This is a genomic window from Propionicimonas sp. (genome assembly GCF_049840635.1).
Classification (GTDB): domain Bacteria; phylum Actinomycetota; class Actinomycetes; order Propionibacteriales; family Propionibacteriaceae; genus Propionicimonas.
The window spans coordinates 279,601-508,307 of sequence record NZ_JASGKL010000005.1 but is presented as its reverse complement, the minus strand read 5'-3'; the positions used below and the strand labels follow the sequence as shown (position 1 = coordinate 508,307).

Here is a 228,707-nt window from a genome sequence, read left to right as displayed (position 1 = left end):
GGCGCGACCGGACCGGTGCTGGTCATTGACCGGCGTTAATGCACGGGGCGAAATCTGACGGGATGGTTCCCTGGACTGGCTTCGTCGGCCTCGCCACCGTCACGACAGGTGGCGGACGGGTGCCGTCAGCTGTGCTTCGTGACGAAGGAGGCGCCGCCGAAGTCGGCCGGACGCGCATCCACTCTGCGCTGATCGTTGATCATCAACATGCCGGCTCCTTTCTGCTGTGTCGGCGTCAGGAAGAAACTAGTACCGCACGCGCACGCAATGCAAGTCGAACGGCACAATTGCCGCGAATTAGTTGCCTGCGGATTCTTCTGCGATGGTCTCAGGCCGGATCGATGATCTCCAGCAGTGCCTGGCCGGACGTGACAGAATCGCCGACCGCGACGGCCAGCTGCGCGACCACACCCGAGCGGTGGGCGGTGATCGGCTGCTCCATCTTCATGGCCTCCAGCACCACGACGAGGTCACCCTCGGTGACCTCGTCGCCGTCGTGGACGGCGACCTTGACGATCGTGCCCTGCATGGGGGCCGCCAGCTCGTTCGACGACGGCGCTTTCGCCCTCGCCCCTCCGGTGCTGCGCCGGACGGGCCGTTTGGCGGCGCTCGGACGGGCAGCGGGCGCGGCGAGCGAGGACGGCAACCGCACCTCGATGCGCCGGCCGTCCACCTCGACGACGTAGGTGTCCTTGTCCACCGGTTCGGTCTCGCCCATCGCGCCCACGTACGGCGCGATCGCGGTGTTGAACTCGGTCTCGATCCAGCGGGTGTGGACGCCGAACTCCCCGTCCGCGGCGACGAAGGCGGGGTCGACCAGAACGGCGGAGTGGAACGGGAGCACCGACGGCATCCCCTCCAGCACCGTCTCGGCCAGCGCCCGCCGCGAGCGCTCGATGGCCTGCAGGCGATCGGCGCCGGTGACGACGATCTTGGCCACCAGCGAGTCGAAGGAGCCCGGCACGGCCATGCCGGCGAGGTAGCCGGAGTCCACGCGGACGCCGGGCCCCGACGGCGGCTGCCACGCCGTGAGCGTCCCCGGCGCGGGCATGAAGTTGCGGCCGGGGTCCTCGGCGTTGATCCGGAACTCGATCGAGTGGCCGCGCGCGGGCGGGTCGTCGTAGCCCAGTTCCTCGCCGTCGGCGATCCGGAACATCTCCCGGACCAGGTCGATGCCGGTGACCTCCTCCGAGACCGGGTGCTCGACCTGCAGGCGGGTGTTCACCTCCAGGAAGCTGATCGTGCCGTCCTGCCCGACCAGGAACTCGCAGGTGCCCGCGCCGACGTAGCCGGCCTCGCGCAGGATCGCCTTGCTCGACGTGTACAGCCGGTCCTGCTGCGCCTCGGTGAGGAACGGCGCCGGCGCCTCCTCGACGAGCTTCTGGTGCCGCCGCTGCAACGAGCAGTCGCGCGTGGAGACCACCACGACGGTGTCGTGCGCGTCGGCCAGGCACTGCGTCTCGACGTGCCGCGGACGGTCCAGGTACCGCTCGACGAAGCACTCTCCGCGTCCGAACGCCGTGACGGCCTCGCGGGTGGCTGACTCGAAGAGCTCGGGCACCTCCGCCAGCGTCCGCGCCACCTTCAGGCCGCGGCCGCCGCCGCCGTAGGCGGCCTTGATCGCGATCGGCAGGCCGAACTCGGTGGCGAAGGCGACGACCTCGTCCGCGTTCGCGACCGGGTCGGACGTGCCGGGCACCAGCGGCGCCCCGACCTTCGCGGCGATGTGGCGGGCCTGCACCTTGTCGCCGAGCGCCTCGATCGCCGCCGGCGGCGGGCCGATCCAGACCAGGCCCGCGTCGATCACGGCCTGCGCGAACGCGGCGTTCTCGGCGAGGAAGCCGTAGCCGGGGTGGACGGCGTCGGCGCCGGAACGTGCAGCGACGGCGAGGATCTTGGCGATGTCGAGGTAGGTCTCGGCCGGGGTCAGGCCGTTGAGGGCGAAGGCCTCGTCCGCGAGCCGCACGAACAGCGAGTCGGCGTCCGGGTCGGCGTAGACCGCGACGCTGCCCAGGCCGGCGTCGCGAGCCGCGCGGAGCACCCGCACGGCGATCTCTCCCCGGTTGGCGACGAGTACCTTCGTGATCGGCATGGGAACTCCTCCTTGCGCACCGCTGCCGACTCTAGGGCACCGGGCATCGACTGGGGCTCCGCTTCGGCAGGTTCGCCGCGTCCGGAGATCCCGGGTCAAGCCCGGGATGACAGGGCCTGGGGTGTTGTCACCCCGGCGGAGGCCGGGGTCTCGGTGTCGTGGGTGGCGGCCCGGACGCGGAGATCCCGGGTCAAGCCCGGGATGACACGACCCGAGGCTGTCATCCTGGGTCAGGCCCGGGATGACGGGACCGTCGGTCAGCCCAGGCGCGCCTCGATCGCCGCCACGATGGACGGACGCAGCTCCGCCGCGCTGATCACCCGGTCCACCGATCCCACGCGGACCGCCCTGTGGATGTCGTGCACGGTGTCGAACTCCGCGGCGACCTCGCTGATCTTCTCCGCCCGGACCGCGGCCCTGGCGTCGGCGAGTTCCAGCTGCAGTGCGGCCCGGTCGGGGGCGCGCGCCGTCCGCAGCTTGGCCTCCACCGACGCCACCCTCGGGTCGGCGGCCATCCGCTTGGCGACGTCACCGGCGAACACGACCGCCGCGGCCGGCGCCCCACCGATCACGGAGGCGAACGAGCCCTCGATCGCCAGCACGGTCATGTTCTCGTTGAGCCGCTTGCTGAACACCACGAAAGCGCCGCCGTGGTAGCGGCTGATCACGACGAACACGATCGGGCCGCGGAAGTTCACGATCGCCCGTCCGATCTCGGCGCCGTACTCCAGCTGGAGGTTCCGCATCGACTCCGGCGAGCCGTCGAACCCGGACAGGTTCGCGAGCACGACGAGGGGGCGGTTCCCGGACGCCGCGTTGATCGCGCGGGCCGCCTTCTTGCTCGAACGGGGGAAGAAGGTGCCGGCCGTCCACGTGTCCGGTCCGTCGGTGGGCGGGAACCCTGCCCGCGGCACCGGCCGGCTCTCGATCCCGAGCACGGCGACGGCGTGGCCGCCGATCCGGGCGTCGATGACGACGGCGGTGTCGGCGTCCGCCATGCCCGCCCAGCGCTCGACCCGCGGGTGGTCGGCGTCGCAGACCGCCGCGATCACCGTGCGGATGTCGAAGGCCTTCTTGCGGTCGGGGTTGTGCCGGGCGGAGAAGATCTGGCCGACCGTCGTGAAGTCGCTGCCCTCCATGCTGTGCGGGTAGTCCGACACGTCCCGCTCGACCGGGTCGGACGTGGGCGCGCGCCGCGGCCAGTCCTCGCCCGGGGCCACCCAGGTGTTCTCGTAGTGACCCATCAGGATCCCGAACGCCCCGGCCAGGTCGGGTGCCCAGTACTGGGCCTGCCCGTTGGGCCCCATCACCCGGTCGTAGCCGCCGATGCCGAAGTTGTCCTCCGCGGACACGCCGCCGGAGAAGTCGAGCGACTGCTTGCCGGTCAGCACCATGGCGGAGTCCGGGGTCATCACGAGGATGCCGCGGGTGTGCATCAGCATCGTGGCCTCGGCGTTCCAGTACGGCTGGGCGCCGACGTTGATGCCCGCGACGACGACGTTGATCTCCCCGCCGGCCTGGGTGAACTCGATGATCCGGCGTAGCGCGGCGCCGACCCAGTCCATGTTCTCCGTCCCGGAGTCCATCGAGATCCGGGCGCCCGAGCTGAGCGTGTACCACTCGACGGGGACGCCGAGCTCCTCGGCGAGGTCGAGCGCGGCGATCACCCGGCGGCACTCGGGCTCGGCGACAGCGCCCAGCCCGCGGGTCGGGTCACCGGAGAGGACGACCCGGGTGATGCCGTCCGGGTGCACGGGCGTCGGGGTGGTTACCCGCGCGCAGATGATGCCCGCCCGGTTCTGGCCGGGCGCCCTGTCGACCGGCACCAGCCGGTCACGCCCGCCGGCGGCGACGTCCGGGTCGAGGTCGAGCTCGACCAGCGTCCCGCCGGGCCCGGCGAGGGTCTCGGACAGCTCGTAGGGGTAGACCAGGCCGCGGCGCCGCGCGCGCAGGACCTTCGCCGCGTAGTCGTCCAGCGGCTTCAGCGGCTCGGTCGGCGGGGGCTCGACGGACGCGGACACGCCGGCGCCCGGCTTCGCCCGGAACCGGATCGCGAGCCGCGTGGGCGGCGCGCCGTCGTGGGCGAAGGTGCCCTCGGCGAGCACCTCCTCGATGCCCGTCCCGTCCGACAGCGGCGTGATCTTGCCCTGCAGGGCCATCACGTCACGCAGGTCGAGGTCGACCTCCGGCCACACGTAGACCCAGACGTGGTTCATGTCGAGCCGGCTGCCGGCCGAGCCGCGGGCGGCCCGGGTGCGGCGGATCGCCTCCAGGCAGTTCTCCACCGCGCGCTCGGCGTGCGGCAGGCCGATCAGGCGACCGCGGGGGTCGCGGACGGGCGCGAGCTGGTTCACCTCCGCCATCGCGACGAGGCGCCGGTCGTCGGGATTGCTCCTGGCCACGCAGTCGAACAGCAGGACGCCGCGCGGAGCGGGCAGCCGGGTCGTGTCGAACTCCCGCAGCCGCCACAGGTTGAGGCGCCGGAAGATCATCGGGTGGACGCCGCGAACCCGCTGGTCCTCGACGAGCCCGGCCGCGCCGGGCCGGAACGTGACGTAGTCGACGTCGCCGGCGGGCGGGCAGGCGGCGACCACGATCCTGCGCACGCCGGCGGGCAGGTCCCAGGCGGCCAGTTGCGGCTCGAGCACGGCGGCCAGACCGGCCCGGTCCGGGGAGTCGGGCCAGGCCACGTACACCTCGACGACCGCCTCCTGGCCGGGGGCGCGGTCGCGCGCCTGCGCGGCGACGATGCGGGCGACCGGGCCGTCGGCGCCGAGTTCCGCCGCGGTGGCGAGGGTGGTGATGGCCTTGGTCGGGCGGCCGTCCAGGACGTAGTCGGCGACCACGACCGAGCGTCCGTCGACGCTGAAGGCGCGCACCCCGGAGAGCTGGTGGTCGCGGTAGTGCTTGCGGGTGAGGATCTCCAGCAGCGGCTCGTGGGGGGTGACCCCGTCCCTGGCGAGCCGCTCGGACAGCGGGATCACCAGCCGCTCGGGGATCGCGGCCAGGGCGGCGATGCGGTCGGCGTAGTCGGGCGCGTCCGGGTGCGCGGCGAGGTCGGCCACCTCGTCGGCCACCCCGGCCAGGACCTGCTCGCGCTCCGCGTCCACCTGCGGCTGGTCGAACCAGCGGAACCGCACCGAGCGGGCCACGTCGCTGACGGCGGGGAAGCGCCGCTGGGTGGCCCGGACGAGGCGCTCCAGCTGCGCGCGGGCCGTGGCGGCGACCGCGGGATCGGGGGAGGGCTCGCTGATCCACCGGTCGAGTACGGCGAGCACCACCTGGATGTCGGCCGCGACTCGCTGCTGGGCGAGGAACATGCGGAAGACCGCGTCCTCCAGCGCGGGGGTGCGGTCCAGGCCGGTGACGCCGTAGTGGGCGAGCGCGCGTCCGAGCCGGTCGACGAAACGGGTGGGCAGCCCGGCCCGGGTCGCATCGAGGCTCTGCAGGTAGGCGTGGAAGTGCTCGCGGTCGGAGTGGATCCGCAGCTCGGCGCCCCCGTCCTCGCCGGCGGGACGGTTGCGGCTGAGTTCGGCGAGGTCGGCGAACAGCGAGAGCAGGCCGATCTCGCCGGTGAGGACGTCACCGCCCTCGGCCCTGGCCCCGTCCCTGGCGGTCAGGTAGGACGAGAGCGCGGCGGACGCGTCCGTGTCGTACCCCATCAGGTGGGCGCTGAGCTCCTCGCGCAGCCGGGTCAGTCGGGCGGACGGTGAGGTGTCGACGGCGGGGGCGGGCAGCTCCACCGGGGCGCCGGCGGCCACGACCTCGTCCGCGCCGGAATCGACCGGCTCCAGCCGGACCAGCGGCGCCTGGCTCTCGACCTGGCTGCCGGTCATCACGTGCAATTCCTTCACGCGGGCGGCGAAGGGGGCGGCGATGACGGTCTCCATCTTCATCGACTCCAGCACGATCACCGGCGCGCCCGCGGCGACCTCGGCGCCGACGGGCACCGGCGTGGCCACCACCAGCGCGGGCGCCGGGGAGCGCAGGACGCCACCCTCGTCGCGGGAGACGCGGTGGGTGACGCCGTTGACCTCGATCAGGTGCACGGGGCCGTGGGTGTCGGTGACGATCCGGAACGCCTGGGAGCCGAGCGTGAGCCGTCCGTGCACGTCGTCGAGCCGTTCCACGGACGCCTCGACGACCGTGCCCCCGACCTGGACGCGGTAGCCGGCCGGACCGGTGCGATGGGTGACGAGGGTGTGCGCGGCGCCGCGCAGCTTCAGGTCGACCGACAGCCCGTCGGCGTGCTGCGCCTGGGGACGGCCGCCGTGGGCGGTCTCGACCAGCCGGGCGATCTCGCGCTGCTCGGCCTCCTCGTAGGCCTCGATCGCGGCCGCGACGAGCGCGACCCCGGAGAACCGGTCCGCGACGAGTTCGCCGGCGGCCCTGGCGCGGTCGATCCAGCCGGTGTCCGCCCACTCGTGGCCGTCGCCCGGCACGGGCCCGGCCACCTCCGGACGGCCGAGCAGTTCGAGGATGAAGCTCTTGTTGGTCGCGCCGCCGTCGATGATCACCGTGGTCTCGGCCAGCGCGCGGCGCAGCCGTCCGAGCGCCTCGGTGCGGGTGCGTCCGGACGCGATGATCTTGGCGATCATCGAGTCGAAGTCGGCGGGGATCGCGTCGCCCTCCGCGACGCCGGTGTCGACCCGGATGCCGGGCCCGACGGGGAAGTCGAGGCGACTGATCACCCCGGGGGACGGGGCGAAGTCGCGGTCGGGGTCCTCGGCGTTGAGGCGGGCCTCGACGGCGTGGCCCTGCTCGACCGGGCGCTCGGTGAGCGGCTCGCCCGCCGCGACCCGCAGCTGGGCCTTGACGAGGTCGAAGTCGTTGGTGACCTCGGTGATCGGGTGCTCGACCTGGAGGCGGGTGTTCACCTCGAGGAAGGCGAGCAGCCGGTCGGAGGAGTGGTAGAGGAACTCGACGGTGGCCGCCCCCTGGTAGCCGACGGCGAGGACGAGCCGCTCCGCCGACGCCTTGAGGTCGGCGACCTGACCGGCGTCCAGCAGCGGTGAGGACGACTCCTCGACCACCTTCTGGTTGCGGCGCTGCACGGTGCAGTCGCGGACGCCGAGCGCCCACGCGGTCCCGTGCGCGTCGGCGATCACCTGCACCTCGACGTGGCGGGCGCCGGTGACGAGTTTCTCCAGGAAGACCACGCCCGAGCCGAACGCGCGCTCGGCCTCGTCCCGCGTGCGCTGGTAGGCGTCGGCGAGGTCGTCGGCGGAGTCGACGCGCCGGATGCCCCGTCCACCGCCACCCGCGGTCGCCTTCAGCATCAGCGGGTAGCCGATCCGCTCGGCCGCGGCCAGCGCGTCCTCGACGGTGTCGACACCGCCGCGGCTCCACGGGGCGACCGGGACGCCGACCTCCTCGGCGAGGAGCTTGCTGCCGATCTTGTCGCCGAGCGAGCGCATCGCGTCCCCGGACGGGCCGATGAACGTCATGCCGAGGGACGTGACGAGGTCGGCGAACGCGGCGTCCTCCGCGACGAAGCCCCAGCCGACCCACACCGCGTCCGCCCTGGCCGTGGTGAGGACGCGGGCGAGCAGGTCGTGGTCGAGGTAGGGACGTGCGGACGCCGGTCCGAGCGGGTAGGCCTCGTCCGCCTCGCGCGCGAACATCGCGGTGCGCTCGGCGTCGGTGTGCAGCGCGATCGTGGTGATCGGCGGGAGTTCGGGGTGTTCGGCGTTCAGGTCGCGAACGGCGTGGATGAGCCGCATGGCCGCCTCGCCACGGTTGACGATCGCGATCCGCTGGAACACCTGGTCTCCTCCACCTCGGCCACCCGGCGATCGCCGGCCTTGGGGCAATCTGCCACGTCGCGCGCCGAGGGGCGAGGGGACACCGCCGCAACTGGACGAACTCGCCAAGATCCACGGCCCGGAAACCAAGAACGGGCGTCCCCAGTTGTGGAGTCCCCACAACCGGCGCGCATCGCTCGAATCAGGCCGTGCTGGCGCGTCCGGCGATCTCGAGGTGGACAGGGAGCTCCGGCTGGACGGAGCCGGACGGCGCGGCCACGACGTGGCCCGCCTCGACGAGCGCCGCGCGGACGCCCTTCGCGCAGGCCCGCTCCGCCGCAGTGTGCCAGGGCAGGCGGACGCAGTCGTAGCCGCCGGAGGAGACCGCGTCCACGGCGCGCCGGGCGACGGCCTCCGGGTCGGTCACGACGGCGCCGAGGGAGCCGTTCGCGTTCAGGAGGCGGTGCGGCTGGAACTCCCTGGCCACGCTGATGCCGTTGCGTTCGGCCGTCTGCAGGAGCCGCGAGTCGGGCAGGCCGACGATCGTCAGCGTCGGGTCGTAGTCGAGGACGGCGTTGACCAGCGCCCAGGCGTGGTTCCGGTCGGTGCGGGCCGCCTCGAACAGGGCCCCGCTGGGACGCACGCAGGTCACCCGTGCCTGTTCGGCGAGGGCCAGCCCGTCCAGCGCACCGAGCTGGTAGATGATCGTCGCGGCCAGGTCGTCCGGGTCGTAGTCGACGAAGCGCTCGCCGCCGCCGATCCGGTCGGCGTAGCCGACGGCCGCGCCGAGGGCGACCTCCCGGGTGACGGCCTCGCTGCAGGCCCGCAGGATCGAGGTGGGATCGCCGGAGTGGACTCCGCAGGGCACCAGTGCGGTGCTGATCAGCGGCCACAGCGCGTTGTCGGCGTCCGTCGCGGACTCGGCCAGACCATGCCCCACTTCGGCGGTCAGGTCGATCTCCACGGTTCGTGAATCTACTCTCTCCGCGCCACCGGTGGTACCGGATGCCACAGCGCGGATGACCTCGTACAGGCCAGCGTGGTGCGATGCTGGGCGCGTGAGCACCTGCCGCAGTCGCGCGTGGCGCAACGGGACCGTCGTCGCGGAGGACTTCGCCCTGGCCGACCTCGACCACTGGCTGGAAGAGCCCGACACCCTGGTCTGGCTGGACCTGGTCAAGCCCGAGCCGGAGGTCCTGTCCGCCCTGGCGGAGGAGCTGAAGTTCGACCGGCAGGCAGTGGAGGACGCGGTCGCGCCGTACGAGCGTCCCAAGGCCACCCGGCACAACTCGCACGTGTTCCTGACCTGCTACTCCACGCACCTGTCCGAACTGCCGGACGAGGGAGTGGTGCTGGAGGTCGGCCGGATCTCGGCCTTCGTCCTGCGTGACGCGCTGATCACCGTCCGCCTCGACGACAGGGTGGACATCGACGGGATCCTGACCCGCTGGGCGGACGACGGGCTGCTCGGCCACGGGGTGGCCGCGCTCGTCCACGGCATGCTCGACGAGCTGGTCGACGGCCACTTCGACACGATCGAGCGGATGGACGACGTGCTGGAGGGGCTGGAGGACCTCCTGTTCGACCCGAAGATCCAGACCCGGGTGATCCAGCAGCGGGTGTTCGGCCTGCGCAAGGCGCTGGTGCGGCTGCGGCGGGTCGTCCTGCCGATGCGGGAGGTGGTGACGGCGATCATGCGGTTCCACTCCGAGCACGAGCGGACGCTGTCGAGCGAGCTGGAGGGCAGCTTCAACGACCTGTACGACCACGTCATCCGGGCGGCGGAGTGGACGGAGAGCCTGCGCGACATGGTCTCGTCCGTGTTCGAGACCAACCTGTCGCTGCAGGACGCCCGGCTGAACGAGGTGATGAAGAAGCTGGCGTCGTGGGCGGCGATCATCGCCGTCCCGACCGCCGTCACCGGCTGGTTCGGCCAGAACGTGCCCTATCCGGGCTACATGGCCCCCTACGGCCTCCTCCAGAGCGTCGTCGTGATGCTCGTCGGCACCGTCGGCCTGTACATCCTGTTCCGCAAGGTCGACTGGATCTGACGCCGCCGTCCACCTTGTTGTGGACGGTGGTGTGGCGAGTTCACGACGAAGCGTCCACCCTGTTGTGGGCGCTGCCCAGTCCACGTTGTGGTGGACGGAATGTCGTGAGTTCGCGGCGGAAGCGTCCACCCTGTTGTGGGCGCGGCTCGGGTCCAGTTCAAGGTGGACGGTGGTGTGGCGAGTTCGCGGCGGAATCGTCCACCTTGTGGTGGACGCCGCCTGGTCCACCTTGTGGTGGGCGTAGCCCGGTCCACCTTGTGGTGGACGGAATGGGGCGAGTTCGCGGCGGAAGCGTCCACTTTGTCGTGGGCGCGGCTCGGGTCCAGTTCAAGGTGGACGGTGGTGTGGCGAGTTCACGGCAGAAGCGTCCACCTTGTCGTGGGCGCGGCTCGGGTCCAGTTCAAGGTGGACGGTGGTGTCGTGAGTTCGCGGCGGAAGCGTCCACTTTGTGGTGGGCGTAGCCCGGTCCACCTTGTGGTGGGCGTAGCCCGGTCCACCTTGTGGTGGGCGTAGCCCGGGGGTGGACGGAGGCGGCCCTAGCATTCGTGGCATGACGCTCGCCCAGTCGCTGCTCGGCTTCGGGCTGCTCGCCACCGTGCTGGCGATCACACCCGGCCTCGACACCGTCTTCGTCCTCCGCCAGGCGCTACGGACGCGACGCGCGACGGCGTTCGCGGCCGCTGCCGGGGTCTGCCTCGGCACGCTCGTCTGGGGCGTGGCCGCGGCGGTCGGCGTGGCGGCGCTGTTCGTCGCGTCCGACGTCGCCTTCACCGTGCTGCGCTGGGCCGGCGTCGCCTACCTTTGCTGGCTGGCGTTCACCTACCTGCGCTCGGCCTGGCGCGGCGACGCGCCGTCGGCGGAGGTCTCCGTCCCCGCCGACTCACCGGCACGCGCCCTCGCCAAGGGGCTGGTGACCAACCTCACCAACCCCAAGGTCGCGGTGTTCTACCTCACTGTGCTGCCCCTGTTCCTGCCCGCGGGCTACCCGCCGGCCCTGGCGGGAGCGATGCTGGCCACGCTGCACGCGCTGGTCGGCATGGCGTGGTTCGTCGTGGTGATCCTGGCCGCGAACGCCGTGCGCGGCTTCCTCGGCAGCCGGCGCGGCGCCCGCGTGATCGACGCGACCGCCGGCGTGGCGATGCTCGGCTTCGGTCTGGTCCTCGGCCTCGAGCGCTGACTCGCCCGACCACCGCTTCACCGGGACGGGTGGGACAGGTCGGACCGGGCCGTCCGGAGCGTTTGGGCGTCAGACCGGGTTGATCCGGACGCTGTCGAGGCTCGCGTCCGGCGGCAGGTCGACGGCGAGCCGGACGGCGCGGGCGACCTCGGCGGGGTCCAGGTGCGCGTCCGGGACGTAGGGCGTCCCCTGCAGGCCGCTGAGCTGGGCCTGCATGTCCGTGGCGACGCGTCCGGGGTGGACGGAGGTGACGCGGACGCGACCCCGCTCGTCCAGCCGCAGCGCGTCCGCCATTGCGGTCAGCGCGTACTTGGACGCCGAGTAGACCGAGAAGCCGCGGTGCGTGGTCAGGCCGGCGCCGGAGTTGAGGAACACCACCAGTCCGTGCGCCTCGCGCAGCCGCGGCAGCAGCAACCGGGTGAGGGTCGCCGGCGCGACCACGTTGAGCTCGAGCGCCTCCCGCCACTGTGCGGTCGTCGAGTCGGCGAGCGCGCCGAAGGCCACCACGCCGGCGGAATGGACGAGGACATCCAGCCGCCCGATGCCCTCCACCGCCCCCGCCACGGCGGCCGCGTCCGTGAGGTCGACGGCGAACGGGTCGGCGGACTCCAGGGACGCCACCACGTCGGCGACGAGGTCGGGGTTCCGGCCGCCGACCAGCACGTGGTGCGTGGGGGAGAGGGCCACGGCGATCGCGCGTCCGATCCCACGGGACGCGCCGGTGACGAGCGCGACCGGGCGGCTGGTTCGGACCTCGCCCCGAGGCGTGGCCACGGTGGTGCTCACGAGGCGAACACCGCGATCGCGACCGGGACCACCCAGAGCACGGCGAGCACCTGCAGGATCCGGTCGGACATCACGACGTCCTCCGGCTCGCCGGCCTTGCCCTGGTCGATCTCCATCGCGTAGCGCAGGACGGCCAAGGTGAACGGCGCGATCGAGATCGTCGCCCACGGGATGCCCCACAGCCCGACGGTGTTCTGCTCGAACGCCCACAGGCTGTACGACATGATCACGATCGCGATCGACACCGACCACACCTCGCGCAAGTACGACTTCGTGTAGCGCTCGAGGCTCGCCCGCGTGCCGGCATCCGTGCCGAGCTCCTTGAGTTCGGAGTACCGCTTGCCCGCCACCATGAACAACGACCCGAAGGACGCCACCAGCAGGAACCACTGGGACAGCGGCAGACCGGACGCGACGCCGCCCGCGACGGCCCGGAGCAGGAAGCCGGCGGCCACCATGGCCAGGTCGATGATCGGCTGGTGCTTGAGGAGCAGGGAGTAGACCACCTGCAGCACCCAGTACGAGGCCAGCGTCACCCCGAGCAGCGGCGCGACCCAGAACCCGATCGCCAGGGACGCGGCCAGCGCGACGGCTGCCAGGACGTAGGCGGTCGGGATCGACAGCTCGCCCGCGGCGATCGGACGGAACTTCTTCTTGGGGTGCAGCCGGTCCGCCTCGATGTCGCGGCTGTCGTTGATGAGGTAGATGGACGCGCTGACCAGCGAGAACGACACGAACGCCCACGCCGAGGCGATCAGGATCGCCGGCTCGAACAGCCGACCGGCGGCCAGCGGAGCGGCCAGCACGAGGACGTTCTTCACCCACTGCTTGGGGCGCATCGCCCGGAGCCAGGCCGGCAGCACGGCCTTCGTCGGCGCCACCTCGGGGAGGTTCTCGGTGTCAGTCATGGTTCTCCAAGGCTAGCGTCGGCGGGCACGGTAACGGGTGAGGGGACCGGCGGGTGGGGACGGGACGAGGAGGGGATGCGGTCAGGTCCCCGCCGGGCGCCACAGGCTGTGCCAGCGGACGCCGACCTGCGCGAACAGGTCCCGCAGCAGCGGCAGGCTGATCCCGACGACCGCGTGCGGGTCCCCGTCCACCTTCGTGACGTAGGCGCCGCCGAGCCCGTCGATGGTGAACGCGCCCGCCACGTGCAGCGGCTCCCCGGACGCGACGTACGCGGCGATCTCCGCGTCCGACAGCATGGCGAACGAGACGGCCGTCGTCGCCACCCCTGACGTGGTGCCCGACACGCCACCGAGCCGGATCACGTGGTGCCCGGTGTGCAGGTGCCCGGTGCGTCCGCGCATCCGGTGCCAGTAGCGGACGGCCTCCTCGGCGGTCCCGGGCTTGCCGAGTGGCTCCCCGTCCAGTTCGAGCAGCGAGTCGCAGCCGACGACCAGCACGTCCCCACGTGGTCCACCCCCGTCGGGCGCGCCGACAGCGAGCGCGGACGCCACGGCCTCGGCCTTGGCGCGGGCCAGCACCTGGACGAGGCCCGGCACGTCGGGCGCGGCGAACGCGTCCTCGTCGACGTCGGAGACCACCACCCGCGGGGTCAGGCCCGCGCGGGTGAGGGTCTCCAGCCGGGCCGGTGAGGCCGAGGCCAGGACCAGTTCCGGCGGGGGATCAGCGACCAAGGATCTGCCCGAGCAGGTCGCCGAGGATGTCGCCCGACCCCTGCTGCGTGGTCTGGCCCTGCTGGGCGCTCGCTGCGGACGCGTCGTCGGTGCCGGTCGGGATCTGCATCCCGGTCGCGTTGCCCGGGGCGTTGAACACGTCGCCGAGGCTGCCGTCGGCGCCGGCCTGCGCGCCGGAACCGTAGCCGGCCCCCGCCGAGGCGGTCGCCGTGTCCGCCGTTCCCGCGCCGCCGCCGAGGATCTGGCCGAGGATGTCGCCCAGGCCGCCGCCCGAAGCGCCGGCCGAGGACGCCGCGCCGCCGCCGAAGAGCCCGCCGAGCAGGTCGCCGAGGATGTTCGCCGAACTCCCCGACGAGGTCTGGGACGTGGAGGACCCCATGCCCATTCGGCTGGCGAGGTAGCTCATCACGATCGGGGCCAGGAGCGGCAGCAGCTTGCTGAGCAGCCCGCCGCCGAGCCCGCTGACGGCCTGCAGCCGGTTCGGGTCGTCGGCCAGCGCGTGCGCGACGATCTTCTGGCCGTCGTCGGTGTCGACGGCGTTGAGGTCGACCGAGTCGCCGTACAGGCCGCTGCCGGCGTGCTGCTCGAGCGCGCCGAGCAGGCTGGACGCGCCGTCGGCCGAGTCGGCGTTGGCCTGCAGGCTGTTGATCAGGGTCGGGATGGCCGCTGCCGCAGCGCTGCGGGCGGTCGCTTCGTCCGTGCCCAGGGCCGCGGCCAGCTGGCTGCTGTCGATGCTGCCCAGGATGTCCTCGATGGCACCCACGCCATCTCCCTTCTTGTGGAGCGGGAACTAGATGCGGAAACTGCTGCGCCACGCCTCCCGTCCGGGGACGAGCGGCGTGCGGACGGTGTGCCAGTAGGAGCGCCAGCCGCCGGCGAGGGTGCTGGTGGCCGGCGTGTGCGGGGCCGGACGCGCCCTGCGCAGCGCGACGACGACGGCGGCGAGCGCGGCGACTTCCTCGTCGGTCGGATCGCCGGCGACCACCTGCACCAGAGGGGCCGTCGCGTCGGGCTGCGCGGTGCTCACAGCGGGATGTTCCCGTGCTTCTTCGGCGGCAGCTGCATGCGCTTGGTGCGCAGCAGCCGCAGGACGCGGATCACCTGCGCCCTGGTCTCGTGCGGGTAGATCACCTTGTCCACGTACCCGCGCTCGGCCGCGACGTACGGGTTGGCGAGCGTGTCGTTGTACTCGTCGATCAGCTCCGCCCGCCGTCCGGCAGGGTCGGGCGCGTCCGCGAGGTCGCGCTTGTAGAGGATGTTCACCGCGCCTTCCGCGCCCATCACCGCGATCTGCGCGGTCGGCCAGGCGAGGTTCACGTCCGCCCCGAGCGGCTTGGAGCCCATCACGCAGTACGCGCCGCCGTAGGCTTTGCGGGTGATCACCGTGACCAGCGGGACGGTGGCCTCCGCGTAGGCATAGATCAGCTTGGCCCCGCGGCGAATGATCCCGTCCCACTCCTGGTCGGTGCCGGGAAGGAAGCCGGGCACGTCCTCGAAGGTGAGGATCGGGATGTTGAACGCGTCGCAGGTGCGGACGAACCGGGCCGCCTTCTCCGAGGCCTTGATGTCCAGGCAGCCCGCGAACACCATCGGCTGGTTGGCGATGACGCCGATCGAGCGGCCCTCGACGCGTCCGAACCCGCAGACGATGTTCGGCGCGTAAAGGCTGTGCACCTCGAGGAACTCATCGTCGTCCAGGACGCGCCGGATCACCTCGTGCATGTCGTAGGGCTGGTTGGGGGAGTCGGGGATCAGGGTGTCGAGGACGAGGTCGTGCTCGGTGATCGTGAGGTCGGCCTCCTCCTCGTCGAACACCGGCGGATCCTCCAGGTTGTTCTGCGGCAGGTAGGTGATCAGCTGCCGCACGTACTCGATCGCGTCCTGCTCGTCGGCGGCGAGGTAGTGCGAGTTCCCGGACTTCGTGGAGTGCGTCCGGCCACCGCCGAGTTCCTCCATCGTCACGTCCTCACCGGTGACCGTCTTGATCACGTTGGGGCCGGTGATGAACATCTGGGAGGTCTGGTCGACCATGACCACGAAGTCGGTGAGCGCGGGGGAGTAGACGTGGCCGCCGGCCGCCGCGCCCATGATCAGCGAGATCTGCGGGATCACCCCGGACGCGAGCGTGTTGCGGCGGAAGATCTGCGAGTACAGGTCGAGGGACACCACGCCCTCCTGGATCCGTGCGCCGCCGCCCTCGTTGATGCCGATGATCGGGCAGCCGGTCTTGATCGCGAAATCGAGGATCTTGACGATCTTCTCGCCGTACACCTCACCCAGCGCGCCGCCGAAGATCGTCACGTCCTGGCTGAACACGCACACGGGACGGCCGTGGATCGAGCCGACGCCGGTGATCACGCCGTCTGTGTAGGGACGCCGCTCGTCCATGCCGAAGGACGTGGAGCGGTGCCGGGAGAAGCGGTCGAACTCGGCGAAGCTGTCCTCGTCGAGGAGGGCGTTCACCCGCTCGCGGGCGGTCATCTTGCCCTGGGCGTGGACCTTCTCGATGGCGGCGGGGCTGGACGGGTTCAGCGCCTCCTCCTTGCGGACGCCGAGATCGGCGAGCTTCGCGCGGGTGGTCTGGGTGTCCGACGCCATGTGCTGACCATAGCGCCGGGCGACGGGCCCGGGCATAGGGTCTGGGCGTGAATCCCGCGCAGACCCCGCCCCTCGTCGACGCCGACCGTCTGGCCGCAGCGCTGGTGCGTCCCGGAACTGTCTGGACGCGGGTCGCCACCGTCGCGTCGACCGGGTCGACGAATGCCGACCTCGCGGCGTCCGCGCGGGCCGGGGCGGCGTCCGGGACGGTCCTGGTCAGCGACCACCAGAGCGCGGGTCGCGGCCGGTTCGCCCGGGTCTGGGAGGCGCCTCCCGGCCGGTCGCTGGCGATGTCGGTGCTGCTGCGTCCGCCGGCGTCCCTGCCCGCGGAGAGGTGGCTGTGGCTGCCGCTGGTCGCGGGGCTGGCCGTGGCAGAGGGGATCAGGGATGCGTGCGGGGTGGCCGCGGAGCTGAAGTGGCCCAACGACGTGCTGGTCGGCGGCGGGAAGGTGTGCGGAATCCTGTCCGAGCGGGTGGACGGGGACGGGCCTGCGGCCGCGATCATCGGGATGGGGCTGAACACCACGCTCGCCGAGGACGAACTGCCGGTGCCGACGGCGACGTCGCTCGCGCTGGCCGGCGCCGACGTCGACCCGACGGGGGTCGCGTCGGGTGTGCTGGGCGCGCTGGGCCGCTGGTACACCCGCTGGCTGGCCGCCGACGACCTGCGCGGGGAGTACGCCGCCCGGTGCTCCACGGTCGGACGCCGCGTCCGCGTCCAGGTCTCGCAGCAGGAGTTCGTCGAGGGCACCGCGACCGGGGTGGACGACGCCGGCTGCCTTCTGGTCGAGGTCGCCGGCCGGACGCGCACCTTCGCCGCCGGCGACGTGGTCCACCTGCGCTGACCCGGCCTCGACCGGCTGCGGTCGGCCAACGTCGGGAGATCCCGGGTCAAGCCCGGGATGACGGGGGTGGGTTGCCTGCCGTCACGAAGGGCGGGACGACCGGGGTGGATTGGGCTGGGCCGGTTCCCTTCACGGTCCCTGAGGAGCGTCGTGAGCGCAGCGAGCGAGGCGTCACGAAGGGCCGCCGTCACGAAGGCCGTGGTGGATGGGTTCACCACGCGCGCGGCTCCTCGATTCGAGGAGGCCGTGGCGTCCCCGGCTGTGCCACCATTGCCGCATGGCCCTGGACCCGGATCTTCTCGGCAAGGACGAGGTCGTCGTCCTGCACCTGCGCACGCACGTGAAGGCGCTGATCGTGCCTGCGCTGCTCCTCGTCGTCGTGTCCGTCCTCACCGGCTTCGCGTTCGCCCTGCTGCCCCAGTCCTGGCAGCCGGTCGCCGGCTGGATCGTTGCGGGCGCGGCGCTGGTGGCGCTGGTGATCTGGGTGGTGGTCCCGTTCCTGCGCTGGATGTCGTCGACCTACACGTTCACCAACCGGCGGATCATCACCCGTCGCGGGATCATGGTGAAGAGCGGCCACGACCTTCCGCTGACCCGGATCAACAACGTGTCGTACCGCCGCGGCCCGATCGACCAGCTGCTCGGGTGCGGCACGCTCGTCCTCACCACGGCCGCTGACCAGCCGGTGACTCTGGAGGACATCCCCGACGTCGAACGCGTCCACGTCGTCATGACCGAACTGCTCTTCGGCGGGGACGATCCGATCCAGCAGCCGACCCTGCGGGACGAATGAGCGAGGCACCGATCGCGGACGAGGCGACGCCGAAGCTGGCACTGCGCACGCAGCTGGTCCGGTTCGTCGTCACGGGCGGGCTGTCGGCGGTGGTCGACTTCGGCCTGCTGGTCGTGCTGATGAACCTGGCCGGGCTCGAGCACACCCCTGCGAAGGCGCTCTCGTTCGTCGCGGGGACAACGACCGCCTACCTGATCAACCGTCGGTGGACGTTCCAGGCCGACCCGTCGAAGCGCCGGTTCGCCGCCGTCGTCCTGCTGTACGGGCTCACGTTCGTGCTCCAGGTCGGACTGTTCGCCGTCCTCTACCCGTGGGTGCTCGCCGTGTCGGGCAGCCAGACGGCCGCCCAGGTGGTCGGCTTCGTGATCGCCCAGGGCGTGGCGACGACGGTGAACTTCATCGTCCAACGCGGCCTGATTTTCCGCTGACGCGGAACCGGCGCACGAGGATTCCTTCGTGCGGGTCGAGGGCCACCGTTCCGGCCCGAGGGCCACTGTTCCGGTCGAGGGCCCCCGTCCGGACAAAGGCCCTCGACGCGAACGATGGCTCTCGATGACGAAGGGTGGCCCTCACAGGCCGGCACGACGGTTCTTTCGTGCCCAGCACCACGGCACCCTCCCCGCGCGCTCGCCCGGTCGGAGCCGGACGAACCCTTGTTCCTGATTCGTACACTTTCGGGCGTGAAGGCGGAGCGCGTCAGCTGGTTCTGGGGTGCCGGCGCGCTTGGTCTGCTGTGTGTTGTCGCCGCGGGCGGACTTCGGGTCGCCGGCGCGGACCTGACGGTCGGTCCGCTTCTCGTCCGGTGGTACTACTTCCTGCTTGTCGCTGCCTTCGCCCTGGCCGGGATGGCGGCACTCTCGGCCAGGCTCTGGGTGCAGACTCTCGGCGTGATCGCGATCGTCGCAGGCTGGGCCATCACCTGCCTGGCGGTGTTCGTCGTGCTGGTGGCCGGCACGGCGCAGTCGACGCCGACGCAGCGCGTTGATGCTCCCCAAGGGTCGCCGTATCTGGCTGTCGTCCGGGAGTCCCACCAATTGATCGACACGATGTACCACATCAGGATCGAAAGCCCCTGGCCGGTGGGGCCGAGCTGGTACGTCGGCTGTGTGAACGGCGACTACCAGGAACTCGTCGATCTCAGCTGGCGCTCACCGACCGAGCTCGCCGTCACCGTCGACCCTCTGGGCGACGGCCAACAGACCGTCGTCGTGTCGGTGGATCAGCTCACCGGGCGGGTGTCCGGAGACGGATCGACGATGCTGGGGTTCTGCTGAACAGACCTGGACCGAGTGAGGAACCGTCCCCTTCTCAGTCCGGTTCTGTTCACAGGACGGTCATCGGCTGCGGCTCGACAAGGACGCCGCTGGCGGTCGGCAGGTCGGAGGGGAGCACGCGGTAGACGCGCTTGCCCGCCGCTTCCGCGATGAAGGTGGTCGGGACGCCGTCGACGTAGTGGACGCCGGCGCCGTCGTCCGCGCCGTAGCCGCCCGGCAGGTCCCCGGACGCGACCGCGTCGGTGAACGCGGGGGCGCGCTCGGCCTCCCCGTCGAAGTGCGGGCAGAAGCTTCCCGGCAGCAGGCCCAGACCGCCGCGCCACGGCCGGAAGTCGCCGAACGAGTCGGTGATACAGCCGTCGTACCAGCACGCGCCTCCCGCCGACACCCCGGCGAGGACGACGTCGCCCGCGGCGTAGCGCGACCGGATCGCCTCGTCCACCCCGTGCGCGTGCCAGAGCGCCATCAGGTTCACGGTGTGGCCGCCGCCGACCAGCAGCAGGTCGGCGTCCGCGAGCCGCGCGACCGACTCCGTCGAACCGCCTCCCCACAGGGTCAGCACCATCGTGCGGACGCCCAGCGTCCCGTAGGCCAGCAGGAACTTGTTGATGTACTGCGGGTCGTCGGCGGACGCGGTCGGGGCGAAGCAGACCAGCGGCGACGGCGTCCCGGTGAGCTCGACGAGGTAGCGGTCGAGGTTCGTCGGGGCGGAGAAGGTCGACATCGAGAACCCGCCGCCACCCATGGCGACGATGTGGGCGGTCATGACCCCATCTTGGCAGAGCCGGACGCCCGTGCTGCGGGAACGCCGATACGGCCGCGAAGTGGGCCGCGGTGTCCCCGCACGGTCGAGATCGGCGGCGCGAGAACACCGTGACGACTGATCCATCGTCATCCCTGGCAGCGCGTGCGTGTGTGTCAGTTCGTGGTGGTTATGAGTGGGGTCGGGCGAGCCTCGTCGGGTGCGTGCCAGTCGGTGGTGGTTATGACGCCGGAAAAGCACCTGGTAACCACCACGGACTGACACGCACTTGGAGGCCGGCCCGCGAGGGTCTCCATAACCACCATGAACTGGCACCCTCCCCGCACCAGATCCGCGGTCAGGCTCGCCCCATTCCTCGTGGATCATTCGTCGCCACTCGTCGGGACTCCTCTAGGCTCGCCCGGGTGAGGACTCCTGCGGCAACGGTCGGCGTGATCGGTGGCGGCCAGCTGGCCCGCATGATGCACGCCGCGTCCATCGGGCTCGGCCTGCGGCTGCGACTCCTGGCCGAGGGGGCGGACGTGTCCGCGGCCCAGGTCGTGCACGACGTCGAGGTCGGCGACTACACCAAGGGGTCCGTCGTGGCCGCCTTCGCGTCCGGCTGCGACGTCGTCACCTTCGACCACGAGCACGTCCCGACGCCGATCCTGCACGACCTCGAGGCGGCCGGCATCGCCGTCCGGCCCGGGCCGGACGCGCTCGTCCACGCCCAGGACAAGGCGGTGATGCGGACGCGGCTGGCTGCCCTCGGCGTCCCCTGCCCGGCCAACGCGGTCGTGGCGGACGAGGAGGCACTGGTCGCCTTCGGGGACGCGCACGGCTGGCCCTGCATCGCCAAGACCTCCCGCGGCGGCTACGACGGCAAGGGCGTGTGGAAGCTCGACGGCCCGCAGGACGCCCACGTTCCCTTCGACGGCCTCGAGGGCCTGCGGGCGAACGCGGTGGTGGTGGCCGAGGAGTTCGTCGACTTCACCCGCGAGCTGAGCGTCCTGGTCGCGCGGCGTCCCGGCGGGCAGGCCGTGGCCTACCCGGTCAGCGAGACCGTCCAGACCGGCGGCATCTGCACGGCGACCACGACGCCCGCACCCGGGCTGCGTCCCGACCAGGTGCGTGACCTGAAGGCGATGGCCATGCGGATCGCGGAGGAACTCGGCGTCGTCGGCATCCTCGCCGTCGAGCTGATGGAGGCACGGGACGGCAGGATCGTCGTGAACGAGCTCGCGATGCGTCCGCACAACACCGGGCACTGGAGCATCGACGGGGCGGTGACCAGCCAGTTCGAGAACCACCTGCGTGCGGTCGCGGACCTCCCGCTCGGGTCGACGGCGACCCTCGCGACGGTCTCGGTGATGGTCAACGTGCTCGGCGGCAGCCGGACGGACCTGCTCGGCGGCCTGGTCGACGTGATGGCCGCCGACCCCGCCCTGAAGGTGCAGTTGTACGGCAAGGACGTGGTGCCGGGGCGCAAGGTCGGGCACGTGACCGCGCTCGGCGAGGACGTGGACGAGACGACGGCGCGGGCGTGGCGAGCGGCCCGCCACCTGATGGGAGACGACGATGAGTGAGCAGCCCGTGGTCGGGATCGTGATGGGCTCCGACTCCGACTGGCCGGTGATGCAGGCCGCGGCGGACGCCTGCGCGGAGTTCGGCGTCCCCTACGAGGCGGACGTGGTCTCCGCCCACCGGATGCCCGAGGAGATGGTGGCGTACGGACGCGGCGCGCACGGCCGCGGGTTGAAGGTGATCATCGCCGGTGCCGGCGGGGCCGCCCACCTGCCCGGCATGCTGGCCGCGCTCACGCCGCTGCCCGTGATCGGCGTCCCGGTGCCGCTGAAGTACCTCGACGGCATGGACTCGCTGCTCTCGATCGTGCAGATGCCCGCCGGCGTCCCGGTGGCCACCGTGGCGATCGGCAACGCCCGCAACGCGGGCCTGCTCGCCGTCCGGATCCTCGCCGCGTCCGACCCGGCGCTGGCTGAGCGCATGGTCGCCTTCCAGGAGTCGCTCCGAGACGCCGCCCGCGCCAAGGGCGCCGCCGTCCGCGGCCACTGAGCAGGGAGCGGACGGTCGGCCACATCCTGACAAGTCGCTGAGCGGCGGCGCGGCACCCCGACCGGTTTCGGCGGCCCGGTAATACTGGGAGGCGCCCGGCAGACGACCCCAGGAGTTCCATGGCCACGCACGCACAGCCCGCGACGGCTCTGCCGTCCCCGCTGCGACGCAGCCAGGGGATCGCGCTGCGTCGCGCTCTGGTGCTGATGGGGATGACCCTCGTCGTTCCCGGCTCGGCCCAGCTGGCCGTGGGGCAGCGGCGGCTCGGCCGGGTCGCCTTCCGCGTCTGGGCGTCGATCATCGCGCTGGTGCTGCTCGCCGCGCTCCTGCTCCTGACCCCCGCGCGCGGTTTCGTGATCGGTCTCTACGCCAACCCGATCACGCTCACCGTGCTGCAATGGCTGGTCCCCGTCCTCTCGCTCGGCTGGATCTTCCTGCTCCTCGACGCCTGGTGGCTGGCCAATCCACGGCACCTCTCCACCGTCGGCAAGGCGGTCTCCGGGGTGTTGGCCGTGGTCCTCGCCGCGACGAGCGGGACGGTGGCCTGGGCGGCGTCCGGCTCGTTCGCGACGCAGGCGGAGGTCGTCGGCAACGTGTTCGGCGGCGGCGGCTCCAGCCAGGCGGTGAACGGACGGATCAACGTCCTGCTCCTCGGCGGCGACGCGGGCGCCGATCGCACCGGGCTGCGTCCGGACTCGATGACGGTGGCGAGCATCGACGCCGAGACCGGCAGAACGGTGCTGTTCAGCCTGCCCCGCAACCTCCAGCACGCGCCGTTCCCCGCGGACTCCCCGCTGCACGCCAAGTACCCCGACGGCTACTACTGCGCGGTGAAGGACCTCTCGGACGCGTGCCTGCTGAACGGCATCTACACGCTCGCCGTGAACAACAAGAAGCTGTTCCCCGGGGTGAAGTACCCCGGCGTGGAGGCGACCAAGGGCGTCATCGAGGAGATCCTCGGGCTGAAGATCAACTACTGGGCGATGATCGACCTGAAGGGCTTCAAGAAGCTGATCAACGCCGTCGGCGGGATCCGGCTCGACATCGGCAAGAAGGTCCCGATCGGCAGCGTGGACGGGCCGCACGGCGTCTACGAGTGGATCATGCCAGGCAAGAACGTCCACCTCGACGGCTTCCACGCACTCTGGTTCGCCCGCTCCCGCGAGTACTCCAGCGACTACGAGCGGATGATCCGCCAGAAGTGCGTCATGAACGCGATGCTGCGCCAACTCAACCCGACGACGGTGCTCACCAAGTTCCAGGACATCGCCAAGGCCGGCGAGGAGATCGTCGCGACCAACGTCCCGACGTCCGACCTCGGCACGCTGCTGGACCTGGCCATGAAGGGGAAGACCCTGCCGATGGCCTCAGTGAGCTTCACGCCGCCGCTGATCACGCCGGCGACGCCAGACTTCGCCAAGATCCGGTCGGTCGTCACCGAGAGCATCGCCGAGTCCGAGGCGCGCGACGCGAGTCCGAGTGCCTCGGCAACGGCGTCCGCCTCGCCGACCACATCGTCGACGCCGAAGAAGAACACCAGCACCGACACGTCCAACCTCGACAGCATCTGCAAGGTCAGCGGCTGACGGGACGAGATTCCGGGTCAAGCCCGGGATGACAGGGAAGGCGCCGGTCAGCCTCAGAGCGAGCCGGAGCCGAGGATCGAGAAGACCCACTTGCCGACCTCGCTGGTGACGGCTTTCCCGGTGTCGAAGTCGGGGACGCGGGTCATCACGCAGAGGCGGTAGTTCCGTCCCTCACCCTCGACGGCACCCATCGAGTTGACCGCCCACAGGCCGTCGGTGGACTTGAACTGCACCCAGCCGTTCTTCATGTGGACGTTGACGCTGCCCGACTTCGGCTGGCCGACGCCCCAGGTCTGGTCGTCCTCGACCTGGCCCATCAGGTTCCACAGGTAGGCGCACTCGTCGTCGGTGAGCGCGGTCGAGCCGCCGCTGGACAGCGTCCTCACCAGCAGCACCTGGTCACTCGGCGTGGTCCACGTCCAGCTCCACTGGTCGGCCTTCGCCTCGTCCAGGTGCGTGTGGGTCATCTTCAGGTCGTCGGCGAGCGTCTGGTAGCCCTGGTAGCCGGCGAACGTCCACAGCGCCGTGGCCGCGTCGTTGTCGGAGTTCTCGATCGCCTTGGTGGCATTGGTCGCGTTGTCGCCGGTCAGCGGGCCGCCCGCTTTCCGCATCGCCATCGACACGATCATCGGCTTGGCCATGGACGCGCTCTGGCTGGCGTAGTCGCCGTTGAAGCTGTACGTGCCACCGGTGCGGACGTCCTCGACGTACACCCCGAAGTTGGTCGAGCCGTTGGCGATCGTCGTCAGAACCTGGTCGAGCTGGTCCTTGATCGTCCCGGTCGGCGAGGCGGTGGGACGGGGGATGTTCGGCTCTCCCGAGCAGCCGGCGAGCGTGGCGGCCGCCAGCCCTCCGGCGACGACGCCGGTCGTGGTGAGCAGGGAGCGGCGGGAGATCATGCGCGGGTCCGTCCGGTCGGGGGAGTGGCGCCCGCCATCATGCCATCCCGCCCTCGACCCGCTCGGACGCGGCGATCCGGGCGAGGCGGTCGGCGTCCACGGGGCCCTCGACCACGACGGCAGAGCCGCCGCCGAGGACGGGCCCCAGCACGGCGGCGACAAGGGTGTCCCAGGCGTTGCCCGGGCGAACGAGCACCCTTCCTGACCGAACACGGTCAGAAACGGTGCGCGATCCGGAGGCGGGGTCGAGGGCGTCGGCGGTGAGAGTGTGGTCCGCGTCGATCCAGATCGGCGCGCCGGCCGGCGCGGGGGCGGACGCGTGCGCGTCCGGCTGGGCGAGGGCCTCCGTGCTGAAGTCGAGGACACCGTCGGGCAGGCCGGCCAGGCCGAGACCGAGCGGGTGCAGGGAGCAGGCGATCGTCGTCAGGCCGGGGTACGGCCGCGGGTCGGCCGGGCCGACCACGACGAGTTCGCAGTCCGCGTCCGGTTCGCCGGCGAGGTAGCCGCACCCGTGCTGCCAGGCGGCCAGCGGCCAGAGGACACTCATCCAGTGGCCGGGGTGGGCGACGCTGACCGGGCCGGCGACGCGCCCCTCCACGCCCAGGTCGTCGAGCAGGTTCGCCGTCTTGTCGACCCAGTTGGCGAAGGTCCGCACGCTCAGTTCCGTGCGTCCGCCCGACTCCGGCCGGTACCACGTGAGCAGCGGCGCCGACCCGTCCCTGCGGACGCGGTCGGCCAAAGCCTGCACGATCGGGTTCTCGAACACGGCGCCATCGTAGGAGGTCGCCGGTCGCACGGCGTCCCCCGGCACGAGGGGACGGTTCTTTCGGACCGGGCACGAAGGAACCGTCCCCTCGTACCGGGCACGAAGGAACCGTCCCCCCGTGCCGCGAGGTCGCTTCGGCCGGGAACGGGCCGTCGCGGGTGTGCCGTCGCTAGGCTCTGGCCGTGCGCTACGTGGTGATCATGGCGGGCGGGTCCGGGACGCGGCTGTGGCCGCTGTCGAGGCAGGGCACCCCCAAGCAACTCCTCCCGCTCGTGGAGGGCAAGAGCCTGCTCCGGCTGGCGTTCGAGCGGTCGCTGGCCTCCGTCCCCGCCGAGCGGGTGTGGGTGGTGACCGGCGCGGCCTACGCCGACGTGGTCGCAGAGCAACTGCCCGAGCTCCCGCAGGGCAACATCCTCGGGGAGCCGGTCGGACGCGACTCGCTCAACGCCGTCGCCTGGCCCGCAGCCGTGCTGGACCGGCTCGACCCGGAGGCCGTGATCGCCCAGGTCTCGGCCGACCAGGTGATCGAGCCGGTGGACGTGTTCGCCGCCCGGCTCGACGTCGCCTTCGCGGTCGCAGAGGCGGACGCGTCCGCACTCGTCACCCTCGGGATCGTGCCCACCAGCCCCCACACCGGCTACGGCTACCTGCACCGCGGCGAGGCGCTCGCCGGCTTCGAGGGCGCCCACCGGGTGGTCCAGTTCGCGGAGAAGCCGGCCCGCGAGGTGGCGGAGGGCTACCTGGCCTCGGGCGAGTACTGGTGGAACTCCGGCATGTTCGTCTGGCGGGCCGCGACCCTGCTCGACCAGCTGCGGTTGCTGCTGCCCGCGACGCACGCGTCCATCACCGAACTCGCCGCGCACCCCGACCGGCTGGCCGACATCTTCCCCGGCCTGGCGAAGACCTCGGTCGACTACGGCGTGATGGAGCCTGTGTCCTTGGGCCGCGGCAGCGCCCACGTCGTCGCGGTCTCCCTGCCCGTGCAGTGGCGGGACGTGGGCGGGTACGCGAGCCTCGCCGAGATCCTCGGGACGGACGCGGCGGGCAACGCCGTCTCCGGCTCGAGCGTCTCCGTGGACGCGACCGGCAACGTGGTGGTGAACACCGACGCCGACTCGGTGATCGGTCTGCTCGGGGTGAGCGGCCTCCTGGTCGTCCGGACGCCGCAGGCGACGCTGGTGGCCAGGGCGGAGGACGCCGAGCGGATCAAGGAGCTCGTCGCTGCGGTCACCGACCAGGCCGGACCGCAGTTCGCCTGAGCGTGTCGTGCCGGCGAACGGTCCCACAGCGGCTGGATAGGCTGTGCACCGGAGGAGCCCCCAGATGATCGAGAACCTGAAAAGAATCCGCGAGCCCCTGGCGTGGGCCGTGATCGCCCTGATGGTCGCCAACATGGTGCTCGGCATCGTCGAGCTGGTCCTGCAGGTGCAGCAGGCCGTGCCGCTGTTCGAGGCGTTCCAGAGCATCGGCGGGTCGCTGCTGAACATCTCGCTGGTCGTCGCGCTCGTCGCGCTGGTCTGCCTGTGCTTCTTCATCGCGCCCGCCACCCGCCACGCGCATGCGGTCACGCTGGTCGCGGCCTGGGTGCTCAGCGTCGGCGTCGTGCTCACCCTGTGCAGCTACGCGCTCGGTGCGGCGGCGGCCGACGACGCCTTCGGACGCATCCTCGAGATCTTCGGGGGCCTGCTCGACCTGCTGCTGAAGGCGTTGGCGGCCGGTTCGCTGTGGGTTCTCCTGCGCGGGGTGAGGGCGGGCCGTATCGACGTCGCTGCGCCCGCACCGTCCACGGTGGACGAGCCCGCGCCGGACGAGGACGAGGCCGACCCGGCGCTGCCCCGGACCACATGGCAGCGCGGGGAGGCCACCGGTGCGGTGTGGCGCACCGCGGATGATGCGGCGGCGGGGACGCCGGGGGCGGCCCGCCTCCCCGAGGAGCTGTCGACGCTGTTCCGCGACGAGCCGAACCGATCCAGCGACGGCCAGGAGCCCTCGCGTCCCCCGCTCGGGTGACATCCCATCCGGGGTGCGAATGGTAGACCCGCCGGGGTTGACTTCCCGCGAATGACAGGCGTGTAATTCTCGACAAGTAGTTCGCGCCCCCCACGGTGCGGGCTGGGTCGAGGGAGTTGTCAGATGCAGGAACTGTTCCTGATCACGGAGCTGGACGCCGAGGGCGTCCTGGGCTGGCAGGACCGCGCTCTCTGCGCCCAGACGGATCCGGAGGCCTTCTTCCCCGAGAAGGGCGGTTCCACGCGGGAGGCGAAGAAGGTCTGCCTCTCCTGCGAGGTCCGGTCCGAGTGCCTGGAGTACGCGCTGCAGAACGACGAGCGGTTCGGCATCTGGGGCGGTCTGAGCGAGCGGGAGCGCCGCCGCCTCAAGAAGCGGGCGATCTGACCCGACCTCGCACTGGTCGTTCCGGGACCGGCGGTAGGCTGGGCGTTCGTGCCAGCTGGTCGGGGTCCGAGAGGTGAGGTGTGAGCGAGGTCAGTGACGAGTCCGGTGAGGACCCCTGGGCCTGGCTGCACACCCTCGACCGCGAGGCGCCGGCCGACTACACCGCCTTCCACGTCGTCGCGTGCGTGCTCCCTGTCGTGGGTGAGCCGGCGACGACCCGCTGCCGGGAGGCGGTCGAGGACTCCGACACCTGGGTGGAGGAGATCAGGGACAGCCTTCCGGCGGACGCGGACGGCGACTGGTTCTGGATCCTCCCCGACGACGCGGAGCCTGCTCCGGGCGCGCTGAGGGCGCTGCTGGAACGCGTCCGCCGCGAGCCGGACACCGCCGTCGTCGGGGCGCTGCTCGTCGAGCCGCGCCGCCGGGGTGCGGGCACCCTGGTCAGCGACTGGGCCCAGACGATCAGCGGCAGTGGACGGCTGCGTCCGTTGACCGAACCGGGCGAGCTCTACCAGGGCCAGCTGGACGCCACCGCTGCGCTCGGCGTCCCTGCAGCCGGCATGCTCGTCCGTGGCGACGTGTGGCGCTTCCTCGCCGGCTTCAACCCCGAACTGCCGCGCAGCCACCAGGGCCTCGACTTCGGCTGGCGCGCCAACCTCGCCGGTTACCGGGTCGTCGCCGAACCGGACGCCCACGTGGTGGACCACTCCGCATGGGGCGATCCGGCCGACGATCGCGCCGCCGGCCTCGCCCTCGTCTGCGGCAACACTCCGGCACCGCGGCGCTGGCTCACCGCGCTGCGGCTCGGCCTGGTCTGCCTGCTCACCTCGCTCGGCTACCTGCTCGGCAAGGACCCGGAGCGTGCCGGCGAAGAGCTTCGCGGCCTGTGGCGGTGGATCTCTGGGCGCCGCCTGCGGCGGTCGGTGACCGGACGGGTGTCCGCGCTGCCGATCACCCCCGCGGCGCGAAAGGCGACGCTCGCGCTGAGGCCCCCCGCGGGGTCGGCCGTCCGCCGGTCCGGCGAGCAGGTCGCCGCGCGCCTGGTCGACTGGCTGCACACCTTCAGCGGACGCGGGACCGCGGCGGTCAGCCTGGACGAGATGACCGGCGACGACTTCGCCGCGACCGGAACGACCCGCTACCGGATGCCACTCGCGCTCGTCGGCATCCTCGTCCTCGGCGCCGCAGCCCTCGTCGCCGCCCGCACCACGTTCGGCAGCGGGTCGCTGACCGCGGCGCAACTGCTGGCCGCCCCGGAGAGCTGGACCGAGCTGATGGCGTCCTACCTGGCGCCGGTGGCGGGGACCTCGGCGGTGTCGGGCGCGCCGTGGACCGGCCTCGCCGCGATCTTCTCCCTGGTCACGATCGGGCGTCCGGAGTGGCTGGTGACCGGAACCATGGTGCTCGCCGTCCCGCTCGCGTGGCTGATGTCGTTCCGGCTGCTGCGCCAGCTGGTCGCCGACCGCCGGCTCGCCGCGCTCGGCGCCCTCGGGTACGCCGTGGGACCAGCCCTGATCGGTGGCCTCAACGCCGGGTCGTTCGGGCTCGCCGCGACGGCCGTCCTGCTGCCGATCCTCGGTTACAGCAGCTGGCGCTGGCTGGCCGACCGCGAGTGGAGCTGGCGCAGGGCGGGCGCGGTGGCGTTCTGGATGCTGTTGGCCTGCGCCCTCGTCCCCCTGTTCTGGGCCGCGGCCCTGCTGGCCGCCCTGTGGACGGCGATCCCCGCGCGGCGTGTCCGCGCGTGGGCGCAGTGGCTCCTCGTGCTCGTCGCGCCGCTTCTCCTCGTGGTCGGGCCGTGGGGCTCGACCCTGTGGCGCTACCCGGGGCGCCTGTTGACCGGCATCGAGCCGCAGCTCGCCCCGCTCGCTGCTCCTGCGCCGTGGGACGTCCTGGTGGGCAGGACGCTGGCGGGCAGCCCTCCGCTGTGGATCTCGCTGGGCTTCTTCGCCGTCCTGTGGCTGGCTGCGCTCGTCGGTGCGGCCCGCCGTCCGGGCGTGTCGGGACGCGCGCTCGCCGCCGCAGGGATCGCCGCGGTCGTCGCGATCGGGACCACGCGGCTCGTCGTCCCGGTACCGCCGGGGACGTGGGTGCGGCCGCAGGCGCTGGAGTGGCAACTGCTGTTCGTCGCGGCGCTGGTCATCGCCGCGTGCGCGGGGCTGGACGGCATCGCGACCGAACTCCAGGGCCGCGACCTCGGCCTGCGGCACCTCGCCAGCCTCGGCCTCGCGCTGGTCTGCGTGGTGGCGATACTGGTCGGAGCCGGCTGGTGGGTGGTGGCAGGGCAGACCGACCTGAGCCGCCGCACGGTCGGCGACGTCCCCGCCTTCGTCCGCAACGCCCAGACCTCCGCCACGCCGGGCCGGACGCTCGCCCTGGTCGCGGACGCGGGCGGACAGGTGCGCTGGGCGCTCCTGGAGGGAGACTTCGGCCGGCTGGGCGACGCGGAGACGGGGCTCGCCTTCGCCGGTGACATCGCAGCCAAGCAGCTGGCGGCGTCCGTGGCGGCCCGGCTCGTCGGCGACAGCGCGGACGACCAGCTGCTCCCGGACCTGGTCACCCTCGGCGTGGCCAACATCACGCTGGCCGGCGGCACGTCCGAACAGCGGCTGGCGATCAACAACGTCCCCGGGCTCGGTCTCGGCACCGGCGACGACGCGCACTACGTCTGGCCGGTGCCGGACGCGGCGATCGCGGTGGTGGCGGACGGGGACACCCGGACGCCCGTCGGCAACGGCACGGAGATCGCCGCCGGGTCGCCGACCCGCGTGCTCCGCCTGGCCGAACCCCCGGACCCCCGCAGGCTGGTCACGGTCGGGTCGACCGCGCTGGCCGCGATCGACGGCGGGGCGCCCGGGACGCAGTACCAGCTCGGCGCGCTGAGCGGGACGCTGGAGTACCGGCTCGACGGCGGCTCGACCTGGTGGGCGTGGGTGCAGCTCGCGGGCTTGGCGCTCCTGGCGATCCTTGCCGCGCCGGCGGTCCGCCGCCGCAACGAGTCGTCCGGCCCCCGCCGAATCGCCGGAGGTGCCGAATGAACCGCTGGATCTGGCCCGGGGGAGTGGCCGTCGTCGTGGCCGGAGCCACCGTTGCCGCGACCCTCGTCGGAGCGCAGCCCGTCCCCGAGACACCGTTCACGGCGTCCGAGACCAGGGTGTCGGTGGTGTGCCCCGGGTTCGAGTCGCCGACCGCGACCGTGGAGGTCGCAGCGGCATCGATCAGCCCGGGGCTGCAGACATCGACGGTGACCGAACCGGCGGCCGTGTCGGCGGCGGACGGCTTCACCGTGCTGAAGGCTCCGGGCGCGGCCCGCCGGGTCTCGGCACTCCTGCCGGGGCCGTTCGGTGCCACCACGTCGGTGTCGGCGGCGGACGGCGCGGACCGCGGGCTCTCCGCGTCGGGCTGCGCCACGCCGAGCACCGACCACTGGTTCACGGGCGTCGACATCCGCGAGGTCGCGCAGTCCGAGGTGGTCGTGGCCAACCTGGACGGCACCCGCGCCTCCGTTGACCTGACGGTGTACGGCGCGGACGGGAAGATCTCGGCGCCTCGCGGCGTAGAGGTGGAGCCGAACTCCGTGGAGACGATCTCGCTGGGCACGCTGGACCGTGTCGACGGCCCGGTCACCGTCGAGGTGAGCAGTGGCGACGGTCGGGTGGCGGCGTTCGTCCGGCAGCGCACCTGGGCGGGGGAGGAGCCGTTGGGGGCGGACTGGCTGGCCGAGACCACCGCCCCGGCGACCGACGTGGTCGTGCCCGGGGTGCCCGAAGGGTCGGGAGGGCGGACCCTGGTCGTCACGAACCCCGGTGAACGGACGGCGACGGTGTCGATCGGCACGTTCATGACCTCCGGCCCCGGCGAGGTCGCCGGGGCGTCCGAACTCGAGGTGCCCGCGGGGACGACGCGGACGATCGACCTGGCGGCCGACCTGGACGGGCTGTCCGCCGCCCTGCACCTGACCTCCACCCAGCCGGTGTCGGCGGGGGTGTGGCTCGACACCGGTGACGCCGATGCGCGCCATGACCCGGCCTACACGGTGGGGACGACGGCGCTGCCGTCCGATTCGCTCTGGCCCCTCGCGCTGGGCAGCGATGCGAAGACGCTGCTGCAACTGGTGAACCCCGGCGACGCGGAGGCGACGGTGACCGTCACCCTCGGCGACTCCTCGCGGACGGGTGACCCGGAGGAGGTCACGGTGCCCGCGGGGTCGCTGGTGGAGGTGGCCCTCGACAAGGGCGCGACGAACCTCGTCCGGATCCGTACCGAAGCAACCACCCTCCGCGGCGCGCTCGTCAGCACGGCGACGCTCGGCAAGGTGCGTGGTCTGGCTGTCGTCCCCCTCGTCGCCGAGGACGGCCGCGGCGAACCTGCCACCGTGGTTTTCGACCCACACGCCGGCAGCTGACCGGCCGCAGCCTCGTCCCCGTCCACCTTGTGGTGGACGGGAGCGAGTCCGGCGTCAAGGTGGACGGTTGTGCGGTGTCCACGTTGTCGTGGACGGTTGTGGGGCGTAGTCGCCCGTTTTCGTCCACGTTGTGGTGGACGGGAGCGAGTCCGGCGTCAAGGTGGACGGTTGTGCGGCGTAGTCGCCCGTTTTCGTCCACGTTGTGGTGGACGGGAGCGAGTCCGGCGTCAAGATGGACGGTTGTGCGGCGTAGTCGCCCGTTTTCGTCCACGTTGTGGTGGACGGGAGCGAGTCCGGCGTCAAGGTGGACGGTTGTGCGGCGTACTCGCCCGTTTTCGTCCACCTTGTGGTGGACGGCGGGTGCTGTGTCCACGTTGTCGTGGACGGTTGTGCGGTGTAGTCGCCCGTTTTCGTCCACCTTGTGGTGGACGGGTGCGAGCCCGGCGTCAAGGTGGACGGTTGTGGGGCGTAGTCGCCCGTTTTCGTCCACCTTGTGGTGGACGGGTCAGTCCCAGTCGTCGCCGAGGTCTCCGGACGGGTCGAGTTCCTCGACGCCGATGCCGGTGAGCGCGGACAGCTGCTCGAGCAGGGCACGGTGGACGAGCCGGCGAAGCTCGGCCCTCGACGCCGCCCTGTGCTCCAGCGGACGGCGGAACAGCACGACCTGGCCGTTCTGGCCGGGACGCGCGGGCACGGCGGCGGCCAGCGGCACCCGCACGCTGCGCCACGCCTCGAGGTTGCCCGGCACCTCCTCGTAGCCGATGTCGATGCCGACCAGCGCGCGCGGGCAGGTCCTGGCCGTGCGGGCGACGGACGCCCGGAGGCAGTCGGCGAAGAAGTCAGCCCCGCGGGCCCGCTGACGCAGCGGCACCGGCGCCCCGGTCAGGGGGTTCGGTGCGGCCAGGGGTCCCCGCACGCCACGTCCGTGCCGCTCCCTCCGCCTCATGCCCTCACCCTACTGGCGCCCGCGTCGTCCGAGCGCCCCGCCACGGCCGCCCGGTGGCGCGGGCGCCACACCGGACGCGGGTGCCGGGAGTCGGTCGGCTGCGGCGGTAACGTGGCGCCGTGATCAACCGGCGCTGCTCCAGGACGGCGTGCACCGATCCTGCGGTGGCCACGCTGACCTATGTCTACGCCGACTCCACCGCCGTCGTCGGTCCGCTCGCCCTGCGCGCGGAACCCGGCACCTACGACCTGTGCCGTGAGCACTCGCGCCGGTTGAGCGCGCCGCGCGGCTGGGAGGTGATCCGGCTGCCCGGCAACGACTCCGGCCCCCGCGCCTCCAGCGACGACCTGATGGCCCTGGCGGACGCGGTCCGCAGGGTGGGCCTGGGCGAGGGCGCGCCGGAACCCGTCCAGCCGCCCGTGGTGAGCAGGCGCAAGGGCCACCTCGCCGTCCTCGCCGACCTCCCGGACGCGTGAGCGGCGCTAGGCTCGCTGCGTGATCGAACCCCAGGTCTTCAAGGCCAACGACATCCGTGGCCTCGTCGGCGGCGACCACCCGGAGTGGGACCTGGACGGCGCGCGCGCGATCGGCGCGGCCTTCGCCGTGGCCTTCGACCTGGCCGGCGGGGAGTTCGTCCTCGGCCGTGACATGAGGGCAGGGGGACGCGAACTCAGCCTCGCCTTCGCGGAGGGCGCGATGGGCCAGGGCGCCGACGTCCTCGACATCGGCCTGGCCAGCACCGACGGTGTGTGGTTCGCCTCCGGGCACACCCACCTGCCGGCCGTCCAGTTCACCGCGTCCCACAACCCGGCGACGTACAACGGCGTGAAGTTCTGCCTGCCGGACGCCGCCCCGATCACGCCCGAGCTCATGCAGCGGATCCGCGAGTTGTCGTACGTTGAACTACCCGAGGGGGAAGTCCGCGGCTCCTACCGTAGGGATGACCTGCTCCCCGCCTACGCCGCGCACCTGCACTCGCTCGTTCCGCTGGACGGGATGCGCCGACTGAAGGTCGTCGTGGACGCCGGCAACGGGATGGGCGGGTTCACCACCCCCGCGGTGCTTGGCCCGCTCGACGTCGAGGTCGTGGGGCTGTTCATGGAGCTCGACGGGAGCTTCCCCAACCACCAGCCCAACCCTCTCGAGCCGGCCAACCTCGTCGACGCCCAGCGTGCCGTCGTCGAGCACGGCGCCGACCTCGCCCTCGTGTTCGACGGGGACGCGGACCGCTGCTTCATCATCGACGAGCGCGGCGAGGTGGTCAGCCCCTCGGTCGTGACCGCGCTGATCGCCCGCCAGGAGCTCCAGCGCGAACCCGGGGGGACGATCGTGGTGAACACCATCACGTCCCGGACCGTCGCGGAGGTCGTGGCGGCGGCGGGCGGCCGGGTCGCGGTCAGCGCGGTCGGCCATACCCGGATGAAGGCCGTGATGGCCTCCCACCACGCGATCTTCGGCGGCGAGCACTCCGCCCACTACTACTTCCGCGACTTCTGGGGCGCCGACACCGGCATGCTGGCCGGGCTGCACGCGCTCGCGCTGGTCGGGCGCTCCGGGCGTCCGATGTCGGCACTGGCCGCCGACCTCCCGCAGTACGCGGCGTCCGGCGAGATCAACTCGACGGTCGCCGACCCGAGGGGAGCGATGACCGAGGTCGCCGAGGCCCTCGCCGACCGCGGCGAGGTGTCCTGGGTGGACGGCCTGCTGGTGAGCACGCGCGACTGGTGGGTCAGCGTGCGGGAGTCGAACACGGAGCCGCTGCTGCGGCTCAACGTCGAAGCGAGGGACCCGGACGTCGTCGCAGCCCTGCGCGACGAGGCCCTGGCCATCATCCGAAAGGACCGTTGATGAGTGAATTGCCCCCCGAGGTGCTCGAACTGCTGGTGTGCCCCTCGTGTCACACCGCTCTGGCGTGGGACTACGAGGCGTCCGAACTGGTCTGCACGGCGCCCGACTGCGGCCTGGCCTACCCCGTGCGGGACGGCATCCCGATCCTGCTGGTCGACGAGGCCCGGCGCCCCGGCGCCGCCGAGTAGCCGGCCGTGTACGAGTTCGACGACGCGCGGCTCGAGGACGAGGACGCGCTCCGCGAGGCCGACCCGCTGCTGCGCCCGCTCGCCGAGGCCGGAGCCCGCGTCCGCCGTGAGGCCGCGTCCGCCGAGGTGCCGCTGAGCCGGCTCGACCCCGACGACCGGCCGCGGGCCATGATCACCTTCGGCCCCGAGGCGCGCCTGCTCCGGGCCGTGCTCGAGCCCACCTGCCCCGTCCCGCTGGTGGCCTGGCCCCGGCTGGGCCTGCCCGGGTGGGTCGGACCGCTGGACATCGTCGTCGTGATGGGCGGCGGCGACAAGGTCAGCCTTGCCGCGGCCTTCGAAGCCGTGCGGCGCGGCTGCCGGCTGCTGGTCGCGTGTCCCGCCGACTCGGTGCTGGCCCGACAGTCCGCCTCCGCGTCCACCACGCTGCTGCCGACGTCGACGGGCGACCCGCTGGCCGCGGCGGTCGTCGCCCTCGTGGCCCTGCACCGGCTCGGTCTGGGGCCGCTGGTCAGTCCCGAGGCCGTGGCGGACGCGATGGACCTGGTCGCGCAGGAGTCGTCGCTCAGCCTCGACGCCACCCAGAACCCGGCCAAGGCCGTCGCGCTCGAACTCGCGGACGCCAAGCCGATGGTGTGGGGCGGGTCGATCCTCGCCGCGCGGGCCAGCCGCCGGATCGCCGAGGCCCTGCGGTCGGCCAGCGGACGGATCGTGCTGTCGGCGGACGCCGGCGCGCTGCGTCCGCTGCTGGCCGAGGTGCCGCTGCGCGACCCGTTCGCCGACCCGTTCGAGGAGACCGGTGTCGAGCAGCGTCCCGGCCTGGTCCTCGTCGACGACGGGATGGACGACGAGGAGGCCGCCGAGGAGCGGATCGTGCTGCGGGAGTCCGCGCTCGCCAAGGACGTGCTGGTGTCCAACCTCGCCCACACCCAGGGGACGGCCGTCGAACGCTACGTCACCGTCCTCCAGCAGGGGCTGTTCGCCGCCGCGTACCTGCAGATCGGTCTCGGCCGCGCCTGATCCGCCGTCCCTCCGGATCCGGCCACCCGGTCGGGTGGGATCCCGCGGACCCGGCCGCGAGGGGCTCTGGCAGGATGTGGCCGTGAGCAGTCACGGTGGGACCAGGGCGATCATCGCCGCACTCTCGGCGAACGCGTTCATCGCGGTGACGAAGTTCGGGGCGTGGGCCCTGACCGGAGCGGCGTCGATGCTGGCGGAGGGCGTCCACTCGCTCGCCGACACGTCCAACCAGATCCTGCTGCTGCGCGGGGGCCAGATCGCCAAGCGGGAGGCCGACGAGGAGTACCCGTTCGGCTACGGCAGGGCGCCGTTCATCAACGCGTTCCTCGTCTCGGTGATCCTGTTCAGCCTCGGCGGACTGTTCGCCATCTACGAGGCGTACCACAAGTACGAGGAGGTGGCCGCCGGTCACCCCAACGAGCTGCTGGAGAGCCAGTGGTGGTGGGTGCCGATCGCGGTGCTGGTGTTCGCGATCGTGGCCGAGGGGCTGAGCTTCCGCACCGCCGTGCGCGAGTCGACGCCGCTCAAGGGACGCCAGTCGTGGCTGCAGTACATCCGCGCGGCCAAGTCGCCCGACCTGCCGGTGATCCTGCTGGAGGACTTCGCCGCCCTGCTCGGCCTCGTGTTCGCGCTGATGGGCGTCGGGATGACCCTGCTCACCCACAACGGCTTGTGGGACGCGGCGGGCACCGGCCTGATCGGCGTCCTGCTGATCGCCGTCGCGGTGACGCTCGCCGTCGAGACCCGCAGCCTGCTGCTGGGGGAGGCGGCGACGCCGGAGGCCGTCCGGAGCATCACGGACGCGCTGGCCGGCGCGGACGGCGTGCAGCGGGTGATCCACCTCAAGACGCTCCACCTGGGCCCGGACGAGGTGCTGGTGGCGGCCAAGATCGCGGTCGAGCCGACCACGTCCGCGTCCCGGGTGGCCGAGGTGATCGACAACGCGGAGGCCGCGATCCGAGCCGCGAACCCGATGGTGACCTCGCTCTACCTCGAGCCCGACATCGACCGCGGCACGGACCCGGCCGGCGCGTAATCGGGGGACGGCGCGAGTTCGCGTAGGGTTGCTCCTCGTGGATCATCGCGTCGCAGACCTCAACCTCGCCCCCGCCGGACGGGAGCAGATCACCCTCGCCGAGCACGAGATGCCGGGCCTGATGGCCCTGCGCGAGCGCTACGGGGCGAGCAAGCCGCTGCGGGGCGCGCGGATCGCCGGCTCCCTGCACATGACCGTGCAGACCGCCGTCCTGATCGAGACCCTGGTCGCCCTCGGCGCGGAGGTCCGCTGGGCGTCCTGCAACATCTTCTCCACCCAGGACGAGGCGGCCGCGGCCATCGTCGTCGGCCGCGACGGGACGCCGGACGCACCCGGCGGCGTCCCGGTGTTCGCCTGGAAGGGCGAGTCACTGGAGGATTACTGGGGCTGCACCGAGAGGATCCTCGACTGGGGTGACCGGACGCCGAACATGATCCTCGACGACGGTGGCGACGCCACCCTGCTCGTCCACAAGGGCGTCGAGTTCGCCAAGGCCGGCGCCGTGCCGGACGCGGCCGCGTCCGACTCCCACGAGTACCAGGTGGTGCTGGCCACGCTGCGGGCGTCCACGCTGGACTGGGTGGGGATCGCCAACAGCATCTTCGGGGTCACCGAGGAGACGACCACCGGTGTGCACCGGCTCTACGAGATGGCGCGCAACAACTCGCTGCTGTTCCCCGCGATCAACGTCAACGACTCCGTGACCAAGAGCAAGTTCGACAACCGCTACGGCATCCGGCACTCCCTGATCGATGGCATCAACCGCGCCACCGACGTGCTGATCGGCGGCAAGACGGCCGTCGTGTGCGGGTACGGGGACGTCGGCAAGGGCTGCGCCGCGGCGCTGTCCGGGCAGGGCGCCCGCGTCATCGTCACCGAGGTCGACCCGATCTGCGCGCTCCAGGCGGCGATGGACGGCCACCAGGTCGCCACGCTGGACGACGTGCTGGAGACCGCCGACATCTTCATCACCGCCACCGGCTGCCTGAAGGTGATCACGGCCGAGCAGATGTCCCGGATGAAGCACCTGGCGATCGTCGGCAACATCGGCCACTTCGACAACGAGATCGACATGGCCGGCCTGGAGACGCTCGAGGGCGCGACGCGGACGAACATCAAGCCGCAGGTCGACCGGTGGAACTTCGCCGACGGCCACTCAATCATCGTGCTCAGCGAGGGACGGCTACTGAACCTCGGCAACGCCACCGGCCACCCGAGCTTCGTGATGAGCACCTCCTTCGCCAACCAGGTGCTCGCCCAGATCGAGCTGTTCACCCGACCGGAGACCTATCCCGTCGGCGTCCACACGCTGCCCAAGCAGCTCGACGAGTACGTCGCGACGCTGCACCTGGCCGCGCTCGGCGTCCACCTCAGCGAGCTCAGCCAGGAGCAGGCCGACTACCTCGGCGTCCCCGTCGAAGGCCCGTTCAAGGCCGAGCACTACCGGTACTGAACCCTGGCCGGCGCTGCGCGGCGAGGAGCGGCACCCCTGCGCGGCGGCCGCGGTCGGACGCGACGGGCTCAGACCAGCTTCATGGTCGAGCGCACGAGGTAGGAGGCGGGCTTCGGCTTCTCCCCGCACTTCTCGTACGGCACCTTCAGCGCCTCGTCGCGGATCGTGACATCGGAGTTGATCGCGGTGACCCGCCCCTCGGTGTCGGTGTCGACGGAGAGGTCGTAGGTCCAGGTGCGCTGCCAAGTCCACTTCCCGCCGTTGCTCTTGGTGCTGTTGTCGTAGTGGCACCCGTCCGAGCCCTTCATGGGGTCGCGGGTGACGGTCAGGGTCGTGCCGTCCCACGTGAACTCCCGCGACGGCACGCCCGCCTCGGCGTCGCCGTCCCGGGTGATCGTGCCGGTGCAGACGCTGTCGGAGCAGGTCGAGGTGAACTCCCACGGATCACTTCCGGAGATCTTCTGGCCCTTCTTCGGCACGGGGTCCCACCAGAAGCGGGCGTCGCCGCTCACCTTGACGATGGTCTCGGCACCGTTCCACTTCCCCTGCGGCACCGTGTCGGCCACGGACAAGGTGCTCGGCGTCGCCGAAGGGCTGGGCGTCGCTGCCGGGCTGGACGTGGAGGTGACGTCGGCGAACGGCTGCGCCTGGCCGCTCCCCGTCGTCGAGATGCCACTACAGGCTGTGCACAGGATGGCGGCCAGAGCGAGTGCCGGGCCCACGCGTCGGAATTCCATGTCTCCCCCCCAAGAGATCGTCGGTGGGAGAACCACACCACCCGGTTTCCCGCCGCGTACATCCCTACTCCTGCGTAGCCGCAAATTCATCAAGTGTGGGAGACGTGGTGGTTGCACGCGGCCGGCCGGTCGGCGCTCCCCTGCGGGGTGGCTAGGCTCGTCCCGACCCGAACGACCGAGGAGGACGCGAATGCGTCAGCGCGACTTCAACCTGGACACCACGACCCGTGACGCGGTGCTCCAGATCAGCGCCCGCGGGCGGTTGATCCTCGTGCACCCGATGGCCAACCGTGGCACGGCGTTCACCCTCGCCGAGCGCGAGGAACTCGGCCTGTCGGGACTGCTGCCGAGCCGGGTCACCACGATCGAGGAGCAACTGCGCCGCATCTACGCGCAGTACAGCCGGTCCCCGTCCCCGCTGGCGAAGTTCATCCAGCTCACCCGGTTGCGGGACCGCAACGAGGTGCTGTTCTACCGGCTGCTCAGTGAGCACATCGAGGAGATGCTCCCGATCATCTACACCCCCACGATCGGCGAGGCGATCGAGCGGTTCAGCCACGAGTACACCGGCGCCAGGGGCGTGTTCCTCTCGATCGACCACCCCGAACTGATGGAGAAGTCCCTGACCGACTTCGAGATGGACGCGGACGACGTGGACCTGATCGTCGTCACCGACTCCGAGGGGATCCTCGGCATCGGCGACCAGGGCATCGGCGGCATCCAGATCGCGATCGGCAAGCTCGGCGTGTACACCGCGGCCGCGGGCATCCACCCACGGCGGGTGATCCCCGTCGTTCTGGACGTCGGCACCGACAACCTGGGCCTGCTGAACAGCGACCTCTACCTCGGCGAGCGGCACGCCCGCGTCCGCGGCGAGCGCTACGACGAGTTCATCGACCTTTTCGTGACCACGGTGACCCGGCTGTTCCCGAACGCGATGCTGCACTGGGAGGACTTCGGCGCCGGCAACGCCCACCGCATCCTCAACCGCTACAGCGACAGCATCTGCACCTTCAACGACGACATCCAGGGCACGGCGGCCGTCGTCCTGGCCGCCGTGCTCGCCGCCGTCCGGCTCACCGGGATGCCGCTGCCCGAGCACCGCGTGCTCGTCTACGGCGCGGGGACGGCCGGCGTCGGCGTCGCCGACCTGATCCGCGAGGCGATGGACCGCTCCGGCCTGCCCGCGCAGGACGCGTACGCGCGGTTCTGGGCGTTCAACTCCCGCGGCCTGATCGTCGAGGACAGCAGGGGCGTGCGGGACTTCCAGGTCCCCTATGCGCGCCGGCGGGCGGACGTGGAGGGCTGGGCGGTCGCCGACCCGGACCGGATCAGCCTGCTGGAGGCGGTGAAGCTCGTCCAGCCGACCATCCTGATCGGCACCTCCGCCCAGCACGGGGCGTTCACCGAGGACGTCGTGCGCGCGATGGCCGAGCACTGCGAGCGTCCGATCATCATGCCGCTGTCGAACCCGACCAGCCGCAGCGAGGCCCAGCCCGCCGACCTGCTCGAGTGGACGGACGGACGCGTCCTGATCGCCACCGGCAGCCCGTTCGGCACGATCCGGCACGGCGAGGTCTACCACACGATCGCGCAGGCCAACAACGCGCTGATCTTCCCCGGCCTCGGCCTGGGGGTGGCGGTGGTGCAGGCCGAGCGGGTCACGCCGGAGATGATCTACGCGGCCGCGGACGCGCTGGCCGGCCTGCAGAACGAGTACCGTCCCGGCGCGTCCCTGCTGCCGGCGATGAGCGACCTCCGGCTCGTCGCGGCGACGGTCGCCAAGGCGGTCGCGGAGACCGCGCAGGACCAGGGACTGGCCCGCCGTCCGATGACCAACCCGATCAACGACATCTACCAGCACATGTGGAAGCCGGAGTACCCGAGGCTGGAGATTCTGCCCGCCGGCGCACCCGACTGAGCGGGCCGTCGCCGGGCCGTCCCAGCTCGCCCACCCGGCCGCCCGCCCGTCCGCGCGCCTGCCGGCCAAACGCTCCCGAAACGCGCAAACGCTCCCGAAATTTCGGGAGCTTCTGCGGGTTTCGGGAGCGTTTGGGTGGGGACGGGCGGAGCCGGACAGCGATCAGCGGACGCCGAGGTAGCGCTCCAGCGTCTTCGTCCTCGTCGCGTTGACGCCCTCGGCGGCGGTCACCCCGACGTAGCGGAAGTGCCACGGCTCGAAGGCGATGCCGGTGATGCCCGACTCGTTCGTCGGGTAGCGCAGGATGAACCCGTACGCCACCGCGTGCCGGACCAGCCACTTCCCGGTCCGCGACGTGCCGAGGGTCGTTCCGCGGACGAGCCGTCCGTTCTCGATCCCGGCGAGGTCGACCGCGAGGCCGGACTGGTGTTCGCTCGCGCCGGGGGCGGCCGTGTAGATGTGGCTCATCGTCGCGTACCAGCTGCTCTGGGTGGCGTACGAGCGGTAGGACGAGCGCACGACGGGGATGTACCCCGCCTTGCGCGCGGCGGCGAAGAACGCGACCAGCGCCTTCGCAGCAACTGGCTGAAGACGGACGCTCGGGACGCCGTAGGCGGGCACCTTCACGGTCACCAGTTTCGGGGAGTATCCGGCGCTCACCGTGTGGTGGCTGTTGATGATCTCGATCCCGCAGACGGTGAACGGCGTGGCCTTCTGCTTCGCTGTGCGCCGGGTGTCCTTCGCGCCCCGGCACGCGGTGGTGGCGACCGCGGTCGTGGCGGTGTTCGTGGCCGACGCCGTCGGGGTGGCGGACGCGGTGGCGGACGGCGACGACGCGACGCCGGCCGCAGCTGCGGTGGACGGGGCGACGACGGACACCGGTGCCGCTGCCGCGGCACCCTGGTGGGAGACGTCGATGCCGAGGACGGGGCCGGCCACCAGGCCCGCGACGAAGCTGAGCACGATGCCGAGCGCGCCGAGCAGGCGGTAGCCGCGCACGCGTCCGGGCCGCGCGGGGAACGCGTGGCGGGGTGTGGTGTCGGTGGGCTCGGGCGGGACTCCGCGCCGAGGCTCAGCCCCTCGGGATCTCAAAGCGCTGGAGGGTCGCCTTGCCGGCGTCCAGGGTCTTCCAGGCGCCCCGATAGGTGAGCACGGCGAGCCCGGCGGTGGGGAACTTGGCCGCCACCTTGTCGGCGAGCGGCGAGGGCTTGGCGAGGCTGGTGATCAGGTCGCCCAGAGTGGGCTGGTGCCCGATCAGCAGCGCGGTGTGGACGGTCTCGTCGAGGTCGTGCAGTTCGGAGAGGAGTTCGCCGGGCCAGGCGTGGTAGATCAACTCCGAGACCCGGACGTCGGCGCAGGTGGCGCCGCCGTCGACAGCACCCTCCCAGGTCTGCTGCACCCGCGTGGCCGTGGACGCGAGCACGACATCGAGGTGGTACCCGGCGAGGATCTCGCCCGCAGCCACCGCGTCCCGCTCGCCCCGCTCGGACACGGGACGGCGGAGGTCGGCCTCCGCGGTCTGCCAGGACGACTTCGCGTGCCGCAGGATGATCAGGGTCTTCGATGCCACGGGCATCATCCTAGGGCGTGCCTCCGGGTCGCGGCGCGCCCCGACCCGGCCGGTTCAGCCCTCGCCGTCGCCCTCTCCGGGACGCATCGACTGCCAGATCTCCTTGCACTCCGGGCACACCGGGTAGCGGTCAGGGTTCCGCGACGGCACCCACACCTTGCCGCACAGCGCGATCACCGGCGTGCCCATCACCATCGCCTCGGTGAGCTTCGCCTTCGGCACGTAGTGGGAGAAGCGCTCGTGGTCGCCCTCCTCGGGACGAAGGTCGGGACGCGCGTCGGTGCGCTCCTTGACGATCGTGGTCACCGTCGGAGTCGGGTTCTCGGTGGTCATCTGGCACCCTTCGCACGGCCGAGCTGTCGGATCAGACCAAAGGTACCCAGTGCGGCGAAGAGGAAGTACATCGCCACGTTGCCCGCGTAGCCCTGCCAGACGCCGGGCTGCAGGAGGTTGTAGACGACGAAGTCGGCCTTCTCACCGAGCGAGGCGTCCGGCTCCCGGGCGGCGAGGTAGTCCAGCGCGTCCACCACGACGACGGACGCCAGCGACACCACGACGCCCGCGACGATGACGGCGATCACCCCGCCGACGCCCCTGCGGGGCGGGGTCCCCGCGCCCTTCGTGTACAACCAGATCGTGGCGTACGCCATCGCGAAGCTCGTGATCGACGCGATGAAGTTCATCTTCCACAGCAGGATCGTGATGACGACGCCGACGACGATCCCGCCGAGCGAGAACAGCAGCCCGCGTCCGACCTTCTCCGTGGCGGGGGCGGACGCCACGGCGGGCGACGTCTGCGCGTACGGCTGCCCCGGGTAGGGCTGACCCGGGTACGGCTGTCCCGGGTGCTGCTGACCTGCGTACGGCTGTCCCGGGTGCTGCTGTCCTGCGTACGGCTGTCCCGGGTACTGCTGTCCTGCGTACAGCTGGCCCGCGTTCTGCTGTCCTGCGTACGGCTGACTTGCGTACGGCTGCGGGTTCTGCCAGCCGGCCGAGGGCTGACCCGGGTACGGCGTCCCGTTCTGCACCCCGGGGTACGAGGCGTAGGGCTGGCTTGCGTAGGGCGGGAGCGGGGCCGGCTGCGGGGAGCCGGTGGACGGCTGCGCCGCGGGCGGGGCGAACCCGGGCGTCGCTCCCTGCGCGTCGGGGGACGGCGCGGGACGGGACGGCTCGGTCGAGGACATGGGGCTCCCGGATCGTGAGAGACTGACGGGCTGATCGTAACCGCAGAAGGGAGGCCCGGTGGCCGCGGCTGCTACGCCGAACCCGGGGACGTCGCCGTCCCGGCGCGGACTCACGGTGGGACTGTTGCTGAGCGTCGTCGCGATCGCCTTCGAGGCGATGGCGGTGCTGACCGCGATGCCCGCGGCGGCAGAGGACCTCGGCGACGTGAACCTCTACGCGTGGACGTTCACGGCCTTCATGCTGGCCCAGACGTTCGCGATCGTCGCCGCAGGGCAGTTCAGCGACCGGTTCGGTCCGAAGCCGCCGCTCGTCGTGGGCTTCGTCGTCTTCGCGCTGGGGATCGTGGTGTCGGCGTCCGCACCCACGATGCCGGTGCTGCTCGCCGGGCGGTTCGTCCAGGGCCTGGGCGGCGGCACCATGAACCTCGCGGTGATGGTCCTCGTCGCTCGCGTCTTCGACCCCAGGGAGCGGGCGGTCGTGCTGACCGGCTTCTCCGCCGCGTGGATGGTGCCGTCCTTCGTCGGTCCCGCGATCGCCGCCTGGCTGTCGAGCACCTGGTCGTGGCACTGGGTGTTCTGGTCGGTGCTGCCGCTGATGGCGGTCGCCGGCGTCCTGATGCTGAAACCCCTGCGGGCCGTCGACCTGCCGCCGCACGACGACGTCCCTGCCGCGCCCCGGCAGCTCGCCTGGGCCGCGCTCGTCGCGGCGGGAGCCGGCGCGCTGCAACTCGCCGGCCAGGACCTCCAGGCGTGGTCGTTGCTGTGGGCGGCGCTCGGCCTGGCGATGCTGTGGTTCGGGCTGCCGCCGCTGCTGCCCGCCGGGTTCCGGCCGGCCGGACGCGGGCTGCCCTCGGTGATCGTGGTGCGCGCGCTCACGGCGGGCGGGTTCGCGGGCGCCCAGACGTTCCTCCCGCTGATGTTCGTGCGCGCCGAGGGGCTGTCGCTGTGGTGGTCGGGCGCGATCCTCACCTTCGGCTCGTGCGGCTGGATGCTGGGCGCCTGGCTGCAGTCGCGTCCGTGGCTGCGGCTGCGGCGCGACCAGATCATCGTCGCCGGAGCGGTCAGCCTCGTCGTCGGGCTGGCCCTGCCTGCCGTCTCGGCGTGGTTCCCCGGCCGGCTGCTGGCGCTGGCCGTGGTCGGCTGGGTGTTCGCGGGGCTGGGCATGGGCCTTTCGGTGGCGAGCACGTCGCTGGCCACGATGCAGCTGTCGGCGCCGATCGAACTCGGCAGGAACACCTCCTCGTTGCAGGTCGGCGAGTCGCTCGGCAACAGCATCGGCGCGGGCTTGGCCGGCACCCTGTTCGCCCTCGGCCTCGCGCGCGGCGACGCGGTGTTCGGCTTCGGCGCACCCCTGACCGCGATGGCCGTCGTCGGGCTCCTCGCCGCGCTCTCGTCGGTCCGCATCGGTGCACTGGAGAACCACTCCGCCGACCGCTGACCTCGTCGGCCGCCCTCGGGTAAAGTCTCGACATCGAGATAATCGAGGGGGTGTGGGTGGAGTGGACGAGGTCGACCTGATCCTGGCCGCGTGGGAGCGCGAGCTCCCCGGGGTCGATGTCGCCCCGCTGGGCACCCTGTCGCGGATCAGCCGGTTGGCCCGCCACCTCGACCGGGCCCGTGCGGACGCGTTCGCCGCCCACGAACTGGAGGTGTGGGAGTTCGACGTCCTCGCCGCGCTGCGCAGGGCAGGGGCACCCTACGAGCTCTCTCCCGGCGAACTGATCCGCCAGACGCTGTCCACCTCGGGCACGATGACCAACCGGGTGAACCGGCTGGAGACCCGCGGCCTGGTGGTACGCCAACCCAACGCCGACGACCGGCGAGGCGTGCTGGTCCGGCTCACGGACGCCGGGCGGACGCGGGTGCAGGACGCGCTCGCCGACCTGCTGGTGTTCGAGCGCGAGGTGCTCGCTGCCGTCGACGTGGGCGAGAGGGAGGAACTGGCGAACCTGCTGCGTCGCCTGCTGGCGCCCTTCGAGCGGTCCTGAGCGTTCCGGGCAGTATTGTGGGCTGACCCGTCCGACGACCCGAAGGCGCCCCCCGGCAATGGCACTGTCCAACCCGTTCCTCGCCGAACTCGCGACGGCGTTCGGCATCGCCACCGAATTCTGGGACTGGAAGGGACGCCTCACCGAGGTCACCGATGACACCGTGATCGCCATCCTGGCCGCGATGGACGTGGACGCGTCCGACCCCGAGCGGGCCAGCGCCTCGCTGGAGGCGCTGCGGCTGCGTCCGTGGACGCGGCTGCTGCCTCCCTGCGTGGTGATGGAGCAGGGCACCCCGAAGTCCGTGCAGGTGCACCTCCCCGACGGCGCCTGGGTGCGGCTGGCCGTCCGGCTGGAGGAGGGGGGCTTCCGCGACGTGCCCCAGGTCGGGGACGACGAGCCGCCCCGCTGGGTGGACGGCGTCCTCACCGGCCAGGCCTCCTTCGAACTCCCGGCCGACCTCCCGGTGGGCTACCACCGGCTGCAGGCGACCACGGAGGCGGGCCAGGCGGAGTCGACCCTGGTGGTCAGCCCCGCGTTCCTCGGCTTCCCCGCGGCGATGGGGGAGAAGCGGGCCTGGGGGTACGCCGCGCAGCTGTACAGCGTCACGTCCGAGGACTCGTGGGGCTTCGGCGACCTGCTCGACCTGGCCGACCTGTCGACGTGGTCGGCCACGCAGCAGTTCGCGAGCTACGTCCTGGTGAACCCGTTGCACGCCGCGCAGCCGATCCCGCCGATCGAGGCGTCGCCGTACCTGCCGACGTCCCGGCGCTACGTGAACCCGCTGTACATCCGGCCCGAGCAGATCCCCGAGTACGCCGAACTCGACGAGCGGTCCCGCAACCGGGTCGCGCAGCTGAAGGCGCGGCTGAAGAAGGAGCTGGCCGGCGAGCCGCTGATCTCCCGCGACCAGGTGTGGGCGGCCAAGATCGACGCGTTGCGGGTCATCTACGACCACGGCCTGCGCCCCGCGCGGCGGATGGCGTTCAACGACTTCCTCCGCCGCGAGGGACGCAGCCTCACCCAGTTCGCGACCTGGTCGGCGCTGGTCACGAGGTTCGGCGGGGACTGGCGGGACTGGCCGGCCGAGCTGCGCCGTCCCTCCTCGCCGACCGTCGCGCTGTTCGCCGAGCAGCACGTCGACCAGATCATCTTCTACGCGTGGCTGCAGTGGATCGCGGACAACCAGCTGCGCGCCGCGCAGTCGGCGGCGAAGGACGCCGGCATGCGGATCGGCATCATGAACGACCTCGCCGTGGGCGTCGGTGGTTCCAGCGCTGAGGCGTGGACGTACGGCAACCTGTTCGCCGACCGGATCGGCGTGGGCGCCCCGCCCGACCACTTCAACCAGACCGGCCAGGACTGGGGGCAGGCGCCGTGGCGTCCGGACCGGCTCGACGACCTGTCCTACGCGCCGTTCCGGAGCATGGTCGCCGGCCTCCTGCGGCATTCCGGAGGCATCCGGGTCGACCACATCATGGGGCTGTTCCGGCTGTGGTGGATCCCGGAGGGGATGGCGGCCAGCGAGGGCGCGTACGTCCGGTACAACCACGAGGCGATGGTCGGGATCCTCGCGCTGGAGGCGCAGCGGGCCGGAGCGCTGGTGGTCGGTGAGGACCTCGGCGTGGTCGAGCCGTGGGTGCGCGACTACCTGCGGCAGCGCGGCATCCTCGGCACGTCGATCGCGTGGTTCGAGCGCGGCCCGGACGGGACGCCGCTCGCGCCCGAGGACTGGCGCGAGTACTGCCTGGCCTCGGTGACCACGCACGACCTGCCTCCGACGGCCGGCTACCTCGCCGGCGAGCACGTGAAGCTGCAGCACGAGCTGGGCCTGCTCACCGAGTCGCTGGACGCCGAACTCGCCCACGCCGAACGGGAGCGGACGGCGTTCATCGATGCGCTGCGCCACCGGGGGTTCCTCACCGCCGAGCCCGCCACGACCGAGGACATCGTCGAGGCGCTGCACCGCTACCTCGTCGCGACCCCGTCCCGGGTGCTCTGCGCGGCGCTGACCGACGCGGTCGGCGACCGGCGGACGCAGAACCAGCCCGGGACCGACAAGGAGTACCCGAACTGGCGGATCCCGCTTTCGGGGCCGGACGGGAAGCCGCTCAGCCTGGAGAAGCTGTACCGCGACGACCGCGCCTTCCGCCTCGCCAGCATCATGAACGGCTTCAGCACCCCGATGGTCGTCCCCCGCGCCGACACCGAGCTGGTCGTCTAGCCCGAGCCGCCCCTTACCCCGGCCGTCAGCGTCCGTTTGCTCCCGAAAGGCGGCCTTGCTCCCCGAATTCCGGGAGCAAGGCCGCCTTTCGGGAGCAAACGCAATGGGTGGGACGGGTGGGACGGGCGGGTGGGACGGGCGTCCGGGCGGCGCGGAGAGACCAGCGAGCTTGGCTTACTCCTGCTCCGGCGGAGTGGCGCACCCTATGATCAGGGGATGCCGCTGGGTCTTCAGATTCTGGTGTTGGTGATCTTCGTTCCACTCCTGGCGCTGCTGGTCTGGGCGCTGGTCAGGGCCTCGATCGTGAGGGTGCCCGTCGGATCGGTGGCGCTGCTGGTGGTTCGGGGCCGCGCCACGGACCACGCGTTGCCGCCCGGCGTGCACTGGGTGCCGGCCCTGCGCAGGCGCCAGGCCGTCGAGTACCCCTCGGTCGAACTCTCCTACCGTGCCTCTGCCGACCCGTTCTCCGGCTCGTCCGTGGAGGGCTGGGGCCCGCCCGTCGATGTCATCCTCGGTGACCGGGCGTCCGTGGTGGTGAGCTTCACGGTGCGGTTCCGGCTGGACCCGGCGAGCCTGCGGGTCGTCCACGAGCGATTCGGGGTGGACGGGATCTGGTCGGCGGTGCGCGACGACGCCGGTGCGGCCATCGCCACCGAGCTCGTGGCCCCCACCTACGCCGTCGACTCGTTCTTCGGGGAGGACCGGATTGCGACGCAGCGGGCGCTGGGACGGGCGGTGGGCGCGGCTCTCGAGGGCGACGGCATCACCGTCACCGCCTTCTCGCTGGGCCAGGTGAACCTGGGCCGCCACGGCGAGGTCATCCAGGCGACCGTGCGCTCGCGGCTGGAGGCGGAGCGGGAGGAGAACGAGGCCTCGATCCGGATGCTCAGGGTGCGGCATGACGCCGAACTCGCGCCCTACCTTTCGGAGGTGAACTCCTCGGCGCTGGTCTACCGCCAGGCGCAGGTGTGGCAGGCGCTCGCCGACCGGATGGAGGGGCCCGACCGCACGCTCGCCGGACGGGCGCTCCCGCCCGAGCCGAAGCCGAGGGCCACTCCGCCGGAATCCGGCGCGGGTGAGTCCGCGGGCCTGTCGGGACTGCCGAATGCCTGAGCGGCGCACGGTCAGGGAGCGGGTGGTCGAGGTCCTCGCGGTCGCGCTCCTGGGCGTCGCGACGGTGTGCACGGCGTGGTGTGCGCTGCAGTCGAACATGTGGAGTGCGGAGCAGCAGCGCCTGACCGGGGTCGCGCAGGCCGACCAGCTGGAGTCGACCCGGTTGCTGGGAGTGGCCACGCAGACGATGGCCTACGACGGCAGTACGGTCGCCAGCTACGCGGCAGCGGTCGCGACAGGGAACCAGAAGCTGACCGCGTTCTACCGCAGCGCGCTGGTCCGCAAGGGCTTCCTCGAGTACCTGGACGCGTGGCAGAAGGACATCACCGCGGGCACGACGCCGTCCAACCTGCTCGAGAACAAGGAGTACCTGGACGGGGTGCTGGGCCCCTACCGGGAGGCGACGGCGAAGGGGGACCAGGCGTCGGCGGACGCCGACCACGCCGCGTCGGTCGGTGAGGGCTACGTCCTCACGACGGTGCTGCTCGCGGTGGCCCTGTTCTTCGCCGGGGTGACCGGGACGTTCCGTTCGCCGATCCTGCGTCTGCTGCTGGTCTCGGCGGCATTCGTCGCCATCTCGGTCGCCATCGGGCACATCGGGGAGTTGCCGGTCGCCCCCGGCACCCTCACGATGCTCACCGGCCCCTGAGCGGGTGCGCAATTCTCCGGGACCGCGGCGCCCGCCGACCCCGGTAGCGTGACGTCCGGGTCCACGGGCGGGAGGCGTCATGGAGGTCGAGGGAGCGCGGACGTTCACGGGGGGTGCGGACGCCTACGACCGGTTCATGGGCCGTTACTCGCGGCCGCTGTCGGTCGGATTCAGTGACTTCGCCGGAGTGGTCGCGGGGCAGCGCGTGCTCGATGTCGGCTGCGGGTCGGGCGCGCTGACCGCGGAGCTCGTCCGCCGCCTGGGTTCCGCGTCCGTGTCGGCCTGCGACCCGTCGCCCTCCTTCGTCGCCGCGTGCAGGGAGCGGTTCGAGGATGTGGACGTCCTTCCGGGCACCGCAGAGCAACTGCCGTTCGGGGACGCCGCGTTCGACGTGGCCATCAGCCAGCTCGTCCTGCACTTCGTCTCCGACCCCACGGCGGCAGGCGCCGAGTTCGCCCGGGTGCTGCGGCCCGGCGGCGTGGCCGCAGCCTGCGTCTGGGACGCCGCCGACGGCATGGAGCTGCTCCGCTCGTTCTGGGACGCGGCCAGCGGCGTCGACCCTGACGCTCCCGACGAGCTGCAGACACTCCGGTTCGGGCGTCCGGGCGAGCTCAGCGGCTGGCTGGCCGGCGCCGGTTTCGAGGACGTCACCGAGACCACTCTCAGCGTCCGCACGACCTACGAGGACTTCGACGAGCTCTGGTCGACGCTCCTGGACGGAGTGGGCCCGGTCGGCGCCTACTGCGCGACCCTGCCGCCGCAGCGGTTGGCCGTCCTCCGCGCTGCACTGCACGACCGCCTCGGGGCTCCGTCCGGTGGCATCACCCTTGGCGCGGTCGCCCGCGCCGCCCGCGGCGTCCGGCCCGAGTAGGGGACGGTTCTCTTTCGGTTCACGAGGGCTTCCCTGTCGTCCGGGCGGGTGTGGTGAACGGTCCCTGAGGAGCGGCGGGGCGAGGGACGAGCGCGTCACGAAGGGCCGCCGTCATGGGCACGTCAGGTGGGCGGGGAGGAGAACCGTCCCCGATTCGCTCTCCGTGGCTCGTCGAGGGCCACCTGTCGTGGTTGAGGGCCACCTGTCGTGGTTGAGGGCCTCCGTTCGTGTCGAGGGCCATGGCCTGGACAAGGGCTGTCGACGTGAGGGGCGGCGCTCGGCCGGGAGCGGTGGCTCTCGATGGAGAGGGAGGGCGGACCGAGCCGGGGGAACCGTCCCCAACTCGATCCGGTCCGGGGACGCAGGTCAGGCGACCTCCACCCCGGCCTCGGCGAAGTCGGCCAGCGTGGTGTCCAGGCGCTCAGGAGCGACGGCGGCGGTGAGGTCGAGCAGGACGCGGGTGGCCAGGCCGGCGCCGGCGGCGTCCAGCGCGGTCGCGCGGACGCAGTAGTCGGTCGCGATGCCGACCACGTCCACCCGGTCGACCTCGTGGTCGGCCAGCCACTCGGCCAGCCCCTCGCCGTCGCTGGCGCCCTCGAAGCCGGAGTACGCGGCCGCGTACTCACCCTTGTCGAACACGGCTTCGAAGGACGTGCCCGCCAGCGCGGGGTGCAGCTCGGCGCCCGGGGTCCCTGCCACGCAGTGCACGGGCCACGAATCGACGTAGTCGGGATGTGCGGAGAAGTGCGCGCCCGGGTCGATGTGGTGGTCGCGCGTCGCCACGACGTGGTCGTAGCCGTTCCCTCCCGCGACGAGGTCGGCGATCCGGCCCGCGACGGCGGCACCGCCGGCGACGGCCAGCGACCCGCCCTCGCAGAAGTCGTTCTGCACGTCGACAACGATCAGCGCGCGGCTCATCGGGACGCCTCCTTCTTCTCCGCCGGGGCGTACGGGTTCTCCGCCGGGTCGCCGTCGTCGTCCAGCATGATCGTGGGCAGCGCCGGCTCGCCGCGGCTCATCTTCAGCGCCTCCAGCGGCAGCTCGGCACGCACGGCGCGGTGCCGCTCGCGGGCGGCCTCCAGGGGTTCGCGCCCGATCGGCTTGCCCTTGGCCATCAGCTGCACGAGCAGCGGACGGTCGTTGCCGTCGTCGACCGGCGGCGCGCCGATGCCGACCACCTCCGCCTGCGCCCTGCCGTTCGGGCCGATCCGGCGCAGCGCGTACTTGCGGCCGCCGATCGACCCCTTGCCGGTGCTCTTCTTCGCCACCGGCAGCAACTCCGCGTCCTTGGCGTCGCTGGTGGCGCGGGCGACGAGCTTGTAGACGAAGCCGCAGGTGGGCGCCCCGGAGCCGGTGACCAGCGACGTCCCGACGCCGTACCCGTCGACGGGCGCGCTGCGCAGCGCCGCGATCTGGAACTCGTCGAGGTCGGACGTGACGATGATCCGCGTCTTCTCCGCTCCCAGCGAGTCGAGCAGCTTGCGGACGTCGGTGGCCAGTTCGGCCAGGTCGCCGGAGTCGAGCCGGATCGCGCCGAGCTTCCCCTTGCTCAGCCGGACGCCCGTGCGGACCGCCGTCTCGATGTCGTAGGTGTCGACCAGCAGCGTGGTGCCCTTGCCGAGCGCCTTCAGCTGGGCGGCGAACGCGTCCTCCTCGCTGTCGTGCAGCAGGGTGAACGAGTGCGCGGCCGTCCCGGTCGTGGGGACGCCGTACGCGCGGCCCGCCTCCAGGTTGGACGTGGCCGAGAACCCGGCGACGTAGGCGGCCCTGGCCGCCGCGACCGCCGCGTACTCGTTGGTGCGCCTGCTCCCCATCTCGATGCAGGGGCGATCGCCCGCCATCAGGGTCATCCGGGACGCGGCGGCGGCGACCGCGCAGTCGTAGTTGTAGATGCTCAGCAGCACCGTCTCCAGGATGCAGGCCTCGGCGAACGTCCCCTCCACGATCAGCAGCGGCGAGCCGGGGAAGTAGCATCTCACCCTCCGGGTAGCCCCACACGTTGCCCTTGAACCGGTAGTGGCTGAGCCAGTCGGCCAGGTCGGTGTCGATCACGTTCTGCTCGAGCAGGTAGTTCAGCGTGGCCTCGTCGAACCGGAACGCCCGGATCGCGTCCAGCGCCCGTCCGACCCCGGCCACGACGCCGTAGCGCCGCCCCTCCGGCAGGCGTCGGGCGAACAGTTCGAACACGCCGCGACGGAACGCGGTCCCCGAGCGGAGCGCCGCCCGCACCATCGTCAGCTCGTAGTGGTCGGTCAGCAGCGCGGTGCTCGCACGAGCGCCGAACGGCGTCGTCTCCAGGGTCATGGGGCCACAGTAACGGGTGGCGCCACCGTCCGGACTGCCGGGTTCGGGGCCATGCCAGAATGGCCGGGTGGCAGGCGAGAACGAACCCGGCGCGCCCGGCGGCGCGACCGCCGTCTCCGAGCGGCCGGCGCCCACGGCACTGACCGGCTGGGTGACCATCGTCTGGGACGACCCGGTGAACCTGATGAGCTACGTGACGCACGTGTTCTCCACCTACTTCGGCTACGCGGAGGACAAGGCGACCGACCTGATGCTGCAGGTGCACAACAACGGCAGGGCCGTCGTGTCCTCCGGCGCGAGGGAGCAGATGGAGACCGACGTGGACGCCATGCACGGCTACGGGCTGTGGGCGACGCTGGAGCAGGCCTGATGCGCGACTTCAAGCGGTCGGGACCGACGATCCTGATGAAGCTCACCGACTACGAGGCCACCCTGCTGGAGTCACTGGTCGAGCAGTTCGCCGGCCTCCTCGAGGCGGACGAGGAGGGCGCCGTCCCGTTCGACGACCCGTTCGCGCGCTGGCAGGCCGAGCTCGACGGCGAGGACGTCCTCGACCGTTCCGACCCGGTGATCCAGCGGTTGTTCCCGGACGCGTACGCGTCCGACCCCGAGGCGTCCGGAGAGTTCCGTCGGCTCACGCAGGCGCGGCAGCGCACCGAGCGCCTCGGCCAGACCGAGGTGGTGCTCTCCGCGCTGCGCGACTGCGATGCCGGCAAGCACCCGGTGCAGGTGCGCGTGATCGAGTTCGACGCCTGGCTGAAGACCCTCACTGCGGTGCGGCTGAGCCTCGCGGTCCGGCTGGGCATCGAGACCGCCGACGACGCCGAGGAGCTGGACGCGCTGCCGGAGGACGACCCGCGCAGCTACATCTACCGGGTCTACGAGTGGATCGCCTACCTCACGGAGAACCTGCTCGGACTGCAGTGACCGCGTCCGTCACGACGCGTTCTCCGAGACGGGATGCGCGGAATATTCGGTAAGGCTAACCTTACGTATATGTACGTAGGCATGGACCTGTCCCGGGCGCCCCTGAACACCGCCCTCACGCTGACCGGCTCGGACGCGCCGGACAGTTCCCGCCGACGGCTCGCATCCCTCGGACTGCGTCCCGGCGCGACCTTCTCCGTCCTGCAGCGCACGGCCGGCGGCGGCCGCGTCGTGCTGGTCGGCGGATCCCGGATCGCGCTCGGCTCCCAGCTGCTGCCGCAGCTCCACGCCGAGGTGGTGGCGCGATGACCGCCACAGAGCAGGCCCGCGGTCGCATCGTTCTCGCGCCCTCGGCGAAGGCATGCTGCCAGGCCGGCGGGGGAGAGGGCGCCGGCGCCGGCGCGCCGGTGATCGCCCTCGCCGGGGCCCCCAACACCGGCAAGTCGACCCTCTTCAACGGCCTCACCGGCGCGCGGGTGACCATGGGCAACTGGCCCGGCACCACGGTCGAGGTGTCCCGCGGCGTGTGGCGGGCGACGAAGGACTCCGCACCGTGCTCCTGCGAGGACTGCGACTGCGGCTCCGGCGGCCCGCTGGAGATGACCCTGATCGACCTCCCGGGCGCGTACTCGCTCGACCCGCACTCCCCGGACGAGGAGCTCACCCGCGACCTGCTCGTCGGCGGGCCGGAGGACGAGCGTCCCGACCTGGCCGTCGTCGCCTGCGACGCGTCCCGGCTGGCCAGCAGCCTGTACCTGGTCGCACAGCTGCGCGAGCGCGGGATCCGGATGGTCGTCGCCCTGACGATGCTGGACGTGGCCGCCAAGCGCGACGTGCAGATCTCGGCAGCCAAGCTCGCCCACGCCCTCGGCTGCCCGGTGGTCGGCATCGACCCGCGCCGCCGGACCGGCCTGGACCGGCTGGCGAGGACCGTCCGCGCCACCCTGCTGCAGCCGGTGCCCGCGGCGCGTCCCACCCCGGCGACGACGGACTCGCTCGAGCTCGACGACGACCGGTTCACCTGGATCGCCGCAGCCGTCGAGGCCGGCACGTCCACCCCGGTTGCGCAGAAGGCGACGCTGTCCGACAAGGTCGACCGCTGGGTGACCGCCCCGGTGGTCGGCCCGCTGTTCTTCCTCGCGGTGATGTGGGGGGTTTTCGAGGTCACCACCGCGGTGGCCGCCCCGTTCCAGGACCTGCTGGACGGGTTGTTCTCCGGCCCGGTCACCGACGGCGCGACCTGGCTGATCGGGGCGCTCGGACTCGGCGACACCTGGGTGCAGGGCCTGGTCGTGGACGGGCTGATCGCCGGCGTCGGCATGCTGCTCACGTTCGTCCCCCTGATGACGCTGATGTTCATCCTGCTGGCGCTCCTGGAGGACTCCGGTTACCTCGCCAGGGCCGCCGTCGTCACCGATCGCCTGATGCGCTCGATCGGCCTGCCCGGACGGGCCTTCCTGCCCCTGATCGTCGGCTACGGCTGCAACGTGCCGGCCATCAGCGGTACCCGCATCCTGCCGAACGCCCAGCACCGCATCCTGACCGCACTGCTGGTGCCGTTCACGTCCTGCACGGCCCGGCTGACGGTGTTCGTGATGATGGGCGCGGTCTTCTTCGGCCCCTACGCCGGCACGGCCGTGTTCGGCATGTACCTGACCTCGATCGTGATCATCGTGCTGGTCGGGCTGCTGCTGCGCGGGACGCTGTGGAAGGGCGAGCCGATCGAGCCGCTGGTGATCGACCTGCCTGCCTACCAGGTGCCGACGCTGCGCCTGACGGCCTCGGTGACGTGGGTGCGGCTGAAGGGCTTCCTGCAGACCGCGTCCGGCATCATCGTGGCGACGGTCGCCGCGGTGTGGCTGCTGCAGTCGATCCCGACCCAGGCGGGCGAGCAGTTCGGCGAGGTGCCCGTGCAGGACTCGGTGTACGGCGTCGCCGCGCAGGCGATCTCCCCGGTGTTCGCGCCCGCCGGGTTCGGCTCGTGGGAGAGCACGTCGACGCTGGTGGTGGGCTTCGTCGCCAAGGAGGCGGTGATCTCCTCCTGGGCGCAGACCTACGCCGTCGCAGAGCCGGAGGAGTCCGACCAGCCCGGCGACCTCGGCGCCGCCGTGATGAAGACCTTCACCGAGTCGTCCGGGGGGCACCCGATCCCTGCCGCGCTCGCGTTCATGGTGTTCCTGATGGCCTACACCCCGTGCGTGGCGACCCTCGCCGCGCAGTGGCGGGAGATCGGCCCGAAGTGGACGCTGTTCGGCATCGGCCTGCAACTGGTGACCGCATGGGTGCTGGCCGTGGCGGTGTTCCAGGTCGGAAGGCTGTTCTGGTGAGCGGCCCGCTCAGCTCCGTCCTCGCCGAGGTAGCGGCGGGGACGCCGACCGTCGTCGAGATGGCCCGCCGCACCGGCCAGCCGGAGACCGTCGTCCGGGCCGCCATCGACCACCTCGTCCGCACCGGACGCATCGAGTCGGTCGCCGTGCCGATCGGCTGCCCGCCGTCCGGCTGCGGCGGCTGCGCCGCTGCCTCCGGTGGCTGCGGGCAGGCCCCCGGCCAGCGGTCGCTGGTCACGCTCTCGCTGAGCCGCCGCGTCGCCTGAGTGCCCGTCGGGCTGGGCGCGCACGCCGGCTCCGGCGTCGATGAGATCCCGGCCTTCGCCGGGATGACGGGTGGGGGGATCGCGTCCGTCGCGTCGCGTGGGTGCCCGTGGGCCCGGGTGCGCACGTCGGGTTCGGGCGTCGCTGAGATCCCGGCTTTCGCCGGGATGACAGGTGGGGCGGGCGCGCGCATGCCGGCGCGTTCTTGTCATCCCGGGCTTGACCCGGGATCTCGTCGTCCCGTCACCGGGACGGTCGGCGTCGGGCTACCAGATGTCGGGGGGCTGCCTGCGGTCGGGCGGCGGCTCGTTCGCCGGTCTCGGGGACGTCCAGCGCTGCCACTGCCCGGCCACCGCGCGGCGGCCGTCGTCCAGGGCCCGGAGCGCGCGCAGTGCCAGCCGGGTGGCGTCGATCGGTTCGGGGCCCATCCGCGTCCTTCCTGAGTGGTCTCCAGTGTGCCGCGACGCGGATTGGTCCGCAGCGTGCCGCGAGCCTAGAGTCTTGGCTCGTGACCGCTACCGATGCCCCGATCGGGGTTTTCGACTCCGGGTTCGGCGGGCTCACCGTCGCCCGGGCCCTGTTCGACCAGTTGCCCGGCGAGGACATGGTCTACCTCGGCGACACCGCCAGGGCCCCGTACGGCACGAAGACCATCCCCGAGGTGCGCGAGTTCGCGCTGGAGTGCCTCGACTACCTCCACGCAACCGGCGTCAAGGCGCTGGTGATCGCCTGCAACTCGGCGTCCTCCGCGGTCCTGCGGGACGCACGCGAGCGCTACGACGTCCCGGTCGTCGACGTGATCCTCCCCGCGGCCCGACGCGCGGTGCGGGCCAGCCGGAGCGGACGGATCGGGCTCATCTGCACCGAGGCCACGGCCACGTCCGGCAGCTACGACGACGCCCTCGCCGCCGTCCCTGGGGTCGAGCTGATCACCGAGCCGTGCCCGTCCTTCGTCGAGTTCGTGGAAGCGGGGATCACCGGCGGCCCCGAACTGCTGGACGCCGCCCGCAGCTACCTGCTGCCGCTGCGCGAGACCGGCATCGACACGCTCATCCTCGGCTGCACGCACTACCCGCTGCTGGCCGGCGTGATCTCCTACGTGATCGGCGACGACGTGACGCTGGTGTCCTCGGCGGAGGAGTGTGCGAAGGAGGTCTTCGCCACGCTGACCGATGCCGACCTGCTGCACGACGGCCCTCGTGAGCCGGAGCGCCGCTTCCTCACCACGGGCAGCCCCGAGCTGTTCGCCGGGATCGGCCGCCGCCTGATCGGCGGCTTCATCGACGAGGTCGAGCAGGTCTACACCGTCGGCTGAACCGTCGCGGGGTCGACTGCCCTGGCCGGCTGGCCGTGACGCGATCCCGCCACTCCTGGCGTCCCACCCGTCACAGGTGTCACGATCCGGCCATCCCGTGGCCGGATCGCGTCAGGGGTCAGCGTCCGAACATCCCCAGGAGCCCCTTCGGCTTCGCCGCGGCGAGCTGCTCGGGCGTGTGCTCGCCCCCGCACCACTGGTCCGCGGGCACGACGGCCTTGACCTGGTCGATGTGCTGGCCACACCCGGCCCAGGTGGTCTTGCCGCAGACGTTGCAGGTGACCGGACGACACATGTGCTGACTCCTCTGGTTGACGCACTCCACGATACCCTAGGGGGTATCCACGGAGGCAACTCGACACCTCAACGGTACGCACCGCTGCCCGGGCCGCCGTGTCGGCAGCCCCCGGTAGGGTGCTGGTCGTGAACAGAGCTGATGGCAGAACCCCGTCCGAACTCCGCCCCGTGCGGATCACCCGCAGCTGGCTCGACCACGCCGAGGGCTCCGTGCTGGTGGAGTTCGGCGCGACGCGTGTCCTGGTGGCCGCCTCGGTGACCGAGGGTGTGCCGCGGTGGCGCAAGGGCAGCGGCCTGGGCTGGGTGACCAGCGAGTACGCGATGCTCCCGCGGGCCACCCACACCCGCAGCGACCGCGAGTCGGTGAAGGGACGCATCGGCGGCCGCACCCACGAGATCAGCCGCCTGATCGGACGCAGCCTGCGCTCGGTGATCGACTACAAGGCGCTCGGCGAGAACACCATCGTGCTCGACTGCGACGTGCTCCAGGCCGACGGCGGCACGCGGACGGCGTCCATCACCGGCGCATACGTCGCTCTCGTGGACGCGGTCGCGTGGCTGCGCGGACGCGGCGCGCTGGCCGGCGAACCGCTGACCGGCACCGTCTCGGCGGTCTCGGTGGGCGTGGTCGACGGCACCCCGATGCTCGACCTGTGCTACACCGAGGACTCCGGCGCCGAGGTCGACCTCAACGTGGTCGCCACCGGCGCGGGGGAGTTCGTCGAGGTGCAGGGCACCGCCGAGGGCAAGCCGTTCGCCCGCCCCGTGCTCGACGAGCTGCTCGACCTCGGCCTGGCCGGCTGCGCGCAGCTGGCCGCGATCCAGCAGGAGGCTCTCGCGCGATGAGCATCGTGGTGGTCGCCACCCACAACGCGAAGAAGGCGGCCGAACTGCACCGCGTCCTCGCCGCCGCCGGGGTGGACGCGGACGTCCGCGGCCTGGACGCGTTCCCCGCCTACCCCGAGCCGGCCGAGACCGAGCGCACCTTCGAGGGCAACGCGCTGCTCAAGGCGCGGGCGGCGGTCACCCACACCGGGCACGTCGCGGTCGCCGACGACTCCGGCCTCGAGGTCGACCTGCTGAACGGCATGCCCGGCGTCCGCTCGGCCCGGTGGTCGGGTCCGGAGGCGACCGACCAGCGCAACCTCGACCTGCTCCTCGCCCAGCTCGCCGACACCGCGGAGGCGGAGCGCACCGGAAGGTTCGTGTGTGCGATGGCTCTGGTCACGCCGGAGGGCGAGGAACACGTGCTGCGCCGCACGATGGAGGGCCGCCTCGTCCTGGAGCCGAGGGGGACCAACGGGTTCGGCTACGACCCGATGTTCGTCACCGAGGGCAACACGGTCACGAACGCCGAGCTCACCCCCGAGCAGAAGGACGCGATCAGCCACCGCGGCCAGGCCGTCCGGGCCATGGTGCCGGTCCTGCGCGACTACCTCGCCACAGCACCCCGTCCCGGCGAAAGCCGGGATCTCCCCTGACCACAGCGCTCCAGGAGACCCGATGAAGCAGTACCTCGACCTGCTCGACCACGTGCTCACCCACGGCGTGGAGAAGTCCGACCGCACGGGCACCGGCACGCGCAGCGTGTTCGGCTACCAGATGCGGTTCGACCTCAACGAGGGCTTCCCGCTGCTCACCACCAAGCGCCTGCACACCCGCAGCATCTTCGGTGAGCTGCTTTGGTTCCTGCGCGGCTCGACCAACGTGGGGTGGCTGCATGAGAACGGCATCACGATCTGGGATGAATGGGCGGACGCCAACGGCGACCTGGGCCCGATCTACGGGTACCAGTGGCGGTCGTGGCCCACGCCGGACGGTCGGCACGTCGACCAGATCAAGGGCGTGATCGAGTCGATCCGCACGAACCCGGACAGCCGTCGCCACATCGTCAGCGCCTGGAACGTGGGCCAGCTCTCGGAGATGGCGCTGCCGCCGTGCCACGCGTTCTTCCAGTTCTACGTCGCGGACGGCAAGCTCAGCTGCCAGCTGTACCAGCGGTCGGCCGACATCTTCCTCGGCGTCCCGTTCAACATCGCGTCCTACGCGCTGCTCACCCACCTGGTCGCGCAGGTCGCCGGGCTGCGCGTCGGGGAGTTCGTGCACGTCCTCGGCGACACGCACCTGTACAGCAACCACCACGAGCAGGCGCGGCTCCAGCTCACCCGCGAGCCGCGTCCGCTGCCCCGGCTGGTGCTGAACCCGGACGTGACCGAGATCGACGCGTTCGAACTGTCCGACATCGAGGTCGTCGACTACGACCCGCACCCGGGCATCAAGGCCCCGATCGCGGTGTGAGGAGCGGACCGTGCAGCTGATCGCCATCGCCATCGTCGACGCCCACGGCGTGATCGGGGACGGGGAACGCCAGCCGTTCGAGATCGCCGAGGACTGGGCGCGGTTCAAGCGGGTCACCAGCGGCCACGTGATGATCATGGGCCGTCGCACGCAGGACGCGATCGGACGCTGGCTGCCGGGTCGGTCGACGATCGTGGTGACCAGCCGCCCGGAGTCGGTCGAGCTGCCCACCGACGGCCGCGCGCAGGGCTATGCGGTGGGCTCACTGGAGGACGCTCTCGCCCTCGCTGGCACCCTCGACGAGGTCGTCTTCGTGGCGGGTGGCGGCAGCATCTACCGGCAGGCCTGGCCGCTGCTCACCGACCTCGACCTCACCGAGGTGCACGCCGAGGCGGAGGGCTCGGTGCGCTTCCCGGACGTCGACCCGGCCGAGTGGGAAGAGGTGTCCCGCGAGCCGCACGACGGCTTCGACTTCGTCCACTACCGGCGACGCTGATGTTGGTGCCCGCCCGCATCGCGCAGGGCGTCCGTGAGGGCACGATCACCCTGGCGTTCCGTCGCTGGGAGCAGCCACGCGTCCGGGTGGGCGGGACGCAGCTGACCACGGCAGGCATCGTCCGGTTCGAGGCCGTCGAGGAGGTGCTCGACCCGGGTGACCTGACCGAGGACGACGCCGGAGCGGCCGGTTTCGCCGACCTGGCCGCCCTGCGCCGGCAGCTGTACCCGGTGGCCGCGGGCGGCGCCCCGTCCGCCCCCGGGGAGCACGGAGGGCTGGCGCCACGAAGGGCCGGGCCGCGCGCCAGCAAGGGCGGCGACCACGTGTACCGCGTCCAGCTGGCCTGGGTGGGGGAGGATCCCCGGGTCGCGCTGCGCGCCGACGTCCCTGATGCGGAGGACCTCAACACGCTCACCGCGGCCGTGGCGAAGCTGGACGCGGGCAGGCGCAGCGGCCCGTGGACGCGTCCGATCCTGGAGTGGATCCGGGACCATCCCGGGGTGATCTCGACCGAGCTCGCCGCGCTGCTGGGCCGGGAGGTCGCGCCGATGAAGGCCGACATCCGCCGGCTGAAGGCGCTGGGGCTCACCGAGAGCCTGCGGGTGGGGTACCGGCTCTCTCCGCGCGGCGTCGCCTACCTCGAATCGCTGGAGTGAGGGTGCGCCCCCAGGCCTCGATCATGCACCTCGACCTGGACGCGTTCTTCGCCGCGGTCGAGCAGCGCGACAAGCCGTCGCTGCGCGGCAAACCGGTGATCGTGGGCGGCATCGGCCTGCGCGGCGTGGTCTCCACCGCGTCGTACGAGGCGAGGACGTTCGGCGTCGGCTCGGCGATGGCGATGAGCGAGGCGCGCCGCCGGTGCCCGAACGCCGCGTTCCTGGGCGGGCGCTTCGATGCGTACCGGGAGGCCAGCGCGATCGTGATGGGGCTGCTGCGCGAGCTGTCGCCGCTGGTCGAGCCGCTGAGCCTGGACGAGGCGTTCGTCGACCTCGCCGCGGGGCCGGAGCGTCCGCTCGAGGACGGCGCGCTGGTCGCGCTCGCGCAGGACCTCAGGGCGCGGCTGGCGGAGGCGACGGGCGGGCTGACCGCGTCCGTCGGCCTGGGCAGTTCCAAGTTCATCGCCAAGGTGGCCAGCGAGCTGGCGAAGCCGAACGGGGTGCGGCTGGTGGCGCCCGGCACCGAGGTCGAGACGATCGCCGTGCTGCCGGCGCGGGCGATACCCGGGGTGGGGCCGGCGACGATGGACCGGCTGTCGCGGCTCGGCGTCCGGACGGTCGCCGACCTTCAGCGGTTGACGCTCGTCGAGATGGTCCGCGAGCTCGGGAAGGCGGGCGGCGAGCACCTGTTCGCCCTGGCCAGGGCCGACGACGACCGGGCGGTGGAGCCGGAGCGGGAGACGAAGTCCATCTCCGTGGAGGACACCTTCGAGCACGACATCGCGGACGCAGGGGTGCTGGCGGGGATCGCGGACCGGCAGGCCCAGCAGGTGGCGGAGCGGCTCGGGAAGGCCGGGCTGTTCGCGCGGACCGTGACGGTGAAGGTGCGCTGGCCGGACTTCTCCTCCGTGAGCAGGTCCCGCACGCTCGACGGAGCGACCGACCGGGCCGAAGTGGTCTCGCAGATCGCCCGCAACCTGCTCGACGGGCTGGAGACGAGCCAGGGCGTCCGGCTGCTGGGGGTGGGGGTGTCGGGGCTGGTCGAGGTCGCGCAGGAGCCGCTGTTCGACCTCGAAGTGGCCGCGGTCGGCCGGGTCGTGGAGGAGGCGCAGGCGCCGCTGACCCGGCGTCCGTCGGGCTGGCTGCCCGGCAGCGACGTCGTCCACCAGGCCTTCGGCCGTGGCTGGGTGTGGGGTTCCGGCCTGGGCAGGGTGACCGTCCGCTTCGAGACCGCGGAGACGGGCCCCGGCCCCGTCCGCACCTTCGCCGCCGATGACCCGGCGCTCACCCCCGCGCCTTCACTCGCCGCCGCCGATCCTTCGTGAGGGCTTCCGGTCACTCGCGAGGTGGCCGCTGGCGGCGGCCCTTCGTGACGGTTCCGCGGTTCGTTCCTCACCGCGGACCCTCCTCACGGACCGTGAAGCACTGTCGTCCGAGAGGCGTGGCCCCTCTCCTTCTGCGGCGGTCGCTCCTCCCATCGAGGGCCGTCGTTGATGCCCGAGGGCCACTGCTCCCGTCGAGGGCCCTTGTCCGGACAGGAGCCCTCGACCGGAACGGTGGCTCTCGGCGACGACGGGGCCCTCGACGTCCGGGCACGAGGGCGGGACCTTCGCGTGGCGGTCTGTACGTCGTGGTGTCGGACCTCGCAGCGATTCGACCCCTCGGAGGAGCTGAGGCGGGCCCTTCGTGACGGTTCCGCGGTTCGTTCCTCACCGCGGACCCTCCTCAGGGACCGTGACGCTGTCGTCGCTGTGGCTGTTCGTCCTTGTCGTCGCGGCGCCCGTGCGTTCCTTGTCATCCCGGGCTTGACCCGGGATCTCGTCCCCGGCGAACCATCGGTTGCCGCGAACCCACCTGCGGCCCCCGAGGCGAGCCCCGCGTGGGGCGCCGGCACCGCTAGGGTCGCCGCATGCCGTCACCGCTGACCTTCGTCGCCACCCGCCGCGCGTGCTACACGGGCTTCGTCGTGCAGGCGATCGTCAACAACATCGCGCCGCTGTTGTTCATCGTGTTCCATACGCAGTTCGCGATCCCGGTGGCGGAGTTGGGTGGGTTGGCCGCCCTGAACTTCGGCGTCCAGCTGCTCACCGACCTGGCCGCGATGAAGGTGGTCGACCGGGTCGGCTACCGGCGTCCGGTGCTGCTGGCACACGTCCTCAGCGTGGTCGGCCTCGTCCTGCTGGCCTTCCTGCCGGGGATCGCGCCCACGCCGTTCCTCGGACTGGCGGCTGCGGTGGTCGTGTACGCGATCGGCGGCGGCCTGCTGGAGGTGCTGATGAGCCCGGTCGTCGAGCACCTGCCGTCCCCCCAAGAGGCGAAGGCCGCGGGCATGGCGATGCTGCACTCGTTCTACTGCTGGGGACAACTGGCGGTGGTGGTGGTCACGACCGGCCTGCTCGCCGTGTTCGGGATCGGGCTGTGGCCGCTGCTGCCGGTGTTCTGGGCGATCGTGCCGCTGGCGAACCTGCTGGTGTTCGCGCGGGTGCCGTTCCCCGACACCGTCCCCGACGAGCACCGGACGCCGATCCGCTCGCTGCTGGGGACGCCGCTGTTCCTGTTCGGCCTCGTCCTGATGTTGACCGGCGGCGCGGCGGAGTTGACGATGTCGCAGTGGTCGTCGTTCTTCGCCGAGCAGGGCGTCGGCGCGAGCAAGGCGGTCGGCGACCTGCTCGGGCCGGGCCTGTTCGCGCTCCTGATGGGCGTGAGCCGGTTCGCGTACGGAATGTGGGGGCAGCGGTTCTCTCTGGAGGACCTGCTGGTGGGTTCCGGCGCGGGCGCGGCGGTCTGCTACGTCGTGGCTGCGACGGCGCCCGTCCCTGCGGTGAGCCTGCTGGCCTGCGCGCTGTGCGGGCTGTTCGTCGGACTGCTCTGGCCGGGGACGTTCTCGCTCACGTCGGCGCGGTTCCCGCTCGGCGGCGCCGGCATGTTCGCGCTCCTCGCCCTGGCCGGAGACGGTGGGGGGACGCTGGGGCCTTGGGTCGCGGGCGTGCTCGCCGAGCTGGCGTCCGGCCCGCTCGCACCGCTCGCTGCTGTCCTTCCTGCTGACGGGGACAGCGGGTTGCGGACAGCCCTGCTGCTGTGCGCGGTGATCCCTGCGGTCTTCGCCCTCACGGTCCTGCGGGTGCGCCGCCCGATCCCCGTGGCTGCCTGACGCGGGCTGGCGTGGCCGCCCACTACACTCCTCGGGTCGGTTGGCCGGAGTGGTGGAATTGGCAGACACGCGGGATTTAGGTTCCCGTACCCACTGGGTGTGAGGGTTCAAGTCCCTTCTCCGGCACGCAGGTAACATGACTCTGACAAGGCTATATGCCGAGACTGCCGGGCTTCCGGTTAGGTCTGCACAACATCTGCACAACAATCGGTCATTCCTGATGGCCTCGTGTGCCCCTTGGGCCACCTTTGGTGACTCGCCAGCCCTCTGGGGAGGCTGCCCCAGCGATCAGCGTTTTCCAAACGGAAGCGTCGGCTAGGTGGGGGCGCTAGTCGGCGAACTCGGCGCGCAACTCATCACTCACCCATGTCACGAACAGCGGTCGAGCCTCGTTGGTGTGCCGCTCGCCCCGCAGGTGGTTCTCCTGGCCCAGGAAGTTGATCATGTTCCGCACGGCCGTCTCGTCGAGGTCGACGGCCGCGGCGATGCCCTGTGCGGAAGGACTGTGGCCGGCGTCCAGCTGGGCGATGACTTCGCGGACCACGCGGGATAGCTGGTCTTCGGGGTCGGTCGCTGCGTCGGTGGCGGGGTCGGTCATGAGGCTCCTTTGGCGTCCTTGCTGGTGACTGTGACGGTATCGCCATCGTGTGCGTGGTGCTGCCGATCTGGTGCTGTCGGCTCCTCGGCGTGCTGCACTCTGGTGCTCTTTCGATGGGTGTTGGTTGGCGGGCACGATGTCGTCCATGGCGACTCTTGACGTGCTGACTGCCCGACTTCCGGTCGACGAGGTCGGGCGCCCCGCAGCTGACACGGCACCTGTGGCGCGGTGGGCGAAGGCGGTCGACTTGTGCCGGGCGGGCCTCCTGTTGGACGGGTACAGCCCGTCGACGGTGGAGCGGGTGTGCAAGCAGGTGGCCCGGTTCGGCCGGGAGTGCGGGTGGGCGCCGTGGGACGTGGACGCCGCCACGGTGGCCGGCTGGCTGGACCGCCTCGAGTGCAGCACGAGGCAGGGTTACGTGTACCGGACGTCGTTGAGGACGTTCTACCGGTGGGCGCTGCGGACGGGGCGGGTGCGGGTGGATCCGACCGCGGAGACGTCGCGGTTGGCGAGCGAGCGGCTCGCGCCGGACGCCTGGCACGCCGCGATCGAGGCGTACACCCGGCACCTGGCGGCGCAGCAGCTGACCGTGCAGACAATCCGTCTGCGCCGCTACCAGCTGGTGCGACTTGCCGACGAGCTCCCGGCGTGCGGGCCGTGGGACGTCACCACCACGGACCTGGTCGAGTGGCTGGCCGGGCATCGGTGGGCGCGCGGGACGACGTACAGCTACCGGGCGGTGTTGCGGTCGTTCTACGGCTGGGCTCGCGACGCCGGCCTGGTCGAGACGGATCCGGCGGCGGCGCTGCCGTCGGTTCGGCTCGCGCCGAAGATGGCCCGGCCGGCACCCGAGGCGAGCTACCGGGAGGCGACCAGGAAGGCCGCTACCGAGGCTGAGCGGCTCATGCTGCGGCTCGCACACGACCTCGGGCTGCGGGCCGGCGAGATTTGCCGGGTTCACACCGAGGACGTTCAGCCGGGGATCGAGGACGCCGGCTTCTGGCTTCAGGTCGTGGGGAAGGGCGACCGGGTCCGGTACCTTCCGCTGCCGGATGACCTGGCACGGGGGCTGCAGACGCTGCCTGCGGGCTGGGTGTTCCCCGGACGCGGGCCGGACGGCCACCAGGCTCGCGCCACAGTGACACGGAAGCTGTCCCGGTTGCTGCCCGACCAGTGGACGGCGCACACGCTGCGGCACAGCTTCGCGACCCGCGCATATGGCGTCGATCACGACGTGTTCACGGTGCAGCGGCTCCTCGGCCACGCCCGATCGGAGACGACGCAGATCTACGTGCAGGTGCCCGAATCGCGGATGCGCGCCCTGGTCAGTGCGGCTGCCGGCTGCTCCCAACCGTGACCTATCCGGTCTGGGCGTGGGCGGAGCGTCCGAGGATCCTCTTGGCGTCGGCGAGGTAGTACAGGCCGCGTCCGTGCGGGTCGGTGCCGGCCCGGGTGATCAGGCCGCGGTGTTTCCAGGTGCGGATCGTGCCCGGGCTCATCTGCAGCACGGCGCCGATGGCGCGGGCGGTCATGGGTGGTTGCCGCCGTCCCAAGTCTCCGAGCCCGGTCCGCGGGGTGTAGTCGCGTCCGCAGCCGGGGCACTTCCACCAGGTGGCTTCGTCTTGGGGTTCGAGGTGTTGTCGGCAGTCGGCGCACCGGGGCCGGAATGGTCGCTTCCCGGTCACGGCCTGGTCGAGCTGGTCGGCGATCACGAACAGGTCGCGGGCCAGGATCGGGGCCCAGCCCTGGGCCAGGATGAACGGGAGCAGCTGGGCGAGCCAGCGGCTGGCCTCCTCGATCGTGGCGGCCGGGCTGGCCGGTGTCGGCGGGGTCATGGATCGGGCCCGCATCGCCTCCTCGACCACCCGCTGCCACCAGGCGAGCGCGGGCCGGACGCCCAACCTGGCGATGACCGGTCGGCCGCGCGGGTTCAGCTGGTCGGCGCCGGTCTTCCAGGTGTCGTCCTGCAGATGCACGACGGCCAGGTTGACCAAGGCACGGCTCCCGAACCGGTGCGTCAGCGGCGCGTCGTTCGGCTCTCCCTGGTCGGATCGGCTGGCGGGGTCGCCCGGATCCGGCAGCCGTCCGAACAGTGCCGCGATCGAGCCGACATCTGCCGGGTCGAGAATCAGGCGCAGCCGCTCCACCTCCTCTGCGGTGAGCGGCTGCAGCGGCTTCACTGAGCGGTTACCTGGGCCAGTCGTTGCCGGGCGGTGGAGAGCAGCTGGCCCAGCGCGAGGAGGTCGTCGGTGCCGAAGCTCGGATTCTCCTCGAGGCCGCCCAGCCAGACGCGCGTGCGGCCCGGTGTCGCGGTGCCGTCCTCGTCGAGCTCGTCGACCCGGGAGAGCTCGGCGACCACCTGGCGGCCGTCAGCCAGGGTCGCGAGCCCGATGCCGGCCTGGTGTGTCCAGGTGCCGACGAGCTCGGCGGCGTCGCCGGACGGATCGTGGGCAGGGTCGGCGCGCTGGTCGCACCAGGATGGGCAGGTCGTGGTCATGCGGCCCATGGTGCCCGGGCGTCTCGATCCACGAAAGTGCACCGCAGTGCATCACGCTGAGAGGGCCGAGGTTGCCCGCTGAGCGTCCGGGCCGTGATCCCGGCGGTAGACACGCGGCCATCGGTCCCGGACAGCCACCGGACAGCCTCGCCAGCCCTCTGCCCATTCCACGATCTACTCCTCGCCGAGCTGGGCGCGCAGCGCTGCCAGTCGCTCCTCGTCGGTCGCCGGCTCGGCGGGAGCCTCGTCCGGGGCGGCAGGCTCGGGCGCTGCCCGCTCCTTCGCCCTGCGGGCTCGGGAGCGCGGCGTGAGGCCGAGCTCCTCGCTCAGCCGCAGGTAGTGGGCAGCCGACACGTTGTCGAGGGAGCCGCCAGCGTCCACACCGCCCCGGCCGGCCAGCCGGTCCAGCCGGTCAGCCGCGGCGCGCAGCGCCTCCACCGCGCCGGCGTCCGCCTCCGTCAGCCACGGCGCCGCCGCGGTCAATGCCTTCTCGGTCGCCTGCCGGATCGGGCCGCGCCTCGGACGCCGAGCGGCCTCACGCAGGCGGTCACGCCGCTCCATCAGCCGCAACGCCAGCTCGGCCGCCTTCACGTCGCCAGCTGCCGCCTTCGGCGCCAGGCCCACCAGCGCCGCGTCGATCCACGCCACATCACCGGCAGCCACACTCAACGCCCCCTCACTCACGCCCGGACGGGGCGCCTGCCGGCCGATCCCAGCCAGCAGGCGCCCCGCATCCCGGAAGGACTCCACCAGGACGGCGCCGCATCACCACGGCGCCGGCCCCCAACCTGGCCCGCCGGAACAGGACGGCGAGCCAGGCCCTGCGCCGCCCCCCAGCGACGCAAGCACAACGGCGACCCCACAGCCGCCAGAAAATCCAGCGATCGACCAGCCGCCACTCCCCGCACGCGGCCGTCATGTCCCCCCGGGCCCCTGAAAACCACTGGTGGGGGGTCGTGCGCGCGCGAGAACGGCCAGGAACCGGGAAGAACGCGCCGGGGCGGTTCATCGCGTCGCGGGGGTCGGGATCTGGCCGGTTTCGAGGATCCGGCGGGCTCTGATCGCGGTTTCGGCCAGGTCGACCAGGTCGGCCAGCCGGGCCCCGCGCTCAGCCGCTGCCGCGTAGACGGCTCGGCCCTCGACGAGCGCGGCCAGAGCTGCCTCCGCGTCCGGGCGCGGGATCTCGCGTCCCGACTCGGTTCGTTCCTCGCGCCGGCGGCCGCGGCTGCGGTGGCCGCTGACGACCGCGGACGGCGAGACCTGCACGGTCTGGTCCCACAGGTGCACCCCGTGGCGGAGGCGGATCACGGCGAAGTCGACGGACTTCGTCAGCCGGGCCCCGGCGTCCGAAGCGCTCGGACGGTCGAGGAACACGCGCAGCCCGGAGTCGAGGCACGACCATGCACCCTCGGCGGCACGCGGGCCGGCGAGGTGTGTGGTCGTGCGCTCGAGCTTCACTTGGTCAGGCCTGGGCGTGGGCGTGGCGGGTCGTCCCCAACCAGGCAGTCGGATACTCGCCGGGCCCCTCGGCGCCGATCGCGTCGTTGAGTTTGTCGAACGCGTCGCCGGCAGCGCCGCGGAGTGCCGCCGCGTCCTCCTCGGTGACGCCATCGCCGGCGGCCGCCGCGGCGTCGAACTTGTCGATCGCGTCGGCGAGCGTGCTCCGTGCCTCGGCCGCGGCGGCGGCGATCGGGTCGGCACCCTCACCGGGCGCCGCGCCCTTGATGGGAGGGCGCGGCTTGAGGTTGGACAGGGCGCCGCGGCGGCGGCCGGGGTACTTGTTCGTAGGCATGATGATGTCTCCTTCGGTTGGTTCGGTTCAGAGGGTCGGGAAGGGTTGACCGGCCGGCACTTGCTGCCGGATCGGCTCGCCAACCTCCGCGTCGAAGGGCACGAAGCTGTTCCGAATCGAGTCGGCGGCCGCAGCGATGATCTGCCTGGCGACGGTGAGCGAGTTCAACCGCAGTTCGCCGATGCGCGCCCAGCCGCCAAGGGGGTCGAGGCCGGACGGGGGCAGCATCCGACCTCGGGCCGCGGCGTCGACGTCACCCTCCGACGGGACGAAGAACGCCATGACGAGCGCGAACTCTGGAATTCCCACAAGGTCGGCGGGGTCGAACGGCGCGACCACGTACAGCACATCGTGAGTCCAGCGGTCGAGCGAGGCGAGCATGGCAGCGGCGTCCCGGCCGTCGCGGTACGCCAAGAGCGCATCCGGCTCGGCCTCGAGCAGAGCTTCGGCGGTCAGGCTGGCCGGGACGAGCTCGCTGTAACGGCCCACCGCGGCGAACGTGCCGGCCAGGCCAGGCCGCATGCTGGCGATGATCTCGTCGAGGCCTCCCTCGCGCAGCCGGCGCAGCAGCCAGTCCAGGACGAACGAGTCCGCGGTGTTGTGGATCTCGGCCATGGCGGTGCGCCTGGTCGTGGCGTCGATCACGTCGTCGAGCAAGGCCTCCGCGTCCTCGACCGTCGCGACCTGCAGAATCCCAGCCTCCAAGACCTGACGAGGGTCTCGGCCGCCGGCTCGACCGACCAGGTCCAGCGCGGCCAGGGCTGCGGTGACATCGGCAGGGATCGTGGCGCCAAGCTCCTCGGCGTCGGCGAGCAGGCGGCGCACTTTCGGCCAAGTCTGGAAGATGCTTCCCATCAGTCTTTACTCCTCGTTGGTGCGGCGGAAGGCAGCGCGCTCGCGAACGGCGGCGGCAGGGATCAGCCAGTCGCGGCCGTGGCGTACGCCGCCGAGTTCCGGTGCGATCCGGGCGGCTGAGCGGCGACTCACACCGAGCGCCCGGGCCGCTTCCCTGGTGGTCATGGCCGAATCCTGCGCCTCGGCCGCGCGGTCGTTGTCCGCATGCGGACGCGCCGGCAGCACCAGAAGCGCGGCGAGCTCGTCGAGGCCGCGGTGGGGCGGCCGGCCGGCGTCCGCACGCTGACGTCTGGCCTGGTCGACCAGCTGGCGGTTGAGCTCGAGCAACTCACCGGCCAGGACAACCACCGTCCCGTCGAACCGCGCCGAGCCGTTCATGGGGTCCCCATGTCGGTCGTGGTGCCCATGAGGTCCGCCACGTCCGGCCCGACCATCTGGCCCTCGCTGACGTCCTCGAGCTCCTCCTCTGCACGCCGGCGTGAGCCCCGATCGACACCGCCCCACACCCCGAAGTCGGCGCCCAGCTCCCGGCCCGCCGCCCGGCACAGCGTCAGGTGCGGGCAGGCACACACGCACTCCACCGCGGCGTCGAATCGGTCGGCCGGGCTCTCGCTCAGCCACTCCTTCCGACCCCAGCAAGGCGGCTGGGTGGCCCGGATCGCGTCGACCAGGGCGACGAAGGCGGGCGGGGCGGCCAGGATCCGCGGCACCGCGCCGCCAGGGTTCACCACGACCGCCTCCGCAGCCACCGAGGCCGCGCGAACCACGTCGCGCCCGCCTTGTCGGCAGCCCGTCCGCTGTGGATTGCGACGTCGAGCGGGTTCGGCCACTCGTCCGGGTCGATCTCGTCGCCAGCGGCGATGATCGCGGCGACCTCGGCCTGAGCGACCACCTGGGCAGCGACCGCTCGGTCATGCCGGGCGGCCAAGACTTCGGCACGCTCCCACGCCGCGTCCGGGAGCAACAGCAGAGTCCGGTGAATGGCCGGCGGCAACTCATAGCCGACATCGGCCAGGGCCAACGTGCCCAGCGCGACCAGGCAATCGAGGTTCAACGGCACGACCCGCTGCGGCGCGATCGGGGGCGGCTGGGCCAGGACCGCGTCCCGCAGCGCCGCAATCCGCCCGCGGCTCGGGCTGTCGTAGCTCACCGCGACCCCCTCGGGGTGAAGGTGTGGCGCGCGTCGGGCGGCACCTTCTCGGCGTTCTGGCGGCATGTGATCTCCGGATGCGAGCAGATGACGCACCGGGGCCCGGCGGCCACGGTCGCAGGATCCGGCGCGGGCCTGAACCGCCGCTGACGGATCGCGGCCGGTGCGGCCGCTCCCGGATCGGCCGCGGCCCGCAGGCCAGCCACGACGACCCGCTCGAGGTCGGCGCCGTCCGCGTCGATCGCGGCACGCATCACGCCCTCGACGGCCGCGGCCGGCCAGTCCTTCCCGGACTCGACGGCCCTGGCCGCCACCAGCTGAGCGGCCGCGGCGATCGTCACCCAGCTGGTCATTCGTCGTCCTCGCCTTCGATCTCGATCACGCCCTCGAGGCCGCCACGGACGACCTCGCCCGCCCAGGGCGGCCCGGCCTCCTCGACGGCGTCCCTGGCGAACGCTCGGGCGGTCGCCCTGGCGAACAGGTCATCGGTTTCGCGCTGACGTTGGCTGATCGCCGGCGGCGCGATCGCCGCGACGTCGTCCTCCCAGCGCTCCCCGTTCAACCAGGTTGACGGGTGCGGGCAGTACTGGCCGGCCCGGACGAGGACGTCGTGCTGTTCCTCGACGGCGCGGAGAAGCGCACCGGCACTGACCTTGCGCCGCGCCCCTTCGTACGCCTTCCGGGCTTGCCCCTTGCCCACCCGCCGCGGCCACACTCGCCACCAGGCGGCGAACTCGGCGTCCAAGCTGGCCGACGACGTGCCGCGGCTCCGGTGGCTGTTGCGCGTCGACACGAGTTCGAGCGCGTTGGCGGAGATAGACACTCCGTCAGGAGTGTCTATAGGTAGAGGTAAAGGAAGAGGTGGGTCCGGAGTTCCGGACGGTTGTCTGGACGGTTCTCCGGACGGTTCGGGTGTCTGGCCTGGTTGCGAGCTGTCCGGAGGCTCGGACGGTTCAGCGTCCAGGGATCCGTCCGGAACCTCGGACGGCTCAGCCACATGGCCTTCCTGCGAGCCGTCCGGAGCTTCGGACGGCTCAGTGGTCGGTTCAGCCATCCCGCCGGGCACGATCCGGTAGCCGACCTGGCCGCCCCAGTGCACCCCTGGCGGGATCGGCCGGCCCTTCGCGTCGACACGCTGCAGCAGGCCAGGCCGCACCCCCGGAACCGGCGCCGTGAGTGAGGCGATCAGCTCGAACGTCCTCGACCGGCTCAACCCGCACCAGGACGAGAGCGCGGCAACCGGGGCCCTCGACGTGTCCCTGAACGCGTCGGCGGCGATCACGAACAGCAGCAACCGCTCAGCCGATGTCGTCCAGGCGTCCGGGAGCCCGGCGACGATCGCGACGCTCGGTCGTCGCGAGTCGACCTCGAGGGGCGCAGCGGTCCCGGGCTCCCTCGATGTCCGCGGACGCCGTCCTCGAGGTCTCCCCTCGACCCCGTCGAGCGGAGGGTGATCGGGCGTGCTGGTGCCGGGCATGGTCTGCCTTCCGTTCGGCAGTCGGCCGTCACTGTCCGTCAGCGGCGAGGCGGTCGAGCTCGTCCAGGTCGATCCTGATCAGCTTCGAGCCGGGCAGTTGGAACCCGGTGAGCGTTCCGTTGGCGACGAGCTTCCTGATCAACCGGTGCCCGACGCCGTAGTAGATGGCGGCGGCGTCGATCGAGGCGTACCGGCGACCGGCTCCCGCACGGTTGTCGGCGATGGCGCCCTTGCGTGAGCGTCGCGCGAGATCGGTGTTGTTCATGGCGCTTCTTCCTCCCTCTATTGCCCGTTTGAACGTGTCGGGCAATGGGGACACTAAACGCCCATGTGGTGACGCAAAAGAGCACCCTATGGTGCATCTGCACCGTGGTGCATCAGGACCGAAATGAGCCGTATTTGTGGATATCCCACAATGCACCTGAGTGCACTATTCCGAAGGGTGGTCAAGGGCAACGATGCAGCTAATAGTTCACCCTGGCTAGGTGTTACAGTCCGGCCGCTTCCGATTTTCCGACCGCTTCGGAGGCGGCTCGCTGACAGTTCGAGAGTGGCGCGATTTGTACGGCCGGGAATGAGCTCTTGTGGTCGAGGTGGCCGATACTGCGTCGACACCGCATGCCAGGTCTCGGGGTCAAGTCAGCGGGTGTGCGGCTCGGCCGGGGTGTTCTGGTCGGCGAGCTGGGCGCGGAGCTGGACGTTTTCGCGTGCCTGGTCGGCGATGATCTGGCGCAACTCGTCGACGAGCTCGGCGAGTTCCCGGACGGCGGCGGCCGCTGGGTCCGCGGCCGCCGGGGTCTCCGGTTCGGGGACTGCGATCTTCGATAGGGCGGCGGCGACCTGGGCGTCCCGCCCGGCGGCGCTGTGCTGGTAGATCATCGCCATTGCCGGCGTCGTGTGGCCTGCCCGGTCCATCAGCTCGCGCGTGGTGGCGCCGGCTTGCGCGGCCAAGGTAAGTCCGGTGTGTCGGAGGTCGTGGAACCGGAGGTCGTCCCGGCCGGCGGCCCTCCGCGCCTTGTACCACCACCGGGTGAAGGTGCCTTGGCGGAGGTAGCCGCCGCCGGGGGCGGGGAACAGCAGCGCGTCCGGGTCGACCCCGGCGACGTGGTCGGCTAGGTGGCCGGCGATCGCGGCGAGGAGGTGGGGCGGGATCGTCACGTTCCGGTCGCCGGCCTCGGTCTTCGTACGGGCGTTGTGGACAGCGCCAGCGGTGAAGGTGACGCCGCGGCGAACCAACAGGACGCCGCTGGTCAGCTTCCCGTCCTTGCCGGAGGTGAGGCGAACGTCCTTGCGGCGCAGCTCGGCCAGTTCGCCGAACCGGAGGGCGCACCAGGCGCCAAGGTCGATCATGGTCCGGTACTGCTCCGGAGTCGCTTCCCGGATCGCGTCGAGTTGCTCGAGGGTGGCGGGCTCGATGTCGTCGCTCGCGGTACGGCGCTTGCGTCGTAGCGCCCCCTCGACCTGGCAGGGGCTCGAGGTCACCGCCGGCAGATTACGGTCCTTCACTGCCGCGTTGCAGATGGTGCCCAGCAGGGCGTAGGCCTTCGCGCGTTGCCGGGGCCGGTCTGTGCCCATCCGGCGCCACCACCGGTCCACCGTGTCCGGCGAGATCTTCACCAGGGGAAGTGCGCCGAACGCGGGGATCAGGTGCAGGTCGAGCAAGGTCCGGTAGTCGCGGCCGGTCAGGGGAGCGAGGGGACGTGCCCCGGCCGGGTCGGTGCGTCGCGCCATCCACGCGGCCGCGTACTCGGCGAACGTCGTGCCGGCCGCCTTCTGTTCGGCCTCGGCGGCAGCTCGTTCGGTCTCCCGGATCGCTTCCCGCTCGGCGGGTGCCGTCCAGGCGTCGAGGTCGAGGAGACGCCGCTCAGCGGCGAGCCAAGCCCGCGCCTGGTCCTCGCTCGCGAACGTGCCGGGAGCCTTGTGGAGCTGCCCGCGAACGGTGTAGCCGGCCGACCAGCGGCCGGAACGTTCCTGTCGTGCCCGTCCCCAGCTGCGTCGTGCGCTGCCCTTCGCCCTCGTTGCCATGCCCCGTCCCCCTCAATCTTGCACAACATATGCACAACATCGTAGGGCACGGGTGGGCACGAAGTGTCATCATTTGACCGCTGGCTAGGAGTGATTCCGGAGGTGGCAACGGGGTGGGAGAGGATTCAAGTCCCTTCTCCGGCACTCGACAACTGGCCCTTGACCAGGTGTTGCGGCGTCAGGCTCTCGCCCGATGGCCCGACCTGCAACAACGCTGACTATTCGTAGTGCGTCCACATGCGCAGGACGTGGACGACGTGCTCGTCGGGGAGGACCTCGTAGACCAGGCGGTGCTGGATGTTGATCCGTCGGGAGTAGCAGCCGGCGAGATCGCCGACCAGCTTCTCGTACCGCGGCGGGTTCGCGAACGGGTCGGCGGCGATGAGGTCCAGAAGTTCCTGGGCCTTGCGTTTCAACCCGGACGCGGCGAGTTTCTGGGCGTCCTTCTGGGCTGCCCGGGAGTACACCAGCCGCCATCCTGTCACCATTCGAGACTGTCCGAGCCCGCCTCTATGCCGTCGGCGCGGGCCTGCCGGATCGACTCAGTGAAGCCGGGAACCCCGGCCAGGAACAGGCTCTCCTGGATCGCGCGCCAGTCGTCCTCGCCGATCAGAACGGCATTGCCGCGCTGCCCGGTGATCGTCAACGGCTCAGACTCCTCGTTCACCTGATCGATCAGCCGGTACAGGTTCGCCCTCGCTGACGTCGCGCTCACCGCAGTCATGCCTCACCACCTCCAGCAAAAGCGTACGTTATTACGTACGTGTGGCCAAGGTCTCGCAAGCGTTCTCTGGGCGGCTGAGGCGGTCGCGCAGGACTCAGTGTGAATTCGTCCACCAAACATGGTGTACGAATTCACAGCAAAGCGAGGGGAGTGACCAGTCTCCTGCCGGTGGCGTTAGCGTGTTGCGGTGCGAGAGCTGATCGGGTTCCAGGCCTCCATCGAGTGGCTGGGTGAGCGGGTCCTTTCGCTGCGCGATGTCTGGCCCGAGGGACGGCTGCGCGCCGTGGTCGTCGGGCTCGGGCAGTCACCGCTGAGCGTCGAGGCCGGGCACCGTTACCAGGGCGGCCAGGACGTCAACATGCGGCGGCTCGCGCGGGCCGGCCTCTTCGCCGAGACGGACGGTGGCATCTGGGAGCCGACGGCGCTGGACGCGGGCGTCGGGTTCACCGATCTCGTCCGTCGGCCCATCGGCCCGGTCTCGATGGCGGACCTCCGCCACGGCGCCCCGCTCCTGCGCGCCACCCTGGCCGCCCGCGAGCCCGACCTGACCATCTGCATGAGCAAGGAGCCGGCGGTCGCGATCTTCGGCGAGGAGTACCCGCCGGGCGTCCTGCCCGTCCGGACGGCGTGGGGCGGCCACATCTTCCGGATGCCCCTGGTCAACCTCCCGGCCGGACGCATGGCCGCCGTCATGCAGCAACTCGGCGCGCTCCTGGCGTCCTGATCCGGTTCACCCGCGCGGTCAGTCCTGGCCCTGAGGGGGCATCGCGCACGCGGGCGTCCCGCCCGGCAGGCGGTGCCGGTTCGCTGCGACGAGACGGTAGACGCCGGCGGCGAGGACGCGGACCAGCGGGAGCTCGAGGATCCTCCCCGCGACGACGTACGGGCCGCCGGAATGGACCAGCCACGCCGCGACCGCTGTCGCCCCTCCCGCGCGGCTGCCATCGGGCCGGACCCAGACCACCTCGCGTTGCACCTGCGCGGTCGTGATCCCCAGCCCGGCCAGGTCGACGTACTGCCACGGCGACAGTCTCACGCTCCGTCGCCCGCCACGATCCAGGTGCCTGGCCAGCTGGGCGACGCTCGTGGTGCAGAAGGCGCAGTCCCCGTCGAACAGGAGCAACGGTGCCTCGCCGACGGTGTCCACACCATCACGCTACCGAGGTCGCCCAGCGACGTCGATCGCCTACCGGTGCGGGATGGTCGAGCCCCGGATCACCAGCCGGACCGGCAGGTGGGTCACCCCACGCGCAGGCCGGTCGGCGTCGTCCATCGCGCGGAACAGGCTGCGCGCCGACTCCCTGCCGAGGTCCTGGAGGTTCGCGTCGATGCTCGTCAGCTCCGGACGCGAGTTCGTGGTGAGCACCTCCCAGTTGTCGTAGCCGATCACGGCGACGTCCTCGGGGACGCGGCGGCCGAGGTCGCGCAGGGTCTCCAGGACGCCGCGCGCGATCTGGTCCGAGCCGCACGCGAACGCGTCCACGTCGGGATGGCGCTCGAGCAGCATCGCCGCCGCGTCGCGTCCCCAGCGCTCGGACCACTCGGAGAACATCATCTCGCCCTGCAGTTCCAGGCCCGCCTCGGCCAGAGCTGAGCGGACGCCGCGCGCCCGGTCCTGTGCGGCCGCGTACGCGGGATCGCCCGTGATGTGCGCGATCCGGCTCCGTCCGCAGGCGAGCAGGTGCTCGACCGCGAGCCGTCCCCCCGCCTCGTTGTCGGGGGTGAGGGAGAGGTCCCCCGGGTCCTCGGACGGCGCGTACGCGTACACGACGGGGACGGGCAGGTGGTGGCCGAGCGTCGGACGGGGGTCGGTCTGGCGGCCCACGACGATGATCCCGTCCACCCGCCGGTTCAGCAGCGCCTTGATGTGGTGCTGTTCGCGGATGTGGTCGCCGCGCGCGTCACAGAGGAACACGTTCACCTGGCCGGCACCGAAGGCGTCCTCCGCCCCCATCAGGATCGGGATGACGAACCGCCCCTCGAGGTCGCTGGTGAGCAGGCCGACCGTTCCGGTCCGGCCGGCGAGCAGGCTCCGGGCGAGCTGGTTCGGCGTGAACCCGATCTGCTCTGCCGCGTCGAGGACGCGCTGGCGGGTCGCACCCGCGACGTCGCCGCGGCCGTTCATCGCCTTCGACGCGGTCGACAGCGACACCCCTGCCAGCCGGGCCACCTCGCTCAGCGTGGCCGGGTACCCGGGCGCCGAATGGTTCCCGTTCATCGCCGTTCCCTTTCGTCAACTTTCCGAAACTGCTGCCCACTGCGAACCGCTTGACGCTCACGCTACAGCGTCAGTACTTTTCTCGAAAAGGGTTTCGGAGATTTCGGGCACGCGCCCGTCCAGAGCCCGCAACGGGGCGCCGCCGGGGCGGCCCCGCTCAAGGACGAGCAAGGAGCGTCAGGCACATGGGGATTTTCAGGAATCGGAGGGTCCGGTCGTTGATCGGACTCGCCGCGGCCGGCGCGATGGCGCTGGGCCTTGCCGCCTGCTCGGGGAGCGCGCCGACGGCGACGTCCGCCGCGCCCTCGGTCAGCGCGGACGGAACGGATGACGGGACCACGCTGACCCTGTGGACGCGTGCCCCGCTGGAGAAGCAGGCGAAACTGCTCGTGGCCGCCTACAACGCGTCCCACAAGAACCAGGTCGAACTGACCGTCGTGCCCAACGACGACTACGTGGCCAAGGTCGGCGCGGCCGCCGGCTCGGGCAGCCTCCCCGACCTGTTCGCCGCCGACATCGTCTACGTCCCGAACTGGGTGAAGCAGGGCCTCTTCCAGGACATCAGCGCCAACATCGACAGCCTGTCCTTCAAGGACTCGATCAACAAGGGCCACCTCGCCGCGGGCACGTCCGAGGGCAAGGAGTACGTGCTGCCGTTCGTGCTCGACCTGTCGATGCTGTTCTGGAACAAGGAGCTGTTCAAGGAGGCCGGGCTCGACCCCGACAAGGCCCCCGCGACCATGGACGAGTACGTCGCTGCGGCCAAGAAGATCCAGGCCCTCAACAAGCCCGGCGTCTACGGCACCGCGACCGGCCTCAACTGCGGCGGCTGCCTCGTGTTCACCTGGTTCCCCAGCATCTGGGCCTCCGGTGACCAGGTGATGAGCGCCGACGGCACCCAGTCGCTCCTGGCTGGCGACAACGCCAAGAAGATCTACGACGACTGGGCCGACATGTGGAAGTCCGGCGCGGTGCTGCCGTCGTCCAAGGACGAGGCCGGCCCGACCTGGACCGCCGGCTTCACCTCCGGCAAGGTCGGCCTCATGCTGTACCCGGCCACCCTGCTGTCCTCCACCCCGTTCGACGTCGGCGTCGCCGGCATCCCGGGCGTCAGCGGCGGCGCGTCCACGTTCGTCGGCGGCGACGGCATCGGCATCTCGAAGGATTCCAAGAAGGCCGCGCAGGCCTGGAACTTCCTGAACTGGATGATGAGCGAGGACGCCCAGGTCCAGGTGCTGGCCAAGGACAACGACGTGGTCTCCCGCAGTGACCTGGCCAACAACGAGTACTCCTCGAAGGACCCGCGGCTGATCACCATCAACGAGGTGGCCGGCAAGGGCGACACCCCGGTGGCGCTCAACTTCCAGCAGGCCTTCAACGCGGTCGGCAGCCCGTGGGTGACCATGGTGCGCAACCAGGTGCTCAACCAGGCCAACACCGTGGATAAGGACAACGACCAGATCACGGCCATCCTCGGCCAACAGTGATCATGATGCTGCCGGACGCCAGCCCCCGGCGTCCGGCAGCACCGGTCGTCCACTCCTGAAAGAGGTACTCCCATGTCGGCACCCGCGGCGCTCGCGCGCGCCAACCGGACGGGCACGGCCGCCGGCCCGCGCCGACACCGGCGACGCTCGTGGGTGGGCGGGCTGTACGCCCTGCCCAACGCGGTCTTCCTGGTCGGCCTGTTCGTCCTGCCGCTGCTGCTGGTCGTGCAGATGTCGGCCTCCAAGTGGCCGTTGCTGGCCGGCAACCAGGGCTGGAACTTCCCCGCGAACTACGTGAAGGCGGTCAACCACCGGCTCTTCGCCGACTCGGTGGTGTTCACGCTGAAGTACACCGTGCTGGCCACCGTCCTGCTGATCGGGATCGGGCTGGGACTGGGCCTGCTGGTCCAGGAGACCAGCCGCTGGAAGGGCTTCCTGCGGACGTCCTTCCTGCTGCCCAGCGCGCTCGGGCTGGCCTCGGCGTCGCTGCTGTTCTACGTGCTGTACTCGCCGATCGCCGGCCCGTTCGCAGACGTCATGCAGCGGACCGGGTTCAGCTTCCTCGGCACCCCGAACGCGGCGTTGCTGTCGACGACGTTCCTGATCGTGTGGCGTTTCGCCGGGTTCTACATGCTGCTGATGCTCGTCGGGCTCCAGGGCATCCCGATGGACGTCTTCGAGTCCGCGCGGGTGGACGGGGCGTCCCGCTGGCAGGTGTTCCGGTTCATCACCATCCCGCTGCTGCGTCCGACCCTGGCGCTGACCACGGTGATGTGCGTGACCGGCTCGCTGCTGGCCTTCGAGCAGTTCTACATCCTGACCAAGGGCGGCCCCGACAACTCGACGATCACCGTCGTCGAGCTGATCTACTCGATGGCCTTCCAGGGCATGAACGACCTCGGCGTCGCCGGCGCGCTGTCGGTGATCGTCCTGCTCGCGCTGGTGGCGATCAATGTCGTCCAGCTGCGCGCCTTCAACACCGGTGGGGACGAGTGAACGCCATGACCACGACCACGCTCGCGCCGACCCCCGCCCGCCGCGGCTCGGGGACGTCCCTGGCCGGCATCGCGCTGCGCACGCCCTACTACGTCGTCACCGGCGGCCTGGCGATTCTGTTCCTGTTCCCGCTGGTGTGGACGGCGGTCGCGTCCGTCTCGCCGCGCGCGGGCACCGCCCAGGCCGACGGCTTCGGCTTCGCGAACTACGTGACGCTGGCGAACTACCAGGCCGGGATCTGGGTGTACCTGTTCAACTCCGCCTTTGTCGCGCTGCTGACCGTGCTGCTCACCCTGCTGGTCTCGACCCTGTCCGGGTACGCGTTCGCGCGGTTCAGCTTCCCGGGCAAGAACCTGCTGTTCATGGGGACGCTGGCGATCCTGATGGTGCCCTACGCGACCCTGCTGATCCCGCTGTACGTGCTGCTGACCCGGGTCGGCCTGCAGAACTCGCTGGTCGGGGTCGCGCTGGTGCTGACGATGTTCCAGCTGCCGTTCTCGGTGTTCATGATGCGGATCTCGTTCGAGGCCGTTCCCAGGGAGCTGGACGAGGCCGCGCTCGTCGACGGTTGCTCCTCGGGCGCCGTGCTCGTCCGGGTGCTGCTACCGGCCGTGAAGCCGGGCCTGATCACCGTCGGGCTGTTCGCGTTCCTGGCGGCCTGGAACGACTTCATGGCGCCGCTGATCCTGATCAACGACACGAACAAGATGACGCTCCCGCTGGCGGTCTCGAACCTCCGCGTCCAGGTGCAGGGGATCATCGACTACGGCGCCACCGAGGCCGGCGTGGTCATCCTCGCCGTGCCCTGCTGCATCCTCTTCCTCCTGCTCCAACGACACTACGTGCGCGGGTTCATGTCCGGCGCGCTGAAGGGCTGACCATGCCGATCACCCGCGTCCCTGCTGCGCCCGTGTGCCCGAGCACGGGACGACTGCGTCCGCTCGGCACCGACGAGGTGCGGATCACCGGTGGGTTCTGGGCCGAACGCCAGCGGACCAACGCGTCCGCCACCTTGCCGCACATCTTCGCGTGGCTGGAGCGCGAGGGCTGGCTGGGCAACTTCGACCTCGCCGCCCGGGGCGGTCTGCCGGACGGCCGCCGAGGCAGGGAGTTCTCCGATTCGGAGATCTACAAGTACCTCGAGGCGTCGGCCTGGCAGCTGGGGAACGAGCCGGACGCGGCGCTGGAGGAGCGGTTCCGCGCCACCGTCGCCCGCGTCGCGGCCGCGCAGGAGCCCGACGGCTACCTGAACACCCGGTTCGGCCGGCCCGGGCAGGGCGCCCGGTGGTCGGAACTGGCGATGGGACACGAGCTGTACTGCCTGGGCCACCTGTTCCAGGCCGCGGTGGCGCGCGGGCGCACCGCGCCGGGCGCCGACGACGGGTTGCTCGGCGTGGCCGTCCGCGCGGCCGACCTGGTCTGCGACGTGTTCGGGGAGGGCGGGATCGCCGCGGTGTGCGGCCACGCCGAGGTCGAGGTCGGACTGGCCGAGTTGGGCCGGCTGACCGGCGAGGCGCGCTACGTCGAGCAAGCCCGGCTGTTCGTCGAGCGCCGTGGCCACGGCACGCTGCCGGACCACGAGTGGGGCCGCGCCTACTACCAGGACGACATCCCCGTCCGTGAGGCCGAGGTGCTGCGCGGGCACGCCGTCCGGGCGAACTACCTCTCCGCCGGCGCGGTGGACGTGGCCGTCGAGACCGGGGACGCGGACCTGCTGGCCGCGCTGCGCCGGCAGTGGGCCCGCACCCAGTCGCGGCGCACCTACCTCACCGGTGGGCAGGGCTCGCACTACCAGGACGAGGCGTTCGGCGAGGACTGGGAGCTGCCGTCCGACCGGGCCTATGCGGAGACCTGCGCGTCTATCGGCTCGACGATGTTCAGCTGGCGGCTGCTGCTGGCCACCGGAGGGGCGGGCTACGCCGACCAGATCGAGCGGGTGCTGTACAACGTGGTCGCCGCGGCGGTCTCGCACGACGGAGACCGCTTCTTCTACACCAACACGCTGCACCGCAGGGACCCGGGCGTCGCGCCGGACCCGGACGCGGCCTCGCCGCGGGCGTTCTCCAGCCTGCGCGCGCCCTGGTTCGACGTGTCCTGCTGCCCGCCGAACATCGCCCGCACGCTGGCCAGCGTCGCCGGCCTCGTCGCCACGACCGACGCGGACGGGCTGCAGGTGCACCAGTTCGTGCCGGCGACGATCCGGACCGCGCTCCCCGACGGCGCGCCGATCGGGGTGCGGCTGGAGACCGACTACCCGTCCGCCGGAGCGGTGAAGGTCGTCGTCGAGCAGGCGGCGGGGCGGCCGTGGACGCTGACCCTCCGCGTGCCGGACTGGGCGGGCGGGGCGACCCTGATGCGGGTCGGCACCGGCGAGCGCGTGGACGCCGAGGGCGCTGCCACGATCAGCCTCACCGGCGACTTCGCCGCGGGGGAGGAACTCGTCCTCGACCTGCCGATGGCTGCCGTCTTCGTTCACCCCGACCCCCGGATCGACGCGATCCGCGGGTGCGTCGCCGTCCAGCGGGGCCCGGTCGTGTACTGCGCGCAGAGCGTCGCGGACGACGCGTCCGCGCCCGACCTCGCCGGGGTGGTCGTGCGTACCGACGTGGCCCCGGTGCCGGCGGATTCCGGTGTGCGGGTGTCGGCCGACTGGCCGTCCCCCGCGGGGTCGGCCTGGCCCTACGAACCGGGCGAGGCCGCACCGGCCGCTGCGACCACCGGCGAACTCCTCCTCATCCCGTACCACGACTGGGGGAACGAGGGCCTGTGCACGATGCGGGTCTGGCTGCCGGCCCGGTGACGGCACGCTCTCGGCGCCCGGAGAGCTCCTGCCGGCACCCGTGACGCGATCTCGCCACCCTCCGCGTCCCACAAGCCTCCCGCCGCCCCAACTCGCGCCTTCCGCGGCAGGATCACGTCAGGGGTGTCGCGCGGCCCTCGTTGTTGTGCCGGATGCGGCCCCTCACCGCGCCGCCCACCCGCGCCGCACCCGAACTCCCGGGATGCTGACGCGATCTCGCCACTCGACGGCTGGATCGTTGCGTCAGGGGCAGGAGGGACGCGTTCGAGGGACGGATCGCGTCACGACGGCCGGCGTGGGCATGGGCCGGGCGTCGCGCAGGCCCCTTGCCCTCGCACACAGGCCGGCCGGGACGGTGTGGGGCCGCATCGAGCGCCACCCTTCCCGATCGAGGGCCTCTGTTCGCGTCGAGGGCCATGGTCTGGACACGGGCTCTCGACGGGAGAGGTGGCTGTCGAGCGGGAAGGGTGGCTGTGGACGGCGCGCGTCCGCGGCCTTGACAGGGGCGCAGCGGCGGATGGTGTGATGGCGGCTCGCAACGTGCCCGAGGAGGCAGGAATGGCGGTCCGTGTCGATCTGAACATCTCGCTGGACGGGTTCGCGGCCACGACCGACCAGACGCCGGAGAATCCCATCGGGGAGGACTGGCAGCGGCTCGTCGCCAGCTACGTGGCCACCCGGACGTTCCGCGAGCGCGTCCTGCACGACACGAGCGGGGAGGGAACGACCGGCGTCGACGACGACTATGCGCAGGCCTACTTCGCCGAGATCGGCGCCGAGATCATGGGCGCGGGCATGTTCGGGCTGCACAGCTTCCCCGACGACCCCGACTGGAAGGGATGGTGGGGCGACGAGCCGCCCTTCCACGTCCCCGTGTTCGTGCTCACCCACACCGCCCCGCGGCCCCCGATCGAGATGGCGGACGGCACCACCTTCCACTTCCTCACGGCGACGCCGGCCGAGGCGCTCGAGCGCGCGCTCGAGGTCGCCGGCGGCAGGGACGTCCGGATCGGAGGCGGCCCGAGCGTGGTGCGCGACTTCCTGAAGGCCGGCCTGGTCGACCGGCTCCACGTCGCGATCGTCCCGATCCTCCTCGGCCGCGGCGTCCGCCTCTGGGACGACCTGCGCGAGTGGGAGACCGGGTACACCGTCTCCGCGGACGCAGCTCCGAGCGGCACGATGCACCTCACCTTCCGGCGCTGACGCCCCGTCGCGGGGACGGCCGAACGAGGTGCCGGGACCGGCGCGGCCCGGGAGATGAGACGCCGGGTCCCGACGCGTGGTCGCACTCCGAGGAGAGGTGCTACCCTTTTCAACATGTTCACCGCACCTGCTGCCACCCGGGTGGCCTTGGCGTGCGTGTGTCTGTGTTGTCGCTGTTGCTGATCCGCCCGACACCACATCCTGACCGCTGCGCTGCCGCAGAACTCCGGTCACCACCATCCTGAATCCGCCGGTACGCCGCGGGATGTGCTGTCAGGGCCCACGCCCTCCCACCGACGCTCCCGAGGACCGCTCATGCCCACCACGCCCGCACCCGCCGCAGACCAGATCGACCCGCGCAGCCCGCGCTTCGGCGCCGTGATCACCGCGGTGCTGCTCGCCCTGATCCTGATCCTCGGGCCGACCTCGGTCGTCGGGCTGGTGCTCCTGGTCATCCAGACGCTCGCCTTCGCCGCCGGCTCCCTGCTCGGGTTGAAGGCCCAGCCGTGGGGGATCATCTACCGCCGGTTCGTCCGGCCCAGGCTCGCGCCGCCCACCGAGCTGGAGGACTCGCGTCCGCCCCGGTTCGCGCAGACGGTCGGGCTCGTGTTCGCCCTCGCCGGGCTTGCCGGCTGGCTGCTCAGCCTGCCCGTGCTGTTCTACGTCGCGGTGGCATTCGCCCTGGTCGCGGCCCTGCTGAACGCCGTGTTCGACTTCTGCCTCGGCTGCGAGCTGTACCTCCTCGGCAAGCGGGTCCTCGGCGGCGCGAACGCCGCGACGGCGAGCTGAGGCCCCGATGACCGGAGTGTGGATCGTCGTGGCCGCGGTGGCGCTCGCCCTCGCGTTCGGCGGCTACCGGAGGCTGACGGACGGACGCGTCCGCGCCGTCGCGACCTCGTCTGCGCCGCGGCTGGACGCGTCGCGGCTCGGCAGCGAACTGGGCTCGGACGCGACGTTCGTCCAGTTCTCCTCCGCCGTGTGCGCTCCCTGCCGCGCGACCCACCGCCTGCTCGCCGAGGTGACCGGCACCGACCCGAAGGTGGCGCACGTCGACCTCGACGCGGAGACCCACCTCGACCTCGTCGAGGAGTTCGGCATCACCCGCACGCCGACCGTCCTGCTGCTCGACGCCGACGGCGTCGTCCAGCGCCGGATCGTCGGCGCGGCCCGCAGGGCCGACGTCCTGACCGCCCTCGAAGCCGTGTCCGGCCGCGCCGCGGCCTGATCCCTGAACCGACCACAACAAAGAAGCCTGACCAGGAAAGAAGGAAACAACCCATGGCGTACTACAAGGATGCGACCGAGCTGATCGGCCGCACCCCGCTGGTGAAGATCAACCGGCTCTACGGCGACAGCCCGGCCACCGTGCTGGCGAAGCTGGAGTACTACAACCCGGCCAACTCGGTGAAGGACCGGATCGGGGTGTCGATCATCGACGCGGCCGAGGCGGACGGCTCGCTGCAGCCCGGCGGCACGATCGTCGAGGGCACCTCCGGCAACACCGGCATCGCGCTGGCGTGGGTCGGTGCGGCCCGCGGCTACAAGGTGATCATCACCCTGCCCGAGACGTTCTCGAAGGAGCGCAGGGCGGTGCTGCGGGCCTTCGGCGCCGAGCTCGTCCTCACCCCGGCCGCCGACGGCGTCCCGGGCGCCAACCGGAAGGCGGAGGAAATCGCGGCCGCCACCCCCGGTGCGATCGTCGCCCACCAGTTCGACAACCAGGCCAACGTCGCCATCCACCGCCGCACCACCGCGGAGGAGATCTGGAACGACACCGACGGCGAGGTCGACATCGTGGTGTCCGGCGTGGGCACCGGCGGCACCATCACCGGCGTCGGCCAGGTGCTCAAGGAGCGCAAGCCGAGCGTCCAGCTGTACGCCGTGGAGTCGGCGGAGTCCGCCGTGCTGTCCGGCGAGCCGAAGGGGCCGCACAAAATCCAGGGCATCAGCCCCGGCTTCGTCCCGTCCATCCTCGACAGGGACGCCTTCGACGGCATCATCAAGGTGAGCTCCGACGACGCCCTGGAGTGGGCGCGCCGGGTGGCGAAGGAGGAGGGCCTCCTGCTGGGCATCTCGTCCGGTGCCGCGCTGCGAGCCGCCGCCGACCTCGCCGCCGACCCGGCGAACGCGGGCAAGACGATCGTCGTGATCACCCCCGACTGGGGCGAGCGCTACCTGTCGACCCCGCTGTACGCCGACCTGCTCGACTGAACAGCGAAGAGGGTCCCGTCGGCTCCGGCCGGCGGGACCCTCTGTCGTGTCCGGAGTGTCTAGCTCGCGTTGCCGGGGTCCCGCTCGCCGGCCCGGACGGCGACCGCGAGGATGTTGCCGGCGGGCGGGAGCGGGCACGTCGCGAAGGAGGTGAACGCGCAGGGCGGGTTCTCCGCGAAGTTGAAGTCGAGCACGACGGGGCCGTCGCCCGTCGTGTCCACGTCGAGCCAGCGGCCGTGGTGGTTGGACGGGTCGCCGGCGTCCTCGAAGGCGATCCAGGTGCCGTCGTTCACCGCGAGGACGTGGCGCGCGCCGTCGGCCTCGAACTCGACGGCACCGCTCACCCGCTGCTGGTGCTCGACACCGGGGAGCGCGGACGCCACGGTCACCGCCCGCACCTCCGGGTACGGCCGGTAGGTGGCGGTGATCCGCCACCGCGGGTCGTAGTCGTGAACGGGGATGCCCCGGAAGCCGCGCAGCGCCGGCGCCTCGGGATCCCGGACCCGGACGGCCCTGCGCCCCAGACCGCGGACGAGGAGCTCGAACACCCGGCCGTCCTGCTCGACGCGGGGCGCCGCTCCGGTGCCGTCCCAGAGCAGGGTCCCGGACAGGGGCGTTCCGTCGACCAGCACCGTCCCCGGAGCGTTCGCCGTGTCGACGTGGAAGCCCCCCGCGTCCGCCCACCACAGGCCGGGCAGGCCGGGCACAGCGGCGGGCCGCTCGGCGAGCCAGTCCAGGGTGGTGACGCTCAACCAGCCGTGCGGTTCGGCGAACTCGGCTCGTCGCCGCTCCCGCCACTCCCGCCAGGCCTGCGGTGCTGTGCTCATCGGGTCTCCTCCTCGGGAAGCCGGTCGCGCCGGGCGGCGTCCCTGCGCCGTCGCTGCAGTTCGGGATCGGGAACGGGCACCGCGGCCAGCAGTGCCCGGGTGTAGGGATCGCGCGGGGCGCCGAGGACCCGATCGGTGGGGCCGTGCTCGACGATTCGGCCCGACCGCATCACCGCGACCTCCTGGGACACCGCGCGGACGACGGCGAGGTCGTGGCTGATGAACAGGCAGCTGAAGCCCAGCTCGCGCTGCAGTTCGGCGAACAGCTCGAGGATGGTGGCCTGCACGGAGACGTCGAGGGCGCTCGTCGGCTCGTCGGCGATCACCAGCGATGGTTCGAGGACGAGCGCGCGGGCGATCGCCACCCGCTGGCGTTCCCCTCCGGACAGCTCGTGCGGATGCCGGTCGATCGCGTCGGCGGGAAGGCTCACCCGCGCCAGCAGCGCGGCCGCCCGCTCTCTGCGCTCCGTCCGGCCCAGCCGCGTGTGCAGGGCGAGCGGCTCGGCCACGATCGCGCTGACCCTGGCCCGCGGGTTCAGGGCCTCGGCCGGGTTCTGGAACACGAAGCCGATCCGGGCCCGCGCTCTGCGCAGGTCGGACGCCGACAGCGACCCGAGTTCGTGCCCTGCGACCATGACGCTGCCCTCGGCGGCGGGGACGAGCCGGGCCAGCGCCCTGCCCAGGGTGGACTTGCCCGACCCGGACTCGCCCACGAGCCCGAGCGTCCGGCCGGTGGGGACGGCGAGGTCGACGCCGTCGACGGCGTCCAGGCGGTGCCGTCCGGCGCCGTAGCTGACGGTGAGCCCGCGGACCTCGGCGGCGGCCCCACCGGTTCCGCCGTCCGCGGGCGAGGCCGCGGCGGCGTCCAGTCCCGCGCCGGCCAGGTCAACGCGGGGGACAGCGGCGAGGAGCATCCGGGAGTAGTCCGCGCGCGGTGCGGAGAACACCGCCCCGGCCGTCCCCGTCTCCTGAAGGACGCCGTTGCGCAGGACGAGGACGTCGTCGGCGATGTCGGCCACCACGCCCATGTCGTGGGTGATGAGCAGGATGGCGGTGCCGAGGTCATCGCGGAGTTCGCGGAGCAGGTCGAGGATGCCGGCCTGCACGGTCACGTCCAGCGCCGTGGTGGGCTCGTCGGCGACCAGGAGTTCGGGGCGTCCGGAGATCGCCATCGCGATCATCGTCCGCTGCAACTGGCCTCCGGAGACCTGGTGCGGGTAGGAGCGGAGGATCCGGCGGGGGTCGGGGAGGCCGACGCGCTCGAGCAGCGCGAGCGCCTCGGCCAGCGCCTCCGCGCGCGCCACGGGCCGGTGCGCGCGGATCGCCTCGACGATCTGGTCGCCCAGGCGCAGGACCGGGTTGAAGGCGGTGAACGGCTCCTGGAAGACGGTGCCGATGCGCCGTCCGCGGACCGAGCGGAGGGTGCCCGGGTCGGCGCCGATCAGCTCGACCCGGCCGCGCTCGGGCGTGTCCAGGACCGCGCTGCCGGTGACCTCTGCGGTCGGCGGGAGCAGCCCGAGGAGGGCCATGGCTGTGACCGACTTCCCCGACCCGGACTCGCCGACGAGGGCAAGGACACGTCCAGGTTCGACGGTCAGGTCGAGGTCGCGGACGGCGGTGCGCCGCCCGGCACGAGTGTGGAACTCGATGCCGAGCCGGCGCACCGCCAGCAGCGGTGCCTGCGCCGCGGAGGCGGGTTCAGGCGAGGGAACCATCAGCTACTGCTTGAGCGAGACCGCGGTGTAGACCGGGTAGGCAGGGAAGGCGCCGATGTAGAAGTTCTCCACGCCGGAGCCGTGCAGGAAGCTGTTCTTGTCGTAGACGATCGGGACGACGGGCGCGTCGGCGAGGATCTGCTTGTCGATCGCCCCCCACTGGCTGTTCGCCGATGCCGAGTCGGTGGTGCCCAACGCCTTGGCGATCGCCGCGTCCACGTCGGCGTTGGTGTAGCGGGAGATGTTGTAGTTCCCGCCGCCGATCTGGCTGGAGTCGTACAGCGGCTGAATGTTGGCCGCCGCCGACGGGTAGTCGGGCTGCCAGGAGCTCAGCGAGATGTCGTACCCGCTGGCGGAGTCGCCGGTGGCGTCCGAGGTCCACGTGTCCTGGTCCTCGGGCTTGATCACGACCTCGATGCCGGCCTTCTGGTAGGCCTGCTGGATCGCCTGCGCCTTCTTCACCGACGTGTCGTCGTTCGTCACGATGAGCGTCAGGGAGAGGTTGCTCACGCCGGCTTCGGTGAGGAGCTGCTTCGCCTTGTCGACGTCACCGGAGTCGCCCGCCGGGTACAGGTCGAAGTCCTCCCGCCCCGGGATACCCGGGGTGATCAGGGTGGTGGCCGGTTCCGCGGCGAGCGAGCCGCCGGCCGCGACGATGAACGCCTGCCGGTCGATCGCGTACTCCAGGGCCTGGCGCACCTTGAGGTCCTTCAGCTTGGGGCTCTTCACGTTGAGGGCGAGGTACTCGACCGCCCCCGCGCTGGAGGTGACCAGCCGGGACTTCGCCTCGGCGTTGTTCTGGGCGAGGGCGAGCTGGGCCGGCGGCACGAAGTCGGCACTGAAGCTGTTCTTGTCCGCGTCCGCGTCGGCGATCAGGGTCTGCGCCTCCACGGTCGGCTCTGGCCCTGCTTGAACACGATCTTGTCCGGACCGGCGGTGCGCACCGGGTCGGTGGACGCGTCCCAGTTCTCGTTGCGGCTGAGCACGAGTTCGCCGCCGGCGGTGTAGGAGTCGACCTTGTACGGCCCGCTGGTGATCGGGGCGTTCGCGAAGGTATCGGCCGGAGCCTTGCCCTCGGGAACGGGCGCGGTGGCGGTCGTCGAGACGATCCACGGCCAGTCGCCGTAGGCCCGGTTGAGGTGGAAGACGACCGTCTTCGCGTCCGGGGTTTCGATCGAGCTGAGCTCCTTGCCGTCGTAGGGCCCCTTGTAGTTGTCGCTGTCGGCGATCAGGGCCTTGTGGTAGCCGATGCCGCCGGCGAGTTCGGGCGTGTAGGTGCGCTCGATCCCGTACTTCACGTCGGCCGACGTGATCGGGGAGCCGTCGCTGAACTTCAGCCCGTCCTTGAGGGTGTAGGTCCACGTCTTGCCGTCGTCGGACGGGGTGCCCGCGTCGGTGGCGAGGTCACCGACCACCTGGGGGTCGCCGGTGGGGTCGACCTTCCAGGTGGTGAGCCGGCGGTCCAGCAGGCCGAGGGTCGTGGTGGCGAGGTTCCAGCTCTTGGCCGGGTCCAGGTTCACGGTCGTGGCGGAGGTGAGGATGGTCAGGGTGCCACCCTTCTGGGCTGCGGACGCCGCGGCGGCCGTCGCGGACGACGATCCCGTCGAGAAGTCGTTCGCCCCTCCACAGGCGGCCAGGCTCGTCGCGAGGACGGCGGCGCCGGCAGCGAGGAGGACTTGTCGGGTTCCCATTTCCATTTCCTTCTTCCAGGTGGCTCGTGCGCGATCACGCACGAGGATCGAGGGCCTTGTAGGTGAGGTCGACCACGAGGTTCGCGATGCCGATGAAGGCGGCGGACACGATCGTGATGCCGGTGATGACGGGCAGGTCGGTGTGGCTGACCGAGTCGATCAGGAGGGCCCCCATGCCGTACATCGAGAACACCTTCTCCGTGATCACCGCACCGCCGAGGAGCCCGCCGAGATCGAGGCCGAACATCGTCACGACGGGGATCAGCGCGTTGCGCAGCGCGTGGCGTCCGATCACCCGCGCCTCGCCGAGGCCCTTGGCGCGGGCGGTGCGGACGTAGTCGTCGCCGAGCACGTCGAGCATCTGGCCGCGGGTGATCCGCGCGTACATCGCCGCGGAGATGAAGGCGAGCACGCACCAGGGGGTGACCAGGTGGAACGCCCACTGCGCGGGGGACGTGGCGAAGGGCACGTACCCGCTGACCGGCACGACGTTGAGGATGAAGCCGAACAGCAGGATGGCGAGGAGCCCGACCAGGTACGCCGGGGTCGAGACGCCCACGATCGCCACCGTCATCACCACGCGGTCGACGACGGTCCCGCGGCGCAGGGCGGCCACGACTCCCGCCGACACGCCCACGATGAACCACAGCACCGCGGCCCCCACCGCGATCGATGCGGTGACGGGGAGGGTCTGCGCGATCAGGGACGTGACCGTCCGCTGCTGGGTGAACGACCAGCCCAGGCAGGGGGCGGGGCAGTGGATCGCGGCGCCGCCCGACCCGAACGTGCGGCCGGTGAAGATGCCGCCGAGGTAGCGCAGGTACTGCTCCCAGATCGGCTGGTCGTACCCCATCACCGACCGGGCCTGCGCCAGGTGGTCGGGCGTGCACGGCTTGCCGCAGGACAGCTGGGCGGGATCGGCCGGGAGGATGTAGAAGACGGCGAAGGTCACCATGGTGACGATCAGAAGGACGAGGACGATGCCGCCGAGGCGGGTGAGGGTCCAGCGGACGGTGCTGTTCACAGGTGCTCACCGACCAGCCGGGGGTCGAGGGCGTCGCGGAGGCCGTCACCGAAGATGTTCAGCGCGAGCGTGACGGTGACCAGGGAGATGCCGGCGGCCAGCAGGTACCACGGGTCGACCTGGACCCACCCGATGGCCGAGGCGATCGCCCGCCCCCAGGACGGGGTGGGCGGGGGGACGCCGACGCCGAGGAAGGACAGCGCGGCCTCCATCGTGACCGCTGCGGGGATCGACATGGTCGCGACCACCGTGATCGTCGAGGCGAGGTTGGGCAGGATCTCGGTCCACAGGATGTGCCCGGGCGGTGCGCCGACGGCCTCGGCCGCGACCACGAAGGAGCGGTTCCGCAGGGCGAGGGTCTGGCCGCGCGTGATCCGGGCGAGGGAGGGCCAGCTGAACAGGCCGATCACCAGCATCATGAACAGCTGCTTCGGGAACTCGGTCGGCACGATCGCGCCGAGGGCGATCATGAAGATCAGGGAACGGGAACGCCAGCATCACGTCGGTGAACCGGGACAGCGTGGTGTCGACGACGCCGGGGAAGAAGCCGGCCGTGACGCCGATGACGGTGCCCAGGACGACGGCGAAGATCGTGGCGCCCAGCCCCACCAGGAGCGAGGTGCGGGCGCCGTAGGCGACGATCGCGAAGAGGTCGCGTCCGGTCTGCGGTTCGACCCCGAACCAGTGCCGCGCGCTGACGCCGCCGAAGGGGCCGAGCGGGACGCCGGTCCCGTCCAGCGCCTTGATGTCGTAGGTGTACGGGTCGTTGCCGGTGATCGCGGTGACCAGGGGCGCGAAGACGGCCAGCAGGACGAACAGCAGCGCGACGATGCCGCCGGCCAGCGCCCACCGGTTGCGGGAGAGCCGGGACCACGCGCTGTTCGTCCCGCGGCCGGGTGTGCTCATCGGGCGGACACCTCCGGCAGGGCGACGGTCCTCGAGGGACGCCCGTCGACGAGGGTTACGGGCGCGGCCGGCAGGAGCCGGTCAGCGCTCGAGCGCGTGCCGTCGGTCAGGGGTGCCATGCGGGGAGTCCTTCAGTGCTGCCGGCGTTTCCCGGGCAGCGTGCGCCCGGATGCGGCGAGGGGGGTTGGTCGAGGGTCAGCGGGACATTCGACAACAACAACAGACCGGGGCAGCAGCGACGACGCGCAGCACCAGGTCCGGACTCATGGCTTCGATACTTCCATTTCATTGACCGCTGAACGAAATCGAGGTCCGCATTCTGGTATCCGGCCCGGAACCGCCCGGCTCCGAGACGGGTTCGCGACCGCCCTGTTCCGGTGGGACGGTGGAGCCAGAGGAGAGCGGCGCCCGCCGCGACGACCGCCCGCTGAGCGGTGGTGCCAGAGGGGCCGGGACAAGGGGGAATGTCGTGACCGATCGTCGTCCGGACAAGCACGATCCGACGAGCGTGGGGGAGGGCACATGGGCCGTGCACGGCGGCAACGAGCCCGACCCGGGCACCGGTGCGCTGCGCCGGCCGTTGGTGATGGCGAACTCCTACCTGCTGCCGCCGGATCCGTCCGGGATGGACTGGTCGAACCCGGAAGGGCTCGTCTACACGCGCACGACCGGAGCGAACCAGCAGGCGCTCGAGACCAAGCTCGCCGCGCTGGAGGCCGGCGAGGCGGCGATCGCGTTCGCGACCGGGGTCGCGGCGCTGCACGCGGTGTTCTTCTCGCAACTCCGCGCGGGCGACCACGTGGTCGTGTCCGATGTGACCTACGAGGCGGTCTGGCGGCTGTTCACCGAACTGCTGCCCGCCCGGTACGGGGTCGAGGCGACGTTCGTGGACGTCGCGGACCTCGACGCGGTGCGCGCCTCGCTGCGTCCGACCACCCGGCTCGTCCACGTCGAGACCATCGCGAACCCCACGACGAAGGTCGCCGACATCGCCGCGCTGGCCGGGATCGCACACGAGCGCGGCGCGCTGCTGACCGTCGACAACACGTTCGCGCCGCCGCCGCTGTACCGTCCGCTGACCGACGGGGCCGACCTGGTCGTCCACTCCCTGACCAAGTACATCAACGGCCACGGCGACGCCATGGGTGGGGCGGTGATCGGCAGCGCGGACCTCGTCGGGCAGGTGCGTGCGGACGCCCTCGCCGACGTCGGAGGAGTGATCTCCCCGTTCAACGCGTGGCTGATCCTGCGCGGCTCGGTCACCCTGCCGCTGCGGCTGGCGCGGCACCAGGCCAACGCGGAGCGGGTGGCCGACTTCCTCTCCGCCGATCCCCGGATCGCGTTCGTCGCGTACCCGGGACTCGCGTCGCACCCCCAGAACGACCTCGCCGTGCGCCAGTTCGGCGGACGCGGCTTCGGCGGCATGCTGGCGTTCGCGCTGGACGGCGACGCCCACCTGCAGAACGCGTTCGTCGCCCGGCTGCGGGTGGTCACGTCCGCGGTGTCCCTCGGCCACGACGAGTCGCTCATCGTCCACGTCGCGGGGAACGGGCGCGGCGGGGCAGAGCACTACCCGGAGCCGTTCCAGCGCTACGGGCACCTGCGCCTGTCCGTCGGGCTCGAGGACGCCGACGACATCGTCGCCGACCTCGACGCGGCGCTCGACGAGGTGATGCCGTCCGGTCGTCAGGGGTGAGCGGGGCCGTCCTGCGTGGGGCGCCCTCGGGGAAGGGCTACGAGCCGGGCGTCGCGGGCAGGCCCGCCTCGACCCAGGCGCCCATGCCGCCGTTCACGCTGCGCACGTTCGAGTAGCCCTGCGCCTTCAGCAGCAGCTGGGCGTAGAGCGAGCGGGTGCCCGCGGCGCAGATGGTCAGGATCGGAGCGTCGTGGTCGGCGGGTAGCCCCGCGAGACTGCCCGCCGACAGGTCCGGCAGCGGCAGCTTCACGGCGGCCGGCACCTGGGTGCGGGCCACCTCCTCGGGGTTGCGGACGTCGACCAGCGTGACGCCCGCGTCCAGCAGCCGGCTCGCCTCGGTCACGTCGATGCGGTCGGGGCCGCTCTTCGCGAGCGCGAACGCCGCCTCCAGGTGCGCGGCGAACGGGTTCGCGGGGACGGCGGGCGCGTCGTCCTCCGGCGGGAACAGGTCGGGCAGGTGGCGGCGGAACGACGAGAGGTACTTCCATGCGCTGTCGGGGAACATGACGACCGCCACCACGCCGGGCTCGTCCGGCACCGCCCGCAGGGCTCCGGCGAGGGCGAGGCCGCAGCTGGGTCCCGCGATCAGGCTCTCCTCGACGTGCAGGCGCCGGCACAGGCCGTACGCCTCCTCGTCGGTGACCTCGAGGATCGCGTCGTACTCGTCGGGGACGAAGAAGTCGGTCAGCGCCAGCGCCCTGCGGCTGCGTACCCCGGGGATGTCATGCCCCTGGGTGGGGTGGACGCCGATCACCTGCACGTCCGGGTTCTGCTCCTTCAGGAACCGGCCGGTGCCGGTAATCGTGCCGCAGGTCCCCAGCGAGGCCACGAAGTGGGTGATCGTGCCGCCGGTCTGGCGCCACACCTCCGGACCGGTGGTGCGGTAGTGCGCGTCCGGGTTGGCCGGGTTCGCGTACTGGTTCAGCTGGGTCCACCCGGGCCGGTTGCCCAGTTCCTCCGCCTTCGCCATCGCGCCCTCGGGCTGACCCGGCATCGGGCAGAGGTCGTCGTCGAGCTCGACCAGGTCGGTGCCGAACAGCCGCAGCGCGGTCCGCTTCTCCAGCGGGATCGCCTTCGACAACGTGGCCGAGAAACCGTACTCGCGCTCGTTCGCGACCATCGCCAGCCCGATCCCGGTGTTGCCCGAGGTGGGCTCGACGAGGTTTCCGAGCTGTTCGCCCCGGACCTCCGCGTCCCGGACCAGGTTCGCCGCCACCCTGTCCTTCACCGCGCCGAACGGGTTGTACCACTCGAGTTTGGCGTACACCTTCGCGTGCCGGAATCCCACCACCCGGCGCAGCCGGACGATCGGGGTCGGGTTGTCGGCGTCCGGCAGGAGGTCGAGGATCGACTCGTACGTGCGCAGGCTGTGGTCGGACACGGTGGCCCTTTCGGTCAGGGGACGGACGGGCTGCCGGCGCCCTCCAGGGGGTGCAACGAGGACGCGCCCGGCTTTTCTTCCCTCTCGCCCGGGGAAGGCGCCCCGATTTGTCGCCGCGCGGCGCGGATCGCTACCGTGGCAGGCGTGTTCACCGCATCGTGTCGTCATGCCAGCCTGCGTCCCGTGACGCCGGCCATGATGTGCGTGCGAATGTGTTGCCGCTGATCCTGACCCGGCAGCACGCATCGGTCGGCCCTTCCGCGGCCTGATCACCGTTCTCTCCCGGACGTCGTTTCGACGTTCCGTCGTGCCCTGTCGGGTTCTCCCTCACCAACCCTGCCGTCGCCGCGCTCCCGCGGCCGGCCGAAGCCAGGAGAAGTCCGTCGTGATCGAAGTCAGCGACCTGAGGAAGGTCTACCGCCAGCCCCACCGGGAGGTGAAGGCGCTGGACGGCGTCAGCCTCACCGTGCCGGACAACGCCGTGCACGCCGTGATCGGCCAGTCCGGCGCGGGCAAGTCGACGCTCGTGCGCTGCCTCGCGATGCTCGACCGGCCCACGCACGGCACGGTAGAGATCGGCGGCGTCGACCTCACCACCGTCGGTCCGGACGAGCTGCGCCGCGCCCGGCGTCGATTGGGCCTGGTGTTCCAGCACGCCAACCTCTTCGACGCCCGGACGGTTGCCGACAACGTCGCCTACCCGCTGGAACTCGCCGGGCTCGGCCGCGCGGACCGCGCGGCCCGGGCCCACGAACTGCTCGGCCTGGTCGGCCTCGGGGACGCGGCCGGCGCCCACCCCGCGCAGCTGTCGGGCGGCCAGCGGCAACGCGTCGGGATCGCCAGGGCGCTCGCCACCGACCCGGACGTGCTGCTGTGCGACGAGCCCACCAGCGCGCTCGACCCGGCGACCACCGACGAGATCCTCGACCTGATCGGCGCGCTGACGGCCCGGCTCGGACTCGCCGTGCTGGTGATCACCCACGAGATGCACGTCGTGAAGCGGATCGCCGACTCGGTCTCGCTGCTGGAGGACGGCAGGGTCATCGAGTCCGGACCGCTCACCGACGTCGTCGGCGCCTTCGGCAGCCGCCTCAGCGAGACGCTGATCGGCCTGCCGCCCACACCCGCCCCGGAGCCGGGGACCGGCACGACGATCGAGGTCCTCGACGTCGCCCCCGACCACCGGCTCACCGCGCTGACCGAGGCGTCCGGCCACTTCGGGGCCGAGTTCGCCGTCGTCGCGGCCTGTGTCGAACGGCTCGGCGGCACCACCTTCGGGCGGTGGCGCGTTCTCGTCCGGCCACCGCTGGACGCCGACGCGGTGGTCGCGCACCTCCGCGGACGCGGCGTCCACGCTGCCGTCAGCGCACCGGCGGAGGTGTCGTGATGGGCGACTGGTTCACATCCCTCCTGCAGAACCCTGCGATCACGACCGCGCTGGGGCCCGCGCTCGTCGAGACCCTGCTGATGGTCGGGATCGCCGGGTTCGCGACCGTCCTCGTCGGCCTGCCGCTCGGCGTGGTGCTGTTCGTCACCCAGCCCGGCGGCCTCGCCCACCACCGGGTGCTCAACCTCGTCCTCGGCGGCGTCGTGGTGAACATCACCCGCTCGATCCCGTACGCCATCCTGATGGTCGCGCTGATCCCGTTCACCCGGTTCGTGGTGGGCACGTCGATCGGCCCGGTCGCCGCGTCGGTGTCGCTGACGATCGCGAGCGTCCCGTTCTTCGCGCGGCTGGTGGAGGCGTCCCTGCGCGAGGTGCACCCGGGCAAGCTCGACGCCGCCCAGGCGATGGGCTCGACCCGGCTGCAGACCGTCACCAAGGTGCTGCTGCCGGAGGCGAGGCCGTCCCTGGTCGCGAACGTCACCACCACGGTCGTCGCGCTCGTCGGCTACTCGGCGATGGCCGGCCTGATCGGCGGCGGCGGCCTCGGCCGGCTCGCCTACAACTACGGCTACCAGCGCTTCCAGCCGGAGGTGATGGTCGTCGTCCTGGTGATCCTCGTGCTGCTCGTCCAGCTCGTGCAGCTCGCGGGGGACGCGCTCGTCCGCCGCGTCGACCATCGCTGACCCCCTGACTCCCGGCGCACCCTGCCGGGCCGGCCGCCAGGTCGGACCACGGCCCCGACCCGGGGCCACACACGAGAAGGAGCCCCTGATGGGACCACTACGCACGCACCTCTCCGTCGTCGCCACTGCCGCGGCCGTCATGGCGCTGACGGCTTGCGCCGGCACGACCACGGCCGCAGCCCCCGGCGCCTCGACGTCCTCTGCGGCGCTGACGACGGTGACGGTCGGGGCGAGCCCCGTCCCGCACGCGAAGATCCTGGAGTTCGTCCAGCAGAACCTGGCCGCGGAGGCGGGCATCCAGCTGAAGATCGTCGAGTTCGACGACTACGTGCAGCCGAACGAGGCGCTCGCGTCCGGTGAGCTGGACGCGAACTACTTCCAGCACCTGCCGTACCTGGAGGCCGAGATCAAGGACAAGGGGTACGCGTTCACGCATGGCGCCGGCGTCCACATCGAGCCCTACGCGCTGTTCTCCGAGAAGTACAAGGCACTCGCGGACGTGCCGGACGGCGCGAGCATCGCGATCACGAACGACGCGTCCAACCAGATCCGCGGCCTTCGCCTGCTGGAGTCGAACGGACTGCTCAGCGGCCTCACCGACGACTCCACGGTGCTGAACCTCACGAAGGAGCAGGACCCGCACGGGTTCACCTTCATCGAGAACCAGCCCGAGGTGATCGTGCAGCAGCTCGGTGACCCGAAGGTCGATCTGGCGTTCGTGAACGGCAACTTCATCCTCACCGCCGGGCTCAGCACGACGGACGCGCTCGCCGTGGAGAAGGTGGACGACAACCCCTACGCCAACCTGCTGGTGTGGCGCACCGACAACACCAACCCGGGCGTTGCGAAGCTCGAGGAACTGCTGCACAGCCAGGCGGTGAAGGACTTCATCACGAAGACCTGGCCGTCCGGCGACGTCATCCCCGGCTGAGCGTGCCGGGCTCACGCACGAGGGCCGGAAGGGAGCCGGCCCGGACGGCCGGCTCCCTACGATGGCGCCATGGCAGAGCCCGTGGATCAACTCGTCGCGCTGCGTGAGCGCCAGGACGCCTTCGAGGCGTCGATCCCGCTCGTCCCGTCCGACACACCGGTGCCGTGGGGCGGCGACTGGGTGGTGCGCGACCTGGTCGTGCACCTGGCCGAGGTGCACCACTGGGCAGCGGCGAAGGCGGCGCGGCGTCCGGAGCCGCCGCTCGACCTGGTCGTGACGGACCTTGTCGCGCTCTATGCGTCCTGTGCGGAAGGGCTGCGGACGGTGCTCGCCGGGCTCGACCCGGACGCGCCGTCCGACACCCTCCTCGACGACGGGCTGCCCGAGGACCGGCGCGCCGGCACCGTCCGGTTCTGGCACCGCCGGCAGGCGCTGGAGACGCTGGTCCACCTGTGGGACCTGCGCACGGCAGGCGGGCTGCCGTTCGAGCCGGGCGCGGTCGCCTGGGCGGACTGCCTGGACGAGGTGGTCACCGTCATGCACCCCCGCCAGCTGCGGCTGGGCCGGATCCCCGCGCCGTCGGTGCGCGTGCGCCTCGTGGCCACGGACGCGGACGCCGACCACGTGCTGGCCGGTTCCCCGGACGTGGCGGAGGCCGGCGTCCTGCATGGGTCGTCGGATGCGGAGGCCGGCGGTGTCCTGCACGGGTCGTCGGATGCGGAGGATGGCGGCGTCCTGCACGGGTCGTCGGACGCGCGCGAGGTCGTCGTCCGGGGCCCCGTCCGCAGCCTCGCGCTGCTGGCCTGGGGACGCCTCGCTCCCACCGACCCGGGCCTGGAGATCTCCGGTGATGCCGCCGCGCTGGACGCCGTCCTCGCCCGCGGCCTGACCCCCTGACCGCCGATGCTGTGAGTTGGTCCACCGAACACGGTGGACGAACTCAGACCATTCGCCTTGTGGACGGACGGGGACCGGGTCGCCGGTTGTCCACAGGTGGCCCGCAGGAGTGAGCGCTCCGCGTCCGCGCTGCCGAAGGTGAAGGCATGATTCCGCGAACCCGACCTCCGGAGCGGCTGCTCCGGCTCGCCGAGCGCCAGGCCTGGACGCTCTCCCGCGAGCAGGTGCTCGCCGCCGGCGTGAGTGACCGGGTGATCTCCCGGCTGATCGCCGGCGAATGGACGGTGCTGGCGCCGGGCGTGTACTCGCTGCGCCCGGAGCCGGCCTGGCTCGGTTGGTGCTGGGCCGGCCTGCTGCTCGCGGGGCCCAGGGCCTGCCTGGGCGCCGCGGCGGCAGGCCACCTGCATCGGCTCGTCCCTGCCCCCGACCTGATCGGGATCTGGGTCCCGGAGGGCCGCCAGGTCCGCGGCCGTCCACCCTGGGTGTTCCGGAGGGGGAACCGTGTCGGCGTGGGGACGCCGCCCCGGACAGCAGTGGTCCCGACGGTGCTCGATCTCGCCGCGCGGATGCCGACGGACGGGCTGGTCACGCTGCTCGCCGAGGCCGTGGGCCGGAGCGGTGTCACCCCCGGCGAACTGCGAGAGGCGCTGGCGGAGCTGCCGCGGCACCCTCGGCGGCGCCTGCTCACCGAACTGCTGGCCGACGTGGAAGTCGGCGTCCGGTCGCAGCTCGAGCGCCGCTACCTGTGGCAGGTGGAGCGGGCCCACGGCCTCCCCGTCGGCATCCGCCAGCAGGGCCCGGTCGGCTCCTTCGAGACGGACGTCTGGTACGCCGAGTACCACACCGTCGTCGAATTGGACGGCCGCAGCTACCACGACGGCCCCACCCGCTTCCGTGACTATCGCAGGGACAACCGTCACACGGAGGCGGGGGAGTCCACGCTCCGGTTCGGCTGGGGCGACACCGTCGACCGCGCGTGCGGCGTCGCGCGGAGCGTGGTCCCTGTGCTCCGGCGCAACGGGTGGCCGGACGAGCCGCACGACTGCCCTCGCTGCCGCGGACGGCGCTGGGTGTGAGTTCGTCCACCAAACACGGTGGACGAACTCACAGTCTGCGATGAGAAGGGTCCGCTCGCGCGGACCTGCCGACAGCCGGCTTCCAACGCCGTTATTGAATCGTTACGAAAGTGTGCGCGCTCACCCTCTTGTAGACCGCTCTACAACCTGCGTAGTGTGCTCTGTACCGAAGGTGTAGAACGGTCTACACGACGGGCAGGGAGAGGTCAGTGACGATCCAGTCGAAGCGCTCGATCACCATCGAGGACGTCGCCGCAGCGGCGGGTGTCTCCCGTGCAGCCGTGTCCAAGGTGATCCGCAACGCGTACGGCGTCAGCCCCGAGATGCGGACCAGGGTGCAGGCGGCGATCGACGACCTCGGCTACCGGCCGCGCGCCTCCGCCCGGGCGATGCGCGGCTCGTCCTACACGCTGGGCATCGAGATCCCGACGATCCGGAACCTCTTCTTCACCAAGATCATCACCGGCGCCACGTCCGCGCTGGTGGGGACGCCCTACCAGCTGATCATCGCCCCGGCAGGGCCCAACCACGACGGTGGGCCCCAGGCGATCGAGGCCCTCGCCGACCGCCAGGTCGACGGCATCCTCGCCATCTCACCGGCGGTCGAGCCCGCCTGGCTGGAGCGCCTCGCCCAGAACACCCCGCTGGTGATGCTGGGCCGCCACGACAGGTCCGTCCACTACGACACCGTCGTGGACGACGACATCGAGGGCGCCCGGATCGCCGTCCGCCACCTGCACGACCTCGGCCACCGCCGGATCGTCCACCTGACCATCACCCCCGAGGCCGAGCACAACCTGCCCTCTGCACCGCACATCGTCCGGACGGACGGTTACCGGCGGGCGATGGCCGAACTCGGCCTCGAGGCCCGGGTCGTGTTCGTCGACCCCACCGAGTTCGCCTCCCGCGAGGCCGCGCTGGCCGTCCTCTCGGAGCCTGAACGCCCGACGGCCATCTTCGCCGGCCACGACGAACTCGCCCTGGGCGTCCTCCAGGCCGTCGCCGAACTCGGCCTGGGTACCGCCGACGTGTCGGTGATCGGCTACGACGACACCGACATCGCCGCGCACCCGCTGGTCTCGATGTCGAGCATCAACCAGTCCGGCACGCAGATGGGCGAGATCGTCGTCCGGCTGCTGCTCGAACGCATCGCCGGGCGCACGGACGCCGTCCACGAGGTGATCCGGCCCCGGCTGATGGCCCGCAACTCGACGACCGCACCGAGGTCGTAGGGACAAAGACAACCCCGACGGGCGGCCCCGACCGTGGCCGTCACACCAACCAGGAGGTACGAAGAAGTGTCATTCCGAAAGCGGGCCCGCGTGGCCCTCGTCGCCGGCCTCACGGTCGGCGGCCTCAGCCTCACGGCGTGCACGCCGGGATCGCTGGGCAGCAGCACCAGCAGCGGGTCGGCCTCCGGCGCCGCACCGGTGACGATCACCGTGCTGGCCGACAACTCCGACCAGACCACCAAGCCTCTGCAGGCGCTGATCGACGCCTTCAACGCCAAGGACACCGGCGTCACGGTGAAGCTGGAGAGCCGCCCGCAGGGCACCGACGGCGACAACGTCGTGAAGACGCGACTGTCCACCGGCGACATGGACGAGATCTTCCAGTACAACTCTGGCTCGCTGCTCGCAGCGCTCGACCCGGCGAAGAACATCGTCCCGCTCACTGACGAGTCCTACATGGCCAACATCGACGACTCGTTCAAGACCTCGGTGACCACCGACGGACAGGTGTACGGCGTCCCGCTCGGCCAGGCGACCGGCGGCGGCATCCTCTACAACAAGAAGGTGTTCGAGAAGCTCGGCCTCTCGGTCCCGAAGACGTGGGACGAGTTCATGGCGAACAACGCCAAGATCAAGGCCGCCGGCATCGACCCGGTGATCCAGACCTACGGCGACACGTGGACCTCGCAGCTGTTCGTGCTGGCCGACTTCCACAACGTCACGGCGGTGGACGCCGACTGGGCGACCAAGTACACCGCCAACGACCCCAGCGCGAAGTACGCGGTGGACCCGGCCCTGAAGGGTTTCCAGCGGCTGGAGGACGTGTACAAGGCCGGCTACCTGAACAAGGACTTCGCCTCGGCGAAGAACTCCCAGGGCCTGCAGAAGCTGGTCAAGGGCACCGGCGCGCAGTACCCGATGCTGACCTTCGTGATCGGCACCTACTCGGCGATGTCCGACACCGCCGCGCAGGACATCGGCTTCTTCGCCCAGCCGGGTGACGACGCGTCGACCAACGGCCTGACCTCCTGGTCCCCGGGTGGCCTGTACATCCCGACCAGCGCGAGCCCGGAGAAGCAGGCAGCGGCCAAGAAGTTCCTCGAGTTCGTCGCGACGCCCGAGGCCTGCGACGTGCAGACCAAGGCGGTCACGCCGTCCGGCCCGTACGCGGTGAAGGGCTGCACGCTGCCCGATGGTCTTCCTGCCGCCGTGACCGACCTGCAGAAGTACTTCGACGACGGCAACGTCAGCCCGGCGCTGGAGTTCCTTTCCCCGCTCAAGGGCCCGAACCTGGAGAAGATCACCGTCGAGGTGGGCTCCGGGATCACCTCGGCCGCCGACGGCGCAGCCCGCTACGACGAGGACGTGAAGAAGCAGGCCCAGCAGCTCGGTCTCGACGGCTGGTGACGGATCGTGGGGGGCCGGATAGTGGCCGGCCCCCCACTCCCCGCACCGAACCTACCGCTTCACCCGACGGGCTCCGCGCCCGTGTCCGAGGGGCGGGGGCCGGACGCCGTCCCGTCCCCGCCACCCCGCACCCATCGCAGTTCCGCACGGCCCCCTGACAGGGTGGCCGGGCCGCCCCGCGCGGCCACACCCTGACCCAGGACACATCATGAGTTCCATCACGTCGTCCCGCGACGGCCGGCAGGTCGAGCTGGAGAAGCCCCCGCGGGCCTCCGCCGAGCACGTCGACAAGACGTACCCGCTGTGGTTCCACCTCCCCGGGGGGATCATCTACGTGGTGCTGTTCATCGTCCCGACGGTGCTCAGCTTCTACTTCGCGTTCACCCGCTGGACCCTGTTCAAGTCCACGTTCATCGGGTTCGACAACTTCGTCCTGTTCTTCTCCGAGCCGGGCCTGATCGGCTCGCTGCGGAACACCCTCGTCTACGGGTTCCTCACGTCGGCGGCGAAGGTCGTGCTGGGCATGCTGCTCGCGGTGGTGCTGAGCATGCCCATCATCGCCCGTGGCTACCTCCGTTCGGTGACGTTCTTCCCTGTGCTGGTCTCTGCGGTCGGCGTCGGCCTCACCTTCCAGGTGCTGCTCGACCCGTTCAACGGGATCGTGAACCAGGCGATCACCGCGATCACCGGACGCGACGGCCCCGGCTGGCTGACCGACCCCAACATCGCCCTGCTCAGCGTGGTCGGGATCGACGTGTGGAAGGGCATCGGCCTGGCGACGCTGATCTACATCGCCGGCATCGCCGCGATCCCCAACGAGTACTTCGAGGCCGCCCGGGTGGACGGTGCGAACTCGTGGCAGATGTTCCGCCACATCATCCTGCCGCTGAGCTTCCCGGCCACATCGACGGTGATCATCCTGTCGCTGATCGGCGGCCTGCGGTCCTTCGACCTGATCTGGACGACCACGCAGGGCGGGCCCGGGTTCGCCTCCGACGTGATCGCCTCGGTGATCTACAAGCAGTACCAGGCCGGGTTCTACGGCCTGTCCACGGCCGGCAACGTGATCCTGTTCATCGTCGTCACCGCGATCATCTACCCGCTGTCCCGGTGGCTGAACTCGAAGGAGACCGTGCTGTGAACGCCCTGCGCCCCCGCACCCGCTGGCTCGTCGGCCTGATCGGGATCCTGCTCACCACAGCCCTGTTCCTGGTCCCGTTCGCGTTCATCTTCGTGACCGCGGCCAAGGACGCCAACGACGCCTCGCTGCTCCAGTTCTCCTGGCCCGTGCACTTCCAGCTGTGGGAGAACATCGTCGCGGTCTTCCAGGCCCGCGACTACATGCTGGTGATCGCGTTCATCAACTCCACGATCCTGACCATCGGCAGCGTCGCACTGATGGTGGTGTGCGGGTCGATGATCGCCTACGTCCTCGACCGCAGGAAGTCCAGGCTGAACCCGTTGATCAACGGCATGGTCCTGGCCGGGCTGATCATCCCGCCGGCGGTCGTGCCCACCATCTGGGTGATGCAGGCGCTGCACCTGTTCCGCACGCTGCCGGGCCTGATCCTGGTCGAGGTCGCCTTCGGCCTCTCGTTCACCGTCCTGACGATGCGGGCGTTCATCGCCACCATCCCGCGCGAACTCGACGAGGCCGCGATCGTGGACGGCGCCGGCCCGCTGCGACTGTTCTTCCGGGTCATCTTCCCGCTGCTGCGCTCGGTGATCGTCACGATCATCGTCGTCCAGTCGATCTTCGTGTTCAACGACTTCCAGAACCCGCTGTACTTCCTGCCGGGCAACCAGAACGCGACCGTGCAGCTGACCCTGTTCAACTACATGTCCCAGGCCAGCACCACCTACAACCTGCTGTTCGCGAACATCCTCGTGATCACGATCCCGATGCTGGTGATGTACATCCTGTTCCAGCGCCAGATCGTCGCCGGCATGACCTCCGGCGCCGTCAAGGGCTGACCCACCTCCGTCTCGCCGTCCTCCCTCCCAGAAAGTGCCCTCCATGCCAACCGTTGTCGATTCCGTCCGGCTCGAGTACCAGACGGGTTCGCGCACTCCCGTCCCTGCGCCCCGACTGTCCTGGGTGACATCGAGCGACGTGCCCGGCTGGCGCCAGCTCGCCGCCGAGATCGCGTGGGACGACGCCACCAGGGTGACCAACTACCAGGTGGACGGCGACGCGTCCGTCTTCGTCGAGTGGCCGTTCGCCCCGCTGGCCGCCCGGCAGCGCGGCCGGCTGCAGGTGCGCGTGCAGGGGGTCGACGGCTGGTCGGAGTGGAGCGCGCCGCAGGAGGTCGTCGCCGACTTCCTCGCGGACGGCGAGTGGCAGGCGGCGTTCATCGGGCTGCCGGACCCCGTCCGTCCCGCCCAGCCCGCCCTGCTGCGGACCGGTTTCAGCGTCGCGGACGGGCTGGTGCGCGCCACGTGGTACGCGACGGCGCTGGGCGTGTACCAGGCGGAGGTGAACGGGGCGGCCGTCGACGACCAGGTCCTCAAACCCGGCTGGACGCCGTACCAGTACCGCCTCGTGCACGAGACCACCGACGTCACCGCGCTGCTCGTCCCGGGCGCCAACGCCATCGGGGTCGCCCTGGCCGGCGGCTGGTACACCGAGAGCTTCGGCTTCCAGGGGCTCGCCAAGCCGTTCTACGGCACGCAGCCCTCCTTCGCCGGACAACTCCTGCTCGAGTACGCCGACGGACACTCCGAGTGGGTGGTCAGCGGCCCGGAGTGGCAGGCCACCGGAGAGGGTCCGTGGACAGGCGCCGGCATCTACGCGGGTGAGTCGTTCGACGCCCGCCGGCTCGCGCCGGGCTGGTCGTCGGCAGCGTTCGACGTCGCGGGTTGGGTCGCGGCGGAGGTGCGGCCGACCGGACCGGTCCCGGGGCCGCGGACGGGGCCGGAGGTGCGGGTGACGCAGACCGTCCCGGTCGTGGCCGTGTCCGCGTCGCCGTCGGGGAAGACGCTGCTGGACTTCGGCCAGAACCTCGTCGGACGCCTCCGTGTGCGCGTGCAGGGAGAGGCGGGGACGACGGTGACCCTGCGGCACGCCGAGGTGCTGGAGGACGGCGAACTGGGCGTCCGTCCGCTGCGGGTGGCGACGGCCACCGACAGCTACACCCTCGCCGGCGGCGGGGTGGAGGAGTGGGCGCCGTCGTTCACGTTCCACGGCTTCCGCTACGCCGAGGTGACCGGCTGGCCGGACGCGTTCGACCCGGCCGACGTCGTCGCGGAAGTGGTCGGCTCCGACATGGTGCGCACCGGCTGGTTCTCCTGCTCCGACGACCTGGTCAACCGGCTGCACGAGAACGTCGTGTGGGGCATGCGGGGCAACTTCCTGTACCTGCCGACGGACTGCCCGCAGCGTGACGAGCGCCTCGGCTGGACGGGCGACATCCAGGTGTTCGGGCCGACCGCGTCCTACCTGTTCGACTGCGACGGCTTCCTCGCGTCCTGGCTGGTCGACGTGGCGCTCGAGCAGGACGCAGCCGGCGGTGTGCCGTTCATCGTCCCCGACGTGCTGGACTCTGCGAAGGTGCCCGCCGCGGCCTGGGGCGATGTCGCCGCCCTGCTGCCCTGGCTGCTGTACCAGCGGTTCGACGACCTCGGGGTGCTCGAGGCGCAGTACCCGTCCATGCGGGCGTGGGTCGAGCAGTTGCTGGCCATCGCGGGGGAGCGGCACCTGTGGGAGGGCGGCTTCCAGTTCGGAGACTGGGTCGACCCGGACGCGCCGCCGGAGCTGCCCGGCAAGGCCAAGGCGGACCCCGACCTGGTCGCGTCCGCCTACCTCTACCGGTCGACAGCGACGCTCGCGCAGGCGGCCGCCGACCTCGGCGAGACCGCGGACGCGGAGCACTACGCAGACCTGGCGGAAGTCGTCCGGAAGGCGTGGCTGGCCGAGTACGTGACGCCGGCGGGACGGATCCTCTCCGACGCGCAGACGTCCTACGCGGTGGCGATCGAGTTCGGCATCGCCCGCGGTGACCTCGCCCAGCGGATGGGCGACCGGCTGGCGTGGTTGGCCCGTCGCGACGGCTACCGGATCAGCACCGGTTTCGTCGGCACCCCGCTGGTGTGCGACGCGCTCACCCGCACCGGCCACCTCAGGGAGGCCGGCAGGATGCTGCAGCAGACCGAGTGCCCGTCCTGGCTGTACCCGGTCACCATGGGTGCCACCACGATCTGGGAGCGGTGGGACTCGCTGCTGGAGGACGGCTCGATCAACCCCGGCGAGATGACCAGCTTCAACCACTACGCCCTCGGCGCGGTCGCGGACTGGCTGCACCGTGTGGTCGCCGGCCTCGCCCCCGCTGCGCGGGGCTATCACCGGCTGGAGATCGCCCCGCAGCCGCTGCCCGGTCTCGACTGGGCTGCCACCAGCCACGACACGCCCTACGGGCGGGCCGCCGTGGAGTGGCGTCGCAGCGGCACGGCGATCGAGATCGCCGCGACCGTGCCCGCGAACGCGTCCGCCCACGTCCGGCTTCCCGACGGACGGGAGTTCGACGTCGCCGCGGGCACCCACGCGTGGACGGTGGCCGCGGGCGCAGAGCCGGCTCCGGGGGTGCTCACCACCTCGACATCGCTGGCCGCGATCATGGACGACCCCGCCGCCTACCGGACCGTCCTCGACGCGTTCACGCGGATCGACCCCGCCGTGGCGACGGACTTCCGCAAGCGGATGGCGTGGGTGCCCAACCAGCCGCTGTTCGGCGCGTTCAGTCTGATCTCGCCCGCGGTCGTCGCGGAGGTCGAGGGCAGCCTCGCCGCCCTGAATGCCCAGCGGGGAGTGTGACGTGCCGGGTCGGACGTGGCACGACCCGGCCCTGCCCCTGGAGGAGCGGGTGGACGCGCTCGTCGCCGACCTGACGGCGGAGGAGCGGGCCCGCATCGCCCTGGGGGAGTTCGACAGCCTGGTCGCCCGCGGCGTCCCGGCGCCCGAGTACGTGGACTCGGGGACGGGGCTGCGGGGCGTCTCCGGCGCCACGGCGTTCCCCGCGGGGATCGCGCTGGCCGCGACGTTCGACCCGGAGCTGGCGGAGGCCTACGGGGCGGCCGTCGGCGAGGAGGCCAGGTCCGCCGGCTTCACGGTGGTGCTCGGGCCGACCCTCGACCTCGCCCGCGACCCGCGAGGGGGACGGATCCCCGAGGCGCTCGGCGAGGACCCGTACCTGTCCGGGCTGATCGGCGCGGCGCACGTCCGGGGGTTGCAGGGACGGAGGGTGATCGCCCAGCTCAAGCACTTCGTCGCCTACAACAGCGAGGAGCGACGCACCGGGTACGGCCTGGGCGCGGAACGGGGGGACGCCGTCGACGTGGAGGTGTCCGAGGCCACCCTGCACGACACGTACCTGCGGCCGTTCGAGGCCGCCGTGGAGGCCGGGGCCTGGTCGATGATGGGCTCCTACAACCGGATCAACGGCGTGTACGCCTGCGAGAGTGCCGACATCCTGAGCATTCCGCGCCGCGACTGGGGCTGGCGCGGCTTCTCCTGTCCCGACTTCCTGTTCGCCGTCCGGGACGACGAGGCGGCACTGGCTGCCGGCCTGGACCTGCCCGCCCTCGGCGGAGCAGCCGGCCGAACGGCCGAGATGGTCGAGCGGCACCCCGCCGAGGCGGCGGACGCGGTCGCCAACCTCGTCCGGGCACTGATCGGGGTCGGGCTGGTCGAGGACCCGGTCGGTGCGGCGAGCGTCCCCCTGGCTCCCGGGCACGGCGACCTGGCCGAGCGGGTCGCGATCGCGGCGTCCGTGCTGCTGAGGAACGAGGGACAGGCGTTGCCGTTCGGTACGGAGGTCCGGTCGGTCGCCGTGATCGGGCCGAGCGGAACCGACGCCCTGTACGTGACCGGCGGCTCTGCGGCGGTGGACCTGGAGCCGGGGCGCGTCGTCACACCGCTCGACGGCCTCCGGGCGGCGGCTGGTGACCGGACGGTGGTGGCCGCGCAGGGAAGCTGGGGCGACGTGCCGCTGCCCACCGTGCCGGCGGCGGTGTTGCAGCTGCCGGACGGCTCGGGTGCCGGCGTCCTGGTGGAGTCGGCCGACGGTGCCGTCCGCGTGGCCGACAACGTCGACCACGCCGTCCCGGTGGGGACGACCCCCTCGTCGTGGCCGTCCCGCTGGCGGACGCGGCTCGTCCCCCGGGCCACCGGACGCCACCGGTTGAGCCTCGACCTCGGCGGCCGCGCGAGCGTCCGGGTCGACGGGCGGACCGTGATGGTCGGCGCGCGGGAGGCGTCCCCGTTCCTCCACGGGCCGCACCTGCCGCTGCAGGCGGTCGTCGACCTCGTCGTCGGGCGGCCGGTGGAGCTGGAGATCGACTACGAGCCGGGCCCGGCGATCTTCATCCCGCCGATGGGGATCGCCCCGGTGCTGCGGCTGGGCTGGCGGGAGCCGGACGGACTGATCGACGAGGCCGCCGCTGTCGCCGCGGACTGCGACGCCGCGGTCGTGATCGTGAACCAGGCCTCCGGCGAGGGCATGGACCGGGACAGCCTCGCCCTGCCGGGAGACCAGGACGACCTCGTCCGCCGGGTCGCCGCGGCGAACCCACGCACGATCGTCGTGCTCAACACACCCGGCGCCGTCGAGCTGCCCTGGCTGGACGAGGTCGCCGCGGTGCTGCAGGTCTGGTACCCCGGTGAGCGGTTCGGGGCGGCGCTCGGAGCGATGCTCTTCGGCGAGGCTGAACCGGGTGGCCGGTTGCCGCTCACGTTCCCGCACGATCGCGCGGACCTGCCGGGTGGCGACCACGGCCCCGAGGTGGTGGTGACGACCCTCGACTACGACGCCGACGGCGGCATCGGCTACCGGGCGCCGGGCGTCCGCGAGCGCGGGTGCGAGTTCGGCTTCGGCCACGGCCTGGGCTACGCGGCCACCTCCTGCGAGGTGACCGGCTGCCGCCAGGTGGACGGCCGGCTGCGCGTTGCGCTGGCGGTCACGAACCCGGACGCGCGCGACACCGTCCACGTCGCGCAGGCGTACGCGGCGGTGGCCGGTGCTGTCCCGGAACTGGTCGCGGTTGTCCGCGTCCCTGTAGCGGCCGGGAGCACGGCGTCCGCGGAGTTCGAGCTGGGGGCAGGAGCGTTCGCCCGGTGGGACCCCACCGCCGGCCGTCGCGTTCCGGTCGATGGGCAGCACCAGGTCCTTCTTGGTAGCGGCTCCCTGAATACGCACAGTGAAATCGACGTCATTATTGACGAAGGCATTCCGGCAGCGTCGGGCTGGGTGCGGCACGGCCAGTAACGGCTGAATAGTGGCGATTTCCGGAGTGCTGCGGCGCTCCGGAAATTGCCCTGCGCGCGTCACCGAGACAAGCGTCTGAGCTAGTCGAAGCCGAGTTCTACAACAATTCCACAGATTCTACAAAAGTCTACACGCGCAATTGTATTGACCTCGACCGATGGTCTTCCTAGCCTTTCCGTCATCCAGTCGCATTGTGGCGACAACAACGAGAAAGGCGGATCATGCCTCACACCCCTCCCCTCGGAGGCAGCCGTTCGGTCCGGGCCAGGACCCTTGTCATGGCGAGCGCCGTCGCCCTCATCGGGCCGACGATCGTGGCGCTCGCTCCCGCGGCCCCGGCCGCAGCAGCAGTCGACTGCTCCACCGTCGCCTGGATGGACACCTCGAAGACCGCCGCCCAGCGCGCCGCGGCCCTGCTCGACGCGAGCACGCAGTACCAGAAGTACCGCTGGCTGGTGGAGCAGCCGGCGAACAGCCCGCAGGAGACGACGTTCTCGGGGGTCACCTACCCCGTGCAGGTCGACTGCACGCCCACGGTGGTCTACACCGACGGCCCGGACGGCGTCCGGTCTCCCACCGGCGTGACCGCATTCCCCGCCCAGATCGCTCTCGCCTCCGCCTGGAGCAGTTCGCTCGCACAGACCAAGGGCACCGCGCAGGCCGACGAGGCGTTCGACATGCGCCGGAACGGGGTGCTCGGCCCGGGAGTATCCAGTTCGCGCACGCCGCTGGCGGGACGCACTCCGGAGTACCTCGGGGAGGACGCGGTGCTGGCGGGGAACCTGGCCGGCGCCATGATCAAGGGGATCCAGAACCCGACCGGGGACCGCGCCGTGATGGCAGAGGTCAAGCACTACGTGGCGAACGAGCAGGAGACCGACCGTCAGACGAGTTCGTCCAACGTCAGCGAGCGGGCGCTGCGGGAGATCTACGAGCTCCCCTTCGAGATCGCGGTCGATTCCCAGCCGGCGAACGTGATGTGCTCCTACAACCAGATCAACGGCACCTACGCCTGTGAGAACGACCGGCTGAAGGACGTCGTCAAGGGCTCGATGGGGTTGGACGGCTATGTCGTGTCCGACTTCGGCGCCGTGCACAGCACGGCGAAGGCGCTGATGAGCGGGCTCGACCAGGAACTCAACCGGCCGAGGTACTTCACGCCTGCGCTGCTCGACGCTGCCCTGGCCGACGGCAGCATCACCCAGGCCAGGATCGACGAGGCCGCGACGCGGGTCGTGACTGCCTACATCAAGGCCGGACTGTTCGACCACCCGATGGCCGACACCGCAGTGGCGGACGCGTCCACCGACACCCACAAGGCGTTGGCCCGGACGATCTCCGAGCAGGGCAGCGTCCTGCTGAAGAACGACAGGGGAACACTGCCCCTCTCGGCGAAGAGGGCGCTCAAGGTCGCCCTGATCGGCCCGACCGCTTCGAGCACGGTCACCAACGGCATCAGCGCGAAGAGCGTGTGCGCGATGGCCAACCCGTTCGGCGGCGGCATCACGTTGAGCTGTGAGGACCTGGTCTCGCCCGAGACCTCGATCAGGTCGGTCGTCGAGGCCAACGGCGGAACCCTCACCTGGAATCCCGGCGCCGACCTCGACTCGGTGAAGGCGGACGCCGCTGCGGCTGACGTCGCGATCGTCTTCGGCTACCAGCGGATGGGCGAGTTCAACGACATCGCCGACCTCAGCCTGCAGGGTTCGGGGGACACGCTGGTCGAGGCCGTCGCCGGAGCGGCGAAGAAGACGGTCGTGGTGCTCCAGACCGGCAGCGCGGTGGAGATGCCGTGGCTGAAGGATGTCGACTCGGTCCTGGAGACCTGGTACGGGGGAGAGCAGATGGGGCCGGCCCTGGCCAACATCCTGTTCGGCAAGGTCAACCCTTCGGGGAAGCTCCCGATGACGTTCCCGGCCTCACTCGCGGACACTCCGACGAACACCAGCGAGCAGTACCCCGGCATCTTCTCCGACGGCTCGACGACCCGTCCTGCCGGTACTTCGGAGATTCGCCAGGTGAACTACACCGAAGGACTGAAGGTCGGGTACCGCTGGTACGCGTCCCAGGGCATCGAACCGCTCTTCCCGTTCGGGTACGGGCTGTCCTACACCAGCTTCCGGTACTCGAAGCTGCAGGTCACCCCGCTCTACAGCGGCAAGGGCAAGCGCGACCTCCAGCTCCGGTTCGCGGTGACGAACACGGGGAGGACGGCGGGCACGGAGACCGCCCAGGCCTACGTCCAGCTGCCCGCCAAAGCGGGGGAGCCGGCCAAGCGGCTGCTCACGTGGCAGAAGGTGAGCCTGAAGCCGGGCCAGACCACGACCGTGCAGATCAGGATCAGCGCCAAGGACCTGGCCGAGCAGCACCTGCTGCAGTACTGGGACACCAAGGCTGAGGACTGGAGGACGGCGACGGGCGTGTACAAGGTGACGGTCGGTGGCTCGTACGACACCACACTCACCGACTACTCGCTGGTCTGGAACAACTGAACCGGACAGGTGGTGCGGCGGCTCGGCGTCGCACCACCCGCCGTTCGCTTCCGTCCGCGTGATGGTGTGAGTTCGTCCACCGAACACGGTGGACGAACTCACACCATCACGAGCTACACGCCCAGTTCGCGGCGAAGCTTGGCGACGTGGCCGGTCGCGCGGACGTTGTACTGCGCGACCTTCACCACGCCCGTGCCGGCGGCATCCACGTCCACGATGAACGTCGAGCGGATCACGCCCTCGACCTGCTTGCCGTAGAGCATCTTGGTCCCGAAGGCGCCGTAGGCGCCGAGCACGTCCCGTCCGGGATCGGCCAGCAGCGGGAACCGCAGGTGGTCGCGCTCGCGGAACGTCGCGAGCTTGTCGGTGCTGTCGGGGGAGATGCCCACGACCTGGTAACCCGCAGCGGCGAGATCGGCCATGGCCGCGTCGAAGTCGACGGCCTCCAGCGAGCAGCCCGGCGTCAGCGCGGCGGGGAAGAAGTAGACGATGACCCGGCCGCCGGCGTAGTCGGACAGCGACACCGGGTTCCGGTCCGCGTCCGGCAGGGTGAAGGCAGGGGCGATGTCGCCGGGCGTGAGCTGGGTCATGCCGCCACGATAGATGACGACCGCCCGAGACGCGGCAGCGGCTCGGAAGGGAGGACTCTTGACGAGCAGTGAGGGACGAACTGCGAGGAGCAGATGACGACCGTCCGGACGCGTCAGCGGCCCAACACCCCACCTGTCCTCCCGGCGGAAGCCGGGATCTCCGCGTCCGCTGCGACCACCTTCTCCCGGAGATCCCGGGTCAGGCCCGGGATGACAGCGCCGTCGACCGTCCACCACAAGGTGGACGCATTGACGCGACTACGCCGCACATCCGTCCACGACAACGTGGACACCAGGCGCGAGGCTTCCGTGGTGTGGCGGTCCGGGCGCGGGGGTAGGAGGGGCTGGCATAGGCTGTGCGCAGACCGGCGCCGGTGAGCTTGGAGGAGCGATGGCAGAGGCAGTGCGCACCCGCGAGGAGATCGAGGCGGAGATCGACGCCGCCCGGCAGCGGCTCGCCGCGAGCGTCGAGGGCCTGATCAACCAGGTGCACCCGAAGGCGATCGTCGCCCACACCGTCGAGGACGCGCGGACGTTCGCGCGCGGCAGCTTCGAGCAGGCGAAGGCCCAGCTGGTCGACGAGCGGGGTTCGCTGCGGACGGAGCGCGTCGCGCTGGTGGCCGCGGCCGTCGGCGGCGCGGTCACGTTCGCGCTCATCGTCCGCTCGATCCTGCGCGGACGCTGACGCCCCCAGGCTGCAGCCCGCAGATCCAGCGGGTGACCTTGCTTCGGGTCAGTCGATTTACCCGCACCGGCGAACGGGCGAAAGACAGATAGATCGTTTCATTTGCCACATCGCGCTGATTGGACGGTTGGACTTCGATAACAATCCGGGAAAGGTGCTGCCCAGCGGGGCGACTGCGTGCCTAGAGTGCACACAGAGTCCCCATGGCGGGGGACACTTCTGAGAAGCGAGGACTCAATGTCTCATGCACGCACAACGCGGCGCGTGCTCGCGGCGGTGGCATCTGTGGGTGCCGTGCTGGTCACCGCTGCGTGCAGCTCCTCCACCACCCCGGCGTCGAGTGGTTCCGCCGCCGGAGTGAACTGGGACGAGCGCGGGCCGATCACGTACGCCCAGGGCAAGGACACCGCCGGTGTCTGGGCCGGCGTCCTGAAGGAATGGAACGACGCTCACCCGAACGAGCAGGTCACCCTGCGCGAGCTCTCTCCCGAGGCCGACCAGCAGCGGGCCGAAATGATCAAACGCGGCCAGGCGAAGGACGGTGAGTTCTCGGTCATGTCGGTGGACGTCGTCTGGACGGCGGAGTTCGCCGCCAACGGCTGGCTCCAGGAGCTGCCCGCGGACAAGTTCCCGACGACCGGCATGCTGAGCAGCGCCGTCGACGCGGCGACCTACTTCAACAAGCTGTACGCCTACCCGCAGTCCTCCGACGGCGCGCTGCTGTTCTACCGCAAGGACCTGCTCGACAAGGCGGGCCTCGAGGCGCCGAAGACGTGGGACGACATGCAGGCGGCCTGTGACAAGATCCTTCCCGACCAGAAGGGCATGTCCTGCTACTCCGGCCAGTTCCAGAAGTACGAGGGACTGACCTGCAACATCGCCGAGGCCGTGAACTCCGCCGGAGGCCAGTTCATCACCGATGACGGCAAGCCGAACGTGAACACTCCCGAGGCGATCGCGGGCCTGACCTGGCTCACCGACGGCTTCAAGAGCGGCAGCATCCCGAAGGAAGCCATCACGTGGAAGGAGGAGGAGAGCCGCCAGGCGTTCCAGGACGGCAAGATCCTGTTCCTGCGCAACTGGCCGTACGTGTGGAACCTCGCCTCCAAGACCGACGGTTCCTCCGGCGTGGCCGGCAAGTTCGCCGTCGCACCGCTGCCGGGCAAGACCGGACCGGGCGTCTCCACCCTCGGTGGCCACAACATCGGCATCTCCACCTTCGCCAAGAACAAGGGCACCGCGGGTGACTTCATCAAGTGGATCGCGGCAGAGGACCAGCAGAAGACCTTCCTGCAGAAGGGCTCCCTGGCTCCGATCCTTGAGGACATGTACGCCGACGCCGAACTGAACAAGCAGTTCCCGTACCTGGCCACGCTGGGCGAGTCGATCAAGGGTGCCAAGCCGCGGCCGAAGGCCGTCCGGTACGGCGATGTGACGGCCGCGATCCAGGATGCGACCTACGCGGCGCTGCAGACGGCGCTCGGTCAGGGAAGCACCACTCCTGACCAGGCATTCGCCGGCTTGCAGACGAAGCTCGAGGACCTGCTCAAGTAACGATCCGTCATCGGGACTTCTCGGGGTCGCGGTTCGGCCGCGACCCCGAGAGGTGTCTCTTTTCCCTAGCAAAGGAGGTGGGGAAGCATGAGCCAGGGCATGACAACGACACTCGCGGGCACAACGCCTCCCATTACCGAGAAGCGCAAGAAAAACCTGCTGAGTGACGGTCAGGGCACGCTCGCCGCGATCCTGATCTCCCCGACGATGCTCGTGATCCTGTTCGTGGTCGGCATCCCGATCCTGCTGTCCCTGCGCGAGTCGGTGTTCATCAAGTACTCGACCCCCGATCCCACCACGGGCCTCATCCCCGAGGGCGAGACGTTCGTGGGGCTGCAGAACTTCACCAACATCTTCGCCAACCCGACGGTCGTCAAGGGTGTGTGGGGCCCGATGGACCGCCTGGTCAACTCCTTCCTGAACGTGACGTTCTTCACCGTCGTGTGTGTCGTCCTGGAGACGATCCTCGGCGTCGCGATGGCGCTGATCATGGCCCGGGCCTTCCGCGGCAAGGGCTTCGTCCGCGCGGCCATCCTGGTGCCGTGGGCGATCCCGACGATCGTGTCCGCCCGGATGTGGGGCCTGATCTTCGACGCCGATGGCGTGATGAACAAGATCCTCGGCCAGCAGATCCTGTGGCTGGCCGACAACGCGTACTCCCAGTGGGCGGTCATCATCGCCGACGTGTGGAAGACGGCGCCCTTCATCGGCCTGCTCACCCTCGCCGGCCTGCAGACCATCCCGGCGGACGTCTACGAGGCGGCCAAGGTGGACGGGGCCAACGCGTGGCAGACCTTCGTGCGGATCACGCTCCCCATGGTCAAGCCGGCCCTGGTGGTCGCGGTGCTGTTCCGCACGCTCGACACCATGCGCATGTTCGACCTGCCCTACGGGATGATCGGCCAGGGCAAGTACTCGGTCGAGACCATTTCGATGTTCGCCTACTACGAGAACAACCAGCTGCGCTACGGCTCCGCCGCCGCGTACTCGCTGATCCTGTTCGCCTACATCGTGCTGGTCGCCTTCATCTTCGTGAAGCTGCTCGGCGCCGACGTGATCGGTGACGAGGAGACGCGTGCCCTTTCCGAGCAGCGGAAGCGGCAGAAGGCTCTCGCCAAGGCCGAAGGCCGGAAGGCGAAGCTCGCCAAGAGTTCGATCACGAGTGGGGAGTTCCAGTCATGACCGCCGCGACCCCCGCCGCCCCGCACCACGTCTCCGCGGCCGAACTCGCCGTCCTCAACAAGCCGCAGCGCGACTGGAAGTACTGGCTCGGCACGATCGGCGTGATCCTGGGCATGGCGCTGATCGTCCTCTACTGCATCGCGCCGTTCTACTGGATGGTCGTCTCGTCGCTGCGCCTGCCCACCATGGGCCGCGACACGTCCTTCTGGCCCAACCCGGTCTCCTTCGAGAACTACCCGGCGGTCTTCGATCCGCGCAACGGGTTCGGGCGGGCACTGGTGAACTCGGTGATCGTCTCGTTGTCGACCACCCTGCTCACGCTGCTGCTGGGCATCCTGGGCGCGTACGCCCTGGCCCGGCTGCGGTTCCGGTTCAAGGGCGTCGTGCTCTCGATCATCATCGGGTGCTCGATGTTCCCCGGCATCACCCTGCTGATCCCGCTGTTCAAGATGTTCACCGGTGCGTACCCGTGGATGCCGATCAACTGGATGAACACCTACCAGGCGCTGATCATCCCGTCGTTGTCGTTCGGCCTTCCGCTGTGCGTGTGGAACCTGACGGCGTTCTTCCGTCAGCTCCCCGTGGAACTCGAGCAGGCGGCGATGGTGGACGGGTGCACGCCCGGCCAGGCGTTCCGGAAGGTGATCCTCCCGCTCGCCGCTCCCGGCGTGTTCACCACGGCGATCATCACCTTCATCGCCGTCTGGAACGAGTTCATGATCGCGCTGACCTTCGGCACCGATCCCAGCATGTACACGGCGATCGTCTCGCTGGCGAAGTTCACCGGCGCCTACGGGTACGACACTCCGTGGGGAACGATCATGGCCGCCGGTGTGCTGATCACCGTGCCGCTGATCATCGGCGTGCTGATCTTCCAGCGGCGGATCGTGGCCGGCCTCACCGCCGGCGGCGTGAAGTAGAACTCAGGAGAACGGTCATCGGGCCTCCACGTGGTGTGGGGGCCCGATGACCGTTCCGGTCGTCACGAGCAACTGGTGATCGTCTTCGATGCCGAGTAGGCCATGGGCAGGGTCTGGATGGTCTTGCCGTTGGTGTCGGTGATGAGTCCCCACGCGACGGTGCGGTACTTCGCCTTTGCACACTTGGCCGCGGTGGCCAGGGTCACGGCCTTACCCCAATCGCTCGAGGAACTCGTCTTCTGCGTACCCGCGACATCGCTCCAGGTCCCGAAGTAGGAGTCGTAGCTCTGGAGCTTCACGACGAGCTTCTTGGATCCGCTGCTTGCCTCACCCTCGGGGGTGCAGGACCACATCTCGGAACCGCGCACTCGCCAGGACGAGGTGTGCTCGCGCAGGGGTGTGTTGGCGGTGTACGTGCAGAACTTGTTGGTGATGGAGTCGGATGCACCGGCGGTTGGGGTGGACCCCACGAGCGAGAGGCCGACGGTGCAGGCGGCAGCGGCGACCGCGGCCATCGTCTTGTACCTGGGCATCGTCATCACCCCGCGAAGGACAGCGAGTCGGAGCGCTCAACGCACTTTCGGGTGTTCGATGTCCACTGGAAGCACACCCGTCCGAAGGAGTCGAGTTCCTGCACGCCGTCGATCGCGATCGGCAGTTCGTAGCTCTTGGTGGCATTCAGGCTGGCGTACGACAGGGTCTTGGTCCTGGAGTAGTAGTGCCCGGAGATGTAGACACCCGCTTCCAGGGTGACCGTCACAGAAGTCGCCTTGTTGCAGGTCCACGACGCGGAGGTACCGCCGATGGAGCCGTTGGTGACGGTCTTGACCTTGATGGTGCATTCGCCCTTGCTGGCCGCTTGGGCGGGAGCCGCAGCGGTGCCGAACACAAGGGTCGCCGCAAGCGCCACCACAGCGGCGGCGCGACGGAGAACTACCAGCGATGTTCGCATGTCCCGAGTTCCTCTCAGGTATGGGGATGGATAGCTGGACGCTACTGCGCGGGCCATCGCCGCGGGCCTCATCCGGTGACTTCATACAGGTCGCGGTGGTCACCGTCCGTCGCGAGGGCCATCCCGCGCCTCGGTCGCCACAGAGCGCGAGAAAGGCCCCGAGGGAATCCTCGGGGCCTCTCGCCGTTGTGCGCCGCCAGGGACTCGAACCCCGAACCCGCTAGTTAAGAGCCAGCTGCTCTGCCAGTTGAGCTAGCGGCGCGCAGGAAGAGACTTTAGCGCACGGGTGGCCGTGGGGAGAAATCGGGCGGCGGGCGCGGAACGCGAGGCGCGGACGAGGTGCTCCGGACCTCAGAACGCGCGGTGCACCATGGTTCCGGCGACCCAGGTCGCGGCTACCGCCATGCCCCGTAGGGTGGCGGCCGACTCCGCCGGATCCGCGCCGGCCAGCGGGTCGGCGTCCAGCAGGACGAGGTCGGCAGGGGAGTCGATCCCGACCCGTTCCCGACCACCGGTGCTCGCCGCCAGGGCCTCTGCGGACGTCAGCGAGTGCTCGGGGTGCCACGGCGCCTCACCCGGCGCGCCGCGGTACACCGCCGACGCCATCGCCAGCCACGGGTCCAGCGGTGCGACCGGGGCGTCCGAGCCCAACGCCAGCCGGACGCCGGCGTCCACCAGCTCGCGCAGCGGGAAGCTCCGGGACGCGCGCTCGACGCCCCACACCGCCTCGGTCACGCCGCGGTCGTCGAGCAGGTGCGCGGGCTGGACGCTGGCCACCAGGCCCAGCTCCGCCATCCGGGCGGACGCACCCCGGGGGAGCAACTGGGCGTGCTCGATCGTTCCCCTCGCACCGGTCGCCTCGAAGGCGTCCAGCGCGTCGGCCGCCGCCGCGTCCCCGATCGCGTGCAGCGCGACCGTCAGGCCGTTCGCCCTGGCCGTGGCCAGCAGTCGGCGCAGCTCGTCCGGCGGCACGTTCTGCACGCCGTGGCCACCCTCCGGGTACGGGTCGACGCAGTACGCGGTGCGGGTGTTCAGTGACCCGTCCGAGATGATCTTCAGCGAGCCCATCGTCACCAGCGGCTCGTCCGCCCCGCCGGGCAGGACGTCGCCGGTGCGGACGCCCGCGCGGAGGGCGGCGTCCAGGTCGGCCGGGTACACCGAGGCCCGGATCCGCAGCGGCACCCCGACGGCGGCCCACCGGCGCGGCCACGCGGCGAAGCCCGGCTCGAAGTCGTAGTCGACGATCCCGACCACGCCCTTCGCGGCCGCCTCGGCCAGCGCCCGCGCATAGGCGCCCGGGCCCACCTGCACGTCCTCGGCGGCCAACAGGGCCGGCACTGCGGCGAACCACTCCGCCTCGACGACGGGCTCGTCCCGCCACGGCAGCCCGAACCGGGCCAGCGCCGCGGTGTTGAGCCAGCCCGCGTGCGCGTCCCCGCTGACCAGGACGACCGGCAGCGGGCCGGTCGCCGCGTCCAGCGCACCCACCGACGGCGGCTCGGGCCACCCGGACGGACGGTAGCCGCCGCCCACCAGCAGGGCGGTGCCGGCAGGCGCGGCGACGACGGCTGCCCGGACGCGGGCCAGCGCGTCCGGCATGCTCGTCGTGCCGGTCAGGTCGAAGCGCGTGCTCCGCCGCGCCCACTGGCCGAGGTGGACGTGCGCATCCCACAGCCCCGGGATCAGCCAGCGCCCGTCGGCGTCGAGGACCTCCTCACCGGGCTCCGGCTCGAGGACACCCTCGACGGCGGTCACCCGGCCCGCCTCCACGCGCAGGTCGACCGGCTCGTCCGGCGCGGGCAGGCCGACCGGGACGAGCTGGGCGTGGCGCAGCAGCACGACGGGGACGTCAGCCGAGCAGCGAGGCCGTGCTCGTGCACGGCAGGCCGAACGCGTCCGCGACGGCGGGGTAGGTGACCTGTCCCGCATGCGTGTTCAGGCCCAGCGCCAGCGACGTGTTCTCCCTGCACGCGCGCTGCCAGCCCTTGTCGGCCAACTGGACGGCGTAGGCGAGCGTGGCGTTCGTCAGTGCCCAGGTGGACGTGTTCGGCACGGCGCCCGGCATGTTCGCCACGCAGTAGAACACCGAGCCGTGCACCTCGAAGGTGGGGTCGGAGTGGGTGGTCGGGTGGGAGTCCTCGAAGCAGCCGCCCTGGTCGATCGCGACGTCCACGAGCACCGAGCCCGGCTTCATCGCCGCGACCATCTCGTTGGTGACCAGCTTCGGTGCCTTCGCGCCCGGGATCAGGACGGTGCCGATCACCATGTCGGCGGCCAGCACCTGCTCGGCCACCGCCAGCCGCGACGACACGATGCCGTGCACCCGGTTCTCGTAGCGCCAGAACGTGGTGCGCAGCTTCTCCAGATCGGTGTCGAGGATCGTCACGTCCGCACCCATGCCCAGCGCGACGTTCGCCGCATTCTGGCCGGCGGTGCCGCCCCCGAGCACGACGACCTTGGCGTTGGCGACGCCACCCACGCAGCCCATCAGGACGCCGCGCCCGCCCTGCGCCTTCATCATCGCGTGCGCGCCCACCTGCGGGGCGAGGCAGCCGGCCACCTCTGACATCGGGTACAGCAGCGGCAGCAGTCCGGAGGGCAGTTGGACGGTCTCGTACGCGATCCCGGTCGTGCCCGCGGCGAGCAGGGCGTCCGTGCCCGCGCGGTCGGCGGCCAGGTGCAGGTAGGTGAACAGCAGCAGGTCGTCGCGGAGCAGGCCGAACTCGGACGGGATCGGCTCCTTCACCTTCATCACCATCTCGCCGGTGGCCCAGGTCTCCTCGGCCGTGGGAACGATCGTCGCTCCCTGCGCGACGTACTCGTCGTCGCTGATCGAGGAGCCCACGCCGGCGCCGGCCTGGACGAACACCTCGTGGCCGTGGGAGACGAGTTCGGAGACGCCGACCGGGGTGATCGCGACCCGGTACTCGTTGTCCTTGACCTCGGAAGGGACGGCGATCCGCATGGGAGTCCTCTCTGCTCTGCCCGGCTCAGGTGGTCGTGGCGGACACAGTGTCCTACATCGCGGCGCCCACCGGAGCGCTATCCGTTCATTCGCCCGCGGCCGTACGCAGCGCGCGCCTGTGCGGGGTGGGACGTCCGCAGGGCGCGATGGCGCCGGGCCGCCACGCCGGAGGACTAGACTGTGCGCGAACGTGCTCCGGGGTCGGTGTAAGTCCGAACCGGCGGTGACAGTCCGCGACCCGTTCCTGCCTGGCAGGAACGGTTGATCCGGTGGAATTCCGGGACCGACGGTGAAAGTCCGGATGGGAGGCAGCACGCGGCGCTCGCGCGCAGTCTGTCGCGCCGGGCGTCCGTTCGCGCATCCCCTCGTCCCCGGAACCCGGTCGCTGTGACGACGGACGGATGTGAGGACGATGAGGCGCGAGCTGCTGGCCCCGCTGCTGCTGGGGGTCGTGCTGCTGGTGGGCTGGATCCTGACCGCGGGCCAGGGTTCGGTGCTCCTGCCGACCCCGGGGAAGGTCGCGGCCCGGCTCGTCTCCGACCTGACCGACCCGGTCTACTGGTCGTACCTGCTGGTCACGCTGGGGGAGGCGTTCGGCGGCGCACTGCTGGGCACGGCCGTCGCGCTGCCGCTGGCCGTCCTGATCCACCGCTCGCGCTGGGTCGCCGCGGCCGTGAACCCCTTCCTCGGCGCCACCCAGGCCATCCCCGCGATCGCGCTGGCGCCGCTGCTGGTGCTCTGGCTGGGGTACGGGCTCGGCCCGGTGATCATCCTGTGCGCGCTGATCGTGTTCTTCCCGATCCTGATCTCCGCCGTCGTCGGCCTGCGCCACGTGGACGCCGACGTCGTCGACGCCGGACGCATCGACGGCGCCTCGTCCCTGGCGCTGCTGGTGAACGTCGAGCTGCCGATGGCGTTGCCGTCCATCCTCGGCGGCGTCCGCAACGGCGTCACGCTCGCCGTCACCGGCGCGATCGTCGGCGAGATGGTGATGGGTGGCGCGGGCCTGGGCACCGTGCTCACCATCCAGCGCGAGTCCGTCGACACCGCCGGAATGGTCTCGACGATCATCGTCCTCTGCGTGATCGCGTCCGCCGCCTACGCCGCCATCCACCTCTGGGAGCGCCACTCCCGGATCATCGACTCCCTGCACCGCTCCTGAGAGGTCCCCATGAGAACCCGCCTGCTCGCCGTCCTCGCCGCGGCCGTCGTCCTGGCCGGCTGCACGTCCGCGACGACCACCGCGCCGTCCGGCTCCGCGTCCGGCTCGGCCGCCCTCCCGACCCCCACGATCGGGCTCACCTACATCCCGAACGTCCAGTTCAGCCCGTTCTACGTCGCCGAGGCGGACGGGGACTTCACCTCGGCCGGCGTCGCCCCCGTCCTGCGCCACCACGGGACCTCCGAGGGGCTGTTCACCGCGATCCTCGCCGGCCAGGAGCAGTTCGTCGTCGCGGGCGGCGACGAACTGATGCAGGCCCGCGCGCAGGGCTCCGACCTCGTCGCCGTCGCCGCGTACTACCGCAGCTACCCGGTCGAGGTCATCGTCCCCGACGGCTCGGCGATCCACAGCCTCGCCGACCTGAAGGGCCACAGCATCGGCCTGCCCGGCAAGTACGGCGAGAACTGGTTCGGCCTCCAGGTCGCGCTGAAGACGGCAGGGCTCACGGAGTCCGACGTGACGGTGCAGGAGATCGGCTACACCCAGCAGGCCGCGCTCAGCACCGGCAAGGTGGACGCGATCGTCGGCTTCAGCAACAACGAGGCCGTCCAGTTCGCGCTGTCGGGCTTCGCCACGCGGAGCCTCCCGATCGTGGAGAGCGGCGAGGTGCCGCTGGTGGGCATCTGCCTGGTCACGACCGCCGCCTACGCCGCCGACCACCCCGAGGTGGTGAAGGTCGTCGCCGCGGGCATGCTGGCCGGCATCCGCACGGTCGTGGACGATCCGGACCACGCCATGGACGTCTCCGCCACCTACGTGCCGGGGCTCTCGGCCGCCGCCGCCCAGGCCTCGGCGAAGGCCACGCTCACCGCGACGACGAAGTTGTGGACCACGGCGGAGGGGAAGGTGGACGGCCACCTCGACGCCGACCAGTGGACGGCGATGGCCGACTTCATGGCCGCCCAGGGCCTCACCGACAGCAGGGTTGACCCGACACCAGCGTTCTCGAACGCCTACCTCGGCTAGTTCGGGCCCGCCAGCCGATACCCTCTGGACAATCCTGAGAGACTATTCCTCGTTCGAGGAGGGCGATGAGCCAGCACGTCGTACCGGGGTGGGATGAGTACTTCCTCAACATCGCCACCGCCGTGTCCGGTCGCGCCAAGTGCACCCGCCGGAAGGTGGGAGCCGTCCTCGTGCTGGACAAGCGGATCATCGCGACCGGGTACAACGGTGCGGCGCCGGGGCGTCCGGACTGCCTGGAGGGCGCCTGCCCGCGCGGCCGGATGGGCTACGACGAGGTGCCCGGGCTGGGCGACTACGACCGGCCGGGGACGCCGGGGTTCTGCATCGCCATCCACGCCGAGGTGAACGCCCTGCTGTTCGCCACGCGCGACACGAAGGGCGCCGTCGCCTACATCACCGACCCGCCGTGCCCGGGCTGCCGCAAGGCGCTCGCCGCCGCCGGCATCGTCCGCGCGGTCTGGCCCGCCGGCGAGCACGACTGCGACGGCCTGGTCGACTGGAGCGGCGCGTGGTGAACCTCAAGCCCAAGACCTCCCAGTTGTCGGCGTGGGTCGACCGGGGGGTCGCGCTGTTCTGCCTCGGCACGCTGATCCCGGCTTCGCTCGCCGCTGCCGACCAGATCCAGCACCTCGCGCTGTGGTGGATGGTGGTCGTCGGGGGCGGCATCGTCGTCGCCAGCATCGGCATGATGGTCGCCAGCTTCCAGGGCTGGAAGCTGCGCTCGTTCGCGCTCGTCTACGTGACGGTCGTGACGTTCGGGCTGATCACCTGGCCCGCGGCGTGGCAGTCCGACCAGGTGGCGGCGAGCAGCCCGTGGCTGTGGATGTGCCTCGGCGTCGCAGCGATCTGCCTGGCCGTGACGACCGGCACCGGCTGGGGCTTCGCGTACTCGATCGCCTCCGGGCTGCTGTTCGCCGCGGTGCGGATGACGCCGTCGGGGCAGAGCGCGTCCCTGCTGGGAGCCTTCCAGGACATGATCAACCTGGTCATGAACGCGTCCGTCGTGATCGTGGCACTCGGCGTGGTCAGCACCGCGTTCAAGGAACTGGACGAGGCGGAGGCTGCCACCCGCAAGGAGGCGACCGACGCCGCCATCGAGGAGGCGCTGCTGGAGGAGCGGCACCGCCTGGACGGCATCGTCCACGACGAGGTGATGACCACCCTGGTGGCCGCGGCCCACGCGCCCGGCGACGTCCACGTCGCCCAGCAGGCCCAGCGCGCCGTCGACCGACTCGCCCAGGCGGAGGCGCCGACCGAGACCCGCCTGCCCGTCACCGGTGACCAGCTCACCTGGCTGGTCACCGACGTCGTGAGCGCCCTCGTCCCGCAGACGAAGTTCGTCTCCCAGCTGGAGGGGCTCGCGGTCCCGCAGCAGGTGGCCAGCACGCTCGGCATGGTCGTGCGCGAGGTCGCCCTCAACGTCGCCAAGCACTCCAAGGCCGACGAGGTCGAGGTCACCATGACCAGCCCCGACAAGGGTGCGATCAGCATCTCGATCGCCGACAACGGGGTCGGCTTCGACCCCGAGCTCGTGCCGAAGCGGCGTCTCGGCCTGCAGGTCTCGGTCGGCTACCGGATGTGGGCGATCGGAGGCTCGGCGGAGATCCACTCGCAGCCGGGCCAGGGGACCGTCGTCGTCCTGACCTGGAAGCCGGAGAACTCCACGGTCGGCGAGGCCGAACTGCCCAGGCGGCGCAGGGCCGGCCGCGTCCTCGCCGACATCCCCGACCTGTCCCGACCGCTCCTCGTCCGCCTCGTGTGGGTGCTGGTCGGCCTGCAGTTCCTGCTCGGCTGGACCAGCCTCGACCAGGTCACGATGGTCTGGCCGGTCTTCCTGGCGCAGGCACTCGCCGTGGGCGCGACCTGGCTGACGCTGCGCCGGACGTCCGACAACCCCATGCGGCTGCCGGACGCGATCCTGGTCGTCGTCCTGCTGATCGCCGTCACCCTGATCGTCCAGGCCGTGCTGCCCAACGGCCACTGGCCCGGCTACGCGACGTGGCACAGCGGCGTCGTGATGGTGCTGCTCGTCACCGTCCTCGTCCGCGGCCAGGAACGGGTCGCCTGGACCGGCGTCGGCCTGTACGCGGTGATCTCGGCGGTGTGGGCGATCACGCACGAGATGACCGTCGCCGACACGCTGCGGGTCGGCTTCACCCCGTTCTCCTGGATGCTGGTCGCCCAGCTGCTGCAGAGCTGGCTGATCGACCTGGCCGACCGGATGAACGCGTCCCGCCGCTCGTCGGCAGCCGCGAACAAGGCGATCGCGCAGAGCTTCTCCAAGCTCGTCCTGCGCGACGTGTGGCTCACCCAGCTGCGCGCCCAGGTAGGGCCGCTCCTGAACCGGATCGCCGACACCGACTACGAGCTGAGCGACGAGGAGCGGGCGGCCTGCCTCGCGCAGGAGAGCCGGCTCCGGGACGCGATGCGGGCGGGCAACCTCGTCACCGAGCTGACCTCGGACGCGATCGAGGTCGCCCGGGGACGCGGCGTCGACGTCCGACTGGTCGACAGCCGGGGCACGCGGCTGCCGGAGGACGTGCGCGCGGCGCTCACCCAGCACCTCGGCCGGCTGCTCACCGACTCGAGCACGAAGCGGGTGGTGGCGCGCGCGGCTCCCGAGGGCTACGAGGACGTGGTGACGGTCCTGGCCGTCCGCGACGACGGGAGCAGCGAATTGATCGGTCTGGATGCCAGCGGCCGGGTCAGCACACGTTAGGCTAGGACGCGATGATCACCACGGCAGTCATTGACGACCACGAGGCCATTCGACTGGGCATGTCCCTGGCCTTGCAGAACCACCCCGGCCACCAGGTCACCCTGGTCGACGGGGCAGCGACCGTGCCGGAGTTCCTCGGCAGGGGCGTCCCGTGCGACGTCGTCCTTCTGGACCTGCAGCTCGACGACAACTCCGACCCGCTCGACAACGCCGAGGCGCTGATCGAGGCCGGCTACAAGGTGCTCGTCTACTCGATCGCCGACAACGTCCGGCTGCTCCGCCGCGCGCTGGCCGGTGGCGCGGCCGGGGTGTGCCGCAAGGCGGAGCCGATCGCCGTCACGCTGGCGTCCATCGAGGCGGTGGCCGAGGGCCAGGTCGTGATCAGCCAGGAGATCCTCGCCGCGATCGAGGGCGACGCGTCCTACGTGGCGGCGAACCTCGGCCCGCGCGAGCGTGAGGTGCTGGCCCTGTACGCCGGCGGCTTCGAGGTTCCCGAGGTCGCCGAGCGGCTGACCATCACCGAGAACAGCGTCAAGGAGTACCTCAAGCGTATCCGCGTGAAGTACACCAACGTCAACCGGCCCGCGGCGAGCAAGCTCGACCTGTTCCGCAGGGCCATCGAGGACGGCATCGTCCCGCCCGTCGAGCCGCACCACCTGTAGCCCTCTCTGGCGGGCCCCACCCGTCCGGGCTCGCCCCGGTTGCAGACCCAGCCACAAGCGCTCCCGAAACTCGCAGACGCTCCCGAAATTTCGGGAGCGTCTGGGCGTTTCGGGAGCGTTTGTGGCTGGACTGCTTCAGTACCAGCCGTGGGCACGCTTGAAGCCCCAGGCCCCGCAAGGGGTGCCGTAGCGCTGGTCGACGTAGTCGAGGCCCCAGCGGATCTGCGTGGCGGGGTTCGTGCGCCAGTCGGACCCGAACGAGGCCATCTTGCTGCCGGGGAGGGCCTGCGGGATGCCGTAGGCGCTGGAGTAGGGGTTGTCCGCGTAGGTGTCCCACTTGCTCTCGCGCATGATGATCGCGTTGTAGCAGGTGAACTGGTCCTCGCCCCACCCGTACTTGTTCTTCATGATCTCGCGGGCGATCTCGCGCGGGTCGGTGATGACCGGGTCGTAGCCGAGTTCGGCCACCTTCTGCTCGTACAGCGCCTTCATCGTCGCGTTGCCGATGCTGATCGCGGAGCTCTGCTTGGCCAGCAGCGACTGGCGGTACGCGGCCAGGTCGTCCGTGGTGGTCGTGGTGCTCGTCGACGAGCCGGTGCTGGACACCGTCATCGGCGCCGCGTCCGAGGTGCTCGCAGGGAAGAACGGGGAAAGTCCGATCAGTGCGCTGAGGGCGACGATGGCCTTCCGCACGGACCGGTGATTCAGCACGCGGAGAGTCTTGCATAAGAACCCTCTCAGACAAAACTCAGCTTCGCGTGTCTCACGGTGGCACGCCGGGGACGGTTCCTGTCGTGCGGTCGGGACTGGTGCTGGATCGCCGGGGACGGTTGCTGTCGTGCCGCGGGAGCGTCCGACCCGCTGCGCGCGGCACGCTAGGAACCGTCCCCATCGTGCCGGGTCCGCGGGGACGGTTCCTTCGGACCCGGCACGAAAGAACCGTCCCCTCGTGCCGGATGCTGAGAACGGGGTGAGGGGCGGACGCGTCTAGGCTGGGCGGGTGATGCTGCGCCTGCTGGACGGTCCGGGCCTGGTCGACGGGCTGGCCGAGGCGCTGGACGGGGGACGGCCCGTCGCGCCGGTGCCCGAGGACCGGCAGCGGGCGGCCCTCGCGCTGGACGAACCCGTCCTCGAACCCGGCGCGGCAGCCGTCGTCACCACCTCCGGCTCGACGGGGGAGCCCAAGGCCGTCGTGCTCGGCGCGGACGCGATCCGCTTCGCCGCCCACGCCACCCACGCCCGGCTCGGCGGCCCCGGCGACTGGGTGTGCGCGCTGCCCACCCGCCACGTCGCAGGGCTGATGACGATCGCGCGCGCGATCGTCGCACGTACCCGCGTCCGCTTCGCCCGCGGCGACCTGTCCGACCTGCCCGAGCCGGACGGACGCACCTACCTCTCCCTCGTGGCCGCCCAGCTCGACCGCGCGCTCGACCGCCCCGCCGACGTCGAACTGCTGCGCGCCCACGCCGCCGTCCTCGTCGGCGGCAGCGCCGTCCCCGCCCGGCTGCGCGAGCGCGCCGAGGAGGCCGGCGTCACCGCCGTGACCACCTACGGGATGAGCGAGACCTGCGGCGGCTGCGTCTACGACGGGCGGCCGCTCGACGGCGTCCGGGTCGAACTGGACGCGGGACGCATCGGCCTCGGCGGCCCGATGGCGTTCCTCGGCTACCGGCTGCGTCCGGACCTCACCCGGCAGGTCCTGGCCGGCGACCTCGTCCGGACGAGCGACCGCGGCCGCTGGGTCGACGGCCGGCTCCACGTCCTGGGACGCATCGACGACGTCGTCCTCAGCGGTGGCAGCAATGTCGACCTCGGCGCCGTGCAGCGTGCCTGCGACGCCGAGTTCGGGCCGGGTGTCGTCGCCGTCCTCGCCGTGCCCGACGAGCGCTGGGGGTCCCGGGTCGTGGCCTTCGTGACCGCCGAGCTCACCCTCGCCGACCTGCGCGAGCGGCTCGAGCCGCGCGTGGGCAGCGCCTCCGTCCCGCGGGAATTGCGGCGGGCCGCCGCCGTGGCGTACACATCCTTGGGCAAGATCGACCGCGCGGCGCTGCTGCGCGCCTGGGCGAAGGGTGGAGATGGCGAACCTGGCTGAGTGGGTGGAAGGGGCGCGACCGCGCACCCTCCCCGCGGCGCTGTCCCCGGTGCTTGCCGGCAGCGGGGTCGCCTGGTTCGCGGACGCCTTCTCCCCGTTGCTGGCCGGCCTCGCGCTGGTCGTCGCGCTCGCCCTCCAGATCGGCGTGAACTTCGCCAACGACTACTCCGACGGCATCCGTGGCACCGACGCCGACCGTGTGGGTCCGCTGCGCCTGGTCGGGTCCGGCGTGGCCGAGCCGCGGCACGTCAGGGACGCCGCGTTTGCCTGCTTCGGCCTCGCCGCGGTCGCCGGGCTGGTGATCGTGGTGCTCATCGCGCAGTGGTGGCTGCTCGCCGTCGGCGCGGCTGCGATCGCCGCCGCGTGGTTCTACACCGGAGGCAGCCACCCCTATGGCTACCTCGGCCTGGGCGAGGTGTTCGTGTTCGTGTTCTTCGGGCTGGTCGCCGTCGCCGGCACCGTGTACGTGCAGGTGGGGTCCGTGCCGGCGGCCGCGTGGTGGGCGGCCGTGGCGATCGGGTCACTGGCCTGCCTGATCCTCGTCGCCAACAACCTGCGCGACCTCGACACCGACCTCACCGCGGGCAAGCGGACGCTCGCGACGCGGCTCGGCGATGCCGGCACCCGGCGCGCCTTCGTCGGCCTGGTCGGCCTGGCGGTGCTCGGTGTCGTCGGCGTCGCGGCGACCAGCTCGTGGTGGGCGTTGCTCGGCCTGGCGATGCTGCCGGTGCTGGCCCGTCCGACGATGGCCGTGGTGCGGGGCGTGTCCGGACGCGACCTGATCGGCGTCCTCAAGCAGACCGGGCTGGCGGAGCTGGCCTGCGCCGCCGGGCTGTTCGTCGGCCTCTTGGTCGCCTGATGGGCCCCACCGTCTTCGCGCTCGGCCTGCGCAACCGGTTCCGTGGGATCACCGTGCGCGAGGGGCTGCTGGTCCGCGGCCCGGCCGGCTGGGCGGAGTGGAGCCCGTTCGCCGAGTACACGCGACCAGAGATCGACGCCTGGTGGGCGTCCACCGTCGAGGCCGCGACGATCGGCTTCCCCGCGCCCGTGCGCGACCGCGTCCCCGTCAACGTCACCGTCCCCGCCGTCGACCCCGAACGCGCGCACGCGATCGTCGCCGCGTCCGGCTGCCGCACGGCGAAGGTGAAGGTCGCCGAGCCCGGGCAGGCCTTCGCGGAGGACCTGGCCCGCGTCGAGGCCGTCCGTGACGCCCTCGGCCCCGAGGGACGCGTCCGCGTGGACGTGAACGGCCACTGGGACGTCGACCTCGCGTTCGCCCGCCTGCGCGAGCTGGCCCGGTTCGGCCTGGAGTACGCGGAGCAGCCGTGCGCGTCCGTGCCCGAGCTCGCCGACCTGCGCCGCCGATTCGCGCGCGCGGGCGTCGAGGTGCCGATCGCGGCCGACGAGAGCATCCGGCGCAGTGGCGACCCGGAGCGGGTGGTCGCGGAGGAGGCCGCCGACATCGCCGTACTCAAGGTGCAGCCGTTGGGCGGGGTGCGCCGCTGCCTCGAGCTCGCCGAGCGGCTCGGGCTGCCCGTCGTGGTCTCGTCCGCGCTGGAGAGCTCGGTCGGGCTGGCGGCAGGGGTCGCGCTCGCTGCGGCGCTCCCGGTCCTGCCCTATGCGTGCGGGCTGAACACCGCCACGATGTTCACCAGCGACGTGACGACGCAGCCGCTGGTGGCCGTCGGGGGAGAGATCGGGGTGCGACCGGTGGTGGTGGACCGTGCGGAGGGCTGGCAGGCGCCGGTGGGGGCAACCCGCGCGTGGCTGGCCCGCCTGGCCGACGTGCCGGGCGCCACGGAGTTCGTCCGGTCCATCGGCGAGCCGTCCGGAGAGCGAGGGGACGCGACATGAGTGACTCCGTCGCCTGTGCGCAGGTCGTCCTCGGCCAACTCATCGCCCAGGGTGTCACCGACCTCGTCCTCGCCCCCGGCTCGCGCAGCGCCCCGCTCGCGCTGGTGGCCGACGCGGCCGCCCGCGAAGGGCTGCTCCGGCTGCACGTCCGCGTGGACGAGCGGGGCGCGGGTTTCCTCGCCCTCGGTCTGGCCAAGGCGTCCGGACGCTGTGTCCCCGTCGTCACGACGTCGGGCACGGCGGTCGGGAACCTGCTGCCCGCGGTGATGGAGGCCCACCACTCCGGCGTGGCGCTGCTGGTGCTGTCGGCCGACCGTCCGGCGGCCCTCGTCGGCACGGCCGCCAACCAGACCACCGAGCAGTCCGACCTGTTCGGCGCGTTCGTGAGGTACCGGGCCCGGCTGTCGTCGGCCGCGCCGGCCGCGGCCTGGTCCGCGCACGCCGCGCGGGCAGCGCTCGCCGCCGAGGGTGTGCTGTCGGGCCGTCCGGGCCCCGCGCACCTGAACCTGGAGCTGGGCCTGCCGCTGGTGCCGGCGGACGGTCCGGTGGGCGCTCCGGTCCTCGGCCGGGCGGTGGAGGGCGCTGGCGCGGGTCCGGCGGAGCCGGTCGTGCTGGCCGGGACGCCCCGCACGCTCGTGGTCTGCGGGGACGCGAGCCCCGCCGTGGGCAGAGTGGCGCTCGAGCTCGCGGAGGCCGCGAACCTCCCGCTGGTCGCCGAGCCGTCGAGCAACGCCAGAGCCGGCACCAACGCACTGGCCACCGGACGACTGTTGCTGGCCGACGACCTCGCCGACCGTGTCGAGCGGGTGGTGGTGTTCGGGCGTCCGAACCTCTCCCGCCCGGTCACCGCGCTGCTCTCCCGCCCCGATGTCGAGGTGGTCGTCGTGGGTGGGCAGGACTACCCCGACCCCGGCTGGCGGGCCGGTGTGGTCGCCGGTCTGGTCGCCCTCGAGCCCGGGCCGGGGGACTGGCTCGCCGAGTGGCGGGCGGCGGACGCGGAGCGCTCGGCGGCGCTCGCCACGCACTCGTCGCCGCCCGGCGCCCTCACCGGGCCCGAACTCGCCCGCATCGTCGTGGGCTCCGTGGCGGCCGACGAGGTGCTGTGCCTGGGCAACTCGAACCCGGTCAGGGACGCCGACCTCGCCCCGGTCCGCACCGCTCCCGGGCCGGTGTTCGCCAACCGGGGTCTCGCGGGGATCGACGGGACGATCGCGACAGCGGTCGGCGTGGCCCTCGCGACGAACGCCCCCACCACCCTGCTGTGCGGCGACCTCACGTTCGTACACGACGCCGGCTCGCTGGCGATCGGGCCGGGCGAGCCGCGTCCAGCCCTGCGGGTAGTGGTCGCGGACGACGCCGGAGGCAGCATCTTCGCCACCCTCGAGTACGGCCAGACCCGGTTCGCGGACGCCTTCGAGCGGGTCTTCGCCACCCCGACCGGACTCGACCCGGTCGCCGTCGCCGCCGGGTACGGCGTGCCCGCACGGCGCGTGTCGAGCGCCGACGACGTGGCCGGCGCGCTGGCCGAGCCCGTGACCGGCCTGGAGGTGCTGGTGGTCGACGTCGACCGGTCGAGCAGGGCGCCGGACGCGCCGCAGCGCTCGTGACGACCTTCTTCGCCGCCGTCTGGGCGTCCCTGCCGCTCGCATCCTGGCTGGTCCTCGGCGTGTGCGCGCTGCTGATCGGGTTCGGCAAGACCGCCCTCGGCGGCGTCGCCCTGATCGCCGTAGTGCTCGCTGCCCAGGTACTGCCGACCAAGGACTCGACCGGCGTCGTGCTGGTGATGCTGCTGGTCGGCGACCTCGTCGCCACCTGGACCTACCGCCACGACGTCGACTGGCGGCTGATCGCACGCCTGATCCCGCCGGTCCTGGTCGGGATCGGTCTCGGCGCGCTGTTCCTGAACTGGGTGGACGGGCCGGTGCTGAAGCGCACGATGGGCGCGATCCTGCTCGTCCTGCTGGTGCTCGGCCTGTGGCCCGACCGGCTCGCCGCCCACCGTCCCTCGGTCGGGCTGGCCTACGGCGGGCTGGCCGGCTTCACCACCATGGTCGCCAACGGGGGCGGCCCGCCGATGAGCCTGTACCTGCTCGCCCGCAAGTACGACAAGCTGCGCTTCCTCGGCACGACGGCGTGGTTCTTCTTCGCCGTGAACCTGATCAAGGTGCCGTTCTCGATCGCCAACGGCATCGTCCGCCCCGACACCGCGGCCGTCTCGCTCACGCTCGCGCCGGTGGTGCTGCTCGGTACGGCGATCGGACGGGTCGCGATCCGGCACATCGACCAGGTCCTGTTCGACCGGCTGGTCACGATCCTCGTCGGCGTGGCCGCGGTCTACCTGCTGTTGGGCTGAGGCCGGGCGGACGCCGTTCTCCACCTGCCCGTCGACCCGGCACCGATCGTCCGCTGACGCGCGCCGCCCGCTGGTGGCGTAGGCACACAGCACGCGGAGAGCCGGCGCTGGGCGAACCCACGGCCGGTGGTGGTCGACTACCGCCATGACGACCCCCCTCGGCGACCCCCGGCCGGTCCACCCTTTCACCCGTCGCGCGGTCATCGCCCTCGGCGGTGCGGTCGGACTGGCTGCGCTCGCCGCCTGTTCAGGCGCGGGGTCCCCGGGCGGTTCGCCGATCGCCTCCGGCAACACCGCGCTCGGCCCCGGCACCTACACGGCGACCTTCGGATCCTCGTCCGCGTCCGGAAGCGGCGAGGCCGCCGGAGGCCCGCCGCCCAGCGGAGGGGCGCCACCCAGCGGAGGGGCGCCACCCAGCGGAGGAGCCCCGGACGGTGGCGCCGGCAACGGCGAGGGCGGCACACCACCCAGTGGGTCCGCGGAGGGAGGAGGCGCCCCGCCGAGTGCCGGCGCGGCGCCCAGTGGGGGCACACCGCCCAGTGGTTCGGCTCCGGGCGGAGGCGCTCCGCCCAGCGGAGGCGCGCCGGGCGGAGCATCAGGCGGGGGCGGCACGTCCAACACCCAGCTGCTGAGCGGCGCCTATCTCGTCGACGGCATCGCTGCCACCATCGACGGGGGCACCTGGGCGAGCACGACCGCGGACCAGAACGTGTTCCTGGTCGTGAACGGAGGTTCGCTGACCGTCACCAACGCGACGATCACCAAGTCCGGCGACAGCACCAACGAGGACGCGTGCAACTTCTACGGCCTGAACTCGGCCGTCCTCGTCGTGGGCGAGGGATCGTCGGCCACTCTCGCCGGATGCACGGTGACCACAGCGGCTGCCGGGGCGAACGCGGTGTTCGCCGCGTCGTCCGCCACCATCACGGTGGACGGCATCACGATCCGCACCAGCAAGGACTCCTCGCGCGGCCTCGACGCCACCTACGGCGGGACGGTGACGGCGAAGGACGTCGACATCAGCACCACCGGCGCCCACTGCGCACCGCTGGCCACCGACCGCGGCAACGGCACGATCACCGTCACCGGCACCAGCACGCTGGCCAGTGCGGGGGACGGGTCGCCGCTGGTCTACAGCACGGGCGACATCTCGGTGACCGGCGCGACCGGGAGGGCGACCGGTGCGCAGACGATGGTGATCGAGGGGAAGAACCGGATCACGGTCACCGACTGCTCGTTCAGCACGTCCGGAACCACCGGAATGATGATCTACCAGTCGTACTCCGGCGACGCCGCCGACTCCGACGCGACGGCGGAGACCTCCTCGATGGTGATCAGGGACTCTACGATCACCTCGACCACCGACAAGCCGATGATCTACGTGACCAACACCACCTGCACGGTGGAGGTGACGTCGTCGAAGTTCGGCCACGCGAGCGGCACGCCGCTGCTGTCGCTCGCGGAGGACCGCTGGGGCACGACCGGCTCCAACGGAGGGCACGCCACCGTGACCTTCTCCGACTGCGTGCTCACCGGTGCACTGGAGGCGGACGACACCAGCTCGGCGACCGTGGCACTGAAGGGCACCCGGCTCACCGGGTCGGCCTCGGGGGACGTGACACTGACGAAGGACGCCGCGTCCACCTGGAAGCACTGAGTCCGCCGTCGAGCGCCACCGTTCCTGCGCCGTCGAGGGCCTCGGTTCGGGCTCGAGGGCCACTGTTCGCGTCGAGGGCTCTTGTCCGGACGCGGGCTCTGGACGGGAAGGGTGGCCCTCGGTGACGGAGGGTGGCCGTCGACGTGACCGGGCGTAGGTGGCGGCGGCCCTTCGTGACGCCGTCCCTCGTTCTTCGGGGCGGCTCCTCAGGGACCGTTCGAGGGTGGTTGCCGTCGCGGACGTGACCGGGGTCCTGGCGGTGCGGTCTGTTGTCGTTGAGATCCCGGCCTTCGCCGCGATGACAGGGTGCGGTTGTACTCCCGGGCTCGGCTCTGGCGGGACGGTTGGCGCTCGCTGTGGTTCTCGTCGGCGCTCGCGGGGTTGTCATCCCGGGCTTGACCCGGGATCAGGGCGTTGGTGGCGGCGGCCCTTCGTGACGCCGTCCCTCGTTCCTCGGGACGGCTCCTCAGGGACCGTGAGTGCCGTCAGGCGAGTTCGCGGAGCCAGCGGCGGAGGTGCCAGGTGGCCCGGACGTCGTCCTCGTTGTACTCGAGGACGCGGGTGCGGGCCTGCTCGCGGGCCGTCTCGGACGGGGCGTGCACGGCGTCGTCGAACCAGCGCATGCTGTTCAGGCCGCCCGGGTCCTCGTCGCGCCAGTGGAACCCGGCCCCCGCGGACGCGACGACCTTCAGGCCGAGTCCGTTGGTCCCGAAGAAGTGCTGCCGGACCGCGGGGAACAGGTCCAGGAAGCAGTCTTCGGCGAACCGGACCGCCCACTGCATGACCTCGTCGTCCGCCGGGGCGAGCCGGCGCAGCCGCACGACCTCGTAGTCGGAGTAGTGGAACACCAGTGCATCCGAGCCGTCGACCTGGGCCCGCAGCCACGCCATCGCCGAACGGGCGAGGGCGAGTTCGCCGGCATCGTCCAGGTCGGAGAAGCTGCTGAACGCGTGGTAGCTGCCGCCCTCGTCCCCGCGCGCCACCCAGAAGCCCCACAGGTACACCCGGTCGTCCCGGGAGGTCTCCACGTCGATGTCGATCTCCAGCGGCGCCTGCGGCAGCGGGATCGGCCCGGACGTCGTGCGCTGCAGCTGCACCCCGTCCAGCAGCAGCCTGGACCGGCGCTGGGCGAGCCGCAGCCGGTCCTCGGCCCCCGGGCGGTGCGCCACCCGGGGCAGGTAGTCGGGCAGCAGCGCGTCGATGTCCCTGGTGGCGAGCTGGTGGACGGTCTCGATGCCGGCCTCGCGCAGCACCGTGATCTCGTGGGTGTCCAGCGGCGACTTGCTGATCCGCAGGCTGATGTCGTCGTCGTCCAGCTGCTCGCGGCACACCGGCCACCACGCGCAGTGGGTGCACTCGAAGCTCACCACGGGACGCAGCAGCGGCGGGTCGTCCGGCTCCGCGGCGGACGCCAACTCGGCCAGCCCGACGCGGAGCGCGAACTCGTGGTCGTAGCGCTCCAGCGGGCTCACCGGGGCGACCGGGTCGGCGCCGGTCGCCTCCGCCGGATCGACCACCTGCCCCGGCGCGGGCGGGACGGCCGGCTCGGTGAGGTCCAGCCAGGTCGCCCTGATCCCCTCGCCCTCGATCTCGTCGTTGCCGACCACCAGCCCCCACGGTCGCTCCGCCTGGTGCCCGGTCGCGCCCAGCAGTCGCCACAGGTGCGCGAGCTGGAGGCTGTTCTGCCACCGCCAGTGCCAGCGGTAGCGCCAGCCGGTGGCGACCACCCGGTCCGGCAGGTCGGCGAGCGCCGAGAAGGTGGCCGGCAGGTCGTCCCTGCGGACGTCCACCACGCGCTGGTACTTGACGATGCCGGGGACGTAGCCGCTCCCGTCCCGGACGAGCAGGTCGGGGCGCCCGGAGCGGTGGGCATCGCGGTCGCGCGGCAGGAGCCCGCCGATCACGACCTCCGTGCCGGCGGCCATCGCGGCCAGGCAGGCCGCCTCCTGCACCTCGCTCGGCTCCCCGGTCAGGTTGCGCAGGTCGGCCACGCTCGCGCGTCCCGCGGCGACCCTGTCGAGCACGGACGCGCTGAACTCCTGGCCTCCGGGCAGTCGCTGCGGCGGGGCGGCGTCCGGCCGGACGAGCCCGGGGTGGAACGCGTTGTGGACCTTCAGCGGGCAGCTGCGGGCGGCGTACGGGTCAAGGACGAACATCAGGCGTGGGCACGGTGGAGGGCGACGATGCCCCCGCTGAGGTTCTTCCAGCCGACGCCGCGCCAGCCCGCCTCGAACATCAGGTCCGCCAGCGTGCGCTGGTCCGGCCAGGCGAGGATCGACTCGGCGAGGTAGTCGTACGCCACGGGGTTGGACGCGGTCAGTCCCGCGATCTTCGGCAACGCCCTGACCAGGTAGTTGCGGTACGTCGTTCGAAACGGCTTCCAGGCCGGGGTGGAGAACTCGCAGATCACGATCCGCCCGCCGGGGCGGGTGACCCGGTGCAGTTCGGCGAGCGCGGCCTCGACGTCCTCGACGTTGCGAAGGCCGAAGCTGATCGTGACCGCGTCGAACGCGTCGTCGGCGAACGGGAGGGCGAGCGCGTCGGCGTTCACGAACGGCAGGTCGGGCTCGCGCTGCTTGCCGACGGTGAGCATGCCCTCGCTGAGGTCGGCCGGGACGACGAGCGCGCCCGCGTCCGCGAACGGTCGGCTGGAGGTGCCGGTGCCGGCGGCGAGGTCGAGGATGCGCTGGCCCGGACGCGGCGCGACCGCGGCGACCGCCTCGGCACGCCAGTGGCGGTCCTGGCCGAGGGAGAGCACGTCGTTCACGAGGTCGTAGCGCGGGGCCACTTTGTCGAACATGGCGGCCACGTCCGCCCGCCGCCTCGCCAGTGTCGCTCGGGCCTCGCCTGTTCCACGCACGAGGGATAGCCTGCCACGCGCCACCCCCACGCGCCGATTCGCCGCGTTCCCGTCCCGGATGGTCGCCGCCGACAGGGCGAGGGCGGCCCGTGGTCGGGGACGCTTCTCCGATGGGGGAGAATCGAGCCCATGGCGCGAAAGACCCCGGTGCTCAAGGTCACCAACCTGCGGAAGGCCTACGGGCCGGTCGTGATCGTCGACGGCTTCAACCTCGAGGTCGCTGCGGGAGAGGCCGTGGCCCTGACCGGACGCAACGGCGCCGGCAAGTCGACGGTGCTGCGGTGCCTGGTCGGCGCGGACCGTCCCGACGACGGCACCGTGGAGGTGAACGGCACCCGGGTCAGCGAGACCAACCCCGAGATCCGCCGCGACGTCGCCACGGTGATCGACGACCTCGACTTCTTCCCCGACCTCAGCGTCGTCGAGCACCTCGACCTGCTGGCCCGCGCCCACGGCGTCCCCGACGCGGACGCGGCCGTGGACGAGGTGCTGCACGAGGTGCAGCTCGTGCCCCAGTCCGGCCAGCTGCCGGGCACCCTGTCGTCCGGCCAGCGTCGCCGGCTCGCGCTGGCGACCGCGTTCATCCGTCCCCGCAAGCTGCTGATCCTGGACGAGCCCGAGCAGCGCCTCGACACCGAGGGCGTCGACTGGCTGGCCGCCCGGCTCGTCGCGGAGCGGGCGCGCGGGCTGGCGATCGTGATGGCCAGCCACGAGCCGACGCTGGTCTCCCGAGTCGCCACGCGCGTGGTCCGGCTCGGTGACCGCGCCGAGGTGCTCGCCGATGAGTAAGAAGTCCCGCAAGCTGATCCGCGCCACCCCGGCGCCGGGGGCCGTGGAGGAGCCGGACACGTCCGAGCTCGAGCCGGCGCCCGAGCCGGAGCGCACCTTCCACTTCCTCCCCGACGTACCGCCGTCCGACGTGGACGAGAAGGAACTCCACGGCCTGATGAAGCTGTGGCGCCACGGCCGCGCCACCCGCACGATCGGCCAGGTGCTGCAGGACGGCTACGTGATGCTGTTCAGCATCGTCCTGCTCGGGGCGATGGGCACCTCCGTGGTGCTGCGCGCCCAGACCGGGATGGCCGGCTGCACCACCGAGGCGTGCGAATCGGGGCGGCTGCTGCTGCCGACAGCGATGGTGCTGGCCTGCTACGCGCTGGCCCTGGGCGTGGCCCGCCTGTTCGGACCGGTGCTCGCCTCTGCGGCCGAGGGCTTCTGGCTGATGGACGCGCCGCTGAGCAGGCGGCGGCTGCTGCGCGGACGCCTCGTGCTCCCGCTGGTGCTGTCGTTCCTCGTCGCCGGCGTCTCGACCGGCCTCGTCGGAGCGCTGTCCGGCCTGGCCTGGATGCAGGTGGCGGTGTGGGCGGCGGCTGCGGCGTTCGGCAGCGCGGCGCTGGTGGCGCTGGCCGCGTCCGAGCAGCCCAGGGAACGGGTCGGCCTGGTCAAGACGCTGCAGGCCGTGTTCGCCGCCGGTGCGCTGGCCGTCCTGCTGGTCGTGGTGTCGGTCGCGGCCGGCTGGCTGCCGAACTCGGTGGTCGCCGAGGCGGGGACGGCGACGTGGCTGCTCGCCGGGGTCGCTGTCGTGGCCGCGGTGGGGCTGGTGCTGCTGCTCGGCCTCACGCTGGCCCGGCTCGAGGAGATCCGGCGGGCGCGGCTCGTGTCCGGCGGCTCACTGGTCAGCGGCATGCAGGGCGCCATGTTCGCCCTCGACTTCGGCCTGATCCGCGACATCCTGGTCGAGCGGAAGATGGCGGAGAAGGGCCATGTCCGCCCGACGCGGGGACGCGGGCTCGGGCTCGGCGCGCTGATCTGGCGGGACGTCGAGCGGCTCCGGCGCAACCCGTCCGCCTTCATCGGGCTCGCGGTGAGCCTGTTCGTCCCGTACGCCGCCGACGCGCTGCGGATGAGCCAGTTGAACCCGTTCATCAGCGGCCTGGCGCTGGTCGCGGGCCTGGTGCCGTTCCTCAGCACGATGCGCGTCCTCTCCCGCACCGGCGGGCTCGCCCGCACGTTCCCGTTCCGGACGCCGCAGCTCCGCACGGCGGCGATGGCGGTCCCGGCCGTCCTCGCACTCCTGTGGGGACTGGCGGCGACCCCCGCGTTCATCGGGATCGCGAGCACCGGCGCCGACCGCAGCCTGGTGGACGGGCTGGCGGCGTCCCTCGTCACCGCGCTGGCCGGCCTGATGGGCGCCGTCCGCTGGGTGACGGCGAAGAAGGTCGACTACCAGACGCCGATGATGGCGACCGCGGGCGGCGCGCTGCCGCCCGGGCTGGTCTTCAACCTGTTCCGCGGCATCGACATGGTGGCGCTGATCACCGCGCCGCTGATCCTTCAGGCGCCCGCGTACTGGTCGCTGGCGATCGGCCTCATCGTGTTCTGGGTGCTGCGCGGCAGCTTCAACATGGAGGACCTCAAGGCCGAGCAGGAGGCTGCCCAGCGCGAGCTCGCTGCGTCCAAGGAGGCGCGGTCAGCCGACAAGCAGAAGATCCCGCGCCCCAGCCGCTGAGGCCCTGACCGGCTACAGGAGCGGCGCGACCTCGTCCAGACCGGCCACCACCCGGTGCGCGGTGGCCAGTTCGGACGCGGTGAAGGTACCGGTGACCGCCACCACGAGGCCGATGCCTGCCGCGATCGCGGAGGCGATGCCGGCTGGCGCATCCTCCACGGCCACGCAGGCGGCTGGGGGGACGCCGAGGGAGCGGGTGGCGAGCGCGTAGGGCTCCGGATGGGGCTTGCCGTTGTCCACCTCGTCCCTGGTGATGACGACGTCGAAGCGGTCGAGGAGGCCGCCCAGGCAGGTGCGGGCCCAGTCGATCGTTGCCGAGGTCACGAGCCCCAGGGGGAGGCGCGTCGTGGTGACCAGCTCCGCCGCTCCGGCCGCGAGTGCGGGCCGGGGCAGCGTGCCCACGTGGGCGAGGAGTTCAGCCGTCATGGCGGCCACGTCCTCTCCCGCCCAGGGGCCCGGCTCGGTGGCGAGGACGTCGTCGGCCCGGCGTCCCGCGAAGCCCGCGAGCAGGTCCTCGCGCACGGGCCAGCCCCGGGCGGAGAACCAGCTGCGGTAGACGTCGCGGTGGAAGCTCTCGGAGTCGACGAGCGTACCGTCCAGGTCCAGCAGCAGGGCGGCGTGCGGCTCAGGCATCGACCGTGAAGAGGGGCTCCCCGGCCGCGACGTCGCGGCCGGTCACCACATCGGAGAGCGAGCTGGCCGGGCGGTCGAGGGCCACCACCATGACGGTCGCTTCAAGCCCGCCCGCACTGATCGCTGCCGGGTTCCACGACACCATGGGCGCGCCGGCCGCCACGACGGCACCCTCGCCGGCCAGCAGCTCGAAGCCCGCGCCGTCCAGCCGGACGGTGTCGATGCCGAGATGGACGAGGACGCCCAGACCGTCCGCGGTGGCCATGGCGAAGGCGTGCGGATGCAGCTTGACGATGGTCCCGGCGACGGGTGCGACCACGGTCGTCGGTTCGGGCAGGGGTTCGATGGCGACCCCAGGTCCCACCATCTCCGCGGCGAAGACCGGGTCGCTGACCTCGGTGATCGGGAAGGTGCGTCCGGGGCAGGGGGAGAGGACCTGCATCACATCAGGTCTTCGATGTCTTCGGCCAGGTTGTCGGCCTCGGGCCCCACGACGACCTGGACGACCCTGCCCGCGGCGAGCACGCCGTGGGCGCCGGCGGCCTTGAGGGCCTTCTCGTCCACCTTGGCCGGGTCCTTGACCTCGGTGCGCAGGCGGGTGATGCACGCCTCGATCTCGACGATGTTGGAGGCTCCGCCCAGTCCGGCCAGGATCTGCTCGGCTTTGCTGCTCATCTCTCTCCTCTCGGGGGGCCGACCGGCCCGTGCTTGACAGCCTGCGCAGAACCATAGCATGATCTTTGCCAACTGGTACGTACCAGTACGCACCAGTGCGAATCAGGGGGTGGAGATGCCTACACAGGGCAGGGACGAGATCATCGACGGCCCCCAGCCGAAGCACAGGCAACTGCGCGAGCTGCTGGTCGCGCTCGTCGTCCCCGGCCAGGCCATCCCCTCCGAGCGGGAGCTCATGGCCACCTACGGCGTGTCGAGGGCGACCGTGCGCAAGGCGATCGACGGGCTCGTCGCGGACGGCCTGCTGCAGCGCACGCAGGGTCTCGGTACGTTCGCGGTCCGCCCCCGCCTGGAGACCCGCCTCCACCTGGCATCGTTCAGCCAGGACATGCGCCGCCGCGGCCGCAACCCGTCCACCCTGCTCCTCTCGCTGGCCCTTGCAGAACCCCCCAAGGAGGCCGCCGCAGCACTCGGTCTCGGTCCGGGTGAGAGGGCCTGGCGCCTGGTGCGCGTCCGCCTCGCCGACAACGAGCCGGTCGCCCATGAGGACGGCTGGTACCCCGCCGACCTGCTGCCCGGCCTCGACGGCCAGGACATCGCCGGCGGCTCCCTCTACGAGATCCTCGGCACGCACTACGGCCTCTGGGTCGACCACGCCGAGCAGACGCTGTGGGGCGAGGTGGCGGACGCCTCGCTGGCGCGCCAGCTCGCCGCCCCCCAGAACACCCCCCTGCTGGTCTTCCGGCGCGTGTCCAGCGCCGGTGGCCGGCCGATCGAGTACGTGGTCTCCCGCTACCGCGGGGACCGCTACCAGGTCCACATGGACCTGGGCCGGGACGACCTGTCGCCGGCTGAACCCACACCCCGGAAGGATGCACGTGAGCTCCAGTGAAATGGCCGCCGTCGGCCGGTTCAACCTCGCTCCGCTACAGAAGTTCGGCCGCAGCCTGATGCTGCCGATCGCGTCCCTGCCCGCCGCAGCGCTGTTGCTGCGCCTGGGCCAGGACGACCTGCTCGGCAAGAGCGGCCTCGGCTGGAACGCCGTGGCGTCGGTGATCGGCGCGGCCGGTGGCGCACTGTTCAACGCGCTGCCGCTGCTGTTCGCCGTCGGCGTCGCGATCGGCATGGCCAGGAAGTCCGACGGCTCCACGGCGCTGGCCGCCGTCGTCGGCTACCTCGTGTTCAAGGGCGTCGGTGACGCCATGTCCCCGCTGATCGGCCTCCCCGTGGACGACAAGGGCGTCCAGTCCCTCGTCAACTACGGCGTGCTGGGCGGCATCCTGGTCGGCCTGATCGCCGCGTGGCTGTGGCAGCGCTACTACCGCATCTCCCTGCCGCCCTACCTGGCCTTCTTCGGCGGCCGGCGCTTCGTGCCGATGGTCACCGCGCTGGCGACCATGGTGCTGGCCGTGCTGATGGCCTTCGTCTACCCGGCGTTCAAGGCGGGCCTGACCGCGGTCGGGGAGTGGGTGGCGGGCAACGCCGTCGTCGGCGGCTTTGTCTTCGGGACGATGAACCGGCTGCTGATCCCGCTCGGCCTGCACCACATCCCGAACAACATCGTCTGGTTCCAGATCGGCGACTTCACCACGGCCGACGGCACCGTCGTCCACGGCGACCTCACCCGCTTCTTCGCCCACGACCCGTCCGCGGGCATCTTCATGAGCGGGTTCTTCCCGATCATGATGTTCGCCCTCCCCGCGGCCTGCCTGGCGATCTGGCACGAGGCCAAGCCGAAGAACCGCGTGGCCGTCGGCGGCATCATGCTGTCCGTCGCGCTGACGTCCTTCCTCACCGGCGTCACCGAGCCGATCGAGTTCTCCTTCATGTTCGTCGCGTGGCCGCTCTACATCGCCCACGCGGTGCTGACCGGGCTCTCGCTGGCGATCACCAACGCACTGGGAGTCCACATGGGCTTCGGGTTCTCCGCCGGCCTGTTCGACTACGTCCTCAACTGGAACATCGGGACCAACCCGTGGCTGATCATCCCCATCGGGCTCGTGTTCGCAGTGATCTACTACTTCATGTTCCGGTTCGTCATCCGGAAGATGAACCTGAAGACCCCCGGTCGGGAGGAAGAGGACGAGGAGAGCTCGGCCGTCCTGGCGAACGACCAGTAAGGCCTGATCGATCCACCCGTTCACCCGTCGGCGACGGCCGGACGCCGGGAGTGCTCACGCCTCCCGCGCGTCCGACCGCCGCCAGCGGGTCCGTCAGACAAGGAAGTACATGGAAGTCATCATCTGCCCCAGCGCCCAGCGCGTCGGCGAGGTCGCCGCGGCCAAGGCCGCCCGGATCGCCGCCCCGATCGGCCCCGACGTCGTCCTCGGCGTCGCCACCGGGTCCTCCCCGGTACAGACCTTCGCCGAGCTCGCGCGCCTCGCCGACGCCGGAGAGCTCGACCTCTCGGGGGCGTCCGCCTTCGCGCTGGACGAGTACGTCGGCATCCCAGAGGGCCACCCGGAGAGCTACCACGAGATCATCCGCAAGACGGTCACCGAGCCGATGCACCTCGACCCGGCGCGCGTCCACGTCCCCAACGGCTTCGCCGACGACCTGGCCGCGGCCTGCCTGGCCTACGAGGATGCAATCCGGGCCGTCGGTGGCGTCGACATCCAGTTCCTCGGCGTGGGCACCAACGGCCACATCGGCTTCAACGAGCCGACCTCCTCGCTGTCGTCCCGGACCCGGATCAAGACGCTCGCCGCGCGTACCCGCGAGGACAACGCCCGGTTCTTCGACTCGATCGACGACGTCCCCAAGCACTGCCTCACCCAGGGACTGGGCACGATCATGGACGCGCGCAACGTGATCCTGGTCGCCACCGGCACGAGCAAGGCCCACGCGATCGCCCAGGTCGTCGAGGGCCCGGTCACCGCGATGTACCCGGGCTCGGTGCTGCAGTTCCACCCGCACGCGACGATCGTGGTTGACGAGGAGGCCGCGGGCGAGCTGGCCCTGGCCGACTACTACCGCGAGACCTACGCGAACCTGCCCGACTGGCAGCGACTGGACGTGTGATGCTGCTGGCAGCCGACCGGATCCTGCTCCCGGACGCCCCGGAGCCGGTCGCGGGGTGGGTCGAGGTCGCGGGGGAGCGGATCGCGGCCGTCGGTGCGGGGGAGCCGCCGCGTCCGGCCGACGAGACCCTGGCCGGTCTGGTCGTGCCGGGCTACGTGGACGTGCACGCCCACGGTGGCGGGGGCGCGTCCTTCGTCACCGAGGACGCCGACGTCGCCCGGCAGGTGCTCGCCGCGCACCGACGGCACGGCGTGACCACGATGGTGGCCTCGCTGGTCACCGGCTCGCTGCCCGACCTGCGTCGCCAGGTGGCCTGCCTGGCCGGCCTGGTCGGCTCCGGCGAACTCGCCGGCATCCACCTGGAGGGGCCGTGGCTGGCCACCCTCTACAAGGGCGCGCACCCGGCGCGGCTGCTCAGGGACCCCGCGCCGGACGAGGTCGCCGACCTCCTGGACGCGGGTGGCGGTGCGGTCCGGATGGTGACGATCGCGCCGGAGCGCGCGGGCGCCATCGACGCGATCGCGCTGCTGGCCGGGCGCGGAGTGGTCGCAGCGGTGGGGCACACCGACACCGATTTCGACACCTGCCGTGCCGCGATTGCGGCCGGCGCGACCGGTGCCACGCACCTGTTCAACGCGATGGCGCCCCTGCGCCACCGCGAGCCCGGCCCGGTGCTCGCACTCTGGGAGGATCGCAGGGTCTTCCTCGAGCTGGTCATGGACGGGGTGCACGTGCGGCCGGAACTCGTCGCCTTCGTCGCGGCCACGGCACCGGAGCGGGTGGTGTTCGTGACGGACGCGATGGCGGCGGCGGCCTCGGAGGACGGCGACTACGTCCTCGGCGAGCTCCCCGTCGAAGTGCGGGGAGGGGTGGCGCGGATCGCCGGCACCGACACGATCGCCGGCTCCACTCTTACGCTGGACGCCGCCGTCCGCCACGCCGTCGCGGCAGGCGTCCCGCTCGCGACGGCCGTCCGGGCCGCCACCGCGCAGCCCGCCGACTACCTGTCGCTGGCCGACGTCGGACGCCTGGCCCCCGGCCTGCGGGCCGACCTCGTTGTGCTGGACGACGACCTGTTCGTGACCCGCGTCCTGCACCGGGGGTCGTGGGCCTGACCGTCGCGGCGCACCCCGGCCCGGACGTGCCCGTGGAGCGGAACTGTCCGGGGGGACGACTACGGTGGTGGCCGTGAAGGCGAGCGTGGTGCAGGACGAGGTGCCGGCGGGGACGACACAACGGGTCCGCTGGGCCCGGGTGGCGCTGTTCTACGGGCTGGCGTTCGGCTGGGTCTGCCTCGTGGCGGCCGGCCTGTACCTGACCGGTCACCGGGACGTGTCGTCCGGACAGGGCTCGATGGTCGTCACCACGGTCCTCGCCGTCCTCTACATGCCCGCGCCCCTGGTGGCAGCGCTGGTCGTGGAGCGGCTCGACGGCCGTCCCACGCGCTTGCGGACGCTGTTCTCCGGGTTCGGCCGGACGCTCCCGAAGCTCGTGCTGGTGGCCGTTCCCGTGGTCGCCGCGCTGATCCTGGCCATGCTCGGTCTGACGTGGATCCTGGGCAACGTGCTCGACCTGAGCGGGCCGGGCCGCGTCCTGGTCAGCCACGACGACCTCGTCGCCAACGCCCTCCTGCTGGTCGGCAGCATGGACGCCGACCAGGTGGCGTCCCTGAGTGCCAGCCTGCCCGGGCTGTGGCCGCTGCTCGGCCTGGCGTTCCTCGGCGCGCTGGTGGCGGGGTTCACCATCAACGGGGCGTTCGCCCTCGGCGAGGAGTACGGCTGGCGCGGCTGGCTGGCCGACGAACTGCGTCCCCTCGGTGCGTTCTGGGCCAACGTGCTCACCGGCGTCCTCTGGGGGCTGTGGCACGCCCCGCTGATCCTGATGGGCTTCAACTACGCCGGCTACGGGAGGATCGGGACGGCGTTCATGATCGCGTTCTGCGTCCCCATGTCGTTCCTGCTCTGGCGGGCCCGGCAGGTCACCGGCTCGCTGCTCTCCCCGGCGATCCTGCACGGTGCGTTGAACGGCTTCGCGGGGGTGTTCTCCGTCGTCCTCGTGGACGCCAACCCGATCGCGGCGGCGCCGGTGGGCGTGGTCGGCGCGGCGGCGGCCGGCGTCGTCGCGCTGGTCTTCTGGGTGGTCACGAGGAAGCCCGCCGGTCGCGCCGGATGAGCCAGGCGAGGTATCCCGACTGGGTGCACCAGCTGAGTGAGCGCCGGCTGGTCGAGCTGTTCGGCGAGGTGACGCTCGCCCGCGGCCAGGAGTACGTGCGCCAGGGCCGGGTCGGGCACATCGCGGTCGGCTCGGGGACGGGCGGCAGCCTCGTCCAGGCGCAGGTGCGCGGCAGCAGCTACCGCTCCTACCAGACGGTCGCGCGGTACGACGCGGCCACGGGCACGATCCGCACGTCCTGCTCGTGCCCGGTGGGCTACGACTGCAAGCACGGTGCCGCCCTGCTGTGGCACATGCGGACGGTGAACCTGCGCGCGCTCACCCCCGCGTGGCAGCGTGCGCTCAGCGACATCGCCACCGAGGCCCGCACGGCGGCGCAGGGCCAGCCGCTGGCGATCCAGGTCACCCGGACGCAGGCGGGCGCGCTGCAGCTGCGTCCGCTGGTCTGGGGGAAGTCCGGACGCTGGGTGCGCACGGGGATCACGTGGGAGAGCGTCGCGTTCCCCTGGGGCGGCGAGTTCGCCGAGGACCAGCGGGCCGCGCTCGCCGGGCTGGCGAGGACGCGCGACCAGCGGGCCGGCTACTACTACTCGCGCAGGGCGGACGTGATGGAGGTCGCAGAGCTCGGCGCCCCGGCGTGGCACTGGCTGCGGCAGGCCGTCGCGGCCGGGGTGGAGCTCGTGCCCGGGCAGGGGACGCCGCCCGTCCGGCTAGCGGCCGAGCCCGCCCGCGTGGCGAGCCGGCTCACCCGCAGCGCCGACGGCCTCCAGTTGCACACCTTCGCGGTCGCGTCCGGGGTGGAGTGGCCGGTGCTGGCCAGCAACCTGATCGGTTCGCCCCCGCACGGCTTCGCCGTCGAGCAGGCGGGGGAACTGCTGCTCGTCCCGTTCGCCGACCCGCTCAGCCACGGCCAGCAGTCGCTGCTGCTGCAGCACGCCCGGCTGGACATCCCCGAGTCCGACGTCGGTGCGTTCGCCGCCGACTTCTACCCCGTCCTGCGCCGGATGATCGCCATCGAGGTCGCGCCCGACGTCGAGTTGCCGGAGGCCTCGCCGCCGCGGCTGCTGCTCCGCGTCCGGTTCGAGCCCGACCACGTGACCGCGCTGCAGTGGCTGTTCCGCTACGAGGTCGGCGCGCAGGTGCTGGACGTCGAGCTGTACCCGTTCGGTGAGGTGCCGGGCTACCGCGACCAGGATGCCGAGCGCGCCCTGCTGGACGCGCTGCCGCGCGGGCCGTGGCCCGCCGGCGAGGGCCGCCACGGGTGGCAGGTGGCCGAGACCGCGACGCTGCGCGGACCGGCCACCGCGGACTTCGTCACGCACTGGCTCCGCCGGCTGCCGGAGGAGGGTGTGGTGGTCGAGGTCACCGGAAGCCCCCAGCACTACCGGCTGGCCGAGGAGGCGCCCCAGGTGAGCCTCGCTGTCACCGACCCCGGCGAGGGCACGGACTGGTTCAACCTGTCCGTGACGGTCACGATCGAGGACGAGCCGGTCGAGTACCGCGAGCTGTTCACCGCTCTCGCGACCGGCCAGACGCACCTGATCCTGCCCTCGGGCACCTGGTTCAGCCTCGAGCGGCCGGAACTGGAGCAGCTGCGGGCCCTGATCGAGGAGGCGGGCGAACTCCAGCCGCGCGACGGCGAGGGGCTGCGGCTGCGGGCCGAGCACGCGGGCCTGTGGGAGGAGCTGGTCAGCCTCGGCGTGGTCGCCGAGCAGTCGCGGGCCTGGTCTTCCGCGGTCACCGCGCTGCTGCACACCGACGAGCTGCCCGAGGTGGCGCTCCCGGCGGGGCTGCGGGCCACCCTGCGGCCGTACCAGGAGGTGGGGTTCCGGTGGCTGCACTTCCTGCACGGGGCGCGGCTGGGCGGGATCCTCGCCGACGACATGGGCCTGGGCAAGACGCTCCAGGTGCTGGCGCTGGCCTGCTCGCTGAGTGAGGCGGGACGGCTGGAACGTCCGATGCTGGTGGTGGCGCCGACGTCGGTGCTCGGCACGTGGGCGGCGGAGGCCGCCCGGTTCGCGCCGGACCTCCGGGTCGAGGTGGTCGGGCGCACGGCGAAGAAGCGTCCCGAACCGCTGGCGGACATCGCGTCCGCGACGGACGTGGTGGTGACCTCTTACACCCTGCTGCGGCTGGACGCCGAGGAGTACGCCGCGCAGGGCTGGTCGGTGGTGGTGCTCGACGAGGCGCAGTTCGTGAAGAACCGGCAGTCGCGGGCCTACCAGGCCGTCCGCCGGCTCCGGGCGGGGGCGAAGTTCGCGGTCACCGGCACGCCGCTGGAGAACAACCTGATGGACCTGTGGTCGCTGCTGTCGATCGTGGCGCCGGGGCTGTTCGCTGACCCGGCCGCCTTCACCGAGCGCTACCGGCGTCCGATCGAGGCGGGAACGGATGCCGGGGCGCTCCCGCGGCTGCACCGCAGGGTGCGTCCGTTGATGCTGCGGCGGACGAAGGAGTCGGTGGCGGCCGAGCTGCCGCCCAAGCAGGAGCAGGTGCTGTCCGTCCCGTTGGCGCCCGGGCACCGGCGGCTCTACGACAAGCAGTTGGCCGCCGAGCGCAAGAAGGTGCTCGGGCTGATGGCCGACCTGCGGAGGAACCGGATCACGATCCTCGCGTCGCTGACGCTACTGCGCCAGCTCGCGCTGTCGCCGGCGCTGGTGCTGCCGGGGGAGGCAGCGGTGTCGGCGAAGATCGACACGCTGGTCGAACTGGTCACCGAGCTCGCGTCCGAGGGCCACCGCGCGCTGGTGTTCAGCCAGTTCACGACCTACCTCGGGATGGTGCGTGACCGGCTGGGCGCGGAGGGGATCGCGACCAGCTACCTGGACGGGCGGACGCGCGACCGCGCGGCCCGGATCGAGGCGTTCCGCTCCGGCAGCGACCCGGTGTTCCTGATCAGCCTGAAGGCGGGCGGTTTCGGCCTCACGCTCACCGAGGCCGACTACGTGTTCATCCTCGACCCGTGGTGGAACCCGGCCGCCGAACTGCAGGCGATCGACCGGACGCACCGGATCGGCCAGGACAAGAGCGTGATGGTTTACCGCCTGGTCAGCGAGGACACGATCGAGGAGAAGGTGGTGGCGCTCCAGGAGCGCAAGCGCGACCTGTTCGCCAAGGTCGTGGGCAGCGACGGCGACCTCGCCGCGCCGCTCACCGCCGACGACATCCGCGGCCTGCTCGAACCATGACTCGACGGGGGAGTGCGCGATGAAGGTGGCGACCCAGGCCCGGCTGTGGCAGTGGGCGGCGGTCCTGTACGGCGTCTGTGCCGTGCTGTTCATGGTCTACATCCCCACGAGGAATGTGCAGGGTCAGCTGGTCTCGCTGTTCGAGCTGTTCGGGCCGTCCGTCCTGGTGCCGGTGTCGATCCCCGTGCTCGTGGCCGCGGTGCCCGCGCTGCTGCCGTGGCGGAAGTCGCTGCTCGCCTGGATCGTGGCCGGCGGGCTGGGCGTGTTCATCATCGCCACCGCGCTGTCGTTCGGACTGCTGTACCTCCCGTCCGCCGTGTTCAGCGGTGTAGCGGGCTACCTGCACCACCGTGCACCGGTCGAGGACGCGCCGCCGCCGCCCGACGACTGGCCGGGCATCGTCAGGCACGGCCCGGCCGGGCCGACCTGAGCCGCCGTCCCGCTGGCTGGGGCTGAGCCGAACCTGAGCTGCCGTCCGCTGGCCGGTGCTGCGGGCTGAGGCGGAGAAGAGCGAGGCCACCTGCGGTCGCCGAGAGCCACCCTTCCCGTCGAGGGCCCCTGTCCGGACAAGGGCCCTCGACGCGAAGCGTGGCCTTCGGGCCCGGAGGGTGGCTCTCGACGAGAGCAACCGGGTCCCCGTCCAGCGGCGTCCGAGCCTCAGCGCTGCATGCGATCGGCCAGGCGCGAAAGGGCATCGGACCAGGCCTCGACCATTTCCATTCCCCCGTGGCCCTCGTCCGGGACGATCACCAGCTCGCTGGCCGGCCAGCGGTGATGCACTTCCCAGGCGGTCCGGACCGGTCCGCTGACGTCAGCGCGTCCGTGGATGAGCACGGCGGGCAGGTGGCCGATCCGCTCCATGCCGTCCAGCAGCGGAGGTTCGACGAAGCCATCGTGTGCCCAGTAGTGGGTGGCCAGCGTGACGAACGGCAGCCGGAACTCCGGGTCCGCCCAGCGCGGGTTGGTCTCAGGCTCGGGCAGGCCGAGCGACACGTGGACGTCCTCCCAGCGTGCCCACGCCCAGGAGGCGGCGTCCCTCACCGTGGGATCGGGGTCGCGTAGCAGGCGCGCGTAGGCATCGACCAGGCGCCCCTCGCCCCTGCGGTAGCCGATCCCGGCCGCCTCCGCGTGGGCAGCGAACCGGTCCCACTCCTCCGGGAAGATCGCCCCGACCGTCTCGGTGATCCACTCCACTTCCGCTGCCGACGTCGTGGTGACCGCCATCAGCACCACGCCGAGGACGCGGTCGGGGTGGGCCTGCGCGTAGGCGATGGCCAGCGTCGAGCCCCACGACACACCGTTCACCAGCCAGGCGTCGATGCCGAGGTGGACGCGCAGCGCCTCGATGTCCGCGACCAGCTGCGGGGTCGTGTTCGCGGCCAGGTCGTGCGCCGGGTCCGACGCGAGCGGCACCGAGCGTCCGCACCCCCGCTGGTCGAAGCCGACCACCCGGAACCGCTGTGGGTCGAACTTGGTGCGGTACCCGCCGGTGCCCAAACCGCCACCGGGCCCACCGTGCAGGTACAACGCGGGCAGGCCGTCCGGCGTCCCCGACTCCTCCCAGTACAGCTGCTGCCCGCCGCCCACCGCGAGCAGGCCACTCCGTCGTGGCGTGCCGCGGGGGAACTGCATGCGGTCAGCCTACGATTCGCGCGGCTCTCCGGCCGGAGGCGTCACGGTGGACGGTTCTGCGGTGTAGCCACGTCGAAGCGTCCACTTTGTGGTGGACGGGCCGGGGAGTCGACCCTCAGCGGGCGTGGGCCTCCAGCCAGTCGACGAGGGCGTCGGTGAAGGCGGGCGTGAGCGACGGTACGTGGGATCCTCCGGCGATCCGCCAGAGGGCGACCGAGGTGCCGTCGGCGCACCCGGTCCAGCTCGTCCCGGTGAGGTCGGCACCTTCGGACGCCGTGTCGGCGTCGATGCCGGGCGTCCAGCGCTGGCCGGACCCCGCGCACTCGTTCAGGTGCCGCCAGCGCCCGACCGTGGTCAGCGCGGACGTGTACTCGTGCCCCTGGATCGACCCCCCGCCGAACAGGATCGTGTCGTCGGCCTCCCCGTGCACCTGCAGGACGCTCACCGGGCGCGAAGGATCGCACGAGCCGGCCACGTCCATCGCGCCGGCCAGCGAGACGACGGCCGCGACCTGGTCGGCATGCTCGCACGCCAGCCGATGAGCCATGAACCCGCCGTTGGAGTGCCCGACCACGAACACGCGGCCGGGGTCGACGCCGAACTGCGCCACGACCGCGGTGATCACCGTGCTGAGAAAGGCCGAGTCGTCCACGGTGCTGCCATCGAAGTTGCAGCAGGCGGACGACGCGTTCCAGAACGTGTTCCCCTCGGCGTCCGTGGTCCCCTGCGGCGCGGCGACGACCAGGTTCCTCGGACCCGCGGCAGCAGCCAGTCCGAGGTACTGCGCGGTGCCGACCGCTTCTCCGGTGTAGCCGTGCAGCACCACCACCAGCGCGGTGTCGGCGTCCACGGCCGCCGGTGTGAACAGGGCCACCTTCCTGCCCTGCACCTCGATCGTGCTCGAGCCCGGCCCGGCGGACCCGCCGGTTGCGGTGCTACTGGCGCTCACAGTGCCCGTGGCAGCCGCAGGAGCGTTCGACGCGGACGGGGACGCGCTCCCACCTACGCATCCCGCGAGCGCCACCCCCAGCGCCACCGTCAGCGCGAGGATGACAGCGGTCGGGGCCCGGTGCCGGCCGGGCCGCCAGCGCTCAGTGCCCGCCCACGTCCACACCGAGCGCCTCCAGCATCGGCAGCAACTTGGCCTCGGTCTCGGCGAACTCCTCGGCCGGGTCCGACTCGGCGACGATCCCGCAGCCGGCGTAGAGCGTGATCCGGCGCGGGTACTCCGGGTCGATCAGACCGCATCGCAGCGCGATCGCGAACTCGCCGTCGCCGGTCGAGTCCAGCCATCCGACCGGGCCTGAGTAGCGGCCGCGGTCGAGGTGCTCCAGCTCGGCGATCGTCGCCCTCGCCACGTCGGTCGGCGTTCCGCACACCGCGGCGGACGGGTGCAGTTCGCCGGCCAGCCGCAGCACGCTGACGCCGGGGTGCACCACAGCGGTCACATCGGACGCGAGGTGCAGCACGTTCGGCAGCTCCAGCACGTACGGCGCGTCCGGGACGTTCATGCCCGAGCAGTACGGCTCCAGCGCGTGCGCGACCGAGTCCACGGCCAGCTCGTGCTCGGCGAGGTTCTTGCCCGATCGCGCCAGCGCGTGCGCGAGCTTCAGGTCGAGCTCCTCGCCGCCGTTGCGCCGGATCGTTCCTGCCAGCACCCGCGAGGTCGCCAGGCCGCCCTCGGTCCGGATCAGCATCTCCGGGGACGCGCCGACGAGGCCGTCCACGCGGTAGGTCCAGCAGGTCGGGTAGCGGTCGGCGAGGCGGCACACCAACGCGCGCGGGTCCAGCGGCTCGGCCGCAGCCAGCGTCGCGGCCCGGGCCAGCACCACCTTGTCCAGTGCGCCGCGGCCGATCCGGCCCACGGCGTCCTTCACGATCGACTGCCACGCCTCGGCGTCCAGGCTCGCGTCCACGGCCGTCACCCCGACCGGCGCGGAGGGCTCGGCCCACGTCGCCGGCATCCCCGGTTCCTCGCTGCGCGTTCCCCCGATGGAGGTCAGCCAGGCCAGCCCCTTGCGCCGGCCGACCACGATCCGCGGCACGACCACCACCGAGCGTGCGGACGTGTGCCCCGCGTCGAACACGAAGGACGCGAACGCGACCGGACCCGTGCCGGGAGTGCCGGGCAGCTCGGTCTGGTGCTCGATCCGCGCGCAGACCTCCTGCCACCACTCGTCGGCCTCCGCCGCCGAGCCGCCCTCGAAGCGGGCCACCTCGCCGATGCCGACCATGCCGTCGCCGCGACGCAACCACGCGTACCCGCCCGAGGGGGGCAGATAGGACGCCAGGTCGCCGGGATCGGTGATCGCAACGGTCGTCGCACGCCACTGCGGCCCCGGCGGGTGATGGATCACCCACGCAGGATAGCCGCTCGGCCCACGCGCCCCCGCCGGGGCGCCAAATGGCTTGGAACGCTCGTTTTGCCTAGACTGGCCGAAGTCCCGAAGCACTTGCAGGAGAGCGCCCATGTCCCAGCCGAAGCCGGCGGTGCCGGCCACCGGCGAAGGCGTGGAGGCGGACGTCATCGTCGTCGGCGCCGGACCCGGCGGCTCCACCACCGCCGCCCACCTCGCCGACCGCGGCCTCGACGTGGTGCTGCTGGAGAAGGCGAAGTTCCCCCGCGAGAAGGTCTGCGGCGACGGACTCACGCCCCGCGCGGTCAAGCAGCTGGTCCGGCTGGGCATCGACACCAGCGAGGAAGCCGGCTGGGTCCGCAACAAGGGCCTGCGGGTCTATGGCGGACGCACCGAGCCGTTCGAGCTGCCCTGGCCCGAGCTGAAGGAGTTCCCGCCGTTCGGGCTCGTCCGCGCCCGCGCAGAGTTCGACAAGATCCTCGCCGGTCGCGCGGTCGCCGGCGGCGCCCGCCTCTACGAGGAGACCAACGTCACCGCGCCGGTCGTCGACGAGCGCACCGACCGGATCGTCGGTGTCACCACCAAGGACGGACGCACGTTCCGCGCCCCCGTCGTGGTCGCGGCCGACGGCAACTCCGCCCGGCTCGCCCTCGGCATGGGCCTGGCCAAGCGCACCGACCGGCCGATGGGCGTCGCCGTCCGCGCGTACTTCACGTCCCCCCGCACCCACGACGACCACATGGAGTCCTGGCTGGAGCTGTGGGACGGCAAGCCGGGGGAGTCCAACCTGCTGCCCGGCTACGGCTGGGTGTTCGGGATGGGTGACGGGACGGTCAACGTCGGCCTCGGCACGGTCGGGTCGAGCTCGGAGCCGGCCAAGCTGAACTACCGCGAGATGTTCGGCAAGTGGCTGGCCAACACGCCCGAGGAGTGGGGCTTCCGGCCGGAGAACCAGGTCGGCCAGACCCTCGGCGCCGCCCTGCCGATGAGCTTCAACCGGCAGCCCGCCTACACCAGGGGCATGCTGCTGGTCGGTGACTCGGGCGGCATGATCTCGCCGTTCAACGGCGAGGGCATCTCCTACGCGATGGAGGCGGCCGAGATGGCGGCCGACGCGATCGCGGACGCCCGCTTCCGCGGCTTCGGCACCCCGAGCGCCGAGGAGGCGCTGCGCGGCTATCCCGCGCGGCTGAAGGCCGAGTGGGGCGGGTACTTCCGGCTGGGGCAGGTGTTCGTCTCCCTGATCGAGCACCCGCAGGTGATGCACCTGTGCACCCGCTACGGTCTTCCGCGGCCCACGCTGATGCGCTTCACGATGAAGCTGCTGGCCCACCTCTACGACACCCGGGATGGTGATTGGATGGACAAGGTCATCTCCGCGCTCGCAAAGGTGGCACCCTCAGCATGATGAAAACGCACTGTCGAGAGATGTTCCGGGAGGGAAGCGTCCGATGAGCCCCTACATTCCACTGCTGGGCATCATGCTTCTCGCCGGCGGCTTCCTCGCGATCTCGATCACGCTCAGCTCGTTCGTGGGGCCGCGGCGCTGGAACAAGGTCAAGTACAGCTCCTACGAGTGCGGCATCGAGCCGACCCCCCAGCCGATGGGCGGCGGCCGGTTCCCGATCAAGTACTACATCACGGCGATGCTGTTCATCGTCTTCGACATCGAGACCATCTTCCTCTACCCGTGGGCGGTGTCCTTCTCGCAGCTCGGCTTCTTCGCGCTGGTCGAGATGGTGCTGTTCATGGCCACGGTCTTCGTCGCCTACGCCTACGTGTGGCGTCGCGGCGGCCTGGAATGGGACTGAGCAGGTAAGGCAGCGATATGGGTATTGAGGACAAGATCCCGCAGGGCGTGGTGCTGACCACGCTGGAGGGCGTGTTCGGCTGGATGCGGCAGGCCTCGTTGTGGCCGGCCACCTTCGGGCTGGCGTGCTGCGCCATCGAGATGATGACCTACGGCGCGCCGCGGTTCGACGCCGGCCGCTGGGGCCAGGAGGTGTTCCGCGCCTCACCGCGCCAGGCCGACCTGATGATCATCTCCGGCCGGGTCAGCCAGAAGATGGCCCCGGTGCTGCGCCAGGTCTACGACCAGATGCCGAACCCCAAGTGGGTGATGGCGATGGGCGTGTGCGCGTCCTCCGGCGGCATGTTCAACAACTACGCGGTCATCCAGGGCGGCGACCACCTCGTCCCCGTGGACGTGTACGTGCCGGGCTGCCCGCCGCGTCCGGACATGCTGATCGACGCGATGTTCAAGCTGAAGAAGGACATCGTGATGAAGCGGCCCATGGCCCAGAACGAGCTCGACGCCTGGGAGGCGGCGGAGAAGGCGGCCCTGGTCGCCCCGGCCACCCACGAGATGAAGGGCCTCCTGCGATGAGCGAGGGCAAGGCCGAGAAGCTCCCCGGCGAGGAGAAGACGGTCAGCGAGAAGGTGACCGACCCCGAGTCCGCCCCGAAGGCCGGCCTCGAGCGCGAGGACGCCCAGCCGGACCTCGTCCAACCCGAACCCGTCCCTGCCGTTCCGGACGAGCCGACACCGGCCCCCACCCGGCAGGGGATGTGGAGCCGCGGCACCGGCGACACCTCCGGCTACAGCCGGATCGTCCGCACGATCCCGTGGCCCGCGCCGGCCGAACCGCCCTTCGGCTCCTGGTTCGACGACGTGTACCACCGGCTCGCCACGCTGGTCACCGACCCCTTCGTGAAGGTGGTCGTGCACCGCGGCGAGCTCACGTTCCAGGTGCCGCGCGAGAAGCTCACCGAGGTGATGCAGGCCCTGCGTGACGACGCGCTGCTGCGGTTCGAGTTCTGCGCGTCGGTCTCCGGCGTGAACTACCCCGACGACGCCGGCGCCGAGCTCCACGTCGTCTACCACCTGCAGTCGATGACCCACAACCGCCGGCTGCGCGTGGAGACGACCTGCCCGGACGCCGACCCGCACGTCCCGAGCGTGGTGCCGACCTACCCCGCGGCCGACTGGCACGAGCGCGAGACCTGGGACATGTACGGGATCATCTTCGACGGCCACCCGCACCTCACCCGGATCCTGATGCCGGACGACTGGGTCGGCCACCCGCAGCGCAAGGACTACCCGCTGGGCGGCATCCCGATCGAGTACAAGGGCACCACCGTCCCGCCGGTCGACACGCGGAGGAACTACTGATGAGCGCGCAGCAGTCCGACTTCTACGCCGCTCCCGGTGAGGAGACCGAGGGCACCGTCTACACCGCCATGGGCGGCGGCGACTGGGCCGACATCGCCGGCGAGCAGGCCGAGCGCGGCGACGAGACGCTGGTCATCAACATGGGCCCGCAGCACCCGTCCACGCACGGCGTGCTGCGCCTGATGGTCGAGTGCGACGGGGAGACCGTGACGAGCATCCGGCCCGGGATCGGCTTCCTGCACACCGGCATCGAGAAGAACATGGAGTACCGCACCTGGACCCAGGGCACGACCTTCGTGACCCGGATGGACTACGTGGCGCCCCTGTTCAACGAGGCCGCCTACTGCCTGGCCGTCGAGCGGCTGCTCGACATCGAGGCCGACATCCCGCAGCGCGCGCAGGACATCCGCGTGCTGATGATGGAGCTGTGCCGGATCGCGTCCCACCTGGTCGCCATCGGCACCGGTGGCATGGAGATCGGCGCCCTGACGGTGATGACGATCGGCTTCCGCGAGCGGGAGATGATCCTCGACTTCTTCGAGGCCGTCACCGGCCTGCGCATGAACCACGCCTACATCCGCCCCGGCGGCGTCGCGAACGACCTGCCCGAGACGGGGATCGCGCAGCTGCGCGACCTGATCCGCTGGCTGGAGAAGCACCTGCCGGAGTACGCGGCGTTCTGCAACGAGAACCCGATCTTCAAGGGCCGCATGTGCGGAATCGGCTACCAGGACCTGTCGGCGTGCTTCGCGCTCGGCGTCACGGGCCCGGTGCTGCGCTCGACCGGCTACGCGTGGGACCTGCGCAAGCAGCAGCCGTACTGCGGGTACGAGACCTACGACTTCGACGTGATCACCTGGGACACCTCGGACGCCTACGGACGCTTCCGCGTCCGGCTGGATGAGATGTGGGAGAGCCTGAAGATCGTCAAGCAGGCGACCGACCGGCTCGAGGCGTCCACAGGGCAGCCGGTGATGGTGGACGACCCGAAGATCGCCTGGCCCGCGCAGCTCGCGGTCGGGCCCGACGGCCAGGGCAACAGCCACGAGCACATCAAGCACATCATGGGCGTGTCGATGGAGGCCCTGATCCACCACTTCAAGCTGGTCACCGAGGGCTTCCACGTCCCGCCCGGCCAGGCCTACGTCCCGATCGAGAGCCCGAAGGGTGAGATCGCCTGCCACGTCGTCTCCGACGGCGGCACCCGGCCGTTCCGCGTGCACATGCGCGACCCAGGGTTCAACCACCTGCAGTCCGTACCGATCCAGTGCGAGGGCGGCATGATCGCCGACGTCGTGGTGGCGATCGGTTCCCTCGACCCCGTGATGGGAGGCGTCGACCGATGAGCGGTCACGAGTTCCAGTCCTGGTTCCCCGAGTCGGGGGAGGTGGACATGACCGACACCTCGACCAACATCGACGAGAAGACTGTCGCCGAGCTGCGCGAGCTCGCCGGGCGCTACCCGCAGCCCCGCTCAGCGCTGCTGCCGATGCTGCACCTCGTGCAGAGCGTCGACGGGCGGATCTCCCCGGCCGGCATCGAGGCCTGCGCGGACGTGCTGGGCATCACCACCGCCCAGGTGTCGGGCGTGGCGACCTTCTACACGATGTACCGGCGGCGTCCGGGCGGGAAGCACCACGTCGGCGTCTGTACGACGGCGCTGTGTGCGGTGATGGGCGGCGACGCGCTGCTCGACCGGGTCTCGGAGAAGCTCGGCATCGGGCCGGACGAGACCACGGCCGACGGCACGTTCAGCCTCGAGCGGATCGAGTGCAACGCCGCCTGCGACTTCGCGCCGGTGATGATGGTCAACTGGGAGTTCATGGACAACATGACCCCGGCCAAGGCCGATTCGCTGCTCGACGACCTGGCCGCGGGCCGGGAGGTCCACTCCACCCGCGGCGCGACGATCACCAGCTGGCGCGAGGCCGAGCGCGTCCTCGCCGGGTTCCCCGACGGGCGTGCGGACGAGGGTCCCAGTGCCGGCGAGGCGTCCCTGCTCGGCAAGTCCATCGCGGACGCCCGCGGCTGGGCCGCACCCACCGTGGAGGAGGTCAAGTGAGCACCCCATGGAGTTCTTCTCCCCCGCTGCGCTCCTCCGAACAACTCCAAGGGGACCCCGCATGAGCGACACCCTGACCCCCGTCCTCTCGGCGAACTGGGGCACCGACGCGTCCTGGACGCTGAAGGCCTACCAGGCGTCCGGCGGCTACGACGCGGTCGGCACCGCGCTGAAGATGACTCCCGCCGAGGTGACCGACCTGGTCAAGGACTCCGGCCTGCGCGGCCGCGGCGGCGCGGGCTTCCCGACCGGCATGAAGTGGAGCTTCGTGCCCAAGGACAACCCGAACCCGAAGTACCTCGTGGTGAACGCCGACGAGTCCGAGCCCGGCACCTGCAAGGACATGCCGTTGCTGCTGGCCAGCCCGCACACCCTGGTGGAGGGCATGATCATCGCCTCGTACGCGATCGGCTGCCATACCGCCTTCGTGTACATCCGCGGCGAGGTGCTGCACGTCATCCGGCGGATGCAGCAGGCCGTCGCGCAGGCCTACGAGGCCGGCTACCTGGGCAAGGACATCCTCGGCTCGGGCTACGACCTCGACATCGTCGTGCACGCCGGCGCCGGCGCGTACATCTGCGGCGAGGAGACCGCGCTGCTGGACTCGCTGGAGGGCCGCCGCGGCCAGCCGCGACTGCGTCCGCCGTTCCCCGCCGTCGCGGGCCTGTACGCGTCCCCGACCGTGATCAACAACGTCGAGTCGATCTCCTCGGTGCCCTGCATCGTGAAGAACGGGTCGTCGTGGTTCGGCTCGATGGGCAGCGAGAAGTCCAAGGGCATGACGATCTACTCCCTGTCCGGCCACGTGGTCCGGCCCGGGCAGTTCGAGGCGCCGTTGGGCATCACGCTGCGGCAGCTGCTGGAGCTGTCCGGCGGCATCCGCGACGGCCACGAGCTGAAGTTCTGGACGCCGGGCGGCTCGTCCACCCCGATCCTGACCGGTGAGCACCTCGACGTGCCGCTGGACTACGAGGGCATGGGCAGCGTCGGCTCGATGCTGGGCACCAAGGCCCTGCAGGTGTTCGACGAGACCGTGTCGGTGGTCCGCACCACGCTGCGCTGGGTGGAGTTCTACAAGCACGAGTCCTGTGGCAAGTGCACCCCGTGCCGCGAGGGCAACTGGTGGCTGGTGCAGCTGCTGAAGAAGTTCGAGGCCGGCCAGGCCGAGGACGGGGACGTCGACAAGCTGCTCGACATCTGCGACGACATCGGCGGCAAGTCCTTCTGCGCGCTCGCCGACGGCGCCGTGGCCTGCGTGACCAGCGCGGTGCGGCACTTCCGTTCGGAGTTCGAGGCCGGCTACACCACGCCGGCCTGGGAGCTGTTCCCGTATGGCCGCAGCGCACTCTTCGAGGTGCCGGAGCTGATCGGAGCCCACGCATGAACACCCCGCGGATTTCTTCTCCTCCGCTGCGCTCCCCCGAACAACTCCGCGGGGACCCCGCAAAGAGCGTCCAGACCAAGCCCGCCGCGGCGACGCCCGTCGACCTGATCACGGTCACCATCGACGGCACCGAGGTGCAGGTCCCGAAGGGGACGCTGGCCATCCGGGCGGCGGAGATGATCGGGATCGCGATCCCGCGGTTCTGCGACCATCCGCTGCTCGACCCGGTCGGCGCCTGCCGCCAGTGCATGGTCGAGGTGCCCGACATGGGCAACGGCCGCGGCATGCCGAAGCCGCAGGCGTCCTGCACCCTGGAGTGCGCGCCCGGCATGCAGATCAAGACCCAGCTCACCTCCCCGGTGGCCGAGAAGGCCCAGAAGGGGATGCTGGAGTTCCTCCTGATCAACCACCCGCTGGACTGCCCGATCTGCGACAAGGGCGGCGAGTGCCCGCTGCAGAACCAGGCGTTGGCCAACGGCCGCGGCGAGTCCCGCTACGAGGGCGTCAAGCGGACGTTCCCCAAGCCGGTGAACATCTCCGCCCAGATCCTGCTCGACCGCGAGCGCTGCGTCCTGTGCGCGCGGTGCACCCGGTTCTCCGAGCAGATCTCGGGCGACCCGTTCATCGCGCTGGTCGAGCGCGGGGCGCTGCAGCAGGTCGGCACCTACGCCGAGGACCCCTACAACTCCTACTTCTCCGGCAACGTCGTCCAGATCTGCCCTGTCGGCGCGCTGACCTCGGCGTCCTACCGGTTCCAGAGCCGGCCGTTCGACCTGGTCAGCACGATGTCCACCTGCGAGCACTGCGCGGGCGGCTGCCAGCTGCGCGTCGACCACCGGCACTTCCAGGTGAAGCGCCGCCTCGCCGGCGAGGCGCCCGAGGTCAACGAGGAGTGGAACTGCGACAAGGGCCGGTTCGCCTTCGTGTCCGGCCGGGGCGCCGACCACCTGACGATGCCGCTGATCCGTGAGGACGACAAGCTGCGCGTGGCCTCCTGGCCGGAGGCGATCGACGCGGCCGTCGCCGGCCTCGCCGCCGCGGGCGGCAGCACCGGCGTCCTCACCGGCGGTCGGCTGACGCTGGAGAACGCCTACGGCTACGCCAAGTTCGCCCGCACCGTGCTCGGCACCAACAACATCGACTTCCGCTCCCGCCCGATCGGTGCCGACGAGGAGGCCTTCCTCGCCGCCAACGTCGCGGGCCGCGCGCTCGGCGACGGCGTCACCTACGCAGAACTCGAGAAGGCCGGGCACGTCGTCCTCGTCGCGTTCGAGCCCGAGGACGAGGCAGCGGGGATCTTCCTGCGCCTGCGCAAGGGCGTCCGCAAGTCGGGGCTGAAGGTCACCACCGTCGCGCCCTACGCGTCGCTGGGCACCACCAAGCTGAACGCGACCCTGGTCGCCACCGTTCCCGGCGAGGAGGTCGCCGCGCTGCGCGGGATCGACCTGGCGCCGGGCAACATCGTTCTGGTGGGAGAGCGCGCCGCGCTCGTCCCCGGTCTGCTGGCCGCCGCCGCGGAGGTCGCGGCGACGGCAGGCGCGCGGCTGGCCTGGGTGCCGCGCCGCGCCGGTGACCGGGGCGCGATCGAGGCCGGCTGCCTGCCGAGCCTGCTGCCGGGCGGACGCCCCGTCGACGACACCGCCGCCCGGGTGGACGTCGCCGCCACGTGGGGCGTGGACGGGCTCCCCGCGGAGGACGGGATGGACGCGCCGCAGATGCTGGCCGCAGCCGCGGCGGGCGAACTGAAGGCGCTCGTCGTCGCCGGCCTGGAACCGGCCGACTTCGCCGACGCCGCCGCCGTGCGGGCCGGCCTGGAGGAGGCCGGGTTCGTGGTGGCGATGGAGAACCGGCTCAGCGAGGTCACCGAGCGGGCGGACGTCGTGTTCCCCGTCGCGTTGATCGAGGAGCACGCCGGCACCTTCCTGAACTGGGAGCACCGGCAGGGCCGCGTGAACACGGTGATCCGGCACCCCAACGCCCCGATGACGGACCTGCGCGTGCTCGCGGCGCTCGCCGACGGCCTCGGCCGTCCGCTCGGCGTCCGCACCCCGAAGCAGGCACTGGCCGAGCTGACCGAGCTGGGCCCCTGGCAGCCCGACGGCGCGGCCGAGGCGCCCGCCGAGCCGGTCGCAGCCCCGGCGGCCCCGGCCGCAGCGGCAGCCCCGGAGGTCGCCGACGGTGAGACCACCGTCCGGCTGGCCACGTGGCGGCAGCTGATCGACGGCGGCCGTGGCCAGGACGGCGAGGAGGCCCTCGCCGCGACGGCGCGTCCGTCGGTCGCGAGGATCAGCCCCGCGCTGGCGAGCGCCCTCGGCGTCGCCGAGGGCGACCAGGTCGCGGTGGGCGGTGGCGCCGGCTGGTACAGCCTGCCGGTCGCGGTCACCCCCGGCATGGTCGACGGTGCCGTCTGGGTGCCGACGAACTCTCCCGGCACCCCGCTGGGCGAGCTGGGTGTGGTCCACGGCGACGCGGTCACCCTGAGCCTGGGAGGCGAGGAATGAACGATCCGTGGTGGCTCGTCCTGATCAAGGTCGTCGTCCTCTTCGTCGTCCTGCTGGTCTGGACGATCTTCAACGTCTGGTACGAGCGGCGGCTGGTCGGCAAGATGCAGCACCGCCTCGGCCCGATCATGAACGGCCCGTTCGGCCTCGGCCAGGCGCTCGCCGACGGCATGAAGCTCCTGATCAAGGAGGACTTCATGCCCTCCATGGTCGACCGGGTGCTGTTCACCGTCGCCCCGCTGATCGCCGGCACGGCCGCGTTCACCGCCTGGGCGGTGATCCCATTCGGAGGCAAGGTGACGATGTTCGGCGTCGACACCTACCTGCAGCTCACCGACCTCCCGGTCGGCGTGCTGGTGCTGCTGGCCGTCACCAGCGTCGGGATCTACGGGTTCGTGCTGGCCGGCTGGTCGTCCAACTCCCCGTACTCGCTGCTCGGCGGGCTGCGTTCCAGCGCCCAGATGATCTCCTACGAGATCGCCATGGGCCTGGCGCTGGTGTCGGTCTTCCTCTACGCCGGCTCGATGTCCACCCACGACATCGTCGAGGCGCAGCGGACGGCGCTGATGCCGTTCAACCTGAACATCGGCCTGCAGAGCTGGTACTGGCTGCTCCTGCTGCCGTCGTTCGTCGTCTACGTGATCTCGATGGTCGGTGAGACCAACCGCGCGCCGTTCGACCTCCCCGAGGCCGAGTCCGAGCTGGTGTCGGGCTACATCACCGAGTACTCCGGCTTCCGCTACGCGGTCTACTTCCTGGCCGAGTACATCAACATGGCCACGGTCTCGGCGATCGCGACCACCCTGTTCGTCGGCGGCTACCTGCCGCCGTGGCCGCTCACCCTGATCGAGCCGCTGAACAACGCCTGGCTCGGGCCGATCTGGTTCGTGATCAAGGTGCAGCTGTTCATCTCGCTGTTCGTGTGGCTGCGAGGGACGCTGCCGCGGTTCCGCTACGACCAGTTCATGAAGCTCGGCTGGAAGGGCCTGATCCCGGTCTCGCTGGTGTGGATCATCGTGGTCGCGACCTTCCAGTCGCTGCGGGCGAACAACCTGCTCCAGGGCCCGTTCCTGTGGGGCGGCATCATCATCGTCCTGCTGGCGATCGTCGCGATCCTGTTCATCGGCGAGAAGCCCGAACCCGAACCAGAGCCCGAGCCGGAGGGTCCGTTCGACGCCTTCGCCGGCGGCTACCCCGTCCCACCGATGCCCGGACAGGTGCTGCCCGAGCTCCAGGACGTGGTCACATCCACCGCGGAGGCCTCCCAGGCCGGCGCCGGAGAGGAGCAGTAGATGGGAATCTTCGACCCGTGGGCCGGGTTCGGGGTCACCTTCCGCACGATCTTCCGCAAGACCTTCACCCAGGGCTACCCGGAGAAGGGCAAGGAGAAGATCACCGCGCCCCGCTTCCACGGCCGGCACCAGCTGAACCGCTGGCCCGACGGCCTGGAGAAGTGCGTGGGCTGCGAGCTGTGCGCGTGGGCGTGCCCCGCGGACGCGATCTACGTCGAGGGCGCGGACAACACCGAGGAGGAGCGGTTCAGCCCCGGTGAGCGGTACGGCCGCGTCTACCAGATCAACTACCTGCGCTGCATCCTGTGCGGGTTGTGCATCGAGGCGTGCCCCACCCGGGCGCTGACCATGACCAACGACTTCAAGCTGGCCGACACCAGCCGCGAGAAGATGATCTACACCAAGGACCGGCTGCTGGCGCCGCTGCTGCCGGGCATGGAGCAGCCGCCGCACCCGCGCCGGCTGGGCGACGACGAGAAGGACTACTTCCTCGGCCTGCCCGCCACCGGCAAGCCCGACAACCGCACCCCGGTCGTCGAGGACGCGGCAGGGGGGACGCGATGAGCGCCGTCGTCTTCTGGATCGCCGGGCCGCTGGCCGTGCTCGGTGCGCTGGGCCTGCTGTTCTTCCGCAAGGCCGTCTACGCCGCGCTGAGCATGGCGTTCACGATGATCAACCTGGCCGTCCTGTACGCGTCCCTGGCCGCGATGTTCCTGACGTTCGTCCAGATCATCGTCTACACCGGCGCGATCATGATGCTGTTCCTGTTCGTGATGATGCTGGTCGGCGTCGACACGCCCGACTCGGTGGTCGAGACCCTGAAGGGCCACAAGGTCGCCGCCTGGCTCGCCGGGGCCGGCATGCTCGGCCTGATCGTCTTCGGTATCGGCGGAGCGATGGTCGGCGGCCCGAACGTCGGCCTGGACGACGCGAACGCGCTGCACGGCGGCAACGTGCAGTCCCTCGCCGCCCTGATCTTCGGCCGGTACGTGTTCGCCTTCGAGCTCACCTCGGCCCTGCTGATCACCGCGGCCGTCGGCGCGATGGTGCTCGGCCAGCATGCCAGGACCAAGCCCAAGCCCACGCAGCGGGAGCTGGCGGACGAGCGGATGCGGGAGTACGCCGAGAACGGCGCCCACCCGGGCAGCCTGCCGAACTCCGGCGTCCTCGCCCAGCACAACTCGATCGCCACCCCGGCCCTGCTGCCGGACGGTTCGGTCAGTGACGCGTCCGTCTCGCCCACCCTCGCGATGCGCGGGGTGATCGTGGACGCCCCGGCGCTGAGCCGCAGCACGGCGGCGGTCTTCGAGCAGGTCAGCGGCCCCGCGGCCGAGGAGGAAGACGAGTGAGCCCCGACAACTACGTGTACCTGGCCGCGATCCTGTTCACGATCGGGACCATCGGCGTGATGATCCGGCGCAACGCGCTGGTGGCGTTCATGTCGGTCGAGCTGATGCTGAACGCCGCCAACCTCGCGATGGTCGCCTTCGCGCTCGCCCGCGGCGGGCTGGACGGCCAGGTCGCCACCTTCTTCGTGATGGTGGTCGCCGCCGCCGAGGTCGTCGTCGGCCTGTCCATCATCATCACCATCTACCGCACCCGGCGGTCCACCTCGGTGGACGCGGCGAACCTGCTGAAGCTGTGAGGGCCCGATGACCACCCTGGAAACCCTGGCCCCCGTCGCAGCGACCGGCATGTTCTCCTACGCCTGGCTGATGATCGCCGTGCCGCTGGTGATGGCCGCCGTCCTGCTGCTGTTCGGCAGCATCCTCGACCGCGTCGGCCACTGGCTCGGCGTCGCCGCCGTCGGATTCAGCTTCGCCATCGCGGTGTGCCTGTTCTCCCAGCAGCTGCTCAGTGCTCCCGAGGCCCGCGCGGTCAGCGTCCCCCTGTTCGACTGGATCACCACCGGCTCCTGGACGGTGTCCGCCGGCCTGCTGGTCGACCAGCTGTCGATCCTGTTCGCGCTGCTGATCACCGGCGTCGGCTCGCTGATCCACCTCTACTCGGTCGGCTACATGGCGCACGACGAGCGCCGCCGCCGCTTCTTCGCCTACCTGAACCTGTTCATCGCCGCGATGCTGGTGCTGGTCCTGGCCGACAACTACCTCGTCCTGTTCGTCGGCTGGGAGGGTGTCGGCCTGGCGTCCTACTTGCTGATCGGCTTCTGGCAGCACAAGCCGTCCGCGGCGGCCGCGGCCAAGAAGGCCTTCGTGATGAACCGGGTCGGTGACCTCGGCATGACAATGGCCGTGATGAGCATGCTGGCGCTGTTCGGCAGCTCCGCGTTCGTCGCCGTCAACGCCGGCGCGGCGCACCTCGACGCCGTCTGGGCGACCACGATCGGCCTGCTGCTCCTGCTGGGCGCCTGCGGCAAGTCCGCGCAGGTGCCGCTGCAGGCCTGGCTGCTGGACGCGATGGAGGGCCCGACCCCGGTCTCGGCCCTGATCCACGCGGCCACCATGGTCACCGCCGGCGTGTACCTCGTCGTGCGCAGCCACGCGATCTTCGAGATGTCGCAGGCTGCCACGACCGCCGTCGTCATCGTCGGCACCGTCACCCTCCTCGCCGGCGCCTGGATCGGCACCAGCAAGGACGACATCAAGAAGGTGCTGGCGGGCTCCACGATGAGCCAGATCGGCTACATGATGCTGGCCGCCGGCCTCGGCCCGGTGGGCTACGCGTTCGCGATCTTCCACCTGCTCACGCACGGCTTCTTCAAGGCGAACATGTTCCTCGGCGCCGGTTCGGTCATGCACGGCATGGACGACGACGTGAACATGCGCCACTACGGCGCGCTGGCGAAGGTGATGCGGGTCACGTTCCTCACCTTCGCGATGGGCTACCTGGCGATCATCGGCTTCCCGTTCTTCGCCGGCTACTTCTCCAAGGACCACATCATCGAGGCGGCCTTCCAGGTGAGCACGATCGCCGGCGTCTGCGCGCTGCTCGGCGCAGGCGTCACCGCCTTCTACATGACCCGGCTGATGCTGATGACCTTCCTCGGCGAGAAGCGGTGGGAGAAGGGCGTCCACCCGCACGAGTCGCCGAAGGTGATGACCGTCCCGCTGATCATCCTCGCGGTGTTCTCGGTGGGCGCGGGCCTGCTGATGAACTGGTGGATCCAGGAGTGGCTGGAGCCCGCGGTCGGCAACCACGTCGAGGAGCTCTCGCTGGTGCCCGGCCCGATCGGCTGGCTGACCCTGCTGGTCGTGGCCGCCGGGGTGACCCTGGCCTGGTTCCTGTTCGGGGCCAAGCCGGTACCCGCGGTGGCGCCGGCCTCGTCCAACCCGTTCACGGTGGCCGGACGCAATGACCTGTTCGGCGACGCGATCAACAACACCCTGGTCGTGCAGCCGACGCTCGTCGCCGCCCGCGGCCTGGTCGCCAACGACAACCGGATCATCGACGCCCTCGCCGACGGCAGCGCCTCGATGATGTCCGGGCTGTCCTCGCAGACCAGACGCCTCCAGACCGGCCAGGTCCGAACGTACGCGCTCACGATGACCATCGGCGTGCTCGTCGTCGGTGCCGTGATGATCCTCACCCAGCTGGGCTGAGGGAGGAGCTGAGATGACATTCCCCCTGCTCACCTTCCTCGGGCTGATCCCGCTGGTCGGCGCCGGAGTGCTGTGCCTGCCGGTCAAGCAGATCGCCCGCGGCGTCGGCATGGTGTTCGCGCTGGTCACCGCCGTGGTCGGCATCGCCGTCGCGGTCGTGTACGCGGGCGGCGGAGCCGCCGACCTGGCCGAGAAGTCGGCCTGGATCCCGCAGTTCGGCGCCTGGTGGGCGATCGGCGTGGACGGGATGGCGCTGGTGATGGTGCTGCTCACCGTCCTGCTCGTGCCCGTGGTGCTGCTTGCCGAGTGGAAGGTCCCCGGACGCGACCGCTGGACCCCGCAGGTGTTCTTCGCCCTGGTGCTGGCGCTGGAAAGCCTCTCGCTGTTCGTCTTCATGGCGCAGGACGTGCTGCTGTTCTACCTCTTCTTCGAGGCGACGCTGATCCCGATGTACTTCCTGATCGGCGGCTTCGGCGGCCCGCGGCGCGCCTACGCCGCGGTGAAGTTCCTGCTGTTCAGCCTCGGCGGCGGCCTGATCATGCTGGCGTCGGTGATCGGCCTGTACGCGGTGTCCGTCCAGCTCACCGGCGCGCCCACCTACCTGCTCAGTGAGCTCAGCCAGCTGCAGATCGACCCGATGCTCGGCCGCTGGCTCATGGTCGGCTTCCTGGTCGCCTTCATCGTGAAGGCGCCCATGGTTCCCGTCCACACCTGGCTGCCCACCGCGGCGGAGGAGTCGACGCCAGGGACGTCCGTCCTGCTGGTCGGCATCCTGGACAAGATCGGCACCTTCGGGATGATCAAGTTCTGCCTGTGGCTGTTCCCGGAGGCCAGCACCTGGGTGGCCCCCGCGATGGTCGTGCTGGCGCTGATCAGCATCCTGTACGGCGCGATCGCGGCGATCGGCAGCACCAACCTGCTGCGCCTGGTCGCCTACACCTCGATCAGCCACTTCGGGTTCATGGTGCTCGGCATCTACACCTTCACCAGCGCGGGGATCTCCGGCTCGATCTTCTACATGGTCAACCACGGCTTCTCGACCGCCGCGCTGTTCCTGGTGATCGGCTTCCTGATCTCCCGCCGCGGCTCGGCCCTGGTCGCCGACTACGGCGGCGTCCAGAAGGTTGCCCCCGTGCTCTCCGGCGTGTTCCTGATGGCGGGCCTGTCCGGCCTCGCCCTCCCCGGCATGTCGAGCTTCGTCTCGGAGTTCATGGTGCTGGCGGGGACGTGGTCACGGCAGCCCGGTGTCGCGGCTGTCGCCACCCTGGGCACCGTCCTGGCCGCGGTCTACATCCTGCGGATGTACCAGCGCACCATGACGGGCCCGGTCACCGACGAGGTGGCCCGCACGTTCACGACCGACGCGACCGCACGCGAGAAGTGGGTGGCCGCGCCCGTCCTCGCCGTGATCCTGCTGCTCGGCTTCGCGCCCAACCTCGCGCTGGGCGTCATCGAGCCGGTCGCGCAGTCCACCATGAGCCACGTCGGGGTGTCCGACCCGGTGGCGCCGCTGGGAGAGGAAGCCAAGTGAACACCATCGCAGCGCCCACCTTCGAGTGGTTGCAGCTCGCGCCCGTCCTGACGGTGCTGCTGGCCGCCTGCGTCGGGATCCTCGTCGAGGCCCTCGTGCCGCGGCGCTGGCGGTTCCTCGCCCAGGTCGTGCTGTTCGAGCTCGCGATCGCGCTGGCCTTCGTCTTCCTCGCCCTGTCGTGGACGCAGCCGAAGAACAGCCTCGGCCTGATGGCGATGGGGTCGATCAGCCTGGACGGCCCGTCCTACCTGATGTGGGCGGCGCTGCTCGTCTTCGGCTTCCTGAGCCTGCTGGTCTTCGCCGAGCGTGACCTGAACAACGGCGCGACCTCGTTCGCCGCGTCCGCAGCCTCGGTGCCGGGCAGCCCTGCGGAGGCCGAGGCCATCGCGGCCCGGCACGAGCACAGCGAGGTCTTCCCGCTGGCGCTGTTCTCCCTGTCCGGGATGATGGTGTTCTGCGCGGCCAACGACCTGCTCACCGCGTTCGTCGCGCTGGAGGTCATGTCGCTGCCGCTGTACCTGCTCTCCGGGATGGCCCGGCGTCGCCGCCTGCTCAGCCAGGAGGCCGCACTGAAGTACTTCCTGCTGGGCGCGCTGTCCAGCGCGTTCTTCCTGTTCGGGATGGCGCTCGTCTATGGCTTCTCCGGCTCGTTCGAGCTGAGCGGCATCAACGCGGCCATCTCCGACCCGGTCTACGGCCGCGGCCTGCTCTACACGGGCATGGCCTTCCTCGGGGTCGGCCTGCTGTTCAAGATCGGTGCGGTGCCGTTCCACAACTGGGTGCCGGACGTGTACGTCGGCGCCCCGACGCCGGTGACCGGCTTCATGGCCATCTGCACCAAGCTCGCCGCCGTCGGCGCCGTGCTGCGGGTGTTCTACGTGGCGTTCGGCGCGGAGCGCTGGGCCTGGCAGCCGCTGCTGGCCGTGCTCGCTGTGGTGACGATGGCCGTCGGGGTCGTGGTCGCGCTGACCCAGACCGACATGAAGCGCCTGCTGGCCTACAGCTCGATCTCCCACGCCGGGTTCATCCTGGTCGCGGTGGTCGGTGCGACCGTCGGCGTCACCGGGCAGATGAACAGCTTCGGTGCCGTCCTGTTCTACCTGATCGCCTACGGGTTCGCGACGGTGGCGGCGTTCGCCATCGTGACGATGGTGCGCGACCAGACCGGCGAGGCGCACGCGATCTCGCAGTGGGCGGGCCTGGGCCGCAGGAACCCGCTGCTGGCCGGCATCTTCGGGCTGCTGATGCTGAGCTTCGCCGGCATCCCGCTGACGGGTGGCTTCATCGGCAAGTGGGCGGTGTTCTCCGCGGCGTGGCGCGGCGGCTACTCGTGGCTGGTGATCGCCGCGGTGGTGCTCAGCCTGGTGGCCGCGTACGTCTACCTGCGCGTGATCGTGCTGATGTTCTTCTCCGAGCCGGTGGACGGGGTCGTCGTGGGCAGGGCGAGCGGGATGACCTGGGTGCCGGTGGGGCTCGGCGCGATCGCGTCCGCGTACCTCGGGCTGTTCCCGGGGCCGCTGCTGGACCTCGTGCTGTCGGCCAGCACGTTCCTGCGCTGAGGCTATGCTGGCCGCCGTGTCCCTCGCGTCCCAGGCTGCTGATCTCGCAGGTGAGCTCCCCGAGGAGTTCACCGCCCGCGTGACGAGGCTGCTGGACAGGATCGAGGAGCGCCTGGGCGAGGCGGCGGTCGCGGAGACCGACTTCGTCACGGAAGCGGCGCAGCACAGCATCCGGGCGGGCGGGAAGCGGTTCCGTCCGATGCTGGTGGTGCTCGCGTCCCTGCTGGCCGCCGATTCGGACGACGAGTCCGTGGTCAGGGCGGCGCTGGTGATGGAGCTCACCCACGTCGCGAGCCTGTACCACGACGACGTCATGGACGAGGCCCAGCTCCGCCGCGGTGCGCCGAGCGCGAACCAGCGGTGGGACAACACGGTGGCGATCCTGGTCGGCGACTTCCTGTTCTCGCGGGCGTCGTCGATCGTCGCCACGCTCGGCACCGAGTACGTGACGCTCCAGGCCGACACGTTCGCGCGGCTCGTGCAGGGCCAGATCGCGGAGACCCGCGGCCCGCGCGAGGGCGAGGACCTGCTCGAGCACTACCTGGACGTGCTCGCCGACAAGACCGGCTCGCTGATCGCCGCGTCCGCGATCTTCGGCGGGATGGTCGCCGGGGTGGGGCAGGCGGAATTGGACGCGCTGGCCGCGTACGGCGAGGAGATCGGGATTGTCTTCCAGCTCAGCGACGACCTGCTCGACATCGCCAGCGACACCTCGGGGAAGACCCCGGGCACCGACCTGCGCGCCGGCGTCCCCACGCTGCCGACACTGCTCGCCCGGCGCAGCACCGACCCGTCCGACGCCCGCCTGCTGGCGCTGCTGGACGCCGACCTCTCCTCGGACGCCGACCTCGCCGAGGCCCTCGGCCTGATGCGCGCACACCCCGCCATGACCGAGGCCAGGCGCGAGGTGAACCGCCGCGCCGAGGTGGCGCGCGCCCACCTCGCCCCGCTCCCCGACGGCCCGGCGAAGGACGCGCTCGCCGCCCTCTGCGACGGCGTCATCTCCCGCTCCTCGTAGCCGCGTCCACCCAAGGTGGACGCTTTGTCGCGAGTTCGCCGCAGTCCCGTCCACTTTGTGGTGGACGTGCGGGCCGGGGGCGCTGCTGCCGCCGCTGTCACCCCGGGCTTGACCCGGGGTCTCGCCTTCCGTCCACGTCAAGGTGGACGCCTTGTCGCGACTACGCCGCAGAAGCGTCCACTTTGCGGTGGACGTGGAGGCCGGGGGCGCTGCTGCCGCCACTGTCACCCCGGGCTTGACCCGGGGTCTCGCCCTCCCTCCACGTCAAGGTGGACGCTTTGTCGCGACTACGCCGCAGAAGCGTCCATCTTGTAGTGGACGTGGCCCCGGTCGTGGTCAAGGTGGACGCTATGTCGTGACTACGCCGCAGAAGCGCCCACTTTGTGGTGGACGTGCTGGGCCGGGGGCGCTGCTGCCGCCACTGTCACCCCGGGCTTGACCCGGGGTCTCGTCTTCCAGTCCACGTCAAGGTGGACGCTTTGTCGTGAGTTCGCCGCAGAAGCGTCCACTTTGTGGTGGACGTGCTGGCCGGGGGCGCTGCTGCCGCCACTGTCACCCCGGGCTTGACCCGGGGTCTCGCCTTCCCGTCCACGTCAAGGTGGACGCTTTGTCGCGACTACGCCGCAGAAGCGTCCACTTTGTGGTGGACGGGTCGGGAGAACCCGCGACATCGTTGTCCATGCCGCGGAGGACCCGGGAGCGCGCGGATGGCGTGGCGGGTTAGGGTTGCCTCACTGCGGAAGCGCTCCTGAACGGAGGTGGGCATGTCCCGTCCCCATGTGGTGATCATCGGGTCAGGGTTCGGCGGGCTGTTCGCGGCCCAGGCCCTCGCGAAGGCGGACGTCGACGTCACGCTGGTCGCGAAGACCGTCGCCCACCTGTTCCAGCCGCTGCTGTACCAGGTGGCCACCGGGATCCTCTCCACCGGCGAGATCGCGCCGGCCACACGCGACATCCTGCGCAACCAGGCCAACGCGACCGTCCTCCTCGCCGAGGTGACCAGCATCAACCTGACCAGCCGTGTGGTCGTCGCGGAGAAGCTGGCCAAGATCGTCGCCCTCAAGTACGACTACCTGATCGTCGCCGCCGGCGCCGGCCAGTCCTACTTCGGCAACGACCAGTTCGCCACCTTCGCCCCCGGCATGAAGAGCGTGGACGACGCGCTCGAGTTGCGGGCCCGGATCTTCGGCTCGCTGGAGATGGCCGAACTCACCGAGGACCTCGACGAGCGCCGCCGGCTGCTGAACTTCGTCGTGGTCGGCGCAGGGCCGACCGGCGTCGAGATGGCCGGCCAGATCGCCGAGCTCGCCCACCACACCCTCCGCAAGAGCTTCCGCCGCATCGACACCAGCCAGGCGCAGATCCTTCTCCTCGACGGCGCCAGCGCCGTGCTCGCCCCCTTCGGGCCGAAGCTGTCCGCCGCGGCCAAGGCCGAGCTCGAGCACAACGGTGTCGAGGTGCGCCTCGGCGCCCTGGTGACCAACGTGGACGCCACCGGCCTCGACGTGAAGTACTCCGACGGCAGGACGGAACGGATCTCCTCCTCCTGCAAGGTGTGGGCGGCCGGCGTCCAGGCGAGCCCGCTCGGACGCACCCTGGCCGAGCAGTCCGGGGCGGGCCTCGACCGTGCCGGACGGATCCAGGTGAACCCGGACCTCACGCTGCCCGGGCACCCCGAGGTGTCGGTCGTCGGCGACATGATCAGCCTGAACGGGCTGCCGGGCGTCGCGCAGGTCGCCATCCAGGGCGGACGCTACGCGGCGTCCCGGATCCGGGGCGAGCTCGAGGGCACCCCCGTGACCGCGGACTTCGCCTACCACGACAAGGGCTCGATGGCCGTGATCAGCCGGTTCGGCGCGGTTGCGAAGGTCGGCAAGCTCGAGCTCACCGGCTTCCCGGCCTGGTTCGCGTGGCTGTTCGTCCACCTCATCTACGTCGTCGGGTTCAAGAACCGGGTCACCACGCTGCTGCATTGGCTGATCACGTTCGTCGGACGCGCCCGCTCGGAGCGGGTGACGACCGAGCAGCAGCTGGTCGGCCGGCTCGCGGTCAAGCAACTCGGCGAGGACTTCCAGCCCACGATCGCCGGCACCCTCGACCCGGGCAAGATCAAGCACTGATGGAGCTCACCGCCCTCGACGCGCTCGCCACGGCGGACGCGATCCGTACCGGCGCGACGACTGTCGTGGCGGTGGCGCAGGCGCACCTCGACCGCTCGGCGCGGCTGTCGGACGCGGTCGGCGCCTTCGCCCGCCTCACTCCGGAGCTGGCGCTGGCGCGCGCCGCCGAGGTGGACGCCGCCGTCGCCCGCGGGGACGTGGCCGCGCCGCTGCTCGGCGTCCCCTGCCCGATCAAGGACCTGAACCCCGTCGCCGGCGTCGGCTGGGAGGCCGGGTCGGCGGTCATGCGCGGCACCGTCGCCGAGCTGGACGACGACATCGTCGGGTGGTTCGCCGAGGCGGGCACCGTCCTGACCGGGAAGACCGCCACGCCCGAGTTCGGCCTGCCCTGTTACACCGAACCCGAGGGCGCTCCGGCCGCGCGGACGCCCTGGGACCTGCGGCGCTCGGCGGGCGGCTCCAGCGGCGGCGCCGCGGCGGCGGTCGCCACCGGGCTCGCCCCGATCGCGCATGGCTCGGACGGGGGCGGGTCGATCCGGATCCCCGCGTCGGCGTGCGGGCTCGTCGGGCTGAAGGCCAGCCGCGGGCTGGTCAGCGGGGGCGGACTGCGGATGCCCGGGCCCGGTCTCGGCACCGACGGCGTGCTCAGCCGGACAGTCGCCGACACCGCAGCCGCGCTCGACGTGTTGGCCGGACGCGGTGTTGGCCAGACCTACCACGCGCCGCTGCCGGCGACGAGCTACGCCGATGCGGCGGCCCGGGAGCCCGGGCGCCTGCGCGTGGGCGTCCTCACGACGCCGGTGATCGCGGAGGCCGATGTCCACCCCGCGTGCGTGGACGCGGCGTGGGCGGTGGCGGACGCGCTCGAGCGGCTGGGTCACGAGGTCACCGAGGCGCCGGTCCCGTTCGGCTACGAGCGGTGGCAGGCGTTCGGCGCGCTGTGGTCGGTCGGTGCGGCGTCCATCCCGCTGCCGGCCGAGGCTGAGCCGCTGCTGCGTCCGCTCACCCGGTGGCTGCGCGAGCAGGGCCGCGCCACGAGCGGGGTGGCGTACGCCGAGGCCGCCGGCGCCGTCCAGCGGCTCACGGTGGACGTGGCGCTGGCCTGGGACGACTTCGACGTGGTGCTCACCCCGACGCTCGCCCAGCCGCCGTCGCTCGTCGGGGAACTGCGCGACGACGCAGACCCGGCCGCGGACTTCGCCGCCCAGACCCGGTTCACGCCGTGGACGAGCGTCTACAACTTGTCGGGCCGCCCCGCGATCTCGCTGCCGCTGCACACCGCCGCTGTGGACGGACGCGTCCTCCCGATCGGCGTGATGCTCGGTGGACGGTTCGGCGAGGAGGAGACCCTGCTGGCCGTCTCGGCCCAGCTGGAGGCCGCCGTCGGCTGGCGCCACCCCTTCCTGGTCGCGGATCCCGCGTAGCCGGCGCGGCACGCTAGGAACCGTGCCCGGCGTTCCACACGGCAACGGCGGGAGCGCCCGCTGCCGATGGCCCTCGACGCGGGAGTCGGGCTCTCGGAGAGATCCCGGGTCAAGCCCGGGATGACAGTTTGGGCCGGGACGCGGCCCGTGCCTCCTGTCATCCCGGCGAAGGCCGGGATCTCGTGGGCACCCAACGGATGGTGGCCCACCGAGCCGGCCGGACGCGGGAGTCGGGATCTCCGTGGGCACCCAACGGATGGCGGCCCACCGAGCCGGCCGGACGCGAGAGTCGGGCTCTCGGAGAGATCCCGGGTCAAGCCCGGGATGACAGGCTCCGCCGGAATGGCTGGCTCCGACCGGGATGGCGGGCGCCGCCCGGGACGACGGGCAGCAGCCGGGACGCCGCCCGTACCGCCTGTCATCCCGGCGAAAGCCGGGATTTCACCGGCACCCAACGGACGGTGGCCCACCGAGCCGGCCGGGCTGCGGGCCCGGGTGCGGACCCCTCTAGGACCGATGGTCGGGCCACCGAGGGCCACTCTTCGCGCTTCAGAGCCACCGTTCGCGTCGAGGGCCCGTGTCCGGACGGTGGCGCTCGACGGGAACGGTGGCCCTCGACGCGGGAGGCGGGCTCTCGGCGAGTGGCCTCGGCTCTCGACGCGGGTCTCTCGAGACAATCAGCCGCGGGGCTGGAACGCGTCGGGGGTGCCGTCGGCGTCCGCGTCGACCTGCTCGGCCCGTTCGACCTCGCGGTAGTGCCGATTCCGCAGTCCGAGGACGACCGACGCCAGCAGCGCGGCCAGCACGGACGCGGTGAGGATCGCCACCTTGCCGATGTCGTCGTTCGCCGACCCCTGGCCGAAGCTGAGCTCGCTGACCAGCAGCGACACCGTGAAGCCGATGCCGCCGATCACCCCCAGCCCGAACACATCGACCCAGGCCAGGTCGGGGTCGAGGCTCGCGTGCCGCAGCCGGGTGACCAGCCAGGTCGCCCCGCTGATCCCGATGGCCTTGCCGACGACCAGCCCGACGATCACGCCGAGGCCGACCGGGTTCGTGACCGCGTCGACGAAGCCCCGCCAGCCGCCCAGGGCGACGCCTGCGGAGAAGAACGCGAACACCGGCACGGCGACCCCGGCCGAGAAGGGCCGGATCCGGTGCTCCAGCACCGAGGCGAGGCCGTGCTCGGCGTCCGAGCCCCTCGGCGGCCGCACGGGGACGCAGAACGCCAGCAGCACGCCCGCGACGGTGGCGTGGACGCCGGACGCGTAGGTGAGCGCCCAGGTGACCACGCCCAGCGGCAGCACCAGGGCCCATCGCGCCCAGGTGTGGGTGAGCAGGAACCCCTGCGCGCGGTTCGCCACCAGCGCGAAGATGACGAGCGGGATCGCGTCGCTGAGCAGGAGGCCGGGTTCGAGGTCCCGGGAGTAGAAGAACGCGATGATCGCGATCGCGATCAGGTCGTCGGCGACCGCCAGCGTGAGCAGGAAGGTCCGCAGCGCGGCCGGCAGGTGCGACCCGATCACCGCCAGGACGGCGAGCGCGAACGCGATGTCGGTGGCCGCAGGGATTGCCCAGCCCTGCCGCGCCACGGGATCGGTGAAGGTGAACGCCAGGAAGATCAGCGCCGGCACGGCCACCCCGCCCGCAGCGGCGACGACCGGCACCAGCGCCGTCCGGAAGTCGCGCAGGTCGCCGACCACGAACTCGTGCTTCAGCTCGAGCCCGACCAGGAAGAAGAACACGGCGAGCAGCCCGTCCGCCGCCCAGTGGCCCAGCGACAGGTCGAGGTCGACGCCCAGCACCGTGCCGCCGAAATGCAGGTCGCGGAGACCGAAGTAGAAGTCAGGGGCGAGGTTCGCGACCAGCATGGCGGCCACCGCCGCGACCAGCAGCAGGATCCCGCCGACCGATTCACGGCGCAGAATGCCCTGCACCCGCACGAATTCCGCGTACGCACCCCGGGCCAGGGTGACCGGCGCCGGCTGCCCGTTCACCAGATCTTGACCCTCTCCTCGGGGGCCAGCCAATGGGCGTCCTCGCCGGTCACACCGAAGGCGTCGTAGTAGGACGGGAGGTTGCGCACGACCTGGTTGCAGCGGAACTCCTCGGGGGAGTGCGGGTCGGTCGCGATCTGCTGGCGCAGTGCCTCGTCCCTGCGCTTGGACTGCCAGGCCCGGGCCCAGGAGAGGAAGAACCTCTGGTCGGCGGGGATCCCGTCCACCGCCTCGGCGGGCCTGTCGAGGGTCAGCTGCCAGGCGTCGTACGCGATCGCGGCCCCGCCCAGGTCGCCGATGTTCTCCCCGATGGTGAGCTCGCCGTTCACGTGCAGGTCCGGCAGCTGCCGGGGCGCGAGGGCGGAGTACTGGCCGACCAGGGCCTTCGTGCGCTCGGTGAACGCCTCCCTGTCCTCCGGCGTCCACCAGTCGCGCAGGCGGCCCTCGCCGTCGCAGGTGGAGCCCTGGTCGTCGAAGCCGTGGCCGATCTCGTGGCCGATGATCGCCCCGATCGCCCCGTAGTTGACCGCGTCGTCGGCCTCGAAATCGAAGAACGGCGGCTGCAGGATGGCCGCGGGGAACACGATCTCGTTGCGCAGCGGATGGTAATACGCGTTCACGGTCTGGGGCGTCATCAGCCACTCCCAGGTACGGATCGGGCCGCCCAGCTTCGAGAGCTCGTCGTCGGTGTGGAACGCCGCTGCCCTCAGCACGTTGCCGACCAGGTCGCCGGGGACGATGGCGAGCCCGCTGTAGTCCATCCAGACGTCGGGGTAGCCGATCTTCGGGGTGAACCGCTCGAGCTTGTTCAGCGCTTCGGCGCGGGTGGGCTCGGTCATCCAGTCCAGGCTGGAGATCGACTGCCGGTAGGCCTCGAGGAGGTTGGCCACCAGGGTGTCCATGCGCTCCTTCGCCGCGGGCGGGAAGTGCCGCTCGACGTAGAGCTTGCCGACCGCCTCACCCAGCGTCCGCTCGACCAGCTCGACACCGCGCTTCCAGCGCTCCTTCAGCTGCGGGATCCCCTGCAGGACCGTGCCGTAGAAGTCGAACCGGGCCTGGACGAGCGGGTCGGGCAGGTACGGCGACAGTGACGACACCAGGCTCCAGCGGCACCACTGCTTCCAGTCCTCGAGCCGGGACGCGGTGAGCAGGCTCGCCACGTCGGAGAAGAAGGACGGCTGGGCGAGCACCACCTCGTCGAGGGCAGGGACGCCGGCGGCCGCCAGCACCCGCGTCCAGGCGACGCCGGTGGCGTCGAGGTCGGTGAGCGACGTCGGGTTGTACATCTGGCGCAGGTCGCGGGTGCGTACCTTGTCCCAGTGCAGGGCAGCGACCTCGGTCTCGAGGCCGACCACCTGGCCGGAGCCGCTGGACGTGAGCCCGGCCAGGGTCAGGGTGCGCTCGACGTGGTCGCGGTAGGCGGCGAGGATCTCCGCGTGCTGCTCGAGCCGGTAGTACTCCTCGTCGGGAAGGCCGATGCCGGACTGGCCGACGAACAGCGCGTACCGGGTGGGCTCACCCGGGTCGGAGTCGACCTCCAGGCCGATCACCGCGCCGGTGCCGCGGCGCATGCTGCGTCCGAAGTAGTCGAGCAGGTCCTCGACGGTGCCGATCGCGTCGATCTCCGCCAGCAGTGGACGCAGCGGCTCGAGCCCTGCCGCGTCCACCCGCTCGGTGTCGGCGAAGCTGCCGTACAACTGCTCGACGAGGTACGCCTCGGTTCCGGGCTCGGCGCCGGACAGCCCGGTCACGATCTCCCTGATCGCCTGCTCGGAGGCGTCCCGCAGGGCCATGAAGGCCCCGGTCGCGTGCTTGTCCGCGGGGATCTCCGTCGCGGCCAGCCAGTGGCCGTTGACGTGCCGGAACAGGTCGTCCTGCGGGCGGATGTCGGTGTCGAGGTCGAAGTCGGTCACGTCCGACAGGTTACCGGTCGGTCCGGACGTCGGTCGCGGGTGCTAGCTTCGAGCCGGAACGGTGCTCCCGCCGACCTTCCGCAAGGAGGAACCCATGACCGTGACCAGCGCGGAACGAACCGTACCGGACGCCCACTCGCTCCGCGCCGACGCGGTCCTCGAAGCACTGGCCGCCGATGCGGGCGGCCTCACCACCGCGGCAGCGCAGGACCGGCTGAGGAGCCACGGGCCGAACACCATCCCCGAGCCGCCGGCCGATCCGGCGTGGAAACGGTTCCTCTCCCACTTCGACGACATCCTGATCTACATCCTCCTCGCCGCGGCCGCGCTCAAGGTGGCGCTGGGTGAGTGGGTCGATTTCTGGGTCATCCTGGGCGTTGCCGTGATCAACGCGGTGATCGGCTACGTCCAGGAGGGGCGTGCAGAGCAGGCGCTGGCCGGCATCCGCAACATGCTCACCGACGATGCGCAGGTGCTTCGCGATGGCGAGTGGGGCAACCTCCCGGCCGAGAACCTGGTTCCCGGCGACATCGTGCGTGTGTCCGCGGGCTCAAAGGTGCCGGCCGACCTACGGCTGATCGAGGCGAGCAACCTGAGGGTCGAGGAGGCGGCGCTGACCGGAGAGGCTGTTCCGTCCAGCAAGGCCGTCGACCCGGTCGCGGTCCACGCCGGCATCGGCGACCGGGCGTCGATGCTTTTCAGTTCGTCTCTGGTCTCCGCGGGCCAGGGGATCGGGGTGGTCACCGCCACGGGCGCGAACGCCGAGATCGGGCGGATCACCAGCCTGCTGTCGGCCGTGGACGACCTCGACACGCCGCTGACCAAGCAGATCGGCAGGTTCGGCAAGCAGCTCTCGCTGGTGATCGCAGTGATGGCCGTGCTGATGGTGGTGATCGGCAAGGTACTGCACGGCATGCCGGCGGGTGAGCTGATCTCCGCGACCATCGGGTTCGCGGTCGCGGCTATCCCCGAGGGACTGCCGGCGCTGGTCACGATCACCCTCGCCCTCGGCGTGCAGCAGATGGCGAGGCGCAACGCGATCGTCCGCAACCTCCCCGCGGTGGAGACGCTCGGTTCGGTCACCCGGATCTGCTCGGACAAGACCGGCACACTCACCACCAACGAGATGACCGTGCGGACGGTGGTCACCCGCGCCGGCGAGTACGCGGTGAAGGGGCTCGGCTACAACCCCTCGGGTTCGATCGAGTTGCGCGGGGTGGACGTCGACCTCGCCGCCCGGGGCGACCTGCGGTCCGTGGTCACCGCGATGAGCGTCGTGAACGACGCCGTCGTGACCGAGGTGGACGGGCAGTGGACGCTGGTCGGGGAGCCGACGGAGGGCGCCCTGCGGACCCTGGGGATGAAGGCGGGGTTCGACCCTTCGACCTACCCCCGCACCGCCGTGCTGCCGTTCGACTCCGCACACAAGTACATGGCGACGGCCAACACGACTCCCGAAGGCCACCAGGTGGTGCTGGTCAAGGGGGCCCCGACCGGCTGCTCGACCGTTCCGGACGGCAGCTGTCGGCGTCCGGGACCCCCGAACCGCTCGACCGGGACTGGTGGGACGCCAGGGTGGACGAACTGTCGAGCCAGGGACTGCGGGTACTCGCCGCGGCGTCGCGTCCGCTCGCGGTCGACTCGGCGCCCGGGGCCATCGACCACGACGACCTCACGGGGCTGGTGCTGCTCGGCCTGTGCGGGATCGTCGATCCGCCGCGCCCTGAGGCCATCCGTGCCATCGCCACCTGCCACGAGGCGGGCATCAAGGTCACGATGATCACCGGGGACCACGCCGGCACGGCCACGGCGATCAGCAGGGAGATGGGGATCTTCGACGAGAGCACCGAGGCGGCGATCACCGGCGCAGAGTTGGAGTCGGCCACCGACGAGGAGTTGCGCGCGATCGTCGATCGCACCGAGACCTTTGCCCGCACGAGCCCTGAGCACAAGCTGCGTCTGGTCCGCGCGCTCCAGGCCAACGGCGAGGTCATCGCCATGACCGGAGACGGGGTGAACGACGCTCCGGCGCTGAAGCGGGCCGACGTGGGCGTGGCGATGGGGATCAAGGGGACGGAGGCGACCAAGGAGGCCGCCGACATCGTGCTGGCCGACGACAACTTCGCCACCATCGAGTACGCGGTGGAGGAGGGCCGGCGGATCAACGACAATTTGCACAAGTCGGTGCTGTTCCTGTTGCCCACGAACGGCGCCCAGTCGCTCGTGGTCCTGGTGGCGGTGGTCTTCGGCCTGACCATGCCGCTGGAGTCGGTGCAGATCCTCTGGGTGAACATGGTCACCTCGATCACACTCTCGCTGGCCCTGGCCTACGAGCCCGCCGAGCCGGACATCATGCGACGACCGCCGCGTCCGCCGGGCACCCCGCTGGTCAGCGCGAGGTACCTGCCGAGGCTGGCGATCGCCTCCGTCCTGATCGCTGCGGCCACCCTGCTGACGTTCGCAATCGGTCGGGTGATGACCGGTGGGGACCTTGAGACCGCCCGCACCTGGGCGGTGAACACGCTCGTGCTGGGCCAGGTCGCCTACCTGTTCAACTCACGGTTCCTCCGCGAGTCGAGCCTGCGCAGGGAGGCCATTGGCGGCAACCCTGTGGTCTGGGCCGTGGTGGGAATCCTGCTCGTGCTGCAGGCGGCGTTCGTCTACGTCCCCGTGCTCAACTCGTGGTTCGGCTCGGCCGCAGTGGGCGTCTTCGGCTGGCTGATCCCGTTCGCGTTCGCCGTGGTGATCTTCGTCGTGATGGAGGCGGCCAAGGCTGCGGTGCGGCGGGCAGAGACCAGCTGAGCAATCAGCCGAACTGCTGCAGGAGGAGTTCCGCCACCGGCCAGGCGCCGAAAGTGGTGTTGCCGAGCACCGTGGCCGTGGTGCGGGTCGCGGGGTCGTGGATGGACCGCATGGACACCCCCGCGTCGCACCCTTCCATGAGCCATACGGCGGCGGACGGAAGCAGCCACACGCCCATCCCGTGGCGAAGACCCTCCTCCGGCACGTCGTGCCGGGGCGTGGTCATCAGGCCGACCAGTGGGGGGTCGACGATGCGCCCGTCGTCGAGCGCGAGCCAGAAGCGGTGCAGGTCGTCGACGGTGGACCAGATCCCGCCGTCCCCGTTCCCTCGCACCGGCAGGTGCAGCAGGTTCGTCCGGTTGCCCCCCGGATCGAGATAGCCCAGCGCGGCATCGCCGGGTAGGTCGTCGCTGCGCAGGAACGCGGTGCACGCGAGACCGGCGCGTTCGACCACCTCGCTGAGGACCAGCTCGTGGTAGCCGCGTCCGGTCGCCCGCTCCGCCACGAGAGCCAGTACGAGGTAGCCGCCGTTGTTGTAGGCGAAACGCTCCCCGGGCGTGGACACCTGGGGATGCCCGGTGAGTTCCGGGAGGAAGCCCGCCGTCTCGGCGAGGGTGTGCACCGGCTGGGTGAGCACGTAGTCGTCGGGCTCGCCCTCGGCGCTCTCGTCGAGGTAGTCGCCGATCCCGGAGGTGTGCTCGAGCAGGTGGCTGACGGTCACAGCGTCGTCGACGAGCGGCAGGTCGTCACCCAGGAGCGGGCGCACCGGGTCGTCGAGGCTGAGCCGGCCCTCCTGCACGAGGCGGAGCACCGCCAGGGCCGTGAACGTCTTTCCACCGCTGGCGAGTGCGAAGCGGGTGCGGGGGTTGTTGGGGACGCCCAGTGCCCGGTGCGCGAAGCCCACGGCGCGACGGTAGGGCGATTCTGCGGGTTGGTCGATCGCGACCACGCCGGAGAAGGCGTTCTCGGCGATCGCCCTGGTGAGGGCCGCTTCATCGGCGCGCATCGGTCCATTCTCGCCCCGCTCAGCCCGAGAGGAACAGGGTGTTTCGACGCCACCACCGTGGTGCGTCGGCAGCTTGCGTTGTTGATCGATAAAGTGTATCGTTTTGTTTATCGATCAAGTCGCTGGTGGGGAGGTGCCGGGAATGGGTGCGGGAACAACGTCCACGGTCACCATGAAGACCCTCGCGGAAGCGCTCGGAGTGTCGGTGACGACGGTCTCGAACGCGTACAGCAAGCCGGATCGGCTCTCGGAGGACCTGCGTGGGCAGATCCTCGCCCGCGCACAGGAGATCGGTTACTGCGGGCCCAGCGCCGCAGGCCGCGCCCTCCGCTCGGGCAGAACCGACGTCTGCGGCTTCCTGTTCGGCGGAGAGGTCTCCCGCGCGTTCTCCGACCCGTATTCCGTGATCTTCCTCTCCGGGCTCAGTGAGGCCGCCGAGGAGTACGGCGCGTCCGTGCTGCTGCTGCGGGCCTCGGGCGAGCAGGAGGCGGAGAACCAGCTCCTTCAGCGCGCGGCCATCGACGCGATCGTGGTGGGCTCCACCCTCGGCGCACACCCCGGTCTGGACGTCCTGCGTCGGCGCGGCATCAGGATCGTCGGCACCCACGCGGGCGAGGACGGCGACTGGGTCGCCATCAACGACGCGAAGGCCGGACGCCTGGTCGGCAAGCACCTCGCCCGGCTGGGCCACCAGCGCGTGGCCGTGCTGGCGCCCAGCCGCTCGGTGCAGCAGGGCGACGAGGCCGAGGCCGACGTGGACGCCGTCATCGGTGGCCGCGTCCCGGTCTACTCCGGCTTCGTCACCGAGCGCCTCCGCGGCCTGAGGGAGAAGCTCCCGGACGCCCGGATCACCGTCGTGTGCACCGATCACAACACCCGCGAGGCCGGCCGCTCGGCTGCCGCGCACGTCCTGGACGTGCAGGACCGGCCGAGCGCTGTCGTCGCCCTCAGCGACGTCCTCGCCGTCGGCGTGTGGGACGCGGTCACCGAGCGCGGCCTGACGCCGGGCAGGGACCTGTCGATCGTCGGCTTCGACGACATCCCCGATGCCGGCTTCCTCGGCATCACCACAGTCCACCAGCCCATCGCGGAGAAGGGCCGCCTCGCCGGCCGCCTCGCGATGGATCCCGACCACACCCCGCGGCAGGTCACCCTGCCGGTGGAACTCGTCGTCCGGTCGAGCACCGGTCCGGCACCCAGAACCTGAGAACGAAGAAGAAGGAGACGACCATGACCACCGCCCTTGCGAACCAGATCACCCTCGCCGAGCGCAACATGACCGGCGCGCCCGACCTCGATGCCGCCATCCGGCTGTACGCGCTGGACCCGATGCCCGCCCTGCGGGAACTGCTCGCGCACCTGCTCCCGTCCGGCGGGAAGACCACGTCGCGCCACGCAGACCACGTCGACCCGACCTACCAGCCCGCCTGATCCCGTCACCGCCAGGATCGGGGCGTCACCGACGCCACGATGACGGGCACCAGGCCCATGCAACGGCCCGTGTCGCCACCCTTCGGGGAGGCGGCACGGGCCGTTCGCGTCAGGCGGTCCAGGTGTCGGTGCCGGTGACCAGCTGCTGGAGGGTCGCGAGGCGCTCGGCAGGGTCCTCCTGCACGGTGAGCTGCGCGCGGGCCAGGTCGTCGTAGGCGGGCCGGTCGACGTCGCGGAGGATGCCGATCGGGGAGGTCGCCAGCCCGGCCGTGTCGGTCAGCCGGGACAGCGCGAACGCCACGCCCGGGTCGTCGGCGTGGGCATCGTGGACGAGGATGTTCTCCAGCCCCACCGCTGCGACGTCGACGATCTTCAGCTGTCCGTCGGCTCCTCGGACCACGCCGCGGGACTCGTCGGGGCCGAACGTGATCGGCTCGCCGTGCCGCAGCGGGATCAGGCCGCCGTCCGCGCCCTTCAGGGTGTCGAACGCCCCGTCGTTGAAGATGGGGCAGTTCTGGTAGATCTCGACGATGGACGCGCCCCGGTGGCTGATCGCTGCGGTGAGCACCTCGGTGAGGTGCGCCCGGTGCGAGTCCACGGTCCGCGCGACGAACGTCGCCTCCGCGCCGAGGGCCAGCGAGAGCGGGTTGAACGGACGGTCCACCGATCCGGCCGGCGTGGACTTGGTCACCTTGCCCTGTTCGGACGTCGGCGAGTACTGGCCCTTCGTCAGCCCGTAGATGCGGTTGTTGAACAGCATGATCGTGATGTTCACGTTCCGCCGCAGCGCGTGGATGAGGTGGTTGCCGCCGATGCTGAGCGCGTCCCCGTCCCCGGTGACGACCCACACGGCGAGATCGGGACGCGTCATCGCGACGCCGGTGGCGATCGCGGGCGCCCGGCCGTGGATGGAGTGCATGCCGTAGCTGTCCACGTAGTACGGGAACCGCGAGGAGCACCCGATGCCGGAGATGATGACCGTGTTCTCCTTGCGGATGCCCAGCGTCGGCATCAGCCCCTGGAAGGTGGCCAGGACCGCGTAGTCGCCGCAGCCGGGGCACCAGCGCACCTCCTGGTCGGAGGTGAAGTCCTTGCGGTTCAGCGGGGTGACGGCCAGGGGCACCCCGGCCAGGCCCGCGCCGAGGGTGGTGCTCACAGCTCGTCCTCCGTCAGATCTGTCGCTTCGCTCCCGACGCTCAGTCGGCTCGGGATCTCACGCATGTCATTGGTGCGGGCAACTCTTCCTTCACGCATGCGCAGCTCCGCTCGCCTCAGTCGCGTCGATCAGCTCATTCAGGTCGGCCGCCAACTCCGACAGCGAGATCGGCAGGCCGCGGACGCGCGAGTACGGCTGCACGTCGACGAGGTACTTCGCCCGCAGCACCATCGCCAGCTGGCCGAGGTTCATCTCGGGCACCAGCACCCTGTCGTAGGCGCGCAGCACCTCACCGAGGTTCGCGGGGAGGGGGTTCAGGTGGCGCAGGTGGGCGGTCGCCAGGTTCCGGCCCGAGCCGCGGACGCGGCGCGCGGCGGCCGAGATCGGCCCGTAGGTGGACCCCCAGCCGAGGACGAGGACCTTGGCACGCCCGCTCGGGTCCTCGACGGTCACGTCGGGGACGACGGCGCGGACCCCGTCCACCTTCTGCTGGCGGAGGTTCACCATGAACTCGTGGTTGGCCGGGTCGTAGGAGACCGCCCCGGTACCGTCGGCCTTCTCGATGCCGCCGATCCGGTGCTCGAGGCCCGGCGTCCCCGGCACCGCCCAGGCACGGGCGAGCTTCTCGTCGCGCAGGTACGGCCAGAACTCGCCGTCGGGCCGGTTGGCCTGCGTGGCGAAGTGCGGGTCGATCTCCGGCAGCGCGGCGAGGTCGGGCACCTGCCACGGCTCCGCGCCGTTGGCGAGGTAGCCGTCCGACAGCAGGATCACCGGTGTGCGGTAGTCGATCGCGATCTTCACCGCCTCGTAGGCGGCGTCGAAGCAGTCGCCGGGGGACTGCGCGGCGATCACAGGCAGCGGGGCCTCGCCGTGGCGTCCGAACAGCGCCTGGGTGAGGTCGGCCTGCTCGGTCTTCGTGGGCATGCCGGTCGCAGGTCCGGCCCGCTGGATGTCGCAGATCACCAGCGGCAATTCGAGCATCACGGCCAGGCCGATGGTCTCCATCTTCAGGGCGAGGCCGGGGCCGGACGTCGCCGTCACGCCGAGCTGGCCGGCGAAGGACGCGCCGAGCGCCGACCCGATCGCCGCGATCTCGTCCTCGGCCTGGAAGGTGAGGACGCCCGCGTTCTTGGCCGTCGCGAGGTGGTGCAGCACGTCGGAGGCGGGGGTGATCGGGTACGCGCCGAGGAACAGCTGCAGCCCCGCCTTCGCCGCTCCCGCCATCAGTCCGTAGGCGAGGGCGCGGTTGCCCGAGATCTGCCGGTAGGTGCCGTGCGTCGTCGCGGGCGCGGGCGCCACCTTGTAGCGGTTGGTGAACACCTCGGTGGTCTCACCGAACGCGTAGCCGGCCTTGAACGCGGCGATGTTCGCGTCCCGGATCGCCGGGGCCTTGGCGAACTTGGTCTCCAAGAACTGGATCGTGCCCTCGGTGGGGCGGTGGTACAGCCAGTCGAGCAGGCCGAGCGCGTACATGTTCTTGGTCCGCGCGGCCTCCTTGCGCCCCAGCCCGAGGGCAGCCACGGCAGCGGTCGCCTGGCCGGACAGGTCGAGGGCGTGGACCTGGTAGTCGGCCAGGCTTCCGTCGGTCAGAGGGTCGGACGCGTAGCCGACCTTGGCCAGGTTCCTGGCGGTGAAGTCGGCGGTGTCGGCGATGATCAGGCCGCCGCGCGGCAGGTCGCCGAGGTTCGCCTTCAAGGCGGCCGGGTTCATCGCCACGAGCACGTCCGGACGGTCGCCGGGAGTGCGGATGTCGAAGTCGGCGAAGTGCAACTGGAAGCTGGACACCCCCGCCACCGTTCCGGCTGGGGCCCGGATCTCCGCGGGGAAGTTGGGCAGGGTGGAGAAGTCGTTGCCCGCCACGGCGGTGTCGTGGGTGAACCGGTCACCGGTCAACTGCATGCCGTCGCCGGAGTCACCGGCGAACCGGATCACGACATGGTCGACGGTCGTCACTTCGGTCATGCGATGCGTTCAACTCCTGGTGCCGTCGACAGCGCGTCGGGCAAGTCTAGTTCTGCGGATCCGAGGGAAGCGTAGGCGCTGAGTACTGCTTCCACCACCAGCGGGTGTACCCCGATGGGTGCGGACACCACGTCCGCGCCGGCCTCGTGCAGCCGGTCGGCGAACACTCCGGGGGCCAGCAGGTAGGACGCGACGGCCACCCTCGCGTGTCCCGCGGCGCGCAGGGCGGCCACGGCGTCGCCGACGCCGGGCTCGGCCGCCGTGAGGTACGCGGGCACCACGGGGCGTCCGATCACCGCGGACAGCGCACGGGCCGCCGCCGCGACCTCGGCCACCGAGCGGCGCCGCTTCGAGCCGGCGGCGGCCAGCACCACCGCGTCGGCGGGATCGCCGGCCTCCGCCAGCCGGTCCGCGACCGCTGCCAGGAGGGCGGGGCCGATCATCCCGGTGAGGCGAGCCCTACCGCCGGCCGCGTCCACGGCAGCCGGGAGGTCGCTGGTGACGTGGTAGCCGGCGGTGAGGAAGCACGGCACGACGACGGCCTCGTCCAGTCCGGCCAGGGTCTCGGTGAGCGTGGGGGAGAGCACGTCGGCCCAGCCCACGTGGACCTCGATCCCCGGCAGGCGGTCGGCCACGGCCTCGGCGAGGCCGTGCGCCACGGCCTGGCCGGCATCGCTGCGGGTGCCGTGGACGGCCACCACCAGCGCGGGCCGCGACGAGGTCGCGGCGTTCGCAGGGTCTACGCTGGAGGCGCTCACAGGTGCAGCCCGCACTCGGTCTTGGCCAGCCCGGCCCAGCGCCCTGCCCTGGGGTCCTCGCCCGGTTCGACGCGGCGCGTGCAGGGCAGGCAGCCGATCGAGGGGTAGCCGTCGGTCAGCAGCAGGTTCACCGGCACCTGGCGCGAGCCGGCGTAGTCGAGGAGTTCGTCGAAGCTCCAGGCTGCGATGGGGTTCACCTTGACCATCTGGTGGCTCGCGTCCCACTCGACGACCTTCGTGTTCGCGCGCAGGGCGTTGTCCTCGCGGCGGATCCCGGTCACCCACGCCTCGTAGCCGGCCAGTTCGGCATTGATCGGGTCGACCTTGCGCAGCTGGCAGCACAGCGTCGGGTTGCGGTCGTGCAGCCTCGGCCCGTACTCGGCGTCCTGCTCCGCGACGGTCTGGACGGGGAGGACGTCGATGATGCGGGCGTCGATCACGCTGGCCAGCGCGTCCCTCGTACCGATGGTCTCGGGGAAGTGGTAGCCGGTCTCCAGGAACAGCACGTCCACGCCCGGCGCCACCTGTGCGACGAGGTGGGGAAGCACGGTGTCCCCGGCCATCGAGCAGGCCACGGCCAGGGAGCCACCGAAGGTGCGGGCGGCCCAGGCGACGATCTCCTCCGCGCTCGCGTCGGCCAGTTCGTCGCCCGCGCGCTCGGCGAGCTCCCTGAGCTCCTCGGGCGTCCTGGTCCGGCCGGGGCCGTGGGTGGTCAGCGTCGCGGTCATCGCAGCACCTCCTCCTCGGCCCGGTGCGACCAGGCGGCGAACGACTCGCCGGGCTCCCTGCCCGCGACGAAGGAGCGCGTGACGCGTTCCACGTAGTCGGGGAGCTCCGCCGCGGTGACCTTGAGCCCCCGGACGGTGCGGCCGAGGCCCGCGTCCTCGCGATCCGCGGACGCCAGCCCGCCGCCGAGGTGCACCTGGTAGGCGAACTCGTCGGCGCCGTCGGCGCTCTTCATCAGCTGGCCCTTCAGCCCGATGTCGGCGACCTGGATGCGTGCGCAGGAGTTGGGGCACCCGTTGAGGTGCAGGCTGATCGGCCGCTCGAGGTCCACGTCCACGAGGCGGGCCTCGAGCTGGCTGATCGTGTGGGCGGCGGTGGCCTTGGTCTCGACGAAAGCGAGCTTGCAGTACTCGATGCCCGTGCAGGCCATCGTGGAGCGGCGGAACGGGCTGGGGTGCGCGGTCAGGCCGAGCGGCTCGACGGCGGCGAGCAGGTCGTCGAGCCGTGCCGGGTCGACGTCCAGGACGAGGAGCTTCTGGTGCGGCGTGAACCGGACGCGTCCCGAGCCGGCGGCCTCGGCGGCGTCGGCAAGGGCGGCGAGGATCTCGCCGGACACGCGGCCCACCGTCGGGGCGAGGCCGACGTAGAGGCGGCCGTCCTTCTGGGTGTGGACGCCGACGTGGTCGCCCGGCTCCTCCGGGATCACCGGCGCGGGCCCGTCGGCCAGGCGATAGCCGAGGTACTCGGACTCCAGCACGTCCCGGAACCTCTCCGGGCCCCAGTCGGCCAGCAGGAACTTCAGCCGGGCCTTGTTCCGGAGCCGGCGGTAGCCGTAGTCGCGGAAGATACCGATCACGCCGTGCCACACCTCGGCGGCCTGCGCGGCGGTCACGAAGGCGCCGAGTCGCTCGGCCAGCCGCGGCGAGACACTGAGGCCGCCGCCCACCCACAGGTCGTAGCCGGGGCCCAGCTCGGGGTGGACGACGCCGACGAACGAGATGTCGTTGATCTCGTGCACGACGTCGAGGCTGGGGTGGCCGGTGATGGCCGACTTGAACTTGCGGGGCAGGTTGGACAGCTCGGGGTCCCCGATGAACCGCTCGACGATCTCCGCGATCACCGGGGTGGGATCGATCACCTCGTCCGCCGCGATGCCCGCGACCGGGGAGCCGAGGATGACCCGGGGGGTGTCGCCGCACGCCTCTGTCGTCTGCATTCCGGCTGCCTCGAGGCGGGCCCAGATCTCGGGGACCTTCTCGATCTCGATCCAGTGGTACTGGATGTTCTGGCGGTCGGAGATGTCTGCGGTGTTCCTGGCGTAGTCGGTGGAGATGGACGCGAGCGTCCGCAGCTGGTCGGTGGTGACGGCGCCCCCGTCCAACCGGACCCGCATCATGAAGTAGCGGTCGCTCAGCTCGTCGGGACCGAGGGTGCCGGTGCGGCTGCCGTCGATGTCCTGGCGCCGCTGCGTGTACAGGCCCCACCAGCGCAGGCGGCCATGGAGGTCGTCGGCGCTGATCGAGTCGAAGCCCTCGCGGGAGTAGGTGTCGAGGACGCGCTGGCGCACGTTGAGGCCGTTGTCCTCCGCCTTGAATTCCTCATTGTGGTTCAACGGGGTCGACCCGTCGACAGCCCACTGACCGTTCGACCGGGGGGCGCGTGCGGTGCTGGTCATGATTCCTCACTGGGTTTCGGCCTTCGCGCCCAGCCGGATCAGGAGGATCCCCTCGGGCACTTCCGGCCCGGTTGTCGATCTTGGAGACTACGGGCGCGTCAACACGCGCAACACATCGAACCGGCGGAGGTATTCCTCAGCGCGCACAGGCAGGTCGGTTCGGACACGGCGAAGACCCTAACACGGACAGTTGAGGTTTCATCCATCCCTGACCAGTCCGTGGGACGATTCGTCTTGCATCGCTGGACGATGGAGTGGCTCCGGCGGACGGGGCGGATGTCCGCAGGTCCGATAAGCTGGCGGGCGTGCCACCAGCAAGGCTGGGCCAGTGGCGGTGACCCAGCAGACCCCAGCGACCGGCAGCCGGCGCGACTACTGGCGTGCACGCCTCTCCGGCTGGCGTGGCGACATCGGCCGAGCGTGGAGCTATCCCGCCGTCCGCCGCGGCTTCCTCGGCTCGGCCCTGCTGTTCGCCGGATCGCTCACGCCCGCCTACCTGCCCCAGAACAGCCCGTGGTGGGATCCCCTCCGGGCACTGGGACTGGACAACTGGTGGGCCAGGGCGTTCGGAACCGCACTGGTGGTGGCGGCCGTCGCTCTGCTGGTCGAGGCGTGGTTCAAGCTGCGGCCCAGCCTCTACCACGAGGTCAAGCACTGGCCGATCACGCTGCTGTGGAGCCTCCCGCTGCTCCTCGCGCCGCCCATCTTCAGCCATGACGCCTACGCCTATGCCGCTGAGGGCTGGCTGCTCCAGAACGGCCTGAACCCCTACGACAACCCGATCTCGGTCCTTCCGGGTCCCTTCGCCGACCAGGCGGCCTGGCTGTGGCGCTACACCACCGCCATGTACCCGCCGCTCAGCCTGGAGATGTTCCACGGGCTGGTGATCCTCGCCGGGAACGACCCGTACTGGTCGGCGGTGGCGATGCGGATCCCCGCCCTCGCCGGCGTGGCGCTGATCGCCTACTTCGTGCCGAGGCTCGCGCACCGGATCGGCGCCGACGTCCAGATGGCGGCGTGGTTCTCCACGGTGAACCCGCTGGTGATCATCGACCTCGTCGGCGGTGCGCACAACGACGCGCTGATGATGGGGCTGGTCGTGCTCAGCCTGTGGCTGGCGTACCAGGGCAAGTTCTGGTGGGCGGCGATCCTGGTCGGCGTGGCCGCCTGCATCAAGCAGCCCGCGATCCTCGCCTTCTACCCGGTGGCGCTGATCGGCCACCCGTGGCGCACCTTCCGATGGCGGGACACGTCCAGCGCACTGCTTCGCCTGCTGCTGTCCTTCGCCGTGGCCGTCGCGACCTTCGTCGCGATCTCGCTGGCGTCGGGGCTCGGCTTCGGCTGGGTGTGGGCGGCGGACGTCCCCGGCCGCGTGGTCACGCTGGCGCCGTTCACCCTGCTCGGCACGGGACTGCAGTGGGTCCTGACGTTCTTCGGCCAGCCCGACCTCGGCGCGCTCGTCCTGACCGGCACGCGGTACCTCGGACTGCTGCTCACCGCCGTCGGCATCGGCTGGCTCGGGCTCACCGTGGGACGCCGGCGTCCGGTGACGTTCCTCAGCTGGTCCTACCTGATCTTCGCCTTCGGCGGGATCGCGCTGAACAGCTGGTACCTGACCTGGGGCGGGATCCTGCTGCCGCTGACCAAGCCGACCGAGCGGATCGCGGGCACGGCGGTGTCGGTGACGACGGTGTTGCTCGCCTACGAGGCGGGCAACCTGTCCTGGCGCAATGACGCGGTGGCGCTCGGCTTCGCAGGGCTCGCCGTGATCCTGGTGATGCTGTACCAGCACCACCAGGAGCGCGAGAACCACCTCGCCGCCCAGAAGGGGAGCCGATGACGGAGCCGGACCTGCTGGTCGACGTCGTGGCCGGGGTCGGCAGGATCCGGCTGAACCGGCCGCGCCAGCTCAACGCCCTGACCGTCCCGATGATGCGGGCGCTGGCCCGCGTCCTCGACGACTTCGCCGCGGACCCGGACGTGGTGTCGGTGGAGCTGACCGGAGCCGGGGAGCGCGGCCTGTGCGCGGGCGCCGACGTGCGGGCGCTGCGGGAGCGGGCGCTCGGCGGAGGGGACGTCCGGGAGTTCTTCGAGGTCGAGTACGGCGTCGACCTCAGGATCGCGGCGTTCCCCAAGCCCTACCGCGCAGCGATGACCGGGATCACGATGGGTGGGGGGCTGGGCCTGAGCGCGCACGGCTCGCTGCGGGTGGTCGACGCGACCAGCCGGCTGGCGATGCCGGAGACCCAGATCGGGCTCTTCCCCGACGTGTTCATGACGCCGCTGCTGGCCCGGATGCCGGGGGAGATCGGCACCCACCTGGCGCTCACCGGTGCCTCCGTCAACGGCGCGGACGCGCTGCGGCTCGGGCTGGCTGACGAGGCGTCCGGGGAGCTGCCGGACGAGGACCCGCAGCTCGACGGCGGCTGGATCGCCGAGTGCTACGCCGGCGAGGACCCGGCCGCTGTCGTGCAGCGCCTGGAGACCCACTCCGAGCCGGCGGCCCGGGCCGCCGCGGCGGAGATCCGGCGGCGCAGCCCGCTGTCGGTGGCCGTGACGCTGGAGGCGCTGCGTCGTGCCGCGGTGGTCGCGTCCCTGCCCGACCTGTTGCCCCAGGAGCTCACGCTCGCCGTGCGACTCTCCACCGGTCCCGACTTCGCCGAGGGCGTCCGCGCCCAGCTCGTCGACCGCGACCGCAACCCGCACTGGAGCCACGCCAGGATCGAGGACGTGAGCCGCGACGAGGTGCTCACCTGCTTCGTCCCGCTGGACTGAGAGCGCGCCGGATCAGAACGGCCGGGCTCACGCAGTACGCACAATTGCTGCCGCAATTTGCGTCTGACTAGGGCAATCGTCCCCGAACGGGGGACTGTGTGCGCTGTTCCGAACTGCTTTGATGTGGCGCACTGTCCTATTTCACCCAGTGAGGAACTGACTTGAAGAAATTGCGCTGGATCGCCGCGGCACTCATCGCTCTCGTGATGGGCCTGACCGCAGTGGCGTCCGCCCCGACGGCGGCGGCCGTCGGCGAGACCTACACCAAGGTCACGCTCGGCTGCGGCTACGTCGACATCCGCAACATCAGCAGCACGAAGATCGAGATCATGTACGGCGACCCGTCCGCGGATGCGGAGGACGGCACGTTCCTGCTGGCTGCCAAGAAGACCAAGCGCGTCCACACGTCGCGGACGTCGTTCATCTTCCTCGCCCTGGACGCCACGGGGACGACGCTCCTGGAGGGCCCCCAGACGACCTACACGCCGCAGTGCGTGACGGCGAAGACCCCGAAGATCAGCGGCAAGACCCGCGTGGGCGAGACGCTGACGGCGAAGCCGGGAACGTGGGCCCCGGCGGGCGTGACGTTCACCTACCAGTGGTACCGCGGCAGCAAGAAGATCGCTGACGCGACCTCCTCCGACTATGTCCTGACCGCGGCGGACAAGGGCAGGAGGATCAAGGTCAAGGTGACCGGAGCTCTCGACGGCTACCAGTCCGTGACGAAGACCTCGAAGGTCACCGCGAAGGTCAAGATCGGTCACCTCGCCGCGAGCACGCCGGTCGTCGAGGGCTCGGCCACGGTGGGAGCTGCCCTCACCGTCAACCCCGGTACGTGGAGCCCGGAAGGGATCACGTTCACCTACCGCTGGTACCGCTCGGGCCACCTGATCAATGGTGCGAAGGAGTCGTCCTACACGCCGACCACCGCGGACCTGGGCAAGAAGATCTCGGCCAAGGTGACCGGCAGGCTCGCCGGCTTCGAGACGAAGTCGGTGCGCTCCGCCGCGACCTCGGAGGTCCTCCTGCCGGTCTGACCGCAGATCCCACCGATGCGGGGTGGCAGGGACGCGGCTCGCGTCCCTGCCACCCCGGACTCATGACTTTCGAGGGACTCCCTTCGGTCCCACGGCCCTCGACGCGCAACACAGGTGCTCGACGAGATCCCGGGTCAAGCCCGGGATGACAGTGGGCGCCCCAGCGGTTCTTGTCATCCCGGCGAAAGCCGGGATCTCATCGAGGGCCTCCCTTCACGATCCACGGCCACCGTTCCCGTCGAGAGCCCTCGTCCGGGCAAGAGCCCTCGACGTGGACGGTGGCCCTCGACGCGCGGCACAGGTGCTCGATGAGATCCCGGGTCAAGGCCGGGATGACAGTGGGCGCCCCAGCGGTTCTTGTCATCCCGGCGAAAGCCGGGATCTCGTCGAGGGCCTCCTTTCACGATCCACGGCCATGGTTCCCGTCGAGAGCTCTCGTCCGGGCAAGAGCCCTCGACGTAGACGGTGGCCCTCGACGCGCGGCACAGGTGCTCGACGAGATCCCGGGTCAAGCCCGGGATGACAGTGGGCGCCCCAGCGGTTCTTGTCATCCCGGCGAAAGCCGGGATCTCGTCGTGCGCACACCGACGGCCGCCGCGGACCGCCTCGGCACCGGCCCCCTGGCACGCCGCCGCTGATCTGCCTGGACATCGAGGATCTCCGTTCACGATCCACGGCCATGGTTCCCGTCGAGAGCTCTCGTCCGGGCAAGAGCCCTCGACGTAGACGGTGGCCCTCGACGCGCGACACAGGTGCTCGACGAGATCCCGGGTCAAGCCCGGGATGACAGTGGGCGCCCCAGCGGTTCCTGTCATCCCGGCGAAAGCCGGGATCTCATCGAGGGCCTCCTTTCACGATCCACGGCCATGGTTCCCGTCGAGAGCCCTCGTCCGGGCAAGAGCCCTCGACGTGGACGGTGGCCCTCGACGCGCGGCACAGGTGCTCGATGAGATCCCGGGTCAAGCCCGGGATGACAGTGGGTTGGGTGGGGGTTCGGGCAAGCCCGGGATGGCGGTGGGGCGAGGGTCCGGGCAAGCCGGGATGGGGGCGCGGTGGGGGTCCGGGCAAGCCCGGGATCACGGCGCGGTGGGCGTCAGCGGTCGGCGTAGTCGACGACGACGGGGGCGTGGTCGCTCATGCGCGCCTCGTAGGACGCGGCGCGGTCCGTCCCGCCGCTGAGGGCCGCCCGGGCCAGGTCAGGGGTGGCCAGGTGGTAGTCGATCCGCCAGCCGGTGTCGTTGGTGAAGGCGTTGCCCATCCAGCTCCACCACGAGTACGGGCCGTCGGCGTCGGGGTGCAGGCGGCGAACCACGTCCACCAGCGTGCGCGGCCCCAGCACGGAGCCCAGCCACTCCCGCTCCTCGGGCAGGAATCCGACGTTCTTCTGGTTACCCCGCCAGTTCCGCACGTCCTGCCTGGTGTGCGCGATGTTCACGTCCCCCATCACCAGGAACTCCCTGCCGTCGGCCTTCGCGCGCAGGCGCGCGCGGGTGAGGTACGGACGGAACGCGCGCAGGAAGCGCAGCTTGCGCCGGTAGCGGGCCAGTTCCTCGGGGGTGTCGTCGGCGCGGCCGCCTTTCGGCAGGTACAGCGACCCGACCGTGAGCCGCCACCCGCACAGGTCGTAGTCGGCCTCCAGGTAGCGGCCCTCGGCGTCGACCACCGCGCTGCCGAATCCCTCCCGCACCGCGGACGGAGTCGTCCGGCAGAGCAGGGCGACCCCGTTGCGGCCGGCGCGGTCGCCCGGATGGTAGGCGAAGTGGTAGCCGGTGGACGCCTCCAGTGGGACGAGGTCGGCCGGCGAGCGGACCTCCTGCAGCGCGACCAGATCGGGTGCCCGCTCGACGAGCCAGTCGGCGAACCCGCGGCGCACGGCGGCGCGGATGCCGTTCACGTTGACGGTGGCGATCCGCATCAGCAGTTGCGCCCCCGTGCCGCGATCGGCCACGTGCCGCCGTCGGCGAGGTGGTAGGTGTCGGCAAGGTTCACCGCGTTGCAGACGTGATTGGGGACGAGGAGGACCTGCGTGCCCAGCCCGGGCAGCGCGTCCGGCCACTCGATCGTGGAGTGGTGCTCGCTGAGCGCGACGATTCGGGCGTCCGGCACGGCGAGGACGCGGCCGTAACCGCTCGCCCACGGTGCCCGGTCGGCACCCAGAGCCTTGCTACCCGCGTCGGTCACGACCCGGCCGCCGGCGTGGGAGACCACGGTCGCTGCGACGGTCAGCGCGACGCCCTCGAAGCCGATGGTGCCCAGCTCGACCTGCTGGGCGTCCCCCAACGCGTACACGCCCGGACGCAACTCGGTGAGGACGCCCGGTTCGACGAACTCCGCCGAGGGGGTGGAGCCGCCGCTCAGCACCTGCGCAGGCACACCGGACGCCGCCATCGCCTCGCCGGCGGTCGCCAGCGCCGTGCCCTCGTCGGTGGCGGCCGGGCTGCGTCCGTCGGGCGCGTAGCTGTGGCCCGGGAAGGTGAACGCGCCGCGCACGGCGAGCCCGAGGTCCGCGATCCGGACCGCCAGGTCGCCGGCCGACGCAGGAGCGACCCCGGTGCGGTGGTGGCCGGAGTCGACCTCGACGAGCACCTCCACGGGCAGCCCGGCCAGGTTCGTTGCGGCCTCGGCGGAGTCGCAGCCCACCGCGAGCCGCACGCCGCGGTCACCGAGCGTCCGCAGTCGGTCGGCGGCGTCCGCGTCCACCCACAGCGGGTAGGCGATGAACAGGTCGTCGAAGCCGGCCCCGGCGAACACCTCGGCCTCACCGATCGTGGCCACGGTGAGACCGACGGCCCCCGCGTCGACCTGGAGCCGGGCGACCTGCGGGCACTTGTGGGTCTTGGCGTGCGGCCGCAGGCTGACGCCCAGTGCCGCGGCCGCGTCCGCCATCGCGCGGATGTTGCGGGTGAGGACCGCGTCGTCGAGCCTCAGGAAGGGTGTGCTGCCCACTCCCGGCTACCGGTAGTTGTCGAACTGGACCGCGAACTCGTAGTCGGCGTCGCGGACCAGCTTCTGGACGACCTGGAGGTCGTCGCGCTTCTTCGAGAACACGCGCAGGTCATCGCCCTGCACCTGGGTGCGGACGCCCTTGGGCCCCTCGTCTCGGATCAGCTTGGAGATCTTCTGGGCGTTCTCGCGGCTGATGCCCTGGCGCAGGGTCACGGTGAGCTTCCAGATCTTGCCGCTCAGCCGCGGTTCGCCGGTGTCCAGCGACTTCAGGTCGACCTTGCGCCGCACGAGCATGGTCTGGAAGACGTCGAGGACGGCCTTGACCCGCTCCTCGCCGTTCGCCTCCATCTCGATCGCGTCGCCGGAGGCGCGGATGGACGCGTCCGTCCCCTTGAAGTCGAAGCGCGTGCGCACCTCCTTGGCCGCCATGTTCAGGGCGTTGTCGACCTCCTGGCGGTCCACCTTGCTGACGATGTCGAACGAGCTCTCTCCGGCCATTGCGCACTCCTGCCTCGGTGATGCGTCCATGCCACCAGATCGGACGCAGGGCCGCAAACGCTCGGTCGGTTCGTTCGCGACTTTCGGCACCGAATCCGGCTCGGGAGCAGCGCTTCCGGCGAGAGATGCGGAGTTCGGCCCCTTTCGTCACCAGTCAGGCGAAGTGCTGCGGGGCCGAAAGTCGCAACCTTCACCAGGGGCGGCCGTGGAGAGCCTCATTCGGTGCCGAAAGCCGCGATCAGGGTGACCGTCGGGGTCGGGCCTCGCCGATTCGTCGGGCACCGTCCGCTTTGCTACAGTGTCGGGGCACGGCAGGTTGCCCGAGTGGCCAAAGGGAGCGGTCTGTAAAACCGTCGGCTAAGCCTACGTAGGTTCGAACCCTACACCTGCCACGCAGCATCACCCCTCGTCAGACATTGTTCCGGCGGGGGGTGATGTGCTGTCCGGGACCGCCCGTGCCACCCACGTGCCAGAGCCGTTCCTGTCCCGGCGGACGGACGCTGCCCCGGGTCGGCCACGGCTGCCCTAGGGTCCCGAACATGCCACCCGCGACGCACCTGTGGGCCTTCTTGGCGGTGTCGCTCGTCCTCATCCTCGTGCCGGGTCCGAGCGTGCTGTTCGTGGTGAGTCGGGCGGTCGCGATGGGACGGGGCGCGTCCGTCCGGACCGCCCTCGGCAACGCCGTCGGCGCTCTGGTGCTCGTGGTGGGCGTCTCGCTCGGGCTCGGTGCGCTGCTGTCGGTGGCCAGCGTCAGCTACGAGGTCGTCCGGTACGCGGGGGCGGCCTACCTGGTCTACCTCGGCGTGCAGGCCATCCGGCACCGCCGCGAACTCGCGCTGCCCACCCGAGAGCGCTCCGTCCGCCGGGTCTGGGTGGAGGGCTTCGTCGTCGGGCTGACGAACCCGAAGACGGCAGTGTTCTTCGCCGCCGTGCTCCCACAGTTCATCGACCCCGCGCAGCCCGCGACGCCGCAACTCCTCGTGCTCGGTGCGCTCTTCGTCGCGCTGGCCGCCGTCTGCGACTCGGCGTGGGGCCTCGCCGCGGGCACGGCGCGGAACTGGTTCGCCGCGTCCCCGCGCCGGCTGCACCGGCTGAGCGCCGTCGGCGGGGGAGGGATGATCGCCCTCGGCCTGCGGACGGCGATCAGCCGGTGACGCTCAGCGTCCGGTCATCGTCGTGACGTCGAGCGCCTTCTCCAGCTGCTCCTCGGTGATCTCGCCGCGCTCGACGTAGCCGAGGTCGCGGACCGCGTCCGCCACGGTCAGGTTCGCCTTCACCGAGTGCTTGGCGATCTTGGCCGCGGCCTCGTACCCGATGATCCGGTTCAGCGGGGTGACGATGGACGGGGACGACTCCGCCAACTGGCGACACCGTTCCACGTTCGCGACCAGGCCGTCCACGCAGCGTGCGGCGAGCAGCCGGGACACGTTGCCGACCAGCGTGATCGACTCGAGCAGGTTGCGGGCCATCACCGGCAGCATCACGAGCAGGTCGAAGTTGCCCTGGGCACCGGCGAAGGCGATCGCCGCGTCGTTGCCGATCACCTGCGCGGCGACCTGGACGGTCGCCTCCGGCAGCACCGGGTTCACCTTGCCCGGCATGATCGAGGAGCCCGGCTGCAGGTCGGGCAGCGCGAGTTCGCCGAGTCCGGTCCGCGGGCCCGAACCCATCCAGCGCAGGTCGTTGGCGATCTTCACCAGCGACACCGCGACCGTCCGGACCGCGCCGGAGGTCTCGACCAGGGAGTCCTGCGCGGCCTGCGCCTCGAAGTGGTTGTGCGCCTCGACCAGCGGCAGCCCGGTGTGCTCTGCGACCAGCTGGATCACCCGCGCGGAGAACCCGGGCGGGGTGTTGATGCCGGTGCCGACCGCCGTCCCGCCCAGCGGCAGTTCGCACAGGCGGGGCAGCGCGGCCTTCACCCGATCGATGCCGTAGCGCACCTGGGTGGCGTAGCCGGAGAACTCCTGGCCGAGCGTGATCGGCGTCGCGTCCATCAGGTGCGTGCGGCCGGACTTCACGATGTCGGCGAACTCGGTCGCCTTGGCCTCCAGCGCGGTCGCCAACGTGTCGAGACCCGGTAGCAGCTCATCGGTGACGGCCTGCACGGCGGCGATGTGGATCGAGGAGGGGAACACGTCGTTGGACGACTGCGACGCGTTCACGTGGTCGTTCGGGTGCACCTTCTCGCCCAGGTGGCGGGACGCGAGCGTCGCGACCACCTCGTTGGTGTTCATGTTGGACGAGGTCCCCGACCCGGTCTGGAAGACGTCGATCGGGAACTGGTTGTCGTGCTCGCCCGCGATCACCTCGTCCGCCGCGGCCACGATCGCGTCCGCGGTTGGCTGCGGCAGCACGCCCAACTCAGCGTTGGCGATCGCCGCGGCGCGCTTGATCTGGCCGAGCGCCGCGATGTGGTGGCTGGACAGCCCCCGTCCCGAGATCGGGAAGTTCTCCACCGCCCGCTGGGTCTGCGCGGCGTACAGGGCGTCGGCCGGGACCCGGACCTCACCCATGGTGTCGTGCTCGATACGGAATTCGGTCATCGTCGGCTCCCTTCGTCGCTTTCCACCCTAGAGAAGGCGCCACCGGTCCACCACAAGGTGGACGGTTTGTCGTGAGTTCGCCGCAGAGCGGTCCACCTTGTGCCGCCGCCGCGTCCCCTCCACGACAAGGTGGACGCATCGTCGCGACTTCGCCGCAGAGGGGTCCACCTTGTGATGGACGCCGCCGCGCCGCCGAGGCACGGAGCGGCACGGCAGGAACCGTCCCCAGCGTGCCGCCGCACCATCCGTCCACGACAGGGTGGACGGTTTGTCGTGAGTTCGCCGCAGAAGCGTCCACCTTGTGGTGGACGCCGCCGCTCCGCCCGGGCACGAATGCGGCACGGCAGGAACCGTCCCCAGCGTGCCGGGGCGAGGAGGGGACTGCCTAGAGTGGCGTCCATGGCGCCCACCATGGCCGAGCTGGCCGACAGCATCCTGCTGGCGGCGGACGCGATCCCCGCCGGCACCGTGAGCACCTACGGCGACATCGCCCGCATCGTCGGCTGCGGACCGCGGCTCGTGGCTCGCGTGCTGGCCACCCGTGGCGGCGAGACCTGCTGGTGGCGGGTCGTCCGCGCCGACGGCACGATCGCCGCGCACCTCGTCGCGGAAGGGTCCCGGAGGCTCGCGGAGGAGGGCGTCCCCACCCGTTCCGGGCGGGTCGAGCTCGCGCGCTTCCGCGCCGGCCTGGACTGATCCCGCTCCCGGACGGGCTCCGCGCCGCGCGGGGCGCCGCCGATTTGGGTGGCACGGTGGTCGTGAGGTAGTGTCAACCCCCGTCCGGCCCCTATAGCTCAGTCGGCAGAGCGTCTCCATGGTAAGGAGAAGGTCTGCGGTTCGATTCCGCATGGGGGCTCTGTGTTCGGATGGACGGAATTACCGCCCGTCCCCCAGGCAACTGGAAGTCCGAACGGGGGCGGGATAGCTCAGGCGGTAGAGCAAGCGGCTCATAATCGCTGTGTCGCGGGTTCAAGTCCCGCTCCCGCTACCAATGGTGTGGCTCACGTAGGAAAAGAGGAATCCGATGGCCAAGAAGGCAGCCGACATCCGGCCCAAGATCACCTTGGCGTGCACGCAGTGCAAGGAGCGGAACTACATCACCAAGAAGAACCGCCGCAACGATCCCGACCGCCTCGAGCTGAAGAAGTTCTGCCCGAAGTGCCACGCGCACACCGCGCACCGCGAGACCCGCTGACCGGTTCTTCCTGCCAGGCCGCCCACGGACGTGGGCGGCTTTGCTGCGTCTGAGCCCGTGACACTCGCGGCCCGGCCGAGGTCACGGACGCCGGGCTGCCGTTAGCCTGTGCTCATGCCGATCAGCGAAGAGCACATCGGGCGCACCTATCCGGCCACCGCGCCGTACGAGGTGGGTCGCGCCAAGATCTCCGAGTTCGCCGCCGCACTGGGGGACGCCGACAACCCTGCCTACTCCGGCACCGACCCCGTCGCGCCGCCGACGTTCGCCGTCGTGCTCGCCTCGGCCGCGTGGGGAGCGATGTTCGACGACCCCGAGCTCGGGCTGAGCCTGAGCCGCACCGTCCACGTCGACCAGAGGTTCGCCTGGACGCGTCCGCTGCGTGCCGGGGACGAGGTCACCGCCACCCTGACGATCGAGAAGGTGCGCGCTCGCGGCACCACGGCGATCATCGGTATCGCGGTGGCCCTGTCCACCACCGACGGGGAGGCGCTCTGCACGGCGAGCTCCACCCTCATGCACACGAGCGAGGAGGACGCGGCATGAGCACGCTGGTAGCCGAGGTCGGGCAGGTCCTGCCCGGGTTCTCCCGGACGCTCACGCGCGCCGACCTCGTCCGGTACGCCGGCGCGTCCGGCGACTTCAACCCGATCCACTGGTCGGACGCGGCCGCGGCGGCGCTCGGCCTGCCGGACGTGATCGCCCACGGGATGCTCACCATGGGCACGGCCCTGCGGGTGGTCACCGACTGGGCCGGCGACCCTGCCCGCGTCCTCAGCTATTCGGTGCGGTTCACGAAACCGGTGGTCGTCCCGGCGGACGGAGGCGCCGTGGTCGAGTTCGGCGGCACCGTCACGAAGGTCGCCGATGGCGTGGCGACGGTCAGCATCGAGGCCACCTGCGGCGAGACGAAGGTGCTCGGCGCCGCGGTGGCGGAGGTCGATCTTGGCTGAACTCCTCGCCGACCACACCACGCTGAGGGTGGGCGGCCCGGCGACGACCTGGCTCGCCCCGGAGACCGAGGCGGACCTGATCGACGTCGTCCGCTCCGCGGACGAGCGGGGGGAGCCGCTGCTCATCCTGGGGGGCGGCTCGAACGTGGTCGTCTCCGACGCGGGGTTCGACGGCACCGTGGTGCACACCGGGGGCCTGCGCGGCATCCACACCGACGACGTCGCGGCCTGCTCGGGTGCCTTCCTGAGCGTGGCGGCCGGCGAGCCGTGGGACGGTTTCGTGGCGGCGACGGTCGCCGCCCGGCAGGTCGGCATCGAGGCGCTCTCGGGGATCCCTGGCCTGGTCGGTGCGACGCCGATCCAGAACGTCGGCGCCTACGGGCAGGAGGTCGCCCAGTCGATCGCCCGCGTCCGCGTGTTCGACCGGCACCAGAAGGTCGTCGTGACCCGGTTCGCCGTCGACTGCCACTTCGGCTACCGGTGGTCGCTCTTCAAGGCCGTCCCCGACCGGTTCGTGGTGCTCTCGGTCAGCTTCCAGTTCCGGCTGGGCACGTTGTCCATGCCGGTGCGGTACGCCGAACTGGCCCGCAGCCTCGGCATCGAGCCGGGGGAGCGGGCACCCATGACCGACGTCCGTGAGGCCGTCCTGGCGCTGCGGCGCAGCAAGGGCATGGTGCTGGACGCGGATGACCGCGACACCTGGAGCGCGGGCAGCTTCTTCACCAACCCTGTGGTCGAGACAGCGGTCGCGGACCGGCTGCCGGCCGATGCGCCGCGCTACCCGCAGCCCGACGGCAGGGTGAAGACCAGCGCCGCCTGGCTGATCGAGCACGCCGGGTTCAGTCGGGGTTACGGCTCGGGCCTGGCCCGGCTGTCCGGCAAGCACACCCTCGCCATCACCAACCGCGGCGGGGCCCGCGCTGCGGACGTGGTCGCACTGGCCGGCGAGGTCCGCGACGGGGTCGAGCGGGCCTACGGGATCCGGCTGGAGCCGGAGCCCGTGCTGGTGGGGACCTCACTGCCGGTTGCCTAGACTGGCGGTCGGCCCGACCGAGGAGGAAGAAGCACCCGTGAGCATCCTGACGAACGTCCCCCTGGCACCCCGCGACCCGATCCTCGGCCTGACCGAGGCGTTCGTGGCCGACACCAGGCCGGGGAAGGTGAACCTCGGCGTCGGGGTGTACCTGGGTGAGGACGGGAAGGTCCCGCTGCTGGGGTGCGTCCGGGCGGCGGAGGCGAAGCTCGCCGAGAACCCGGCTCCCCGCGGTTACCTCCCGATCGACGGCCTGCCCGCCTACACGAAGGCCGTCCGGGACCTCGTGTTCGGCGCGGACGCGTCCGCCGTGGCCGACGGTCGGGTCGTCACCGTGCAGGCTCTGGGCGGCACGGGCGCGCTGAAGATCGGCGCGGAGTTCCTCAAGCGCACCGATGCGCTACCGACCGTCCTCATCTCCGACCCGTCGTGGGAGAACCACGAGGCGCTGTTCAGCCGCGCCGGCTTCGACGTCCGCCCGTACCGCTACTACGCGCCCGCCAAGGGCGGCGTCGACGTGGAGGGCATGCTCGCCGACCTGACCTCGGCAGCGCCGGGAACGGTCGTCGTCCTGCACGCCTGCTGCCACAACCCCACCGGGTACGACCTCACCGACGAGAACTGGGCCGAGGTCGCCCGGGTCGTCGCGGAGGCCGGGCTGGTGCCGTTCCTCGACATGGCCTACCAGGGCTTCGCCGAGGGCATCGCCGCCGACGGCGCGGTGGTCGGACGCTTCGCGGCGCTCGGGATCCCCGTGCTGGTCGCGTCCTCCTTCTCGAAGAGCTTCAGCCTCTACGGCGAGCGGGTCGGCGGCCTCAGCGTCGTCGCGGCGGACGCGGACGAGGCCGCGCGGGTGCTCTCCCAGCTCAAGGTCACGATCCGCACCACGTACTCCAACCCGCCCACCCATGGTGCGGCGGTCGTCGCCTCCGTGCTCGCGGACCCCGACCTGCGCGCGCAGTGGGAGGCCGAACTCGAGGCCATGCGGCTGCGGATCCGCGCGATGCGGGTCGCGCTCGTGGACGCGCTCGCCGGCGCGGGGGCGTCCACCGATTTCGGCTTCATCGCCCGCCAGGTCGGCATGTTCAGCTACACCGGCCTGTCCGCGGCGCAGATGCAGGCGCTGCGCGCCGACCACGCCGTCTACGGGACCGACGCCGGACGCATCTGCGTGGCGGCGCTGAACCCGGGCAACGTCGAGCGGGTGGCCGCGGCGATCGCCGCCGTCCTGTAGGGGCCCGGATTCGACCGCCGCCCGCGGTCGCGGGTCGGACGGACGGCGTCCGGTTGGCGCGGGGGTTGCCCGGGAATCTAGGCTTCGAAGAATGACCCGGACGTTGTTCGTCACCACAGCCCTGCCCTACGCCAACGCGCCCTTCCACATCGGCCACATGATGGAGTACATCCAGGCCGACATCTGGGTCCGCTACCAGCGGATGTGTGGCGCGGAGGTGTACTTCGTCGGGGCCGACGACGCCCACGGCGCCCCGATCATGATCGCCGCGGAGAAGGCAGGGCTCACACCGCAGGAGTTCGTCGGCGGCATCGCGTCCGGCCGCAAGGCCTACCTGGACGGCTTCGGTATCTCCTTCGACAACTGGCACTCGACCGACAGCCCGGAGAACACCGCGCTCGCGCAGTCGATCTACCTCGCCCTGAAGGACAACGGGCTGATCGACACCCATGTCGTCGAGCAGTTCTACGACCCCGTCAAGACCATGTTCCTGCCCGACCGCTACATCAAGGGCGAGTGCCCCAGGTGCGGCGCCGCCGACCAGTACGGCGACTCCTGCGAGGTGTGCGGCAGCGTCTACGCGCCCACCGACCTGAAGAACCCGTACTCGGCGCTGTCCGGTGCGGTCCCCGAACTGCGCTCCAGCGAGCACTTCTTCTTCCGGCTGTCCGACCCGCGCTGCGTCGCCTTCCTCGAGGAGTGGACGCAGGACGGCCGGCTGCAGCCCGAGGTCGCCAACAAGGTGAAGGAGTGGTTCGTCCGCGACGAGCAGGGCAACCCCGGCCTGTCCGACTGGGACATCTCCCGGGACGCGCCGTACTTCGGCATCGAGATCCCCGGCGCCCCCGGCAAGTACTTCTATGTCTGGCTGGACGCGCCGATCGGCTACCTGGCCTCGCTGGTCAACCTCTTCGCCAAGCGCGGTGAGGACGTGGACGCGTTCCTCGCCCGTCCCGAGGTCGAGCAGATCCACTTCATCGGCAAGGACATCGTGTACTTCCACACGCTGTTCTGGCCGGCGATGCTGAAGTTCTCCGGCCGCAAGGTGCCCGACAACGTCTTCGTGCACGGCTTCATCACCGTGAGCGAGGAGAAAATGAGCAAGAGCCGCGGCACCGGCATCAGCCCGCTGCGCTACCTCGAACTCGGGCTCAACCCGGACTGGCTGCGCTACTACATCGCGGCCAAGCTGAACTCGCACGTCGAGGACCTCGACTTCACCCCCGACGACTTCGTCACCCGCGTGAACGCCGACCTGGTCGGCAAGTACGTGAACATCGCCAGCCGCATGGCCGGCTTCCTGACCAAGCGGTTCGACGGCCGGCTGGCCGCCGACCTCGGCGACGACGGACGCGCGCTGCTCGCTCACCTGCACGGCAGGGTGGACACGATCGCTGAGCTCTACGAGACCAGGGAGTTCGGCAAGGCGCTGCGCGAGGTGATGGCGCTCGCCGACCGGGTGAACGAGTACGTCGAGCGGCACAAGCCGTGGGAACTGGCCAAGGCGGAGGGCGGCGAGGCCGAGTTGCACCAGGCGTGCAGCACCGGCATCGAGGGGTTCCGCGTCCTCAGCGTCCTGCTGGCGCCGGTCGTGCCTGCGGTCGCCTCGAGCGTCGCTGCCTTCCTCGACGTCCCGGAGTTCACCTGGCAGGACGCGACCCGTCCGCTCGGTGAGCACGTGATCGGCCACTACTCCCACCTCATGCAGCGGGTCGACCCGGCGCTGATGGCCGCGCTGTTCGAACCCGCGCCCGCAGCGGCGGAGGAACCGGCCGAGGCCGCCCAGGCCGCCGACGCCGGCTCCGACGAGCCGCCGGGCGGGGAGGAGATCGGCGAGGAGATCACGATCGACGACTTCGCCCGCGTGGACCTCCGGGTGGCCCGGATCGTCGCGGCGGAGGCGGTCGAGGGCGCGAAGAAGCTGCTCCGGCTCACGCTGGACGCGGGGGAGGGGCGGACCCGGCAGGTGTTCTCCGGGATCGCAGCCACGCACGACCCGGAGGCCCTCGTCGGCCGCCTGACCGTGCTCGTGGCGAACCTCGCGCCGCGCACGATGCGCTTCGGCGTGAGCGAGGGCATGGTCCTCGCCGCGGCCCACGGCGACGAGAAGACGCATCCGGGAATCTTCCTGCTGGAGCCGGATGCGGGGGCGTCCCCGGGCCTGCGCGTGCGCTGAGCCCGGTTCGACTTCCCCCGCCGGTTCCACGTACAATCCTGTACTTGGTGACCATCACCTGCTCGGCCATGCCCACAGGCATGGGTGGGTGGCGTGGGCACCGAAGGGCAATAGCTCAATTGGCAGAGCAGCGGTCTCCAAAACCGCAGGTTGGGGGTTCAAGTCCCTCTTGCCCTGCTGGACAGCCGTCACACCGACGACCGGCCAGCACCACCCGAAGTAGCGACGAGTAAGGACGGCCCCGTGGCGGACGAACCGGAGTTGGCAGACGCCGACGTCCCCAGCGACCCCACCGCCGATGAGCTCGACCTGGAGGCCATGGGCCTGGAGGATGTCGAGCTGACCGAGGAGGAGCAGGTCGCCATGGCGGCCGCCAGCGCCCGTCCCGTGCGGAAGGCGGCTGCCGGCTCCGGCGAGTCGGCCGCGACGACCGGCAAGGGCAGGGCCACCCCCAAGCAACACCGCGCCCGGCCCGGCGAGGAGCACCGGCGGACCACCCCGGCCCAGTTCGTCCGGGAGTCGGTGGCGGAACTGAAGAAGGTCGTCTGGCCGACCGGAAGCCAGCTGCAGCAGTACTTCGTCGTCGTGCTGGTGTTCGTGCTGATCATGATCGGCATCGTCGCGGCGCTCGACCTCGGGTTCGGCTGGCTGATGCTCAAGGCCCTGGGCTGACCGACGAGGAAGTGAGTAGGCATTTGACTGAGAACAACGCGCCCTCCGACGACTTCGGCACGCCCGTGTCGGACGACTTCGAGATCGACCTCGGCGTCCCCGAGGCCCCGGCCGAGGACGACATCGAGCTGAACCTCGACTTCGGCGGTCCCCTGGAGGCCGAGGCCGACGACCTGCTGCTCAACCTCGGTGAGGACGAGCCCGAACCCGAGCCCGAGCCGGTCGTCCCCGACGCCGACGAGGAGGCCGTGCTGGAGGAACTGCGCCAGCAGCTGCGCAGCCAGGTGGGGGACTGGTACGTCATCCACACCTACTCCGGCATGGAGAACCGGGTGAAGCAGAACCTGGACAACCGGGTGAAGACGCTCGGGATGGAGGACTACATCTACGAGGCCGTGGTGCCCACCGAAGAGGTCATCGAGACCCGCAACGGTGCGCGCAAGTCCGTCACGCGGACGGTGCTCCCCGGGTACGTCCTGGTCCGGATGGACCTCACGGACGCGTCCTGGGCGGCCGTGCGGCACACGCCGTCGGTGACGGGCTTCGTCGCCCACGCCAACGCGCCGGTGCCGCTCAGCCTCGACGAGGTCGAGAAGATGCTCGCCCCGGCGGCCCTCGCCCGGGCCGCGGCCGCGAGCAGCGGCAGCAAGCCGAGGAACAGGAAGATCGAGATCGCCGATTTCAAGGTCGGGGACTCGGTCATGGTGGTCCAGGGCCCCTTCGCAGGGGTGCACGCGACCATCACCGAGATCAATGCGAACAGCCAGCGACTCAAGGCGCTGGTCGAGATCCTCGGCCGGGAGACCCCGGTCGACCTGACCCTCGGCCAGATCCAGAAGGTCTAGCGACGCGCATGGCCGCCGACCACCGTGGTCGGCGGTGCGGAAGAAGAACCAACGAGAAGGACCCAACCAACAATGCCTCCCAAGAAGAAAGTGGCCGCCATCGTCAAGGTGGCCCTGAACGCGGGCGCAGCCACCCCTGCCCCGCCGGTCGGCACCGCGCTCGGCCCGCACGGCGTGAACATCATGGAGTTCTGCAAGCGGTACAACGCCGAGACCGAGGCCATGCGTGGCACGATCATCCCGGTCGAGATCACGATCTACGAGGACCGCACCTTCACCTTCATCACGAAGACCCCGCCGGCCGCGGAACTGATCAAGAAGGCCGCCGGACTGAAGAGTGGCTCCGCGCGTCCGCACAAGGACAAGGTGGGCTCGCTCACCGCCGACCAGGTGCGTGAGATCGCCACCACCAAGCTCCCGGACCTCAATGCCAACGACATCGAGGCCGCCATGAAGATCGTCGCCGGCACCGCCCGCTCCATGGGCGTCACCGTCGAGTCCTGATCCTCACCTGAACAACAACAGTGGGAGGGCCCGCGCGGCCCGCACCACGCCTGGCACCGGGCCCATGCGAGGGCCTGGACGAACAAGGAGACCAGCATGAAGCGCAGCAAGGCCTATCGGGCCGCGAGCGAGAACGTCGACGAGACCCAGCTGTACAGCCCCGAGGCTGCCCTGGGCATCGTCAAGAAGAACGCCTCGGCGAAGTTCGACGAGACGGTGGAGGTCGCCCTCCGCCTCGGCGTCGACCCCCGCAAGGCCGACCAGATGGTGCGTGGCACCGTGAACCTCCCCAACGGCACCGGCAAGACGGCAAGGGTCCTCGTCTTCGCCACCGGTGAGAAGGCCAACGATGCGATCGCGGCGGGCGCCGACGAGGTGGGCGCGGACGAGCTCATCGACAAGATCGCGGGCGGCTACCTCGACTTCGACGCGGTCGTCGCCACGCCCGACCTGATGGGCAAGGTCGGCCGGCTCGGTCGCGTCCTCGGCCCGCGGGGTCTGATGCCCAACCCGAAGACCGGCACCGTGACGATGGACGTGGCGAAGGCCGTGTCGGACATCAAGGGCGGCAAGATCGAGTTCCGTGTCGACCGGCACGCGAACCTCCACTTCATCGTCGGCAAGGCGTCCTTCACCGAGCAGCAGCTGGTGGAGAACTACTTCGCGGCGTTCGACGAGGTCATGCGCCTCAAGCCGAGCGCGTCGAAGGGCCGCTACGTGAAGAAGGCGACGATCGCCTCGACGATGGGCCCGGGTGTCCCGGTCGACCCGACCAAGGTGAAGCCGACCGCCGAGTAGTCCTTCCAGACCGCAGAACGCCTCCGTTCTGCATCGGGTGCCCCGCCCCGCAGTGGGGAAGCCCGGTGCGGACGGGGGCGTTTCGCTGTTCGGCGGCGCCGATTTGGTTGCGGGCGCGGCGTACCGGTAGCCTTGGTGGTACCGAAGACCGCTGGTTCTCGTCCTGGTTCGCCAGGCAAGGCAAATCCCGCGCAGGTGAAACCTGAATCGCTCGCACGAGTTGTTCGCCCTGGTTGCCTGTGCACCAGGGCTTTTCCTTTTCCCGGCTGTCAACGGTGACACATCAGATGTGGGAAGGAGAACCATGGCGAGGCCGGACAAGGCAGCCGACGTCGCGGAGCTGACTGAGGCTTTCAGCAACTCTGCGGCTGCTGTGCTGACCGAGTACCGCGGACTCACCGTCAAGGACCTGAAGGCACTGCGCCGGTCCCTGGGTGAGGACGCCACCTACGCCGTGACGAAGAACACGCTGACCATGATCGCCGCCCGCGAAGCGGGCATCGAGGGACTCGACGACAAGCTCGCCGGCCCGACCGCGATCGCCTTCATCCGCGGTGACGTTGCCACCGTGGCGAAGGGTCTGCGCGACTTCGCCAAGGCGAACCCGCTGCTGGTGATCAAGGGCGGTGTCATGGACGGTCGCGTCCTCGACGCCGATTCGGTCAAGAAGCTGGCCGATCTCGAGTCCCGCGAGGTCCTGCTCGCGAAGCTCGCCGGTGCGATGAACGGCAACCTGGCCAAGGCTGTGGGGCTCTTCGCCGCACCGCTGTCCCAGGCCGCTCGCGCCCTGGCCGCCCTGACGTCCCAGAAGCAGGCCGGGGATGACGCCCCGGCAACCGATGCAGCGCCCGCTGCTGAGGCCACCACCGACGCGGCTGACGCTGCATCAGAGTAAGAAGAAGAGAAAGGACGCCGAAAATGGCGAAGCTCACTACTGACGAGCTCCTTGACGCCTTCAAGGAGATGACCCTGATCGAGCTCTCCGAGTTCGTGAAGCTGTTCGAGGACACCTTCGGTGTTACCGCTGCCGCTCCGGTGGCCGTGGCCGCCGCGGCTCCCGCCGCGGGTGGCGGCGACGCCGCTGCCGAGGAGGTCGAGGAGTCCTCCGAGGTCGACGTGATCCTCGAGTCCGCCGGCGACAAGAAGATCCAGGTCATCAAGGAGGTGCGCGCGCTCACCAACCTCGGCCTGAAGGAGGCCAAGGACCTGGTCGAGGCCGCTCCGAAGGTCGTCCTGGAGAAGGTTGCGCGCGACGCGGCTGCCAAGGCCAAGGAGGCCCTCGAGGCCGCCGGCGCCTCGGTCAGCGTCAAGTGACCAGCTGACACCAGCCGAAAGGGCGGTGGCGATCTGCGGATCGCCACCGCCCTTTCGCATGCCCGGGGCAGGGAGGGCGACGCGGACCCCTCAGCTCTTCACAGCCGGGGGAGCGGTGGCTCGGCGACGTTCCGGACGCGTGTGCTCCCGAAAGGCGGCCTTGCTCCCCAAATTCGGGGAGCAAGGCCGCCTTTCGGGAGCAAGCCGGACGCGTGGGGCGCGCGGGACAGGCGGGGACGGTGCGGATGCGAGAGCTGAGGACACGAGAAAGGCGGCGGTCCCGGTGGGACCGCCGCCTTTCTGACTCGACTGGGGGTGGCTCGTGTGTGTTCGCGAAGGGGCTACTTCCCGAAAGGCCAGGTGCCCTGACCGCCCGCGACGGTGATCCCGCCGAGGGACTGAGTGGTGATGACGCTGACCGGAAGCACGGCGAGGGTGCCTGCAACGGCGGCGGTGGCGATAATCCTGCGAACGATGGTCATGGTCCCCGGGGCCTCTCTTGGTTTGACTGGCTCTGACTGAGAACGTAGCTGCTACTTGACTAGCTTGTCAATATTTGACAGAGTTTTCGAAGAATCGAAGATGGGAGGACGAGTGGACACGTCCAGCTCGGTGCAGTTCGGTACGTTGCTGCGCGAGGCGCGGCGACGCAAGGGGCTTTCCCAGGCCGAACTCGGCGGTGACAAGTACTCAGGTAGCTACATCTCCCACATCGAGAGCGGCCGGCGGGTCGCCACTCCCGAGGTGATCGAGTTCCTCTCTCGCCGACTGGGCGTCTCGCCGCTGGAGTGGGGGGTTTCGCCGGCGGCCGATCCCAGTCAACTGGTGATGGGCAACACGATCGAGGACCTGCTGGTCGCGGAACGGGCCTGGTCAGAACACGACTGGGCCGCCGCCATTCAGCATTCGGCGCAGGCTGCCGCGATCGCGGAGGCCTCCGGGGATGAGGGTCGCTACTGGGAAGCGCAGTACGTGCAGGCGCAGGCAAGGTTCTCGTCGGGAGACTTCGGCGGCGCCGCCTCGCTCGCTGAGCAACTCTCCGAGCACACGACAGCTCAACGCTTCGCCATCGCTAGGGCTCAGGCACTCAGCCTCGCGTCCGTGGCCAACCGCGCGTCTGATCGTCTCGGCTGGGCTGTGGCGTTCGGTGCGCGCGCGGTGGAAGCCGCCTCTGCGGCACCCCCCATCATCCTCGCTGAGGCACTGATGGCCCTTGTCAGCAGCATGACGGAGGCCGGGCACTCGTTCGAGGAGAGTCGCCCCTACCTGGATCGACTCTCGACGTTGGCGCCTCGTCTGACCTCCGACCACTCCCGAGGCACGATCGCCTGGACACTCGGAACGGCGTACTTCTTCGGCAACGAGATCGAGAACGGGCTGAGGCACCACGACCTGGCCAAGCGACTCCTCGATCCCCGCCGCGACCTGCGCCTGTGGCTGCGCTTCAACAGCTCGGCCGCGCATTGGCGTCTCAACGCCAACATCACGGATGGGGTGGACGAACTGATCCAGACGGCGTCACTGGGCCTTCAGATTCTCGGCAACAACTACGACGTCGTCGAGGTCAGGCAGGTCAAGGCGTTGTATGCGCTCCGTACGGGCTCGCCGAAGGAGGCGGCCCGTCTGATGACTGAGGTGTTGGATGACCCGATTCTGGGTGGCGACGGGATGGGGCGGGGGAACAGCGAACTCATCCTCGGCCACGCGTTCAACGCCATGGGCAACGCCGCCGCGGCACACAAGCGCTACGAGCAGGCTGCGCTCCAGTTCGAGGTCGAGGGGCGTCTGCGGGCGGCCGTGAACGCCTGGCGTCGAAGCGTTGGTCAAGAAGTCTCAGGAACTTTCTTGACTCAGGGTTGACAAGTCCCCGTCAAGTCTGATGGAATCTTCTTGTCGGCGCCCCCCCTAATGCGTCGGATGAGTACACCACTTGGGCCGGTGTTCTGCAGCGTATGGAAACCCCTCCCGTGCCAGCCGCAGACACCGGCCCTGTGGCGTGCAGGGGAGGGTTGCGGCCGCTGAGCCGGCCGGCCCCGTTCCCCACTGGCGAATCCGCCCGGCCGTGAGCCCGTTGCTGGTCCCCCCGAGAGAACGGCGTGCTCCACCGGGCGGATTTGCGGCCTCCGGGGGTCCGAGGTAAGCTTGCGCTTTGCCCATCGCCATCGACGACCCGTGCACTTGACGCGGGCCGTTCTGCGTGCAACGAAACCGGCTGCCGCCGGATTTTTGCGGAAGGACTCCACCTTGGCCGTCTCGCGCACTGCGTCGAAGAACACCAATGTTGTCTCACCCAGCGGTCGGATCTCCTTCGCGAAGATCCACGAACCGCTCGAGGTTCCGAACCTTCTTGATCTCCAGGTCGAGTCCTTCGACTGGCTGATCGGCAACGAGACCTGGCAGGGCCGGGTCGCTGCCGCCCAGGCCGAGGGACGCACCGACATCAACACGAAGTCGGGCCTCGAGGAGATCTTCGAGGAGATCTCCCCGATCGAGGACCTGTCCCAGACCATGTCGCTGTCGTTCCGCGACAACCGGTTCGAGGACGCCAAGCACACCGTCGAGGAGTGCAAGGACCAGGACTTCACCTACGCGGCTCCGCTGTTCGTCACCGCGGAGTTCATGAACAACGACACCGGTGAGATCAAGAGCCAGACGGTGTTCATGGGCGACTTCCCGCTGATGACCGACAAGGGCACGTTCATCATCAACGGCACCGAGCGGGTCGTCGTCTCCCAGCTGGTCCGGTCCCCGGGCGTCTACTTCGAACAGACCCCGGACAAGACCTCGGACAAGGACATCTTCACCTGCAAGATGATCCCGTCCCGCGGCGCCTGGCTGGAGTTCGAGATCGACAAGCGCGACATGGTGGGTGTCCGCGTCGACCGCAAGCGCAAGCAGAACGTCACCGTGCTGCTGAAGGCGCTCGGCTGGACCAACGAGCAGATCCTCGAGGAGTTCGGCGAGTTCGAGTCGATGCGGCTCACGCTCGAGAAGGACCACACCGCGAACACCGACGAGGCGCTGCTCGACATCTACCGCAAGCTGCGTCCGGGCGAGCCGCCGACCCGTGAGGCCGCCCAGCAGATGCTGGAGAACTACTACTTCAACCCGAAGCGCTACGACCTGGCGAAGGTCGGCCGGTACAAGATCAACAAGAAGCTCGGCACCGGCCTGCCCTTCGACACGCAGGTGCTGACGATCGAGGACATCGTCGCGGCCATCCGCTACATCGTCATGCTCCACGAGGGCCGGACGGAGTACGAGGGCATGCCCGTCGAGACCGACGACATCGACCACTTCGGCAACCGCCGCCTGCGCACGGTCGGCGAGCTCATCCAGAACCAGCTGCGGATCGGCCTCGGCCGGCTCGAGCGGACGGTCCGCGACCGGATGACCACCCAGGACATCGAGGCGATCACGCCCCAGACCCTGATCAACATCCGCCCGGTCTCGGCCGCGCTGAAGGAGTTCTTCGGCACGTCCCAGCTGTCGCAGTTCATGGACCAGACCAACCCGGTCGCGGGCCTCACCCACAAGCGGCGGCTCTCCGCGCTCGGCCCGGGCGGTCTGTCCCGTGACCGCGCCGGCATGGAGGTCCGCGACGTGCACCACAGCCACTACGGCCGGATGTGCCCGATCGAGACCCCTGAGGGCCCGAACATCGGCCTGATCGGCTCGCTGGCGTCCTTCGCCCGCGTGAACGCGTTCGGGTTCATCGAGACCCCGTACCGCAAGGTCGAGAACGGCTACGTCACCGACCAGATCGACTACCTCACCGCCGACGAGGAGGACCGCTACGTCATCGCCCAGGCCAACGCCAGGGTGGGGGCCGACGGCCACTTCCTCGAGGATCGCGTGCTCGTCCGGAAGAAGGACGGCGACGCCGACGAGGTCCCGCAGCTGGAGGTCCAGTACATGGACGTCTCGCCGCGCCAGATGGTGTCGGTCGCGACCGCGCTGATCCCGTTCCTCGAGCACGACGACGCGTCCCGCGCCCTGATGGGTGCGAACATGCAGCGCCAGGCCGTCCCGCTGATCCGTAACGAGGCCCCGTTCGTGGGCACCGGCATGGAGTACCGCGGTGCGGTGGACGCCGGCGACGTGACCGTGGCCAACAAGCCCGGTGTGGTCACCTCCGTGAGCGCCGACATCGTCGACGTCACCAACGACGACGGCACCTACACCAGCTACCGGCTGGACAAGTTCCGTCGCTCCAACCAGGCCACCTGCATCAACCAGCGTCCGCTGGTCGGTGCCGGCGACCGGGTCGAGGTCGGCACGCCGCTCGCCGACGGTGCCTGCACCGACGGCGGCGAGATGGCGCTCGGACGCAACCTGCTGGTCGCGTTCATGCCGTGGGAGGGCCACAACTACGAGGACGCGATCATCCTGAGCCAGCGTCTCGTGCAGGACGACGTCCTGACCTCGATCCACATCGAGGAGCACGAGATCGACGCCCGCGACACCAAGCTCGGTGCCGAGGAGATCACCCGCGACATCCCGAACATCGGCGAGGACATGCTCGCCAACCTGGACGAGCGGGGCATCATCCGGATCGGCGCCGAGGTCGGCACCGGCGACATCCTGGTCGGCAAGGTCACGCCCAAGGGCGAGACCGAGCTCACCCCGGAGGAGCGGCTGCTGCGCGCGATCTTCGGCGAGAAGGCCCGTGAGGTCCGCGACACCTCGATGAAGGTCCCGCACGGCGAGACCGGCACCGTGATCGGCGTCCGCGTCTTCGACCGCGAGAACGACGACGAGCTGCCCCCGGGCGTGAACCAGATGGTCCGCGTCTACGTGGCCCAGAAGCGCAAGATCTCCGACGGCGACAAGCTCGCCGGCCGCCACGGCAACAAGGGCGTGATCAGCAAGATTCTGCCGGTGGAGGACATGCCGTTCCTCGAGGACGGCACCCCGGTGGACATCGTGCTGAACCCGCTCGGCGTCCCGTCCCGGATGAACGTCGGCCAGGTGCTGGAGACCCACCTCGGGTGGGTCGCCAAGGCCGGCTGGGACATCAAGGGTGTGGACGAGCCGTGGGCCGACCGCCTGCGCGAGGTCGGGCTGGAGCACGTGGACGGCGACGCCCGCCTGGCCACCCCGGTCTTCGACGGTGCCAACGAGGAGGAGATCGCGGGCCTGCTCGAGCACGGGCTGCCGCAGCGTGACGGCCTCCAGCTGGTGGACTCCGGCGGCAAGGCGAAGCTCTTCGACGGCCGCTCCGGCGAGCCGTACCCCGAGCGCGTCGGCGTCGGCTACATCTACATGCTGAAGCTGCACCACCTGGTCGACGACAAGATCCACGCCCGCTCCACCGGCCCGTACTCGATGATCACCCAGCAGCCGCTGGGCGGCAAGGCGCAGTTCGGTGGCCAGCGGTTCGGCGAGATGGAGGTGTGGGCACTGGAGGCGTACGGCGCCGCCTGGGCCCTGCAGGAGCTGCTCACCATCAAGTCCGACGACGTCCCGGGCCGCGTGAAGGTCTACGAGGCGATCGTCAAGGGCGAGAACATCCCGGAGCCCGGCATCCCCGAGTCGTTCAAGGTGCTGGTCAAGGAGATGAAGTCGCTGTGCCTGAACGTGGAGGTCCTCTCCAGCGACGGCACCGTGGTGGAACTGCGTGACTCCGAGGACGACTTCCGCGCCAGCGAGGAGTTCGGCATCGACCTGTCCCGTCGTCCGGGTGCGGACTCCTTCCGCTCTCTCGACGAAGTCTGAGTTTCGACTCAGTCACCAGACAACTCAGACAACACACGTTTCCTGGCAACAGGAGAAAGAGAAGCAACGTGCTGGACGTGAACTTCTACGACGAGCTGCGCATCGGGCTGGCCACGGCCGACCAGATCCGGGAGTGGTCGCACGGCGAGGTGAAGAAGCCGGAGACCATCAACTACCGGACCCTGAAGCCCGAGCGTGACGGCCTGTTCTGCGAGAAGATCTTCGGGCCCACCCGGGACTGGGAGTGCTACTGCGGCAAGTACAAGCGGGTGCGCTTCAAGGGCATCATCTGCGAGCGCTGTGGCGTCGAGGTGACCCGTTCCAACGTGCGTCGCGAGCGGATGGGCCACATCGAGCTGGCCGCGCCCGTGACCCACATCTGGTACTTCAAGGGCGTCCCGTCCCGGCTGGGCTACCTGCTGGACATCGCTCCGAAGGACCTGGAGAAGGTCATCTACTTCGCCGCGTACATGATCACCGCGGTCGACGTCGACGCCCGTCATCGCGACCTGCCCTCGCTGGAGGCCAAGGTCGAGGTCGAGCGCAAGCAGCTGGAGGCGCGTCGTGACAACGACGTGAACGCCCGGATGCAGAAGATCGAGGAGGACCTCGCCCAGCTGGAGGCCGAGGGCGCCAAGGCCGACATCAAGAAGCGGGTCCGCGACGGCGGCGAGCGCGAGGTCGAGCAGCTGCGTGACCGTGCGCAGCGCGACCTCGACCGGCTGGAGGCCGTCTGGACGCGGTTCAAGGGCCTGAAGGTCCAGGACCTCGAGGGTGACGAGATCCTCTACCGGGAGATGAAGAACCGGTTCGGCAAGTACTTCGAGGGCTACATGGGGGCCGAGGCGATCAAGAAGCGCCTCGCGACCTTCGACCTCGCCGAGGAGTCCGAGAACCTGCGCGAGATCATCCAGACCGGCAAGGGCCAGCGCAAGACGCGTGCCCTGAAGCGGCTGAAGGTGGTGGCGGCGTTCCTGAACACCACCAACTCCCCGCTCGGCATGGTGCTCGACGCCGTCCCCGTGATCCCGCCGGACCTGCGTCCGATGGTCCAGCTGGACGGTGGCCGCTTCGCGACCTCCGACCTCAACGACCTGTACCGCCGCGTGATCAACCGGAACAACCGGCTCAAGCGTCTGCTCGACCTCGGCGCCCCCGAGATCATCGTGAACAACGAGAAGCGGATGCTGCAGGAGGCCGTCGACAGCCTGTTCGACAACGGCCGCCGTGGCCGTCCGGTCACCGGGCCGGGCAACCGTCCGCTGAAGTCGATCTCCGACATGCTGAAGGGCAAGCAGGGCCGGTTCCGCCAGAACCTGCTGGGCAAGCGCGTCGACTACTCCGGCCGTTCGGTCATCGTGGTCGGCCCGCAGCTGAAGCTGCACCAGTGCGGCCTGCCCAAGAACATGGCCCTGGAGCTGTTCAAGCCGTTCGTGATGAAGCGGCTCGACGACCTTAACCTCGCGCAGAACATCAAGAGCGCCAAGCGGATGGTCGAGCGCCAGCGTCCGGTCGTGTGGGACGTGCTGGAGGAGGTCATCGCCGAGCACCCGGTGCTGCTGAACCGCGCACCGACGCTGCACCGGCTCGGCATCCAGGCGTTCGAGCCGCAGCTCATCGAGGGCAAGGCCATCCAGCTGCACCCGCTCGTCTGCACGGCGTTCAACGCCGACTTCGACGGTGACCAGATGGCCGTGCACCTGCCGCTGAGCGCGGAGGCGCAGGCCGAGGCCCGCATCCTGATGCTGTCGACCAACAACATCCTGAAGCCCGCCGACGGTCGTCCGGTCACCCTGCCCACGCAGGACATGATCATCGGGCACTACTTCCTCACCCTCGAGCGTCCCGGGCTGCCGGGCGAGGGTAGGGCGTTCTCGTCCATCGCCGAGGCCTACATGGCCTTCGACCGCGGTGAGCTGGGCATCGGCGCGCGCTGCCGGATCCGCCTGGAGGGCGTGGTCGTGCCGGACGCTGCGCAGATGCGCCCCGACGGCAGCGTGCTGCTCGAGACGACCCTGGGCCGCGCCCTGTTCAACGAGGCGCTCCCTGCGGACTACCCGTTCGTGAACGAGGAGGTCGGCAAGAAGAAGCTGGGCCAGATCGTCAACGACCTGGCCGAGCGGTACCCGAAGGTCGACGTGGCGGTCACGCTGGACCGGCTCAAGGCCCTCGGCTTCAAGTGGGCCACCCGCTCGGGCGTGACGGTGTCGATCGCCGACGTGCAGACCCCGCCGTCCAAGCCGGAGATCCTGGCCGGGTACGACGCCCGCGCCAACAAGATCACCAAGCAGTACGAGCGCGGCAAGGTCACCGAGGAGGAGCGGCACCAGGAGCTGATCCAGCTGTGGACCGACGCCACCGCCGAGCTCACCGCTGCGATGGAGGCCAACTTCACCAAGGACAACCCCATCTTCATGATGGTGCACTCCGGCGCCCGAGGGAACATGACCCAGATGCGCCAGATCGCCGCCATGCGGGGCCTGGTGGCCAACCCGAAGGGCGAGATCATCGCCCGGCCGATCAAGTCCAACTTCCGTGAGGGCCTGTCCGTGCTGGAGTACTTCATCTCCACGCACGGTGGTCGGAAGGGCCAGGCCGACACGGCACTGCGCACGGCCGACTCCGGCTACCTCACCCGGCGGCTGGTGGACGTCTCGCAGGACGTCATCATCCGCGAGGAGGACTGCCAGACCGACCGTGGCCTGACCAAGGCGATCGCCGCCGAGGGTCGCACCGGCAAGCTCGTCGCAGCCAGGAACGTGGAGACCGCTGTCTACGCGCGCACCCTGGCCACCGACGTGGTCACGCCGGAGGGCAAGGTGCTGCTGGAGGCCGGGGTCGACCTGGGCGACGTGAACATCAAGAAGCTGCTGAAGAACGGGATCACGGAGGTGAAGGTCCGCTCGGTCCTCACCTGTGAGGCCGCGACCGGCACCTGCGCGATGTGCTACGGCCGTTCGCTGGCCACCGGCAAGCTCGTCGACGTCGGCGAGGCGGTGGGCATCGTGGCCGCCCAGTCCATCGGCGAGCCCGGCACCCAGCTGACGATGCGGACCTTCCACACCGGCGGTGTGGCCGGGGACGACATCACGCAGGGCCTGCCCCGCGTGGTCGAGCTCTTCGAGGCCCGCCAGCCCAAGGGCAAGGCGCCGATCGCCGAGGCGGCCGGCCGCGTCCGGATCGAGGAGGGTGAGCGGCTGCGCAAGCTGGTCATCGTCCGCGACGACGGCGAGGCCGACCTGGAGTACCCGCTCCCGCGGCGCGTCCGCCTGGAGTGGGAGGACGCCGCCGGCGTCCGGCACTCCGTCGGTGAGGGCGACCACGTGATGGCCGGCCAGCAGCTGTACGCCGGTACCCCCGACCCGCAGGACGTGCTCCGCGTGTCCGGCCTCCGCAAGGTGCAGGAGCACCTGGTGGAGGAGGTGCAGGCCGTGTACCGGACGCAGGGTGCGCCGATCCACGACAAGCACATCGAGATCATCATCCGGCAGATGCTCCGCCGGATCACGGTGATCGAGTCGGGCGACACCTCGATGCTGCCGGGCGAGCTCGTCGACCGGAAGATGTTCGAGGCGGAGAACCGCCAGATGGTGACCGAGGGCCGCACGCCCGCGCAGGGCCGTCCGGTGCTGATGGGGATCACCAAGGCGTCGCTGGCGACCGAGTCGTGGCTGTCCGCGGCCTCGTTCCAGGAGACCACCAAGGTGCTCACCGACGCGGCGATCCACGCCAAGTCGGACTCCCTGGTCGGCCTGAAGGAGAACGTCATCCTGGGCAAGCTGATCCCGGCCGGCACCGGTCTGGACCGGTACCGGAACATCCGGGTGGAGCCCACCGCGGAGGCTCGGGCGGCCGCGTACGACCTCTCCTACGACCCGTACGACTACGACCTGAGCGTCGGTGGTCCTGCGGTCGGCCTGGACGAGTACGACACCGGCGAGCTGCGCTGAGCCATGCGCATCGTCGCCGCGTCCGACCACGCCGGAGTGGAACTCCGGCGGGAGATGGCCGATGAGGCCCGGCTGCTGGGACACGAGGTCACCGACCTCGGCCCGGCGCCGGGCGAGGCCGTCGACTACCCCGTGAACGGGGCGCTGGTCGGACGCCTGGTCGCCGCGGGGGAGTACGACCTCGGCCTGTTGGTCTGCGGGACCGGGGTCGGCATCTCCATCGCGGCGAACAAGGTCCACGGCATCCGTGCCGTGGTCTGCTCCGAGCCGTTCTCGGCGGCGCTCTCGCGCCGGCACAACGACTCCAACGTGCTCGCCGTCGGCGCCCGCGTGGTCGGTCCGGGCCTGGCCCGGATGATCACCAGGGAGTGGCTGACGGCCGAGTTCGAGGGAGGCCGGCACGCTCGCCGCGTCCAGCTCATCAACGACCTCGACGCCGATCGCGAGGCCGACGTTTTGACCCCGGACAGGGCCGTGAAGTAGCCTTGACCGTTGTGTTCGGGCGACCGAACCATGCGTGCGTGCGCCGCGTCCGGCCCTTCGGCTGGTGGCGCTCGGCGCGCGCCACACAAACCACGCAAGGAAAGAGATACCAGCCGGTGCCCACTATCCAGCAGTTGGTCCGCAAGGGCCGCACGGACAAGGTCAGCAAGAACAAGACGCCTGCGCTGAAGGGTTCGCCCCAGCGACGCGGCGTCTGCACCCGCGTGTACACCACCACCCCGAAGAAGCCGAACTCGGCGCTGCGCAAGGTCGCCCGCGTCCGGCTGTCCTCCGGCGTGGAGGTCACCGCGTACATCCCGGGTGTCGGCCACAACCTGCAGGAGCACTCGATGGTGCTCGTCCGCGGCGGCCGTGTGAAGGATCTCCCCGGCGTCCGGTACAAGATCATCCGCGGTTCCCTGGACACCCAGGGCGTCAAGAACCGCAAGCAGGCCCGCAGCCGCTACGGCGCGAAGAAGGAGAAGTAATGCCTCGCAAGGGTCCCGCCCCGAAGCGTCCCGTCGTCGTCGACCCGGTCTACGGCTCGCCGCTGGTCTCCCAGCTGGTCAGCAAGATCCTGCTCGACGGCAAGAAGACCACCGCGCAGAGCATCGTCTACGACGCCCTCGAGGGCACGCGCGCCAAGACCGGCGTCGACCCGGTGCAGACGCTGAAGAAGGCTCTGGACAACATCCGTCCGGCGCTGGAGGTGAAGAGCCGTCGCGTGGGCGGCGCCACCTACCAGGTGCCGATCGAGGTGAAGCCGGGCCGTGCGAACACCCTCGCGCTGCGTTGGCTCGTGAGCTTCTCCCGGCAGCGCCGCGAGAAGACCATGACCGAGCGCCTGATGAACGAGCTGCTGGACGCGTCCAACGGGCTCGGTGCGTCGGTGAAGCGCCGCGAGGACACCCACAAGATGGCCGAGGCGAACCGTGCGTTCGCCCACTACCGTTGGTGACCCACACCCGCGCATGAACCCCATCAGGGCACGGCAGATCACCCGCCGTGCCCTGAACCCTGAGCAAGGCTGAACGAAGAACGGAAGGTAGAGCCCGAAGTGGCGATTGACGTGAAGCAGGACCTCTCCCGGGTCCGCAACATCGGCATCATGGCGCACATCGATGCCGGCAAGACGACGACCACCGAGCGGATCCTGTTCTACACCGGCATCAACTACAAGATCGGCGAGGTGCACGACGGCGCCGCGACGATGGACTGGATGGAGCAGGAGCAGGAGCGCGGCATCACGATCACGTCCGCCGCGACGACCTGCTTCTGGAAGGACAACCAGATCAACATCATCGACACCCCCGGGCACGTCGACTTCACCATCGAGGTCGAGCGTTCGCTGCGGGTGCTGGACGGTGCGGTCTGCGTGTTCGACGGTGTGGCGGGCGTCGAGCCCCAGTCGCAGACGGTGTGGCGCCAGGCCACCCGCTACGGCGTGCCGCGGATCTGCTACGTCAACAAGCTGGACCGCACGGGCGCGTCCTTCGACTACTGCGTGAAGACGATCCGCGAGCGCCTCAACGCGATCCCGGCCGTCCTGCAGCTGCCGATCGGCGCCGAGGCCAACTTCACCGGTGTGGTCGACCTGGTCGGCATGCGTGCGCTGATGTGGCACGGCGAGACCAAGATCGGCGAGGACTACACGGTCGAGGAGATCCCGGCCGACATGGCGGACGCCGCCGCCGTCGCCCGCGAAGAGCTCATCCACGTGCTGGCCGACCACGACGACGAGTTCGCCGAGGCGTGGCTGGAGGCCGAGGAGACCGGTGACGAGCTCACCGTCCCCCAGATCAAGGCCGCCGTCCGGCGCGCGGTGATCGCGAACAAGATCACCGCGGTGGTCTGCGGCTCGTCCTTCAAGAACAAGGGCGTGCAGCCCATGCTCGACGCCACCATCGACTACCTGCCGTCCCCGCTGGACATCCCCGCGATCGAGGGCTTCAAGCCGGGCCACCCGGAGGAGGTCATCGAGCGGCACACGTCCAACGACGAGCCGCTGGCGATGCTGGCGTTCAAGATCGCGGCCGACCCGCACCTGGGCAAGCTGACCTACATCCGGATCTACTCCGGTGTGCTCAAGACCGGCCAGCAGGTGCTGAACTCGACCAAGAGCCGCAAGGAGCGGATCGGCAAGATCTACCAGATGCACTCCAACAAGCGTCAGGAGATCGAGCAGATCGGCGCCGGCATGATCGTCGCGGTGATGGGCCTGAAGGACACCACCACCGGCGAGACGCTGTGCGACCCGGCCAACCCGGTCGTGCTGGAGAGCATGGACTTCCCGGCCCCGGTGATCGAGCAGGCCATCGAGCCCAAGACCAAGTCCGACCAGGAGAAGCTGTCCATCGCGATCCAGCGCCTGGCGGAGGAGGACCCGACCTTCCGCGTCCACACCGACGACGAGACCGGGCAGACCATCATCGCCGGCATGGGCGAGTTGCACCTCGAGGTGATGATCGACCGCATGAAGCGGGAGTTCAAGGTCGAGGCGAACATCGGCAAGCCGCAGGTGGCCTACCGCGAGACCCTCCGCCGCCCGGTGGAGAAGGTCGAGTACACCCACAAGAAGCAGTCGGGTGGTTCGGGCCAGTACGGCAAGGTGATCATCTCGCTGGAGCCGCAGGAGGCGGGCGCGGGCTACGAGTTCGTGAACGCCGTCACCGGTGGTCGCATCCCCCGGGAGTACATCCCGGCCGTCGACCAGGGCATCAAGGAGGCCATGGCCTTCGGCCCGCTCGCCGGCTACCCGGTGGAGGACATCAAGGTGACGCTGCTTGACGGCGCGTACCACGACGTCGACTCCTCGGAACTCGCGTTCAAGATCGCCGGCTCGATGGTCTTCAAGGAGGCCGCCCGCAAGGCCGATCCGGCCCTGCTCGAGCCGCTGATGGCGGTCGAGGTGACCACCCCGGAGGACTACCTGGGCACGGTGATCGGCGACATCAACAGCCGCCGCGGCCACGTCCAGTCCATGACCGAGGCCCACGGCAACCAGGTCGTCAAGGCGCTGGTTCCGCTGAGCGAGATGTTCGGCTACGTCGGCGACCTGCGGTCCAAGACGTCCGGGCAGGCGTCCTACTCGATGGAATTCGACTCCTACGGCGAGGTTCCCAAGTCCGTGGCCGACGAGATCATCGCGAAGGGACGAGGCGGCGCCTGAGTTTGACTCAGGCACCGGCGTAGAGAAAACTTGGCATGGTTCGCGCCCAGCGCGAGCCGTGACCATGCAGTCAACAAACCAGTAACGCCCCGCGAGCCCGCGTGGCGACTATCCGAAAGAGGAGCCCAAGTGGCAAAGGCCAAGTTCGAGCGGACCAAGCCGCACTGTAACATCGGCACCATCGGGCACATCGACCACGGCAAGACCACGCTCACCGCGGCGATTACGAAGGTGCTCCACGACAAGTACCCCGAGCTCAACGCGGTGTCGGCGTTCGACCAGATCGACAAGGCGCCGGAAGAGCGCCAGCGCGGCATCACGATCTCGATCGCGCACGTCGAGTACCAGACCGAGAAGCGTCACTACGCTCACGTCGACTGCCCCGGTCACGCTGACTACGTGAAGAACATGATCACCGGTGCGGCCCAGATGGACGGTGCGATCCTCGTGGTCGCCGCCACCGACGGCCCGATGCCGCAGACCCGCGAGCACGTCCTCCTGGCCCGCCAGGTCGGCGTGCCGGCGATCGTCGTCGCGCTGAACAAGTGCGACATGGTCGACGACGAGGAGCTCATCGAGCTCGTCGAGCTGGAGGTCCGCGAGCTGCTGAGCGCGCAGGAGTTCGATGGCGACAACGCCCCGATCGTCCGCGTCGCCGCGTTCCCGGCCATGCAGGGTGACGCCAAGTGGAGCGAGTCGATCCTCGAGCTGATGGATGCGGTGGACGAGTACATCCCGCAGCCCGAGCGCGAGACCGACAAGCCGTTCCTGATGCCGATCGAGGATGTCTTCACGATCACCGGCCGCGGCACCGTCGTGACCGGCCGTATCGAGCGCGGCATCGTCAAGACCGGCGAGACCGTCGACATCATCGGCATCCACGACAAGAAGCAGACCACCACCATCACCGGTGTGGAGATGTTCCGCAAGATCCTCGACGAGGGTCGCGCGGGCGAGAACGTCGGCCTGCTGCTGCGTGGCACCAAGAAGGACGACGTCGAGCGCGGCATGGTCGTGATCAAGCCGGGTTCGACCACCCCGCACACCGACTTCGATGCCAACGTCTACGTGCTGACCAAGGAGGAGGGTGGCCGTCACAAGCCGTTCTTCTCGAACTACAGCCCGCAGTTCTACTTCCGCACCACCGACGTGACCGGCGTCGTTCAGCTGCCCGAGGGCACCGACATGGTGATGCCCGGTGACAACACCGACATGACCGTGCACCTGAACAAGCCGATCGCCATGGAGGACGGCCTGAAGTTCGCCATCCGTGAGGGTGGCCGGACCGTCGGCGCCGGCCGCGTGACCAAGATCATCAAGTGATCCTGGCCTAGGCAACCAGTTCGGCCCCCGCAGCAATGCGGGGGCCGTTCTGCGTCTCCGGGAGCGTCCGGCCGCGGCACGATAGGAACCGTCCCCAGCGTTCCGCGCGGCACGATGGGGACGGTTCCTATCGTGCCGTTCGACGTATCCTGCGGGCCGGCGTCCGGGGCGGCTGCGCTACGCTCCGGCGGTGACCATCCACTACACGAACCCGTTCGCCGACCCGCCGTCGGCGCGGGACGCCGTCCGCGCGTTCCGGGGCCGGCTCGCGTCCGGTGTGACACTGTGGACGGCGGCGGGGGAGCGCAAACCGGCGGGGCTGACGGTGTCGTCCCTGATGGTGGCCAACGGGACGCCGCCCCGGGTGCTTGCCCTGCTCGACCCGCTGGCCGACCTGACCGATGCGCTGCTCGCGTCCGGCAGGGCGGCGGTCACGATCCTCGACCGCGACCAGGTGCGGCTGGCCGGCGCCTTCGCCGGCACCGACCCGGCGCCGGGCGGACCGTTCCGGCAGGTGCCGTTCTCCGAGACCGACTGGGGCCCCGTCCCCGACGCCGCCGGGACGTGGGCGGGCCTGCAGCTGGAGTCATCGGCAGAGGTGGGATGGTCGGTGCTGGTGACCTGCGTCGTCCAGCACCTGGTCACGGACGCGGCCGGCGACCCGCTCGTGCACTACCGCGGCGGGTATCCCCGGCTTGAGGTCGACGGCCCGCGCTGAGCGCCGAGAGCCACCGTTCCCGTCCAGAGCCCCTGTCCGGACAAGGGCTCTCGACCGGAAGGCTGGCCCTCGAGCGTGAGGACGGGCTCTGGCGAGCGGCCAGCGTGCATGACCGGCCAGCGTGCGTGACCGGCCATCGCGGGCGAGCGGTCAGCGTGCCCGACCGGTCAGACGTCCACTTCGAGGTCGGCGCGGGTGGGCGGGTTCGCCCCTGCCCGTGAGACCGTGATGGCCGCGCAGGCGAGCGCGCGCTCGACCGCGGCGGCGATCACTGGCCATTCCGCGAAGCGCAGGCGCTCCGCAGCGGCACCGTCGCCGAGCAGGCCCGCGTCCAGCAGACCCGAGAGCAGGCCGGCCATGAACGAGTCGCCGGCGCCGACGGTGTCGACCACCGTGGTCGGAAGGGTGGGGAACCGTTGCACCTCGCCGGCGGCGAGCACGACAGCCTCCTCGCCGCCCTGGGTCACCGCGCAGAGCGAGGGCCCCAGGCTCGCCCAGTGCGCGAGCACCTGCGGCACCGGAGTACCAGGGTAGAGCCAGCGGACGTCCTCGTCGGACGCCTTCACCACGTGGGCGAGTCCGATCAGTCGCTCGATCGTGGTGCGGGCCTCTGCGGGCTCACCCATCAGGGACGGGCGCGCGTTCGGGTCGTAGGAGATGGTGGCTCCCGAACGGGCCGCCCTGACCACGTCGAGGACGGCGGCGCTGCCGGGGGCCGTGGTCGCGGAGATCGACCCGACGTGCAGGTGCGCGCCGTCTCCGACCGGCACGGACGCGGGGTCGAGCTCCCAGGCGAAGTCGAACTCGTAGGTCGCCACACCTGCCGCGTCCAGGTGGGCGGCGGCCGTCGCCGTGCGGGCCGCGGACGTGCTGCCCGGCAGGAGGGCGATGCTCTCGGCGGCGAGGAGGTCGGCGATCCGCCGTCCGCGGGCGTCGGTGCCCAGGTGGGTGGCGAGCCGGGTGTCGTGGCCGAGCCGGGCCAGCCCGATGGCGACGTTCAGCGGACTGCCGCCGGCGTGCTCCACCGTGGTCCCGGACGGCGGAATGACGATGTCGATCAGGGCTTCACCGACGAC

At 71.0% G+C, this 228,707-nt stretch carries 212 protein-coding genes, 6 tRNA genes, 2 pseudogenes and 1 riboswitch (1 of these 221 running past the window's edge); of the genes and pseudogenes, 142 read left to right on the top strand and 78 right to left on the bottom strand.

The features are described from left to right. Positions 1-328: 328 nt before the first annotated feature. From QM779_RS08475 to QM779_RS08465, 3 genes are all read right to left on the bottom strand, one after another. The gene (locus tag QM779_RS08475; RefSeq protein WP_428534156.1) at positions 329-2,092 is read right to left on the bottom strand and encodes an acetyl/propionyl/methylcrotonyl-CoA carboxylase subunit alpha; all 1,764 of its coding nucleotides are present in this window, start codon (positions 2,090-2,092) and stop codon (positions 329-331) included. 257 nt (positions 2,093-2,349) lie between these two features. Further along, positions 2,350-7,857: a carboxyl transferase domain-containing protein gene (locus QM779_RS08470; protein WP_428534154.1), complete on the bottom strand. Its 5,508-nt coding sequence runs from the start codon at positions 7,855-7,857 to the stop codon at positions 2,350-2,352. 181 nt (positions 7,858-8,038) lie between these two features. After that, on the bottom strand, positions 8,039-8,800 hold the full coding sequence (locus tag QM779_RS08465) for a LamB/YcsF family protein (RefSeq protein ID WP_428534152.1): 762 nt from the start codon (positions 8,798-8,800) through the stop codon (positions 8,039-8,041). A gap of 94 nt (positions 8,801-8,894) precedes the next feature. Between QM779_RS08465 and QM779_RS08460 the strand changes: the two genes are divergently transcribed. Further along, the gene (locus QM779_RS08460) at positions 8,895-9,887 is read left to right on the top strand and encodes a magnesium transporter CorA family protein (protein ID WP_428534150.1); all 993 of its coding nucleotides are present in this window, start codon (positions 8,895-8,897) and stop codon (positions 9,885-9,887) included. 550 nt (positions 9,888-10,437) lie between these two features. After that, positions 10,438-11,064: a LysE family translocator gene (locus QM779_RS08455; protein ID WP_428534148.1), complete on the top strand. Its 627-nt coding sequence runs from the start codon at positions 10,438-10,440 to the stop codon at positions 11,062-11,064. A gap of 69 nt (positions 11,065-11,133) precedes the next feature. On the opposite strand, the gene QM779_RS08450 is transcribed toward QM779_RS08455, so the two are convergent. From QM779_RS08450 to QM779_RS08425, 6 genes are all read right to left on the bottom strand, one after another. Next, positions 11,134-11,850, bottom strand: a complete 717-nt coding sequence (locus QM779_RS08450) for an SDR family oxidoreductase (RefSeq protein WP_428534146.1) — start codon at positions 11,848-11,850, stop codon at positions 11,134-11,136. Continuing rightward, complete coding sequence (locus tag QM779_RS08445) at positions 11,847-12,758, bottom strand: decaprenyl-phosphate phosphoribosyltransferase (RefSeq protein ID WP_428534144.1); 912 nt, start codon at positions 12,756-12,758, stop codon at positions 11,847-11,849. The genes QM779_RS08450 and QM779_RS08445 overlap by 4 nt, the downstream gene beginning before the upstream one ends. Positions 12,759-12,839: 81 nt before the next feature. Continuing rightward, on the bottom strand, positions 12,840-13,490 hold the full coding sequence (locus QM779_RS08440) for a Maf family protein (protein ID WP_428534142.1): 651 nt from the start codon (positions 13,488-13,490) through the stop codon (positions 12,840-12,842). Beyond that, complete coding sequence (locus QM779_RS08435) at positions 13,480-14,253, bottom strand: DUF937 domain-containing protein (RefSeq protein ID WP_428534140.1); 774 nt, start codon at positions 14,251-14,253, stop codon at positions 13,480-13,482. The genes QM779_RS08440 and QM779_RS08435 overlap by 11 nt, the downstream gene beginning before the upstream one ends. A 27-nt stretch (positions 14,254-14,280) precedes the next feature. After that, entirely contained in the window at positions 14,281-14,517 is a 237-nt protein-coding gene (locus QM779_RS08430) for an acyl-CoA carboxylase epsilon subunit (RefSeq protein ID WP_428534138.1), read from the bottom strand. Then, a complete protein-coding gene (locus QM779_RS08425) occupies positions 14,514-16,088 on the bottom strand; it encodes an acyl-CoA carboxylase subunit beta (protein WP_428534136.1) in 1,575 nt (524 codons plus the stop codon). Before QM779_RS08425 ends, QM779_RS08430 begins: the two co-directional genes overlap by 4 nt. Before the next feature lie 47 nt (positions 16,089-16,135). On the opposite strand from QM779_RS08425, the gene QM779_RS08420 reads away from it, so the two are divergent. The 4 genes from QM779_RS08420 to QM779_RS08405 all read left to right on the top strand — a co-directional run bounded on the left by QM779_RS08420 (position 16,136) and on the right by QM779_RS08405 (position 19,000). Continuing rightward, the gene (locus QM779_RS08420) at positions 16,136-16,933 is read left to right on the top strand and encodes a biotin--[acetyl-CoA-carboxylase] ligase (RefSeq protein WP_428534134.1); all 798 of its coding nucleotides are present in this window, start codon (positions 16,136-16,138) and stop codon (positions 16,931-16,933) included. A gap of 277 nt (positions 16,934-17,210) precedes the next feature. Next, the gene (locus QM779_RS08415; protein ID WP_428534132.1) at positions 17,211-17,726 is read left to right on the top strand and encodes a PH domain-containing protein; all 516 of its coding nucleotides are present in this window, start codon (positions 17,211-17,213) and stop codon (positions 17,724-17,726) included. After that, positions 17,723-18,154: a GtrA family protein gene (locus QM779_RS08410; RefSeq protein ID WP_428534130.1), complete on the top strand. Its 432-nt coding sequence runs from the start codon at positions 17,723-17,725 to the stop codon at positions 18,152-18,154. Before QM779_RS08415 ends, QM779_RS08410 begins: the two co-directional genes overlap by 4 nt. 252 nt (positions 18,155-18,406) lie before the next feature. After that, on the top strand, positions 18,407-19,000 hold the full coding sequence (locus QM779_RS08405) for a hypothetical protein (RefSeq protein ID WP_428534128.1): 594 nt from the start codon (positions 18,407-18,409) through the stop codon (positions 18,998-19,000). Between the two features lie 49 nt (positions 19,001-19,049). On the opposite strand, the gene QM779_RS08400 is transcribed toward QM779_RS08405, so the two are convergent. After that, the gene (locus QM779_RS08400; protein WP_428534126.1) at positions 19,050-19,766 is read right to left on the bottom strand and encodes a Type 1 glutamine amidotransferase-like domain-containing protein; all 717 of its coding nucleotides are present in this window, start codon (positions 19,764-19,766) and stop codon (positions 19,050-19,052) included. Between the two features lie 401 nt (positions 19,767-20,167). On the opposite strand from QM779_RS08400, the gene QM779_RS08395 reads away from it, so the two are divergent. From QM779_RS08395 to QM779_RS08385, 3 genes are all read left to right on the top strand, one after another. Further along, on the top strand, positions 20,168-21,328 hold the full coding sequence (locus tag QM779_RS08395; protein ID WP_428534124.1) for a 5-(carboxyamino)imidazole ribonucleotide synthase: 1,161 nt from the start codon (positions 20,168-20,170) through the stop codon (positions 21,326-21,328). Then, the gene (purE, locus tag QM779_RS08390; RefSeq protein WP_428534122.1) at positions 21,321-21,815 is read left to right on the top strand and encodes a 5-(carboxyamino)imidazole ribonucleotide mutase; all 495 of its coding nucleotides are present in this window, start codon (positions 21,321-21,323) and stop codon (positions 21,813-21,815) included. The genes QM779_RS08395 and purE overlap by 8 nt, the downstream gene beginning before the upstream one ends. 119 nt (positions 21,816-21,934) lie before the next feature. Next, entirely contained in the window at positions 21,935-23,401 is a 1,467-nt protein-coding gene (locus QM779_RS08385; protein ID WP_428534120.1) for an LCP family protein, read from the top strand. A gap of 53 nt (positions 23,402-23,454) precedes the next feature. On the opposite strand, the gene QM779_RS08380 is transcribed toward QM779_RS08385, so the two are convergent. Continuing rightward, complete coding sequence (locus QM779_RS08380) at positions 23,455-24,300, bottom strand: serine hydrolase (protein WP_428534118.1); 846 nt, start codon at positions 24,298-24,300, stop codon at positions 23,455-23,457. A gap of 37 nt (positions 24,301-24,337) precedes the next feature. Next, positions 24,338-25,066 (bottom strand): TIGR03089 family protein, encoded by a 729-nt coding sequence (locus QM779_RS08375; protein ID WP_428534116.1) that lies wholly within the window; start codon positions 25,064-25,066, stop codon positions 24,338-24,340. Between the two features lie 182 nt (positions 25,067-25,248). Between QM779_RS08375 and QM779_RS08370 the strand changes: the two genes are divergently transcribed. The 5 genes from QM779_RS08370 to QM779_RS08350 all read left to right on the top strand — a co-directional run bounded on the left by QM779_RS08370 (position 25,249) and on the right by QM779_RS08350 (position 31,862). Further along, a complete protein-coding gene (locus QM779_RS08370) occupies positions 25,249-26,325 on the top strand; it encodes a mannose-1-phosphate guanylyltransferase (RefSeq protein WP_428534114.1) in 1,077 nt (358 codons plus the stop codon). 64 nt (positions 26,326-26,389) lie between these two features. Next, on the top strand, positions 26,390-27,076 hold the full coding sequence (locus QM779_RS08365) for a hypothetical protein (RefSeq protein WP_428534112.1): 687 nt from the start codon (positions 26,390-26,392) through the stop codon (positions 27,074-27,076). A gap of 123 nt (positions 27,077-27,199) precedes the next feature. Next, complete coding sequence (locus QM779_RS08360; protein ID WP_428534110.1) at positions 27,200-27,460, top strand: WhiB family transcriptional regulator; 261 nt, start codon at positions 27,200-27,202, stop codon at positions 27,458-27,460. Between the two features lie 80 nt (positions 27,461-27,540). Beyond that, positions 27,541-30,495: a hypothetical protein gene (locus tag QM779_RS08355; RefSeq protein WP_428534108.1), complete on the top strand. Its 2,955-nt coding sequence runs from the start codon at positions 27,541-27,543 to the stop codon at positions 30,493-30,495. Further along, positions 30,492-31,862 carry a DUF5719 family protein gene (locus QM779_RS08350; RefSeq protein ID WP_428534106.1) on the top strand — a complete coding sequence of 457 codons (1,371 nt, stop codon included), beginning with the start codon at positions 30,492-30,494 and terminating at the stop codon, positions 31,860-31,862. The genes QM779_RS08355 and QM779_RS08350 overlap by 4 nt, the downstream gene beginning before the upstream one ends. Positions 31,863-32,367: 505 nt before the next feature. On the opposite strand, the gene QM779_RS08345 is transcribed toward QM779_RS08350, so the two are convergent. After that, on the bottom strand, positions 32,368-32,808 hold the full coding sequence (locus QM779_RS08345; RefSeq protein ID WP_428534104.1) for a metallopeptidase family protein: 441 nt from the start codon (positions 32,806-32,808) through the stop codon (positions 32,368-32,370). A gap of 119 nt (positions 32,809-32,927) precedes the next feature. Between QM779_RS08345 and QM779_RS08340 the strand changes: the two genes are divergently transcribed. The 6 genes from QM779_RS08340 to ahcY are packed head-to-tail and all read left to right on the top strand — an operon-like array spanning position 32,928 to position 38,350. Beyond that, the gene (locus QM779_RS08340; RefSeq protein WP_428534102.1) at positions 32,928-33,284 is read left to right on the top strand and encodes a DUF3499 domain-containing protein; all 357 of its coding nucleotides are present in this window, start codon (positions 32,928-32,930) and stop codon (positions 33,282-33,284) included. A 19-nt stretch (positions 33,285-33,303) separates the two neighbouring features. Beyond that, a complete protein-coding gene (manB, locus tag QM779_RS08335; protein WP_428534100.1) occupies positions 33,304-34,656 on the top strand; it encodes a phosphomannomutase/phosphoglucomutase in 1,353 nt (450 codons plus the stop codon). Then, positions 34,656-34,844, top strand: coding sequence for a Trm112 family protein (locus QM779_RS08330; protein WP_428534098.1), 189 nt, complete (start codon positions 34,656-34,658; stop codon positions 34,842-34,844). The genes manB and QM779_RS08330 overlap by 1 nt, the downstream gene beginning before the upstream one ends. Positions 34,845-34,850: 6 nt before the next feature. Further along, positions 34,851-35,861 (top strand): SIS domain-containing protein, encoded by a 1,011-nt coding sequence (locus QM779_RS08325; RefSeq protein WP_428534096.1) that lies wholly within the window; start codon positions 34,851-34,853, stop codon positions 35,859-35,861. A 34-nt stretch (positions 35,862-35,895) separates the two neighbouring features. Next, the gene (locus QM779_RS08320; RefSeq protein ID WP_428534094.1) at positions 35,896-36,897 is read left to right on the top strand and encodes a cation diffusion facilitator family transporter; all 1,002 of its coding nucleotides are present in this window, start codon (positions 35,896-35,898) and stop codon (positions 36,895-36,897) included. A 37-nt stretch (positions 36,898-36,934) separates the two neighbouring features. Beyond that, positions 36,935-38,350, top strand: a complete 1,416-nt coding sequence (gene ahcY, locus QM779_RS08315) for an adenosylhomocysteinase (protein WP_428534092.1) — start codon at positions 36,935-36,937, stop codon at positions 38,348-38,350. 68 nt (positions 38,351-38,418) lie between these two features. Here ahcY and QM779_RS08310 read toward each other — a convergent pair whose 3' ends face one another. After that, positions 38,419-39,087: a hypothetical protein gene (locus QM779_RS08310; protein WP_428534090.1), complete on the bottom strand. Its 669-nt coding sequence runs from the start codon at positions 39,085-39,087 to the stop codon at positions 38,419-38,421. A gap of 190 nt (positions 39,088-39,277) precedes the next feature. Between QM779_RS08310 and QM779_RS08305 the strand changes: the two genes are divergently transcribed. After that, entirely contained in the window at positions 39,278-41,008 is a 1,731-nt protein-coding gene (locus QM779_RS08305; RefSeq protein WP_428534088.1) for an NAD-dependent malic enzyme, read from the top strand. Between the two features lie 162 nt (positions 41,009-41,170). On the opposite strand, the gene QM779_RS08300 is transcribed toward QM779_RS08305, so the two are convergent. From QM779_RS08300 to QM779_RS08285, 4 genes are all read right to left on the bottom strand, one after another. Next, positions 41,171-42,007 carry a M15 family metallopeptidase gene (locus tag QM779_RS08300; RefSeq protein WP_428534086.1) on the bottom strand — a complete coding sequence of 279 codons (837 nt, stop codon included), beginning with the start codon at positions 42,005-42,007 and terminating at the stop codon, positions 41,171-41,173. A 73-nt stretch (positions 42,008-42,080) separates the two neighbouring features. Further along, on the bottom strand, positions 42,081-42,578 hold the full coding sequence (locus QM779_RS08295) for a SixA phosphatase family protein (protein WP_428534084.1): 498 nt from the start codon (positions 42,576-42,578) through the stop codon (positions 42,081-42,083). Positions 42,579-42,632: 54 nt separating this feature from the next. Beyond that, a complete protein-coding gene (locus tag QM779_RS08290) occupies positions 42,633-42,911 on the bottom strand; it encodes a DUF3039 domain-containing protein (protein WP_428534082.1) in 279 nt (92 codons plus the stop codon). Beyond that, a complete protein-coding gene (locus tag QM779_RS08285; protein ID WP_428534080.1) occupies positions 42,908-43,762 on the bottom strand; it encodes a hypothetical protein in 855 nt (284 codons plus the stop codon). Before QM779_RS08285 ends, QM779_RS08290 begins: the two co-directional genes overlap by 4 nt. A 58-nt stretch (positions 43,763-43,820) precedes the next feature. On the opposite strand from QM779_RS08285, the gene QM779_RS08280 reads away from it, so the two are divergent. The 6 genes from QM779_RS08280 to QM779_RS08255 all read left to right on the top strand — a co-directional run bounded on the left by QM779_RS08280 (position 43,821) and on the right by QM779_RS08255 (position 50,607). Then, positions 43,821-45,200, top strand: a complete 1,380-nt coding sequence (locus tag QM779_RS08280; RefSeq protein WP_428534078.1) for an MFS transporter — start codon at positions 43,821-43,823, stop codon at positions 45,198-45,200. Positions 45,201-45,261: 61 nt separating this feature from the next. Then, on the top strand, positions 45,262-45,750 hold the full coding sequence (locus tag QM779_RS08275) for a MarR family winged helix-turn-helix transcriptional regulator (protein ID WP_428534076.1): 489 nt from the start codon (positions 45,262-45,264) through the stop codon (positions 45,748-45,750). A gap of 58 nt (positions 45,751-45,808) precedes the next feature. After that, complete coding sequence (malQ, locus tag QM779_RS08270; RefSeq protein WP_428534074.1) at positions 45,809-47,974, top strand: 4-alpha-glucanotransferase; 2,166 nt, start codon at positions 45,809-45,811, stop codon at positions 47,972-47,974. Between the two features lie 216 nt (positions 47,975-48,190). Next, complete coding sequence (locus tag QM779_RS08265; protein ID WP_428534072.1) at positions 48,191-49,087, top strand: SPFH domain-containing protein; 897 nt, start codon at positions 48,191-48,193, stop codon at positions 49,085-49,087. Further along, complete coding sequence (locus QM779_RS08260; RefSeq protein ID WP_428534070.1) at positions 49,080-49,736, top strand: hypothetical protein; 657 nt, start codon at positions 49,080-49,082, stop codon at positions 49,734-49,736. Before QM779_RS08265 ends, QM779_RS08260 begins: the two co-directional genes overlap by 8 nt. A gap of 79 nt (positions 49,737-49,815) precedes the next feature. Then, positions 49,816-50,607, top strand: a complete 792-nt coding sequence (locus QM779_RS08255) for a class I SAM-dependent methyltransferase (RefSeq protein ID WP_428534068.1) — start codon at positions 49,816-49,818, stop codon at positions 50,605-50,607. A 366-nt stretch (positions 50,608-50,973) separates the two neighbouring features. On the opposite strand, the gene QM779_RS08250 is transcribed toward QM779_RS08255, so the two are convergent. Together QM779_RS08250 and QM779_RS08245 are read right to left on the bottom strand one after the other, a co-directional pair. After that, positions 50,974-51,525 carry an isochorismatase family protein gene (locus QM779_RS08250; protein ID WP_428534066.1) on the bottom strand — a complete coding sequence of 184 codons (552 nt, stop codon included), beginning with the start codon at positions 51,523-51,525 and terminating at the stop codon, positions 50,974-50,976. Further along, a pseudogene (locus QM779_RS08245) lies at positions 51,522-52,911 on the bottom strand (nicotinate phosphoribosyltransferase). Before QM779_RS08245 ends, QM779_RS08250 begins: the two are co-directional and overlap by 4 nt. Positions 52,912-53,050: 139 nt before the next feature. On the opposite strand from QM779_RS08245, the gene clpS reads away from it, so the two are divergent. The 5 genes from clpS to QM779_RS08220 all read left to right on the top strand — a co-directional run bounded on the left by clpS (position 53,051) and on the right by QM779_RS08220 (position 56,431). Beyond that, positions 53,051-53,281 (top strand): ATP-dependent Clp protease adapter ClpS, encoded by a 231-nt coding sequence (clpS, locus tag QM779_RS08240; RefSeq protein WP_428538366.1) that lies wholly within the window; start codon positions 53,051-53,053, stop codon positions 53,279-53,281. Then, a complete protein-coding gene (locus QM779_RS08235; RefSeq protein WP_428534064.1) occupies positions 53,281-53,838 on the top strand; it encodes a DUF2017 family protein in 558 nt (185 codons plus the stop codon). Before clpS ends, QM779_RS08235 begins: the two co-directional genes overlap by 1 nt. Positions 53,839-53,907: 69 nt before the next feature. After that, positions 53,908-54,147, top strand: a complete 240-nt coding sequence (locus QM779_RS08230; RefSeq protein WP_428534062.1) for a FeoA domain-containing protein — start codon at positions 53,908-53,910, stop codon at positions 54,145-54,147. Then, positions 54,144-56,165 (top strand): ferrous iron transport protein B, encoded by a 2,022-nt coding sequence (gene feoB, locus QM779_RS08225; RefSeq protein ID WP_428534060.1) that lies wholly within the window; start codon positions 54,144-54,146, stop codon positions 56,163-56,165. Before QM779_RS08230 ends, feoB begins: the two co-directional genes overlap by 4 nt. Then, entirely contained in the window at positions 56,162-56,431 is a 270-nt protein-coding gene (locus QM779_RS08220) for a hypothetical protein (protein ID WP_428534058.1), read from the top strand. Before feoB ends, QM779_RS08220 begins: the two co-directional genes overlap by 4 nt. A gap of 264 nt (positions 56,432-56,695) precedes the next feature. Here QM779_RS08220 and QM779_RS08215 read toward each other — a convergent pair whose 3' ends face one another. After that, a complete protein-coding gene (locus tag QM779_RS08215; RefSeq protein ID WP_428534056.1) occupies positions 56,696-56,857 on the bottom strand; it encodes a hypothetical protein in 162 nt (53 codons plus the stop codon). A gap of 80 nt (positions 56,858-56,937) precedes the next feature. On the opposite strand from QM779_RS08215, the gene murI reads away from it, so the two are divergent. Beyond that, positions 56,938-57,744 carry a glutamate racemase gene (gene murI, locus QM779_RS08210; RefSeq protein ID WP_428534054.1) on the top strand — a complete coding sequence of 269 codons (807 nt, stop codon included), beginning with the start codon at positions 56,938-56,940 and terminating at the stop codon, positions 57,742-57,744. 118 nt (positions 57,745-57,862) lie between these two features. Here the strand turns inward: murI and QM779_RS08205 are convergent, their stop codons facing one another. Beyond that, positions 57,863-58,039 carry a hypothetical protein gene (locus QM779_RS08205; RefSeq protein WP_428534052.1) on the bottom strand — a complete coding sequence of 59 codons (177 nt, stop codon included), beginning with the start codon at positions 58,037-58,039 and terminating at the stop codon, positions 57,863-57,865. 98 nt (positions 58,040-58,137) lie between these two features. On the opposite strand from QM779_RS08205, the gene rph reads away from it, so the two are divergent. The 8 genes from rph (at position 58,138) to QM779_RS08165 (ending at position 64,768) form a co-directional block, all read left to right on the top strand. After that, on the top strand, positions 58,138-58,887 hold the full coding sequence (rph, locus tag QM779_RS08200; RefSeq protein ID WP_428534050.1) for a ribonuclease PH: 750 nt from the start codon (positions 58,138-58,140) through the stop codon (positions 58,885-58,887). After that, on the top strand, positions 58,884-59,522 hold the full coding sequence (gene rdgB, locus QM779_RS08195; protein ID WP_428534048.1) for an RdgB/HAM1 family non-canonical purine NTP pyrophosphatase: 639 nt from the start codon (positions 58,884-58,886) through the stop codon (positions 59,520-59,522). Before rph ends, rdgB begins: the two co-directional genes overlap by 4 nt. Before the next feature lie 22 nt (positions 59,523-59,544). Beyond that, on the top strand, positions 59,545-60,339 hold the full coding sequence (locus QM779_RS08190; protein WP_428534046.1) for a thymidylate synthase: 795 nt from the start codon (positions 59,545-59,547) through the stop codon (positions 60,337-60,339). A 10-nt stretch (positions 60,340-60,349) separates the two neighbouring features. Beyond that, positions 60,350-60,835, top strand: a complete 486-nt coding sequence (locus QM779_RS08185) for a dihydrofolate reductase (protein ID WP_428534044.1) — start codon at positions 60,350-60,352, stop codon at positions 60,833-60,835. Beyond that, a complete protein-coding gene (locus QM779_RS08180) occupies positions 60,835-61,491 on the top strand; it encodes a hypothetical protein (protein WP_428534042.1) in 657 nt (218 codons plus the stop codon). The genes QM779_RS08185 and QM779_RS08180 overlap by 1 nt, the downstream gene beginning before the upstream one ends. A 2-nt stretch (positions 61,492-61,493) precedes the next feature. After that, the gene (locus QM779_RS08175; protein ID WP_428538363.1) at positions 61,494-62,816 is read left to right on the top strand and encodes a DNA polymerase IV; all 1,323 of its coding nucleotides are present in this window, start codon (positions 61,494-61,496) and stop codon (positions 62,814-62,816) included. A gap of 584 nt (positions 62,817-63,400) precedes the next feature. Then, a complete protein-coding gene (locus QM779_RS08170; RefSeq protein WP_428534040.1) occupies positions 63,401-64,642 on the top strand; it encodes an MFS transporter in 1,242 nt (413 codons plus the stop codon). 43 nt (positions 64,643-64,685) lie between these two features. Continuing rightward, positions 64,686-64,768, top strand: a tRNA-Leu gene (locus QM779_RS08165). Positions 64,769-64,970: 202 nt separating this feature from the next. Here QM779_RS08165 and QM779_RS08160 read toward each other — a convergent pair. After that, positions 64,971-65,240: a hypothetical protein gene (locus tag QM779_RS08160; protein WP_428534038.1), complete on the bottom strand. Its 270-nt coding sequence runs from the start codon at positions 65,238-65,240 to the stop codon at positions 64,971-64,973. A gap of 145 nt (positions 65,241-65,385) precedes the next feature. On the opposite strand from QM779_RS08160, the gene QM779_RS08155 reads away from it, so the two are divergent. After that, on the top strand, positions 65,386-66,597 hold the full coding sequence (locus tag QM779_RS08155; protein ID WP_428534036.1) for a tyrosine-type recombinase/integrase: 1,212 nt from the start codon (positions 65,386-65,388) through the stop codon (positions 66,595-66,597). A 1-nt stretch (position 66,598) separates the two neighbouring features. Here QM779_RS08155 and QM779_RS08150 read toward each other — a convergent pair whose 3' ends face one another. The 11 genes from QM779_RS08150 to QM779_RS08100 form a co-directional block, all read right to left on the bottom strand. Beyond that, positions 66,599-67,420, bottom strand: coding sequence for a hypothetical protein (locus QM779_RS08150; protein ID WP_428534034.1), 822 nt, complete (start codon positions 67,418-67,420; stop codon positions 66,599-66,601). After that, on the bottom strand, positions 67,417-67,737 hold the full coding sequence (locus tag QM779_RS08145) for a hypothetical protein (protein ID WP_428534032.1): 321 nt from the start codon (positions 67,735-67,737) through the stop codon (positions 67,417-67,419). Before QM779_RS08145 ends, QM779_RS08150 begins: the two co-directional genes overlap by 4 nt. Positions 67,738-67,911: 174 nt before the next feature. Continuing rightward, entirely contained in the window at positions 67,912-68,400 is a 489-nt protein-coding gene (locus QM779_RS08140) for a terminase small subunit (protein WP_428534030.1), read from the bottom strand. Between the two features lie 342 nt (positions 68,401-68,742). Beyond that, the gene (locus QM779_RS08135; RefSeq protein ID WP_428534028.1) at positions 68,743-69,195 is read right to left on the bottom strand and encodes a hypothetical protein; all 453 of its coding nucleotides are present in this window, start codon (positions 69,193-69,195) and stop codon (positions 68,743-68,745) included. A 4-nt stretch (positions 69,196-69,199) separates the two neighbouring features. After that, entirely contained in the window at positions 69,200-69,529 is a 330-nt protein-coding gene (locus QM779_RS08130) for a hypothetical protein (RefSeq protein ID WP_428534026.1), read from the bottom strand. A 27-nt stretch (positions 69,530-69,556) separates the two neighbouring features. Then, complete coding sequence (locus tag QM779_RS08125) at positions 69,557-70,354, bottom strand: hypothetical protein (RefSeq protein ID WP_428534024.1); 798 nt, start codon at positions 70,352-70,354, stop codon at positions 69,557-69,559. A gap of 36 nt (positions 70,355-70,390) precedes the next feature. After that, positions 70,391-70,762 carry a helix-turn-helix domain-containing protein gene (locus QM779_RS08120; protein WP_428534022.1) on the bottom strand — a complete coding sequence of 124 codons (372 nt, stop codon included), beginning with the start codon at positions 70,760-70,762 and terminating at the stop codon, positions 70,391-70,393. Continuing rightward, on the bottom strand, positions 70,759-71,115 hold the full coding sequence (locus tag QM779_RS08115; RefSeq protein ID WP_428534020.1) for a hypothetical protein: 357 nt from the start codon (positions 71,113-71,115) through the stop codon (positions 70,759-70,761). Before QM779_RS08115 ends, QM779_RS08120 begins: the two co-directional genes overlap by 4 nt. Further along, entirely contained in the window at positions 71,109-71,534 is a 426-nt protein-coding gene (locus QM779_RS08110) for a hypothetical protein (protein ID WP_428534018.1), read from the bottom strand. Before QM779_RS08110 ends, QM779_RS08115 begins: the two co-directional genes overlap by 7 nt. After that, complete coding sequence (locus tag QM779_RS08105; protein WP_428534016.1) at positions 71,531-71,887, bottom strand: hypothetical protein; 357 nt, start codon at positions 71,885-71,887, stop codon at positions 71,531-71,533. Before QM779_RS08105 ends, QM779_RS08110 begins: the two co-directional genes overlap by 4 nt. Then, the gene (locus QM779_RS08100; RefSeq protein ID WP_428534014.1) at positions 71,884-72,357 is read right to left on the bottom strand and encodes a hypothetical protein; all 474 of its coding nucleotides are present in this window, start codon (positions 72,355-72,357) and stop codon (positions 71,884-71,886) included. The genes QM779_RS08105 and QM779_RS08100 overlap by 4 nt, the downstream gene beginning before the upstream one ends. Positions 72,358-72,706: 349 nt before the next feature. Here QM779_RS08100 and QM779_RS08095 point away from each other — a divergent pair, with 349 nt between their 5' ends. After that, the gene (locus tag QM779_RS08095; protein WP_428534012.1) at positions 72,707-72,988 is read left to right on the top strand and encodes a hypothetical protein; all 282 of its coding nucleotides are present in this window, start codon (positions 72,707-72,709) and stop codon (positions 72,986-72,988) included. 51 nt (positions 72,989-73,039) lie between these two features. Here QM779_RS08095 and QM779_RS08090 read toward each other — a convergent pair whose 3' ends face one another. The 4 genes from QM779_RS08090 to QM779_RS08075 form a co-directional block, all read right to left on the bottom strand. Continuing rightward, positions 73,040-73,276 (bottom strand): hypothetical protein, encoded by a 237-nt coding sequence (locus tag QM779_RS08090; protein WP_428534010.1) that lies wholly within the window; start codon positions 73,274-73,276, stop codon positions 73,040-73,042. 374 nt (positions 73,277-73,650) lie between these two features. After that, on the bottom strand, positions 73,651-75,036 hold the full coding sequence (locus QM779_RS08085; RefSeq protein WP_428534008.1) for a tyrosine-type recombinase/integrase: 1,386 nt from the start codon (positions 75,034-75,036) through the stop codon (positions 73,651-73,653). 218 nt (positions 75,037-75,254) lie between these two features. Then, positions 75,255-75,521, bottom strand: coding sequence for a Txe/YoeB family addiction module toxin (locus tag QM779_RS08080; RefSeq protein ID WP_428534006.1), 267 nt, complete (start codon positions 75,519-75,521; stop codon positions 75,255-75,257). After that, entirely contained in the window at positions 75,518-75,760 is a 243-nt protein-coding gene (locus QM779_RS08075) for a type II toxin-antitoxin system Phd/YefM family antitoxin (RefSeq protein WP_428534004.1), read from the bottom strand. Before QM779_RS08075 ends, QM779_RS08080 begins: the two co-directional genes overlap by 4 nt. A gap of 187 nt (positions 75,761-75,947) precedes the next feature. Here QM779_RS08075 and QM779_RS08070 point away from each other — a divergent pair, with 187 nt between their 5' ends. Then, positions 75,948-76,484 carry a hypothetical protein gene (locus QM779_RS08070; protein ID WP_428534002.1) on the top strand — a complete coding sequence of 179 codons (537 nt, stop codon included), beginning with the start codon at positions 75,948-75,950 and terminating at the stop codon, positions 76,482-76,484. Between the two features lie 18 nt (positions 76,485-76,502). Here QM779_RS08070 and QM779_RS08065 read toward each other — a convergent pair whose 3' ends face one another. Together QM779_RS08065 and QM779_RS08060 are read right to left on the bottom strand one after the other, a co-directional pair. Continuing rightward, a complete protein-coding gene (locus QM779_RS08065) occupies positions 76,503-76,907 on the bottom strand; it encodes a thiol-disulfide oxidoreductase DCC family protein (protein WP_428534000.1) in 405 nt (134 codons plus the stop codon). 39 nt (positions 76,908-76,946) lie between these two features. Further along, a complete protein-coding gene (locus QM779_RS08060) occupies positions 76,947-77,978 on the bottom strand; it encodes a LacI family DNA-binding transcriptional regulator (protein ID WP_428533998.1) in 1,032 nt (343 codons plus the stop codon). A 218-nt stretch (positions 77,979-78,196) separates the two neighbouring features. Here QM779_RS08060 and QM779_RS08055 point away from each other — a divergent pair, with 218 nt between their 5' ends. The 8 genes from QM779_RS08055 (at position 78,197) to cysK (ending at position 86,675) form a co-directional block, all read left to right on the top strand. Further along, a complete protein-coding gene (locus tag QM779_RS08055; RefSeq protein ID WP_428533996.1) occupies positions 78,197-79,465 on the top strand; it encodes an ABC transporter substrate-binding protein in 1,269 nt (422 codons plus the stop codon). A gap of 72 nt (positions 79,466-79,537) precedes the next feature. Beyond that, complete coding sequence (locus QM779_RS08050; protein WP_428533994.1) at positions 79,538-80,461, top strand: carbohydrate ABC transporter permease; 924 nt, start codon at positions 79,538-79,540, stop codon at positions 80,459-80,461. A gap of 5 nt (positions 80,462-80,466) precedes the next feature. After that, the gene (locus QM779_RS08045; protein ID WP_428533992.1) at positions 80,467-81,339 is read left to right on the top strand and encodes a carbohydrate ABC transporter permease; all 873 of its coding nucleotides are present in this window, start codon (positions 80,467-80,469) and stop codon (positions 81,337-81,339) included. 2 nt (positions 81,340-81,341) lie between these two features. After that, positions 81,342-83,261 carry a glycoside hydrolase family 127 protein gene (locus QM779_RS08040; RefSeq protein WP_428533990.1) on the top strand — a complete coding sequence of 640 codons (1,920 nt, stop codon included), beginning with the start codon at positions 81,342-81,344 and terminating at the stop codon, positions 83,259-83,261. 558 nt (positions 83,262-83,819) lie between these two features. After that, entirely contained in the window at positions 83,820-84,464 is a 645-nt protein-coding gene (locus QM779_RS08035; RefSeq protein WP_428533988.1) for a dihydrofolate reductase family protein, read from the top strand. A gap of 315 nt (positions 84,465-84,779) precedes the next feature. Further along, positions 84,780-85,253 (top strand): DUF4395 domain-containing protein, encoded by a 474-nt coding sequence (locus QM779_RS08030; RefSeq protein ID WP_428533986.1) that lies wholly within the window; start codon positions 84,780-84,782, stop codon positions 85,251-85,253. Between the two features lie 7 nt (positions 85,254-85,260). Continuing rightward, positions 85,261-85,689: a thioredoxin family protein gene (locus QM779_RS08025; RefSeq protein WP_428533984.1), complete on the top strand. Its 429-nt coding sequence runs from the start codon at positions 85,261-85,263 to the stop codon at positions 85,687-85,689. A gap of 53 nt (positions 85,690-85,742) precedes the next feature. After that, positions 85,743-86,675, top strand: a complete 933-nt coding sequence (cysK, locus tag QM779_RS08020) for a cysteine synthase A (RefSeq protein WP_428533982.1) — start codon at positions 85,743-85,745, stop codon at positions 86,673-86,675. 59 nt (positions 86,676-86,734) lie between these two features. Here cysK and QM779_RS08015 read toward each other — a convergent pair whose 3' ends face one another. The 6 genes from QM779_RS08015 to QM779_RS07990 are packed head-to-tail and all read right to left on the bottom strand — an operon-like array spanning position 86,735 to position 92,402. Beyond that, the gene (locus tag QM779_RS08015; RefSeq protein WP_428533980.1) at positions 86,735-87,502 is read right to left on the bottom strand and encodes a DUF1684 domain-containing protein; all 768 of its coding nucleotides are present in this window, start codon (positions 87,500-87,502) and stop codon (positions 86,735-86,737) included. Further along, positions 87,499-89,217, bottom strand: a complete 1,719-nt coding sequence (locus tag QM779_RS08010) for a dipeptide ABC transporter ATP-binding protein (protein WP_428533978.1) — start codon at positions 89,215-89,217, stop codon at positions 87,499-87,501. Before QM779_RS08010 ends, QM779_RS08015 begins: the two co-directional genes overlap by 4 nt. A 3-nt stretch (positions 89,218-89,220) precedes the next feature. Further along, positions 89,221-90,108 carry an ABC transporter substrate-binding protein gene (locus QM779_RS08005; protein WP_428533976.1) on the bottom strand — a complete coding sequence of 296 codons (888 nt, stop codon included), beginning with the start codon at positions 90,106-90,108 and terminating at the stop codon, positions 89,221-89,223. Then, positions 90,090-90,908, bottom strand: coding sequence for an ABC transporter substrate-binding protein (locus QM779_RS08000; RefSeq protein ID WP_428533974.1), 819 nt, complete (start codon positions 90,906-90,908; stop codon positions 90,090-90,092). Before QM779_RS08000 ends, QM779_RS08005 begins: the two co-directional genes overlap by 19 nt. A gap of 34 nt (positions 90,909-90,942) precedes the next feature. Beyond that, entirely contained in the window at positions 90,943-91,932 is a 990-nt protein-coding gene (locus tag QM779_RS07995; protein WP_428533972.1) for an ABC transporter permease, read from the bottom strand. Continuing rightward, positions 91,929-92,402, bottom strand: a complete 474-nt coding sequence (locus tag QM779_RS07990) for an ABC transporter permease (RefSeq protein ID WP_428533970.1) — start codon at positions 92,400-92,402, stop codon at positions 91,929-91,931. The genes QM779_RS07995 and QM779_RS07990 overlap by 4 nt, the downstream gene beginning before the upstream one ends. A gap of 35 nt (positions 92,403-92,437) precedes the next feature. On the opposite strand from QM779_RS07990, the gene QM779_RS07985 reads away from it, so the two are divergent. Next, positions 92,438-92,566 (top strand): hypothetical protein, encoded by a 129-nt coding sequence (locus QM779_RS07985; RefSeq protein WP_428533968.1) that lies wholly within the window; start codon positions 92,438-92,440, stop codon positions 92,564-92,566. Between the two features lie 125 nt (positions 92,567-92,691). Here QM779_RS07985 and QM779_RS07980 read toward each other — a convergent pair. After that, positions 92,692-92,838, bottom strand: a pseudogene (locus QM779_RS07980) (ABC transporter permease); the annotation flags it as partial. Continuing rightward, a complete protein-coding gene (locus QM779_RS07975; protein ID WP_428533966.1) occupies positions 92,835-92,957 on the bottom strand; it encodes a hypothetical protein in 123 nt (40 codons plus the stop codon). The pseudogene QM779_RS07980 and the gene QM779_RS07975, both read right to left, overlap by 4 nt. Positions 92,958-93,307: 350 nt before the next feature. Between QM779_RS07975 and QM779_RS07970 the strand changes: the two genes are divergently transcribed. Next, complete coding sequence (locus QM779_RS07970; protein ID WP_428533964.1) at positions 93,308-94,534, top strand: trans-sulfuration enzyme family protein; 1,227 nt, start codon at positions 93,308-93,310, stop codon at positions 94,532-94,534. 37 nt (positions 94,535-94,571) lie between these two features. Here QM779_RS07970 and QM779_RS07965 read toward each other — a convergent pair whose 3' ends face one another. Beyond that, positions 94,572-95,915, bottom strand: coding sequence for a pyridoxal-phosphate dependent enzyme (locus QM779_RS07965; protein ID WP_428533962.1), 1,344 nt, complete (start codon positions 95,913-95,915; stop codon positions 94,572-94,574). Between the two features lie 385 nt (positions 95,916-96,300). Between QM779_RS07965 and QM779_RS07960 the strand changes: the two genes are divergently transcribed. From QM779_RS07960 to QM779_RS07905, 12 genes are all read left to right on the top strand, one after another. Then, positions 96,301-97,302: a methionine ABC transporter ATP-binding protein gene (locus QM779_RS07960; RefSeq protein WP_428533960.1), complete on the top strand. Its 1,002-nt coding sequence runs from the start codon at positions 96,301-96,303 to the stop codon at positions 97,300-97,302. Beyond that, positions 97,302-97,985, top strand: coding sequence for a methionine ABC transporter permease (locus QM779_RS07955; protein WP_428533958.1), 684 nt, complete (start codon positions 97,302-97,304; stop codon positions 97,983-97,985). Before QM779_RS07960 ends, QM779_RS07955 begins: the two co-directional genes overlap by 1 nt. A gap of 88 nt (positions 97,986-98,073) precedes the next feature. Continuing rightward, the gene (locus QM779_RS07950) at positions 98,074-98,916 is read left to right on the top strand and encodes a MetQ/NlpA family ABC transporter substrate-binding protein (protein ID WP_428533956.1); all 843 of its coding nucleotides are present in this window, start codon (positions 98,074-98,076) and stop codon (positions 98,914-98,916) included. 69 nt (positions 98,917-98,985) lie between these two features. Further along, positions 98,986-99,813, top strand: a complete 828-nt coding sequence (locus QM779_RS07945) for a maleylpyruvate isomerase N-terminal domain-containing protein (RefSeq protein WP_428533954.1) — start codon at positions 98,986-98,988, stop codon at positions 99,811-99,813. 146 nt (positions 99,814-99,959) lie between these two features. Then, positions 99,960-100,889: a DUF559 domain-containing protein gene (locus tag QM779_RS07940; protein ID WP_428533952.1), complete on the top strand. Its 930-nt coding sequence runs from the start codon at positions 99,960-99,962 to the stop codon at positions 100,887-100,889. 209 nt (positions 100,890-101,098) lie between these two features. Further along, a complete protein-coding gene (locus tag QM779_RS07935) occupies positions 101,099-102,121 on the top strand; it encodes a LacI family DNA-binding transcriptional regulator (RefSeq protein WP_428533950.1) in 1,023 nt (340 codons plus the stop codon). A 90-nt stretch (positions 102,122-102,211) separates the two neighbouring features. Beyond that, positions 102,212-103,528: an ABC transporter substrate-binding protein gene (locus tag QM779_RS07930; protein WP_428533948.1), complete on the top strand. Its 1,317-nt coding sequence runs from the start codon at positions 102,212-102,214 to the stop codon at positions 103,526-103,528. 208 nt (positions 103,529-103,736) lie between these two features. Beyond that, positions 103,737-104,669 (top strand): carbohydrate ABC transporter permease, encoded by a 933-nt coding sequence (locus QM779_RS07925; RefSeq protein WP_428533946.1) that lies wholly within the window; start codon positions 103,737-103,739, stop codon positions 104,667-104,669. After that, the gene (locus tag QM779_RS07920) at positions 104,666-105,502 is read left to right on the top strand and encodes a carbohydrate ABC transporter permease (RefSeq protein ID WP_428533944.1); all 837 of its coding nucleotides are present in this window, start codon (positions 104,666-104,668) and stop codon (positions 105,500-105,502) included. Before QM779_RS07925 ends, QM779_RS07920 begins: the two co-directional genes overlap by 4 nt. 43 nt (positions 105,503-105,545) lie before the next feature. Next, the gene (locus tag QM779_RS07915) at positions 105,546-108,338 is read left to right on the top strand and encodes a family 78 glycoside hydrolase catalytic domain (protein WP_428533942.1); all 2,793 of its coding nucleotides are present in this window, start codon (positions 105,546-105,548) and stop codon (positions 108,336-108,338) included. 1 nt (position 108,339) lies between these two features. Continuing rightward, positions 108,340-110,787 (top strand): glycoside hydrolase family 3 C-terminal domain-containing protein, encoded by a 2,448-nt coding sequence (locus QM779_RS07910; protein ID WP_428533940.1) that lies wholly within the window; start codon positions 108,340-108,342, stop codon positions 110,785-110,787. A 278-nt stretch (positions 110,788-111,065) separates the two neighbouring features. Continuing rightward, positions 111,066-113,279 carry a beta-glucosidase family protein gene (locus QM779_RS07905; protein ID WP_428533938.1) on the top strand — a complete coding sequence of 738 codons (2,214 nt, stop codon included), beginning with the start codon at positions 111,066-111,068 and terminating at the stop codon, positions 113,277-113,279. A 113-nt stretch (positions 113,280-113,392) separates the two neighbouring features. Here QM779_RS07905 and QM779_RS07900 read toward each other — a convergent pair whose 3' ends face one another. Then, a complete protein-coding gene (locus QM779_RS07900) occupies positions 113,393-113,869 on the bottom strand; it encodes a peroxiredoxin (protein ID WP_428533936.1) in 477 nt (158 codons plus the stop codon). A 391-nt stretch (positions 113,870-114,260) separates the two neighbouring features. Between QM779_RS07900 and QM779_RS07895 the strand changes: the two genes are divergently transcribed. The 4 genes from QM779_RS07895 to QM779_RS07880 all read left to right on the top strand — a co-directional run bounded on the left by QM779_RS07895 (position 114,261) and on the right by QM779_RS07880 (position 118,210). Further along, positions 114,261-114,554, top strand: coding sequence for a DUF3618 domain-containing protein (locus tag QM779_RS07895; protein WP_428533934.1), 294 nt, complete (start codon positions 114,261-114,263; stop codon positions 114,552-114,554). 276 nt (positions 114,555-114,830) lie between these two features. After that, complete coding sequence (locus tag QM779_RS07890) at positions 114,831-116,108, top strand: ABC transporter substrate-binding protein (RefSeq protein WP_428533932.1); 1,278 nt, start codon at positions 114,831-114,833, stop codon at positions 116,106-116,108. A 99-nt stretch (positions 116,109-116,207) separates the two neighbouring features. After that, positions 116,208-117,290, top strand: coding sequence for a carbohydrate ABC transporter permease (locus tag QM779_RS07885; protein WP_428533930.1), 1,083 nt, complete (start codon positions 116,208-116,210; stop codon positions 117,288-117,290). A gap of 113 nt (positions 117,291-117,403) precedes the next feature. Continuing rightward, a complete protein-coding gene (locus QM779_RS07880; RefSeq protein ID WP_428538360.1) occupies positions 117,404-118,210 on the top strand; it encodes a carbohydrate ABC transporter permease in 807 nt (268 codons plus the stop codon). Positions 118,211-118,272: 62 nt separating this feature from the next. On the opposite strand, the gene QM779_RS07875 is transcribed toward QM779_RS07880, so the two are convergent. The 5 genes from QM779_RS07875 to ald form a co-directional block, all read right to left on the bottom strand. After that, positions 118,273-118,743 carry a hypothetical protein gene (locus QM779_RS07875; RefSeq protein WP_428533928.1) on the bottom strand — a complete coding sequence of 157 codons (471 nt, stop codon included), beginning with the start codon at positions 118,741-118,743 and terminating at the stop codon, positions 118,273-118,275. 5 nt (positions 118,744-118,748) lie between these two features. Continuing rightward, positions 118,749-119,162, bottom strand: a complete 414-nt coding sequence (locus QM779_RS07870) for a hypothetical protein (protein ID WP_428533926.1) — start codon at positions 119,160-119,162, stop codon at positions 118,749-118,751. A 189-nt stretch (positions 119,163-119,351) separates the two neighbouring features. After that, positions 119,352-119,424, bottom strand: a tRNA-Lys gene (locus tag QM779_RS07865). Positions 119,425-119,513: 89 nt separating this feature from the next. Next, positions 119,514-121,001, bottom strand: coding sequence for an amidohydrolase (locus QM779_RS07860; RefSeq protein WP_428533924.1), 1,488 nt, complete (start codon positions 120,999-121,001; stop codon positions 119,514-119,516). A gap of 10 nt (positions 121,002-121,011) precedes the next feature. Continuing rightward, positions 121,012-122,127 carry an alanine dehydrogenase gene (gene ald / locus QM779_RS07855; protein WP_428533922.1) on the bottom strand — a complete coding sequence of 372 codons (1,116 nt, stop codon included), beginning with the start codon at positions 122,125-122,127 and terminating at the stop codon, positions 121,012-121,014. Positions 122,128-122,314: 187 nt separating this feature from the next. Continuing rightward, a riboswitch (FMN riboswitch) is annotated at positions 122,315-122,445 on the top strand. A gap of 94 nt (positions 122,446-122,539) precedes the next feature. On the opposite strand from ald, the gene QM779_RS07850 reads away from it, so the two are divergent. From QM779_RS07850 to QM779_RS07830, 5 genes are all read left to right on the top strand, one after another. Continuing rightward, positions 122,540-123,289 (top strand): ABC transporter permease, encoded by a 750-nt coding sequence (locus QM779_RS07850; protein WP_428533920.1) that lies wholly within the window; start codon positions 122,540-122,542, stop codon positions 123,287-123,289. A gap of 9 nt (positions 123,290-123,298) precedes the next feature. Further along, entirely contained in the window at positions 123,299-124,315 is a 1,017-nt protein-coding gene (locus tag QM779_RS07845; RefSeq protein ID WP_428533918.1) for an ABC transporter substrate-binding protein, read from the top strand. Between the two features lie 65 nt (positions 124,316-124,380). Continuing rightward, a complete protein-coding gene (locus tag QM779_RS07840; RefSeq protein ID WP_428533916.1) occupies positions 124,381-124,830 on the top strand; it encodes a deoxycytidylate deaminase in 450 nt (149 codons plus the stop codon). After that, a complete protein-coding gene (locus tag QM779_RS07835) occupies positions 124,824-127,034 on the top strand; it encodes a sensor histidine kinase (protein WP_428533914.1) in 2,211 nt (736 codons plus the stop codon). Before QM779_RS07840 ends, QM779_RS07835 begins: the two co-directional genes overlap by 7 nt. 11 nt (positions 127,035-127,045) lie before the next feature. Next, complete coding sequence (locus QM779_RS07830) at positions 127,046-127,696, top strand: response regulator transcription factor (RefSeq protein WP_415152930.1); 651 nt, start codon at positions 127,046-127,048, stop codon at positions 127,694-127,696. A 135-nt stretch (positions 127,697-127,831) separates the two neighbouring features. Here the strand turns inward: QM779_RS07830 and QM779_RS07825 are convergent, their stop codons facing one another. Then, positions 127,832-128,407, bottom strand: a complete 576-nt coding sequence (locus tag QM779_RS07825; RefSeq protein WP_428533911.1) for a hypothetical protein — start codon at positions 128,405-128,407, stop codon at positions 127,832-127,834. A gap of 292 nt (positions 128,408-128,699) precedes the next feature. Here QM779_RS07825 and QM779_RS07820 point away from each other — a divergent pair, with 292 nt between their 5' ends. The 6 genes from QM779_RS07820 to QM779_RS07795 all read left to right on the top strand — a co-directional run bounded on the left by QM779_RS07820 (position 128,700) and on the right by QM779_RS07795 (position 135,652). Then, positions 128,700-129,788: an AMP-binding protein gene (locus tag QM779_RS07820; protein WP_428538357.1), complete on the top strand. Its 1,089-nt coding sequence runs from the start codon at positions 128,700-128,702 to the stop codon at positions 129,786-129,788. Next, positions 129,772-130,647, top strand: coding sequence for a 1,4-dihydroxy-2-naphthoate polyprenyltransferase (locus QM779_RS07815; protein WP_428533909.1), 876 nt, complete (start codon positions 129,772-129,774; stop codon positions 130,645-130,647). The genes QM779_RS07820 and QM779_RS07815 overlap by 17 nt, the downstream gene beginning before the upstream one ends. Continuing rightward, positions 130,647-131,642: an o-succinylbenzoate synthase gene (locus tag QM779_RS07810; protein ID WP_428533907.1), complete on the top strand. Its 996-nt coding sequence runs from the start codon at positions 130,647-130,649 to the stop codon at positions 131,640-131,642. Before QM779_RS07815 ends, QM779_RS07810 begins: the two co-directional genes overlap by 1 nt. Continuing rightward, positions 131,639-133,249: a 2-succinyl-5-enolpyruvyl-6-hydroxy-3-cyclohexene-1-carboxylic-acid synthase gene (gene menD, locus QM779_RS07805; RefSeq protein ID WP_428533905.1), complete on the top strand. Its 1,611-nt coding sequence runs from the start codon at positions 131,639-131,641 to the stop codon at positions 133,247-133,249. Before QM779_RS07810 ends, menD begins: the two co-directional genes overlap by 4 nt. Next, positions 133,246-133,995, top strand: coding sequence for a sulfite exporter TauE/SafE family protein (locus QM779_RS07800; RefSeq protein ID WP_428533903.1), 750 nt, complete (start codon positions 133,246-133,248; stop codon positions 133,993-133,995). The genes menD and QM779_RS07800 overlap by 4 nt, the downstream gene beginning before the upstream one ends. A gap of 145 nt (positions 133,996-134,140) precedes the next feature. Beyond that, positions 134,141-135,652 (top strand): hypothetical protein, encoded by a 1,512-nt coding sequence (locus tag QM779_RS07795; protein ID WP_428533901.1) that lies wholly within the window; start codon positions 134,141-134,143, stop codon positions 135,650-135,652. A gap of 485 nt (positions 135,653-136,137) precedes the next feature. Here QM779_RS07795 and QM779_RS07790 read toward each other — a convergent pair whose 3' ends face one another. Further along, positions 136,138-137,808, bottom strand: a complete 1,671-nt coding sequence (locus QM779_RS07790) for a TM0106 family RecB-like putative nuclease (RefSeq protein ID WP_428533899.1) — start codon at positions 137,806-137,808, stop codon at positions 136,138-136,140. Next, positions 137,808-138,452, bottom strand: coding sequence for a demethylmenaquinone methyltransferase (locus QM779_RS07785; protein ID WP_428533897.1), 645 nt, complete (start codon positions 138,450-138,452; stop codon positions 137,808-137,810). The genes QM779_RS07790 and QM779_RS07785 overlap by 1 nt, the downstream gene beginning before the upstream one ends. Before the next feature lie 189 nt (positions 138,453-138,641). Here QM779_RS07785 and QM779_RS07780 point away from each other — a divergent pair, with 189 nt between their 5' ends. Together QM779_RS07780 and QM779_RS07775 are read left to right on the top strand one after the other, a co-directional pair. Beyond that, positions 138,642-139,301, top strand: a complete 660-nt coding sequence (locus QM779_RS07780) for an ABC transporter ATP-binding protein (protein WP_428533895.1) — start codon at positions 138,642-138,644, stop codon at positions 139,299-139,301. Next, positions 139,294-141,021: a DUF6297 family protein gene (locus QM779_RS07775; protein WP_428533893.1), complete on the top strand. Its 1,728-nt coding sequence runs from the start codon at positions 139,294-139,296 to the stop codon at positions 141,019-141,021. The genes QM779_RS07780 and QM779_RS07775 overlap by 8 nt, the downstream gene beginning before the upstream one ends. Before the next feature lie 12 nt (positions 141,022-141,033). Here the strand turns inward: QM779_RS07775 and QM779_RS07770 are convergent, their stop codons facing one another. The 3 genes from QM779_RS07770 to QM779_RS07760 are packed head-to-tail and all read right to left on the bottom strand — an operon-like array spanning position 141,034 to position 142,329. After that, positions 141,034-141,654: an HAD family hydrolase gene (locus QM779_RS07770; protein ID WP_428533891.1), complete on the bottom strand. Its 621-nt coding sequence runs from the start codon at positions 141,652-141,654 to the stop codon at positions 141,034-141,036. Further along, on the bottom strand, positions 141,647-142,099 hold the full coding sequence (locus QM779_RS07765) for a PTS sugar transporter subunit IIA (RefSeq protein WP_428533889.1): 453 nt from the start codon (positions 142,097-142,099) through the stop codon (positions 141,647-141,649). Before QM779_RS07765 ends, QM779_RS07770 begins: the two co-directional genes overlap by 8 nt. Further along, positions 142,096-142,329 (bottom strand): glucose PTS transporter subunit EIIB, encoded by a 234-nt coding sequence (locus QM779_RS07760; protein ID WP_428533887.1) that lies wholly within the window; start codon positions 142,327-142,329, stop codon positions 142,096-142,098. Before QM779_RS07760 ends, QM779_RS07765 begins: the two co-directional genes overlap by 4 nt. Positions 142,330-142,444: 115 nt before the next feature. On the opposite strand from QM779_RS07760, the gene QM779_RS07755 reads away from it, so the two are divergent. The 7 genes from QM779_RS07755 (at position 142,445) to QM779_RS07725 (ending at position 151,140) form a co-directional block, all read left to right on the top strand. After that, positions 142,445-143,221 carry a GntR family transcriptional regulator gene (locus QM779_RS07755; protein ID WP_428533886.1) on the top strand — a complete coding sequence of 259 codons (777 nt, stop codon included), beginning with the start codon at positions 142,445-142,447 and terminating at the stop codon, positions 143,219-143,221. Then, positions 143,208-144,449, top strand: a complete 1,242-nt coding sequence (locus QM779_RS07750; RefSeq protein WP_428533884.1) for a PTS transporter subunit EIIC — start codon at positions 143,208-143,210, stop codon at positions 144,447-144,449. The genes QM779_RS07755 and QM779_RS07750 overlap by 14 nt, the downstream gene beginning before the upstream one ends. 109 nt (positions 144,450-144,558) lie before the next feature. Continuing rightward, positions 144,559-145,350: a glucosamine-6-phosphate deaminase gene (gene nagB, locus QM779_RS07745; protein WP_428533882.1), complete on the top strand. Its 792-nt coding sequence runs from the start codon at positions 144,559-144,561 to the stop codon at positions 145,348-145,350. Continuing rightward, positions 145,350-146,465, top strand: a complete 1,116-nt coding sequence (locus tag QM779_RS07740) for an N-acetylglucosamine-6-phosphate deacetylase (RefSeq protein WP_428533880.1) — start codon at positions 145,350-145,352, stop codon at positions 146,463-146,465. Before nagB ends, QM779_RS07740 begins: the two co-directional genes overlap by 1 nt. Positions 146,466-146,538: 73 nt before the next feature. Beyond that, a complete protein-coding gene (locus QM779_RS07735; protein ID WP_428533878.1) occupies positions 146,539-147,522 on the top strand; it encodes a lysostaphin resistance A-like protein in 984 nt (327 codons plus the stop codon). 23 nt (positions 147,523-147,545) lie between these two features. Continuing rightward, the gene (locus QM779_RS07730) at positions 147,546-150,710 is read left to right on the top strand and encodes an SNF2-related protein (protein ID WP_428533876.1); all 3,165 of its coding nucleotides are present in this window, start codon (positions 147,546-147,548) and stop codon (positions 150,708-150,710) included. A gap of 19 nt (positions 150,711-150,729) precedes the next feature. Beyond that, positions 150,730-151,140, top strand: coding sequence for a hypothetical protein (locus QM779_RS07725; RefSeq protein WP_428533874.1), 411 nt, complete (start codon positions 150,730-150,732; stop codon positions 151,138-151,140). Positions 151,141-151,367: 227 nt separating this feature from the next. Here QM779_RS07725 and pip read toward each other — a convergent pair whose 3' ends face one another. From pip to QM779_RS07710, 3 genes are all read right to left on the bottom strand, one after another. Then, positions 151,368-152,342 (bottom strand): prolyl aminopeptidase, encoded by a 975-nt coding sequence (pip, locus tag QM779_RS07720; protein WP_428533872.1) that lies wholly within the window; start codon positions 152,340-152,342, stop codon positions 151,368-151,370. 115 nt (positions 152,343-152,457) lie between these two features. After that, positions 152,458-153,291 carry an alpha/beta hydrolase family esterase gene (locus QM779_RS07715; RefSeq protein ID WP_428533870.1) on the bottom strand — a complete coding sequence of 278 codons (834 nt, stop codon included), beginning with the start codon at positions 153,289-153,291 and terminating at the stop codon, positions 152,458-152,460. A gap of 142 nt (positions 153,292-153,433) precedes the next feature. Then, positions 153,434-154,699 carry an isochorismate synthase gene (locus QM779_RS07710; protein WP_428533868.1) on the bottom strand — a complete coding sequence of 422 codons (1,266 nt, stop codon included), beginning with the start codon at positions 154,697-154,699 and terminating at the stop codon, positions 153,434-153,436. Positions 154,700-154,811: 112 nt separating this feature from the next. Between QM779_RS07710 and QM779_RS07705 the strand changes: the two genes are divergently transcribed. The 18 genes from QM779_RS07705 (at position 154,812) to QM779_RS07620 (ending at position 176,321) form a co-directional block, all read left to right on the top strand. Continuing rightward, on the top strand, positions 154,812-156,107 hold the full coding sequence (locus QM779_RS07705; protein WP_428533866.1) for a geranylgeranyl reductase family protein: 1,296 nt from the start codon (positions 154,812-154,814) through the stop codon (positions 156,105-156,107). Positions 156,108-156,150: 43 nt separating this feature from the next. Continuing rightward, positions 156,151-156,510, top strand: a complete 360-nt coding sequence (locus QM779_RS07700; protein ID WP_428533864.1) for an NADH-quinone oxidoreductase subunit A — start codon at positions 156,151-156,153, stop codon at positions 156,508-156,510. A gap of 17 nt (positions 156,511-156,527) precedes the next feature. After that, positions 156,528-157,085, top strand: coding sequence for a NuoB/complex I 20 kDa subunit family protein (locus tag QM779_RS07695; protein WP_428533862.1), 558 nt, complete (start codon positions 156,528-156,530; stop codon positions 157,083-157,085). Next, positions 157,082-157,870 carry an NADH-quinone oxidoreductase subunit C gene (locus tag QM779_RS07690; protein ID WP_428533860.1) on the top strand — a complete coding sequence of 263 codons (789 nt, stop codon included), beginning with the start codon at positions 157,082-157,084 and terminating at the stop codon, positions 157,868-157,870. Before QM779_RS07695 ends, QM779_RS07690 begins: the two co-directional genes overlap by 4 nt. A 68-nt stretch (positions 157,871-157,938) precedes the next feature. After that, positions 157,939-159,216, top strand: a complete 1,278-nt coding sequence (locus QM779_RS07685; RefSeq protein ID WP_428538354.1) for an NADH-quinone oxidoreductase subunit D — start codon at positions 157,939-157,941, stop codon at positions 159,214-159,216. Continuing rightward, positions 159,213-159,932, top strand: a complete 720-nt coding sequence (gene nuoE, locus QM779_RS07680) for an NADH-quinone oxidoreductase subunit NuoE (protein WP_428533858.1) — start codon at positions 159,213-159,215, stop codon at positions 159,930-159,932. The genes QM779_RS07685 and nuoE overlap by 4 nt, the downstream gene beginning before the upstream one ends. A gap of 61 nt (positions 159,933-159,993) precedes the next feature. Next, on the top strand, positions 159,994-161,316 hold the full coding sequence (gene nuoF, locus QM779_RS07675; protein ID WP_428533856.1) for an NADH-quinone oxidoreductase subunit NuoF: 1,323 nt from the start codon (positions 159,994-159,996) through the stop codon (positions 161,314-161,316). Then, the gene (locus QM779_RS07670) at positions 161,313-163,817 is read left to right on the top strand and encodes an NADH-quinone oxidoreductase subunit G (RefSeq protein ID WP_428533854.1); all 2,505 of its coding nucleotides are present in this window, start codon (positions 161,313-161,315) and stop codon (positions 163,815-163,817) included. The genes nuoF and QM779_RS07670 overlap by 4 nt, the downstream gene beginning before the upstream one ends. After that, positions 163,814-165,109 (top strand): NADH-quinone oxidoreductase subunit NuoH, encoded by a 1,296-nt coding sequence (gene nuoH / locus QM779_RS07665; RefSeq protein WP_428533852.1) that lies wholly within the window; start codon positions 163,814-163,816, stop codon positions 165,107-165,109. The genes QM779_RS07670 and nuoH overlap by 4 nt, the downstream gene beginning before the upstream one ends. Beyond that, complete coding sequence (nuoI, locus tag QM779_RS07660; protein ID WP_428533850.1) at positions 165,110-165,673, top strand: NADH-quinone oxidoreductase subunit NuoI; 564 nt, start codon at positions 165,110-165,112, stop codon at positions 165,671-165,673. Further along, on the top strand, positions 165,670-166,458 hold the full coding sequence (locus tag QM779_RS07655; protein WP_428533848.1) for an NADH-quinone oxidoreductase subunit J: 789 nt from the start codon (positions 165,670-165,672) through the stop codon (positions 166,456-166,458). The genes nuoI and QM779_RS07655 overlap by 4 nt, the downstream gene beginning before the upstream one ends. Then, entirely contained in the window at positions 166,455-166,754 is a 300-nt protein-coding gene (gene nuoK / locus QM779_RS07650; protein WP_428533846.1) for an NADH-quinone/ubiquinone oxidoreductase subunit 4L family protein, read from the top strand. The genes QM779_RS07655 and nuoK overlap by 4 nt, the downstream gene beginning before the upstream one ends. Positions 166,755-166,761: 7 nt before the next feature. After that, entirely contained in the window at positions 166,762-168,669 is a 1,908-nt protein-coding gene (gene nuoL, locus QM779_RS07645; RefSeq protein ID WP_428533844.1) for an NADH-quinone oxidoreductase subunit L, read from the top strand. A gap of 13 nt (positions 168,670-168,682) precedes the next feature. Beyond that, positions 168,683-170,200 carry an NADH-quinone oxidoreductase subunit M gene (locus QM779_RS07640; protein WP_428533842.1) on the top strand — a complete coding sequence of 506 codons (1,518 nt, stop codon included), beginning with the start codon at positions 168,683-168,685 and terminating at the stop codon, positions 170,198-170,200. Further along, positions 170,197-171,759, top strand: coding sequence for an NADH-quinone oxidoreductase subunit NuoN (gene nuoN / locus QM779_RS07635; RefSeq protein WP_428533840.1), 1,563 nt, complete (start codon positions 170,197-170,199; stop codon positions 171,757-171,759). The genes QM779_RS07640 and nuoN overlap by 4 nt, the downstream gene beginning before the upstream one ends. A gap of 4 nt (positions 171,760-171,763) precedes the next feature. Next, positions 171,764-172,777 (top strand): polyprenyl synthetase family protein, encoded by a 1,014-nt coding sequence (locus QM779_RS07630; protein ID WP_428533838.1) that lies wholly within the window; start codon positions 171,764-171,766, stop codon positions 172,775-172,777. 764 nt (positions 172,778-173,541) lie between these two features. Continuing rightward, a complete protein-coding gene (locus QM779_RS07625; RefSeq protein ID WP_428533836.1) occupies positions 173,542-174,897 on the top strand; it encodes an NAD(P)/FAD-dependent oxidoreductase in 1,356 nt (451 codons plus the stop codon). Beyond that, positions 174,897-176,321 (top strand): amidase, encoded by a 1,425-nt coding sequence (locus QM779_RS07620; protein WP_428533834.1) that lies wholly within the window; start codon positions 174,897-174,899, stop codon positions 176,319-176,321. The genes QM779_RS07625 and QM779_RS07620 overlap by 1 nt, the downstream gene beginning before the upstream one ends. 677 nt (positions 176,322-176,998) lie before the next feature. Here QM779_RS07620 and nhaA read toward each other — a convergent pair. Next, positions 176,999-178,318 carry a Na+/H+ antiporter NhaA gene (nhaA, locus tag QM779_RS07615; RefSeq protein ID WP_428533832.1) on the bottom strand — a complete coding sequence of 440 codons (1,320 nt, stop codon included), beginning with the start codon at positions 178,316-178,318 and terminating at the stop codon, positions 176,999-177,001. Continuing rightward, entirely contained in the window at positions 178,315-180,231 is a 1,917-nt protein-coding gene (locus tag QM779_RS07610) for a M13 family metallopeptidase (protein WP_428533830.1), read from the bottom strand. The genes nhaA and QM779_RS07610 overlap by 4 nt, the downstream gene beginning before the upstream one ends. A 94-nt stretch (positions 180,232-180,325) precedes the next feature. Here QM779_RS07610 and QM779_RS07605 point away from each other — a divergent pair, with 94 nt between their 5' ends. Continuing rightward, the gene (locus QM779_RS07605) at positions 180,326-182,011 is read left to right on the top strand and encodes an HAD-IC family P-type ATPase (protein WP_428533828.1); all 1,686 of its coding nucleotides are present in this window, start codon (positions 180,326-180,328) and stop codon (positions 182,009-182,011) included. Further along, entirely contained in the window at positions 181,915-183,033 is a 1,119-nt protein-coding gene (locus tag QM779_RS07600; RefSeq protein ID WP_428533826.1) for an HAD-IC family P-type ATPase, read from the top strand. The genes QM779_RS07605 and QM779_RS07600 overlap by 97 nt, the downstream gene beginning before the upstream one ends. 4 nt (positions 183,034-183,037) lie before the next feature. Here QM779_RS07600 and QM779_RS07595 read toward each other — a convergent pair whose 3' ends face one another. Further along, positions 183,038-184,039, bottom strand: coding sequence for a serine hydrolase domain-containing protein (locus QM779_RS07595; protein ID WP_428533824.1), 1,002 nt, complete (start codon positions 184,037-184,039; stop codon positions 183,038-183,040). Between the two features lie 142 nt (positions 184,040-184,181). Between QM779_RS07595 and QM779_RS07590 the strand changes: the two genes are divergently transcribed. Further along, positions 184,182-185,246: a LacI family DNA-binding transcriptional regulator gene (locus QM779_RS07590; protein ID WP_428533822.1), complete on the top strand. Its 1,065-nt coding sequence runs from the start codon at positions 184,182-184,184 to the stop codon at positions 185,244-185,246. Positions 185,247-185,269: 23 nt separating this feature from the next. Beyond that, the gene (locus QM779_RS07585; RefSeq protein ID WP_428533820.1) at positions 185,270-185,470 is read left to right on the top strand and encodes a hypothetical protein; all 201 of its coding nucleotides are present in this window, start codon (positions 185,270-185,272) and stop codon (positions 185,468-185,470) included. Positions 185,471-185,579: 109 nt separating this feature from the next. On the opposite strand, the gene QM779_RS07580 is transcribed toward QM779_RS07585, so the two are convergent. The 5 genes from QM779_RS07580 to QM779_RS07560 form a co-directional block, all read right to left on the bottom strand. Then, positions 185,580-186,626: a 2-oxoacid:ferredoxin oxidoreductase subunit beta gene (locus tag QM779_RS07580; RefSeq protein WP_428533818.1), complete on the bottom strand. Its 1,047-nt coding sequence runs from the start codon at positions 186,624-186,626 to the stop codon at positions 185,580-185,582. A gap of 90 nt (positions 186,627-186,716) precedes the next feature. Then, on the bottom strand, positions 186,717-188,588 hold the full coding sequence (locus QM779_RS07575; RefSeq protein WP_428533816.1) for a 2-oxoacid:acceptor oxidoreductase subunit alpha: 1,872 nt from the start codon (positions 188,586-188,588) through the stop codon (positions 186,717-186,719). Further along, entirely contained in the window at positions 188,585-189,346 is a 762-nt protein-coding gene (locus tag QM779_RS07570; protein WP_428533814.1) for a sirohydrochlorin chelatase, read from the bottom strand. The genes QM779_RS07575 and QM779_RS07570 overlap by 4 nt, the downstream gene beginning before the upstream one ends. Next, the gene (locus QM779_RS07565; protein WP_428533812.1) at positions 189,343-190,074 is read right to left on the bottom strand and encodes a phosphoadenylyl-sulfate reductase; all 732 of its coding nucleotides are present in this window, start codon (positions 190,072-190,074) and stop codon (positions 189,343-189,345) included. Before QM779_RS07565 ends, QM779_RS07570 begins: the two co-directional genes overlap by 4 nt. Next, positions 190,071-191,747: a nitrite/sulfite reductase gene (locus QM779_RS07560; protein WP_428533810.1), complete on the bottom strand. Its 1,677-nt coding sequence runs from the start codon at positions 191,745-191,747 to the stop codon at positions 190,071-190,073. Before QM779_RS07560 ends, QM779_RS07565 begins: the two co-directional genes overlap by 4 nt. 328 nt (positions 191,748-192,075) lie before the next feature. Between QM779_RS07560 and mptB the strand changes: the two genes are divergently transcribed. The 3 genes from mptB (at position 192,076) to QM779_RS07545 (ending at position 195,559) form a co-directional block, all read left to right on the top strand. After that, the gene (mptB, locus tag QM779_RS07555) at positions 192,076-193,587 is read left to right on the top strand and encodes a polyprenol phosphomannose-dependent alpha 1,6 mannosyltransferase MptB (RefSeq protein ID WP_428533808.1); all 1,512 of its coding nucleotides are present in this window, start codon (positions 192,076-192,078) and stop codon (positions 193,585-193,587) included. Further along, positions 193,584-194,522 carry an enoyl-CoA hydratase/isomerase family protein gene (locus QM779_RS07550; RefSeq protein ID WP_428533806.1) on the top strand — a complete coding sequence of 313 codons (939 nt, stop codon included), beginning with the start codon at positions 193,584-193,586 and terminating at the stop codon, positions 194,520-194,522. The genes mptB and QM779_RS07550 overlap by 4 nt, the downstream gene beginning before the upstream one ends. 161 nt (positions 194,523-194,683) lie before the next feature. Beyond that, positions 194,684-195,559 carry a hypothetical protein gene (locus tag QM779_RS07545; protein WP_428533804.1) on the top strand — a complete coding sequence of 292 codons (876 nt, stop codon included), beginning with the start codon at positions 194,684-194,686 and terminating at the stop codon, positions 195,557-195,559. Positions 195,560-196,652: 1,093 nt separating this feature from the next. Here the strand turns inward: QM779_RS07545 and QM779_RS07540 are convergent. From QM779_RS07540 to QM779_RS07530, 3 genes are read right to left on the bottom strand one after another with little or no spacing between them, the layout of a single operon-like run. Beyond that, positions 196,653-197,474 (bottom strand): exodeoxyribonuclease III, encoded by an 822-nt coding sequence (locus QM779_RS07540; RefSeq protein ID WP_428533802.1) that lies wholly within the window; start codon positions 197,472-197,474, stop codon positions 196,653-196,655. Continuing rightward, positions 197,474-198,505: an alanine racemase gene (locus QM779_RS07535; RefSeq protein WP_428533800.1), complete on the bottom strand. Its 1,032-nt coding sequence runs from the start codon at positions 198,503-198,505 to the stop codon at positions 197,474-197,476. The genes QM779_RS07540 and QM779_RS07535 overlap by 1 nt, the downstream gene beginning before the upstream one ends. A gap of 6 nt (positions 198,506-198,511) precedes the next feature. Continuing rightward, positions 198,512-199,003 carry a YajQ family cyclic di-GMP-binding protein gene (locus QM779_RS07530; RefSeq protein ID WP_428533798.1) on the bottom strand — a complete coding sequence of 164 codons (492 nt, stop codon included), beginning with the start codon at positions 199,001-199,003 and terminating at the stop codon, positions 198,512-198,514. Positions 199,004-199,313: 310 nt separating this feature from the next. On the opposite strand from QM779_RS07530, the gene QM779_RS07525 reads away from it, so the two are divergent. Both QM779_RS07525 and QM779_RS07520 read left to right on the top strand, forming a co-directional pair. Next, positions 199,314-199,395, top strand: a tRNA-Tyr gene (locus QM779_RS07525). Positions 199,396-199,542: 147 nt separating this feature from the next. Next, positions 199,543-200,157, top strand: coding sequence for a LysE family translocator (locus tag QM779_RS07520; protein WP_428533796.1), 615 nt, complete (start codon positions 199,543-199,545; stop codon positions 200,155-200,157). A 3-nt stretch (positions 200,158-200,160) separates the two neighbouring features. Here QM779_RS07520 and QM779_RS07515 read toward each other — a convergent pair whose 3' ends face one another. Beyond that, complete coding sequence (locus QM779_RS07515; RefSeq protein WP_428533794.1) at positions 200,161-201,546, bottom strand: class II fumarate hydratase; 1,386 nt, start codon at positions 201,544-201,546, stop codon at positions 200,161-200,163. 399 nt (positions 201,547-201,945) lie between these two features. Between QM779_RS07515 and QM779_RS07510 the strand changes: the two genes are divergently transcribed. The 16 genes from QM779_RS07510 (at position 201,946) to rplL (ending at position 212,270) form a co-directional block, all read left to right on the top strand. After that, positions 201,946-202,242, top strand: a complete 297-nt coding sequence (locus tag QM779_RS07510) for an MGMT family protein (RefSeq protein WP_428533792.1) — start codon at positions 201,946-201,948, stop codon at positions 202,240-202,242. A gap of 87 nt (positions 202,243-202,329) precedes the next feature. After that, a tRNA-Thr gene (locus tag QM779_RS07505) sits at positions 202,330-202,402 on the top strand. 59 nt (positions 202,403-202,461) lie between these two features. Beyond that, positions 202,462-202,537, top strand: a tRNA-Met gene (locus tag QM779_RS07500). A gap of 33 nt (positions 202,538-202,570) precedes the next feature. Beyond that, a complete protein-coding gene (gene rpmG, locus QM779_RS07495) occupies positions 202,571-202,741 on the top strand; it encodes a 50S ribosomal protein L33 (RefSeq protein ID WP_428533790.1) in 171 nt (56 codons plus the stop codon). Between the two features lie 114 nt (positions 202,742-202,855). Further along, complete coding sequence (locus QM779_RS07490) at positions 202,856-203,287, top strand: FAS1-like dehydratase domain-containing protein (protein WP_428533788.1); 432 nt, start codon at positions 202,856-202,858, stop codon at positions 203,285-203,287. Next, entirely contained in the window at positions 203,284-203,694 is a 411-nt protein-coding gene (locus tag QM779_RS07485; protein ID WP_428533786.1) for a MaoC/PaaZ C-terminal domain-containing protein, read from the top strand. Before QM779_RS07490 ends, QM779_RS07485 begins: the two co-directional genes overlap by 4 nt. Continuing rightward, positions 203,687-204,727, top strand: coding sequence for a UDP-N-acetylmuramate dehydrogenase (locus QM779_RS07480; RefSeq protein ID WP_428533784.1), 1,041 nt, complete (start codon positions 203,687-203,689; stop codon positions 204,725-204,727). The genes QM779_RS07485 and QM779_RS07480 overlap by 8 nt, the downstream gene beginning before the upstream one ends. Positions 204,728-204,764: 37 nt before the next feature. Beyond that, positions 204,765-205,961 carry an aromatic amino acid transaminase gene (locus tag QM779_RS07475; RefSeq protein WP_428533782.1) on the top strand — a complete coding sequence of 399 codons (1,197 nt, stop codon included), beginning with the start codon at positions 204,765-204,767 and terminating at the stop codon, positions 205,959-205,961. A gap of 91 nt (positions 205,962-206,052) precedes the next feature. Further along, the gene (gene metG, locus QM779_RS07470) at positions 206,053-208,137 is read left to right on the top strand and encodes a methionine--tRNA ligase (protein WP_428533780.1); all 2,085 of its coding nucleotides are present in this window, start codon (positions 206,053-206,055) and stop codon (positions 208,135-208,137) included. A gap of 104 nt (positions 208,138-208,241) precedes the next feature. Beyond that, positions 208,242-208,314 (top strand) — tRNA-Trp (locus QM779_RS07465). Between the two features lie 66 nt (positions 208,315-208,380). Then, positions 208,381-208,809 carry a preprotein translocase subunit SecE gene (secE, locus tag QM779_RS07460; protein ID WP_428533778.1) on the top strand — a complete coding sequence of 143 codons (429 nt, stop codon included), beginning with the start codon at positions 208,381-208,383 and terminating at the stop codon, positions 208,807-208,809. Further along, a complete protein-coding gene (nusG, locus tag QM779_RS07455) occupies positions 208,806-209,654 on the top strand; it encodes a transcription termination/antitermination protein NusG (RefSeq protein ID WP_428538351.1) in 849 nt (282 codons plus the stop codon). The genes secE and nusG overlap by 4 nt, the downstream gene beginning before the upstream one ends. Before the next feature lie 72 nt (positions 209,655-209,726). Beyond that, positions 209,727-210,158, top strand: coding sequence for a 50S ribosomal protein L11 (gene rplK, locus QM779_RS07450; RefSeq protein ID WP_415154111.1), 432 nt, complete (start codon positions 209,727-209,729; stop codon positions 210,156-210,158). A gap of 96 nt (positions 210,159-210,254) precedes the next feature. Continuing rightward, positions 210,255-210,956 carry a 50S ribosomal protein L1 gene (gene rplA, locus QM779_RS07445; protein WP_428533776.1) on the top strand — a complete coding sequence of 234 codons (702 nt, stop codon included), beginning with the start codon at positions 210,255-210,257 and terminating at the stop codon, positions 210,954-210,956. Between the two features lie 304 nt (positions 210,957-211,260). Next, the gene (rplJ, locus tag QM779_RS07440; protein WP_428533774.1) at positions 211,261-211,851 is read left to right on the top strand and encodes a 50S ribosomal protein L10; all 591 of its coding nucleotides are present in this window, start codon (positions 211,261-211,263) and stop codon (positions 211,849-211,851) included. A gap of 23 nt (positions 211,852-211,874) precedes the next feature. Then, on the top strand, positions 211,875-212,270 hold the full coding sequence (gene rplL / locus QM779_RS07435) for a 50S ribosomal protein L7/L12 (RefSeq protein ID WP_428533772.1): 396 nt from the start codon (positions 211,875-211,877) through the stop codon (positions 212,268-212,270). A gap of 341 nt (positions 212,271-212,611) precedes the next feature. Here the strand turns inward: rplL and QM779_RS07430 are convergent, their stop codons facing one another. Next, positions 212,612-212,752: a hypothetical protein gene (locus QM779_RS07430; RefSeq protein ID WP_428533771.1), complete on the bottom strand. Its 141-nt coding sequence runs from the start codon at positions 212,750-212,752 to the stop codon at positions 212,612-212,614. Between the two features lie 112 nt (positions 212,753-212,864). Here QM779_RS07430 and QM779_RS07425 point away from each other — a divergent pair, with 112 nt between their 5' ends. From QM779_RS07425 to QM779_RS07385, 9 genes are all read left to right on the top strand, one after another. Next, entirely contained in the window at positions 212,865-214,130 is a 1,266-nt protein-coding gene (locus QM779_RS07425; protein WP_428533769.1) for a helix-turn-helix domain-containing protein, read from the top strand. 384 nt (positions 214,131-214,514) lie between these two features. Next, complete coding sequence (gene rpoB / locus QM779_RS07420; protein ID WP_428533767.1) at positions 214,515-217,988, top strand: DNA-directed RNA polymerase subunit beta; 3,474 nt, start codon at positions 214,515-214,517, stop codon at positions 217,986-217,988. Positions 217,989-218,056: 68 nt separating this feature from the next. After that, on the top strand, positions 218,057-221,938 hold the full coding sequence (locus QM779_RS07415; protein ID WP_428533765.1) for a DNA-directed RNA polymerase subunit beta': 3,882 nt from the start codon (positions 218,057-218,059) through the stop codon (positions 221,936-221,938). A gap of 3 nt (positions 221,939-221,941) precedes the next feature. Beyond that, positions 221,942-222,421, top strand: a complete 480-nt coding sequence (gene rpiB / locus QM779_RS07410) for a ribose 5-phosphate isomerase B (protein ID WP_428533763.1) — start codon at positions 221,942-221,944, stop codon at positions 222,419-222,421. Positions 222,422-222,537: 116 nt separating this feature from the next. After that, complete coding sequence (rpsL, locus tag QM779_RS07405) at positions 222,538-222,909, top strand: 30S ribosomal protein S12 (protein WP_020488528.1); 372 nt, start codon at positions 222,538-222,540, stop codon at positions 222,907-222,909. Beyond that, positions 222,909-223,379 carry a 30S ribosomal protein S7 gene (rpsG, locus tag QM779_RS07400; protein WP_428533761.1) on the top strand — a complete coding sequence of 157 codons (471 nt, stop codon included), beginning with the start codon at positions 222,909-222,911 and terminating at the stop codon, positions 223,377-223,379. The genes rpsL and rpsG overlap by 1 nt, the downstream gene beginning before the upstream one ends. Positions 223,380-223,478: 99 nt before the next feature. Continuing rightward, a complete protein-coding gene (gene fusA / locus QM779_RS07395; RefSeq protein ID WP_428533759.1) occupies positions 223,479-225,590 on the top strand; it encodes an elongation factor G in 2,112 nt (703 codons plus the stop codon). 129 nt (positions 225,591-225,719) lie between these two features. Continuing rightward, complete coding sequence (gene tuf / locus QM779_RS07390) at positions 225,720-226,913, top strand: elongation factor Tu (protein ID WP_428533757.1); 1,194 nt, start codon at positions 225,720-225,722, stop codon at positions 226,911-226,913. Positions 226,914-227,103: 190 nt separating this feature from the next. Beyond that, entirely contained in the window at positions 227,104-227,631 is a 528-nt protein-coding gene (locus QM779_RS07385; protein WP_428533755.1) for a flavin reductase family protein, read from the top strand. A 167-nt stretch (positions 227,632-227,798) separates the two neighbouring features. On the opposite strand, the gene QM779_RS07380 is transcribed toward QM779_RS07385, so the two are convergent. Then, positions 227,799-228,707 carry the 3' portion of a carbohydrate kinase family protein gene (locus QM779_RS07380; RefSeq protein ID WP_428533753.1) on the bottom strand. The gene runs 18 nt beyond the window's last position, so 909 of the gene's 927 nt are visible here — the last part of the coding sequence; the start codon falls outside the window, past its right edge; it ends in the stop codon at positions 227,799-227,801.

Coding starts and splice junctions, on each gene's coding strand:
- QM779_RS07590 (WP_428533822.1), top strand. CDS start 184,182: ATGGGTGCGGGAACAACGTCCACGGTCACCATGAAGACCCTCGCGGAA.
- QM779_RS07950 (WP_428533956.1), top strand. CDS start 98,074: ATGGGACCACTACGCACGCACCTCTCCGTCGTCGCCACTGCCGCGGCC.
- QM779_RS07905 (WP_428533938.1), top strand. CDS start 111,066: ATGGCGAGCGCCGTCGCCCTCATCGGGCCGACGATCGTGGCGCTCGCT.
- QM779_RS08310 (WP_428534090.1), bottom strand. CDS start 39,087: ATGGAATTCCGACGCGTGGGCCCGGCACTCGCTCTGGCCGCCATCCTG.
- QM779_RS07690 (WP_428533860.1), top strand. CDS start 157,082: ATGAGCGAGGGCAAGGCCGAGAAGCTCCCCGGCGAGGAGAAGACGGTC.
- QM779_RS08010 (WP_428533978.1), bottom strand. CDS start 89,217: ATGGTTCCCTCGCCTGAACCCGCCTCCGCGGCGCAGGCACCGCTGCTG.
- QM779_RS08105 (WP_428534016.1), bottom strand. CDS start 71,887: ATGACCAGCTGGGTGACGATCGCCGCGGCCGCTCAGCTGGTGGCGGCC.
- rpsG (WP_428533761.1), top strand. CDS start 222,909: ATGCCTCGCAAGGGTCCCGCCCCGAAGCGTCCCGTCGTCGTCGACCCG.
- nuoE (WP_428533858.1), top strand. CDS start 159,213: ATGAGCGGTCACGAGTTCCAGTCCTGGTTCCCCGAGTCGGGGGAGGTG.
- malQ (WP_428534074.1), top strand. CDS start 45,809: ATGGCACTGTCCAACCCGTTCCTCGCCGAACTCGCGACGGCGTTCGGC.
- QM779_RS07585 (WP_428533820.1), top strand. CDS start 185,270: ATGACCACCGCCCTTGCGAACCAGATCACCCTCGCCGAGCGCAACATG.
- metG (WP_428533780.1), top strand. CDS start 206,053: ATGACCCGGACGTTGTTCGTCACCACAGCCCTGCCCTACGCCAACGCG.
- QM779_RS08145 (WP_428534032.1), bottom strand. CDS start 67,737: ATGACCACGACCTGCCCATCCTGGTGCGACCAGCGCGCCGACCCTGCC.
- QM779_RS07550 (WP_428533806.1), top strand. CDS start 193,584: ATGACGGAGCCGGACCTGCTGGTCGACGTCGTGGCCGGGGTCGGCAGG.
- QM779_RS07875 (WP_428533928.1), bottom strand. CDS start 118,743: ATGCCCAGGTACAAGACGATGGCCGCGGTCGCCGCTGCCGCCTGCACC.
- QM779_RS07915 (WP_428533942.1), top strand. CDS start 105,546: ATGCCAACCGTTGTCGATTCCGTCCGGCTCGAGTACCAGACGGGTTCG.
- QM779_RS08265 (WP_428534072.1), top strand. CDS start 48,191: ATGCCGCTGGGTCTTCAGATTCTGGTGTTGGTGATCTTCGTTCCACTC.
- QM779_RS08040 (WP_428533990.1), top strand. CDS start 81,342: ATGCCGATCACCCGCGTCCCTGCTGCGCCCGTGTGCCCGAGCACGGGA.
- rpmG (WP_428533790.1), top strand. CDS start 202,571: ATGGCCAAGAAGGCAGCCGACATCCGGCCCAAGATCACCTTGGCGTGC.
- QM779_RS08015 (WP_428533980.1), bottom strand. CDS start 87,502: ATGAGCACAGCACCGCAGGCCTGGCGGGAGTGGCGGGAGCGGCGACGA.
- QM779_RS07775 (WP_428533893.1), top strand. CDS start 139,294: ATGAGTAAGAAGTCCCGCAAGCTGATCCGCGCCACCCCGGCGCCGGGG.
- QM779_RS08425 (WP_428534136.1), bottom strand. CDS start 16,088: ATGGCGTCGGACACCCAGACCACCCGCGCGAAGCTCGCCGATCTCGGC.
- rdgB (WP_428534048.1), top strand. CDS start 58,884: ATGAGCATCGTGGTGGTCGCCACCCACAACGCGAAGAAGGCGGCCGAA.
- QM779_RS08475 (WP_428534156.1), bottom strand. CDS start 2,092: ATGCCGATCACGAAGGTACTCGTCGCCAACCGGGGAGAGATCGCCGTG.
- QM779_RS08305 (WP_428534088.1), top strand. CDS start 39,278: ATGCGTCAGCGCGACTTCAACCTGGACACCACGACCCGTGACGCGGTG.
- rplK (WP_415154111.1), top strand. CDS start 209,727: ATGCCTCCCAAGAAGAAAGTGGCCGCCATCGTCAAGGTGGCCCTGAAC.
- QM779_RS07830 (WP_415152930.1), top strand. CDS start 127,046: ATGATCACCACGGCAGTCATTGACGACCACGAGGCCATTCGACTGGGC.
- QM779_RS08090 (WP_428534010.1), bottom strand. CDS start 73,276: ATGAACAACACCGATCTCGCGCGACGCTCACGCAAGGGCGCCATCGCC.
- pip (WP_428533872.1), bottom strand. CDS start 152,342: ATGCAGTTCCCCCGCGGCACGCCACGACGGAGTGGCCTGCTCGCGGTG.
- QM779_RS08345 (WP_428534104.1), bottom strand. CDS start 32,808: ATGAGGCGGAGGGAGCGGCACGGACGTGGCGTGCGGGGACCCCTGGCC.
- QM779_RS08190 (WP_428534046.1), top strand. CDS start 59,545: ATGAAGCAGTACCTCGACCTGCTCGACCACGTGCTCACCCACGGCGTG.
- QM779_RS08170 (WP_428534040.1), top strand. CDS start 63,401: ATGCCGTCACCGCTGACCTTCGTCGCCACCCGCCGCGCGTGCTACACG.
- QM779_RS08455 (WP_428534148.1), top strand. CDS start 10,438: ATGACGCTCGCCCAGTCGCTGCTCGGCTTCGGGCTGCTCGCCACCGTG.
- QM779_RS08330 (WP_428534098.1), top strand. CDS start 34,656: ATGAGTGAATTGCCCCCCGAGGTGCTCGAACTGCTGGTGTGCCCCTCG.
- QM779_RS07880 (WP_428538360.1), top strand. CDS start 117,404: ATGGCGCTGATCGTCCTCTACTGCATCGCGCCGTTCTACTGGATGGTC.
- QM779_RS07490 (WP_428533788.1), top strand. CDS start 202,856: ATGCCGATCAGCGAAGAGCACATCGGGCGCACCTATCCGGCCACCGCG.
- QM779_RS07725 (WP_428533874.1), top strand. CDS start 150,730: ATGAAGGTGGCGACCCAGGCCCGGCTGTGGCAGTGGGCGGCGGTCCTG.
- QM779_RS07705 (WP_428533866.1), top strand. CDS start 154,812: ATGTCCCAGCCGAAGCCGGCGGTGCCGGCCACCGGCGAAGGCGTGGAG.
- QM779_RS07785 (WP_428533897.1), bottom strand. CDS start 138,452: ATGTTCGACAAAGTGGCCCCGCGCTACGACCTCGTGAACGACGTGCTC.
- QM779_RS08255 (WP_428534068.1), top strand. CDS start 49,816: ATGGAGGTCGAGGGAGCGCGGACGTTCACGGGGGGTGCGGACGCCTAC.
- nagB (WP_428533882.1), top strand. CDS start 144,559: ATGGAAGTCATCATCTGCCCCAGCGCCCAGCGCGTCGGCGAGGTCGCC.
- QM779_RS07625 (WP_428533836.1), top strand. CDS start 173,542: ATGTCCCGTCCCCATGTGGTGATCATCGGGTCAGGGTTCGGCGGGCTG.
- nuoI (WP_428533850.1), top strand. CDS start 165,110: ATGGGAATCTTCGACCCGTGGGCCGGGTTCGGGGTCACCTTCCGCACG.
- QM779_RS07520 (WP_428533796.1), top strand. CDS start 199,543: ATGCCACCCGCGACGCACCTGTGGGCCTTCTTGGCGGTGTCGCTCGTC.
- QM779_RS07760 (WP_428533887.1), bottom strand. CDS start 142,329: ATGAGCAGCAAAGCCGAGCAGATCCTGGCCGGACTGGGCGGAGCCTCC.
- QM779_RS07740 (WP_428533880.1), top strand. CDS start 145,350: ATGCTGCTGGCAGCCGACCGGATCCTGCTCCCGGACGCCCCGGAGCCG.
- QM779_RS07940 (WP_428533952.1), top strand. CDS start 99,960: ATGATTCCGCGAACCCGACCTCCGGAGCGGCTGCTCCGGCTCGCCGAG.
- QM779_RS07900 (WP_428533936.1), bottom strand. CDS start 113,869: ATGACCCAGCTCACGCCCGGCGACATCGCCCCTGCCTTCACCCTGCCG.
- nuoL (WP_428533844.1), top strand. CDS start 166,762: ATGACCACCCTGGAAACCCTGGCCCCCGTCGCAGCGACCGGCATGTTC.
- QM779_RS07560 (WP_428533810.1), bottom strand. CDS start 191,747: ATGACCAGCACCGCACGCGCCCCCCGGTCGAACGGTCAGTGGGCTGTC.
- QM779_RS07820 (WP_428538357.1), top strand. CDS start 128,700: ATGCTGCGCCTGCTGGACGGTCCGGGCCTGGTCGACGGGCTGGCCGAG.
- QM779_RS07895 (WP_428533934.1), top strand. CDS start 114,261: ATGGCAGAGGCAGTGCGCACCCGCGAGGAGATCGAGGCGGAGATCGAC.
- QM779_RS08075 (WP_428534004.1), bottom strand. CDS start 75,760: ATGACTGCGGTGAGCGCGACGTCAGCGAGGGCGAACCTGTACCGGCTG.
- QM779_RS07620 (WP_428533834.1), top strand. CDS start 174,897: ATGGAGCTCACCGCCCTCGACGCGCTCGCCACGGCGGACGCGATCCGT.
- QM779_RS07530 (WP_428533798.1), bottom strand. CDS start 199,003: ATGGCCGGAGAGAGCTCGTTCGACATCGTCAGCAAGGTGGACCGCCAG.
- QM779_RS07790 (WP_428533899.1), bottom strand. CDS start 137,808: ATGTTCGTCCTTGACCCGTACGCCGCCCGCAGCTGCCCGCTGAAGGTC.
- QM779_RS07990 (WP_428533970.1), bottom strand. CDS start 92,402: ATGATCGCCCTCGGCGCGATCGTGCCGACCGAGTTCCCGAAGCAGCTG.
- QM779_RS07430 (WP_428533771.1), bottom strand. CDS start 212,752: ATGACCATCGTTCGCAGGATTATCGCCACCGCCGCCGTTGCAGGCACC.
- QM779_RS08215 (WP_428534056.1), bottom strand. CDS start 56,857: ATGGGCCCCGAACCGATCGACGCCACCCGGCTGGCACTGCGCGCGCTC.
- QM779_RS07925 (WP_428533946.1), top strand. CDS start 103,737: ATGAGTTCCATCACGTCGTCCCGCGACGGCCGGCAGGTCGAGCTGGAG.
- QM779_RS08120 (WP_428534022.1), bottom strand. CDS start 70,762: ATGAACGGCTCGGCGCGGTTCGACGGGACGGTGGTTGTCCTGGCCGGT.
- QM779_RS07810 (WP_428533907.1), top strand. CDS start 130,647: ATGGGCCCCACCGTCTTCGCGCTCGGCCTGCGCAACCGGTTCCGTGGG.
- QM779_RS07565 (WP_428533812.1), bottom strand. CDS start 190,074: ATGACCGCGACGCTGACCACCCACGGCCCCGGCCGGACCAGGACGCCC.
- QM779_RS07815 (WP_428533909.1), top strand. CDS start 129,772: ATGGCGAACCTGGCTGAGTGGGTGGAAGGGGCGCGACCGCGCACCCTC.
- QM779_RS08035 (WP_428533988.1), top strand. CDS start 83,820: ATGGCGGTCCGTGTCGATCTGAACATCTCGCTGGACGGGTTCGCGGCC.
- QM779_RS07575 (WP_428533816.1), bottom strand. CDS start 188,588: ATGACCGAAGTGACGACCGTCGACCATGTCGTGATCCGGTTCGCCGGT.
- QM779_RS07630 (WP_428533838.1), top strand. CDS start 171,764: ATGCTGGCCGCCGTGTCCCTCGCGTCCCAGGCTGCTGATCTCGCAGGT.
- QM779_RS07840 (WP_428533916.1), top strand. CDS start 124,381: ATGAGCCAGCACGTCGTACCGGGGTGGGATGAGTACTTCCTCAACATC.
- QM779_RS07870 (WP_428533926.1), bottom strand. CDS start 119,162: ATGCGAACATCGCTGGTAGTTCTCCGTCGCGCCGCCGCTGTGGTGGCG.
- QM779_RS08380 (WP_428534118.1), bottom strand. CDS start 24,300: ATGATCTCCCGCCGCTCCCTGCTCACCACGACCGGCGTCGTCGCCGGA.
- QM779_RS08000 (WP_428533974.1), bottom strand. CDS start 90,908: ATGGGAACCCGACAAGTCCTCCTCGCTGCCGGCGCCGCCGTCCTCGCG.
- QM779_RS08445 (WP_428534144.1), bottom strand. CDS start 12,758: ATGACTGACACCGAGAACCTCCCCGAGGTGGCGCCGACGAAGGCCGTG.
- QM779_RS07540 (WP_428533802.1), bottom strand. CDS start 197,474: ATGCGGATCGCCACCGTCAACGTGAACGGCATCCGCGCCGCCGTGCGC.
- QM779_RS08350 (WP_428534106.1), top strand. CDS start 30,492: ATGAACCGCTGGATCTGGCCCGGGGGAGTGGCCGTCGTCGTGGCCGGA.
- QM779_RS07845 (WP_428533918.1), top strand. CDS start 123,299: ATGAGAACCCGCCTGCTCGCCGTCCTCGCCGCGGCCGTCGTCCTGGCC.
- QM779_RS08260 (WP_428534070.1), top strand. CDS start 49,080: ATGCCTGAGCGGCGCACGGTCAGGGAGCGGGTGGTCGAGGTCCTCGCG.
- QM779_RS08030 (WP_428533986.1), top strand. CDS start 84,780: ATGCCCACCACGCCCGCACCCGCCGCAGACCAGATCGACCCGCGCAGC.
- QM779_RS07885 (WP_428533930.1), top strand. CDS start 116,208: ATGACAACGACACTCGCGGGCACAACGCCTCCCATTACCGAGAAGCGC.
- QM779_RS08250 (WP_428534066.1), bottom strand. CDS start 51,525: ATGAGCCGCGCGCTGATCGTTGTCGACGTGCAGAACGACTTCTGCGAG.
- QM779_RS07695 (WP_428533862.1), top strand. CDS start 156,528: ATGGGTATTGAGGACAAGATCCCGCAGGGCGTGGTGCTGACCACGCTG.
- QM779_RS07780 (WP_428533895.1), top strand. CDS start 138,642: ATGGCGCGAAAGACCCCGGTGCTCAAGGTCACCAACCTGCGGAAGGCC.
- QM779_RS08400 (WP_428534126.1), bottom strand. CDS start 19,766: ATGACCGCCCACATCGTCGCCATGGGTGGCGGCGGGTTCTCGATGTCG.
- QM779_RS07670 (WP_428533854.1), top strand. CDS start 161,313: ATGAACACCCCGCGGATTTCTTCTCCTCCGCTGCGCTCCCCCGAACAA.
- QM779_RS07485 (WP_428533786.1), top strand. CDS start 203,284: ATGAGCACGCTGGTAGCCGAGGTCGGGCAGGTCCTGCCCGGGTTCTCC.
- QM779_RS07685 (WP_428538354.1), top strand. CDS start 157,939: ATGGGCGGCGGCGACTGGGCCGACATCGCCGGCGAGCAGGCCGAGCGC.
- QM779_RS08230 (WP_428534062.1), top strand. CDS start 53,908: ATGTACGTAGGCATGGACCTGTCCCGGGCGCCCCTGAACACCGCCCTC.
- QM779_RS07795 (WP_428533901.1), top strand. CDS start 134,141: ATGACGACCCCCCTCGGCGACCCCCGGCCGGTCCACCCTTTCACCCGT.
- QM779_RS07945 (WP_428533954.1), top strand. CDS start 98,986: ATGGCAGAGCCCGTGGATCAACTCGTCGCGCTGCGTGAGCGCCAGGAC.
- QM779_RS08155 (WP_428534036.1), top strand. CDS start 65,386: ATGGCGACTCTTGACGTGCTGACTGCCCGACTTCCGGTCGACGAGGTC.
- feoB (WP_428534060.1), top strand. CDS start 54,144: ATGACCGCCACAGAGCAGGCCCGCGGTCGCATCGTTCTCGCGCCCTCG.
- menD (WP_428533905.1), top strand. CDS start 131,639: ATGAGTGACTCCGTCGCCTGTGCGCAGGTCGTCCTCGGCCAACTCATC.
- QM779_RS08415 (WP_428534132.1), top strand. CDS start 17,211: ATGGCCCTGGACCCGGATCTTCTCGGCAAGGACGAGGTCGTCGTCCTG.
- nuoH (WP_428533852.1), top strand. CDS start 163,814: ATGAACGATCCGTGGTGGCTCGTCCTGATCAAGGTCGTCGTCCTCTTC.
- cysK (WP_428533982.1), top strand. CDS start 85,743: ATGGCGTACTACAAGGATGCGACCGAGCTGATCGGCCGCACCCCGCTG.
- rpiB (WP_428533763.1), top strand. CDS start 221,942: ATGCGCATCGTCGCCGCGTCCGACCACGCCGGAGTGGAACTCCGGCGG.
- QM779_RS07755 (WP_428533886.1), top strand. CDS start 142,445: ATGCCTACACAGGGCAGGGACGAGATCATCGACGGCCCCCAGCCGAAG.
- QM779_RS07770 (WP_428533891.1), bottom strand. CDS start 141,654: ATGCCTGAGCCGCACGCCGCCCTGCTGCTGGACCTGGACGGTACGCTC.
- QM779_RS08235 (WP_428534064.1), top strand. CDS start 53,281: ATGCGCGACTTCAAGCGGTCGGGACCGACGATCCTGATGAAGCTCACC.
- rplJ (WP_428533774.1), top strand. CDS start 211,261: ATGGCGAGGCCGGACAAGGCAGCCGACGTCGCGGAGCTGACTGAGGCT.
- rplA (WP_428533776.1), top strand. CDS start 210,255: ATGAAGCGCAGCAAGGCCTATCGGGCCGCGAGCGAGAACGTCGACGAG.
- ald (WP_428533922.1), bottom strand. CDS start 122,127: ATGCGGATCGCCGTCCCTTCCGAGGTCAAGGACAACGAGTACCGGGTC.
- QM779_RS07655 (WP_428533848.1), top strand. CDS start 165,670: ATGAGCGCCGTCGTCTTCTGGATCGCCGGGCCGCTGGCCGTGCTCGGT.
- QM779_RS08285 (WP_428534080.1), bottom strand. CDS start 43,762: ATGTCCTCGACCGAGCCGTCCCGTCCCGCGCCGTCCCCCGACGCGCAG.
- QM779_RS07955 (WP_428533958.1), top strand. CDS start 97,302: ATGGGCGACTGGTTCACATCCCTCCTGCAGAACCCTGCGATCACGACC.
- QM779_RS07975 (WP_428533966.1), bottom strand. CDS start 92,957: ATGGCACCCCTGACCGACGGCACGCGCTCGAGCGCTGACCGGCTCCTG.
- purE (WP_428534122.1), top strand. CDS start 21,321: ATGAGTGAGCAGCCCGTGGTCGGGATCGTGATGGGCTCCGACTCCGAC.
- QM779_RS08085 (WP_428534008.1), bottom strand. CDS start 75,036: ATGGCAACGAGGGCGAAGGGCAGCGCACGACGCAGCTGGGGACGGGCA.
- QM779_RS08025 (WP_428533984.1), top strand. CDS start 85,261: ATGACCGGAGTGTGGATCGTCGTGGCCGCGGTGGCGCTCGCCCTCGCG.
- QM779_RS08290 (WP_428534082.1), bottom strand. CDS start 42,911: ATGACCACCGAGAACCCGACTCCGACGGTGACCACGATCGTCAAGGAG.
- QM779_RS08045 (WP_428533992.1), top strand. CDS start 80,467: ATGACCACGACCACGCTCGCGCCGACCCCCGCCCGCCGCGGCTCGGGG.
- QM779_RS08410 (WP_428534130.1), top strand. CDS start 17,723: ATGAGCGAGGCACCGATCGCGGACGAGGCGACGCCGAAGCTGGCACTG.
- QM779_RS08180 (WP_428534042.1), top strand. CDS start 60,835: ATGTTGGTGCCCGCCCGCATCGCGCAGGGCGTCCGTGAGGGCACGATC.
- QM779_RS07510 (WP_428533792.1), top strand. CDS start 201,946: ATGGCGCCCACCATGGCCGAGCTGGCCGACAGCATCCTGCTGGCGGCG.
- QM779_RS07515 (WP_428533794.1), bottom strand. CDS start 201,546: ATGACCGAATTCCGTATCGAGCACGACACCATGGGTGAGGTCCGGGTC.
- QM779_RS08365 (WP_428534112.1), top strand. CDS start 26,390: ATGATCGAGAACCTGAAAAGAATCCGCGAGCCCCTGGCGTGGGCCGTG.
- QM779_RS08060 (WP_428533998.1), bottom strand. CDS start 77,978: ATGAACGGGAACCATTCGGCGCCCGGGTACCCGGCCACGCTGAGCGAG.
- QM779_RS08050 (WP_428533994.1), top strand. CDS start 79,538: ATGTCGGCACCCGCGGCGCTCGCGCGCGCCAACCGGACGGGCACGGCC.
- rplL (WP_428533772.1), top strand. CDS start 211,875: ATGGCGAAGCTCACTACTGACGAGCTCCTTGACGCCTTCAAGGAGATG.
- QM779_RS08160 (WP_428534038.1), bottom strand. CDS start 65,240: ATGACCGACCCCGCCACCGACGCAGCGACCGACCCCGAAGACCAGCTA.
- QM779_RS07850 (WP_428533920.1), top strand. CDS start 122,540: ATGAGGCGCGAGCTGCTGGCCCCGCTGCTGCTGGGGGTCGTGCTGCTG.
- nuoF (WP_428533856.1), top strand. CDS start 159,994: ATGAGCGACACCCTGACCCCCGTCCTCTCGGCGAACTGGGGCACCGAC.
- QM779_RS08130 (WP_428534026.1), bottom strand. CDS start 69,529: ATGCCTACGAACAAGTACCCCGGCCGCCGCCGCGGCGCCCTGTCCAAC.
- QM779_RS07700 (WP_428533864.1), top strand. CDS start 156,151: ATGAGCCCCTACATTCCACTGCTGGGCATCATGCTTCTCGCCGGCGGC.
- QM779_RS07605 (WP_428533828.1), top strand. CDS start 180,326: ATGACCGTGACCAGCGCGGAACGAACCGTACCGGACGCCCACTCGCTC.
- QM779_RS08360 (WP_428534110.1), top strand. CDS start 27,200: ATGCAGGAACTGTTCCTGATCACGGAGCTGGACGCCGAGGGCGTCCTG.
- QM779_RS08385 (WP_428534120.1), top strand. CDS start 21,935: ATGGCCACGCACGCACAGCCCGCGACGGCTCTGCCGTCCCCGCTGCGA.
- QM779_RS07640 (WP_428533842.1), top strand. CDS start 168,683: ATGACATTCCCCCTGCTCACCTTCCTCGGGCTGATCCCGCTGGTCGGC.
- QM779_RS08205 (WP_428534052.1), bottom strand. CDS start 58,039: ATGTGTCGTCCGGTCACCTGCAACGTCTGCGGCAAGACCACCTGGGCC.
- QM779_RS07595 (WP_428533824.1), bottom strand. CDS start 184,039: ATGCGCGCCGATGAAGCGGCCCTCACCAGGGCGATCGCCGAGAACGCC.